This window comes from Ulvibacterium sp., assembly GCF_965248315.1.
In the GTDB taxonomy this organism is placed as follows: Bacteria; Bacteroidota; Bacteroidia; order Flavobacteriales; family Flavobacteriaceae; genus Ulvibacterium.
In genome coordinates, this window is record NZ_CBDFIX010000002.1 from 3,191,887 (window position 1) to 3,422,572 (window position 230,686).

At 41.3% G+C, this 230,686-nt stretch carries 190 protein-coding genes (2 of these 190 running past the window's edge); 114 read left to right on the forward strand and 76 right to left on the reverse strand.

Features of this window, described 5'->3' with window-relative positions; all coding sequences use genetic code 11:
* The 6 genes from ACP2AF_RS15305 to ACP2AF_RS15330 all read left to right on the forward strand — a co-directional run.
* A protein-coding gene (locus tag ACP2AF_RS15305) for a DUF5916 domain-containing protein (protein ID WP_425237020.1) crosses the window boundary here: on the forward strand, nucleotides 1-669 show its 3' portion. Its footprint begins 1,509 nt before the window's first position; 669 of the gene's 2,178 nt are visible here — the last part of the coding sequence; the start codon falls outside the window, past its left edge; it ends in the stop codon at nucleotides 667-669.
* Nucleotides 670-733: 64 nt separating this feature from the next.
* On the forward strand, nucleotides 734-1,744 hold the full coding sequence (locus ACP2AF_RS15310) for an XdhC family protein (RefSeq protein WP_425237021.1): 1,011 nt from the start codon (nucleotides 734-736) through the stop codon (nucleotides 1,742-1,744).
* Nucleotides 1,744-2,373, forward strand: a complete 630-nt coding sequence (locus tag ACP2AF_RS15315; protein ID WP_425237022.1) for a nucleotidyltransferase family protein — start codon at nucleotides 1,744-1,746, stop codon at nucleotides 2,371-2,373. Before ACP2AF_RS15310 ends, ACP2AF_RS15315 begins: the two co-directional genes overlap by 1 nt.
* Nucleotides 2,374-2,387: 14 nt before the next feature.
* Nucleotides 2,388-3,476 carry an amidohydrolase family protein gene (locus ACP2AF_RS15320; RefSeq protein ID WP_425237023.1) on the forward strand — a complete coding sequence of 363 codons (1,089 nt, stop codon included), beginning with the start codon at nucleotides 2,388-2,390 and terminating at the stop codon, nucleotides 3,474-3,476.
* A gap of 141 nt (nucleotides 3,477-3,617) precedes the next feature.
* On the forward strand, nucleotides 3,618-6,278 hold the full coding sequence (locus ACP2AF_RS15325) for a TonB-dependent receptor plug domain-containing protein (protein WP_425237024.1): 2,661 nt from the start codon (nucleotides 3,618-3,620) through the stop codon (nucleotides 6,276-6,278).
* Nucleotides 6,279-6,590: 312 nt separating this feature from the next.
* Nucleotides 6,591-9,227, forward strand: coding sequence for a hypothetical protein (locus tag ACP2AF_RS15330; RefSeq protein ID WP_425237025.1), 2,637 nt, complete (start codon nucleotides 6,591-6,593; stop codon nucleotides 9,225-9,227).
* 21 nt (nucleotides 9,228-9,248) lie between these two features.
* On the opposite strand, the gene ACP2AF_RS15335 is transcribed toward ACP2AF_RS15330, so the two are convergent.
* The gene (locus ACP2AF_RS15335; protein ID WP_425237026.1) at nucleotides 9,249-9,392 is read right to left on the reverse strand and encodes a hypothetical protein; all 144 of its coding nucleotides are present in this window, start codon (nucleotides 9,390-9,392) and stop codon (nucleotides 9,249-9,251) included.
* 253 nt (nucleotides 9,393-9,645) lie between these two features.
* Complete coding sequence (locus tag ACP2AF_RS15340) at nucleotides 9,646-10,275, reverse strand: GntR family transcriptional regulator (protein WP_425237027.1); 630 nt, start codon at nucleotides 10,273-10,275, stop codon at nucleotides 9,646-9,648.
* Nucleotides 10,276-10,595: 320 nt separating this feature from the next.
* On the opposite strand from ACP2AF_RS15340, the gene ACP2AF_RS15345 reads away from it, so the two are divergent.
* From ACP2AF_RS15345 to ACP2AF_RS15360, 4 genes are all read left to right on the forward strand, one after another.
* Nucleotides 10,596-11,843 carry a T9SS type B sorting domain-containing protein gene (locus ACP2AF_RS15345; RefSeq protein WP_425237028.1) on the forward strand — a complete coding sequence of 416 codons (1,248 nt, stop codon included), beginning with the start codon at nucleotides 10,596-10,598 and terminating at the stop codon, nucleotides 11,841-11,843.
* 106 nt (nucleotides 11,844-11,949) lie between these two features.
* Nucleotides 11,950-12,741, forward strand: coding sequence for a hypothetical protein (locus ACP2AF_RS15350; RefSeq protein WP_425237029.1), 792 nt, complete (start codon nucleotides 11,950-11,952; stop codon nucleotides 12,739-12,741).
* A 150-nt stretch (nucleotides 12,742-12,891) separates the two neighbouring features.
* Nucleotides 12,892-13,383, forward strand: a complete 492-nt coding sequence (locus ACP2AF_RS15355) for a DUF4251 domain-containing protein (RefSeq protein WP_425237030.1) — start codon at nucleotides 12,892-12,894, stop codon at nucleotides 13,381-13,383.
* Between the two features lie 99 nt (nucleotides 13,384-13,482).
* Nucleotides 13,483-14,172, forward strand: a complete 690-nt coding sequence (locus ACP2AF_RS15360; RefSeq protein ID WP_425237031.1) for a protein-L-isoaspartate(D-aspartate) O-methyltransferase — start codon at nucleotides 13,483-13,485, stop codon at nucleotides 14,170-14,172.
* 711 nt (nucleotides 14,173-14,883) lie between these two features.
* Here ACP2AF_RS15360 and ACP2AF_RS15365 read toward each other — a convergent pair.
* Nucleotides 14,884-15,492: a hypothetical protein gene (locus ACP2AF_RS15365; protein ID WP_425237032.1), complete on the reverse strand. Its 609-nt coding sequence runs from the start codon at nucleotides 15,490-15,492 to the stop codon at nucleotides 14,884-14,886.
* A gap of 7 nt (nucleotides 15,493-15,499) precedes the next feature.
* Entirely contained in the window at nucleotides 15,500-16,981 is a 1,482-nt protein-coding gene (locus ACP2AF_RS15370; RefSeq protein ID WP_425237033.1) for a hypothetical protein, read from the reverse strand.
* 167 nt (nucleotides 16,982-17,148) lie between these two features.
* Here ACP2AF_RS15370 and ACP2AF_RS15375 point away from each other — a divergent pair, with 167 nt between their 5' ends.
* Together ACP2AF_RS15375 and ACP2AF_RS15380 are read left to right on the forward strand one after the other, a co-directional pair.
* A complete protein-coding gene (locus ACP2AF_RS15375) occupies nucleotides 17,149-17,808 on the forward strand; it encodes a class I SAM-dependent methyltransferase (RefSeq protein WP_425237034.1) in 660 nt (219 codons plus the stop codon).
* A 127-nt stretch (nucleotides 17,809-17,935) separates the two neighbouring features.
* On the forward strand, nucleotides 17,936-20,038 hold the full coding sequence (locus ACP2AF_RS15380) for an elongation factor G (protein ID WP_425237035.1): 2,103 nt from the start codon (nucleotides 17,936-17,938) through the stop codon (nucleotides 20,036-20,038).
* A gap of 18 nt (nucleotides 20,039-20,056) precedes the next feature.
* Here ACP2AF_RS15380 and ACP2AF_RS15385 read toward each other — a convergent pair whose 3' ends face one another.
* Complete coding sequence (locus ACP2AF_RS15385) at nucleotides 20,057-22,249, reverse strand: amino acid permease (RefSeq protein ID WP_425237036.1); 2,193 nt, start codon at nucleotides 22,247-22,249, stop codon at nucleotides 20,057-20,059.
* A 163-nt stretch (nucleotides 22,250-22,412) separates the two neighbouring features.
* Here ACP2AF_RS15385 and ACP2AF_RS15390 point away from each other — a divergent pair, with 163 nt between their 5' ends.
* The 6 genes from ACP2AF_RS15390 to ACP2AF_RS15415 all read left to right on the forward strand — a co-directional run bounded on the left by ACP2AF_RS15390 (nucleotide 22,413) and on the right by ACP2AF_RS15415 (nucleotide 28,498).
* Nucleotides 22,413-23,099, forward strand: a complete 687-nt coding sequence (locus ACP2AF_RS15390) for a 3-keto-disaccharide hydrolase (RefSeq protein ID WP_425237037.1) — start codon at nucleotides 22,413-22,415, stop codon at nucleotides 23,097-23,099.
* Nucleotides 23,099-24,430 (forward strand): Gfo/Idh/MocA family protein, encoded by a 1,332-nt coding sequence (locus ACP2AF_RS15395; RefSeq protein WP_425237038.1) that lies wholly within the window; start codon nucleotides 23,099-23,101, stop codon nucleotides 24,428-24,430. Before ACP2AF_RS15390 ends, ACP2AF_RS15395 begins: the two co-directional genes overlap by 1 nt.
* 20 nt (nucleotides 24,431-24,450) lie before the next feature.
* Nucleotides 24,451-25,200 carry a 3-keto-disaccharide hydrolase gene (locus ACP2AF_RS15400; protein WP_425237039.1) on the forward strand — a complete coding sequence of 250 codons (750 nt, stop codon included), beginning with the start codon at nucleotides 24,451-24,453 and terminating at the stop codon, nucleotides 25,198-25,200.
* A gap of 231 nt (nucleotides 25,201-25,431) precedes the next feature.
* On the forward strand, nucleotides 25,432-26,985 hold the full coding sequence (locus ACP2AF_RS15405; RefSeq protein WP_425237040.1) for a vitamin K epoxide reductase family protein: 1,554 nt from the start codon (nucleotides 25,432-25,434) through the stop codon (nucleotides 26,983-26,985).
* Nucleotides 26,982-27,872: a DUF6734 family protein gene (locus ACP2AF_RS15410; protein ID WP_425237041.1), complete on the forward strand. Its 891-nt coding sequence runs from the start codon at nucleotides 26,982-26,984 to the stop codon at nucleotides 27,870-27,872. The genes ACP2AF_RS15405 and ACP2AF_RS15410 overlap by 4 nt, the downstream gene beginning before the upstream one ends.
* The gene (locus ACP2AF_RS15415) at nucleotides 27,869-28,498 is read left to right on the forward strand and encodes a hypothetical protein (protein ID WP_425237042.1); all 630 of its coding nucleotides are present in this window, start codon (nucleotides 27,869-27,871) and stop codon (nucleotides 28,496-28,498) included. The genes ACP2AF_RS15410 and ACP2AF_RS15415 overlap by 4 nt, the downstream gene beginning before the upstream one ends.
* Before the next feature lie 59 nt (nucleotides 28,499-28,557).
* On the opposite strand, the gene ACP2AF_RS15420 is transcribed toward ACP2AF_RS15415, so the two are convergent.
* Nucleotides 28,558-28,713 (reverse strand): TIGR04149 family rSAM-modified RiPP, encoded by a 156-nt coding sequence (locus tag ACP2AF_RS15420; protein WP_120711280.1) that lies wholly within the window; start codon nucleotides 28,711-28,713, stop codon nucleotides 28,558-28,560.
* Nucleotides 28,714-28,955: 242 nt separating this feature from the next.
* Here ACP2AF_RS15420 and ACP2AF_RS15425 point away from each other — a divergent pair, with 242 nt between their 5' ends.
* The 5 genes from ACP2AF_RS15425 to ACP2AF_RS15445 all read left to right on the forward strand — a co-directional run bounded on the left by ACP2AF_RS15425 (nucleotide 28,956) and on the right by ACP2AF_RS15445 (nucleotide 33,871).
* The gene (locus tag ACP2AF_RS15425; RefSeq protein ID WP_425237043.1) at nucleotides 28,956-29,879 is read left to right on the forward strand and encodes an EamA family transporter; all 924 of its coding nucleotides are present in this window, start codon (nucleotides 28,956-28,958) and stop codon (nucleotides 29,877-29,879) included.
* A 110-nt stretch (nucleotides 29,880-29,989) separates the two neighbouring features.
* Nucleotides 29,990-30,541, forward strand: coding sequence for a DUF4251 domain-containing protein (locus ACP2AF_RS15430; protein WP_425237044.1), 552 nt, complete (start codon nucleotides 29,990-29,992; stop codon nucleotides 30,539-30,541).
* A gap of 348 nt (nucleotides 30,542-30,889) precedes the next feature.
* The gene (locus ACP2AF_RS15435) at nucleotides 30,890-31,708 is read left to right on the forward strand and encodes an oxidoreductase (RefSeq protein ID WP_425237045.1); all 819 of its coding nucleotides are present in this window, start codon (nucleotides 30,890-30,892) and stop codon (nucleotides 31,706-31,708) included.
* 50 nt (nucleotides 31,709-31,758) lie between these two features.
* Nucleotides 31,759-32,667 carry a helix-turn-helix domain-containing protein gene (locus tag ACP2AF_RS15440; RefSeq protein ID WP_425237046.1) on the forward strand — a complete coding sequence of 303 codons (909 nt, stop codon included), beginning with the start codon at nucleotides 31,759-31,761 and terminating at the stop codon, nucleotides 32,665-32,667.
* A 100-nt stretch (nucleotides 32,668-32,767) separates the two neighbouring features.
* Entirely contained in the window at nucleotides 32,768-33,871 is a 1,104-nt protein-coding gene (locus ACP2AF_RS15445) for an MBL fold metallo-hydrolase (RefSeq protein ID WP_425237047.1), read from the forward strand.
* Between the two features lie 63 nt (nucleotides 33,872-33,934).
* Here the strand turns inward: ACP2AF_RS15445 and ACP2AF_RS15450 are convergent, their stop codons facing one another.
* Entirely contained in the window at nucleotides 33,935-36,370 is a 2,436-nt protein-coding gene (locus tag ACP2AF_RS15450) for a TonB-dependent receptor domain-containing protein (protein WP_425237048.1), read from the reverse strand.
* A gap of 243 nt (nucleotides 36,371-36,613) precedes the next feature.
* Between ACP2AF_RS15450 and ACP2AF_RS15455 the strand changes: the two genes are divergently transcribed.
* Nucleotides 36,614-37,747, forward strand: a complete 1,134-nt coding sequence (locus ACP2AF_RS15455; protein ID WP_425237049.1) for a sensor histidine kinase — start codon at nucleotides 36,614-36,616, stop codon at nucleotides 37,745-37,747.
* Nucleotides 37,744-38,469: a LytR/AlgR family response regulator transcription factor gene (locus tag ACP2AF_RS15460; protein WP_425237050.1), complete on the forward strand. Its 726-nt coding sequence runs from the start codon at nucleotides 37,744-37,746 to the stop codon at nucleotides 38,467-38,469. The genes ACP2AF_RS15455 and ACP2AF_RS15460 overlap by 4 nt, the downstream gene beginning before the upstream one ends.
* Nucleotides 38,470-38,495: 26 nt before the next feature.
* On the opposite strand, the gene ACP2AF_RS15465 is transcribed toward ACP2AF_RS15460, so the two are convergent.
* Nucleotides 38,496-39,749, reverse strand: coding sequence for a hypothetical protein (locus ACP2AF_RS15465; RefSeq protein WP_425237051.1), 1,254 nt, complete (start codon nucleotides 39,747-39,749; stop codon nucleotides 38,496-38,498).
* Nucleotides 39,750-39,875: 126 nt separating this feature from the next.
* On the opposite strand from ACP2AF_RS15465, the gene ACP2AF_RS15470 reads away from it, so the two are divergent.
* The 10 genes from ACP2AF_RS15470 (at nucleotide 39,876) to ACP2AF_RS15515 (ending at nucleotide 51,646) form a co-directional block, all read left to right on the forward strand.
* Entirely contained in the window at nucleotides 39,876-40,979 is a 1,104-nt protein-coding gene (locus ACP2AF_RS15470) for a hypothetical protein (protein ID WP_425237052.1), read from the forward strand.
* Between the two features lie 36 nt (nucleotides 40,980-41,015).
* Entirely contained in the window at nucleotides 41,016-42,089 is a 1,074-nt protein-coding gene (locus ACP2AF_RS15475) for a DUF2911 domain-containing protein (protein WP_425237053.1), read from the forward strand.
* Nucleotides 42,090-42,436: 347 nt separating this feature from the next.
* Complete coding sequence (locus ACP2AF_RS15480; RefSeq protein WP_425237054.1) at nucleotides 42,437-43,894, forward strand: hypothetical protein; 1,458 nt, start codon at nucleotides 42,437-42,439, stop codon at nucleotides 43,892-43,894.
* A 221-nt stretch (nucleotides 43,895-44,115) separates the two neighbouring features.
* Nucleotides 44,116-45,000, forward strand: a complete 885-nt coding sequence (locus ACP2AF_RS15485; RefSeq protein ID WP_425237055.1) for a sensor histidine kinase — start codon at nucleotides 44,116-44,118, stop codon at nucleotides 44,998-45,000.
* A complete protein-coding gene (locus ACP2AF_RS15490; RefSeq protein WP_425237056.1) occupies nucleotides 44,997-46,031 on the forward strand; it encodes a histidine kinase in 1,035 nt (344 codons plus the stop codon). Before ACP2AF_RS15485 ends, ACP2AF_RS15490 begins: the two co-directional genes overlap by 4 nt.
* Entirely contained in the window at nucleotides 46,012-46,770 is a 759-nt protein-coding gene (locus tag ACP2AF_RS15495; protein WP_425237057.1) for a LytR/AlgR family response regulator transcription factor, read from the forward strand. Before ACP2AF_RS15490 ends, ACP2AF_RS15495 begins: the two co-directional genes overlap by 20 nt.
* A 230-nt stretch (nucleotides 46,771-47,000) precedes the next feature.
* A complete protein-coding gene (locus tag ACP2AF_RS15500; protein ID WP_425237058.1) occupies nucleotides 47,001-48,923 on the forward strand; it encodes a hypothetical protein in 1,923 nt (640 codons plus the stop codon).
* A gap of 3 nt (nucleotides 48,924-48,926) precedes the next feature.
* Nucleotides 48,927-49,760 carry a DUF2490 domain-containing protein gene (locus ACP2AF_RS15505; RefSeq protein ID WP_425237059.1) on the forward strand — a complete coding sequence of 278 codons (834 nt, stop codon included), beginning with the start codon at nucleotides 48,927-48,929 and terminating at the stop codon, nucleotides 49,758-49,760.
* Between the two features lie 37 nt (nucleotides 49,761-49,797).
* On the forward strand, nucleotides 49,798-50,676 hold the full coding sequence (locus ACP2AF_RS15510; protein ID WP_425237060.1) for an MORN repeat-containing protein: 879 nt from the start codon (nucleotides 49,798-49,800) through the stop codon (nucleotides 50,674-50,676).
* A 136-nt stretch (nucleotides 50,677-50,812) separates the two neighbouring features.
* Nucleotides 50,813-51,646, forward strand: coding sequence for a 3-keto-disaccharide hydrolase (locus ACP2AF_RS15515; protein ID WP_425237061.1), 834 nt, complete (start codon nucleotides 50,813-50,815; stop codon nucleotides 51,644-51,646).
* A gap of 36 nt (nucleotides 51,647-51,682) precedes the next feature.
* Here the strand turns inward: ACP2AF_RS15515 and ACP2AF_RS15520 are convergent, their stop codons facing one another.
* Both ACP2AF_RS15520 and ACP2AF_RS15525 read right to left on the reverse strand, forming a co-directional pair.
* Entirely contained in the window at nucleotides 51,683-52,789 is a 1,107-nt protein-coding gene (locus ACP2AF_RS15520; protein WP_425237062.1) for a Gfo/Idh/MocA family protein, read from the reverse strand.
* Between the two features lie 172 nt (nucleotides 52,790-52,961).
* Nucleotides 52,962-54,215: a mechanosensitive ion channel family protein gene (locus tag ACP2AF_RS15525; protein ID WP_425237063.1), complete on the reverse strand. Its 1,254-nt coding sequence runs from the start codon at nucleotides 54,213-54,215 to the stop codon at nucleotides 52,962-52,964.
* A gap of 472 nt (nucleotides 54,216-54,687) precedes the next feature.
* On the opposite strand from ACP2AF_RS15525, the gene ACP2AF_RS15530 reads away from it, so the two are divergent.
* From ACP2AF_RS15530 to ACP2AF_RS15545, 4 genes are all read left to right on the forward strand, one after another.
* Nucleotides 54,688-55,149 (forward strand): cold-shock protein, encoded by a 462-nt coding sequence (locus ACP2AF_RS15530; RefSeq protein WP_425237064.1) that lies wholly within the window; start codon nucleotides 54,688-54,690, stop codon nucleotides 55,147-55,149.
* Nucleotides 55,150-55,374: 225 nt separating this feature from the next.
* Nucleotides 55,375-56,463: a sensor histidine kinase gene (locus tag ACP2AF_RS15535; RefSeq protein ID WP_425237065.1), complete on the forward strand. Its 1,089-nt coding sequence runs from the start codon at nucleotides 55,375-55,377 to the stop codon at nucleotides 56,461-56,463.
* The gene (locus ACP2AF_RS15540) at nucleotides 56,453-57,193 is read left to right on the forward strand and encodes a LytR/AlgR family response regulator transcription factor (RefSeq protein WP_425237066.1); all 741 of its coding nucleotides are present in this window, start codon (nucleotides 56,453-56,455) and stop codon (nucleotides 57,191-57,193) included. The genes ACP2AF_RS15535 and ACP2AF_RS15540 overlap by 11 nt, the downstream gene beginning before the upstream one ends.
* 459 nt (nucleotides 57,194-57,652) lie before the next feature.
* A complete protein-coding gene (locus ACP2AF_RS15545) occupies nucleotides 57,653-58,510 on the forward strand; it encodes a phosphatidylserine decarboxylase (protein ID WP_425237067.1) in 858 nt (285 codons plus the stop codon).
* A gap of 214 nt (nucleotides 58,511-58,724) precedes the next feature.
* Here ACP2AF_RS15545 and ACP2AF_RS15550 read toward each other — a convergent pair whose 3' ends face one another.
* The 3 genes from ACP2AF_RS15550 to ACP2AF_RS15560 all read right to left on the reverse strand — a co-directional run bounded on the left by ACP2AF_RS15550 (nucleotide 58,725) and on the right by ACP2AF_RS15560 (nucleotide 62,667).
* Complete coding sequence (locus ACP2AF_RS15550; RefSeq protein WP_425237068.1) at nucleotides 58,725-60,251, reverse strand: hypothetical protein; 1,527 nt, start codon at nucleotides 60,249-60,251, stop codon at nucleotides 58,725-58,727.
* The gene (locus ACP2AF_RS15555) at nucleotides 60,248-61,072 is read right to left on the reverse strand and encodes a hypothetical protein (RefSeq protein ID WP_425237069.1); all 825 of its coding nucleotides are present in this window, start codon (nucleotides 61,070-61,072) and stop codon (nucleotides 60,248-60,250) included. The genes ACP2AF_RS15550 and ACP2AF_RS15555 overlap by 4 nt, the downstream gene beginning before the upstream one ends.
* 512 nt (nucleotides 61,073-61,584) lie before the next feature.
* Complete coding sequence (locus ACP2AF_RS15560; RefSeq protein ID WP_425237070.1) at nucleotides 61,585-62,667, reverse strand: adenylate/guanylate cyclase domain-containing protein; 1,083 nt, start codon at nucleotides 62,665-62,667, stop codon at nucleotides 61,585-61,587.
* Nucleotides 62,668-62,768: 101 nt separating this feature from the next.
* Here ACP2AF_RS15560 and ACP2AF_RS15565 point away from each other — a divergent pair, with 101 nt between their 5' ends.
* The 7 genes from ACP2AF_RS15565 (at nucleotide 62,769) to ACP2AF_RS15595 (ending at nucleotide 72,487) form a co-directional block, all read left to right on the forward strand.
* Nucleotides 62,769-64,358: an L-serine ammonia-lyase, iron-sulfur-dependent, subunit alpha gene (locus ACP2AF_RS15565; RefSeq protein ID WP_425237071.1), complete on the forward strand. Its 1,590-nt coding sequence runs from the start codon at nucleotides 62,769-62,771 to the stop codon at nucleotides 64,356-64,358.
* 76 nt (nucleotides 64,359-64,434) lie between these two features.
* The gene (locus ACP2AF_RS15570; RefSeq protein WP_425237072.1) at nucleotides 64,435-65,298 is read left to right on the forward strand and encodes a TSUP family transporter; all 864 of its coding nucleotides are present in this window, start codon (nucleotides 64,435-64,437) and stop codon (nucleotides 65,296-65,298) included.
* Between the two features lie 543 nt (nucleotides 65,299-65,841).
* Nucleotides 65,842-66,717 (forward strand): ACP S-malonyltransferase, encoded by an 876-nt coding sequence (gene fabD / locus ACP2AF_RS15575; RefSeq protein WP_425237073.1) that lies wholly within the window; start codon nucleotides 65,842-65,844, stop codon nucleotides 66,715-66,717.
* Between the two features lie 123 nt (nucleotides 66,718-66,840).
* A complete protein-coding gene (locus ACP2AF_RS15580; RefSeq protein ID WP_425237074.1) occupies nucleotides 66,841-68,418 on the forward strand; it encodes a metallophosphoesterase in 1,578 nt (525 codons plus the stop codon).
* A 255-nt stretch (nucleotides 68,419-68,673) separates the two neighbouring features.
* Nucleotides 68,674-70,362, forward strand: a complete 1,689-nt coding sequence (locus ACP2AF_RS15585; protein WP_425237075.1) for a leucine-rich repeat domain-containing protein — start codon at nucleotides 68,674-68,676, stop codon at nucleotides 70,360-70,362.
* Nucleotides 70,363-70,637: 275 nt separating this feature from the next.
* The gene (locus ACP2AF_RS15590; RefSeq protein WP_425237076.1) at nucleotides 70,638-71,207 is read left to right on the forward strand and encodes a 2'-5' RNA ligase family protein; all 570 of its coding nucleotides are present in this window, start codon (nucleotides 70,638-70,640) and stop codon (nucleotides 71,205-71,207) included.
* 347 nt (nucleotides 71,208-71,554) lie between these two features.
* The gene (locus ACP2AF_RS15595; protein ID WP_425237077.1) at nucleotides 71,555-72,487 is read left to right on the forward strand and encodes a hypothetical protein; all 933 of its coding nucleotides are present in this window, start codon (nucleotides 71,555-71,557) and stop codon (nucleotides 72,485-72,487) included.
* Nucleotides 72,488-72,710: 223 nt separating this feature from the next.
* Here ACP2AF_RS15595 and ACP2AF_RS15600 read toward each other — a convergent pair whose 3' ends face one another.
* From ACP2AF_RS15600 to ACP2AF_RS15610, 3 genes are all read right to left on the reverse strand, one after another.
* Nucleotides 72,711-73,535 carry a dienelactone hydrolase family protein gene (locus ACP2AF_RS15600; RefSeq protein WP_425237078.1) on the reverse strand — a complete coding sequence of 275 codons (825 nt, stop codon included), beginning with the start codon at nucleotides 73,533-73,535 and terminating at the stop codon, nucleotides 72,711-72,713.
* 107 nt (nucleotides 73,536-73,642) lie between these two features.
* A complete protein-coding gene (locus ACP2AF_RS15605) occupies nucleotides 73,643-74,341 on the reverse strand; it encodes a LytR/AlgR family response regulator transcription factor (protein WP_425237079.1) in 699 nt (232 codons plus the stop codon).
* 3 nt (nucleotides 74,342-74,344) lie between these two features.
* Entirely contained in the window at nucleotides 74,345-76,024 is a 1,680-nt protein-coding gene (locus ACP2AF_RS15610) for a histidine kinase (protein ID WP_425237080.1), read from the reverse strand.
* A 207-nt stretch (nucleotides 76,025-76,231) separates the two neighbouring features.
* Between ACP2AF_RS15610 and ACP2AF_RS15615 the strand changes: the two genes are divergently transcribed.
* The 4 genes from ACP2AF_RS15615 to ACP2AF_RS15630 all read left to right on the forward strand — a co-directional run bounded on the left by ACP2AF_RS15615 (nucleotide 76,232) and on the right by ACP2AF_RS15630 (nucleotide 80,213).
* Entirely contained in the window at nucleotides 76,232-77,470 is a 1,239-nt protein-coding gene (locus tag ACP2AF_RS15615; protein WP_425237081.1) for a serine hydrolase domain-containing protein, read from the forward strand.
* Nucleotides 77,471-77,770: 300 nt separating this feature from the next.
* Entirely contained in the window at nucleotides 77,771-78,205 is a 435-nt protein-coding gene (locus ACP2AF_RS15620) for a MerC domain-containing protein (RefSeq protein WP_425237082.1), read from the forward strand.
* Nucleotides 78,202-78,846 (forward strand): DUF1826 domain-containing protein, encoded by a 645-nt coding sequence (locus ACP2AF_RS15625; protein ID WP_425237083.1) that lies wholly within the window; start codon nucleotides 78,202-78,204, stop codon nucleotides 78,844-78,846. The genes ACP2AF_RS15620 and ACP2AF_RS15625 overlap by 4 nt, the downstream gene beginning before the upstream one ends.
* A 146-nt stretch (nucleotides 78,847-78,992) precedes the next feature.
* Nucleotides 78,993-80,213: a GTP-binding protein gene (locus ACP2AF_RS15630; RefSeq protein WP_425237084.1), complete on the forward strand. Its 1,221-nt coding sequence runs from the start codon at nucleotides 78,993-78,995 to the stop codon at nucleotides 80,211-80,213.
* A gap of 127 nt (nucleotides 80,214-80,340) precedes the next feature.
* On the opposite strand, the gene cysS is transcribed toward ACP2AF_RS15630, so the two are convergent.
* The 6 genes from cysS to ACP2AF_RS15660 form a co-directional block, all read right to left on the reverse strand.
* Complete coding sequence (cysS, locus tag ACP2AF_RS15635) at nucleotides 80,341-81,843, reverse strand: cysteine--tRNA ligase (RefSeq protein ID WP_425238038.1); 1,503 nt, start codon at nucleotides 81,841-81,843, stop codon at nucleotides 80,341-80,343.
* Complete coding sequence (locus ACP2AF_RS15640) at nucleotides 81,840-82,301, reverse strand: Fur family transcriptional regulator (RefSeq protein WP_425237085.1); 462 nt, start codon at nucleotides 82,299-82,301, stop codon at nucleotides 81,840-81,842. The genes cysS and ACP2AF_RS15640 overlap by 4 nt, the downstream gene beginning before the upstream one ends.
* Before the next feature lie 11 nt (nucleotides 82,302-82,312).
* Nucleotides 82,313-82,981, reverse strand: a complete 669-nt coding sequence (folE, locus tag ACP2AF_RS15645; RefSeq protein WP_425237086.1) for a GTP cyclohydrolase I FolE — start codon at nucleotides 82,979-82,981, stop codon at nucleotides 82,313-82,315.
* Nucleotides 82,982-82,983: 2 nt separating this feature from the next.
* On the reverse strand, nucleotides 82,984-83,406 hold the full coding sequence (locus ACP2AF_RS15650; RefSeq protein ID WP_425237087.1) for a phosphoribosyl-AMP cyclohydrolase: 423 nt from the start codon (nucleotides 83,404-83,406) through the stop codon (nucleotides 82,984-82,986).
* The gene (gene yidD, locus ACP2AF_RS15655; protein ID WP_425237088.1) at nucleotides 83,390-83,641 is read right to left on the reverse strand and encodes a membrane protein insertion efficiency factor YidD; all 252 of its coding nucleotides are present in this window, start codon (nucleotides 83,639-83,641) and stop codon (nucleotides 83,390-83,392) included. The genes ACP2AF_RS15650 and yidD overlap by 17 nt, the downstream gene beginning before the upstream one ends.
* Nucleotides 83,642-83,712: 71 nt before the next feature.
* On the reverse strand, nucleotides 83,713-84,105 hold the full coding sequence (locus ACP2AF_RS15660; RefSeq protein ID WP_425237089.1) for a hypothetical protein: 393 nt from the start codon (nucleotides 84,103-84,105) through the stop codon (nucleotides 83,713-83,715).
* 397 nt (nucleotides 84,106-84,502) lie between these two features.
* On the opposite strand from ACP2AF_RS15660, the gene ACP2AF_RS15665 reads away from it, so the two are divergent.
* Nucleotides 84,503-85,276, forward strand: coding sequence for a 3-keto-disaccharide hydrolase (locus tag ACP2AF_RS15665; RefSeq protein ID WP_425237090.1), 774 nt, complete (start codon nucleotides 84,503-84,505; stop codon nucleotides 85,274-85,276).
* 150 nt (nucleotides 85,277-85,426) lie between these two features.
* On the opposite strand, the gene ACP2AF_RS15670 is transcribed toward ACP2AF_RS15665, so the two are convergent.
* The 4 genes from ACP2AF_RS15670 to ACP2AF_RS15685 all read right to left on the reverse strand — a co-directional run bounded on the left by ACP2AF_RS15670 (nucleotide 85,427) and on the right by ACP2AF_RS15685 (nucleotide 90,029).
* Nucleotides 85,427-85,660, reverse strand: a complete 234-nt coding sequence (locus ACP2AF_RS15670; protein ID WP_425237091.1) for a hypothetical protein — start codon at nucleotides 85,658-85,660, stop codon at nucleotides 85,427-85,429.
* A 523-nt stretch (nucleotides 85,661-86,183) separates the two neighbouring features.
* The gene (locus ACP2AF_RS15675; RefSeq protein WP_425237092.1) at nucleotides 86,184-88,325 is read right to left on the reverse strand and encodes a S9 family peptidase; all 2,142 of its coding nucleotides are present in this window, start codon (nucleotides 88,323-88,325) and stop codon (nucleotides 86,184-86,186) included.
* 200 nt (nucleotides 88,326-88,525) lie between these two features.
* Entirely contained in the window at nucleotides 88,526-88,999 is a 474-nt protein-coding gene (locus ACP2AF_RS15680; RefSeq protein ID WP_425237093.1) for a hypothetical protein, read from the reverse strand.
* A gap of 382 nt (nucleotides 89,000-89,381) precedes the next feature.
* Nucleotides 89,382-90,029: a hypothetical protein gene (locus tag ACP2AF_RS15685; RefSeq protein ID WP_425237094.1), complete on the reverse strand. Its 648-nt coding sequence runs from the start codon at nucleotides 90,027-90,029 to the stop codon at nucleotides 89,382-89,384.
* Nucleotides 90,030-90,276: 247 nt separating this feature from the next.
* On the opposite strand from ACP2AF_RS15685, the gene ACP2AF_RS15690 reads away from it, so the two are divergent.
* The 9 genes from ACP2AF_RS15690 to ACP2AF_RS15730 all read left to right on the forward strand — a co-directional run bounded on the left by ACP2AF_RS15690 (nucleotide 90,277) and on the right by ACP2AF_RS15730 (nucleotide 105,886).
* The gene (locus ACP2AF_RS15690) at nucleotides 90,277-90,894 is read left to right on the forward strand and encodes a hypothetical protein (protein WP_425237095.1); all 618 of its coding nucleotides are present in this window, start codon (nucleotides 90,277-90,279) and stop codon (nucleotides 90,892-90,894) included.
* Nucleotides 90,895-91,089: 195 nt separating this feature from the next.
* Nucleotides 91,090-92,589 (forward strand): PQQ-dependent sugar dehydrogenase, encoded by a 1,500-nt coding sequence (locus ACP2AF_RS15695; protein WP_425237096.1) that lies wholly within the window; start codon nucleotides 91,090-91,092, stop codon nucleotides 92,587-92,589.
* A gap of 493 nt (nucleotides 92,590-93,082) precedes the next feature.
* A complete protein-coding gene (locus ACP2AF_RS15700; protein ID WP_425237097.1) occupies nucleotides 93,083-94,816 on the forward strand; it encodes a hypothetical protein in 1,734 nt (577 codons plus the stop codon).
* Nucleotides 94,817-94,827: 11 nt separating this feature from the next.
* Nucleotides 94,828-95,181, forward strand: a complete 354-nt coding sequence (locus tag ACP2AF_RS15705) for a hypothetical protein (RefSeq protein WP_425237098.1) — start codon at nucleotides 94,828-94,830, stop codon at nucleotides 95,179-95,181.
* Between the two features lie 54 nt (nucleotides 95,182-95,235).
* Nucleotides 95,236-96,150 (forward strand): IS481 family transposase, encoded by a 915-nt coding sequence (locus ACP2AF_RS15710; RefSeq protein WP_425237099.1) that lies wholly within the window; start codon nucleotides 95,236-95,238, stop codon nucleotides 96,148-96,150.
* 1,359 nt (nucleotides 96,151-97,509) lie between these two features.
* The gene (locus ACP2AF_RS15715; RefSeq protein WP_425237100.1) at nucleotides 97,510-99,201 is read left to right on the forward strand and encodes a reverse transcriptase domain-containing protein; all 1,692 of its coding nucleotides are present in this window, start codon (nucleotides 97,510-97,512) and stop codon (nucleotides 99,199-99,201) included.
* Nucleotides 99,202-99,590: 389 nt separating this feature from the next.
* Nucleotides 99,591-103,394 carry a peptidoglycan DD-metalloendopeptidase family protein gene (locus tag ACP2AF_RS15720; RefSeq protein WP_425237101.1) on the forward strand — a complete coding sequence of 1,268 codons (3,804 nt, stop codon included), beginning with the start codon at nucleotides 99,591-99,593 and terminating at the stop codon, nucleotides 103,392-103,394.
* 350 nt (nucleotides 103,395-103,744) lie between these two features.
* A protein-coding gene (locus ACP2AF_RS15725; RefSeq protein WP_425234704.1) for an IS3 family transposase occupies nucleotides 103,745-104,883 on the forward strand; the annotation gives its coding sequence in 2 pieces (ribosomal slippage) (nucleotides 103,745-104,006 and nucleotides 104,006-104,883; 1,140 coding nt in all).
* Nucleotides 104,884-105,442: 559 nt separating this feature from the next.
* On the forward strand, nucleotides 105,443-105,886 hold the full coding sequence (locus tag ACP2AF_RS15730; protein ID WP_425237102.1) for a hypothetical protein: 444 nt from the start codon (nucleotides 105,443-105,445) through the stop codon (nucleotides 105,884-105,886).
* Nucleotides 105,887-105,970: 84 nt separating this feature from the next.
* Here ACP2AF_RS15730 and ACP2AF_RS15735 read toward each other — a convergent pair whose 3' ends face one another.
* Nucleotides 105,971-106,315: a hypothetical protein gene (locus tag ACP2AF_RS15735; RefSeq protein ID WP_425237103.1), complete on the reverse strand. Its 345-nt coding sequence runs from the start codon at nucleotides 106,313-106,315 to the stop codon at nucleotides 105,971-105,973.
* Nucleotides 106,316-106,508: 193 nt separating this feature from the next.
* Here ACP2AF_RS15735 and hpf point away from each other — a divergent pair, with 193 nt between their 5' ends.
* Nucleotides 106,509-106,811, forward strand: a complete 303-nt coding sequence (hpf, locus tag ACP2AF_RS15740) for a ribosome hibernation-promoting factor, HPF/YfiA family (protein ID WP_425237104.1) — start codon at nucleotides 106,509-106,511, stop codon at nucleotides 106,809-106,811.
* Between the two features lie 23 nt (nucleotides 106,812-106,834).
* On the opposite strand, the gene ACP2AF_RS15745 is transcribed toward hpf, so the two are convergent.
* The gene (locus tag ACP2AF_RS15745; RefSeq protein ID WP_425237105.1) at nucleotides 106,835-107,221 is read right to left on the reverse strand and encodes a hypothetical protein; all 387 of its coding nucleotides are present in this window, start codon (nucleotides 107,219-107,221) and stop codon (nucleotides 106,835-106,837) included.
* Nucleotides 107,222-107,327: 106 nt separating this feature from the next.
* Here ACP2AF_RS15745 and ACP2AF_RS15750 point away from each other — a divergent pair, with 106 nt between their 5' ends.
* Both ACP2AF_RS15750 and ACP2AF_RS15755 read left to right on the forward strand, forming a co-directional pair.
* Nucleotides 107,328-107,837 (forward strand): YceI family protein, encoded by a 510-nt coding sequence (locus tag ACP2AF_RS15750; protein WP_425237106.1) that lies wholly within the window; start codon nucleotides 107,328-107,330, stop codon nucleotides 107,835-107,837.
* 74 nt (nucleotides 107,838-107,911) lie between these two features.
* Entirely contained in the window at nucleotides 107,912-108,868 is a 957-nt protein-coding gene (locus tag ACP2AF_RS15755; RefSeq protein ID WP_425237107.1) for a TerC family protein, read from the forward strand.
* A 7-nt stretch (nucleotides 108,869-108,875) separates the two neighbouring features.
* Here the strand turns inward: ACP2AF_RS15755 and ACP2AF_RS15760 are convergent, their stop codons facing one another.
* The 15 genes from ACP2AF_RS15760 to ACP2AF_RS15830 form a co-directional block, all read right to left on the reverse strand.
* Nucleotides 108,876-110,024: a Gfo/Idh/MocA family protein gene (locus tag ACP2AF_RS15760; protein WP_425237108.1), complete on the reverse strand. Its 1,149-nt coding sequence runs from the start codon at nucleotides 110,022-110,024 to the stop codon at nucleotides 108,876-108,878.
* A 23-nt stretch (nucleotides 110,025-110,047) separates the two neighbouring features.
* A complete protein-coding gene (deoC, locus tag ACP2AF_RS15765) occupies nucleotides 110,048-110,815 on the reverse strand; it encodes a deoxyribose-phosphate aldolase (RefSeq protein WP_425237109.1) in 768 nt (255 codons plus the stop codon).
* A gap of 14 nt (nucleotides 110,816-110,829) precedes the next feature.
* Nucleotides 110,830-111,546: a GntR family transcriptional regulator gene (locus tag ACP2AF_RS15770; protein WP_425237110.1), complete on the reverse strand. Its 717-nt coding sequence runs from the start codon at nucleotides 111,544-111,546 to the stop codon at nucleotides 110,830-110,832.
* Nucleotides 111,546-112,463, reverse strand: coding sequence for a sugar phosphate isomerase/epimerase family protein (locus ACP2AF_RS15775; RefSeq protein ID WP_425237111.1), 918 nt, complete (start codon nucleotides 112,461-112,463; stop codon nucleotides 111,546-111,548). Before ACP2AF_RS15775 ends, ACP2AF_RS15770 begins: the two co-directional genes overlap by 1 nt.
* Before the next feature lie 159 nt (nucleotides 112,464-112,622).
* Nucleotides 112,623-113,051 carry a hypothetical protein gene (locus ACP2AF_RS15780; protein WP_425237112.1) on the reverse strand — a complete coding sequence of 143 codons (429 nt, stop codon included), beginning with the start codon at nucleotides 113,049-113,051 and terminating at the stop codon, nucleotides 112,623-112,625.
* A 1-nt stretch (nucleotide 113,052) separates the two neighbouring features.
* Nucleotides 113,053-113,304 carry an acyl carrier protein gene (locus ACP2AF_RS15785; RefSeq protein WP_425237113.1) on the reverse strand — a complete coding sequence of 84 codons (252 nt, stop codon included), beginning with the start codon at nucleotides 113,302-113,304 and terminating at the stop codon, nucleotides 113,053-113,055.
* Between the two features lie 51 nt (nucleotides 113,305-113,355).
* Nucleotides 113,356-114,630: a beta-ketoacyl-[acyl-carrier-protein] synthase family protein gene (locus tag ACP2AF_RS15790; RefSeq protein WP_425237114.1), complete on the reverse strand. Its 1,275-nt coding sequence runs from the start codon at nucleotides 114,628-114,630 to the stop codon at nucleotides 113,356-113,358.
* Nucleotides 114,623-115,078: a 3-hydroxyacyl-ACP dehydratase FabZ family protein gene (locus ACP2AF_RS15795; RefSeq protein WP_425237115.1), complete on the reverse strand. Its 456-nt coding sequence runs from the start codon at nucleotides 115,076-115,078 to the stop codon at nucleotides 114,623-114,625. The genes ACP2AF_RS15790 and ACP2AF_RS15795 overlap by 8 nt, the downstream gene beginning before the upstream one ends.
* 10 nt (nucleotides 115,079-115,088) lie before the next feature.
* Nucleotides 115,089-115,880, reverse strand: a complete 792-nt coding sequence (locus tag ACP2AF_RS15800) for an enoyl-ACP reductase FabI (RefSeq protein WP_425237116.1) — start codon at nucleotides 115,878-115,880, stop codon at nucleotides 115,089-115,091.
* Between the two features lie 105 nt (nucleotides 115,881-115,985).
* On the reverse strand, nucleotides 115,986-117,041 hold the full coding sequence (locus ACP2AF_RS15805; RefSeq protein ID WP_425237117.1) for a type III polyketide synthase: 1,056 nt from the start codon (nucleotides 117,039-117,041) through the stop codon (nucleotides 115,986-115,988).
* Nucleotides 117,034-117,759: a methyltransferase domain-containing protein gene (locus ACP2AF_RS15810; protein ID WP_425237118.1), complete on the reverse strand. Its 726-nt coding sequence runs from the start codon at nucleotides 117,757-117,759 to the stop codon at nucleotides 117,034-117,036. Before ACP2AF_RS15810 ends, ACP2AF_RS15805 begins: the two co-directional genes overlap by 8 nt.
* Before the next feature lie 2 nt (nucleotides 117,760-117,761).
* A complete protein-coding gene (locus ACP2AF_RS15815; protein WP_425237119.1) occupies nucleotides 117,762-118,886 on the reverse strand; it encodes an NAD(P)/FAD-dependent oxidoreductase in 1,125 nt (374 codons plus the stop codon).
* A gap of 71 nt (nucleotides 118,887-118,957) precedes the next feature.
* The gene (locus ACP2AF_RS15820; protein ID WP_425237120.1) at nucleotides 118,958-119,647 is read right to left on the reverse strand and encodes an OmpA family protein; all 690 of its coding nucleotides are present in this window, start codon (nucleotides 119,645-119,647) and stop codon (nucleotides 118,958-118,960) included.
* Nucleotides 119,648-119,658: 11 nt separating this feature from the next.
* On the reverse strand, nucleotides 119,659-120,144 hold the full coding sequence (locus ACP2AF_RS15825; protein ID WP_425237121.1) for a lipocalin family protein: 486 nt from the start codon (nucleotides 120,142-120,144) through the stop codon (nucleotides 119,659-119,661).
* Nucleotides 120,145-120,285: 141 nt separating this feature from the next.
* Nucleotides 120,286-122,262 (reverse strand): alpha-ketoacid dehydrogenase subunit alpha/beta, encoded by a 1,977-nt coding sequence (locus tag ACP2AF_RS15830; RefSeq protein ID WP_425237122.1) that lies wholly within the window; start codon nucleotides 122,260-122,262, stop codon nucleotides 120,286-120,288.
* A 113-nt stretch (nucleotides 122,263-122,375) separates the two neighbouring features.
* Here ACP2AF_RS15830 and ACP2AF_RS15835 point away from each other — a divergent pair, with 113 nt between their 5' ends.
* The 8 genes from ACP2AF_RS15835 to ACP2AF_RS15870 all read left to right on the forward strand — a co-directional run bounded on the left by ACP2AF_RS15835 (nucleotide 122,376) and on the right by ACP2AF_RS15870 (nucleotide 130,847).
* The gene (locus ACP2AF_RS15835) at nucleotides 122,376-123,326 is read left to right on the forward strand and encodes an isopenicillin N synthase family dioxygenase (protein WP_425237123.1); all 951 of its coding nucleotides are present in this window, start codon (nucleotides 122,376-122,378) and stop codon (nucleotides 123,324-123,326) included.
* Between the two features lie 25 nt (nucleotides 123,327-123,351).
* A complete protein-coding gene (locus tag ACP2AF_RS15840; RefSeq protein WP_425237124.1) occupies nucleotides 123,352-124,938 on the forward strand; it encodes a sulfatase in 1,587 nt (528 codons plus the stop codon).
* A gap of 17 nt (nucleotides 124,939-124,955) precedes the next feature.
* Nucleotides 124,956-125,282, forward strand: coding sequence for a translation initiation factor (locus ACP2AF_RS15845; RefSeq protein ID WP_425237125.1), 327 nt, complete (start codon nucleotides 124,956-124,958; stop codon nucleotides 125,280-125,282).
* 123 nt (nucleotides 125,283-125,405) lie between these two features.
* A complete protein-coding gene (locus ACP2AF_RS15850) occupies nucleotides 125,406-126,338 on the forward strand; it encodes a DUF1835 domain-containing protein (protein WP_425237126.1) in 933 nt (310 codons plus the stop codon).
* A 6-nt stretch (nucleotides 126,339-126,344) separates the two neighbouring features.
* The gene (locus ACP2AF_RS15855) at nucleotides 126,345-127,217 is read left to right on the forward strand and encodes a nucleoside phosphorylase (protein WP_425237127.1); all 873 of its coding nucleotides are present in this window, start codon (nucleotides 126,345-126,347) and stop codon (nucleotides 127,215-127,217) included.
* 61 nt (nucleotides 127,218-127,278) lie between these two features.
* Complete coding sequence (ppk1, locus tag ACP2AF_RS15860) at nucleotides 127,279-129,327, forward strand: polyphosphate kinase 1 (protein WP_425237128.1); 2,049 nt, start codon at nucleotides 127,279-127,281, stop codon at nucleotides 129,325-129,327.
* Between the two features lie 130 nt (nucleotides 129,328-129,457).
* Complete coding sequence (locus ACP2AF_RS15865) at nucleotides 129,458-129,913, forward strand: N-acetyltransferase family protein (protein ID WP_425237129.1); 456 nt, start codon at nucleotides 129,458-129,460, stop codon at nucleotides 129,911-129,913.
* A gap of 82 nt (nucleotides 129,914-129,995) precedes the next feature.
* Nucleotides 129,996-130,847 (forward strand): substrate-binding domain-containing protein, encoded by an 852-nt coding sequence (locus tag ACP2AF_RS15870; protein WP_425237130.1) that lies wholly within the window; start codon nucleotides 129,996-129,998, stop codon nucleotides 130,845-130,847.
* A 78-nt stretch (nucleotides 130,848-130,925) separates the two neighbouring features.
* On the opposite strand, the gene ACP2AF_RS15875 is transcribed toward ACP2AF_RS15870, so the two are convergent.
* Nucleotides 130,926-131,591 carry a uracil-DNA glycosylase gene (locus ACP2AF_RS15875; protein ID WP_425237131.1) on the reverse strand — a complete coding sequence of 222 codons (666 nt, stop codon included), beginning with the start codon at nucleotides 131,589-131,591 and terminating at the stop codon, nucleotides 130,926-130,928.
* Between the two features lie 187 nt (nucleotides 131,592-131,778).
* Complete coding sequence (locus ACP2AF_RS15880; protein WP_425237132.1) at nucleotides 131,779-132,825, reverse strand: DUF6340 family protein; 1,047 nt, start codon at nucleotides 132,823-132,825, stop codon at nucleotides 131,779-131,781.
* A 148-nt stretch (nucleotides 132,826-132,973) separates the two neighbouring features.
* Between ACP2AF_RS15880 and ACP2AF_RS15885 the strand changes: the two genes are divergently transcribed.
* On the forward strand, nucleotides 132,974-135,145 hold the full coding sequence (locus ACP2AF_RS15885; RefSeq protein ID WP_425237133.1) for an endonuclease MutS2: 2,172 nt from the start codon (nucleotides 132,974-132,976) through the stop codon (nucleotides 135,143-135,145).
* A gap of 130 nt (nucleotides 135,146-135,275) precedes the next feature.
* Here ACP2AF_RS15885 and ACP2AF_RS15890 read toward each other — a convergent pair whose 3' ends face one another.
* Nucleotides 135,276-136,886 (reverse strand): thiol-activated cytolysin family protein, encoded by a 1,611-nt coding sequence (locus ACP2AF_RS15890; protein ID WP_425237134.1) that lies wholly within the window; start codon nucleotides 136,884-136,886, stop codon nucleotides 135,276-135,278.
* A gap of 317 nt (nucleotides 136,887-137,203) precedes the next feature.
* Here ACP2AF_RS15890 and ACP2AF_RS15895 point away from each other — a divergent pair, with 317 nt between their 5' ends.
* The 4 genes from ACP2AF_RS15895 to ACP2AF_RS15910 all read left to right on the forward strand — a co-directional run bounded on the left by ACP2AF_RS15895 (nucleotide 137,204) and on the right by ACP2AF_RS15910 (nucleotide 144,098).
* On the forward strand, nucleotides 137,204-139,084 hold the full coding sequence (locus ACP2AF_RS15895) for a tetratricopeptide repeat protein (protein WP_425237135.1): 1,881 nt from the start codon (nucleotides 137,204-137,206) through the stop codon (nucleotides 139,082-139,084).
* Between the two features lie 469 nt (nucleotides 139,085-139,553).
* Nucleotides 139,554-141,440, forward strand: a complete 1,887-nt coding sequence (locus ACP2AF_RS15900; protein WP_425237136.1) for a tetratricopeptide repeat protein — start codon at nucleotides 139,554-139,556, stop codon at nucleotides 141,438-141,440.
* Nucleotides 141,441-141,480: 40 nt separating this feature from the next.
* Nucleotides 141,481-141,888, forward strand: coding sequence for a thiol-disulfide oxidoreductase DCC family protein (locus ACP2AF_RS15905; RefSeq protein WP_425237137.1), 408 nt, complete (start codon nucleotides 141,481-141,483; stop codon nucleotides 141,886-141,888).
* 107 nt (nucleotides 141,889-141,995) lie between these two features.
* Nucleotides 141,996-144,098 (forward strand): mucoidy inhibitor MuiA family protein, encoded by a 2,103-nt coding sequence (locus ACP2AF_RS15910; protein ID WP_425237138.1) that lies wholly within the window; start codon nucleotides 141,996-141,998, stop codon nucleotides 144,096-144,098.
* A gap of 57 nt (nucleotides 144,099-144,155) precedes the next feature.
* Here ACP2AF_RS15910 and ACP2AF_RS15915 read toward each other — a convergent pair whose 3' ends face one another.
* Genes ACP2AF_RS15915 through aroC form a run of 5 tightly spaced genes read right to left on the reverse strand, consistent with a single transcriptional unit; the run spans nucleotide 144,156 to nucleotide 149,649 of the window.
* Nucleotides 144,156-145,328 carry a flavohemoglobin expression-modulating QEGLA motif protein gene (locus ACP2AF_RS15915; protein ID WP_425237139.1) on the reverse strand — a complete coding sequence of 391 codons (1,173 nt, stop codon included), beginning with the start codon at nucleotides 145,326-145,328 and terminating at the stop codon, nucleotides 144,156-144,158.
* Nucleotides 145,325-146,152 carry an N-formylglutamate amidohydrolase gene (locus tag ACP2AF_RS15920; protein ID WP_425237140.1) on the reverse strand — a complete coding sequence of 276 codons (828 nt, stop codon included), beginning with the start codon at nucleotides 146,150-146,152 and terminating at the stop codon, nucleotides 145,325-145,327. The genes ACP2AF_RS15915 and ACP2AF_RS15920 overlap by 4 nt, the downstream gene beginning before the upstream one ends.
* Entirely contained in the window at nucleotides 146,145-147,176 is a 1,032-nt protein-coding gene (gene gshB, locus ACP2AF_RS15925) for a glutathione synthase (RefSeq protein ID WP_425237141.1), read from the reverse strand. The genes ACP2AF_RS15920 and gshB overlap by 8 nt, the downstream gene beginning before the upstream one ends.
* A gap of 12 nt (nucleotides 147,177-147,188) precedes the next feature.
* Entirely contained in the window at nucleotides 147,189-148,526 is a 1,338-nt protein-coding gene (locus tag ACP2AF_RS15930; RefSeq protein WP_425237142.1) for a dicarboxylate/amino acid:cation symporter, read from the reverse strand.
* 58 nt (nucleotides 148,527-148,584) lie between these two features.
* Nucleotides 148,585-149,649 (reverse strand): chorismate synthase, encoded by a 1,065-nt coding sequence (aroC, locus tag ACP2AF_RS15935; RefSeq protein ID WP_425237143.1) that lies wholly within the window; start codon nucleotides 149,647-149,649, stop codon nucleotides 148,585-148,587.
* 305 nt (nucleotides 149,650-149,954) lie between these two features.
* Here aroC and ACP2AF_RS15940 point away from each other — a divergent pair, with 305 nt between their 5' ends.
* Nucleotides 149,955-150,839: a UDP-2,3-diacylglucosamine diphosphatase gene (locus ACP2AF_RS15940; RefSeq protein ID WP_425237144.1), complete on the forward strand. Its 885-nt coding sequence runs from the start codon at nucleotides 149,955-149,957 to the stop codon at nucleotides 150,837-150,839.
* On the opposite strand, the gene ACP2AF_RS15945 is transcribed toward ACP2AF_RS15940, so the two are convergent.
* A complete protein-coding gene (locus ACP2AF_RS15945; RefSeq protein ID WP_425237145.1) occupies nucleotides 150,819-153,728 on the reverse strand; it encodes an FAD-binding and (Fe-S)-binding domain-containing protein in 2,910 nt (969 codons plus the stop codon). The two genes, ACP2AF_RS15940 and ACP2AF_RS15945, sit on opposite strands and share 21 nt — an antisense overlap.
* A 93-nt stretch (nucleotides 153,729-153,821) precedes the next feature.
* On the opposite strand from ACP2AF_RS15945, the gene ACP2AF_RS15950 reads away from it, so the two are divergent.
* Together ACP2AF_RS15950 and ACP2AF_RS15955 are read left to right on the forward strand one after the other, a co-directional pair.
* The gene (locus ACP2AF_RS15950) at nucleotides 153,822-154,331 is read left to right on the forward strand and encodes a hypothetical protein (protein ID WP_425237146.1); all 510 of its coding nucleotides are present in this window, start codon (nucleotides 153,822-153,824) and stop codon (nucleotides 154,329-154,331) included.
* Between the two features lie 102 nt (nucleotides 154,332-154,433).
* Complete coding sequence (locus tag ACP2AF_RS15955) at nucleotides 154,434-155,564, forward strand: redoxin domain-containing protein (protein ID WP_425237147.1); 1,131 nt, start codon at nucleotides 154,434-154,436, stop codon at nucleotides 155,562-155,564.
* 69 nt (nucleotides 155,565-155,633) lie between these two features.
* On the opposite strand, the gene ACP2AF_RS15960 is transcribed toward ACP2AF_RS15955, so the two are convergent.
* Together ACP2AF_RS15960 and ACP2AF_RS15965 are read right to left on the reverse strand one after the other, a co-directional pair.
* Nucleotides 155,634-157,286: a hypothetical protein gene (locus ACP2AF_RS15960; RefSeq protein ID WP_425237148.1), complete on the reverse strand. Its 1,653-nt coding sequence runs from the start codon at nucleotides 157,284-157,286 to the stop codon at nucleotides 155,634-155,636.
* 151 nt (nucleotides 157,287-157,437) lie between these two features.
* Nucleotides 157,438-158,088: a rhomboid family intramembrane serine protease gene (locus ACP2AF_RS15965; protein WP_425237149.1), complete on the reverse strand. Its 651-nt coding sequence runs from the start codon at nucleotides 158,086-158,088 to the stop codon at nucleotides 157,438-157,440.
* A 58-nt stretch (nucleotides 158,089-158,146) separates the two neighbouring features.
* On the opposite strand from ACP2AF_RS15965, the gene ACP2AF_RS15970 reads away from it, so the two are divergent.
* Together ACP2AF_RS15970 and ACP2AF_RS15975 are read left to right on the forward strand one after the other, a co-directional pair.
* Nucleotides 158,147-159,034, forward strand: a complete 888-nt coding sequence (locus tag ACP2AF_RS15970) for a lysophospholipid acyltransferase family protein (RefSeq protein WP_425237150.1) — start codon at nucleotides 158,147-158,149, stop codon at nucleotides 159,032-159,034.
* 67 nt (nucleotides 159,035-159,101) lie between these two features.
* Entirely contained in the window at nucleotides 159,102-160,091 is a 990-nt protein-coding gene (locus ACP2AF_RS15975; RefSeq protein WP_425237151.1) for a sterol desaturase family protein, read from the forward strand.
* On the opposite strand, the gene glmM is transcribed toward ACP2AF_RS15975, so the two are convergent.
* Entirely contained in the window at nucleotides 160,088-161,476 is a 1,389-nt protein-coding gene (glmM, locus tag ACP2AF_RS15980; RefSeq protein ID WP_425237152.1) for a phosphoglucosamine mutase, read from the reverse strand. The genes ACP2AF_RS15975 and glmM overlap by 4 nt on opposite strands.
* A 73-nt stretch (nucleotides 161,477-161,549) precedes the next feature.
* Between glmM and ACP2AF_RS15985 the strand changes: the two genes are divergently transcribed.
* Nucleotides 161,550-162,143: an ACP phosphodiesterase gene (locus ACP2AF_RS15985; protein ID WP_425237153.1), complete on the forward strand. Its 594-nt coding sequence runs from the start codon at nucleotides 161,550-161,552 to the stop codon at nucleotides 162,141-162,143.
* Nucleotides 162,131-163,813 (forward strand): gamma-glutamyltransferase, encoded by a 1,683-nt coding sequence (gene ggt, locus ACP2AF_RS15990; protein WP_425237154.1) that lies wholly within the window; start codon nucleotides 162,131-162,133, stop codon nucleotides 163,811-163,813. Before ACP2AF_RS15985 ends, ggt begins: the two co-directional genes overlap by 13 nt.
* Nucleotides 163,814-163,817: 4 nt before the next feature.
* On the opposite strand, the gene ACP2AF_RS15995 is transcribed toward ggt, so the two are convergent.
* A complete protein-coding gene (locus ACP2AF_RS15995) occupies nucleotides 163,818-164,912 on the reverse strand; it encodes a transporter substrate-binding domain-containing protein (RefSeq protein WP_425237155.1) in 1,095 nt (364 codons plus the stop codon).
* 599 nt (nucleotides 164,913-165,511) lie between these two features.
* Entirely contained in the window at nucleotides 165,512-166,273 is a 762-nt protein-coding gene (locus ACP2AF_RS16000; protein WP_425237156.1) for an XRE family transcriptional regulator, read from the reverse strand.
* Between the two features lie 198 nt (nucleotides 166,274-166,471).
* Between ACP2AF_RS16000 and ACP2AF_RS16005 the strand changes: the two genes are divergently transcribed.
* The 11 genes from ACP2AF_RS16005 (at nucleotide 166,472) to ACP2AF_RS16055 (ending at nucleotide 181,370) form a co-directional block, all read left to right on the forward strand.
* Nucleotides 166,472-167,734, forward strand: a complete 1,263-nt coding sequence (locus ACP2AF_RS16005; RefSeq protein ID WP_425237157.1) for a putative DNA modification/repair radical SAM protein — start codon at nucleotides 166,472-166,474, stop codon at nucleotides 167,732-167,734.
* A 1-nt stretch (nucleotide 167,735) separates the two neighbouring features.
* Nucleotides 167,736-168,512 (forward strand): TIGR03915 family putative DNA repair protein, encoded by a 777-nt coding sequence (locus tag ACP2AF_RS16010; protein ID WP_425237158.1) that lies wholly within the window; start codon nucleotides 167,736-167,738, stop codon nucleotides 168,510-168,512.
* 60 nt (nucleotides 168,513-168,572) lie between these two features.
* Nucleotides 168,573-169,349, forward strand: coding sequence for a DNA alkylation repair protein (locus ACP2AF_RS16015; RefSeq protein WP_425237159.1), 777 nt, complete (start codon nucleotides 168,573-168,575; stop codon nucleotides 169,347-169,349).
* A 202-nt stretch (nucleotides 169,350-169,551) separates the two neighbouring features.
* On the forward strand, nucleotides 169,552-172,425 hold the full coding sequence (uvrA, locus tag ACP2AF_RS16020; RefSeq protein ID WP_425237160.1) for an excinuclease ABC subunit UvrA: 2,874 nt from the start codon (nucleotides 169,552-169,554) through the stop codon (nucleotides 172,423-172,425).
* Between the two features lie 48 nt (nucleotides 172,426-172,473).
* The gene (locus ACP2AF_RS16025; protein WP_425237161.1) at nucleotides 172,474-173,160 is read left to right on the forward strand and encodes a TIGR00730 family Rossman fold protein; all 687 of its coding nucleotides are present in this window, start codon (nucleotides 172,474-172,476) and stop codon (nucleotides 173,158-173,160) included.
* A gap of 11 nt (nucleotides 173,161-173,171) precedes the next feature.
* A complete protein-coding gene (locus tag ACP2AF_RS16030; protein WP_425237162.1) occupies nucleotides 173,172-176,030 on the forward strand; it encodes a metalloprotease in 2,859 nt (952 codons plus the stop codon).
* 158 nt (nucleotides 176,031-176,188) lie between these two features.
* Nucleotides 176,189-178,600, forward strand: coding sequence for an alpha-ketoacid dehydrogenase subunit alpha/beta (locus ACP2AF_RS16035; protein ID WP_425237163.1), 2,412 nt, complete (start codon nucleotides 176,189-176,191; stop codon nucleotides 178,598-178,600).
* Nucleotides 178,601-178,937: 337 nt separating this feature from the next.
* Nucleotides 178,938-179,846, forward strand: coding sequence for a helix-turn-helix domain-containing protein (locus ACP2AF_RS16040; RefSeq protein WP_425237164.1), 909 nt, complete (start codon nucleotides 178,938-178,940; stop codon nucleotides 179,844-179,846).
* 117 nt (nucleotides 179,847-179,963) lie between these two features.
* Nucleotides 179,964-180,461: a DoxX family protein gene (locus tag ACP2AF_RS16045; RefSeq protein ID WP_425237165.1), complete on the forward strand. Its 498-nt coding sequence runs from the start codon at nucleotides 179,964-179,966 to the stop codon at nucleotides 180,459-180,461.
* A 12-nt stretch (nucleotides 180,462-180,473) separates the two neighbouring features.
* Nucleotides 180,474-180,968 (forward strand): hypothetical protein, encoded by a 495-nt coding sequence (locus tag ACP2AF_RS16050; RefSeq protein WP_425237166.1) that lies wholly within the window; start codon nucleotides 180,474-180,476, stop codon nucleotides 180,966-180,968.
* A gap of 6 nt (nucleotides 180,969-180,974) precedes the next feature.
* Nucleotides 180,975-181,370 (forward strand): hypothetical protein, encoded by a 396-nt coding sequence (locus ACP2AF_RS16055; RefSeq protein WP_425237167.1) that lies wholly within the window; start codon nucleotides 180,975-180,977, stop codon nucleotides 181,368-181,370.
* A gap of 44 nt (nucleotides 181,371-181,414) precedes the next feature.
* On the opposite strand, the gene ACP2AF_RS16060 is transcribed toward ACP2AF_RS16055, so the two are convergent.
* Nucleotides 181,415-184,198, reverse strand: coding sequence for a M16 family metallopeptidase (locus ACP2AF_RS16060; RefSeq protein WP_425237168.1), 2,784 nt, complete (start codon nucleotides 184,196-184,198; stop codon nucleotides 181,415-181,417).
* Nucleotides 184,199-184,358: 160 nt separating this feature from the next.
* Here ACP2AF_RS16060 and ACP2AF_RS16065 point away from each other — a divergent pair, with 160 nt between their 5' ends.
* A complete protein-coding gene (locus ACP2AF_RS16065; protein WP_425237169.1) occupies nucleotides 184,359-186,608 on the forward strand; it encodes an aminotransferase class III-fold pyridoxal phosphate-dependent enzyme in 2,250 nt (749 codons plus the stop codon).
* 21 nt (nucleotides 186,609-186,629) lie between these two features.
* Complete coding sequence (locus tag ACP2AF_RS16070) at nucleotides 186,630-187,007, forward strand: DoxX family protein (protein ID WP_425237170.1); 378 nt, start codon at nucleotides 186,630-186,632, stop codon at nucleotides 187,005-187,007.
* A 2-nt stretch (nucleotides 187,008-187,009) separates the two neighbouring features.
* Here the strand turns inward: ACP2AF_RS16070 and holA are convergent, their stop codons facing one another.
* A complete protein-coding gene (gene holA / locus ACP2AF_RS16075; RefSeq protein ID WP_425237171.1) occupies nucleotides 187,010-188,011 on the reverse strand; it encodes a DNA polymerase III subunit delta in 1,002 nt (333 codons plus the stop codon).
* A 26-nt stretch (nucleotides 188,012-188,037) separates the two neighbouring features.
* Here holA and ACP2AF_RS16080 point away from each other — a divergent pair, with 26 nt between their 5' ends.
* The 4 genes from ACP2AF_RS16080 (at nucleotide 188,038) to ACP2AF_RS16095 (ending at nucleotide 193,198) form a co-directional block, all read left to right on the forward strand.
* Nucleotides 188,038-188,484: a type I restriction enzyme HsdR N-terminal domain-containing protein gene (locus tag ACP2AF_RS16080; RefSeq protein ID WP_425237172.1), complete on the forward strand. Its 447-nt coding sequence runs from the start codon at nucleotides 188,038-188,040 to the stop codon at nucleotides 188,482-188,484.
* 12 nt (nucleotides 188,485-188,496) lie between these two features.
* A complete protein-coding gene (locus ACP2AF_RS16085; RefSeq protein WP_425237173.1) occupies nucleotides 188,497-189,498 on the forward strand; it encodes a glycosyltransferase family 2 protein in 1,002 nt (333 codons plus the stop codon).
* 100 nt (nucleotides 189,499-189,598) lie between these two features.
* The gene (locus tag ACP2AF_RS16090; protein WP_425237174.1) at nucleotides 189,599-190,450 is read left to right on the forward strand and encodes an OmpA family protein; all 852 of its coding nucleotides are present in this window, start codon (nucleotides 189,599-189,601) and stop codon (nucleotides 190,448-190,450) included.
* A gap of 177 nt (nucleotides 190,451-190,627) precedes the next feature.
* Complete coding sequence (locus ACP2AF_RS16095; RefSeq protein WP_425237175.1) at nucleotides 190,628-193,198, forward strand: zinc-dependent metalloprotease; 2,571 nt, start codon at nucleotides 190,628-190,630, stop codon at nucleotides 193,196-193,198.
* Between the two features lie 5 nt (nucleotides 193,199-193,203).
* Here ACP2AF_RS16095 and ACP2AF_RS16100 read toward each other — a convergent pair whose 3' ends face one another.
* From ACP2AF_RS16100 to ACP2AF_RS16110, 3 genes are read right to left on the reverse strand one after another with little or no spacing between them, the layout of a single operon-like run.
* Nucleotides 193,204-193,824, reverse strand: a complete 621-nt coding sequence (locus tag ACP2AF_RS16100) for an L-threonylcarbamoyladenylate synthase (protein ID WP_425237176.1) — start codon at nucleotides 193,822-193,824, stop codon at nucleotides 193,204-193,206.
* 8 nt (nucleotides 193,825-193,832) lie between these two features.
* Nucleotides 193,833-194,705: a glycoside hydrolase family 16 protein gene (locus ACP2AF_RS16105; RefSeq protein ID WP_425237177.1), complete on the reverse strand. Its 873-nt coding sequence runs from the start codon at nucleotides 194,703-194,705 to the stop codon at nucleotides 193,833-193,835.
* A gap of 31 nt (nucleotides 194,706-194,736) precedes the next feature.
* On the reverse strand, nucleotides 194,737-197,097 hold the full coding sequence (locus ACP2AF_RS16110) for an ATP-dependent helicase (protein ID WP_425237178.1): 2,361 nt from the start codon (nucleotides 197,095-197,097) through the stop codon (nucleotides 194,737-194,739).
* A gap of 97 nt (nucleotides 197,098-197,194) precedes the next feature.
* Here ACP2AF_RS16110 and ACP2AF_RS16115 point away from each other — a divergent pair, with 97 nt between their 5' ends.
* From ACP2AF_RS16115 to ACP2AF_RS16130, 4 genes are all read left to right on the forward strand, one after another.
* Entirely contained in the window at nucleotides 197,195-197,740 is a 546-nt protein-coding gene (locus ACP2AF_RS16115; protein ID WP_425237179.1) for a DsrE family protein, read from the forward strand.
* A gap of 131 nt (nucleotides 197,741-197,871) precedes the next feature.
* Entirely contained in the window at nucleotides 197,872-199,443 is a 1,572-nt protein-coding gene (locus ACP2AF_RS16120) for an FMN-binding glutamate synthase family protein (RefSeq protein WP_425237180.1), read from the forward strand.
* Between the two features lie 41 nt (nucleotides 199,444-199,484).
* A complete protein-coding gene (locus tag ACP2AF_RS16125) occupies nucleotides 199,485-200,261 on the forward strand; it encodes a hypothetical protein (RefSeq protein WP_425237181.1) in 777 nt (258 codons plus the stop codon).
* Between the two features lie 83 nt (nucleotides 200,262-200,344).
* A complete protein-coding gene (locus ACP2AF_RS16130; RefSeq protein WP_120711443.1) occupies nucleotides 200,345-200,863 on the forward strand; it encodes a hypothetical protein in 519 nt (172 codons plus the stop codon).
* 301 nt (nucleotides 200,864-201,164) lie between these two features.
* On the opposite strand, the gene ACP2AF_RS16135 is transcribed toward ACP2AF_RS16130, so the two are convergent.
* Together ACP2AF_RS16135 and ACP2AF_RS16140 are read right to left on the reverse strand one after the other, a co-directional pair.
* Entirely contained in the window at nucleotides 201,165-202,076 is a 912-nt protein-coding gene (locus ACP2AF_RS16135) for a patatin-like phospholipase family protein (RefSeq protein WP_425237182.1), read from the reverse strand.
* Between the two features lies 1 nt (nucleotide 202,077).
* A complete protein-coding gene (locus ACP2AF_RS16140; RefSeq protein WP_425237183.1) occupies nucleotides 202,078-204,156 on the reverse strand; it encodes a M1 family metallopeptidase in 2,079 nt (692 codons plus the stop codon).
* A gap of 81 nt (nucleotides 204,157-204,237) precedes the next feature.
* Here ACP2AF_RS16140 and recG point away from each other — a divergent pair, with 81 nt between their 5' ends.
* Nucleotides 204,238-206,343, forward strand: coding sequence for an ATP-dependent DNA helicase RecG (gene recG / locus ACP2AF_RS16145; protein ID WP_425237184.1), 2,106 nt, complete (start codon nucleotides 204,238-204,240; stop codon nucleotides 206,341-206,343).
* A gap of 60 nt (nucleotides 206,344-206,403) precedes the next feature.
* Here recG and ACP2AF_RS16150 read toward each other — a convergent pair whose 3' ends face one another.
* The gene (locus ACP2AF_RS16150; RefSeq protein ID WP_425237185.1) at nucleotides 206,404-207,513 is read right to left on the reverse strand and encodes a DUF2911 domain-containing protein; all 1,110 of its coding nucleotides are present in this window, start codon (nucleotides 207,511-207,513) and stop codon (nucleotides 206,404-206,406) included.
* 244 nt (nucleotides 207,514-207,757) lie between these two features.
* On the opposite strand from ACP2AF_RS16150, the gene leuC reads away from it, so the two are divergent.
* The 4 genes from leuC (at nucleotide 207,758) to leuB (ending at nucleotide 212,569) form a co-directional block, all read left to right on the forward strand.
* Nucleotides 207,758-209,176, forward strand: a complete 1,419-nt coding sequence (gene leuC / locus ACP2AF_RS16155) for a 3-isopropylmalate dehydratase large subunit (protein WP_425237186.1) — start codon at nucleotides 207,758-207,760, stop codon at nucleotides 209,174-209,176.
* An 89-nt stretch (nucleotides 209,177-209,265) separates the two neighbouring features.
* Nucleotides 209,266-209,862 (forward strand): 3-isopropylmalate dehydratase small subunit, encoded by a 597-nt coding sequence (gene leuD / locus ACP2AF_RS16160; RefSeq protein ID WP_425237187.1) that lies wholly within the window; start codon nucleotides 209,266-209,268, stop codon nucleotides 209,860-209,862.
* 111 nt (nucleotides 209,863-209,973) lie between these two features.
* Nucleotides 209,974-211,491 carry an alpha-isopropylmalate synthase regulatory domain-containing protein gene (locus ACP2AF_RS16165; protein WP_425237188.1) on the forward strand — a complete coding sequence of 506 codons (1,518 nt, stop codon included), beginning with the start codon at nucleotides 209,974-209,976 and terminating at the stop codon, nucleotides 211,489-211,491.
* Nucleotides 211,492-211,513: 22 nt separating this feature from the next.
* Nucleotides 211,514-212,569 (forward strand): 3-isopropylmalate dehydrogenase, encoded by a 1,056-nt coding sequence (gene leuB / locus ACP2AF_RS16170; protein ID WP_425237189.1) that lies wholly within the window; start codon nucleotides 211,514-211,516, stop codon nucleotides 212,567-212,569.
* 80 nt (nucleotides 212,570-212,649) lie between these two features.
* Here leuB and ACP2AF_RS16175 read toward each other — a convergent pair whose 3' ends face one another.
* The 11 genes from ACP2AF_RS16175 to ACP2AF_RS16225 form a co-directional block, all read right to left on the reverse strand.
* A complete protein-coding gene (locus ACP2AF_RS16175) occupies nucleotides 212,650-213,840 on the reverse strand; it encodes an MFS transporter (protein WP_425237190.1) in 1,191 nt (396 codons plus the stop codon).
* Between the two features lie 307 nt (nucleotides 213,841-214,147).
* Nucleotides 214,148-215,740 carry an NADP-dependent glyceraldehyde-3-phosphate dehydrogenase gene (locus tag ACP2AF_RS16180; RefSeq protein WP_425237191.1) on the reverse strand — a complete coding sequence of 531 codons (1,593 nt, stop codon included), beginning with the start codon at nucleotides 215,738-215,740 and terminating at the stop codon, nucleotides 214,148-214,150.
* Nucleotides 215,741-215,799: 59 nt separating this feature from the next.
* Nucleotides 215,800-217,275 (reverse strand): ketol-acid reductoisomerase, encoded by a 1,476-nt coding sequence (gene ilvC / locus ACP2AF_RS16185; protein WP_425237192.1) that lies wholly within the window; start codon nucleotides 217,273-217,275, stop codon nucleotides 215,800-215,802.
* Between the two features lie 36 nt (nucleotides 217,276-217,311).
* Nucleotides 217,312-217,842: an acetolactate synthase small subunit gene (gene ilvN, locus ACP2AF_RS16190; protein ID WP_425237193.1), complete on the reverse strand. Its 531-nt coding sequence runs from the start codon at nucleotides 217,840-217,842 to the stop codon at nucleotides 217,312-217,314.
* Nucleotides 217,843-217,883: 41 nt separating this feature from the next.
* Complete coding sequence (locus ACP2AF_RS16195; RefSeq protein ID WP_425237194.1) at nucleotides 217,884-218,468, reverse strand: O-methyltransferase; 585 nt, start codon at nucleotides 218,466-218,468, stop codon at nucleotides 217,884-217,886.
* Nucleotides 218,469-218,515: 47 nt separating this feature from the next.
* Nucleotides 218,516-220,249: a biosynthetic-type acetolactate synthase large subunit gene (gene ilvB / locus ACP2AF_RS16200; protein ID WP_425237195.1), complete on the reverse strand. Its 1,734-nt coding sequence runs from the start codon at nucleotides 220,247-220,249 to the stop codon at nucleotides 218,516-218,518.
* 4 nt (nucleotides 220,250-220,253) lie between these two features.
* The gene (ilvD, locus tag ACP2AF_RS16205; RefSeq protein ID WP_425237196.1) at nucleotides 220,254-221,930 is read right to left on the reverse strand and encodes a dihydroxy-acid dehydratase; all 1,677 of its coding nucleotides are present in this window, start codon (nucleotides 221,928-221,930) and stop codon (nucleotides 220,254-220,256) included.
* A gap of 404 nt (nucleotides 221,931-222,334) precedes the next feature.
* Complete coding sequence (locus tag ACP2AF_RS16210) at nucleotides 222,335-223,174, reverse strand: biotin-dependent carboxyltransferase family protein (RefSeq protein WP_425237197.1); 840 nt, start codon at nucleotides 223,172-223,174, stop codon at nucleotides 222,335-222,337.
* Nucleotides 223,167-223,904, reverse strand: a complete 738-nt coding sequence (gene pxpB / locus ACP2AF_RS16215; RefSeq protein WP_425237198.1) for a 5-oxoprolinase subunit PxpB — start codon at nucleotides 223,902-223,904, stop codon at nucleotides 223,167-223,169. Before pxpB ends, ACP2AF_RS16210 begins: the two co-directional genes overlap by 8 nt.
* The gene (pxpA, locus tag ACP2AF_RS16220; protein WP_425237199.1) at nucleotides 223,901-224,638 is read right to left on the reverse strand and encodes a 5-oxoprolinase subunit PxpA; all 738 of its coding nucleotides are present in this window, start codon (nucleotides 224,636-224,638) and stop codon (nucleotides 223,901-223,903) included. Before pxpA ends, pxpB begins: the two co-directional genes overlap by 4 nt.
* Nucleotides 224,639-225,832, reverse strand: a complete 1,194-nt coding sequence (locus ACP2AF_RS16225; protein WP_425237200.1) for an Nramp family divalent metal transporter — start codon at nucleotides 225,830-225,832, stop codon at nucleotides 224,639-224,641. It abuts the gene before it with no gap.
* Between the two features lie 242 nt (nucleotides 225,833-226,074).
* Between ACP2AF_RS16225 and ACP2AF_RS16230 the strand changes: the two genes are divergently transcribed.
* The 5 genes from ACP2AF_RS16230 to ACP2AF_RS16250 form a co-directional block, all read left to right on the forward strand.
* Nucleotides 226,075-226,518 carry a hypothetical protein gene (locus ACP2AF_RS16230; protein WP_425237201.1) on the forward strand — a complete coding sequence of 148 codons (444 nt, stop codon included), beginning with the start codon at nucleotides 226,075-226,077 and terminating at the stop codon, nucleotides 226,516-226,518.
* 16 nt (nucleotides 226,519-226,534) lie between these two features.
* Nucleotides 226,535-227,098 carry a hypothetical protein gene (locus ACP2AF_RS16235; RefSeq protein ID WP_425237202.1) on the forward strand — a complete coding sequence of 188 codons (564 nt, stop codon included), beginning with the start codon at nucleotides 226,535-226,537 and terminating at the stop codon, nucleotides 227,096-227,098.
* 124 nt (nucleotides 227,099-227,222) lie between these two features.
* Nucleotides 227,223-228,335, forward strand: coding sequence for a pyridoxal phosphate-dependent aminotransferase (locus tag ACP2AF_RS16240; RefSeq protein WP_425237203.1), 1,113 nt, complete (start codon nucleotides 227,223-227,225; stop codon nucleotides 228,333-228,335).
* 453 nt (nucleotides 228,336-228,788) lie between these two features.
* Nucleotides 228,789-229,877 (forward strand): Gfo/Idh/MocA family protein, encoded by a 1,089-nt coding sequence (locus ACP2AF_RS16245; protein ID WP_425237204.1) that lies wholly within the window; start codon nucleotides 228,789-228,791, stop codon nucleotides 229,875-229,877.
* A 184-nt stretch (nucleotides 229,878-230,061) separates the two neighbouring features.
* Nucleotides 230,062-230,686 carry the 5' portion of a hypothetical protein gene (locus ACP2AF_RS16250; RefSeq protein ID WP_425237205.1) on the forward strand. The gene runs 218 nt beyond the window's last position, so the window shows 625 of its 843 coding nt (coding positions 1-625); the start codon lies at nucleotides 230,062-230,064; its stop codon lies off the right edge, out of view.

A 230,686-nucleotide genomic window follows, 5' to 3' on the forward strand; every position in this document is an offset into this window, starting at 1 on the left:
CCCAAACGTGGCAAAATTGTAAGTCACGGTCCAAGATTGAACGCTTTCTATTTTTTTAATGAACGTTTTAAGCAAACAGATCACACTACATTCTTGGAATATCTGATCGACTTTCGCAACCGGAGCAGCCTAAATTTCTTTATCTCAGATGATTATGTAGAGCTTCTAGACCCTTTTGACCCCACGCGATTGGGAATAGCCGAACTTGATACAGGCACAAAACATAGGTGGAATGCTTTTGGTTGGGAATTCGCATCAAGACCCCAGAGTCTTTTTACCTATTCCTTTGATGGTAGATTGGGCGGATATTATCTTGATGGAAACCGAACCAGTCTTTCAACGGAATTGGGGTATCGTTTTCAACCCTATGTAAGTTTAAGTGCCAATTTAAATTATAATCATATTCGATTACCAGCTCCTTGGAATACCAATGAATTTTGGTTAATAGGTTCTGAAATAGACATCACGTTTACGAACAAAATATTCTTTGCCAATTTGTTCCAGTACAACGAACAATCCAAAAACTTGAATGTGAATTCAAGGTTCCAATGGAGATATAGCCCAGCTTCGGATTTATTTCTGGTATATACCAATAACTATTTCATTGAACCTTTTGAAGGTAGAAATTGGGCACTTACCTTAAAGTTTACCTATTGGTTCAATAGATAAAGTGCCGTAACAATTTGTTAAACCAAATCTTACTGGTCTTATTTTTTGATATATTGGAGTCCTAATGACGCACGAATTAAAAAAAATCGTTGAAGCTTATAGAGAGGCCGATGCCAAAGGTATAAAAACAGTATTGGCTACCGTTGTCGCCTTAAAGGGATCATCATATAGACGACCTGGGGTCTCCATGTTGATCAGGGAAGATGGCAAAATGATCGGGGCGGTAAGCGGAGGCTGTGTTGAAAAGGAGGTTTTTAGACAATCCGATAGCGTTTTCAGGACACAGATTCCAAAAGTTATGACCTATGATGGTCGCTATAGGTTGGGTTGTGAGGGGATTTTGTACATTCTTATCGAACCTTTTCTACCATCATCCGAATTTCTAGATCAATTTTTCAAAGTACTAAAGGACCGGACGTCTTTTAGAATGTTATCCTATTTTGAGGAAAGAGATATGATAGATCATCACCTTGGGTCGGTTTTACAAATTGGTAGCGCTACATTGCCCTTTAGAGATGGACTTCAAAAAAAAGGAGAAATCCAAATTTTTGAACAAAAGCTGACTCCTTGTTTTAAATTATTGATTATCGGGGCCGAACATGATGCCGTACAGCTTTGTTCTTATGCTTCATTAACGGGATGGGAAGTAACCATTGTGGCACCCCCATCCGAGGAAAAACGTCTCGGGGATTTTCCCGGAGCCCAAGAATTACTTACCATTGAACCGGAAACCCTTTCGGTTAGCAGTATTGATGAAACAACGGCAATTGTAATCATGACCCACAGTTATGTAAAAGATTTGAAGTATTTAATGGTTTTGAAAGCAACTCGTCCAGCATATTTGGGTCTATTGGGTCCTTCCGAAAGACGTGAAAAATTACTGGCCGAACTGATAGAAAGACTTCCTGAAATTGATGAAGACTTTATAGAAGATATTCATGGCCCTACGGGTCTGGACATCGGCGCGGAAACAGCCCAGGAAATAGCCATAGCCATACTTGCCGAAGTTTTATCCGTGGTTCGGGGGAAAAAGCCCATAAGTTTAAGGAAAAAGCAAGGATCTATACATAGCTAATGGGGAAGACCGTTGAGAATATTGCTATCCTTGTCTTGGCAGCGGGGGCATCAAGCCGAATGGGAACTGCAAAGCAACTTTTGCCATGGAACGGAGCCAACTTGTTAGATTCTGTTATTAAAAATGCTTTGATGTTCTGTCCGGATCATGTAGTAGTGGTATTAGGAGCAAATGCAGAAGAAATCCAAGCCCATAGCGCTCACAACAAAAGCGTACAGTTTGTTTTTCACAAGAATTGGAAGGTTGGCCTTGGCTCTTCCATTGCCTATGGAGTGGATTTCATTCAAAAAATATGGCAGAGTACCAAGGCTATTCTTATTTTACTAGGTGACCAACCTCTAATAGATGCTGAATATGTAAGCCAAATGATTCAAACGTATGAAGGTTCAGGTAAGGGAATAATCGCAACCGAATATGACAAAGGTGTAGGAGTCCCGGCTATTTTTGATAGGCACTATTTTTCAAACTTAGCACAACTTAATAAAGATAGCGGGGCGAAACAAATCATAAAAAAATTCAAAAACGATACCTTTTTGCTGGGTCCGTCAGGCAAAACAATGGATATCGACACCATGGAAGATTATCAAAAACTGATTAAAATTAGAAACGCACAATTAAACCTGGACTAAATTCACTTCTAAACATGAAGAAATCACTACTCTTTCTTGTCTTTTCATTTTTTGTTTGTATCCCACTCGTTTCACAAGATATGGGGTTTGAAGAGTACAACCCCACTTCTACTTTGGTGGTACCGGAAACCAAAATCAAAAAAGCGAAGTTCCCCTTTATAGATGTGCATAGTCACCAATTTCGCATGGGCTCCCAAAATCTGTCCAATCTAGTAAATCTCATGGATCAAATGAATATGGCCATTATGGTAAATCTTAGTGGTGGCTCGGGGAATGGATTGCAACGCATGTTGGACAACGTTTCTGAGAATTATCCCAATCGCTTTGTGGTATTTGCCAATGTGGATTTTGATGGGGCTGGGGGAAAGGGATGGACCGAAAATGCGGTGGCTCAATTGGAAAGGGATGTTAAAGCCGGGGCAAAAGGATTGAAAGTTTATAAAAGTCTCGGGTTAAGAAACAAGGATGTTAATGGCAACCGTCTCGCGATTGACGACCCACATTTAGATCCCATTTGGGCCAAGTGTGGGGAATTGGGAATCCCAGTATTGATACATGCCGCCGATCCAAAACCTTTTTGGGCGCCAATGGGGAGTAGAAATGAACGATGGTTGGAACTCAAGACACGTCCGGGAAGAAAACGTTCCGATACCGATCCGGCCCCTTGGCAGCAAATAATAGATGAGCAGCATCGTATGTTCAAGAAACACCCTAATACTAAATTTATAAATGCCCATATGGGCTGGTATGCCAACAACTTGAGTAAATTAGGTAAACTTTTGGATGAAATACCTAACATGTATGTGGGAATAGGAGCCGTTATCCAAGAATTGGGAAGGCAACCACGGAATGCGAAAAAGTTCTTTACCAAATATCAAAATCGCATCCTTTTTGGAAAGGATGCTTGGAATCCTGATGAATTTCCCACCTATTTTAGGGTTTTGGAGACTGATGATGAATACTTTCCCTATTATAAGAAATACCATGCCTTTTGGTCCATGTACGGTTTGGATCTTTCGGATGAAATACTAAAAAAGGTGTATTATAAAAATGCCTTAAAGCTAATTCCGGGAATGGACAAAAGCCTGTTTCCCAACGAATAAGTTTTTATAAAATCTTAACGATCCCAAAGCTCTTTTGAAAGAAAAAGATGGTTAACTTGTATTAATAACCCCGAAGCCGAAATTACAGTAGCACTTTTGGGGAGTAAACATTAAAATCGAAGTTCTAAAAGTATTTGTTATATGACCGGAGTACGATCGGCAACCGCAATGCATGATTTCAAGAATACATCATTTTTAATTTTAATGTGTTTTTCCATGCTATATGGGTATTCCCAAACCCAGGAAAATCCGTACCATAAAAAAATCTTAGGGAAACTGGCATCCTATACCATGAAGCACAGCCCCGAAAAGGTTTACCTGCATACGGATAAATCCATTTATACCAATGGAGAGACAATCTGGTACAAAGCCTATTTGGTAGATGGCATACTTCATAAGGCAAGCGAGAAAAGCGAGGTGGTCTATGTGGAACTATGGAACGGGGACGATACTTTGATCATACGTCAAAAATTGATCGTAGAAGGGTTGGGCTCGCAAGGTTCCATCAAAATTCCCATCAATATCAAAAACGGTAATCTTTTAATACGTGCCTATACCAAATACATGTTGAATGAAAGGGAGCCCACGATATTCCAAAAGGAGATTCCCGTATATGCCCAGGAGTTTGGGGATTATAAGAATCCGGATGCTAATCAAAACAAGGAATTTAGGGGCGATAGTCGAAAGCTTTCAAACCCATATTCAGAAAACAACCGGCCTATAATCAATTTTTTCCCTGAGGGTGGACATTTGGTCACTGGACTTACCAGTGTTATGGGGGTAAAGACTGTAGGTCAACAAGGAAATGGACTTGCACTGGAAGGAACCATTCAGGATGGGAAGGGCAATACGGCCGGTTTCTTTAAAAGTTATGAAGCGGGTCTGGGCAAGGTTACCTTTGTTCCCGAAGCGGGTAAAGATTATGAGGCGGTGATTCTGTACGGGGAAAAGGAATATCGATTTCCGATTCCAAAGGCCCTGCCCAAAGGATATGTGCTCAGCATACGGAACAATGGGGACCACCTTATCGCGAACGTCTCCACAAATAGCGAGGAAGGACTGGAAGGAACCCTTTTGATAGGCCATTTTAGGGGGGACCTCTTTTTTGAAAGGTTAGGTAAAACGGAAGATGGCGCGTCCTATTCGGTAAAGCTCAATACCGACCGCCTTTTTGATGGGGTAGCCCATTTTACATTGTTTACAGCAAGCGGGAAGCCCATTTGTGAGCGACTCGTATTTATAGACCATCCCAAAAATAGTGTGGAACTGGAGGTTTCATCCGATTCCCGGACCTATGGGCCACGGGAAACGGTCACTGTGGACTTGAGTGCCCTTGATACGAACGGGACCCAATTGAAAGGTGATTTCTCATTATCTGTGGTAACTACAAGTAACCAGTTACCGGAATCAATGGCCGATACGAATATTAAAAGTTGGTTATTGCTCAATTCCGATTTAGGGAATTCGGTTGAGGATGCAAGCTACTTCTTTGAAAACGATTCCAGGGAAAGAAAATATGTGTTGGACGCCCTTATGCTTACCCATGGTTGGCGCAGATTTGTATGGAACAGTTTTTTGGACGACACCCAAGGACAGAAAACTAAATATATTCCGGAGAAAGCCATGGGTACGCTTATAGAAGGGTTTACGGCATTGACGGGAAATCCAAAGGCCCGCAAGGCATCCAAAGTGTCGTTGAGGATTCCCGCCTTGAAAGTAATCGAGGAAAAATCTACGGACCAGCAAGGACGCTTCAGTTTTGGGCCTTATGAAATCGATGATGGCACGGAAACCTATTTGGAAATTGTGGATACTAAGACCAAGTCCAAGAAGAAGAAGAAAAAAGAAGAAATCTCCATCTTTATGGGTCAGGGATGGTCCCTGCCCCAAGTTAAAAGGAAAAAGAAATTACCGATCGAACGCAAGGCAAGAAGTGCTGAAGATGGAGGCCACGTTACAGATATCGTGGAAGGGACAAAGAATGTCCAAGAATATCTGTTAATGGCCTATCGAAAAAAGAGCATTGACTTCACGTATGACCCCACTATTACCCAATTGGAAGAGGTAGAGGTAAGCGCCCCGAAGAAAACAAGGACCGAGGAAAGGATCAAGGAAATAGAGTCCAAGACACTTCATGGAAGTGCAACCATCAGACTTTTTGCGGATTCCACGGGTACGGCCGGGATGAGCGCCATAGACCTGATAGGGCGGGCCCCTGGGGTGACCATAAGTGGTGTGAAACCTGAGCAAGCTATTAAAATAAGGGGGTTGTCGGGAGTAGGTAGTCAACTTAATTTTTCAACACAGCAATCCTTTCCAGGAAGCACCCCATCCAACACCACACCCCTGATTTTTGTTGATGGTGGTGAAGTAAATTTGGACTATATACAACATATGGATGCGTCGGAAATTCTATTCGTAGACGTTTTACGGGGTATTGAAGCTTCGATATATGGGCTTAGGGGATACAATGGAGTTATTGTTATCGCCACAAAATCCCGATTATCCAAAGGAAGTGCCCAAAACAATGTTCCCGAATACTCGGAAACTAAAATTCCCGGCTTTTATATGGGCCGTGAGTTTTTTTCACCGGATTACAGCTTTGTTAGACCTGATCATCAGCGCTTGGACTACAGGACCACCCTATTTTGGAAACCGGACATTAGGATAGAGGATAGCCGTCAACCACGCATACAATTTTATACAGGTGATACTACTGGCAACTTTGTTATAAAGGTAGAAGGAATTACCAAGGATGGTAGGGCCGTTGTAGGCCAAAAGATTTTTGAAGTGCAAAATTAGATTCATACGGCCAGTAAGCCGGTAAAGCTGTTTTTGCCCTGCGCGTTATCACCCGCCATTCCCTTTCTATCCGGGGAATGGGTGCCGAGGAAAGCAATTGGGTTGCTACTACTTTGCAAAGTATAATTAACACGATGCTTTTGTTGCAAGTTTAGTTTGGACTTGCACACAAAAAAACACCAATGTAAATGGTCAGGAATGCCTTTGATTCATCATTGGATCGAACAAGCTCCTTTTCCTTTGGCGGTGTACGAAAAATAGCATGGAAATTTGTATCTTACCTATAGAACACGGAACCATTTAACCAGGCCTATGAATATGAGATTCTGCTATTTCTTAAAAAGATATCTCCTGGCAATAAGCGTTGTTGCGATTGGTAACGGATTTGCGCAGACCGGGGAAAATGCGGTAAGGAACAAAACCTTGGGAAAATTAGCGACTTACGCTATGAGGCACAGCCCCGAAAAGGTTTACCTGCATACGGATAAATCCATTTATACCAACGGAGAAACCATTTGGTACAAAGCTTATTTGGTAGATGGTATACTTCATAAGGTAAGCGAGAAAAGCGAGGTGGTCTATGTGGAGCTATGGAACGGGGACGATACTTTGATCGTACGTCAAAAATTGATCGTGGAAGGGTTGGGCGCACAGGGTTCCGTTAAAATTCCCATCAATATAAAAAACGGCAATCTTTTAATACGGGCCTATACCAAATACATGTTGAATGAAAGGGAGCCCACGATATTCCAAAAGGAGATTCCCGTATATGCCCAGGAGTTTGGGGGTTATAAAAATCCGAGTCTGGATTACAATGGCAATCTGGCAGGCAATGATCCAGGGGCTACAAAGACACCGATCGGTGGCAATCCCGTAGTACAGTTTTTCCCGGAAGGGGGATATCTGGTAGCAGGTCTTACAAGTGTTATGGGGATAAAGGCAACGGATCCCCATGGTAATGGATTGGCATTGGAAGGAACCATTCAAGATGGGAAGGGCAATACGGCCGGTTTCTTTAAAAGTTATGAAGCGGGTCTGGGCAAGGTTACGTTTGTTCCCGAAGCGGATAAGGATTATGAGGCCGTGATCCTGTACGGTGGAAAGGAATATCGATTTCCGATTCCAAAGGCCCTGCCCGAAGGCTATGTACTTAGTATACGGAACAATGGGGATCATCTCATTGTGAACGTCTCCACAAATAGCGAGGAAGGACTGGAAGGAACCCTTTTGATAGGCCATTTTAGAGGGGATATCTTTTTTGAAAGGCTAGGCGGAACCGAAGATGCCACCTCCTATTCCGTAAAGCTCAGTACCGACCGCCTTTTTGATGGGGTAGCCCATTTTACATTGTTTACGGGAAGCGGGAAGCCCATTTGTGAGCGACTCGTATTTATAGACCATCCCCAAAATAGTGTGGAATTGGAGGTTTCTTCCGATTCCCGAACCTATGGGCCACGTGAAATGGTCACTGTGGACTTAAACGCCCTTGATACAAACAGGACGCGATTAAAAGGTGATTTCTCGCTGTCCGTGGTCACCGGGAGCAACCAACTACCGCGACCTATGGCGGATACAAACATAAAAAGTTGGTTATTGCTCAATTCCGATTTGGGGAATTCGGTGGAGGACGCAAGCTACTTCTTTGAAAACGATTCCAGGGAAAGAAAATATGTATTGGACGCCCTTATGCTTACCCATGGTTGGCGCAGATTTGTATGGAACAGTTTTTTGGACGACACCCAAGGACAGAAAACTACATATATTCCGGAGAAAGCCATGGGTACGCTTATAGAAGGGTTTACGGCATTGACGGGAAATCCAAAGGCCCGCAAGGCATCCAAAGTGTCGTTGAGGATTCCCGCCTTGAAAGTGATCGAGGAAAAATCTACGGACCAGCAAGGACGCTTCAGTTTTGGGCCCTATGAAATCGATAATGGCACGGAAACCTACTTGGAAATTGTTGAGGCCAATGTAAAATCGAGAAAGAAAAAAGAAGAAGTTTCGATCTATATGGGTGAGACATGGTCCCGACCGGAGGTTAGGAGAACAAAAAAAGTGCGTATAAGGCCTACTTCAAAAGGACCATCTAAAGATGTGACTAGTCCTACGGATACCTTGCAAGGAATAAAGAATGTCCAAGAATATTTGACCAAGGCCTATCGCAAAAAAAGTGCGGAGTTCTCCTATGATCCCACCATTACCCAATTGGAAGAGGTGGAGGTAAGTGCCCCAAAGAAAACGAGGATTGAGCAGAGGATCGAGGAAATCGAGTCCAGTACACTTCACGGAAATGCAACGATTAGGCTTATGCCGGATTCTGTAGGAATAGCAGGTAAGAGAGCGATGGATCTTATAGCAGAGGCCCCAGGGGTGTTCATGATGAATGGGGTACCCAAAATAAGGGGTTTATCCGGCATAAACAATAATCTAAATCCACCAATGCGAGATCCTGTAAGAGATCCTTATAATAGACCGTCTTCACCTACCATGCCCTTATTTTATGTTGATGGTGGTGAAGTGAATTTTGATTATGTCGAAAATATGTATGCCTCGGAAATCCTGTATATTGATGTTTTACGGGGTATTGAAGCTTCAATCTATGGACTTAGGGGATACAATGGGGTTATTGTTATCGTCACAAAATCCCAATTATCCAAAGGAAGTACACCGACCAATGTGCCACAATCTCCAGAAGGCATAATTCCCGGATTCTACACGGCCCGTGAATTTTTTTCACCGGATTATAGCTCTGTTAGACCTGATCATCAACGCTTGGACTACAGGACCACCCTATTTTGGAAACCGGACATTAGGATAGAGGATAGCCATCAACCTCCTATACAATTCTATACAGGTGATACTACGGGAACATTTCTTGTTAAGGTCGAAGGAATAACACGGGATGGCAGGGTAACAATGGGTCAATATACCCTAGAAGTGCACGACTAAGGGTGGGCATTTATAAAATACCTATCGCTTACTTTTTTCTGAAACATCTTCTAAATCGCCGTAGTCTTGAAAAATACCGCAAGAATTTTCTTTTTTGATCAAGGATTTTTCATCCTGTTTCTTTTTTTTGGCCAGGATTTCGATTTGAGGGGATAAGTAGCTCATGGGTATTCAATTTAATAGGTAAGACAAAAACGTTCAAAGGATATAAACTATTGTCTCGCTTTTAAATATATTCAAGTTCCTTGGGCAAATTTACAGAGCGCTCTTTTTTTTCTTTTGTCATTTATCAAAACTTTATGATATTCAAGTATTCCAATATTACCCAATGGAAATACAAGGACTCCCTAAACTAAATTATGGTCTAAAAAAGTACTTCAAGAAAGGATGAGCTATAAGTCTGAAAATAGGAAGATTGCTAAGCGGTCAACAAACGCTTTTGAATATAGTTCAGGATCAACATCCAATTCATCTTAAGCAATAGGGCCGCAGTGGGCACGTTGTTCTCTTCAATCGCCGATATAATAGCTTCGTGCTGGTTATCCGCTTTCGTATAATAGGATTCATCGGACATCAGTGCTTTTTCATAGAAAAATATCCGGGTTCTTAAATCGTGAAGAATATTTCTTGTAAGTACATTTGGATAATTCTTGGTCAATAGCCGGTGAAATTCCAAATCTGCATTAATTCTGGACAAAGGGTTGGTGGTACTTTCAAAAACTTGTTGTTGTCGCTTCAATCCTTGTATGGCATTTTCATCGAAAACAGAATTTTCAAGTGCCATCTCCTCTAAATTGGCTACCAACTCGTACAAATCCTTGGCTTCTTCCCGATTCAATTGAGCTATGACAAAACCCCGGTTGGGTACAGCTTTGATAATTTGCGCTTGTTGTAATTGGGAAAGAGCTTCTCGAATAGGGGTAACACTTACCTGGAGTTCTCGAGCAACAGCTGCCAGGTTGATGGTCTTGCCTATTTTCAACTTCCCTTCGCGCATCTTCTTGAGAAGATGTTCCTTTACCAAGTTTCTTACAATTTGCTTTTGCATACGACGACAAATATACTAAATCGTATACGATTTAACGCTCTTTTTAAAATATCAGCAGGAATGGTATGCACCTGGTACTAAAAATGAAGACAAAGGCAATCATTGTAGTTCATTAAAATCGTACATACATTGAGGAAAATAACCATGAAGGTTTCTCAAAAGGGTATCAGGGTCTTTCGTTTTAAGCCAACTCCATTTTTTTCGCTATATTTAATGATAGGGTAGAGAAGACCGGTTTATTATTTGTGGGTAGACAAATACAATATTTGTAATAACACATTTTTTAAAACTAGTTTTTGCAATCCTGAGGAAAGAGTGCTATGAAAATATCCGGAAAATGTTTTCGCCCATGGTTTTGGGCCGTTACCAGTTGCCTTGTTTTTGGTTATATAGGCATTGGCCAGGTTCCTACATGTACTCAATTGACCTTTCCTGCAGCAGGTGAAATGGATGTGTCCGTATTTACGGACCTGGAATGGGATGCATCCCCAACGGCGACGGGCTACGTAATTTTGGCAGGAACTTCTCTTGGTGGGCGTGATATTCTGGACAATGTTAACGTGGGCAATGAAACAGAATATAGTTTTGAGAATACTAGCTTGCCGGGGCTTCAAGAAATTTATGTTGCCATAATTCCTTACAACGATCAAGGGCTGAACGGTAGTTGTCAGACAGTTACTTTTATGACCAGACAAGTTGACCCGCCATCCTGCACGGAAATAATTAACCCTTTTAATGGAGATGTATTAGTATCTGTTACGGCCAATATTACATGGATTAGGGATTTTAGCGCAACCGGCTATCGAATGACCGTTTATGAAAGAGATTTGAACGGGATTGTAGTTTGGGATGAAGTGGATGTAGGAAACGGGACCAATGCAAAACCTCCGGATTTTAAACCGAGAACCCGATATTTTGTGACCATAATCCCATACAATGCGGGAGGTGCAGCCATGGGCTGTCAGCCCATTTCATTTACAACGGGAGACGGTCCACCATTGCCGGATTGTACGCAACTGGTGGAGCCGAGTAATGGCTCCAATGCCGTCCCCACAAACACAACCTTAGAATGGGAAGCGGTGAGTGGTGTTGATGGATATACCCTTTCGGTGGGCACTACGCCTAGGGGAACGGATATTGTGAATGTATTAGATTTAAGGGGAACAACCAACTATTCGTTTAATGGGGAGCTTCCCCAAGGAACGAGAATCTATGTTTTGGTGGTGCCCTATAAAGGGAATTTGGAGTCCGAAAATTGCCCTATTCAATCTTTTACTACTGTAGGGTCAGATCCAGATCCTGAAATAGTCAATGAACTCATACCTCGTTTCTTCACTCCCAATAATGATGGCTTCAACGACACCTGGATCGTGGGCTCTTCTCCTGATGTTTCCATTCAAAACATTTCGGTCTTCAATCGTTTTGGAAAGTTGATAAAACAACTCTCCCCGGATCAGGGTTGGGATGGCACCTTTAATGGTAGGAATCTGCCTAGCGATTCCTATTGGTATTCCGTTGAGTTGACCAATGGCCCATCCCTTAAAGGCTTTTTTGCCCTAAAAAGGTAGCTTTGTTTCCCCATCATTGGTATCGATTTTAAAGGTGACGGTTAACCATACATACTAAAAGGACTTCATTTACGTTTTTAGGTGGTATAACCCTAAATCTTTTGAAATGAACAAGTTGATGAATTTGGGCAAACGTTATGCCTTATTTTGCACAGTAGCACTATTTGCTGTAAGCTGTAGTAACGATTCCGATGAAAATGCCCAGGATCTGGAATTTACCCAAGCCGAGGTAAAAACTATTTTGGAAACCGATGATGTATCTAGTGCTGCCGATAGCATAATTTCCGAACTATATATGGGTAATAGTGCCAAGTCTTCCAAAAATGAGGAATGCTATTCCGCTACTTATAACGAAACGGGGTTTAACGTTACTTTCAACAATTGCGTACTTAACGGCACGGAAAACGTAAATGGAACGTTGAGTATCGTTTATGCTACCGAAAACGAATCTGCTTCCTTCACGGCTACCTACACCGATTTTTATGTGGGGGACATAAAACTGAATGGTACAAGAAGTTTTGGTCTTGCAGGAAATTCCGAAGGCAATAGTGTTAGCTTTTCCGTAACCAGTGATATGACAATTACTATGGCGGATGATTCGGTTATTGCCGAAAATGGGACGAAAACACTGGGTTATGTATTTAGCCAAAATTTAGCTGAAAGCGTATTCACGATTTCAGGGAATTGGACGCTTCAACTGGATGGCAATACCTATAAAGTGGCCGTAGGGACTACTTTGGAAGGGAACCTTGGATGTGAATATCTCAACAAGGGAAGTATGACCGTGGATAAAAACGGCTTGGCCGTAGCCATAGATTTTGGCGATGGAAGTTGTGACGACAAGGCAACTGTAACCTATCCGGATGGAACCACAGAGGATATTTCCTTAAAGGATTAAGTAAAGATTTTATTAAAAATATAATGCCCCGGTCAACGTATAGACCGGGGCATTTTGTTTTACGGTAAAAGGAATACCTTTGAGAGGTAAGAACGGTTTAGTTTGGAATGATTTATGTAGATTTTACAATTCAAAAGTATAGGTATGAAAATGAAAGCTTTACTCTTGCTAATCTTCTGTATTGCTACCCATGGTACTTTTGCCCAGGACAAACCCCATAAACGTCTTGATGCCGTTAAAAGTTTAGTAGATTCAAAAAATTTTGTTTTTGATGCCAATCGAGCATCTCCATTGGGTTTACCCAGCATAAGTATTGTCGCCATAGATAACTATGTAAGAATTGAAAAGGATAGTACCTTGGGATTCCTTCCCTACTTTGGAGAAATGCGTTTGGGAGGGGGTTATGGAGAAGGTGGTGCTATTGAATTTGATTCGGAAATTAGGGACTACAAGGTAAAAACAAAGAAAAATGGTAAAGGTATTATAGTAACCTTTAACACCAAAAACTCCGATGAGCGGTTCAATTTTACGTTGTTCATAACAAAATCAAAATCGGCTATGGTTGTCGTCAAGGGTTCACATAGAAACAGTATCACCTATAATGGTGTAATACGGGAGTTGGACGATGATTCGTTAGAATAGTTTTTGCCTATCGTTCCAAAGCTTAAGCTTCATTTTTTTATCTCGCAGTTTTGAAATAACTTCAATTAGACAAACAGTATCCCTACGAGAATGTATCAAATGTTTTTTGTTTTTGTCCTTTCCCTCTCCATGGAAACTACTTTGGCCCAAATTGATTTTAAGGCCCAAAGAGAGCATATGGTAAAGGTTCAGTTACAAAATAGGGATATTACGGACAAGGCTACATTGGAGGCAATGCTAAAAGTACCAAGGCATCAATTTGTCCCCCAAAATCTGAGGGAAGTGGCCTATACCGATGGTCCATTGCCCATTGGCAAGGGGCAGACCATCTCCCAACCTTATATCGTTGCTTATATGACCCAGGTCCTGGAACTCCAACCAGATCATAAAGTATTGGAAATAGGGACAGGGTCAGGATATCAAGCCGCGGTACTCGCAGAAATCGTTGATTCCGTCTATACCATGGAAATTGTTCAAAAGCTTGGTCATAACGCCAGGAAAAGATTGAAAGAACAGCAGTATAACAACGTCGAGGTACGAATAGGGGATGGGTATTACGGTTGGCCCGAAAAGGCTCCCTTTGATGGTATTATGGTAACCGCAGGCGCAGAGCAGATTCCGCCCAAATTGACGGAACAACTTAGGGAAGGTGGAAAAATGATTATTCCAGTAGGTCCCCACCAGGGGATACGGCATTTGGTTTTGCTTACAAAAAGGAAGGGGAAAGTAAAACGCAAAAATTTAATGGCAGTTCGTTTTGTTCCTTTTACTCGAAAAAAAGAGAAATAAAATAAAAAGGCGCAATTTAATTGCGCCTAAGCTATGTTCGTAACGTCTTCAATTAATAGGTGTAATGTCTGTAAGCTACCCAACGGACACGTTTGCTGTCCTTAAACGTGGAAAAGAATGAATTTTTTCTGGATTCTGTTGGGTTTTTTATGATAAACGAAGCTCTCATGATTTCTTGTTTTTTGATGATGAATTGGTTGTTGTTTTAATCGCTTTTAGCGTGTAAAGTTTCTGTACTCTGCCCATTTTACTCTTTTGCTGTCCCTAAAGGAAGAAAAGTAATGGAATGTTTTAGACTCTGTTGCTGTTTTGTTGATGGATGCTTTCATAATTTCTAGTTTTTAATTGTTGTTGTTTCCTTTTTATTTTTTTCATGATATAGTCGGTCGGTATTCCAGCCAAACCCTACTGTGAAATATATTTTGGGTCTTACTAAATGTTGATGTAACCTTTTCATTGGATGATTGTTTTTAGATTGACTTACACCTAATAGACGACCTAAAATATTTTTTGTTACAGTACTATGTTATAAAAGGTACTATTTTATAGAAGTTTTAACATTTAGTTGGGGCAATGGTCAACCCACATCTTTTTAAGAAACTAAATATCAGGTAATTAAAACAATCTTTACTTTACTTTCTAAAAAGAAAAAAAGATACATGGAAAGAGGGAAAGCACGATAAGATTATAATTTAACACCAAATAGGAATGTTATTCCTTTTCCAGTGCTTCGATAAGCTGGTCGTAGGTTTCGATTTTCGTATACAATCTACCTCCTAAATTAACAATAGGTGTTTCTAGGGAGTCTAGGACTATACTATTGGCAAGAGATCTGTTAAGCTGTTCCGCAATTTCGGGTTGTTCCTCTAGGTTGTGAAAAGTAAATTTGTAAGGTCCATCGTTCAGCGGATTGATTAGACTATCACAACTAAGACAGCTTTTGGGAACGTATACAACTATCTGTTTCTTTGGACTAATCTTGATTTTTTTGGCAGGTTTGCGGAGGGCCCTTTTGGAAAGGCTATCATTTACCTCCAAATCGTATGTATATGAAGGTTTTTTTCCACGCATAAGGATAATGGTCTTCATATGCACCTTGGATGTAGCAGGTACTCTAGTAAATCTGGGAGTGGCCCTACTTTGTCTAAAGTTGGTTCCTGTAATAGTTAGTTTAGCATCAAAGGCCTGATCGTTTTCATTTACAGCGTAAAAAGCAAGACGATTCGGTATTTCTTCGACTATAATTTTAATCGGTTTTTCCTGGGCATTAGCCTGAAGAAGAACAAAAAGATAAATTAATCCGTAATGCAGTATTTTCATCTTGGCCTTATAATGTTTTTAAATATTCCAGGAGCGCAGCTCTGTCGATATCAGTGAGTTCATCTCCAAAAGTATGTCCTTGATTACCATATCCCTTTAAGGTAGTGTCATAGGTATTTTTGTCTACTTTGGAATTTTCGGTCGTGTAGTTCCATCCACCTTTTAACTGATTGTAATCAGTATTATCATATGACCTGCTCCAATATTTTGGTCTATCCGCACTATTCAGCACATCTGCCAAAGTGGGTACGGAAGCGTTATGAAAATAAGGTGCCGTGGCCCAAATCCCATCCAAAGGGGGTGCAATGTACCCTCCTTCGGAAACAATTTCCAAGGGATTCGGACTTGTCCCGAACCATCCGGTATTGAACCAGTCCATAAAATAATCATTTGTAGTGGAAGATAAGCTATAATGATTGGAAAGTTCCGGATCGGTTCCTACGGAATTCAAGGAAACCATATAATTGGGGTAGGTGGGGCTGCTCCCGTAATTTCCATGACAACTTGAACATGTATTTTCAAAAATAACTTTTCCCTCTTCGGCAAATTTGGAATCTATCGAAAAAGGGTAGGCTGGAGGCTCCAAGCTATAAATATAGGCCAGTACATCTGCCATCTTTTCGTCCACTTCTTCAGCTTTAGTTCTATCGGTCAAAGTCAATAAGCTAGAGCCAATGAAGGATTTACAAAAATCTCCCCGTCCTATACCGTGATAGAACATGGCATTCTTCTTTTTAAGCAGCCACCAAGCGGGCACATCTGTCGGAATAACCTCGTCCCCAACTTCCACATAGGGATCATCCATCCATTCCAAAGTATTCTTATCCCTATGGGCAATCAATACTTGAGTAATCTTATCGGCCGGATTTACGCCCCGTGTTTCGGTAATAGTTTTTGGGCCTATAGCTACGATACTTCTTCTAAATTGTTCGTATGCAGCCCATTCGTCACTTGTCTGCCCTCCATAGAGAAATGAGATGGCCGAGTTTAAAAGAGTAACATTGTCACTTCTGTTGATCGTGAAATCGCTGTCATGGCTACCGAGACCTAAAACGAATTCTCCGTTGATCCTTCCAGCATGGCATTGCATACAATTGGGGCCAACAATACGAACGCCGTTTGGAGCAGTTACAGCAGTGTAATCATATGGTATGATGGTATTGTCTCCAGTTCGGCCCAAAAGGTTTGTATTGTCCTCCCCAAAACCTGTAAGAAAGGCATCATATGGAATTCCAGAACTCATGTAATCTCCGGAAATAAGATATTCTCGGCCTGCATTTGCATCCCCATTCCTTTGAATTTGATCAGGAATTGCGGTAACCTCAATTATTGGATCAGGATTTGGGTCGGGATTCGGATCAGGGTTTTGAGCTGGATTGTCAGAATTGTCAGGGTCGGGATTAGGTTCAAAGGGTTCAATATTGTCACTGGAGCATGAACATGCGATGCACACAAAAAACAGGGATAATAAAATATGACTTCTCTTCAAAAGCAATTCATTTTTAGACTTGTAGCACTTTGCGAAACAAATAAAACTACGAAAATTACCAACCGCGATTGATTCCATGCTCCTATATTACCTATTTAATCGACAAACGGTATCGAATTAAGAGAATTTTAGACGGCTTTTTGCGCTGTATTTGGTATATTAGAGGTATGTCTGGACTACGTTCCTTGTTATGCATCCTGCTGTTTACCTTATGTTTAGCACAAGTATTTGGGCAATATACCCCAGATGAATGGGATGAACGTAATACATGGATGGATGTCCAAACTATTTTTGAATTGGCGGGAATCGAAGAAGGAAATCAAGTTGCGGATGTGGGCTGCCATGAAGGATACCTAACCTTTCACCTTTCAAAGAAAGTGGGTAAAACGGGTAGCGTCTATGCAGTAGATATCCTAAGCTATCGGCTGGAAAACCTTAGGGAACACCTGAAACAGGAAAAGATTAAAAATGTAACCGTAATCCACGGTGAAGAAGATGACCCAAAGCTACCTGAAAATAGATTGGATGCTGTCATAATCATGGATACCTATCACGAAATGAAAGACTATGCCAAAGTGCTTTTCCATGTAAAAAGAGCCTTAAAACCCAGTGGCCGTATCCTCATTCTTGAGAAATTGAAAACCCATAAAAAGGGCAAAAGTCGTGAAGAACAGACCAAGGCGCATACCTTATCCCCGAAATATGTAAAAAAGGAATTGGAAGAGGCAGGATTTTCAATACGTAAGGAGATCACCGATTTTGGGGATTGGAAGGAAGATAAGGATAAGCCCATGTGGATATTGGTAGGTGTTTCCGGGGCATTGTAATGAAGTAATTGGCCTAAGCTCCGGTTTTTAGTTTGGGGCTAGCCTCCATTGAGAAAGCTAACAAAAGTCATGTTTTCCATATCCATACATTTTTAGTTTTATAAAATAAACCCATAAACCATCCAAAATGAAGGTATACGACCATAAACACATCAAAAATATTGTGCTTGTAGGGGCCCACCAAAGTGGAAAGACCACCTTGGCAGAGACCATGTTATATGAAGCCGGATTAATTAACCGACGGGGTACCGTTGAAAACAAGAACACGGTATCCGACCATCATCAAATAGAACATGAAAGGGGTGCTTCTGTCTTTGCTACGCCATTACATACCGAATGGCGTAACTATAAGATAAATATCATAGATACTCCCGGATTAGACGATTTTATTGGTGAGATCATTTCTTCCATTCGCGTGGCGGATACCATTGTTACCGTGCTAAACGGCCAAAACGGGGTGGAAATAGGTACGGAAATTATCTGGAACTATATTTCGGATTATCACAAACCTACCGTCTTTGTCATAAACCAAATAGACCATGCGGGTATTGATTTTGAAGATAGCTTTAGGAGCATCACCGAGTTGGTGGGAAAAAATGCTGTAAAGATCCAATACCCAATTCGAATAGATGGGGCACAATGCATAATAGATGTGCTTAAAATGAAGCTTTACAAGTTTCCAAAAGGAGGTGGCAAACCTGAAAAACATCCTATCCCGGAAAACGAAAAAGCACTTGCCAACCATTTACACAATGAATTGGTAGAGAAAGCTGCCGAGAACGATGAAGAGTTGATGGAATTGTTTTTTGATAAGGGAACACTGAATGAAGATGAAATGCGGCAGGGTATCAAAGCCGGTATGTTGAACCACGAGCTGTTCCCCGTATTCTGTGTATCGGCTCTTGAAGATATGGGAAGTGGGCGTCTTATGGGTTTTATAGACAATGTGGCCCCGGCAGCGGCAGACTTAAAACCGGAACAGACCTTAGAAGGACAAGCCATAGAGCGCACCAATGAGGCCCCGACCTCGTTGTTTATTTTTAAGACCATTTATCAACCCAATTTAGGTCAGATTACTTTTTTTAAGGTAAAATCCGGTGATGTAAGAGTCAACGAAAAATTAGTAAATGCCAGAAATGGCGAAACGGAGGTTCTCCATCAACTCTTTATTATGGATGGCAAAAAACGGGAGCCCGTTTCCCGATTGGCCGTTGGGGACATCGGTGCTACATTGCGTTTAAAGTATACTGAGACCAACGACACCTTGCACGAAGTAGGAACTCCCATAACCATTAGGCCAATTGCCTATCCCGAGTCCCGAACCCGTAAAGCGGTTTCGGCCGTAAAAAGGAACGAGGAAGAGAAACTTACGGATGCCTTGCGAAAAATCAATAGCCAGGATCCAACTGCCATAATTTCATATTCCCGTGAGTTAAAACAGCAAATATTGGGTTGCCAGGGGGAATTACACTTGGCTACCATAGATTGGACCTTAAAAAACATCTATGACGTAGAGGCCCATTTTGAGAAGCCTAGAATAGCCTATAGGGAAACTATTCAACGGGCCGCCACCGCCAATTATCGGCATAAAAAACAATCCGGGGGAGCTGGACAATTTGCCCAGGTGCATTTAAAAATAGAACCTTGGATCGAGGGTATGCCGGAACCCCAAGGTTTCAACATTCGAGGTAAGGAAGAGGAAGAGCTTCCGTGGGGCGGTAAACTCATCTTTTATAACTGTATCGTTGGAGGAGTAATCGATTTGAGGTATCTACCTTCCATAAAAAAAGGGATACAGGAAACTATGGAGTCCGGGCCTTTAACGGGAAGCTATGTAACGGATATCCGTGTAATGGTGTACGACGGTAAAATGCATTCGGTGGATTCCAACGATATCTCCTTTAAAATTGCAGGGGCCCACGCCTTTAAGGAAGCATTTATGAATGCCAAGCCCAAATTGTTGGAACCTATTCGAGAATTGACCATCAAGGTTCCTGAGGATATGGTAGGCAATGTCATGACCGACTTACAATCCAGACGGGCGGTTATTTTGGGCATAGACAGCGAAGATCGCTATCAGATTCTAAAATGCAATGCCCCGGAGGCCGAGCTTTATGGATACTCTACGAGTTTGCGTTCCTTGACGCAGGGTAAGGCAACGTTTACTTCGGTATTTTCGTCGTTTCAATCTGTACCTACCAATGTCCAAAAACAATTGGTGAGCTCATAATGCAATGAAAAAAGGCTTCTAGGCCAAGATACTCTCATGCCCGGAGTCTTTTACAAATAGGCAGGAGCTTTCTGTTTTTTGGGTCATTTCCTTAACAAACTCAAAAGGAAGGTCCGCATGCATACCGAATATGTTAAGATCGGCATTGGATGCTTTTCCGACCACATCCTTAAAATTTCCGATATGAATTTCGGTCAATGTTTCGGGCAATCGGGCAAGGTTGATGAGGGAATTCAGAAATTCCTTGGCATTCTCATGTTCCTCTTTATCCTTGATAACGGTAATCAAGCGGATTTGTGCTTCCCAATTCCTTTTCAATTTATAGGCTATGAGTGTGGAAAGATCCAAATTCCCGATATCCCAGCCCAAGCTCCAATTTCCCTTGCGGTCACTGACCCATACATTGATAGTATTCCGTTGACCTAGCAGGGCTGTTGGATGGGCCTGATAGAGCAAGACACCAACCTCCAAGCGAATACATTCTTTAATTACCGGTCGTAGTTCCGTTTCATAATTATCATGTTGTTGCAAATTCAAAAAAACAATATTCGGCCTAAAAAAAGCACCACGCAACGCCTGGTTTCCATAATTTACACCTTGTGCAAAATCCTTGGTATGGATAACGGTCCAAGAAGAAAATACCCCTTTCTTATAAAAGGCTTCGGACAAATGTGATATTTCATCCGTAAAACTAGTACTATCCGTAAAGGGTGCAATACCCAAGAGCTTAATAGATCCTTTGGGCCTAGCGATATTTCGTAAGAACTGAAAATTACCCTTTGCCCCTTTAATATCGCGTATAGGAACCATCAAATTTGGCTTCCAAGCGCGTTGCTGCATACTTTTCATTCCCCAAGTATGTTTGGCCGCCCATTCTGCAAAGGAAACGAACAATCCCGAACGCATATCCTCAAAGGGGGTTTCCAGATTCTGGCGAGATAGGAACCAATAGACAACAAATACAATACTAATGGATATAAGACTTATGGTGGGATTAATAATGAACATGGCCAATACAGAGGATAATAATCCTAACCATGGAACCCATTTATGGATTTTAAAAATGGGTCGATAACTTATCAGTCCTAGATTCTGTTCTATGATAACCACAATATTGATCATGGCATAGGTAATCAAGAAAAATAATGTAACTAAAGGAGCTACCGCATTAAGGTCACGCAATAACATCGTAGCAAAAATCATGATACCCGTAACAATCATGGCATTTCTTGGTTGTCCATTGGCACTTTGGCCTGCTAGAAATTTGGCATACGGTAAAACCCGGTGCTCGCCCATGGCGAACAAAATTCGGGAAGAACCTACCATGGACGCTAAGGCGGAAGAAAAAGTAGCCCCCAATATACCGGCAATAACCAAAGGCCCCACATAAGCTTTTTCGATGATAATATTGTAATTGGAAATGAGCTCTTCCTCGGATGCCGATCTTGCCAACCAATAGGCCAGTCCCATATAGATGACAAAACTGACCCCTATGGCCCATAGAGTACCCAAGGGAATACTTCTTTTTGGGTTTTTAAGCTCGCCGGACATATTGGCCCCGGCCATAATTCCGGTAGATGCCGGAAAGAAAACGGCAAACACGATCCAAAAATCACTACCTGAAAATCCGTTTTCCGGAGAACCTTTGAAGGTCCCCCAGCGAATAGCCTCATCCGTCGGAAGATACATAGAACCATAATAGGCGGCTATAACTATGGATATCAATGACAAGATAATTACCAACATGATAAAAAACTGGGTCTTAATGGCGAGATCCGCACTAATGTATGCTATGGCAAGCAAGACCACAAAAACGACAATATCAACTAAAAACGCACTATGTCCTGGGAAAATACCCAACCAGCCTTCCCGAAACCCAAAAATATACATGGTTACCGCCAACCCCTGGGAAATATACCTTGGAATACCCAAGCTGCCACCAACTTCCAAACCCAAGGCCTGTGAGATAATGGCATAGGCCCCACCTGCACCTATACGTATATTCGTAGTAATGGCGGACATGGACAAGGCCGTAGTCAATGTAATAGTAAAAGACACCAGGATTATGAGCCATGCCCCTAAAAGCCCCGCGTTCCCAACGACCCATCCCATTCTAAGGTACATGATTACCCCTAAAATAGTGAGCAGGGTAGGGGTAAAGACTCCTCCAAAAGTCCCGAATTTTTTAAGCTGTTGATTTTGGTTTTTCATGTGGCCAATTAAAAATAGTCCTTATTTTGGAGAATGCAAGTGGTTTTTAAAAGGACTTCGTTTCTTTGGATCGATATGATTTATTGAGAAAACTGTGTGCAAATTGAAATAAATTTTCCAGAAAGTAATATCTTCAAAGAGAAATCCATTTGAATCCGATGAAATGAAATACTTTCTTATCATTTGCTGGGTCTTGTTAAGTACACATTATAGCACCTCACAAAGCTCAATATCCCTTTTTAACGGAAGGGATTTAGAAGGCTGGCATATTGATATTCCTGCTATGGATAGCATTCCGGACGCTAGAAATCCATTTATAGTGCGAAATGGATTATTGGTAAGCCTTGGCACCCCTGGAGGCCATTTAATAACCGATACCGAGTATGGGAACTTTCGTTTGGAAGTAGAGTACAGGTTTGCCGGAAAACCAGGAAATTGTGGGGTATTGGTTTTTGCCTCAACACCCAGGGCTTTGTATAAAATGTTCCCAAAATCAATCGAGGTACAGATGATGCATGAGAACGCTGGAGATTTCTGGTGTATTGTGGAGGATATAAAAGTGGAGAATATGACCTCCCGTCGTGGGCCTAAAGAGGAATGGGGTATTACAGAAGGAAAAAAACGCCGTATTTTAAACCTTACCGATGGTTCCGAAAACCCGGTTGGGGAATGGAATTCAATGCGAATTGAATGTTTGGAAAACAAGATAAAGGTTTGGGTCAATGGGGATTTGGTCAATTACGGCTATGATGCCACGGCAAAAAGAGGTCAGATTGCACTTCAGGCCGAAGGTTCCGAAGTAGAATTTAGAAAGGTGGCTTTGACAACAATCAACAAATTAAGTGAATAATGGGTGATAATAAGATTATGAAAGGTACATCAAAGAAAACAGGTTCAGCTTCAGGCCGTAGAACTTTTTTGAAAACATCAGGACTGGCAATGGTCGGAAGTTCTTTGGCTTACCCCTCAAGTGTATTGGGAGCCATTGGATCATTTAAGGAAAAAACTTTAAAAGTAGGGCTTGTCGGCTGTGGTGGTCGCGGTACAGGTGCGGCCGCACAGGCATTGCAGGCCGATGAAAACGTAATCCTCCACGCCATGGGCGATGTTTTTGAAGATCGCCTAGAAACCTCATATACCGAACTACTCAAGGTAGTAGGGGATAAGGTGAAAGTAGGGAAAGAGAATAAGTTTATCGGTTTTGATGCCTATCAAAAAGTAATCGACTCCGATGTGGATGTAGTGCTACTTACAACACCTCCTGCATTTAGGCCCGGGCATTTAACGGCCGCCATTGCCGCAGGTAAGCATGCTTTTTGTGAAAAACCGGTAGCAGTGGATGCCCCGGGCGTACGGGAAGTTATTGCAGCGGCCGAAAAGGCCAAAGAGAAGAACCTGTCCGTTGTTTCAGGATTTACGTATCGATTCGGCTTTGGCAATAGAGCGGCTTTTGACCAAATTCTCAATGGGGCTATAGGTGATGTTAGAACCGTTACCACTTTCCGGTTCGGCGGTGAACTTTGGTACAAGGAACGCCAACCGGACTGGACCGAAATGACCTACAATATGCGGAACTGGTATTATTATAATTGGCTATCAGGTGATTTTATTGTGGAGCAGGCTGTACATAGCTTGGACCTGATGTCGTGGGCCATGGGAGATGTAATGCCGTTAAAGGCCATTGGAACAGGGGGCAGGCAAGTGCGGACAGACAATCGTTATGGCAATATTTATGATCATTTTGCCGTAGAGTTTGAATATCCCAACGGCGCCAAGGGATACCATTTTACCAGACAACAATCGGATACGGCAACAAGGAACACCATAGACCTATTTGGTACCAAAGGGACCGCAATGATCCAACCAGGTAGAAAATACCAAATTAACGGGCCGGAGGCTTGGCAGTTTGAAGGTGAGGAGAATAATATGTACCAAACGCAACATAATGAACTTTTTGAGGCCATACGAAAGGATACACCCATAAATGATGGTAAGCGCATGGCCAACAGTAGCCTTTTGGCCATTTGGGCACGTACGGCCGGGTATACAGGAAAGGAGATCTCTTGGGAACAAGCCTATAACTCCAACGAGTCTCTGGGGCCAAAATTGGAACAATACAATTGGGACTTGGTCTGGCCTAGTCCTTCCATTGCCGTCCCAGGTAAAACAAAAATCCAATAAAATCAATGAAAACAATACCCATGAAACCTCTTTTTTTATTGAGTATATTGATGACAATAGCCGGTATACTAGCAGGCCACGCGCAAGAAAATCATATACGCTTTGGAACAGAACAAAAATTCGACGACCTAATTGCAGGCACTAAAGCAGAGGGAAATACCTTGCAGTGGGTCAATGTGAATACGGATGACGATACCTGGAGAACGGAAGATAATCTACTTGTTTGTAAAGGTAAGCCTATTGGTGTTATGCGATCTGAAAAGCAGTATGAGAATTTTATCCTACAGGTGGAATGGCGACATATGGAACCGGGAGGGAATTCCGGGGTTTTTGTGTGGAGCGATGCCCTTCCCGATCCAAAATCCCGATTACCTGGCGGAGTAGAGGTACAAATGCTGGAATTGGACTGGGTAAATCTAAATACCCGTGACGGTAAAAAGCCACCTATTGCCTATGTTCATGGAGAACTCTTTGGGGTGGGAGGGGTAAAGACCATACCGGACAATCCCAGAGGGGAACGTAGCAAATCAATAGAAAATAGGGCCAAAGGCAAAGGGGAATGGAACGCCTATACCGTGGTTTGCGTAGACGGTACCATTAAACTATCGGTTAATGGAAAATTTGTAAATGGCATTAGTAAATCTACTATCAAAAAAGGATATCTATGTTTAGAATCTGAAGGTGCCGAAATTCATTTTAAAAACTTAAGAATCGTTGAATTGCCAACTGGGGTGACCTCCCAGAACCAGATGGCAACAATAATAGAGTAGGCCAAAGCCCATAATAACACATACTCTTTCCGCTAACTTGTAAAAATCCATTTCTATAAAAGTGTCGGATGCTCTTTAGCATCTATATTCCTATCAATATTCTTTATTTTTTGTGAGTAAAATCCTATAATATTTATTATTTTTATCTTACTTGTAGAATAGCCCCGATCCGTCCCGAAAATTGGACGATTTTATTTGGACAATTTACTGAACACTAAAAAACGGAATATCATGGACAGAACACTTTTCAATGCTTTGGTTTCCTATTTCCAGGCGGAAAAAATAAAAGTTTCGCATAGCGAATTGGAACTGCAACTTTTTAGTCACCCGCATACACCTTCATTATATGCAGTGTCCGAAACTTTGAACTTTCTTAAAATAAGCAACGTAGCCGCCCAAATTGATCAAAATCAAATCAATGAACTTCCCGAACACTTCTTAGCTTTCTTGGATGACCCGGAAAAAGGGCCCTATTTCTCCCATGTAAGACAAAACGGTAGTAAAGTTTATCTCAATGGGAATAAGGCGGGCATGACCAAGGAAGAATTTGAGAAGAAATGGAATGGTATCATACTCTTGGCGGAGCAAGAAAAGAACACCACGATTTCCAAAAGTAAATGGATAACTTGGTCGGCAATCCCATTGGCTTTGTTATTTACCGTTATCCTTTGGCCCAATTTTTATGCACTGGCCTTTTTTGTAATGGGCATGATAGGACTTTATATTTCCAATGAAATCTTTGAAACATCCCATGATAGAAGTACAAATTTTGGAAAGAAAATATGTGGTCAAAAGGAAGAGAGTGGTTGTAACAAAATACTCAAATCCAAAAACTACAATTTAGGCGTATTTTCGATCAACGATTTGTTATTTGCCTTCCTCTTATCCACAATGGGTCTTTTGATTTTGAATGTTGGCTTTGGCGATGCCCATCTTATCGTTTATCTGGCTGCCTTGATTGTTGTATTATCAACTATAGTAATTCAAGCTTTTGTCCTAAAGACGTGGTGTAGATTGTGTTTGCTATCCAGTAGTATTATCATCATTCAAGCATCACTGGTTCTTGGTCAGTCGTACCCCTTTAAAATAGCTTTGTCCAATGAGATGGGCTTTCTTTTAAAGGATGGGACAGTATTGGGGCTTCTTTTCATAATTACACTTTTGGTTACCCATAACTTTAGAAAGCTTAAATCACAAAATTATGCGTTAGGTCTCAAACATATAGAATTACTTCAGTTTAAGAGATCCCCGGAGACTATAAACCGAGCTTTGGTAGATACTAAGGAACTAAACAATTCGGCAGGCGCCGGGCAATTGATTTTTGGGAATTCCGAGGTTGAACCGGTAATCGTTTTGGTACTTTCTACCTCATGTGGATATTGTAAGAAGGCATTCGAAAAATTTCTTGATCTATATCACAGAAATGGACGGGAGAATAGTTTCAAATTAGTCTTGAATCATTATGATGATACCGCATCAAAACGAAATGATGTAGCAGCCACGATGATCAACTGCTACCGAACGCGTGGGGCCGATATATTCCTAAAAATGATGAACGACTGGTTTGAACATAGAAATGCCGACCAATTCTTGATGGAGCATGTCTCCGAATTTACAGGTGAAGATTATCAGATATTGGCGGAGCATAGGGAATGGTGCAAAAAGAACGAATTGTTCCATACGCCAATTTTAATTGTCAGCAATAAAGTTATTCCGCACTATTACGATGCCACCTTTTTGGATGATATTTTGGAAGCCATTGATTCTGTTCAAGACCAATCATGAAGTTTGTTCAATCATTTTGGTCCAAACCCTTTTTTGATGATACTATCAAAAACAATTGGAATTTTAGGCATCATGGAGGTTTTCCGAACCCCTTTCTATTTTGCTGTGCATGGACTTACAGTTGTCTTTCTATTAAAAAATATTATCCCAACCTTCATTTGGTCACCGATGACAAGGGTTTGGAAATTTTTCAAGACGCCCTAAAACTACCGTATACCTCCTTTTCGAATAGCCTAAATGATTTGGAGGATTATCATAAAGGAGCGTGGGCATTGGGCAAGTTATACACGTATAGGTTGCAAAAGGAACCCTTTTGTCATCTGGACGGGGATGTTTTTCTATTTGGAAAAGTGTTAGATCCAGTTCTAGAGAGTCCACTGTTTTGCCAAAGTTATGATCATGACCATTACCAATATTCGGAAATTCATCCTTATATACATCAACATTTTGAAAACGTCCCAACTGCATTTGAAGCCGAACTTTCGGATACCATCAAATATGTGAATGTAGGTATTATTGGAGGTAGTGCAATTGATTTATTTCAGGAGTATACATCAAAAGCATTTGAACTTGTTGATGAAAATCAGGATAAATTGGATGATATCAATACGGGATTGTTCAATCTGTATTACGAACAATTTCTTTTGAGTAATATGCTAAGCAACCAAAAGTTGACTTTCGCATCGCTTTATCCAAAACCGAATGATGGCAATGCTTATAACTTTGCCGCTTTTCATCATATTCCCCATAAATCCCAATACATTCATTTGATTAGTCATCTTAAAAAGACTTCCGAGTACTTGGAACAAATTGTAGCGCGTTTGAGGTTGGAATTTCCTGATTACTACGGTCGATTAAGAGATTATTACCAAAAAGAGGCAATATGAAAACACGAAAGAATTTTTTGGACTGGGCTATTGCGCAGAATCATATTTTAGAAAATGAGGTAGACCAACCTAGATTTTATTCCATTCATGAACAAAATTACATGTACGGGATTTTGGCAAGGATTACTGAAGGTAGTTTGGACGCTAAGGCTTTTGTGGAAGATTTCAAGGGTTTGGAAAATCAACGCTACCGCATTATGGACGAGCGAACGACTAAGGAAATTTATGCCGTTGCCCAAGTAGGGATAGCAATCGATTTTTGTGCCCAATCGGATACTCAAAAAAGAGAAAGCTCTTTTTCGGTCAATCCAGATCTTACCAATTATTTAGTACAAAGCGCTTTTCTATGGAATGATATTGAAAATAAAAACCCTAAGACTATTGACACCTATTATGCGATAATACCAACCTTTATTGATGTGGCCCCTAAGGAAATATGTTTAACGCAGCTAAGCGCATTGCTCTTGGATATAAAGGATTATAGGGAAGTTTTCACATACGCCGAGCTTTTTGAATTAGTAGCTGGAGCAATGGACTATGAAGAAAAGGAGCTAGACCGGCAGCTATTAGACTTCGTTACGGCCCAGGTTCTGTATTATCGGACGCTCTTGCCTATTACCAAATAAGGTCCAAAGACCGCTTTTGAGGCTTTGGACCTTATTTAAATTAAAACTTGAACGCTCTCTTAAGGGCAGCAACAAGCGCCTGGATTTACATTGGCACAATAGTAAGCACCACAATAATACTCTGGATAACAGAACCAAGCTCCTCCCTTAACCTTTTTCATTTGGGATTCTTCCATTTCCTGCTTTTTAAGATTTGTTAAGCTCAACTTTTTCATGACATATAAGATTTTGTTCCCCGCTGTTTCAAACTAGAGGCTTTGGAGATGAGGCCTTTACTTCATAAATATACTATATTTATATGTATATTCCTACAAATATAGATGTTATTACTTATTTTTAACAATTTAAAGGAATCTTTTAAAGATTCATCTAATCGATTCTTCCTTGAATTTAACACGTTTAATTATTAAAAAGTAATCCGTACTATTGTACAGAATTAGACAATAGCAGTGTTCTCATGGCCCAATCCAGGCAAACCACACTTATCCTTTTGGCTTTTTTTTCAATCTATGTTATTTGGGGCTCCACCTACCTGCTCAATAAGATAGCCGTAGCCGAATTACCACCGTTTATGCTTGCCTCGGTTCGCTTTACTATAGCCGGAATACTTGTATTTGTCATAGCTAAATGCATGGGTATCTCATTGCGCATTACCAAAAGGCAGCTTAAGAATGTAACCATTGCCGGATTCCTGTTTCTAAGTTTTGGTAATGGAATAGTAGTGTGGGCATTAAAATACGTAGATAGCGGATTTGCGGCGCTAGAAATATCGGCGCAGCCCTTGGTCATCTTATTACTTATGTGGATACTACAGGGGAAAAAAATCCAACCCATGTCCTTGGTAGGAATCATTTTAGGAATAATCGGCATTTATTTGCTGGTAAGTCAGAAAACCATCATGCAACAAGAGTATTCCTTTGTGGGCATTTGCATGATATTCGCAGCAATGTTGTCTTGGGCCTATGGCAGTCTATTCGTCGGCAGGGCGGACTTTCCTTCCAACTTTTTTGTGAATACGGGGTATCAGATGTTAATGGGCGGATTGTTATTGGCGATAATAAGCTTGGCATTTGGAGAAACTTGGAACTCCCCGATACAATGGGAAAACGATGTGCAAATTGCCATGATCCTGTTGATTGTATTTGGAAGCATCATAGCCTTTACTTCTTTTAATTACTTATTAAAAGTGGTTTCCCCTGAAAAAGTGGCTACCAACACCTATGTAAACCCTATAGTGGCCATGATCTTGGGGTGGTATATTTTGGATGAAAAAATTACACTCCAATCCATTATTGCAGCAATTGTTTTGCTAACGGGCGTTTATTTTATCAATACTAGCAAACAGAAAGTGAAGAGTCCCAATTTTTTTAGAAAAGGCTAAGCTGAAACCTGCAAACAAGTTATGGACAGTCTAGGATTTTTAAGAAAATTTTAGAATCGGATATTCTAGATAGTTAGTATCTTAAGGAAGACCTTTCAAAAGTGTACGCCATGAAATTAAAAATTGGAATCGGATTGTTGCTTCTTACCATATGGGCCTGTGGAAGTTCGTCAAAAATGACGGAACCAACAACAGAAAGTAGGAAACTGGATGAAATGATAGACCAAAAGTCTTTTGAAATTGTTTCCGAATGGGCCATGCCACAAATGACCAATAGTATGAACAGTATTAGCAATGCCGGTCTTTTTCCACCGGGAAGTGCAGGAAGCCGTATAACCCTTATTGGAAATCCTAATTATTTGCGGGTTTTTGGAGATAGTGTTTCCGCTCATTTACCATATTATGGGGAACGGCAAATGGGAGGGGGATATAACAGTACCACCACTGCCATAAAATTTAAAGGAATCCCTAAAGATTTTGAAATAACCAAGGACACGAAAGATCAAAGCTATGTGGTCCATTTTGAAATTAACGATAAGACGGAAAACTACAATGTAAACCTAAAACTGTTTCCAAATTTGAAGGGCAATATAAACGTTAACAGCTCCCAGCGATTTCAGATTCGTTATAGTGGTGATGTCGCCGCCATTGCCGAGGAATAATTCGTCTTTTTTGGACGTAGATATAGCACGGTAAACCATGTAATAGGTTTTCCTTCTGGGTTTTCAAAATTTTCTATACAACTTTTTGGTTTTGGTATTGGCAAGGGCCAATACAGCAAATTAAAAATAGACTAATGCTATTCGAGGGGTATTTCTATCCATTAAACTACTCTAAAATTCCGTTCAAAGCCATCAAAAAAAGTACCCAGTTACTTCTGGACCTTCAAGAAATGGACTGTATTTAAGAATCCGTAAAATGTATACGTCATTCCGTAAAATGTTTCTTTTTTGAAATATTTGTGTCCCTAATTTTGGCATCACAATCCAAAAGAAATAAAACTGATAGTGATGAAAAAGGTAATTCTAATAACCGGGGCATCTTCAGGAATAGGCAAAAATGCCGCTTTGCACTTAGTTAAGGAAGGACATATTGTGTATGGGGCAGCGCGACGTATGGACCCTATGAAGGATATTGAAAATGCCGGTGGTCGCACCATTCAAATGGACATAACAGACAGTACGCAAGTAAAGGGAGCGGTGGCCCAAATTATAAAAGAAGAAGGAAGGATAGATGTGCTATTCAACAATGCCGGATATGCAGTATACGGTGCGGTGGAAACCGTTTCCCTGGAGGATGCAAAAAGGCAATTTGATGTAAATTTATTTGGATTGGCTAATATAACTAAAGAGGTAGTGCCCATTATGCGTGAACAGGGCAGTGGACTTATCATCAACACTTCCTCCATGGGCGGAAAAATGTATACCCCTTTGGGAGCTTGGTATCATGCGACGAAACACGCTCTGGAAGGCTGGAGTGACTGTCTCCGTTTGGAATTGGGCCAATTCAATATCAATGTGGTGATTATAGAACCAGGCGCCATTAATACAGAATTCGGTGAGGTAATGTACCAACCTATGGTAGAACGTGCCCATGGAACGCCTTACGAAACCATGAGTAACAAATTGGCCAAGGCTACTATGGATATGTATGAAAAAGGAGGCGGTTCGTCACCATCCGTAATTACCGAACTAGTCTCGGAAGCCATTAAAGCCAAAAAACCAAAAACACGATATAGAGCAGGAAAATTTGCAAAGCCCATGGTTTGGATACGTACGTATCTAGGTGACAGAATTTTTGATAAAGTAGTTCTTAGTCAAATAAAATAAGAGGAAGACCGAGCCGCGCCTTTACCCATAAAATTTACTATTTTCAAGCAATGAACAACATCGTTACCATTAGTTCCATTACTCAGGCCCATCAACTATTGGGTTTACATCCCCCAAAGCATCCATTGGTTTCTTTGATCAACATCAAGGACTTTCCCTTGGATGCGGACTTTGGGGACGTACGGTTTATGTTGGAACTGTATATGGTATCCCTAAAAGACGGTGTTTCGGGTTCCATGGGATATGGAAGAAATTCCTATGATTTCACCAACGGAACAATGGTTTTCAGCAAACCCGATCAGGTTTTATTCACGGAATCCAAGGAAATTGAAGCCGATGCCAAAGGGTGGATGCTTTTGTTTCATCCGGACTTCATTCGGAAATCCGAACTTGGCAAACAAATGGATACCTATTCCTATTTTTCATATGATGTGCATGAAGCGTTGCATTTATCCGAAGATGAAAAATCGACTTTAACGGATTTGGTGCGCAAAATTGAAATGGAGTATAATCAAAACATCGATAAGCACAGTCAAAAATTGATGATCTCCAATATTGGTTTACTGCTTGATTATTGCACACGCTACTACGATCGTCAATTCTATATACGTACAAATCTGAATCAGGACCTAATTTCCAATTTTGATCATCTTTTGAAGGACTATTTTAATAGTGAAAAACCTATGGAATTGGGTCTCCCAACAGTACAGTACTGTGGAATGCAGTTGCACATGTCCCCAAATTATTTAAGTGATCTGCTAAAAAAAGAAACGGGCAAAACAGCCAGGGACCATATCCATTCCTATATGATCAATAGAGCAAAAAACAAATTGTTGGGAACAACAGAATCCATAAGTGAAATTGCGTTTGACCTAGGGTTCGATTATCCTCAGCATTTTAGCAAGCTCTTCAAAAAGAAAACAGGAATGAGTCCCGCAAAATATAGAACCCTGAATTAACCAACGTTGTCTTATTCAAGTCTCGACATAAAAGTCAAATCATAATGTATTTTCAAAAAATAATGCACCACTGAAAACACTATTAAATTACCTGAAAAAAATGTTACTATTCCTAGGAATCCTAATTATAACCCTCATTCTCGGTTATATTGCTTTTGTTACCTTTTATCCCTCCTTTGGAGGAGATGTATCCCCAGCGTTACAAAAAGAATACGAAAAATCGAAAAATTTCAAAAATGGGCAGTTTGTCAACAAAAAAGAAGTTCCGGAGGATCTAACCTTTATGGAAACCCTGAAATTAGCACGAAAATTTTTCTTTACTAAAGTTCCCAATGGTAGTCCTAAGCAAGATATATCGGTTAAAAAGGTAGATTCCACGGATATTGCAGAGTATAGCGATAGCACACGTCTAATTTGGTTCGGGCATTCGGCATTTCTTCTGCAAATAGATACTAGGACTATTTTGATAGATCCTATGTTCGGTAAGGTGGCCGCGCCACATGATTGGTTGGGAACGAATCGATTTAATTCTGAAATGCCCATTGAAATTGAAAGATTACCCAAAATAGATGCAGTGCTCATTTCCCATGACCATTACGACCATTTGGATTACAAGTCCATTAAAAAGCTAAAAGACAAGGTAGAGATGTTTTATACGCCTCTTGGGGTCGGGGTACATCTTGAAGCTTGGGGCATAGAAAAAGAGCGCATTTCCGAACTTGATTGGTGGCAAGATGTTACATTTAAGGAATTAAAATTCACATGTACCCCGGCGCAGCATTTTTCCGGAAGAAAATTCAACAATCGCCAAAGTACGCTATGGAGTTCATGGGTAATCCAATCACGTTTCGAATCAATTTTTTTCAGCGGCGATAGTGGCTATGGCCCACATTTTAAGGAAATTGGAAAGGCTTTTGGGCCATTTGATTTTGCTATGGTAGAGTGTGGCCAATACAATAAAATGTGGCCGGATATCCATATGTTTCCCGAAGAAACAGCTCAAGTAGGGGTAGATTTGGATGCCAAGTTGGTTATGCCCATTCACTGGGGTGCCTTTAAATTGGCCTTACATGATTGGACAGATCCTGTTGAAAGGGTAGTTAAAAAAGCCAAGGAATTGGATGTGGATTTGGTTACCCCTCAAATTGGTGAATCAATTCTCTTAGGGAACTCGGATAGTTCGCCCAATTGGTGGAAGGAATAATAATGAAGTCCGATTTGGTCTCTATTTCTTCTAAAAACTAAAGCATTTTATATTTTGAATGGATTACAATCTGGATTTCTCGGTATCCGCCCCGCTCCTTGTATTTGCATTTTTAACTTTTCTGTTTCCAAAGGGGTAGGTGTAACTAATTCGATAAATTCGCGAAAAACCCGATTCAGGACTATACTTTACCTTGAATTCATCTCCAAAAGCCTCTCTGGTTAGCGAGCCCACCTGTGAACCAATGTCAACACTCTCAAAAATATCCGTTATGGAGAATTGTAAACTGCTTCCGTTTTTAAAATCTTTCTTTATACCTGCATTGAGACTTCCAAATCCACTTATTTTTGTGCTACCGTTGAAATGTTCAGAAGTGTACCAGCCAGAAATTTCCAAGGAGAGATTTAGCGGTAATGACATGGTCTGGGTTCCATTAAAATTGTAATGTAGGTAACTGTGTTCAACCTTTTCGTCGGTATGCAATAATTTAAATTGTCTCATACCGGTAGTACCATTCAAATTAAGGCTCCACCAATGGTTTATCCGTATGGGTATATTGGTCTGAAAATCTATACTTCGTTGATAATCCACATTTACGGGTGCTATTACGGCAACATTACTTAAGGAGTTTCGAGTTATCTGAAAGCGCGCAATAGGATTCCTCTCATGAGTCGCCAACAAAGAAAGACTAAAGGACTTATTGTTATAAGCAAGGCTAATGTTATCGGTTATTGCCGGAAGAAGTTGTGGATTTCCACTAAACACCGATGTTGGTCCGTTGTAAATTAGAAAAGATGCCAAATCCGAATAATTAGGTCGTGTTATACGTTTGGTATATGCAAGATTCAATGCTGTTGTATCAGAAAATGAATGTGTAAGAAATACAGATGGGAACAGTTTGCCAAAACTGCGATTTAGACTGGCATCATCAAAATCTTGAGCCCAATACTCATAGCGTAGGCCCAACTGCATTTTCAGTTTTTCACTCATCGTGTAATCCGAGAGAGCATATAAAGCCCCTATTTTTTCTTCATTTTCAATAGTACTGATAAATCGTTCATCGGAAACAAAAACCCCTTCCTCCAAAATTTCAATTCGGGCATTGTTTACCGTTTTTGAAAGGGAACCCTTAAGGCCGGCATCAACAGAAAGATATTCGCCAAGTTTGTAGTGTTGGTCCAATTTCAATACCCCTACATTGATATCGGTTTCGTTGAACCCGCGATTTCCCAGATTATAGATTTCACTATCGGGCTGAAAGGAATCACCGTTCTCATCAAAATAGGAGCTATTTACCACATTGGGATTCTGATTATTGTAATTGATATAGTCCGCCGTAAGCGTAAACTTTTGGGTCTCATTTCCGGTTTCAAAATAAGCAGATGTGCTAAGGTTTTTCCAGTTACCATCCCCGTTCAGATGTATTCTTGCTTCCAGGAAGGGTGCATTGCTAAAATCATATAGGCCTCGATTACGGGTGGACACCATGGGACTTGATATGTTATACAGTATGTTCGCGCCGAAATTGGAGTTTTTTGATAGTTGGTAGTCATAACCCAGATTAATATTATGGCTCCGGTCCATACGTTGGGTGGCGCTCGAAAAATTGATAAAAGTATCCCCTCCCAATACCGGTAATTGGGTAACGCCCATCGCCTGAAATCCACTATACGAATCATCATACGAAAACGTATACGAGCCCAATAGGGTAGTGCGCTCCGATCCATAATTTAAAGAGATACTAGTGGTTTGTTTGGGTCCTTCACCATAGCCAGCACTAAGGCCAAGATTGCCCCGTATACCGAAGGTTTCATTTTGGGCCAATACAATGTTGATGATCCCTGCGTTGCCATCCACATCATGGCGTGCGGAGGGATTGGTAAGCAATTCTATTTTTTCAATGGTATCGGCGGTCATTCCACTTAACATGGCCATTAGGTCTGCAGTAGGAATACGTTGTGGTTTTCCATTGATCATAATCAAGACCCCGCTTCTACCGTTCAAGGAAAAACTATTGTTGCGTTGATCCAGCACTACTCCCGGAGAACGTTCCAATAACTGCAAGGCCGTACTGCCCCTGGTGAGAATACTTTGTTGTAAGTTGATGATGGTCCCTTCTTGGGTGCGTTGGATCAGCTTCTTTCTTCCGGTCACGGCGACCCCCTCAAGAGCGGTAACCGACTCTTTCAATGTAATGGGGGGAAAGGCTTTCTTAAAGGGAGTGCCGGAAATCTCAAAAGGTTTGGAATTCCAAGTGGTAAAGGACAAAAGGCTAATTTGTAGTGTGTAATGACTACTCTCCGAAAAATCAATTTCAAAGATACCATCCTCATCGGTAGTGGCACCTGCCCGTAATTCATTACTTAAGGTATCGATCAATATTACATTGGCGTAGGCCAATGTATTTCCTGATTCGTCCAATACCGAACCCGAAATCTGTCCAATGGCCATTTGAGCATATCCTAAAAAAAGTAACAAAAGCGTTCCGCTTACTTTCATATCTTGTATTTTGGCTACAAGTAGCCAAAATCAAAAGGGTTATGAAAAAGAGAATGACCATAGGCAGCCATATATTTACCACGTGCTTTATTTGTATGGATTTATGTTCATTTTAAATGGATAGGCCATAAAATGTCTCTTGTCAATTAAATACTACCTGATATCAAGTTAAAGAGGGTCTTTTTTGAAAACAAGAGCAGTGATCGTATCTTGACAAAAGTATAGTTGTAAAAATTTAAAGTCATGTCGACCAACACTCCAATGTCGGTTTTAGCCTTTTTGGAACGTTATAAAATACACCATATCCTATTCTGGGCCGGGTACCATTTTACTTGGTGGACTATTTTTTCTGGCGATGTTACAGAAGTATTTGAATCGGTAACCAAGCCCCATGGAATAGTCAAATACTTGGGTTACGTTGTTTATCAGGCCTTGGGAGTCTATTTCTGTCTATATGTACTTATCCCAAGATTTCTTCAAAAAGGAAGGTATGTCCTTTTCCTAACATCTACTCTTGCTACCATACTGGCAATGACAGCACTTATTACAGTAAACTATTTCGTTGTTGGGGCGGTAGCCAATATGTCGGTCTATGACCTTTACAATTTTTCACCGAGAAGTCCTTTGACCATTTTTAAACATAATGCCTTGCCTTCCTGTGTTGGAGCCATGACTTTAGGTATGAGCATAAAACTGACGAAGAATTGGGTAGCTTCGCAAAAAAGGCAGCAAGCATTGGAAAAAGAGAAATTAGAAACCGAACTTAAGTTTTTAAAATCGCAATTCAATCCTCACTTTCTATTCAACACCATCAATTCTATTTTTGTGCTTATCAATAAAAACCCGGAAATGGCTTCGGAATCCTTGATCAAGTTTTCAAGTTTGTTGCGGTACCAACTCTATGAATGCAATAGTGCTAAGATTCCCTTAAAGAATGAATTGGCCTATATTGAGAGTTTTATGGAACTGGAAAGCTTGCGCCAAAATCAAAACTTTGAGTTGAAGGTCCACTTACCTAAAGTAATAGAGGGGCTGACCATTGCCCCTTTTATTCTTATTCCTTTCATTGAAAATGCCTTTAAGCATTTATCCGAAGATCGAAAACTTAAGAAATGGATTAACTTGAATATCCAATTGCAAGGGGATGAACTAGTATTTGAATTGGCAAACAGTGCCAATTTTGAGTTGCAACATTCACTTCCAGAGGGAGTTGTATATGGTGGTTTGGGCCTTAGAAATGTAAAACGACGATTGGTCATTATTTACCCCGAGGATCATACTTTGATAGTGACCAAAGGAGAAGATATGCATACCGTAAAATTACAGTTGAAATTGCAAAAGGAAATCCAGGAAGCGTTAAAAAAAGTAGGTGGATGATCAACTGTATTGTAATCGATGATGAACCCTTGGCCCGGGAATGTATCACCAATTATATTGGTCAGGTAGATTTTATGAATTGTATAGGAACGGGTATTTCTGCCTTGGATATTCCCCGTCTGTTGGGAGAGAACACCGTTGACCTATTATTCTTGGATGTGCAAATGCCCTTGATGAACGGTTTGGAGTATTTGAAGTCCAATCCCAAACCTCCAATGACCATCTTAACCACTGCCTTTCCAAATTATGCCATTGAAGGGTTTGACCTAAATGTTCTGGATTATCTTTTAAAACCTGTTTCCTTTAATCGTTTTTTTACAGCGGCAACCAAGGCCAAGCAGCAGATAGGACTCTTAGAAAAGCAATATACCCAGGTTGGTAGAGCCGAAGAACGAAGCTGTTTTTTTATTAAGTGCGATGGAAAATACGAGCGGATATATCATGATGAAATCCTCTTTGTACAGGCTATGCAGAATTATGTAATCATCCAGACCTTACAACGTAAATATGTGAGCCTATTATTTCTAAAGAACGTACAGGAGAAATTGAATCCGACCGCTTTTTTACGGGTACATAAATCCTATATCGTGGCGGTAGATAAAATTGATGGAGTGGCCCAGCACGAGATTCAGATCCGTTCCCACACCATACCGTTAAGCCGTAATTATAAAAAAGAAGTCCTTCCCAAAATTTTAGGGAACAATCTTTGGGATGGCAAATGAGCTTCGAAAGCTAGTCTTTAATGGATTTACTTAAAATCATCTTCAAGAGCTACCGTATGGCCGGATAAGTCGGTAAGTTTTGTGTATGAGACCTCTCCGGCCCCCAAAAACCGATACCGAATACCTACAATGGTACCCAACGATTCATGGTACTCGCCTATAAACAACTGCTCATTTTCCAAAAACACCCTAAGCTGTTTATTCCTTACTTCGATTTTAAAGTTTTGAGTATCGGACAAATCAACACCCAGACCGGATAAGTCGTGTTCCTTACCGCTAATATATACATCGCTCATCATAACCCCAACTTCCGAAACACAACCGGGAATGGAAAATTCAACGATCATCGCGCTCTTTGTCCCTAAAATTACAATAGCGGCCTTCTGACAAACGGCCCACTTCTCCCGATACGTATTTCTAATGGAAGTGGTAAGGACAAAGTTATCTCCGGAAACTGTAGCAAAATCATCTACCATATGATAGGTGCTGAAAAATGGCTGTTCACTTGATGCTATTTCCTCAAGTATGGATTGGGAAAAGGACAGCGTACCTTTCCTTATCCTATCTTCAGGGACGTATTTAGGAATTGGAGAATAATCCAAGGTACCCAACCAACCTTCCGTTTTAATAAAAAGGTCGTGTTGTTTAAGAACCGTTCCATCCACCAAGAGTTTAGCCCGGAAATATCCTGGAAAATAGTATTGGCCCGTAGCTTGTTTCTGCCCTGATTTTAAACCAATAGTTTTCGTCGGATCCCAATATTGCTGTATATGGATACTATCCGACCGGATTCCATCAAGATCAAGGTCAAAAACTACGGAGTTGGGCAGACCACTGGTTATGGGTCTACTGCTAAATCCTATTTTTGAAATGTCTACGGCATCCGCACCATTTTTTGATCCAGTTAAGGAATACAAGGAAATGAAAACAAGGGTCATTGCAGAGGCTCCTAACATGATAATTCCCAAGTTTGGGCTCAATTTTTGGGATAACCAGGATGGTTTCTTTACGGCATGGGAATTCTTAAAATCCCTCCAATTTTGGTATCCCGCAAATTGGGCCAGCGTATTTAAAGTGGTAATGCTGGGAGCACTTTGATAATTCACTCGGCCCCAAACCCTCTTCAAAGTAGTTGGGCTTAACAGGACCTGTGTGCGTTTTTGAATTTGTTCACTCAGTTCAACGAACATATCATTGTGCCACTCGCTGGAAGTGCCCCAACCCAGATTGTCTTCAATCCGTCGTAAACATTGTTGTACCAATTTGTATTCCGGAAACATCAGTATAGCCTATGCTACAAAGATCACAAAAAAATAAGATCTGAATAGGAATGAACCAACTTGAACCAATTTGTTTTCCACATATTGACCGGGTTATGGAATTTCGAAAAATAAAATTTAAATCAAATGATGAAAAGACTATGTAGTATCGGTATCATGTTAAGTAGTATTACTTTTGGATTGGCGCAGAAAGCAATTCCCTTGGACACGGTTCATTGGGATATCAATGCGAAATCCTACGTACTTGAGAATTTTAAAGGACAGGAAGCCATTTATCTTAAGGATGGGGAAATAGCCTTAAAGGATGTTCTTTTTTTGAACGGCACTATTGAATATGACATTTTTTTAAAGAAAGCACCCGCATTTCCAGGAATCTATTTTAGGATTAACGATTCTGATGCCGAACATTTTTATTTACGCCCTCACCAATCGGGTAATCCAGATGCCAATCAAGCCATCCCTTCGACGAAAGGAATTACACCATGGCAACTTTATTTTGGTCCCAGATATTCCTTTCCCTATGAGTATACTTATGATGATTGGACCCATGTTAAAATAGTGGTCGATGGAAATAGGGCACAGGTGTATTTGAACCATGCAAAACGGCCAAATCTGTCCTGGAATCTTTTCCATGAAGCCAAAGAAGGTGGAATCCGACTTACGGGCGGTGGAGCAAAGGCCCTTCATATTGCCAATATTACCATAAACAAGGAGGACTACGAAATTAAGGACTTCAAACCGATTGAAAGAAAACCGATCGAAGGGTTAGTTCCACAATGGGAACTATCGGATAAATTCGAGGAAAAATTAATAAAAGAACATACAGGGCTTAAAACTGTAATCAACAGCAGAACTTGGGGCAAAAAAATCAATGTAGAGGAAGGTACCGCTGCCAACATATCCAGACAGGTACAATTGTACGATGATGGACCTGGGAATACGGTATTTGCTAAAATCACCGTTACCTCGGACAAGGATCAAACCAAACTTTTCGAATTTGGATATAGTGATAGGGCCGTGGTTATTTTAAACGAACAACCTATATACAGGGGCACCAACAGATTTCGATCTAGAGACTACCGTTATTTGGGCACAGTTGGTCTGTTCGATGCCGTTTATCTCGATCTTAAAAAAGGAAAAAACACACTTTTAGTAGCCGTATCCGAAGATTTTGGAGGATGGTTGGTAACGGGAAGATTTTCCGATCCTTCCGGGATTAAAATACGATAAGCACTACACTACGTAAAGACTCAAAAATATAGGCCGATGAAAAAAGTTATTTCAAGATACATGTTCGTTACTCTTGCGTTGGGACTCCTTGGAGCGAACGCTCAAGATATGTTAGTGGCGACAAAAGTTAGTCAAAGGGCAAGTATTACACAACGCATCGGTACAACCGACATCACTGTGGTATACCACAGCCCCTTGGCAAAAGGACGGGAAGTTTTTGGGGGAATCGTTCCGTATGACTTTGTTGTTGACGGAATAGAATATCCGTGGCGGGCAGGCTCAAATGAAAATACTACCATAGTGTTTACCCATGACGTCATGATTCAAGGGCGGCCATTGCCCAAAGGAAAATATGGTCTACATATTTTTGTCACAAAAAATGAATGGATTTACATATTCTCCAAAAATGCAAAAAGTTGGGGTAGTTTTAGTTATAAAAAAGAAGAAGACGCCTTGCGCGTAACCGCGATTCCAAAAAAAGCACCTTATCAGGAATGGTTGAGCTATGACTTTGTATCCCGTGAACCAGAATCGGCCATCTTGGAACTGCATTGGACGGATATAAAATGTGGCATTCAAATTTCGGTTGATGTAACGGCCAACGTCTTAATGGACTTGAAAAACAAAGAGGAAAAGACTGTGGACGATTATATTAAAATCGCGCAACTTACGATTACCCAAAATCCAAAAGATTTGGATAAGGCCTTGGGCTATGTGGAAAAATCAATGGACATCAAAGAGGAGTTTCGAAATACAATGCTGAAATCAGAATTATTGGAAAAAAAGGGTAGGGTAAAAGAGAGCCAAAAGTACAAAGAAGAAGCAACTGCCTTAGGTGAGGGGTTCCCATATTTTTACTATTATCCACTTAGCTTTATGCTTCTGGAAGGAGACAGGGAGAAAACCTATAACCTCTTATCTGCAATGCTGAAAAAAGAGCCCAACAATTATGTCGCCCATTTGGCCATGGGTGAATATTACATAAAGGATAAGAACCAGGAAAAAGCTACCTTTCACTTTGGCAAGGCTTATGAATACGCCGGAGAAAAATCCAAACCCTATACCCGTTATATGTACTTATCCAATAAAGTGATATTAGACAATAAATAATGGAAATATCAAACGAATAAATTGTTTCATTGAACCCTCCAAACCTCACTTCGCGGTACCCTTTCTTTGGGATAATCAGTTGTTTTTTGTAGAGGCCCAATAATCTCCATCCATCATGGAAAAACACTAGCCATGACCTCTTTAGGCCAGTCATTCTTCTTTTTGAAAAGTCTTGGACGATACTTAAAGGCTTGCCGAATCATTTGTTTCCTTTTAGCTTCTTTTTGAATCGTTAAGCTTTGATCGTACAGTTCACTACATAGATTGTCCAACTCATTACATTTATTTTTTTTGAAGCGATGACAGGTTGCATCTTTGACCTATCATCAATCAAAAAACGAACAATCATGATTAATCTATCTAAAGTTTTCCTCGGTATGCTTTTGAATTTGTTAGTACTTCTTTTTTGGGTAAGCACAGGAGAGGCCCATGCACAAAAGCATTACTCCTCCGTTAGTGTGAACAAGAACAATGGAAAGACCACCATTACGGTCAAAAATGGCAACAAAAAGAGTTTTTCGCTTGAATATGAAGGGGACATCACATTATCAGATGACGACAAGGACATCAAGGCCATTTCAAGAGGTGGTTATATGGAAATCAAAAAATCTGCATTCGGTAATCGGCGACGTATTTTTATAGAGCCTGATGCCAACGGGAAACTCATCAAGAAGTATTATGTGGGCCGTTCAGAGGAAAACTTTGAATCCGAAGGAAGAAAATGGCTAGCCGAAATACTTCCGGAAGTGCTCCGGTCATCTACATTGGGTGCCAAACAACGAGTAAACCGGTTCTATAAAAAAGGAGGCACTTATGCCGTGCTCCAAGAAGTTGGGAATATGCACAGCGACCATGTTAAGTCAACATATATCAGGCTTCTGTTGGACAAAAACCCAAATAACAATGATTTGACCGCCATATTGAAAGTTGTCGGAAACGATATCAGTTCCGACCACCACAAAGCACAAATCCTTAAACACAAAACGAAGACATTTTTAGCTACGGATGGTACAACAGCCGCTTATATAGAAGCAACAGGCAAAATAAGTTCCGACCATCACAAGGCGGAAGTACTCAAAAAATCCATAAGGGACGGTGAAATTTCCGAGACTCGGATGAAATCCCTTTTTGCGATTACCGAAAATATCAGTTCTGACCATCATAAGGCACAAGTGCTGTTGACCGCCTTGAAAAATAGGCCTCTCAATACCGAAAACATCAATGTATTGATCGCCACATCGCAAAGCATTAATTCCGACCATCACAAGGAACAGGTTTTAAAAGCAGCCCTTACCTCCCCCGAACTTTCGAGAAGTGTTTATAATACGCTTCTTAAATCCATATCCACTATGAGTTCAGATCATCATAGCGCAAATGTTTTTTCTGCGGTATTGAACAAAAAATTGGATGGAAAGTCTTTAACGGATGTACTTCAATTGGTAAATCGCAACATGAGTTCCGACCATCACAAGGCCCAGGTATTGAAGAAGGCTGTCCTAAAACAAGACCTTGATGGAGGTGGTTTGGAAGCCCTACTTTCGGCGCTAAAAGGGATGAGTTCCGATACGCATCAGACAGAGGTGTTCAAGCAACTGGCAAAGAAAAGTTTTGACTCCGATCAATTGATCAATATCCTCGCTGCCACCCGAAGCATGAGTTCCGATCATCACCAATCAATATCCCTAATGGCATATGCCCCAGCGGTACGGGAAAAGGGAGATACGGTTAAGGAAGCCTATAGAGATGCATGTGGCAGTATATCGTCGGAATTGCATTATGGAAAAGCCATCCGTGCCATCCACTAATTTGAGCCTTTACTTCAACTGCCCAAATACTCCTGTTACAATACTGTAATATTGAGTATTTTGGTGGGATGAAGTGGATTTCAAAAGAATTTTTATACCAACCGACCGTGAGAAAACATCTCAGCCTATTTTTTGTAGGGTTCCTACTTGGGGTTCTTGTTTATGGTTTTGTAAATTTTAGCGGTTTCCAAAGCGCGAGGGAACTAGTCTTGAGCGGGTTTATGGGAATATTCATATCGTATGTTATCCATTTTAGCAATCCATTTATCAATACGCTAGTTCCTTGGAAAAGACAACCGGGACTACGCCTCCTGACCGGAATTTTGGTGCACGGAACAATGGGTCAAGTATTGGTGTTTGGGATACTTTGGATTTATGACCAATCACTAGGGGCATCTTCCCTTTTTATACCGGACACTAAAGATATCTTACTAAAGATCGGAATTCTTCTATTTTGTACGGCACTGATTTATAACATCATCTATTTTGCCTTCCATTCCTATTATGAGTATTCGAAAGGACAAGTAATGGAAGCACAATTGAAACGGAAACAGATCCAGCTACAACTTACCGCCTTAAAATCACAGTTGAGTCCACATTTTCTCTTCAATAGCATTAATACACTTTCTTCCTTATTTCAAAAGGATACCCACAAAGCCGAATTATTTATACGGTCCCTAGCAGGCTCCTACGAATATGTACTTCGCAAATACGAATCGCCCTTAGTAAGCGTGGCCGAAGAGCTATCCTTTGTGCAAGCCTATTATTTTTTAATGAAAACCCGTTTTGGGGAACAGTTCCATTTGGATATACAGTTTCCGGATTACGTGCTACAGAGCAAAATACCTCCGTTAACCCTTCAAATGTTGGTCGAAAATGCGGCAAAGCACAACGTCATGGGTCCAGAACAACCTTTGGAAGTTAAAATGTCGATTATAGATGAAAGGATAAAGGTTTCCAATATTAAAACCGGCAAACGTCCAAAAATAGACTCTCTTAAAATCGGATTGCAAAATATCGCTTCACGTTATGAATTGTTGGCCAACAAATCCATAGAAATAACCGATGATCAAAGTTTTACCGTAACCTTACCCTTGATATCGTGAAAAAACTATTTGTACACCATCTACTATTTAGGCTGTTGAGTCCCTTGTTCAGTGGTACTTTGGTGTACTTACTTATTTTACTTATCAATAATAACATTGGGCAATTGCAGGAGACTTTTCTTGGACAGGAACTGTACGTATGTATTGGTTTAGCCTATCTCATACAGGAATACGCAAGGCTTTCCCTGCTCTGGTTTGAACGTTTGTCACAACCCAAAAGTTTCATATTGAAATTGGTACTACATCTCATCAGTTCGGTCGTTATTGGTATAGGTTTGGTCTCAGCTGCCATGTATCTTTATTTCACATACGTCCTAGGGTATACACCCAATCATAGGGAATTATTTATTTTCAATAGTATATTTTCAGTGATTACCTTGATTTATTTGGTGCTATACCTAAGTCATCAGTTTTTGTACAAGGTAAACACAGAGCTCATTACCAGGGAGATTTTGGCGAAGGAGGAAATTGAAGCTGATTTTAGACGATTCAAAAAAGGAATCAACCCCGAACTTCTATTTGAAAGTCTTGAATCCTTACTCGTTTTAATGAAGAAAGACACGAACCGGGCAGAACTTTTATGCGATCATTTTTCCAGTGTATATCGATATGTTTTGGCTCGAAAAAAACGGGAACTGGTACCTTTTTTGGAGGAACTAAATGTACTGAACGAATTACTACAATTGCTAGCATACTTGCCCTATAGGAAAATAACTTTGGGCAGGGTAGGGGTAACCGATACCTGGATAATTCCAGGAAGTCTATTAACGGTGGTGGAAAGGATAATACGAAGTACCATTGTTTCACCAGAGGTGTATTTGACATTTGATATTTTGGAAGACTCGGATCGCATTTTGATTCAATATGTGCCAGAAGAGGTTTTAAGAGGCGGTTTCCATACGGAAGAACTTAGCGATATAGCGGGAAATTATCAATTTTACACGGATAAGCCGGTACAGGTAGTAGCCAGAGACCCTTACAAAATAGTTGAAATTCCAAAACTAAAATTGGATGAAAGTAGTCATTATTGAGGACGAATATCTGGCGGCCGAAAAACTGGAACGCTATCTCCTCAAATACAATAGGGATATTGAAGTATTGATTAAGCTATCTTCCCTTGAAACGGCCATTCCTTGGATAGGGGAGCACCAGGAGACCGTAGATCTTTTCTTTATGGACGTACAACTTACGGATGGTTTGAGTTTCGAGATTTTTTCTACCATCTCCGTAGAAAAACCTGTGATTTTCACTACTGCTTTTGATGAATTTGCCATTGATGCCTTTAAGGTGAACAGTATAGATTACCTCCTAAAGCCCATTACGTTTACTGATCTTTCCAAGGCGCTAAATAAATTAAAATCTCTAAAGGAACAATTCTCCCGGCACCCGGAAATAAGTCCTTTGGTACAACAACTTGGCAAAAAGTCATATAAGGATCGTTTTCTGGTCCGGATGGGTAATCATATTCATTCCATACCCACTGAATCCATTGGTTATTTTTATGCCGAAGGTCGGGACGTATATCTAAAACGGACCAACGGCAAGAAATATCTTATTGAGTATACCCTAGAGTCACTTGAGGAGTTACTGGATCCCAAAAAGTTTTTACGGACCAATCGCAGTTTTGTTGTACATATCAATGCTATAGAGGATGTGGTCGTGTATGCCAACAGACGATTAAAACTAACGCTCAACCCCAAAACTGAGAACGAATTGATAGTAAGTAGGGAGAAGGTAGCAAAATTCAAGTTGTGGTTTGAAGGAATTTGATAACCTTGGACAAGCACAAATAACCATCCAATTACATAAAACCAAACAAATCAAATCTAAATACAATGCGATTTATATAGGGCGTTTTTAGTAATTATCGAAATTGAACCCAACATAAAATCCGAAAGCTTCATTTTTTCGTACTATACCTATCACTTGTAAATTAAATTTAGTTTTTTTGCCGAATGATTGGGTTCAAAACGAAATATCCTTTTGTTTCAACAGTGCTTTTGGCAGTGCTTGTTTGTATCCCTTTGGCTTTACAGGGACAGGAGAAGCTGCATTACGCTGGTCCTTTGCAGGTAGGCGAATACAAGGGAGAAGCAGGATATGATTATAAAGTAGTAGGTAAGGATACTTTACTTGACGGTCCTTTTTTAATGGAACGGTCCAATCTCCAGGCGCTTTTGGAAAACGAGGATTCTTCCTTTTTGTTTTCGGGAACATTTAAAGACCATTATCCCAACGGGTCTTGGCGATTCCAGTTCGGGGAATTTCAGTCCACTAGCCAAACACAGGTTATAGATTACCAATATAGAGTATTGGTTAGCGGAACGCAGGAGGAAGCAAATGGGACTTTAAAAGAAGGAAAACCTGACGGCGCTTGGACCTACACGGTAAATCGCATTAAGGATTCGGAAATAGAACAAGTCTTGTTCAAAAGCAATATTGTATTTGAAAATGGTATTCCCCAGCGTAGTTTCCGTATTGAAAATGAAAGCAGCACCCTTGTTGGCAGGTTTCTTCGGAATGGATTGGCGCATGATGAATGGTCTCTATATATTACCGATGAAGTTGAGGCAGTAGAAAGTTGGTTTTTTAATGATGGGGTGTTGGAAAAAGTCCAGAGCGGGGAAAATGATGAAACCAAAGTTGTACAAATATCCGTCAACAGTGCAGAACAAAGGAAAACTATCAATTTGGATGCACGTTACATAAATATACTGCAGCTACAACTCCCGGTAAGTGATACACTCAATATTTTTGAAACGGGCATGCCCAAGTTGCTGGCCGAAAATGCCCAATACTATAAAAAAATAGATGACATTTTATCTGAATTAGGGGAGTCGGCTTTTTTGCCCGAGTTTAAGGTAAAAGTGGCCCATTTCCCCTTGAATCCTATGGAAAAGGCACAACTGGATACCATTAGAGTCTATTTTGAAAAATCGAGGACCATCAGCGAATCCTTATTGAGCAGTACACAACTGAACATTTTAAAACTATCTGATGAGGAGGCACTTTTTCTGTATTCCGTTGTAAGCACCATTTCAGAGCATTTTTTAAATCCCATTGAAAAAGTGGTCGGTTACCAAGAACAAGGTATTCTTGAATTTGTTAGGCGAGATCAACTAATACGCAAATTATGGCCTAAAGGAAAACCATCTGTAAAAATTGAAGTGGGCAAGGAAGCCGATAGTGTCGGCGCAACCAGAACTTTTGTTTTGCCCAATGCAGAACGATTTAATTTTGATGGAAACACCATGTCATCCGTAGAGAAACTTGCCCAATATGCAACCTTTAGTCTGGACTCCATACAGCATTTGTTGAACAACAAACTAACCAAGGAGCAGCGACAACAGGAACTCATTGCCTTGGAGGAAGAATTGATCGCTCAAAGCAATGGACTGAACAACTTAATAGATTCGGTTGGCAGCACTATAACCCAGGTTAACAAAGGTGCCTTAATACAAATCAAAGCCATAGCCGATAAAAGTTTAAGTAGGTATTCGGCGATGGAAGAAGTAACGTCCAAGTTTCAATACGCCAGGGAACTGGTAGATTGCTATACCCAGTTGATGGCATTGACCAAGGCGGTGGTTGTATTACCAGCACAATGGGAAGAAATACAAGAACGGTACCAAGATGGTGTTTGGAACCCCTTTACCGCTACCGTGATGAATGAAGAAGTAAAAAAACGGATTACTGCTGCCTATCGCAAAGTGCTTGTACCCTATTTTTTAGAATGGGCACAATCCGATCTTAGTTGTGATAACGCCGGTGAATTGGTGATGCTTATGCGAGGTACCTACCGACGCATGGTGGAACTTAGAGAGGAGGAAACCTCAAAATTGGAACGAAAGCTTCGAAAAGAGCAAGACCCAAAAACGGTCATGCAATTGTTCAACATCCAAAACCAGGCCAAAGAAAATTAGCGGATGAGGCATCATGGCAAAAATCCCGCATGGGTATTGATCTTGTTTCTGATTTGTAGTTCATTGCCCTTATCCGCGCAGGAGGAAGGGCAAGAGGTACTCCCTTTGGAATCCAAATTTAAGGAGCCGGTTACCAAGGTATGGTTTAACACCTATGGCAACATCCGCATTTCAAAGCGTTTGTTTTGGGTAGCACAAACCCACTTTAGGCTTCAGGAAACGGAAAGCACCCCATTTGTGGGGCAAATGGCACAGATTTATAACCGACACGCCATAGGTTATATTTATTCCAAGAAATTCAATGTTAGTTTGGGAGGGGTATTGCGCCTTAATTTCAATACCAATGAAGATTCTATGGATCGCAATTTAGTGCCCGAATGGCGTATTTGGCACCAGTATCTGTTTGCTATGCCGCTGTCCAGTGTTATGACCTATCATCGCATTCGAATCGAACACCGTTGGAGCCAAGGTTTTGCAGAAAATAGCGAATACATTTTTAGGAATCGATGGCGGTATATGTTCCGATTAAAAGTACCCCTGAACAGTCATAAACTGGAACCAAAAACATTCTATGTTGCCCCCGAGGCCGAATTGATCATGCAGAGTGGAAAAGAAGTGGTTGCAAGTCCTATGGAAGATTTACGGTTGACCACTACATTGGGGTATATTGTAACCCCTAGGCTTACCTTCGCTGCGGGATTGATGTATTCCCACGGGCAAGAGTTAAGTAATGGGGGGATTTACAAGCAAAGTTGGACCTTAAGGTTCCATATGTATTTCTCTCCCGATTTTAGAAAGGTAAAAAATAAGCTACCCGAAATCCACTTCAACGATTAAATACGTATATCAATGCGTTGACCGAACTTTCTATAGCATGAAAAAACAAAATCGTACCATTATATCCTATCTTTTATTAGTGTTTGCCGTTGGTATCATCGTATTCTATCAATTGAAGACCAACAATCTTCAAAATGAGCTTCAGGCAAACAGGGCGTTCCAGGAGCAGATTGATGAGCGGATGAACGTTTACCAAAGTCTTTTGCAAATTGATTCTGCACTGATAAAAGGTGATTACAAAACCGCCCTAAAAGACTACCGAAATCAATTGATTATTTCTGGGGAGAACGATAGTACCGGAATTCAGCTTCGTATTTCGCTTGCAGAAAGGTTGATGAAAATGCAGAAGGCAATCCATTCGGATGCATCCTTAATTGCCCAACTCCAAGCTCTTGACTCAAATCAAACCGAGCATTTGGCCTCTGCAAAAGAGATCCGACAGTACGATTCCCTAAGCTTTGCCCTTGAAAAGACCAAGGTACGATTGGCCCGTATGGAACGTCAACTGCAGAAGAAATCTTTTGGTGAGTATTTGACCTTTACCAGCAGTAAGGGAAGTCAAATGCATTACGTTGGAGAGGTTAAAAACAAAAAAGCCAATGGCCATGGATTGGCACTTCTGGATACAGGTAGCCGCTATGAAGGGGAATGGAAGGACAACCAACGGCACGGCAAAGGTACCTTTTATTGGCCCGACGGAGAATACTACATTGGAAATTACGTAAACGACAAGCGGCACGGACAAGGAACGTATTACTGGCCTAATGGGGAAAAATATACGGGGGCATGGAAGGCGGACCAACGAAGTGGTGAAGGCATATTCTATGGTAAGGACGGTAAAATCATCGCCGATGGTGTTTGGCAGGAAGATGAGTTGGTGCAGGCTGATAAAAAACAAAAAAAGGAAAGCCGTTAAACCAGTGTCTCCCCACAAATTTAGACTTAGTTCCCATTCCCTTTTATAAGAAAAGAAATTGCAATAGATCTACATGCAATGGTTTTCCTTTAACTATATTTAGAGAGAAATTGTCTTTTACATAAGCCTTACCACAATGCGAGCTATTTGTTATGACTTCTTGAAATATTTCCTATTATCGTTCACTTTAGTACTGGTTTCCTGTGGAGAAAAAAAGACTAGCGCCAGTAAGGAATCAGCTGTTTTGGAAAAAACCGAATCGAAAAAGAGCAACTGGGTATCTATCTTCAACGGAAAGGATTTGGAAGGATGGACCATGAAAATAAAGGGTTATCCCCTTGGTGAAAATTTCGGTAATACCTTTCGCGTCTCCGATGGCATCCTAAGTATCCGTTATGACGGTTACGGCCCTGATTTAAAGGGTCGTTTTGGTACCTTGTACTTTGATAAAAGACTCACGGACTATCGCCTCAAAGTAGAATACCGATTTGTGGGCGAAACAGCACCAGGGGCACCGGAATGGGGCTATCGCGATAGTGGTATTCAATTTCACGGCCAACCACCAAATACACAAAAATTGAATCAACCATTTCCTGTTTGTATGGAATATAATTTCCATGGCGGAAATGGTAAGGACGACCGCCCGTTGGGAGCCTTATGCGTTAACGGAATCTTTGTGGAATTTGATGGAGCAAAGAATACGACTACCTGTATTCCGGCGACGGTACCCCGAACCTTTCACGGAGATCAATGGGTAACTGCGGAAATAGATATCAAGGATGGAGAAATAATCCACTTTGTCAATGGAGAAGAGATTTTAAGTTATACAAATCCCACTTACGATCCCAACAACGAAACTGCAAAAACATTGATTGTGGATGGAGATACCTCTGTAAAGGGCGGCTATCTTTCCTTTCAATCCAATAGCCATCCCATCGACTTTCGAAAAATAGAGCTATTGGAATATTAGTCTTCTATTATCACTTTTAGAAGTTGTATTAATATGTCATAAATCAACACGTTTTCCGGTCTTTACCGCTAGGTATATGGCATCTATAATCTTCATATCCTTAACACCTTCCTCACCGTCAAGAGGTACAATAGGTTCAACACCTTCAAAAATGAGTTGGGCCATCCCGTCCATTTGAAGAGTCTGGTGTGTAATATGAGGCTGCTTCAATTCACCCTTATGTGTACGCCCCTTGATAGGGCCATAGCCCGTTGAGGGTTGCATTTCTGCAAAACCGTCCTCCCCGTTAAGAAAAAAACGATCCAAATGACTCATGGCGTAAGTAGATAGGCAAGAAGCTATGGCTCCACTGGGAAAACCCATTTGAAACTGTATGGTTTCGTCCACACCTTCCTTAAATTTCACCGGATCTGTTTTTGTTTCCTGGGCAGTGACCCAAATAGGTTCCTCACCAAGCATATAACGTGCCCCGTTGATTGAGTAAATACCAATATCCATCATGGCACCTCCGCCGGCCAGTTCCTTGTTCAAACGCCATTGTGTAGGGTCTCCAATGGTAAATCCGGATTGGCCTTGAAAAAATTTAAGCTTTCCAAATTCACCTGCCTTACGCATCCGAATCACTTCTACCGTCTTTGGTTCATAGTGCATCCGATACCCTATCAACAATTTTACATTGGCCGCTTTGCAGGCGTCTACCATTTCCTGACCTTCTTGGGCATTAACACCCATAGGCTTTTCGCAGATTACATGTTTCCCGGCCTTTGCCGCCCTTATGGTCTGGTCTTTATGAAGTGCATTGGGCGTGATGACATAAACTACATCAATGTCCGGGTTGTCCTTGATTTGGTCAAAATTTTCGTAGTTATAACAATTCTTTTCAGGAATACCATATTTGGCGCGCCATTCAACTATTTTGGAGGGGGTTCCACTAATAATTCCGGTCAATTTGGCCCGTTTGCAAGACTCCATTGCCTTTGCCACCCTACGAGCGTAACTGCCCAGCCCCATAAGCGCAACCTTTAGCACGGGTCCTTCACAAGGTTCATCAGAGGCGGCGAACAAGTTTGTGGGATTGTACAATAGGGGTAAACTAATTGTTGAAACGGTCAATTTTTCTAAAAAATCTCTTCTTGAGCCCATAGTGTAATGTTTATAGGTTCTAAAATAACCAAAATGAAGTTATACCACCTTCCTAATAAAAATTGTTTTGTTATAAAATATTAAAAATACTGAGTTTGGGATCGTACCGCATTTATCGAATAGTATATTCTTTTAACCAGGAAGACAACTCAAACATTTCTTTAAAAGCATTCTAATTATAAACAGCCGATTCCAAAGATGTGGGGAGTTCAAAAACTTCCAACTCAAAATAGGGGAGGGCTGCCAATAAATGGTCGAATATATCTGCCATGATATATTCATAATTTTCCCACCGCTTATCACTACTAAAAGCATAGATTTCCAAAGGAATCCCCTGGGGAGTAGGGCTTAATTGACGTGTCATCAAGGTCATGTCCTTATTAATAGCAGAGTGAGCTTCCAAATAACTCTCAACGTATTTGCGGAAGACACCGAGATTAGTCAAGTTCCTTCCGTTTATAGGCAAACTCTTATTAACCCCACGCTCCTGATTGAACGCGGCAATTTTTTCGCTCCTAGTTTTCAAATATTGAGCAATAACCTCTATTCGTTTCAAGGATTCCACATTTTCCGGACTTAGGAACTTTACACTTTTCTGCCGTACTATCAATGCCCGTTTAATACGCCTTCCTCCTGATTTCTGCATCCCTCTCCAATTTTTAAAGGAATCGGAAATTAGTGCATAGGTCGGGATGGTGGTGATGGTCTTATCAAAGTTTTGCACCTTAACTGTGGCAAGCGTAATCTCAATAACGTCGCCGTCCGCGCCATATTTCTCAAAGGTAATCCAATCACCGATCCGCACCATATCGTTTATACTTACCTGTATGCTCGCCACAAGGCCAAGAATGGAATCCTTAAAAATCAAAAGGATAACAGCGGATGCGGCACCTAAGGCTGTAAAAAATTTCCAAATGGTAGTATCCGTGATAATGGCAAAAATGGTTAGGATACCGCCCACCCAAGCAAATAGCATAAACACCTGAATGTAGCTGTCCAAAGGTTTGTCCCGTAAATGAGGTAGGGTCCTTAAGTAGTCTCGTACACTGGCAAACAGCTTTTTTATCAATATTAGGGCCAACAATACGCCAAGAATCATTAATCCCTTTAGGGCAAGGGTTTCCCCATATTGGAAATCCATGAATACTATGGGAGTAATCTCAAAAAGGAACAGTAAGGGAAATATATGGGCTATATATCTTGGCACCTTATTGGCAACCAGGAAATTATCAAAATTCGTCGCTGTTTGCCTGGCTAGACGGACCGAAAGCGTTCGTAGAATTTTCCAGATAATGAAATCCAGCAACCAGGAAATGGCAATACTGCCCAACAATAGCACAAATAGATTAATATAAGATGCCGCGGTTTCCGTTATTCCCATTTTTAATAGATAATCATAGAGAATATGACCGTATTGGGTGTCCATAGTTGTCTTCCGTTGAAATTAGCAATTACAAAAATAAGGCTTACCTACAATTCTCTTGGTGAACTGAAGAAAAGCCTATGAAAAATTTAACAGATAACATAGTTCCGGTTAAATGACAAGAAATAAACCGCTCCTATGCATTGAAAACCCACAGTTTTGAAAGAGTATTGAAATTTCCAAGAGTTACTGGGCTATGGGGTTTCTTTATATTATTTTGAAAGAACGATGTAATAACCTAGTAACCAAGTAACTATACAATTTTTGAAAATCGATACATGTATAGACACAGGTAGTCTTGCTTTAAAAGTAACTGCATAAAAGGCGTAGGTCAGATTTCAATTAACGATTCTTACCAATAGTCCTTTGAGCCTTGAAATTGGGAATGTTAGCCCCTATTCTTGCATTGTTCCAATGTAAAAAGATATCTTTGTGTTGTTGTTATCCCTTTAACCAATACATTTTAAGTAAACGAATGGCAAAATCACAGCAGACATTTAACAAAAGTGAAAAGGAAAAAAAACGTTTAAAAAAGCGTGAGGAGAAGCGAAAAAAAATGGAAGCTCGCAGGGCCGAGGCAAAATTGAATGGAAAAAAGGGAATTGAATTTGCCTATGTGGACTATAATGGCAATTTAACGGATACCCCGCCAGATCCCTCACAAAAAATTGAAATAGAGGCCGAGAACATAGTAATCGGTATTCCAAAGACTTTGGAAAGCGATAAAGAAGCATTTGACCCGGTTAGAAAGGGAACCGTTTCTTTTTTTGATTCTTCAAAGGGTTTTGGATTTATCATCGATGCCGAAAACCAGGAGAAATACTTCACACATGTCAGCGGTTTAATCGATGAAATTGTGGAAAACGACAAAGTTACCTTCGAACTGGAAAAGGGAATGAAAGGCATGAATGCCGTGAAAGTTACTTTACAAAAATAACGCGGATTACTCTATTTACTTCATAAGTTGTATCATGCTTCAATACCTTGATTTTTTAAGAGTATGATATCAAACAGCTGTTCCACAACGCTGCTTTTAATTTAAAAAACGTTTACAGGGACAAAATGGACTTTAGCGGTCAAAAGCATGTCGTTTGGTTTCGTTATTTTATTAGCTAAGCGGTAATTAGTAATTTCACCAAGAATTGCTGGCAAATCGCTACGAATGATCGACAAGATTTCAAATCGTAAAAACAGGGTATACTACCATGTCCTTTTTTGGATGTCCTATGTAGCGCTGTATACCTTAATGTGGGGGAGCTATGATGATGAATATTGGGAACAATTCCAACAATTGCTGTTTCTTTTGCCATGGAAAATGATTCCTACCTACATCACCCTCTACTATTTAATGCCCAAGTTTCTTTACCCAAAGAAAACCGCCCAGTATATAGTCCTATCCATACTTTTGGCTTTGGCCATGGGAGTGATAGATCGCTATATGATATGGACCTATCTCTATCGCTGGTATAGTCCGGAAAAGGAATACTGGAAGACACCCATGTTATATCTACCCAAGTTGCTTAACTCCCTTGTTGCCGTATATACCCCGGTATTTGTAGCCATGGCCATTAAATTACAGTTATTTTATTATCAGAAGGATAAGATCAATAAAGAACTGGAAAAAGAGAAGGTGGCCACGGAACTTAAATTTCTTAAGGCACAGATTCATCCCCATTTTTTATTCAATACCTTGAACAGTATTTATTCACTATCGCTATCCCAATCCAAAAAAACCCCTAATGTGGTCTTGGGGCTGTCCAAGTTTTTGGATTATATGCTGTACGAATGTAACGAGCGTTTTATCTCTATTGGAAGGGAGTGGGAGCAATTGATGAACTTGGTGGCCTTGGAGCGCATACGGTATGAAGAAGGTTTAAGTATAAACGTTTCAGAATCCATTGATAATACTGAAACACTTATTCCTCCTTTGTTGTTGTTACCTTTTGTGGAAAATGCATTTAAACATGGAGCGGACAATGAAATCAATGATGCCTGGATCAACATAGACCTTAAGTTGATCCAGGATAATCTGGTATTTATGGTGGAAAACAGCAAAAGTTCCGAGCTTTCCAAAGAAGGATTGGATACGGACAAGAACATAGGACTTACCAATGTGAAAAGGCGATTGGAGTTATTTTTCCCGGACAAGTATGAACTAAAGATTTTGGAGGAGGAAGATAGTTTTTTGGTAAAATTGAATATTGATTTGAGCGACATCTCCGACCTAACACAAGAAGAAAATGTCCAATAAGATCAAGTGTATCATTGTAGATGATGAGCCCCTGGCCAGAGATGTATTGGTAAAGTATGCCAAGCAGATTGATCAATTGGAAGTGGTTGCAAGCTGTAGTAATGCCCTGGAGGCCTTTGAGCATATTCAGCAAGGGCATATACAGTTGGTTTTCTTGGACATCAAGATGCCTAAATTGAACGGGTTGGAACTGATCGAATCAATAAAGAATCCGCCACTGATCGTCTTCACTACTGCCTACAGAGATTTTGCTGTAAAGGCGTTTGAACTGGATGCTATAGATTACCTCCTAAAACCAATTTCCTTGACTCGTTTTTTAAAGACGATTTCAAAGGTGAACAAGTATCTCCAGGGGCAGCAGATAGAACTTAATGGCGGGGAATCCGAAACGGCAAAGAGGGAAGGAACTACTACTTTAGAGCAAGAGTTTCTCTATATTAAGGCAGATCGTAAAGTGGTTAAATTGGATTTGGCCTGTATCCATTATTTGGAGAGCCTAAACGACAAGGTGATTATTCACCTAACGGATAGGGAAGTCATAACCACCCAACGTATCAGTTACTTGGCCGAGAAACTGCCCAAACAACAATTCATCCGGATCCATCGCTCTTTCATCATTTCCCTCTCACATATAACCGCTTATAACAACATTATGGTGGAAGTAAAGGGCCGTGAACTTCCCATTGGAAGAAATTACCGCTCCCAAGCGTTGGAAGCCTTGCGCCAATAGGCTCCCTTTATTAGTTTTTTTCAATCTACAAATTAGATTTTCGTTTCAGGAATATGGCCACACTTCCCGTCTTAGGAATGGTATTTCATGTGGTTTTCTGTTAATCATTCCTTAAATGGGAGGTCAGTGACTTTTCACGCCCCTGAACAGCACTTTTAGACCTGTTTTCGTCATCAATCGACCCTTAAAAGTCATATCCTAAGTGAAACGGGTCATTCACAAAAATGTCTTGATAAAAGATTTTAGGGTGCATTACTTTGAATTGTTATCAAAAAGCGGACAGTCTTTTTTATGGAGCTTTCATCAGGTTTTTAAAGACTTCCAAAGAGAACTAATCCCAATATCAGAAAACAGGTATTGGGATATCTATTACAGATTTGGCAAAGTGTCCATACTATTTGGACCTTGAGGAGGGAAAACTGGATAGTTGGGCACTTGCCATTTAAATAAAAGAAACGTATGTCTTCTGTTTTCTACTCTACATCGGAATCCGATATTCATTTCACAGTTTTTAAGGTACCACGGTGGAGAGCTGCCATTTATCAATTCCTTTCCGTTCAACTTTGGGGAAGTTTACCCAGTAATCTGCAACGTGGCATATCCGCATGGTACTCGTCCCTATATACCAAATCCTATTCCAAAAAAATAATAGGGCCGTATCTAAGAGTCAACTATACCGATAAGAACTATCTGCAAAAGTTTAAACCTCCCAATGGGAAAAAGGAGTTTGCCAATTTTCAGGATTTTTTCACCAGGGAATTCAAAGAACTCCCTAAAAATCAAAGTGCTCATGTTTGGCCTTGTGAAGGCTTGCTTTGTGATACGGGATCTGTAGCGGATACTACAATCTCCAATGTAAAGGGAGACAAACGCCATATCGAAGCAATTTTCCAGGTTGGTGCAGGTACCATCCCAAAGGACTATTACTTTACAAATGTATTTTTGCATAATAAGAACTATCACCGTATCCATGCTCCGATATCAGGTACAGTAAGCCGAATTCAGCATGTTCCGGGTGATCTTGTGGTACTTAGGCCTTGGATTTATAAGCAAAATCCCTCTTTGCCAGCATTACGCAACGAACGGTATAACATAGATGTTGTGGATATCTGGGGACGTACATGGTACCTATCCATAGTAGGTGGTCCAGCAGTGGGCACTATTGCGCTTCCTAAAAAAATAAGCGTAGGGTCGACCGTTGAAAAACTAGAGGAGATTGCCTTATTTTATTTAGGGTCTACCTGTTGTATGGCCGCTCCCGAGGTACCAAAATACCACTCAAAAAATAGTTTTGTTCGGGTGGGCGCTACGTATTAGACATAGTTAGTTAAGATCGTAGGCTATGTTAAGCTCTACTCATATAGTTATGTAGCGCCTTACCCAAAACAATTTGGTTGCTATATTGGGTGATAAGAATAGTATGTGATTTTAAAACCAAATAAAGACGCCATCAAATGAATTACCTGAATGCTCATGTATTTTGGCAAAAAAAAGGCCTTCCCATAGAGGAGAAGGCCTTTTTTGTTAAGCACTATGCGATAACTTCAACATCCCCATCTGGAACCAAGGGACACGAACCACCATCAAAACTAATGGATAGCTGGTTTGTTAATACCATTCCACCTATTATTTGTGCAGCCTCTTCCGGTTCAATACCTTCTTTGGCATAGTTAACATCTTGGGCAATCACCAGATACTTCCATCTTCCACTTTCATTTTTACTAAAATACCTAAGACCGGTATAAACGCCGTCATTTCCTGAATTATCAGCTCTTTCACCATTGTCTTCCAATATAAAATCGATTTGCCTATTAGTCTCTTCTTGAATAAGAAAACATTTGACGAACAATTGAGATCCTTTAAGCAAAGTATCATTCTGATCAAAGAAAGAAGCTTTTATTAAAAATGGTTGCTTTTTGTAGATTCTAACAATATCGGGAGCGTTAATTTCATATCTAGACAGTAAATGAACGTTCTCATTTACGGTAGTATCGGAATAGCTATATGTTTTTTCAATTCCGTTAACATCCTTTACCGTACGCAGATACTCCCAATCGACCCCAACTTTAAAAGGTTTTCCGAACTCAATGGGATCTATATATTTAAAGCTTGCATTCAAGGATTCCGAATGGGTCATTTCACCATTTTTTGGCGGGGTCTTGTCCTGGCCTATCCGGTGTAGATCCCGCTCATCCGAATATGCCGCTATGCCGGCCACTACGGCTGCCGCCGCAACTAATCCCGCTGCAATTGGACTTGATCCGGAACCTGAAGCACAAACGCCGGAAGGCGTGGTGGTACAGCCCAAAGTTCCTGATACCGAGCCTGAACCGGAAGTAGCCTCCACAATAGCGGCCGCAACCAATAAAAGAAAAGCGGCAATAGCTATGAGCACCTTCCACCACGGGTCTTGAAAAGGAAGGTCACTATGTTGGCCCAGGTACACCGGGTTTGGTGTCCATCCCGTTTCATATTCCAGAGGCAAAAATGAAATTGGGCACAATTCAACCATCCTTTCACCAATTGTAAAGGTATACCCTAAGTTTTCCAAGGCATCTCCCAAATCTTTCATTTTAGATGGGCTCTTTTTATCCTTACAGCATTTGGTACTTATAGGTTCTGTAATTTCACGATATCTTATCGTATAGCTTCCTTCCGGAGTTTGTGTGGTAAAAACTTTGTTTATGGAGTCAAAGGATGTGTTGGTAATGAATATTTTTTTGATTATCCGATGACTTTCAGAAGAGTTTTCCACGATAAAGCTAACATAATATGTACCGGCAGGAACATTTGCTATGTTTAAGTCCCAGCTCTTTAGAATGCTCGCTCCACCGCCAAATGAACCAACGGAATGAGTAACCGGCGTTATGGCAATATTTGGATGCGAAGCAGTTTCAACATAAATTCTAACACTGTTTAAATTGGATGAGGACGAATTGGTAAAATGGGCATTGAGCATCATTTGCCCTATGCTAGATTCAAAAATTCCATCTGGAACCATTAATCCGGTCAAAAGATCGGTCGCAAAAGGTCTATTATTTATTTCAACGGGTATCATGCTTTTTCTTTTTTGTCGTTAATAATCAATGTGGCCAATCCGCCTGTAATCTTGCCATCTATAAGTTGAGTAATCCTAACCAGAGCAAAATCTCCGGATATTTCTCCATTAATGGCCATTCTTGCGGTACGATGGCCCTCAATGGAAATGCCTTTTCTAATAAGGTCGCCATTATCACAATGATCGGGCATTTGATCGGGACAGAAAGATTCTGAAAATCCTATACTATTAATTTTCCCTTCTTTCCTCCCTTTTAAAAGTTCCTTAACCTGATTGAAATCGGAAATATCCTTTACGGAAATTTGTTCTGCCCTGATATCGAATTTCTGGACAATTCTAAAAGCATTATGAATCTCAAAATTCATGTGAAACATACCATTTTCAGCCATTTGGACAGATAGGTTTCTCTGTGCTACATGCCTATCCGTAGGAACATTGAAATCAATTAAGCTAGTTAAGGGGTCGTTCTGGTGGTAAGCTTCTGCAAGGATACATTCATGTCCGCCATTGAGGTATTCAGGAACCCAAGGCACTAAACATAGTACATCCTGTACCTGATCTGGGTCTAGGCTAACAAAGGATTGCCCAATATAATTGGCCGTATCCCTATTAAAGCCAACCGCTGGATTGGCCCAATAAAATTTAACGGTGGCATTGCTAACTGAAGTACTACCGCCATTTCTGACTTTTGCCTTTAGATAACATGGTTCACCGGCTATCGGAGTACTTTCGAACTCGTCTGTCGGTTGCTTTACGATCCAAACATCGGGACTGAGGTACCAATGGGGGGATCCATCTCGGATTTCTAGCGCTATTGCCATAATCTTTACTTTTAATTAATATTCCGTTTATAATGTTATTCAAAGCTATTTTAATATATGTTTATTCCTACTTTAATTGTACGTCCATACTTGTATTCCGTATGTATGGTCATAATTTACAGGTAGTTGACCCATAAGGTAGAATTACTGAAAGAGGAGGTTGAGGCTTAGGTCCATGAGTTCATTTCATAATCTAGATAAACAGCCTCAAATAATTGAATAACAATTATTTAAATTGTAAAGACAATAGCCGATTAATTTTAAAAACGTAGCTATTTGGCTATAAGCGACAGGAGAAACAAAAACGGTGTTGCGGACTATATAGAAATAGAAGTCCGATTTTCGAACTGACCTTTATAATGGTTGGATACTATCTGGCAGAAAGTTTTAAGTATATAGACTTTCACTGGCTACGAGTTTTCAAAGGAGGCGAATTGAACCCGCAAATTTTTGTGAATCTTCTTTTGCCAAGTGATATCAAAATTGATTAGATAATTCTTCTTATCATAAAATCAACCTTGGAGAATGGTAAAAACATTCAGCTCTTTCTTTTTCCCTTTTAAAAGTAGATTTCCTATGGACTTCGTAGCATACCTTGAGTCTACCGGCAAATTTTCCTTTAGCTCTTCAGATATCAAAACGGTAACATTATGTTTGTTACATTCTGCTTGTATTCTTGCGGAGGTATTGATTACATCGCCATGAAAGGCCAATTCCTTTTTTACGACCCCTACTTCGGCAACCATTAACTTTCCACCATGGAGACCCGCCTTAAATTCGGGAACCAAGCCGTATTTATCCATATAATAGGAATTCCGTGACTTTAGAACATTCTGAAATGCAAAGAATAAAGCCACACAATTCGTATTGGCCAACCCTCTACTGTAGGGCCAACTAAGTACTGCCTCATCTCCTACATATTGATAGATTTCAGCGGCATATTTCGGAACAATATCGTTCAAGTCATAAAAACAATCCTGAATAAGTTGGCTGTATTTAAAATGCCCCAGGGCTTCGGCAATAGTAGTAGAGGATTTCAAATCGAGAAACATAAAAATGCGCTTTTCTTCCCGAGGTTTTTTGTACCTCCCCAATAACATTTTTAGAAATACGCCTTTTCCAAATTTTTCATTGGCAATCCTAATGAAAGAAAAGATTAGGGAAGTAAGCAAAAAGTACAACACCGTTATCCAAAAACCCTTGTCATGGCGCCACCAACCTATGTCGTTATTTTTCTTGAGACCAAACAGATTTGTTCCCAATTCGATCATAGAAGTGGCAATTAGTATGATTAAGAACAAATAAATAAGTGTCTTTATAATAATCGTTAACCCTATGGAGCGCCTTTTGGAATTATACTTTTCAAAAGCAAACTCCATTGTAGCGTAGAAAATTCCCATTAGAAACCCGGCAAGTGCAAATAATGGAAGTATGTTCTTCATTTTCAGACCTTCGCGAAAGCCCTCGCTAATAGTAATGCCTTCTTCCGATCCAAGACCATAAAACCGAAACAGTCCCCAGAGCACCATAGCAAAAGTCCAGAAGAGTATGGATTGCCATAAGTAGTTCAAAAACAGTCGTATTGCTTTGTTCATCCCTTCCACTTTAAAGTAGGGTCAAGATAGAGGATTTAGATCTAAGATGTTTTATCTTTATGAAATCTTGATGTTTTCAAAATTAAAATGTAGTGCTCAGGATGAGAGGATATCCCAGCATATTCAATGATGTAATCGGACCGGTAATGCGGGGGCCATCAAGCTCACATTGCGCCGCCTCTCTTCGCATTGGCCGAATGTGTCGCGATTTAATGGATGGCCATATCAAGGAAGTCTGTATTGAATTTGACCCCAATGGTTCCTTGGCTACGACCCATAAGGGCCAGGGATCGGACATGGGATTATTTGGAGGGTTCCTAGGATGGGAAGCGGACGAGGAGCGTCTACCGGACTATCTCAAGGCCATTGAGGAAGCGGGCATTCAAATTAAAATAGATATTCACCCCATAGGGGCAACACATCCCAACACCTACAAGATTACCCTGAAAAACAACGTGGAAACTAGAACGGTAACGGCCATTTCAACCGGAGGAGGCATGATCGAGGTTGTTGAAATCGATGGGGCCAAAGTGTCGATGGCGGGTGACTTTTATCAAACCTTGGTCTATGTTAAATCTCCTACCAATCTTGTTGAACATATTGAACGATCCTTCTCTTATGATGAAATCGCTATACGCGAAGGAGTTTCCTATTTCTTCGAAATAAAATCAAACCGATTCATTCCCGCTGAACTGGAAGCAGCGCTTCTAGAAATGGACCAGGTCCTTTGCATTAAGAAAATTCATCCCGTACTTCCCATAATGGCACGTAAAAATCTTACGGTACCCTTTATCACTTGTAACGAGATGCTGGAATATAACGCGGATAAAAACCTTGTATTGTGGGAGTTGGCAGTAGCCTATGAAAGCATAAGGGGGAATATCTCCAAAGAGGAAGTATTTGAGAAAATGAGTTCCATATTGGGAATCATGCAAAACGCCATAGACATTGGATTAAAGGGAACAAAATATGCCGATCGTATTTTGGGCCCGCAGTCTTTGGCGTATCAGGAACGGATAAAGGACAAAAAGCTCGTGGAGGGGGATATTCTGAACCAAGTGATTTTGTACACTTCCGTAATGATGGAGGTCAAAAGTTCCATGGGGGTCGTAGTAGCAGCACCTACGGCAGGATCGTGTGGTGCTTTGCCCGGAGCGGTTATCGGCGTTGGCAGAACATTGGAGCTTTCAGAAGATGAAATGGTAAAGGCGATGTTGGCGGCCGGAATTATAGGGGTCTTCATTGCGGCACATGCGACCTTTGCAGCCGAGGTAGGAGGATGTATGGCCGAATGTGGATCAGGATCAGGTATGGCAGCGGCAGCGATTGTGGGATTAAAAAAAGGTACGTTGAACCAATCGCTTTCGGCGGCATCGATGGCATTGCAATCCAGTTTAGGTATGATATGCGATATGATTGCCGACCGCGTCGAGGCTCCTTGTCTGAACAGAAATGTAATGGCAGCCACAAATGCCATCTCCTGCGCAAATATGGCCCTGTCCGACTATGATCATCTGATTCCCCTGGATGAAGTAGTGGAGACCATGAAACGCGTAGGTGACGCATTGCCCAATACCCATCGTTGCACGGGTCTGGGAGGTCTTGCCATTACAAAGACCGCAAAGGAAATAGAGGCTAAACTGGCCAAGGGAGAGATAAATAAAAGCAAGACTTTTTTTAAGGTTTGCTAGGTCGGCGAAGTCATTTTGACAGAATTCCCTAAATACGTTGGTCGGTTTCAAGCTCCATATTTCTCAGAAAATAGATATGATTACAATAATTTGGGTTTCACTGGCCGGTCTAGCGGTCTGGTTCGCTGTCGTTTTAACAAGGGACTTCCTAGCACATAGAAACACACTGGAAAACAGCAGTTGGTTAAAAACATCGATCATTGGCTTTGTCGTCAACTTTTTTGATGTACTTGGCATTGGTGCATTTGCTCCACAGACGGCCCTTCTAAAGTTTACCAAACAGACCAAGGACAAACAGATTCCGGGAACGATGAATGTGGCGAACACGCTTCCTGTGCTTCTACAAGCCTTGATTTTTATTACCATTATAGAAGTAGAGCCCATAACATTGGTTTTGATGTTCATCTCAGCTGCTTTAGGGGCCGTTTTGGGCGCAGGGATAGTGGCCAAATTGTCCGAAAAAAAGATTCGGTTGGTCATGGGCTTTGCTTTATTGGTAACGGCATTTTTTATGTTGGCCACCCATATGGAATGGATACAAGGCGGGGGAGAGGCCATAGGACTCCAAAAAGGAAAACTTGCTATTGCCGTGGTAGCCAACTTTGGTTTGGGCGCTTTGATGACCGCCGGCATTGGGTTATATGCCCCCTGTATGGCCTTGGTCTTCGCCTTGGGCATGTCCCCCAAAGTGGCTTTTCCGATTATGATGGGTTCTTGTGCATTCCTTATGCCTCCGGCTTCGGTGCGATTTATCCGAGAAAAAGCCTATAACCGAAAGGCGGCCATCGCCATGGCGGTTCCCGGGGTTGTGGCCGTATGTATTGCCGCTTTTATTATAAAGTCGTTGCCACTGGATATGTTGAGATGGGTCGTAATTGGGGTTATATTGTACACTTCGGGAGTGATGTTATATGAGGGATTTACTAAAAAACAACCTTAATTCCCATAGGCACAAAAGTGTTATTTTTTAGTAAAGTTTACCTTCATTAAAATCCAAAAATTAGAATCAAAAACCAGTCTTTCAGTTTGGGAATCCGTAGGAAAAGTAAACGTTTCGATTTTTCAAGGAACGTGGTTTCAATGGTAAATGGAATTTAATACTAACATGATGATTGGTTAATCGTTTGAGACTGTTTTTGTATTAATCAGCTTTGCCATACGATCAATACTTTACTATGCTTAGCGGAGGACACTAAAACTGGGTAATAGCATGCTGTCCAGGTTGGATTCATTACTTGAGTTAAAGATTCGATAGCCCTAAAAAGTTCTATCAATATGGATGTTGTTATCCTAAGAGGTAAAATGTTGCCCTAAATCATGAGGTTTTAAAAGAAATGGAATTTTAAATATATCAGCGAAGTGTACTTTACCGATTTTATAAGTCCTTGATGGGCATACTGTTGGTTTGATAGCAAATAAAGTGTTTATTTTAATATCGATTCTTTATTAGGTCAGATAGAATTACTAACAATCTATTGTATCTATGCATGCATACCTATTTCCTGGTCAAGGTGCTCAATTTCCCGGTATGGGAAAAAATATGTTTGAAAAATCCAAATTGGCCCAAGACTATTTCAAAAGGGCCAATGCTATCTTAGGATTTTCAATTACCGATGTAATGTTCGATGGATCTTCCAAAGATTTGAAACAGACAAAGTATGCCCAGCCCGCAATTTTTTTACATTCTTTTATTCGAGCAAAAACCATGGGCAAAGATTTTAATCCAGATATGGTTGCTGGGCATTCCTTGGGTGAGATATCCGCCTTGGCAGCCGTTGAATCTTTAGATTTTGAATCGGCCTTGAAACTCATTTCCAGACGTGCGTTGGCCATGCAAAAAGTTTGTGAAATTGAAAATACGGGCATGGCCGTTGTGGTGGGGCTATTTGATGTTATCGTCAAGGATATTTGCAAACATGTGGATGGCATAGTCGTACCTGCCAATTATAATGCACTTTATCAAGTAGTCATCTCAGGCGAAAAGAAAGCACTTAAAGAGGCTTGTGATAAATTAAGGCCAGGAGCCAGGGGAGTGGTAGATTTACCGGTAAGTGGTGCATTTCACTCTCCCTTTATGGAACCCATAGTGGAAGAATTTAGCTCAGCTGTGGAGGAAACTGAATTTAAAAAGCCCATTTGCCCCATTTATCAGAATATTGTGGGTCGTCCAAGCGATAGCATCGCGCTGATTAAAAAAAATTTAATCGATCAATTGACACACCCTGTCATGTGGCGACATACCATCCTACATATGATAGAAGATGGAGCAATTGAATTCACGGAAGTTGGTCCTGGAAATTTTCTAAGAGGACTCGTTCGTCAAATCGACAAAAATGTAGAGGTTTGCGGAATATCGTAAACGAATAAACACTTTTCTGACTATTTTTACCTTGATGGAATTTTTCCTCTAATTTGTAGCAAAAAGGTACTACAGCCTTATACCATCTAAAAATGGTAGGGATTTCACCTAATTAAAAAACGTATGAAGAGAATCTACTTTTTGGCTTCATTTCTATTGGGTATATTCATAAACCCGATCTTGGCCCAAGAACCTAAGGTGTATAAGGCCCCTGAATTTGATATGGCATGGAGCAAACCTTCCAAGTATCCGGATAGGATTGTGCTAAACCTTGGTCAGGATCCCGCAACTTCGGCCAGTGTAACCTGGCGCACGGTCCCTGAAATTAAAACGGCCTTCGCCGAGATTGCCGTGGCTACCGGCGCCCCTAAGTTTTGGCGCAATGCAAGAACCTTAAAAGCAGTGACCACTACTTTTGACGGATCCAAGATACCCAGCGCCGGATTTATATCCAAGTACCATTCAACTACTTTTTCAGAACTGATACCGGATACGGTTTATGCCTATCGCGTCGGTGATGGAAAACGATGGAGCGAATGGATACAGTTTAGGACTGCCAGCAGGTCCCCAACAGAGCCCTTTTCATTCCTCTATGTAGGGGATACCCAAAATTTCATCCTCGAACTTTGGTCAAGACTAATTAGAGAAGGTTATAAAAAAGCCCCCAATGCCAGTTTTATAATCCATGCAGGGGATTTGGTGAACAATGCCCATCGTGAGCAAGAGTGGCAAGAGTGGTTCGATGCTGGCGGTTGGATACACAGTTCCCTTCCTTCTTTTCCCGTACCCGGAAACCATGAGTATAGGCCCCTGAACGAGGAGGACGTGAAAAAAGGAACGAGGAGCCTTTCAGCACAATGGAATTACCAGTTCACACTTCCGGAAAATGGTCCGGAGGGATTGAAAGAGACCGCGTATTATATGGATTATCAGGATACTCGAATCATAGGCCTCAATACCAATGTGGAACATGAAAAACAGGCAGTTTGGGTGGAGGAACTACTATCTAATACAACCCAGAAATGGAAAGTGATTACCTTCCACCATCCGCTGTTCTCGGCATCTTCCAACCGCGATAATGAGGAGTTGCGGGAACTTTGGAAGCCGATTTTTGACAAGTATAATGTAGATCTCGTACTTCAAGGGCACGACCATAGCTATGCCAGGGGTAGGGTTTCTCCCGGGGAGAATACCTTGGATGGGGTCAATCTACGGGACCGGACGGGCACCGTCTACGTGGTATCCGTGAGTGGCGGAAAGATGTACGGGCTGCGTCCCAATGCATGGGAAGGCTGGGAAGCGGAACGGGATAGGGCTGCAGAAAATACCCAACTTTTTCAGGTAATTACCATTGAAGATGACAAGCTGTCGTTCGAATCCTATACGGCTATTGGTGAGCTTTATGACGCCTTTGATCTGCTAAAGATCGGAAAGGGACCGAACAAGTTCGTGGAACGAAAACAAGAGGCCATTGCCGTAAGGCGGTTCAACAACACCATTCCCTATAAGGACACACTGCCGGACACTATGAAGAACATGTTAGAGAAACGATACAAGAAATTCGAGTACGATGGCGTGGTCTATACCCAGGAAAACGGCCTTTTTCGTTACCAAGTCACAATGAAGAAGGGAGATGAAGAACTACAGCTCCTCATCGATAACAATGGAACTATTTTGGAAGAGATTCGAAAAGAGGATTGAACCTTCACTTCTACACTGCTTAGGTTTAGGCCTCAATTTCAGCAGTAATTGGCTTGTCCAAGTTCTTTACGGAATCGTTCCAAGTGTCATTTTTTGCCCTACACGTACTATACTATTTTGTACTGCGTTATACTTTTGTGTTGAAAAATAGTAACGCTTTAAGGCAAGTAAAAAATATCCCATTTAGGCTAATAAAACCTTAACACATTCATTTCTTTATTAAGAAATGATAGATTTAATATAACAAGTCGTTCCATGAAAAAAACATTCTACCTACTACTTTTTTCTGTAATTTTCATTTCATGTTCTTCCGATACCGATGATTCAGATATATCAGGAGGTAATCCATTCGAAGAAAAGGGAAAACACGCATTTAGTATTGATTTTAAGGACATAGTGCCCGACACATCGTTAAAGGAAAGCCCTATGATTCCTGTTCCCGCTTTCGCGCTCATCACTATCGCTGATAATAATGGGAGTACAATTCTTACCCAAGAAAAAATTGCAGTACAAAAAGTAGGTGAAAAATACATAACGGATGAAATTGAGTTAGACGCAGGAACCTACAACCTCATGGAATTTATAGTTACCGATGTTGACAACGCCGTCATTTCCATAGTGCCGAAAACAAATTCGGCTTTATCGCCACTTACCGAAAAAACACTTCCATTTAGTATTAAGGTAGAAACGGACAAGTCCAGTATTACCACTACAGATAATATTGATGCCGAAGGTTTTAAACCTGTCGATTTCGGATATACATCATTAAGTTTGACCTTTCCAAAGTCTACGGATTTCTTCAGTTTGACCATTGACGAACCTACATCAATTACTACCAAGACCCTTGTCTTGAAATCAATTACAGCATCAAGTTATGAAGTTGATTGGGGAGATGGTGCCGTTGAAGAGTATTTGTCCACCAAAAGTGATATTGAGGAGGAAAATGAATTAACACATACTTATTCCCAAGAAAATGTTTATACAGTAAACATCAGTGGGCCCATTGGGGTTATCGAAGATTTTAGTTTTTATAGCGACAATGAGGTAGGAAACCCACTACAAAGCAACATCGTTTCAGTCGAAATAGGTGACCTGGCACTGTTAAAAAAATGCCATATCTATTATGGAAGGCTTTCAATGCTGGATACTTCAAAAAATTTGGCATTGGAAACCTTATCATTAGGATACAACCAAATTATGAGCCTTGACCTTACCAACAATCCAAAACTGATTACCGCACGGTTGAGATATAATCAGTTAACGGATCTTAATGTTTCTCAAAATTCAAATTTGGAATTTTTGAATGTCACGGGAAATCAAATTTCAGATTTGAATGTTTCCAACAATTCTACGTTGGAAAAATTATTGGTTAGGGAGAATCAATTGACCAGTTTGAACTTAGCCAACAATTTGGAACTGACCGGTTTGGATTTAAGTGATAATTCATTACTCAGTTTGGATGTTTCAAACAATAATAGTTTAGAAGAAATAAATATTGGAAGGAATGAACTAACGGGGATTGATCTTTCAAAGAACATCAACCTGAAACGTATAGACCTATACGGTAATCAAATCACTACAATTGATCTTTCCAAGAATCTGAATTTAAGAGACTTATATATCGATGATAATTCACTAAACGATATTGATTTATCCAATAATCCAAACGTGGAGCGCTTAATTATTGAAAACAATAATTTAAGCAATTTGGATTTGGTCAATAACCCAATGGTTTTTGATCTTCAAATAGGTGGGAATCAATTTAGCAGCACTCAATTGGACCTAATAATAATGCAAGTATACGAACAGGCTGTTCTAAATTCCATCATCAATGGATATATGAACTTCAAAAATAATCCGGGATTTGATGAAATTAATTCAACTACTACCGATAGAGTAATTGAACTGGAGGAAACGTATGGCTGGTTTTTCAATAATAACTAAGGTAGACCAGAATGCCTAGGCCATTTCGGTTCACTATCATTTTGCCCAGTTACCTTTACTATTGCATTGCGACTTAGTTTTCATCATTAGTAACATAATATTCTATAGTTTTATAGTAAGGTCAAGTTTGCTATATTTATAAAGACCCAATTCCTAAAAGTCGGTCTTAGGCATACAACATTTCAAAATCGCTTTGGGCCAGTTTTTTTGAGGATGTTCTGTTACATTTAATTTGAGCGGTTAGGATCGAAGTACAGGTACTACATTTCCATACCATGAAGCAATTACGATTACCCATCTTTACCTCCAAAATAAAGTATTACAATCTCAGGATTGTACCTCAAGACCTTATTTTTGAAAATGTCATAGCGCTTAAAAAACAATTTGAATTCACCTTTGGAAAGCAACCCCTATCTAGATCCAAACCCCACATTACGATAGCGAGCTTTAAAATGAATTCAAAATACCAAGACCTGCTCATACAGGTTTTCGACCAATTGTCTCAACGGGAAACTTTTAAATTACATATAGATGGATTCGACGTTTTTGAAAATTCCAAAACATTGTATCTAAAAATTTCAAAGAAAAATGCATTGACTACACTACATGGAGACCTCCAAGTTTTGTATGAGAAACACTTAAAAGGAAGAGCGAAATCATTCGCTATTTCGGAAAACCCACATATGACCATTTCCAAGACCAGGGGAAAGAAAATGCTCTATCAAAGTCTACACCATTTTCAGAACAGGGGGTATTCAAGGCAAATTGAGGTACAGCATCTCACTCTGGTTTCACGATCAAAATACAAAACGTGGGAGAGGCAACATGAAATTCAATTCTCCTAATTGGTAAAACTCGCCATATTTCGTCATTACTAGGCATTTGTTCCAAAACGTATGGGAATGGATAGAATATTCGGGGTTTCAAGAAAAACCTCAGAAATTCTAAGGTTTTTCTATGGGTGATTCTAGATACTATTTTCTATATTTAAGTACGCCAAGACATTGACTTCCTACGTTTTACTTCCCCAAAACAAAATTCCTGCGTATTGCTATGCGCATAGTTTGCCATAGGGGTAAACATTATAACGGTACCTGGCACAGGGTGGTGGGTTTCGCAATGTATATATATCGTGTCCTTGGCCATAAGCTGTATTTTAACATTGTCCTTATAAACCTTTAAAACAGACATCATGTCCTCAGAAAAAAAAGAAAACTTGTTCAAAACCAGCATCTCTCCGGAATTTGATGCTTTGACGAAAAAATTCGTCCAAAGTGTCCATAAACATGCTTCAAATGAGCTGAGCTTACAGCACGAGCTTTTTGCAGATCGACCGATTTCTACGGAAAAATTACAGGCCCTGACCAAAAGGGCGGTAAGAGCAGCTCTTCCGGAGCTTATGGATATTAAACTTATTAAGGGGTTTTTAAAAAAGCTAAATGGTTCAATACCCTGCAATTCTTCAGAATTTCAAAGAAGGTTGGCAAATTCCCCTGTACGGGGACCCGAGGAAGACATGGTGTTCTTATTGTTGTACGGAGCAAAACATGGACTTAAGAATCGAGACTTTAGTGCCATACCAATCCGTGCCATTGGTTTCAATTTTAACTCCGATCCCGCACTGGAAACCACCAAATTGACAAGTTTTAATATGATTATGCCCGTTGAGGCCGAGCGGGCCTATTTATTTTCTAGCGGTGCTTCGCAACGTATCGGTGATTCCCACTTGCAACGTGTGGTCGATACCGGGGAAACACTACAACAGGGAGCAGGGCTCGCACACGAAGCCATTGAACTGCTTAAAGAACTATTCGCCTGTTTTAGGGATTTGTTCAAAACGATAAGGGAAGCCCTTTTTGGAGGGGATAAGGATGATATTGAAGAAGCCATCGATGATGTTAAGGACGCCATGGACGATTTAAAGGACGATATTGAGGATCTGGATGAGGATATCGAAGATTTGGACGAGGATATTGAAGAAGAGGAGGACGATGAGGACAAGGCTGAGCTTAGGGAAGAACGTAGCCAAAAACGGAGGGAGCGTCGTATTAAGAAAAGAGCTTTGGATAAACTAGAGGAGGCCCTGGAAAACTTGGAGGATGCACAACGTACCCTAGAGGATTAGGGGCCGTATTATCTGATTTTTTAATATACAAAGTCTTTCGGTAAGGGGTATCCTCAACAATTTTAGCTTACTCTGGCTCAATGCATAGGCTACTTAAACTTTTGCCAGTAGTACACGTTTAACCAATCAATGTATTGATCACAAACGTAACGTTGCAAAAGTCTAAAAAATGAGTCTATTTAATGAAGCTAGTAATCAATCCTCCAATTGAAACTGGACTTATTTAAAATGTCTCTAAAAATAGTTGTCGTAAACTCGCCCAGGATTTCTCGTCTGCATCAGCATCATATACCAAGGGCAAATTGAATTTCTCCCCATTGGCATCAGCTTCTTTACTGGTGAAACTATGTTTTACGCCTGGGTATGACAAATAGGTATAATCGGCATTGATTGAATCCAATGCACTTTTAAATGCCACCACAGATTCTGGGTCAATAAACGGATCATCCGCTCCATTGCAGACCAAAACCTTGGCCTTAAGCTTATCGCCGGGCATTATGGGAAGTTGAACCCCACTATGGAAGGCCGCAACTGCATCTAAATCTGCCCCAGAATTGGCCATGGTCAAGACCACACTACCTCCAAAACAATAACCTATGGCTCCAATCTTTTCCCCATCCACTGAAGCATGGGATTTTAATACATCCATGGCCGCATTAAAACGGGCCGTGGCCTCGGGCAGATTGGTCATAACACTCATGGCGAACTTTCCTGCATCATCGGGATGATCGGCTAGTTTCCCATCACCATACATATCAACGGCCAGTGCAGTGTACCCAAGTTCGGCCAACATATCTGCACGTCGGCGCACATAGTCATTGTGCCCCCACCATTCGTGGACAATTAATATACCGGGGCGCTTTTCTTTAATATTGACATCATGGGCCATATATCCCTTTAGGTCAGTTGAATCAGTAGCATAAGCTACCTCCTCTCCTTGAACCTTTATAGGAAGTTCTTCAGAAATTTTCTTGGACTCGGTTTTAGATTTGCAAGATCCGAAGGTTACCAGACCAACAATAAGAAAAAGGTTTATCAAATCTTTCATTTTCACATAATTTAAGTACATCTAAAGATAATCAATCAAATGTTGAAATTCTGATTAAAGGTATTGGAATATTAGTGGTATGGAAAAACGAAATCATCCAAGGCACCTTAAATCCATTTCGCTTTTAGGTCCTTGTATTTTGTTCTTCCGATAGGAATACGCAACCCATTCCGTAGCTGGGCCATATATTTACTTCCAGAGGCCACACTTATGTTCGTTATCTCGGACATCTTTACCAAGTACGATTTGTGGATGCGTTCAAAGGAATGGGATAACAGCTGTTCTAGCTTTTCGAGCGACTTATCATGTAATTCTTTAGTGCCATCCGTAAGAAATAGTTCCGTATAGGTACCCGCTCCTTTTATGTAGATTACATCTTTAATAGGTACCAGCTGTATCCTGCCTCTTTTTTTTATGGCTAGAAATTTAACCGTGTTGTTTTCTGTTGCTTCTTTAGTATGCATCCGATTAAAGGCTTGCGCCAACCGCTCTTGGTTAAAAGGTTTGGGTACAAAATCCAGTACCCCATGTTCAAAAGCCGTAATTGCCTGATCTTTATAGGCGGAAATAACAATCGTATGAAACGATTCGGAAACTGCTGTGGTAAGCAGTTCAAAACCACTTCTACCGTTAAGATTCAAATCCAAAAGAACAAGGTCTAATTTGTTATTCCCAATAATGGTCATGGCCTCCTGAAGCGTGTTGCTATGCTGTATTGATTGTAGGCCATCTCCAAAAATAGCACGGGTCATCCGTTCAATTCTTTTGGCGATCCTTGATTCATCTTCAACAATTAAAATCTTCATCTCCTAAGTATATATTTTTATGGTGTTTTTCCAGCCATGACCCACGGGTTCTGAAGTGAGTTCCCATTTGTCGTGATAACTCTCCCTAAGTCGAGCCTTGATATACCGCAGTCCCGTACCTTCTTTTCTTTTATTCTCATCTTGATTCAATGGAGCAGCAAAGGTTAAAAAGGTATACCATTTACAATCGCTATTCGATTCAAAAATCAATTTAAATTTGATACGGTTATCTTTTAGAGGCATACTATGAGTAATCCCGTTTTCCAATAAGGTGTGAAGAATTCCGGGTGGTATTTTTTGCCCTAGATCTATACCTTCTTCTTCCCAAGTATAGTTTATTTCTTTACGATACTCCATAATATCCAGATGTGCACGACAGAGTGCAATTTCTTGGGCAACAGGTATTAGTGTCTGGTTTTCAATCTGACTCAAAAGATCAAATTCTTTGGCCAAGGCTTCTATAAACAAAACGCCTTTCTTAGGTGCTTCCTCTATCCAATCGATCAAGGAAGTAAGCGTATTCATTAAAAAATGGGGTTGAATATTCTTTTTTAACAATTCCAAACGAAGACGAGTGGATTGGACCAAAGATTTTTCATAGGCCAAACGTTGTTCTTTGATACGAAGGGAAAGCAAGTACAGCATGTTTAGCAGGATAAGGCTAAAACCTGTGAAAAGACTCACATTAAATGAAACAGAATAACCTATGAATAGACAAAAGAGGAGCGTAAGTAACAATAAAAGAGCGCCTTTTGCCTTTTTATATATTCCATTAACCGCTATGCCAAAAGAAAACACCCATAGGCAAATCACCATAGCTAAGATCGTAAAGTCAAAAAAATGTTGTTTAGTGATGAAAAAATATATTAGAATTCCTGTATAAATCCCAAGGAAAAACTTCCGTTTAGGGTAGGGGAACTGTATAGACAAATAGAGTGGTATTAAAAAAGAAATACCGAACATGAGACTAGTAATGACCTCTAAACGGATTACGTGCAGACTATAATGGATCGGGAAGGTTGTTCTCACAAAGTGGGTCATCGTTAGGCTAAAGAAGAGAAAACAACTGATACTAAAAATTAGAGTGGGGTACTCTTTTTTATTGCCGAGGAATAGAAAAAGAAAATAGATGGAAGCCACTAGAAAAGCTCCGGCAAAAATATGCATGTAGGAGTTTTGAATGAGGCGTTCGGTAACCAAATCATTGTAGTTATCTATTTTCAGATCATAAATACCAACATGATCCGGAAAATAATAATTGCTAAGGCGCATCGCTATAACGTGTTCTCCCTCATGGGTCAAGTGGGTAGGAATGCTAAAAGTGGTCCACAATTCACCTTCAGGAGGTAGGTCTGCTTCCTGACCCGGGTTTCCATTTTTACCGATCAAAACCCCATCCCAAAAAACTTCATACTCAGCGTAGACCTCTAACCGAAGCCCATAGGGTTGTAAGGGTTCCGGGGGCTCTAGGATATCAATCTTGGTTCTTGACCAGAAAACCTGACCATTGGGAACAAATTCCAAGTCTTTTTTCCAACGCTGATTTTGCAGCTCCTTTGCCGCCCAATTTTGTTGATCTCCAATCCGGAATCTGGTTCCATATTCCTTGAAAACAGGACTTTGAGAAAATGATACCACAGGTAATAACACCAAGAGAAGAACAAATAAAAATCTCAGGTTCATTTTTAGCGGTTTTGTTAATCTAAGATATTCATTAAAGATGGCTTCTTGGAGTAGTTCAGTAGTTTATAGAGCAGTTGGCATAATTTATATTGGAAAGCTGAGGGTCAAAAACCAGATTTGCAGTATTAAAAACCATTGGACCCATTTGGTCCGGATGCATTTTTGGCTGTTGAAAATTTAAACGATGTACATCAAAGGTACTACCGTATGAAAAGAGAGCGAATTACAAAATTACCGTCATTAACAAAAACTATAAAGAACACAATAGCTTTACTTTTGGTAACGCTCCTGACAGGAACAAATAGTGGCTTTGCCCAACAAACCGAAGGCCTGGCACCAGAGGCTACATCGGCCCAAGCTGAGCTCCCGTTCCGGGATATTCCTGTTCTCGAGGAAGCCTTTATCGATATAGCACCAGATGATAGAAAAGACGGTATCCCTGTAGGCGAATTGGGCATCGATGGCGGCAATAAAGCGATGATCCTAAAGCTGGCACAGGAGATTGCGGACCGTAAACATGGCAACTTCGACAGCTTTCTTATTTTCCATCAGGACAAGCTTCTCTTTGAATCTTATTATGCAAGAGGTCGCGTTAATCTACCACATCCGCAGGCATCGGCCACTAAAGCTTACACCAGTCTATTACTTGGCCGTGCCATTCAGTTGGGGTATCTGACCATGGCCGATCTGGACAAGTCTTTGGTCAGCTTTCTCAAAGATCTGGACCCCACAAAATTTGTGGAGGGTGCTGAGCTAATCACCCTACATAAGGCACTGACCATGAGCACCGGTATTCGTATCGCAGAAAAACAGTGGGAAGAATTTGAGAAAAACCCTGATCAGATAAAAGGTCAGAAGCAGGTTCAGGCCATGCTGGAGCATAGTGCGCCTATCACCCCGGCCTCTCAGAACTTTTTATATGGCACTGGCCCGGGCTTGGTGATGCAGGTCCTCAACGCAGTAGTACCCGGATCGGCCAAAGACTTTATTAAAAATGAACTTCTCGATAAAATGGGTATCACAAATTATAGCTGGTTAACACAACCTAGTGGTCTACCAGAAGCGGGCTGGCGTACCAGTATAACATCTCGTGACATGGTCAAGTGGGGCATTTTGACTACAAACAGGGGCAAATGGAATGGAGAACAACTGGTTCCGGAAGCATACATCGCAAAAGCAATCAGCCCGATACTCTATACGGGCGATGATGATGTCTTCGGCGGCGGTAAAGATGTGTCCAATCAGGGCTATGGATATTTCTGGTGGAATGCGAATCTAAAATCTGGTAGCAAGAGCTTTTACAGCACATCCGCCCAAGGGGGCGGAGGCCAGTATATCATCCTAATTGAGGAGCTGGACCTTATGATCGTGGTTACCGCACATGATCGCGAGAACAGTACTCTGCAACTAACCGCCGAGCGGATCCTACCGGCATTCATGAAGTAGCAGCAACAGTTTTCGCACCTCCTTATTAATACCAAGGAAACTGATTCTATACTACGTTCCGCAATATCCTCCAAGCGTTATACAATACGGTAAATCTAAGATTTGTTCATTTGTAGATGAAGCCGTTCCACCAGTTCCTATGTGGATAAGGCCGTTTCATTCCACTAAAATTCTTCTAGCAATGTATCGACCAACTTGGTTTTTTGCATACTCCGTCGGAAATTTATTGCAACCGTGTTGCAATAACAAAAATTGTTTGCTTATTTTTGCAACTCAGTTGCATTTAAGACCGCAATATTTATGATACAAGGTATAGGTCAAATGGAAAAACTAAGTTATTCCGACTTTCTTGGAGCAGTTGCCAGTGGCCTGTGCGCAATCCATTGTGCCCTGACCCCAGTGTTTTTTGCCGCCAAACCTGTTTTGGAAAGTACGATGGGCCAACACAGTCACGAAGAAGGGATTTGGGCACTATTGGATTACCTTTTTTTGATCTTGAGTCTGGCTGCGGTTTGGTACTCTGCACGACACACCAATCATACGGGCATTAAGAGGGTACTATGGGGAGCATGGGTCGTTTTTGCAATTGGACTTTTATCGGAACCCTTTCATTTTCACCACGGGAAGTGGTTCATGTATATTGGTTCCATTACCCTGGTCATAGCGCATGTGTACAACCACCGTTATTGCAAAATAATAAAGATGGACACGCTTACCGAAAACACGGATAGATGATACTGACAAACATTCCGGATGACAATGCCATAATTGGCGACGACATAGGAATATTACAGGACATTCATTTGAAAACCAAAAACATCGCCATTTACCAGCGCGGGACAGAATCATGGATGAAAGGGCTAAACCGGGCCATAAAGTGGCCCATACAATGTCGGGCAAATGGTACGGTAGAAGAAATTACCTTTTCCTTGAACTACTATTTTACCAACTCACCACACTTAAATGAAAGCCTATTAGAAGACATTTTAAGTCTTTTGGAGCTATTCGAACAAGTAACCAAATCATCATTTTTCAGGGTCTTGCTGGCCACAGTCAACACAAACATGTGCCGCAGGTTCCATGCTGACAATAATGAATTGAGGATGCTCTGTACTTATTATGGTCCAGGTACGTTATGGCTACCCGATTATGCCGTAGATAGAAAGGCCTACCTTGCCAGAAAAAGCAATCAAACCATTTTACGTAACGAAAGTCTTGTTCAACAAGTCGATACTGGCGACGTAGTCATTTTAAAAGGTGCATTATACCCGGAGGCAATCCCTATTTTGCATCGTAGCCCTAGTATTGAGGAAAACAGTGGGGAACGAATATTGCTTAGGATCGACACCAATGAATCCCTAAAGCTTTTGAAATGATATTTCCAAGACCAGGAAGAGGGGAAGAACTTCGCTTAAGTGATTGCGAAATCTATCGGATGAAAGAACTTTACCCACAGTGTTTGGTGATTTCCGTAAAAAGGGAACACCGGATACCACAAATGTGTCAGAATAATTAAAATGATATGAAAACAGAAAAAAAACTTCCCGTAACGGTTTTAAGCGGATTCCTTGGGGCGGGCAAAACCACTTTGTTAAACCATGTTTTGCACAATAAAGAAGGCTTGAAAGTTGCCGTAATCGTAAACGATATGAGTGAGGTCAATGTGGATGCACAATTGGTTAAGAACGAGAACACCCTTTCCCGTACGGAGGAAAAACTAGTGGAAATGAGCAACGGATGTATTTGCTGTACCCTTAGGGAAGATTTAATGATAGAAGTGGAGCGTTTGGCCAAAGAAAATCGGTTTGATTACCTCCTTATTGAAAGTACGGGCATTAGCGAACCGGTACCGGTTGCCCAAACTTTTTCTTTTGTAGACGAAGAAAGCGGAATTGACCTCTCACGTTTCAGTTACATAGACACTATGGTAACCGTAGTGGACGCCTTTAATTTTTTCAAGGATTTTAGCAGTCCGGAAACACTGATGGATAGGGAGCTTACAAATATGGATGGAGACCATCGCTATATTGCGGATCTATTGACCGACCAAGTTGAGTTTGCCAATGTTATTATTCTAAACAAAACTGACTTAATAACCGTTGAGGACCTTAAGACTTTAAGGGGAGCTATCCAAAAGTTAAACCCTGCTGCCCGTATCATTGAATCGACCTACAGCAAAGTAGCGCCTGAAACAATTCTTAACACGGGACTTTTCAATTTTGAGGAAGCGGAACAAACCGCCGGTTGGATCGAGGAACTTCAAAAAGATGAACATACTCCCGAAACCGAGGAATATGGAATATCATCCTTTGTTTTTAAATCCAAAAGACCTTTTGACCCCATCCGGTTTTTGGATTTTGCTCGGGAATTCCCAAAAACTATTATCAGAAGTAAAGGTTTATTCTGGTTGGCTTCGAGGCCGGAACAAGCCTTGGTCTGGGGGCAAGCTGGAGGTTCTTTAAAAGCGCATAGTGCAGGGGTTTGGTGGAGTAGTATGCCTATTAAAAAACGAATCCAATATTTATCGTATACCGAAAACCAAGATATAATCAAAGAGAGTTGGGACAAAACCTTTGGGGACCGAAAAAATGAAATTGTATTTATCGGTCAGCAAATGGACGAAGCGGAAATAAGGGCAAATCTGGATGCTTGTCTGGCAACAGACCAAGAACTTGAGTCACAAAGGTGGCTTGAAGGATACGCAGATAACTGGCCTATGCCTAGGATGCATGCTCAGGAGTAAACTACTTAATGGGCAGGCTATGAGATACTAAAGAAAACTCAAAAATATATTTCGGTACAACAAGTACTGGAACATTCAAATCCTGATTATCAGGTAAAAGTCAAAAACCGTTCACTTCTGCCCATTGCTATAAATTTCTGCTGGTCGCATAGGTAGCACCTTCTTTATCATCGTTTAGCTGTATCCCAATGGTGGCCAGTCTATCTCTAACATAATCGGAGAATGCAAAGTCTTTCTGGGCACGTGCCTGTTGCCTCACTTCGATCAGAATATCCATCACTTCGGGTAACAGCTCATCCTGGAAGCTCATCTTGGTTTCATCTTGTATGCCCAATACATCAGTAAGAAAGCCGCGATAGGTGTTTTGTAGGATGGTCAACGTCTCTGTTGAGACGCCACCCAGGTCTTGCATAGTTTTGTGTGCCAACCGCAAAAGTTCAAAAAGACTGGCGATGGTTTCCGCTGTGTTGAAATCATCATCCATGTTTTCGTAGCAACGCTCACAGGTGCCTCGAATTTGTGCCGATAGGTCGTTGTCGACATCCTCCGACTCCTTCGCTTGCAATCCCTCGATAAGCTGCAGTCCTCTCAGTAATTTTCCACAAGCTACCTCCGCCGCCTTGATCGCCTGGTTTGAAAAATCAATGGTACTGCCATAATGCGCCTGTAATATTACAAAGCGAAGTGTGACGGGGCTATAGGCTTTTTCAAGCAATGGATGATCTCCACTGAACATTTGACCCAAGGAAATAAAATTACCTTTGGATTTTGCCATCTTTTGCCCATCGAGCGTCACCATATTATTATGCATCCAATAGCGGACCGGTGCCTGGCCAAAGGCGGCATGGCACTGGGCAATCTCCGCTTCATGATGCGGGAATTTAAGATCCATACCCCCACCGTGGATATCGAATGGAAGCCCAAGATATTTGATGCTCATGGCCGAGCATTCTATATGCCATCCGGGGAAACCCATTCCCCAGGGAGAACGCCACTGCATAAGGTGTCCTGCTTCCGCTTTTTTCCAGAGTGCAAAATCGGCCGGATGTTTCTTCTGATCCTGTCCATCCAGTGCACGCCTTCCGGCCAGTAAATCTTCCAACACGCGGCCGGAAAGCTGTCCGTAATGATGCTTTTTCGCATAGTCCATGACATTGAAATAAACCGACCCATCCCTTTCATAGGCGAAACCATTGGCCATGATTTGCTCGATCATGTCGATCTGCTCAAGGATATGCCCAGATGCCGTGGGCTCTATTGATGGTGGCAATACGTTGAGCCTGGCCATCATATCCCGGTACAGATTAGTATAATTTTGGGCCACTTCCATAGGTTCGAGCTGCTCGATACGGGCTTTCTTTGCAATCTTATCCTCACCTTGCTCGTTCAATTCATCTTCCAGATGGCCTACATCGGTAATATTGCGAACATAGCGCACCTGATACCCTAGGAACCTAAAATACCGGTACACAGTATCAAATGTGATCGCTGATCGTGCATGTCCCAAATGCGGCTCGCCATATACGGTAGGGCCGCACACATACATGCCTAACTTTCCTTTCACCAAAGGGACAAATGGCTCCTTTTCTCCTGAAAGTGAATTTTTTATATAGACCGTTCTATCGTTCATGTTGGCGAGCACAAATGCTTTTTGTCAGTATCTTCCGTTATTTGGCCATCGGAACATTCGATACATTTTCCTTGCATCAGGAAATACATCTCTTTAATGTCATATTTTTTGAGTCCCTCCATGTACTCATCCGGCAGACAGGGCAGACAGACTATTTTATCACATTCCCTGCAGTGTAAATGGGGATGTATACTGAGATTCTTATGTTTTTCATGGTTTAACATATATAGACAAATACCGTGTTGATCGACCAATTTTATGACCAGATCCATTGCCTCAAAAGTATGAAGGGTGCGATACATTGTCGCGCGGTCCATGGAACCTGACAATTGTTTTTCTATCTCGGATAGGGCAAAAGGTTTTGAATTGCCCATAAAAAGTTCCAGAATGGCCAAGCGCTTGGAGGTGATGCGCTTATTCCGACTTTTTAAGAGATCTATGGCACTTTTCCTATTCATGTCGTTAACCTTCAGATAAGGTTGTAGAATTCGTTCCGCAAGTCTATATCATTGAATCGTCCTCCATATTCCAATGTAGTGGTCCGGCTGGTCTTATCATTTACTCCACGGGTGGACACACAAAGGTGCTCGGCCTCTACCACTACAATTACATCTTCGGTTTTAAGTGCATCCTTTAGCTCGTTGAAAATTTGTAGGGTCATGCGTTCTTGTACCTGAGGCCTTTTTCCATAGTATTCCACGACCCGGTTGATTTTTGATAGGCCAATGACCATACCTGAAGAAATATAGGCCACATGCGCCTTTCCCGTAATGGGTAGAAAATGATGTTCACAAGCAGATGAAAACGTGATATCCTTCTCCACCAACATTTTATTGTACTGATATTTGTTTTCAAAGACAGAAAGCGATGGCTTATTTTCGGGGTTTAGTCCCTGAAAAATCTCTTTTACATACATCTTGGCCACGCGGTAAGGAGTGCCTCGCAGGCTATCATCGGTCAGGTCCAGACCCAATTCTTCCATGATACCCCCAAAGAGCTTTTCGATGTTCGCCATTTTTTCCTCATCGGATTTAGCAAAGGCATCTTCCCGCAACGGGGTGTCGACTGAAGTCATGACATGGTTGTTCCCATTAAGGTCGTGCTGTTTTTGCTCTATCAATTTTTCATCTATTCTCATAGCTATTGCAAATCTTTAATGAATTGAAGTGTATTGTTTTTTGTATCCACATTCCGGTAAAAGCAAGCTTTTCTGTGTTTACCGTGCTTGTTATAGGTATGGCACACACCATCACCCTGCAGGGTAACCTGATAGACAAAAGCATCCTGATCACAATCCACCAGAATAGTATCCACTGTCAGAAAATCCCCGGAGGTTTCTCCCTTTACCCAAAGCTTGTTGCGGGAGGTGCTCCAAAAAGTAGCAAGACCGGTTTTTATCGTTTTACGTAATGCTTCCGCATTAATGGACGCCAGCATCAGAAGTTGTCCGGAGTCTGTTTCCTGAACCGCCACTGGCAGTAGGCCACTGCGTTTATCAAACTGGGGTGTGAACTCAATACCTTCCTCCAGTTCCATGATTTTATAGTTACCTTTTAGATTCATTGTACATTTTCTTTTTTGGAACAGGATCGTATCCCTGTGTGCCCCAAGGGTGGCATCTTAAAAGTCGCTTGGTTCCCAAAATCAGGCCTTTTATGGCCCCCCATCCAGTAATGGCATCGATCATGTACTGTGAACAGGTAGGCTGATGCCGGCAACTGGAAGGGAAGAAGGGCGAGATGGCCACTTGATAAAAGCGTGCCCCACTTATCATTATATCTTTTAGTATTTGTGTCACAGCTTTTGAAATTCCTTCTTCTAGACTTATGGATAACCCATACAACCTATAAGATACCGTATAGATGAGGTCTATTCTTTTATATTATCGATTTTTATTGCGATTGCCTTTATTTCTTCCAATAGATGCTGCTGTACTTCCAAGTGCTGCTTTGGGGTCAATTCCGGGTGCTCATCATGATGATGCTCATGATTATGGCCTGAATGGTCATGTTCTTCCTCAAAACCGGGCACTTCTACCAGTTGCTCGTCCCATGCATCAAGCGAATGGCTGATGGACTGTAAATCCTTTGTATACGTTTTAACGAACAAGGAATCCGTATTGGCCTTTAGCTGAGCTATTTGATCCTGCGTCATATGACGAATTTCCATGGCTTCCTTATGAAGTTCGAATGCCCGTTGCAGGTCTTCATTCATTTGCTTTTTATCACCACAGGCAGACGATAGTGCCAGTATTCCAAACATGAGAACAAGAATTTTACATGGATGTACTAGGCATTTTCTTGGTATCATTTCGTTTCGTATTTATTGTTTTAACAGCACCCTGCTATGTCTACATACCCGAGTTGCATCATTTTTCACCCAAGACCACTATCATTTTCACTAATGCAATATTGTTGCAAATATAAGAGGTATTACAATAAATGCAACACAGTTGCATTTAATTAAGCCGAGTTAGTCTTAAAAAAGAGGGGCAAAGCATGCGTAAAGTTGAGGATGCGTACTAAGAATACTAAAAAAAGTACGGTTTATGAAGTTTATTGTTATTTTAGAATCTGTAAAGGGTTTGGACAAAATTGGGAAATAACAATTCGACGTTCAGACCTCAGTAGCAACTAAATTATTATTACCTAACTAAAAAATGACTAGAAATTCCCTTTTTATTTTACTGATAGCGCTGCTCATCGGTGTTTCCTGCAAGACCGACAAAAACAATAAATTCCAGATTTCACGTTCCAAGGAACTGGCCATTAAGAACAAGGTTCATAATCAATTACTTGATATAGAAAAAGAGCAGGGTTGGGAATTGCTTTTTGATGGTAAAACCCTTAATGGGTGGCATCTATACAATAAACCGGATTCTACCCGATTTTCTGCATGGGAAGTACGGGAGGGCCATATTTTTTGTAATGCCACCGATGAAGCCAAAATCTTTGGGGATTTGGTGACCGATAAAGAATTTGAAAACTACGAGCTGGTATTTGATTGGCAAATGGCAATCAGGGGAAACGGAGGCGTTTTTATCAATGTACAGGAGTTACCGGAATACAAGGCTACCTACCAGACAGGGCCTGAATACCAACTACTGGATCCCGAACATATGGATACTAAAACCCCTATGAAACGGCCAGGTTGTCTGTGGGGATTATCACCTCAACTCAACCAAGTAGAGGCCAAACCTACTGGGCAATGGAATACCGCAAGAATTATTCAACAAGAGGGGAAGATTCAATTCTACCTCAATGGTGCGCTTACCGCTGAAGAAGACTTAACATCAAGAGATTGGATTACCAAAATTAACGCATCGGGTTTTAAGGACGCACCCGGTTTTGGTAAGGCTACCAAAGGAAAGATTGCGCTACAGAACTGGTATTTTGAGGCTTGGTTCCGTAATGTAAAAATCCGTGAGCTATAATAAAAGTATAACGGACCATATAGCCCGCCAGTTCCATTTAAATGGCATTGAGGATGGCTTGAACTTTAGTTGCGGCTGAATAACAAAGGACCGGTAGAGCTTTTGAAGAAGGAGCGTGCCTAAGCAGTGGTCCAGTTTGTACTACACTATCTATTGAAGTTTCTTTTTCAACCGTTCTTTCATGGCAATCTTATCTTCCTCAGAAAGTGAAAATAACTCGATACGTTCACACAAAGATGTAAGCTTACCATTCTTTTCGGAGAATTCAGCGCACTCCTTACAAAACAACAAATACACTTTAAGTTGCAGTACTTCCCACCAAGTAGCTTCTCCATATTGGGTTTTGGTACAAATCTGCTTTGCCTTTTCCAGAGATATTTTCATACGTCTAAAACCATTCTGTAGGGCCAATGCCAGTTCTTCATTTTTAACAGCTTCATCTTCACCCTTGCTAAAAAGGGGTCTGCGATGTGCTCTTCCGACCGGTCGTCCTTGCCTCAGTCGGTAGAATAGCCAATCCTTACTGCCGCCTTGCTTTTTTTGAGTTTATCTTGCAGCAAGGGCCAATGACCTTTCTTTCTAAAACGGCAATCGACCAAGTCTTTTTGGCTGCTTCCTTATAGTTTTGGAAGATTTAAGTCGCCTAATGAACGTTTCTTTCGCCCAAAGATATAGTCACCCCACAAAGGTTCAACAAAAGTATGACCAATTCCCAGAAAACCGAAATTTTATTCATCGGTTATTATTTAAGTAATAAAATGACAAGCCATGAATAAACACCTATTGCACGGCCCGCTTGTCCTGAGTGAAGACAAAGGATAGGAGATGAGTGTAATGCCAGCCCGTTTATATGCCTTTTTGGTATACAGAAAGGTGTGTGGCATGTAAATTGCTCCAAATTTTCAATTTACTTATTTAAATTCATGACTCGCTTCCAATACCTGACCATGGTTTCCCTTAGGTGCAAAGTAGTGTTCTCGCGCTCGTTTATGCGGTGAGACCGCATGGGGTAGGACATCATATCAAACATTTTGTTGTGGGTAATAAGTTCGTTGGCCAGTCGTTCAAAACTCTGATAGTGTACATTGTCATCGGCCGTTCCATGGATAATCATGAGATTCCCTTTTAAATTTTTTGCATGGGTTATGGGCGAACCCGCTATATAATTCGCTTCATTGTCTTCCAATAGGCCCATATATCGCTCTTGATAAATGTTGTCATACAGTCTTTGATCGGCCACAAAGGCCACCGCCAATCCCGAATTGTAGATTTCTGGATATCTGAACAAGCAATTCATGGTCATTTGACCGCCCCCGCTCCAGCCCCAAATACCCACTCTATCGGTATCAATAAAAGGGTAGGTTTTGAACAGTTGTTGGGCCGCAGCCACTTGATCCTGCGCCGCTAAAATTCCGATTTGGCCATAAATGGATTTACGCCAATCCCGCCCCCTGGGTGTCTTGGTGCCTCGGTTATCGATACTGACCACAACATAGCCTTGTTGGGCCAGATAATGATGCCATAAATCCCCACCTTGCCAAGCATCCTGAACCGTAGACCCAGCAGGTTCCCCATAGATATAAAATATGATGGGGTATTTATTTTCCAATTCAAAATTAACGGGCTTGATCATCCAAGCATCCAATATCACTTCGCCTATATCCAATTTAATGAACTCCTTGGGTGTTAACCCTAGTGCATTGACTTTATCTGCCAAAGTTGCATTGTCCTCCAGGACTCGGATGGGTTTGTGTTTCTGCAAATTGATCAAGGAGATGATTTGGGGCGTCGTTGCATTTTGAAACGTATGAACGGCGTATTGGGCATCCGCAGAAATTTGATAGGCATGTTGCCCCGATTGATCGTTTGGACTAACCCGTTCCGGGGCACTGCTGCCATCAATCTTACTTCGATACAAATAGCGTTGGGTATAATTATCGGGCGAAGCGATGTAATACACATAGCCTCCTTTTGGGTCGATACAATTGATCCGAACCACGTCCATATTTCCTTGGGTAATGGTACTCCATTGTTGCCCATCACGAGATACTTTGTACAAGTGCAACCAACCATCCTTTTCGCTGGTCCAGGTGAAGAATTTCCTGTTCTCCAGCCACATAATATTGTCATGTATATCCAACCAGGCATTGTCCACGTCAGTGAAAATCGTGCGGAGTTCCATGCTTTTGGTATCCCCGATCCAAACCGTATTGGAATTCTGCCTCCTATTCAATTGTTGAATCATTACTTCATTGGAATCGGGAATAAAATCCATCCTGGCCAAATAGTTGTTTGTGGAGTCGCCGGGAATAGCAAACCATTGGGTAGCGCCACCATCGGCATTTACAACCCCCACTTTTACCTCGGAATTTTTGGTCCCTACTTTGGGATAGGGCAGCGGGATCGGCTTGGAATAAATGGAGTCCACATTATTGATCATATAGAACGTCCCGATGTTCTTGGTGTTGGACTGCCAATAGGCGATTTGTTCCCCATCCGGACTCCATCGAAAACCATCCCTGCACGACAGTTCTTCCTCGTAGACCCAATCAAAAGTGCCATTGATAATCGATTCATTGCCGTCAAATGTAATTTGGGTCGTTTTACCGGATTCCAGATCATCCACATAAATATTGTTCTTACTCACGTAGCCAACCCTTGAGGCGTCCGGTGAAAATTTGGCGAACATCAGGGAACTGGGTTCCATGGATTTCCCCAGTTGTTTTAGCGCACCCGATGCCAAATCCAAAACCCAATAATCCCCTCGGGTATGGTAGCGCCAAACTTTTCGGGTATTGGTGAAAAGCAACAATTTTGAATTGTCCAATGACCATTCGTAATTCCGAATGGACAAGGGCGCGGATGCCCCAGTCGGTATTAACTTTCCCGCCGACACCAATACCGACCTTTTTCCTGATCTAGCCTCATAGCGTATGATATCGTTTCCCCCAAATTCCGAGTTTTCCTCCAAGGTAGAATAGCCGGTATTGTCCTTCATCCAGCGCACGGGCCCATATCCCTTGGTAGCATAGGTGCCGTGGGTGTACATATCTTCAAGTTTTAGGGTTTCCTGTGAAGGAGAAGAAAATGTAAGGAGTAAAAAAATTGAGAGGAATAGACCGGGCTTCATTGTTCCAATTATTGGTTGTACCCCAAATTAACCAAAAAATGGGGAAACGCTACCGACCTCTAATTTTTCATCGCAATACAAACGCATAAAAGATGAGACGAAAAGAGACAATAATATCTTTAGCTTCGCTCCATCCTCAATATTACAAATGCCTCATCGTCACTACCATCTCCATCAACGTCGTATTCTACTGGTCCGGTGATGGTGAACACTCCGTTATTCAAAGAGCCTTGTATAGTTTCTGGATCATTGGGAGCATCATCATATCTCACTGTAAACAATCCTGCGCAGAACGCCAAATCCCCAGTGGTCGATTCGCTCGATGCACCGTTTTCCGTAATAAGCAAGGTAAATGCACCGTTGGACTGAACATTGAGCGTCGCCGTCCCGCCTTCTGCAACAACATCAATTTGTTGTGACGTTCCAGGAATGTCAAAATTGGCCTGTGTTGCGGTCCAGTTTCCGGCTACATCCGATATTGAAAAATTAGGTCCGTCAAGGGAACAGTCAGAAAAATTAATCCCCCCTTCCTCATCCTCATCACTGCTACAGGACATCATTGAAAAACCTGAGGCAAATAAGAACGATATCAACAACATGTTTTTGACCATCGATTGCTTAAAAAGATTTTTATCCATCAGTCCTTAAGATACAAAAAAAAATATAAAACACTGTATTTTAATAGTTTAAATGCTATATAGAGGGTGCCTTATGATGAAGGTATCCCAAAAACTGTCGATACCTCTAGTGGGTCAAAGATCCATAAATGTGCCTAATTGGTCACCGGACGGCAAGTATATTGCATTAAAGCTTTAGAAAATGGGGTGAAACCATGTCAAGTAGGTGCGGAGTCGCCAAACATGATCTCTATAGTGTTTGACTTTGTGTTAAAAAAGTGAATACCGGGCAATCCAGGATGGTTATAAAATCATTTGGAATCATTAAAAAACTTATATGGGCTGGAAGCAGCCATAACTATTTTAAAATATCTGTCCCCAACAACTTCATATCTAAATCATACCAGGTCCTTTTGACAGGCATTATCGTTCCGTTTACGTTCTTGCTTCCTTCGTTATACACGATTTCCCCGCCACTATCATCTTTTTTAACGAACTTAAAGCCCGCCAAATAAAAAGAGCCTTTGTCGATGTAAAAGTCCCAATTTTCTTTTTCATAATCAATGTGGATCACATACACCGGCACCTTATTGATCAATGCTTCTTTATAGGCTTCCTTTACCTGGATTCCGGGATCGAAGAACTTGGCATGCATCCCCCAAATGTAAGGATAGAACTTTGAGGCCCATTCATAGTCCTCACAGCTGGAATTGTCGTTATGTGCGATACAAGTATCCTGCCGGAATTCCAAGTGTACTTCGCGAAACAGATTATGATACTCAAACGTATTGGCCTTGTTATCGATTTTTAGATGGATACGCTCCGTGTTATTATCGCTAAAAATGCTTTTACTTTCCAGTTCCAAGGCTACCACCTTATCATACCAGCGACCCTTCGCATCATGATATTCCTGGCACTTCAGGGCGATTTCCTTACTGGTTAAGGGCTTGGAAGTACAGGAAATCACTAAAAAAACGAATAGGAACAGATAGCCTTTATATTTCATAAGTTGAGATAGCAAGAAGAAGGTCAAATGTACTATTAATGTTCAATATGACCACATTTCACTGTACCGAGAGTTGTGTCCAAGGTGGCAACCAAGGCGATATAGACCCGCAAGCCGGGTGAAGAATGCGTGATTAAAAAAACGATAAATTTTCTTTGAATTCCCCTAAAATCAAAGCGAAATACAACCTTGCCTGTGATTATGGTACACCATTTGATGGTTTACCTGATGTACCAAAACCAATCCAATGAGTGAAATGTTCAAAAGGCCAATGCTAGTGGTCATTCTTCTTTGCGCTATCCATCCTTTAACCGCACAGAAAAAATCGTTCCAGGAGGGATACATTATTGCACTGAACGGGGATACCATCCCAGGGCTCGTTAAGGATCGATCGCCAGAACCCTTTGTTTCCCTGTACAACAAGATTCGTTTTAGGGAAGCGGGCAGGTCCCGTACCAAGAAGTATGGGCCCAACGATATTTTGGGGTACGGGTATCAGGGGCAACATTTTCTATCCATGCTGTTCCGGGAAGAAAGTACTTTCTTTAAGTTCCGATATTATACGGATGAGGCGGCACCACACGTATTTTTGAAGGTAATCCACCAATCGGAGGGGCTCATCTATTTTGAATATCTTTTTGTTCATGATGACAATTCCTATCTGGATGCCTTTCCTTTATTTTACAGGCCCGGAGACCCGGAAATGGTTCGGGTGACCCAAGGCCTTTTTGGGTTTAAAAAGAAACAGCTCGCGGCCTATTTTCCCAATTGTCCGGCACTGACCAAGGCACTTTACGAGGATACTCCATCCCTTAGAACGGTTCCCGAGCTTTATGCGTTTTGCTTGGCATATTGTGTTCCATAAATAACTGGAAAACAAAAAGAAAATGAAGTTAACGAATACCCCATTGTCATCCCAACCCCATACTTTATTATTATATAGTACGTTACATTATATAGAACGCGGATGTACTTGGTGTCTGTGGTCATGTTGGGGGTGAACATGATTACCACTACACTAGCTAGTAAAAGCGCTCCAAATAATTTAAAATGGAATACTATGACCCCAATCACCTCAAATCCGTTTTCCGAGATAACTTTCAAACCAAAGCACACCTATACCACAACGCTATGGGTTGGGTTGTTATTTTTGTCCCTGCTGTTGGGCTGTAACAACTCGGAGGATCCCGAGTCGCCCGAAGAAGGAATAAATCCGGGCGATGAAATTGTGGATTTGGAAGGAGTTGCCCTCACCTATAGAAATCAATGTGGTGGTTGCCATGGACAGGACCTGGGCTCCTTTGTGGAACGCGAATGGACTTATGGCAATTCCCTGGAAGAGGTGATACAATCCATAACGGATGGGTATGCCAACAATGGTATGCCCGCCTACGGATCGGCTTTGGGTGCTCAGGAAATCGAGGAACTGACCAATTATATCCTTACCGAGATCGATGGAAAGACCAAAGCGATGTTGGAGGCGGAAAACCCCGATTTGTCCGGTTTGATCGCATCCGATGACCTGACCTTCCGATTGGAGACCCAAACCGATGATATTCCCGGCATTCCTTGGGGGTTGGAACAATTGCCCAATGGCGAAATTTTGGTAACCGAGCGCGGCGGGAGGCTGTTTTTGATAGGGAACAATAAGCAATTGACGGAAGTTACCGGTGTCCCCAATGTGGCTTCGCAAGGGCAGGGGGGCTTGTTGGACGTGCTCATACATCCCGATTTTGAAAACAATGCATTCGTTTATCTGTCCTATTCCCGGGTCAACCCCAGTAATTCCTCTGAACGCTCTACTGCGGTGGCAAGGGCCAGGCTACAGGGGAACAACCTGGTTGAGGTGGAGAACATCTTTACGGCACTGCCGTATATCAATAGTGGCCAACATTTTGGATCACGACTGGTATTCGACAACAATGGCTACTTATATATTTCCGTAGGTGATCGAGGAAACCGGGATGCGTATCCTCAGGATTTGGAAAATTCCCACGGAAAAATACACCGTATCCATGACGACGGCGAAATTCCGACCGACAACCCTTTTTACAGTACTCCGGGGGCGGTCAGTTCCATTTTCACCTACGGTACGCGCAATCCCCAAGGTATGGACCTGCACCCGGAAACCGGAACGGTTTGGGAAGGCGAGCATGGGCCCCAGGGCGGTGACGAAATCAATATTTTGGAAGCAGGGAAGAACTACGGTTGGCCCGTGATTTCATACGGTGTCAATTATGATGGAAGCTCATTTACGGACCTTACGGAATTGAACGGTATGGAACAGCCCGTATATCACTGGACCCCTTCTATTGCGCCCTGTGGCATGACCTTTGTGTCCAGCGATTTTTACGGAAATTGGAAAAATGACCTGTTCGTCGGTTCCCTTAAATTCGAATACCTTCATCGTTTAAAGATGAACGGTAACGCGGTCGTTGGCCATGAAACGCTATTGGATGGGATAGGCCGGGTACGTGACGCACAAATGGGTACAGATGGTTATCTATATGTTTTGGTAGAGGGGCCCGGCAGATTAATACGCCTGGTGCCCGAGCAATAGTACCCCACTTTATTTTGGGTTAGATACCGTGTTTTGTAACTGACCCAACCTTTGACAAGTTTTGCCCTTATAGTTTGGGGATTTTCTTCCTTACTGTAAAACTTCACTATTCAAATTTGTTCTGAATCAATGCCAATATGTCATCCTTCTTGGTTTTAGTTTCAACCACTAGCTAAATCCTAAATACAAAATGTACCATAATCTGGTAGAGACAGACAAGTCGTACAGCGGGGTGGGGGAATGCACAGCACATCAAAGCCCCCATAACTATTGGAGGGGAAGTTGAGCGCATGGAATGAATTGAAGGCCAAAAAATTCAATTTTGGGACAATTCGTACACGTTTTGTAGCCACTGGCACAAAACCGGCTTTATGATTCAGAAGAATAACTACTTTTAAAATACTCATAACCAATTAATTAACGCTGGTTTATTTCTCCTGTGGGATGGCATCATGGGACAAACGACTATGCTTTAAATCTAAAACTATAAAATATGGCTTGTAGGGAAGTTTCAACTTGGATAACGGAAAACATACTGACGCCCGTTTCACGTTTCATTACAGAAGCTCGGGAAGTCTGCGAAGAAATTGGTCAATGGGTAGAGGAAGAAGTATGGCAACCTGTTGAAGAATGGGCGAGTAGGGAAGAACGAAGATGCAGGGAACAAGACTGTAATTGGTGGTGTGCGTGTTGCAATAAATGGTTTTGTTGGATTGTGACCGTGGTTGTCAAAATCGTAACCTGGGTCGTGGTCACCGTTTTAAAATGGGTCGTAACCATTGTTTGTCAGGTAGTAACCCATATTATAGGTATCGTTGTAGAATTGGTACTTAAGGTCATACATAGATTGGTAACTTTTATCGTGTGTCTTTTTACCGATCCAATACAAGCATTTAAAACCTTATGGGATTTATGGAACGATATTGTGGACACCATAGAGGATATCATTGATTTTGTAGGTGTACTGCTTGAAGATCTTAAAGGGATACTCAAAGACATTGGCAAACTTTTGGATAGTCTAGGACGTTCCTTTTGCATTTTCGGTGATGCTATTTGCGCTTTATTTACTGCTATTTTTGGATTCTTAAGTGGCATACTAAATTGGTTGGAGGATATTGTGGATATTATATCCGAAACCCTGGAGGGTATCAAAGATCTAATTGCAGGTATTTTAACATTGAACTGGTGCAGAATCCAAGGAGCGCTGCGAATACTAAATATCCTAAGACTTATAACTTCAGTGACTCGATTACCGGGACAGCTTTTTTATGTTGGCCCTAAAGAACTGCTCCAGGATAGGGACCTTGAGCGCATCATCGACGAAGCCCTTGTAGCGGTATTTTCCGAAGACCCGGAGCGCCTGAGTCGTTCCAGAAGAAGGGCTCGCTTAGGAGGCTATCCCATTGGGGTTCCAATGACTATGGATCCATGGAGGTTGGCCATCAGAAGTACTGAATTTTTAAGAGGGCTTCACACAGAAGGTGTCCTGAACCTGCATGCTTTGGCCGGCAGGATATCGGATTGCAGTGGCGAATTTATTTATGGGGCTTTTCATGGGGAGGTCGTTTATACAGGCACATCAACAAAGGTCTCACAAAGTGATATTGATGATTTTATTAGTTTAGGCCCTGATGCTGTACCCTCATTTACAGTATATCCCATAAAATTGGAAACTTTTAGGGACTACTTGAAATTGGCCAGGCGAAAAGGCTTTCAAATAGGATTGAATTTCACATGGCCATCAATAAAAGAGGTAGTCGTAAATACAAGTGAATTTGTCCCCTTGCAATCTGACGTAGGTGACGATACTTCACAGCGTAACCTGTTTCGTCTGATAGGAAGACCTGATACCAATGAAGATCTAAGTACGGTACCCACTGTAGCCGTATTTGGGTATCGGGACCTAAGTTTGAATGGACTTACCTCATGGTTCCGTCCCAGATTGGAAGAATTCAGCCCGTCCGGAGTCACCTTTAGAACTCGCTTCCCCGAAGTCGCACTACGTTTTGTACCTATCCATGAAATAGGTCACTATTATGGACTTAACCATGAGGGTCATGACAATCCATCCTATATTATGTGGGTGCCTCCAATGGGGGGTATTGGTTCGGGTGTGCCGGAATTTCTGTTTTTATCCGGAGAGGCCAATTTTACCCTTGACAATGCAAGAGATACATGGGATTACATTACAACCACGCAACAAGCACGTGATACCATTCTCCCTTAAAAGCAAACAAAATGATCTACTCAATTAAGGATAGGAATAGTATACGTCAATTAAAGCTGGATAAAAGCATAAAAAGACGATTCAGGAAAATTCAGTTGGACGATTCGTTTGGTAAGGATGAAAAGTTTGTACGAAAACTAAACAAACACTTTTTTGCGTGCGGTTGTCAAGAAGGAGCATTTTTAGTCACTTTGACCTTATTTGTATTGATTTTTTTGTTTTTATATTCTGAGCCTTCCTATTTAAAAAAATGGTGGGGAATTCCAGTATCCTTAATTATAGCAGCAATTACGGGCAAGCTAATAGGTATATTGAATTCCAGGTTTCAATTACGCAGAATGCTGGAGAAATTGGAGACCATGTGACTACGTCAACTAAAAGTGTACTATTATGATAATAAATCAAGAGACACTTTTGACATGGAAAAAACAAGGGAAATCGAACAATACTTAAGGTGGAAGTTCAAACTAAGGGTGCTGGAATTCGCAAAGGACTATGGAAAGGTCAAGGAAACCTGTGAAATGTTCAATGTTAGCAGGAGCAGTTATTTTAATTGGAAAAGAAAGTATGAGAAAGATGGCGCGGAGGGTCTTTTAAGGAAAAGAAGAGGGATTGATACCTACCCAAATAGAATCGATCAAAAGACTGTTGATCTTATATTGAACCTTAGAAAGGAGCACAAACTTGGCACATGGCGTATCAAATGGTATTTGGAAAGATATCATGACATCAATGTTTCCGAATCAAGTGTCTTTAGAACCTTGAAAAGGAATGGCATAAAACCACTCAAGCGTAACGTTACCAGAAAGGCAATGGGACCGAAACGGTATGCCAAGGAAACCCCGGGGCACCATGTTCAAGTGGATGTCAAGTTCTTGATATTCAATACCGTCGAGGGGAAAAAGATAAAACGTTACCAGTACACGGCAATCGATGATTGTACACGTATCAGGGCATTGAAAGTATATGAAAGGCACAACCAATCAAGTCCCATTGACTGTATGGATTATGTGGTAAGTAAGTTCCCGTTCCGAATCCATACCGTCCAGACCGACAACGGGCACGAGTTCCAATCCAAGTTCAACTGGCATGTAAAGGACCTTGGCATGGAGCATCGCTATATAAAGCCTGGAAGGCCACAGCTCAACGGAAAGGTGGAACGGTCGCACCTCACGGACAAAAAGGAGTTCTATCAGCTAATGGACTACTCTGACGACGTGGATTTGAAAAAGAAAATAAAGCAATGGGAAGACTTTTATAACTTTGATAGACCACATGGTGCATTCAAGGGAAAGACACCCTATGAGATTTTAATGTATCACTTAAAAAAATGAGAGTTTAGTGCCATTTTAGCTGAAGTAGCACAGTAGCTCGCTTTAACATTATATCAAATAGACTTCAAAAAAAGTTTGTTTGGAACGCCTAGGGGTAGCAAGTGTTTAGAAATTTACGCTCCGCTAAATTTTAAACTTTTGCGGCAAGCAGACGTTAAGGTCATGAAAAATTTATTGACTAGAAGATTCTCATATTTCGAAAGTTTAATAAAATCTAAAAGGTTTTGCTTTTTTGGCGTTGGCAAGCGGCTGGGAATTGCGTATAAAATAAATTGCCAAAAGCAATTTGATTTTATGAAAGCAATCGAGCGTTTGGCAGCGGCAATTTTACATAACGGCTAATTATGAGTACAAATAATTTAGCCACGCGCTAGCGTACCGTTTTCTGGTTAATGACCCTGTTCAAAATTCTAATGGACATAATTCAGCTGAGGGATATTTGATATAATATATAATTATGACTTACGAATATGGATAAGCCTTTCAGTAAAACGGCTTTGACATAATATCGGTAACGATATAATTCGCTTACGCGAGCTTATATCTGATATTATTTCAAATACGCTGTATACGCCGTTTTACACCATAAGCATATTTGTATCATAATGTACAGTGTTATGTAACTTGAGCTTTGGTAAAAGCGAAAGTTTGTACCACACTTCCTGAAAAAATTTCTTCTAAAAACTCTCTTTAGAAAGGTAATGGAACACTTTTTACACGACCCGAAAGGGTAGGGGAATGGGTGTGGAATGGAAAGAATAACATCTGGTTTTTTTGGAGACAGAATGACAGTATTTGGAATTGGTACAATAATTGAACTATTTAGGGCGGCCTTATGGCGGAAATGGTAGACGCGTCCGATTTGGAATCGGATACTTCTTAGAAGTGTAGGGGTTCGAATCCCCTTAGGGAAAATAATCTCCTATTTTATGGAGTCAATATATTTAAGTGACGATGTTTTGTCGTCACTTTTTTTATACTCTATAAGTCCCATGTCAGTACTCATGAAAAATGTGGCAGTGAAAAACTGACAAAGAGTCATTTCAATTCGATTTGCCTTATTAATTTTTCCATTTTCAATTTCGGTATAGTTTATGACAACTAAAAAGTATTATGGCTGGGACAAGACCGGCGGATACGTTTTATGTTAAGTGCACATTTGTGTTCCACGCGCAGAATTTCGGCTGACGCGTGAAGTGTGATTCCAATTTCACAAATCTGCAACCATGTTCTTACAAGTTTCATGGCCAGTAGAATAGTGAAGGGAGTTACCTTAAGTTCAACTTCTGTTATTGCTGTCATATTGCACGGTTCTATCAAAGTTACGAACTTCATTCTATCAAAGAGTGGCGTTGTGTATTGCGAAAGCAAGAAGCAACATCAGGATTGTATCTACCAATTAAGGTAAGCCACGACCAGCCATATTTTTTTACTATGGTTGAAGATTGGTTGAAATTTAAAAAATATCCCCACATTGGACATCCCTTAACAAAAAGGAGGGACAGTGGTTGGATAATTAATTATGTTACCAATCCAGACAAAATCACCAATCATAAATTTGTACCTCTCCTTCACAGAACATTAAATCAACGCAAGTATAGACCTGCTAAAAATGCTATAAAAAACGAATATGGCAAGAGGCAGCGGACGGTAGGTGAAAAAAAGCAACGTCATATATTTTTTTCATCTCATTTGGATTCCATTATTTATAGTTACTACAGTCATTTGCTTACCATTGCTTATGAAGATTACTTAGAAGACAAACCTTACTCTTCTGTTGCTGTCGCATACCGAAAAATTCCTATTAAAAATGGAAAAAGTGGAAATAAGTCCAACATAGAATTTGCATTCGAAGCTCTAAATTTTATTGAAGAAAATAAACACCGAAAGCTTTCTATAATCGTGGCGGATGTCACTTCCTTTTTTGACAATTTAGACCATCGCTTATTACACGCTCAATGGAAGCGAGTTTTAGAAGTCAATAATATGCCGGAAGATCATTATGCAGTTTATAAAAATTTGATTGCAAAGAATTATGTCAATGAAAACGAACTTTTTAATCGGTTCCAGCACAAACTAATGATAGAACGATTTAAGCCACATGATACTTCACAAACCGAACTAAAAAGAAAAAAGGTCAGCAAAATCTACAACATGCGGCACGAAAAAGTGGTTGCATTCTGCACTACTGAAGAATTTTTTGATGAAGCCACTGATCTTATTCGCTATGACAAGCCTCTAAGTTCTAGAAGTAGGAGTGAACTCGGAAAAACTAAACTCAAAGGTATTCCACAAGGTACTCCAATAAGTGCTACTTTGGCTAACATCTACATGTTAGATTTTGACGAAAAGGTTAATAACGCCGTAATTGACTCTTCAAAAAAAGCTTACTACCAAAGGTACAGTGATGATCTTATCATAATTTGTGATCGAGAGGATGAAGAATACTTTTACGGTTTGATACAAAATGAAATTGAAGTTAAAGCGAAGCTCGACATTCAACGTAAAAAGACCAACATATACCATTATGAGTTAAATGAGACTGGCGAATTTATGGGTGGGATAGTTGAAAATGGAAAATTGAACCAAAATAAACAATTGGAATATTTGGGTTTCAGCTATGATGGAGAAAAAGTCAGGGTTAAAACGGCTGGTTTTTCTAAATTTTATCGCACCATGAAAAGGTCTTTTAGACGTGGTGCCCATTTTGCCAAAAAAGCCCATATTCCATCAAATTCATTATTTGAAACACGTTTGTATAAAAGATTTACCCATGTCGGTTCAAAACGTCGTCTAAAGTGGGTGCCTGATCCCGGTAGTCCTACAGGTTATAGCCGTTCTGTGCATTATGACTGGGGTAATTTCATCAGTTATTTAAATAAAGCAAACGAAGTAATGAAAGAAATCAATGGAGATGATACAATTAAAAGGCAATACCGCAAAGTATGGTCGAAATTCCATGAGGTAAAGGAAAATACTTATCAAGAATTGGGTAAAGTCAAGGTTTCAAAAAAGGCGGCCAGAAGAAAATGCGGGTCGGCGAGGGCGTGAATTTGTGGCTAACACAAAGAGCGATTGCCCTCGGATTTGTGTTAAGGCACGAAGTGCCTAAATAGCAAAGCTATTGAGACACAAAGGGCGCTTGGAAGCATATTTTCTTCTTGAATTTTTGTTTCTTTTGTTTCAAGACAAAAGAAAAGAAAGAATAACAACAAGTTTCAATCCTAATTGACATAATGCTATGAGTGCTTACAAAAAAAGTCAGCTCAGAGAGAGTAGGTGCTCATAATGAGGACAATTAATAAATTCTCTGCTCCGAACTTAAGAGTTATTCCATTCAATATCGAGCCTACCTAAATTCAAAGACTCTTTGCAATTAATATTAATTTAGATTAAACTATATGGCCATTAAGTTGTTCAATTAATTCGAAAGGTATTTTATGAATTTGACCATAAATAATGTTATCAAAATGTTTTTGGTATTTCTAGTGCCAGCCTTTTCAATCGTTAATGGTCAAATTCCCAAAAATCTTATTCAGGGAAACATTGAAAATCTTTTTGTAAAGGAGGCAGAAGATTTTGTTTATTATTTGGGTAGCACAGGCAGAAAATTAGTGATTAATAATACAACTGTCGTAGAAAATAGTGATGCCCAATATCGATTATTCATTTCAAAAATTAACAAAAACAATTTTGAGGTAGAGCGAAGCTGGCAGTTCGAGAGCGCGAGAGGCTTCACCATCACGAGTTATGCCATCAACGGCCAACATCATGTAATTTCAGGCAGTTTTAATGGTCCATTTAATTTGTCCACTAGTAATATTCCAAATGAGGCAGAAGGAAGTTTTATATTTTATTTCAATGCTGCCAATGAAAGTTTAAAACTTGATTTTGTATCTCGGGATAATATTGTAATAGACAATATTTCGATTTTCCAAGATGATAGAATATTGTTAACAGGAATTGGCAAAGCATCTGAAGCTGAAATTTTAGGACAAAAACTAAATAATCCGGAAAATGACCTTTTCTCGTTTCTAGTTGAAATAGATTTCGATTTTACAATCCTCTCCAGCCAAGTTATACCTAATTTGGTCATTCATGATGCAATTTTTTTAGATGAAGATAGAAGGGTATATGTAGGCACTTCGTACAACACTACTTCCCAATCTGGATCTTCAATTTTAATTCGAGAAAATGAAATGGTAGTCGCTCAAATTAACAGATTCGGCAACATTGGTTGGAGTAGAAAATTAAGTGGGAAAAGTTCATGCTCCAAAATGACCGCAAAGTTGTTGTTTGATGATGTACATGAGGTTTTATTGATAGGTGGTTACTATTGTGGCGAATCTGACGAAATACCTTTAGGATATTACCATGGTTTCTTATCAAGAATTCTTCCGACTGGTGAATTAGCTTGGTTTAAACGGGTTAATAATATGCCATTCAGTACTACATCCGTCGACTTGTTACGAAAGGATGAATCAACATATGAAATGAGGATGTTCCATCAGGGTGATATGATTGTAAGTGGGTATGAATTCCCTAAATCAGACGCTAGCTGGATGAGTTTTCATTTCAGTAAGGATGCAGTTTTAAAGAACATTGTTACTAGGAAGGATAGTTGGTATTCTCAGGCGCATCAAAATATCATGATTAATAAAGAATTTGAAAATAAAGATTATATAAACTATAAAGTTTCCATGATGGGTAATTCAGTGGATTCCCCTATTGATGGTCAATATATAAGACCAAATGAAATCAACAGCGGATATTTTCTTGTCTTTTCAGTAAAAGGAGTTGATGGTTTTGGTCATGCTGGTGTAATATTGGTGAAATCGGAAGAAAGCCAAAGTACCATCCTAAACTCACATTTACTTCTATCAAAAAATAGCGAGAGTGGTTATAATGCCTCTTACGGAATCATTGATACGGGTGATGCGGTTTTTGATATTGAAAATTATAGACTGGGATTGCGATATGAAAGGAATTCATTGCCGGAAGAATTAAAGTCCAATATCTTAACCAGCAACTCGACGAGATATATATTGGAGATTCTCGAAAGTGAAGTGGAAGCTTTAGAAGGTTGGATTAATACCCAAAATGAGTTGGAAAGTGGAAAGATGTTAGATATTGTCAATAGTTCTTATTCAGACAAACAACTTTTTTATGCAGAGTTAGAAAAGGATTTTATTGAACTCGGCACGATATTAGACTTTGACTTTACATCCAAAGGAGAGAGTCTTTTACCCAGAAGATTACATTCAATCTTAAGGGAAGAGTTTTTTTCTCAACAACTAGTAAGTTTAAATTCAGATGCTTTTAGTTATCAATACAACTTATTGTTAGAAACTATTCCAAATGATGGAAATCTAATTCATGAATACAAAAATGGTGAAATAGTCCTCTCAAACGGACAGCTATTTAATTACAAAGTATATGATGGTGCCGTTAAAGAAGGTAAACCTAATGGAATAGGGGAATTGGATTTTGAAATGGCAAACCATCCCTACTACCGCCAATTTAACCTAAAATACAAAGGGGAATTTAAGAATGGGCTTTTTGAAGGAAAAGGAGTGGTATATCAAGATACTCTAAAGTTATTCGAGGGTGTTTTTGAAAAGGGTAAATTAAAGACAGGATGGGAGCATAAATATTATTATCGTAATAACCGAGAAATTTCAAGATGTCAAATTTTAAATGGCAAAAAGGAGGGCTCATGCTACTATTTTTTTCCACTTTTAAGTACAGATGCAATCAGTCGAATTCAACAATACAAAAACGGTATTCCAGAAGGCGCGTCATATACCTTCTATCCATTATCCCAAAAAATAAAAACTTACGAGTTTTATAAACATGGCATTAAAGAGGGAGAAACAATTAGTTATTTCTATGACGGAAAAGTATATAACTCCCAAGAGGATGTTTACAAGGATGTAAGAACATCAATACGAAAAGAGGTAATTAATGATACCGTAAATCATTATTATGCAGATTACGATCCTGAAGGTCACGGAAATCTTTTATTTTATACTACAGATTATGTTGATTGGAATAATTTAGAGTTGACACCAAAATTCGAAAACATTACCTATGAAGATAGAATATTTTCTTATTCCAACGGAAACAAACACACCGTCAAAAATGAACTTTCTGTTGTTCAATTTTACAATGGGGACGTTTTGATAAGTAATTATGGTTTCAATGATGAGTTATTTTTTACATCTATGAGTATGGGTGGCGTAATTCCAGCTAAAAATCATGGAAAAAAAGAAAATTTTTATGGTCCTTATAAGCTTTACTTGGCAGATAATAGTGTCTTAACAGGGAAATTTGAAAATGGAATTATTGATGGCAAAGCTTCGTATTTGACGCCAAGGGGAGAAGTACAACAAGTTACAGTAAAGGATGGTAAATGGAATTGGACTTTCCAGGAAAGAGAAAGAAGTAGTAATTTTTTCAAAGGGGGAGTCCAATTTTTAACCCATGCGACATTAGATTTAATTAATGGACTCGGAGAAGGGATATGTAATATCCTAGGTAAGGACGTAGAGGAGGGAGAAGATTGTAATCTTGGTGGCGCTGAAGTAGATCAAGATGGCAATGTGACTTTAATCGATTCTGAAGGTAATGCCGTACCCAAGGATCCCAATGCCAACTCTAATATTCATATTTATGTAAGTTATGAATATACTGAGTTCGATGATGAATTGATTTTTGATGGAACTAAAAAGTTCATTGAGGAAGCTAAAGGTAATACCACAGCTGTTTATGGTAAACCCTGGCCAGGGATGCAAAGAGGTGAATCAATCTATCCCCCGAACGGTACTGGACAAATCAGATTTGACGGCGGAGGTAGTGGAGATTTTTTATCACGACGAAAAAATAGCAAGACCGGAAAGAGATATAAGCATAAGGGAATAGACTATAAAATGAATGAGGGTGACCCTGTGATTGCTCCGGTTTCAGGCGAAGTTGATAGAATATCACCAGCTTATACAACTAATAATAATGGTTTAACTGCTATTGTGATAAAAAATGCTGGTTATGAAGCCAAGGTTTTATACGTGAAACCATCTTCAAACATAAAGAAGGGTTCAAAAGTTGTGCAGGGTGTTACGGTATTGGGAACTGTCCAAGATATTAACGTTAAGCATTCAAAAGACACAACGGATCATATACATATTGAGTTAATTGATGACGAAGGTAGAATTATTCCCCCGAACGGTATTTATCCTCTTCAGTGACTAAAATAATCCTTGGTTCAAGAACTCTTTCTAGGTATTCTATAGATTCGGATCTAATGTAAGAATACGACCAGGTTTAAATTATATCAGTCAAATAGACTCTAAAAATGTTTGTTTGGTACACATGGAATAGCAAGTGCTTAGAAATTTATGCTTCGCTAAATTTTAAGCTTTTGCGGCAAGCTGACGAAAAGCCCTTGAAATTTTTCTTTTCAAAATTCACAAGTAAACCAAAGGTTTCAATAAGAACGAAAAGCTAAGCTTTTAATGGCGCTGGCCAAGTTGTAGCCTTCCCTAAAAATAGGACAGTTTAAAATTCGAAAATAGTAACTTTAAATTTTAACTGTCAGATGAAAAAAAGCAAGTTTACCGAGAGCCAGATTATCAAGGCACTCAAAGAGAACGAACAGGGCCGCAAGGTCGGGGACATATCCCGTGAGATGGGCATCGATACCAGCACCTTTTATTATTGGAGAAAGAAGTATGGTGGCATGGAAGTGGCCCATATGAAGCGCCTTAAAGAGCTTGAGGAGGAGAACCGCAAGCTTAAGCAGATGTACGCCGACGTAAGTCTGGACGTCCGCATGCTCAAGGACGTGCTGTCAAAAAAGTTCTAGGGCCTTCCGACAAGAAGCACCGCGCGAAATACCTACAAGAGGCCTATTCGGTAAGCGTATCACGTTCCTGTCAGGTTCTGGAACTTGCCCGTTCGATGTGGTACCACCACAACAGGAAGGATGACACGGAAGTTGTCGGAGCGTTATCCAGACTGGCGGAAGAACTGCCCACCAGGGGCTTTGAGGTGTATTACAAGCGGCTTCGTCGCGAAGGCCATAAATGGAACCGCAAACGGGTCTTGCGGGTATATAGGTCGATGAACCTGAAACTCAGGCGCAAACACAAGAAACGTTTGCCCGCAAGGACAAAGAACCCATTGGAGGCCCCGATGGATCTCAATGAGGTGTGGAGCATGGACTTTATGGCCGATGTGCTGTCCGATGGCAGGAAGATCAGGGTGTTCAATGTAATGGACGATTGCAACCGTGAGGTGCTTGCCATGGATGTGGGGCTGAACTACCCGGCAAAAAAAGTGGTGGAGACATTAAGCCATTTGGAGGAAGAAATGGGCCTTCCCAAAACGATCCGTTGCGATAACGGTCCGGAGTTCATTTCCAAGACCTTGGCCGATTGGTGCAAGAAGAAAAGAATCGAGCTCAGGTTCATCCAACCGGGAAAGCCCGTACAGAACGCATTTATGGAACGATTGAACCGACATTATCGCGAAGATGTACTCGATGCATATTGGTTCAATGACCTGCACCAGATAAGGACATTGACCAACGAATGGATGGAGAACTACAATACAAAGCACCCGCACTCGGCATTGGACGATATGCCACCAAGGGAATACAAAGACCGTTTCGGGGAAGAATTCTTCCCCGAAACCAACATAATTAATGAAAAATTATTGAATTTAGAGTTGTCCTAAAAAGGGTAAGGCTACAAAGTGGCTGAGAATTGCGTATAAAAATAAATGCAAGGGCATTTACCTTTTATGAAAGCAATGTGCTGTTGGCCGAGCGGCTATTTTACATAACGGCAAATTATAGATACAAATGATAGCTCGTGCGCAGTACACCGCTTAAAAAGGTTTCTTGTATACCGGCAAACGAATGTTTAAAGTGTGCAGAATGATTGTGCGGTATTTGACATAATATAAATATAGCCTACGAATGCGGTTTGGAAATAACCATTATCAGCAAATTGCTTTGACATAAAATCGGTATCGTTATAGCACTAAAGCGCTAGAACTGATTTTATATCAAATAGCACAGCTATACGCAATTTGCTACCCATAAGCATTTGTACTATAATTTATATTATGTCAAATAGAATTTTATTTGTATGTACTATTTTAATAATACCCCCTATTATTCGTACACTTTATCGAAAAAAAAGAAACAAAACAAAAACTTATATTCAAATTGCACCACATTATGGTAAACGCCATGAAAAAGAACATTTAAGAATTAACTAAAACGTAACGAATGAAAAAAGCCCCTTTTCTAGTAATCGCGGTGGTATTTGCCTTGATTACCAGCTGCAAAAAAGATGATGTATCCAGTGTAATCCTTCAAAGTACGGAGTATAGATTACAGGCCGTTGGACCTAATGGCATTACCGGAACGGTGACGTTTACCGAAGATAGTGACGGCAAGACGGAAGTCTTGGTGGAACTGGAAGACGGTTCTTCCGTAGCCGTACACCCGGCCTATATTCGATTCAATACTGCTGAAGAAGGTGGAGCCATCGCCTTAACGCTAAATCCTTGTGAGTGTAAAGTCAGTACAACTACCGTCTCAAAACTCGATGTAGGAACCTCAATTTCCTATGAGGGCCTATTGCAATTGGACGGACATGTGAGTATCCACAACACTCCGGAGGATTATACGGTAATTTCCGCAGCCAATATCGGTGTAAACGCCAACTAGGAAACTAAAAAAGTCTAAACACCAAAAACCTGATTGTTCATTTCAATCAGGTTTTTTTATGGTCTTCCAAATTCGTAGTTTACCTCAATAACTCCGCAACCCCTGCATATAATCCTCTACGCCACGCTGCAATTCATTGAATGCTAAAAACTGTTGCCGTACGCGGTCTACAAAATCAACCGTATGTTTTTTTCGTTCCCTTAGGGATACTATAATTTCCTTATTGGTATTACTTAAGGTGTCCAAGCCATTCTTTAAGTCCTCCATGCGTTCAAACAAGCTATAGGTCTTGGGCTCACAGATATAGGAGTTCAATTTGTTGCGTAACTGACCCACATCTTGCTGACTACGTTCCAACTTTAATACCAAAGCGTTTTTTTCATGGTGGCCTTGGCCCGGTGTTCTGTAGTCATCTTTGAGGTTTTCCATAGGATACGGATTTAGGGGGTTATAGCCAATATCGTACAACTCAATTAAAGTTAGAAAAAAAACATATCCCTAATCGACCGAAAATCAGACTTTAACGTTTTTTTAGAATAAACTTTAAGTTTAGTTTAAATAACCTCCATTTGATTTTCATTTGGCTTCTCTTTATCTTTCCACTGAACCTAAATTGTATTTCATGAACATCCATTTTGAGTATCATGATGTCCAGGCTAGTCCCCGACTGGAAGAACTGGCATCCAAAAAACTAAATAAATTATTGGACAAATACGATTTCATCGTTCGGGCCGATGTATTTTTTAAGACGGAAAACACCTCGGAGCCAGATACTGGTAAGATTTGTAATATTCGTTTAAGCGCTCCCGGTCCCCGACTTTTTGCAGAGGCTAGCCATGCTTCCTTTGAAGCTTCTATCTCGGAATCCGTGGACGATCTACGGCGCCAACTACGAAAACGCAAGGAAAAAATGAAATCGCGTTAAATAGCGCTAAAGAGAGGTATCCCCTAATCCTCTACTTCATCTACAAATTCAATATTGGACAAGGTTTTGGACAATCGGTGGGAAAATGGATTGTTACGAAGGTCCTTTAGCAATGCTTTGCGCTTACGTTCGGAAATATCCAAGGAGTCCAGAATTGTCATTTTTCGGCGCATTTCGGCAATCCTCAATTGTTTCAGTGCCAACCGCTCCTCTACCGACTTAATCAGCTGAGGTTCGAAACGTTCCATATAAGTCCGTTCGGTTATGGTCGATTCCTCCCTTTCAGAATTTTGGGCTTTAGTAGTTTGCACACCAAAAAACAAGGTAGCCAACCCAAGGGTACAATTCGCTAATTTCTTCATTTCAAAATCAAATACTGTTCTATCTTCAAAATACAATCTTTTTGGCACACTATGGGAATTTTGGACCATTCACAACGCTATATCGATTTTTGCCTTCTTTTTATCGACTCAAATTATTGGTTAACTTTGGCACACTTCATGAAACATTTATGATATGAAATCCAAATGGATTGTTTTTTTGGTATGGGCACTTTTACCATCGCCCCTTGTCCTTGCCCAAGATGAAATTTCCAACGCGGAGATTACCTTTACTTTTGTTTCCAAGGATGTAGATGGAAGTATCTCTGGTTTTAGATCCTCCTCCACTATCGATCTGGATAACCCATCCAACTCAGAATTCAAGGGCGCCGTAAGTGTGGAGACCTTAAAGACCGGGAACTTTCTCCGGGATTGGTCCTTAAAAGGCAAAAAATATTTCAATGCGGACGACTATCCGAAAATAAGCTTTGCCAGTACCTCCGTGACCACTACGGATACTGGATTTAAGGTCACCGGCGACCTGACCCTAAAAGGAAAAAGTAAACCGATTACCATAGATTTCACCCGAAAGGCCGACCAAGTAAGAGGTACCACTACCCTATTTTCATCTGACTTCGGAATCAACGTCAAAAAGGAAAGGAAGGACAATGAAGTAATCGTGAATTTCCTTTTGACACTCCAATAAATAGTTTAAAATCTTTCATGTACCCCTTGCCATCAAAAAAATGGATTGTTAACTTGGCGCCATAAAAATTGGCTATGTGGATATGGGTGCTATTTATTGCTTTGGTCATCGTGTTCCTGGCCCTGGACCTCGGGGTGTTCCATAGAAACGAGCATGTAATACGTAGCAAGGAAGCGGGAATGTGGACCGCACTTTGGGTGTCCATAGCCTTGGGTTTTAGTGGGGTCATTTATTGGTTGTTCTCCAGTGGATTGGTGGAAAACCCCACGGGATTAACGCCTAATACCGCCGTTCTTAAGTACGTTACGGGTTACCTCATAGAACTTTCCCTAAGCATTGATAACGTATTTGTTATCGCGGTGATCTTTACCACATTTAACATTCCCCCACTCTACCAGCACCGGGTACTCTTTTGGGGTATTTTGGGTGCCATTGTTTTTAGGGGATTGATGATCGTTTTTGGGGTAGCCTTGATCAATAAATTCGATTGGATAATTTATGTATTTGGGGCATTTCTGCTCTACACGGCCTTTAAGATGCTAAAATCCGATGATTCCGAATTCGATCCGCAAAAATCCTTCATGTTTCGGCAGCTTAAAAAGCTTTACCCCATAACCACGACCCTTAACGGGCACGATTTTTTTGTAAAACGCATGGGGGTCACGGCCGCCACTCCCTTATTCGTGGCCTTGGTCATCATTGAGGTGACCGATGTTCTTTTCGCCTTGGACAGTATTCCCGCTATCTTGGCCATTACTGCGGACCCTTTCATTGTCTTCAGCTCCAATATCCTGGCCATTTTAGGCCTACGCTCCATGTATTTTTTAATTTCCCGGATGTTGCAAAAGTTTCGCTTTATAAATTACAGCCTGGTGGTCATCTTGGCTTTTGTAGGGTTTAAGATGCTTTTCGCCCACCAGATCGAACTGCCGGAATGGGTGTCTTTGACCGTAATATCGGTCTCCCTCATTGCAGGAATTGTGGCTTCCTTGGTCATACCGGAAAAAAAGAAAGGACCCGAAAACGTATAGCGCAATCTTAGGGAACCGTTACCCAGGCTTGTTCCTTATTACTTGCAATAATGGCTTCAGCCAGTACCAATTCCCGCAGTCCATCGCCAAAACTTGGAAACTTCCATTCAGGTGGGGGTATGCCCGTTCGGATGGCGTTGTAGACTTCGGAAAACAATTGCTTTGAAGTATCGGCAAAGCCTTCGTTATGACCTCCGGGAAAGGCGGTAATCTTACTGGCCTCCACATGGAATAAACTTGGGTCGCGTAACAACAGGCCGTTAGTTTCGTCCCGTTTTCCTATCCAAAGCTCATTGGGTTTTTCGGATTCCCAGGCCAAGCTCGATTGGGAGGCCGAAATCTCCAAGGCAACCCTATTCTTTCTACCTGCCGCCACCTGGCTTACAGTTATGGACCCTTTATGGCCATTGTTAAATCGAAGTAGGACATGGGCAGTATCTTCGGTAGCTATGGGAACATCGGCATAATCCTCAGGTTTTAATAGTTTTCCGGAATAAGTTTCTATGGGAACCAGAGGTTTTTTACGGGTCTTATGCACCGTATCAAAATCGGCCATCACTGCGGTAATCTTAAGCCCTGTGATGTATTCCAAAAGGTCCATAAGATGTGAGCCTATATCGGCAACAGCCCGGGACTCACCCGATTTGTCTGGTTCCAATCTCCAATTATAGTCGGTTTCATAAAACAGCCAATCCTGAAGGTATGATCCCAAAACGGTGTGAATGGCTCCTAGCTCACCTTTTTCCCGCATCGTTTTCATTTGGCGGATCAGCGGATAGTAGCGTACATTAAACTGGACGGCATTCACGCGATGGGTACTTTTTGCCAAGGCCACCAGTTCCTCTGCCTCGGATATTTTCGTGGCCAAAGGCTTTTCACAGACCACATGTAGGCCTTGCGCCAAAGCTTTCCGGGCCATTTCATAATGTAGGAAATTTGGGGTGCAAATATGAACGCAGTCCAAACGGTCACTGCTCAAAAAGGTTTCATAATCTTGATAATACCGCTCTATGCCCAATTGTTCCGCCTTGGTTTTGACCGCGTCATTGTGATGATGTACCGAAACGACTTCGAGTCCCGGTATCCGTCGTAACGCTTCAATATGTATGGGGCCTATAAATCCTAACCCGGCAACCCCAATTCTAATTTTCTCCATGATACCGTATCAATTCGTTTGTTTTAATAACCACTTGGGGAATCTTCAATGACCACACCCTTGTCCGCTCCGTCCCCAAATCTTTCCTTGGCCTCCTGGATAATGGCAACGGTAGCCGTAGCTCCGATGCGGCTTACGCCCAAAGCCTTTACTTTTAAAAGGTCGTCCAAGGTACGTACCCCCCCGGCGGCCTTAACCTGTACTTTCTGATCGGAATGGGAGCGCATCAACTCCAAGTCTTCGGGGGTAGCCCCTTTGTAATTGTAGCTTCCGTCCGCTCCTTTTACAAAGCCATAACCCGTACTGGTCTTGACAAAGTCTACGCCCAGTTTAGAGCATATTTCGCATAGCCTTATCTTATACTTGGCTTCCGGAAGATGATCGTTCTCAAAAATAACCTTTAGAATTCCCCCGTTTTCATGGGTTGCCTTACAGACGGCAGCGATTTCACGTTCCACATAGTCCCAAGCCTCTTGTAAGACCTTTCCAATATTTACTACCATATCTATTTCAACGGCTCCGTCCTTACAGGCTTGGATGGTCTCGGCCACCTTGATCTCTAGGGTTGAATTCCCATGGGGAAACCCGATTACCGTGCCTACCAGAACATTGGAGTGCTTTAGAATATTGACCGCCAAGGGAACTGCATACGGCTTTATACATACGGAGGCCACATCGTATTCCAAGGCAACTTTACAGCCTTGTACCATATCGGAATCCGTCATGGTGGGATGCAAGAGGGAATGATCGATCATTTTGGCCAACTCATGAACTTTAACAGGTGATGTCATAGGAAATATGGATTTTAATTGAAAAAATTACTTATCGAATATTTTGTGGTGTTGCAATACAGTGAACTATAGATATGAAAATCGGATGTAGTGGTCAGGTATTTTCTGTTGATGTGGAGTACCGGCATATTATCATTTAGCTCCAGACGTTTTAGAATAGCCTCCGGGGCATGTATCGCCCTTACATCCTGCAGGACTTTAAGAATTTCAATTTTATATTCCTGCTGCAATGTGGCGAACAAGGAACCGTTTTCCATATTTTCAAAGAAATTAGGAACACCCTTTTGTGGAATATAGGTAAACTCCAGCATCACGGGCTGCCCTTCTACACTTCTCAAGCGCTCCAGAAAAAAACAGCCTGCCTCTTTTTCCGAAACGGTGGGTTCATAAAAAAATGGGGATGGCCAAACTGCGGTCGTTCCCATTTTTAGGTTCTGTGTGGTAGAGGACAAGGGAGTTGATTCCAAGACTTCGGAAAACCCTTTGAAAGTTAGAAGTCCCAAGGTCTTCCGATCATTGACCACCACACTGCCAATACCCATACGTTTTTCGATGAATCCCTCACGAACCAGTTCTTGTAACCCTTGTCGTACCGTGGCCCTGGTAACATTGTACTGGGCGCTCAATTCATTCTCAGAAGGCAGCAACGAACCTTTTGAAATGGCACCGGAAAGGATACTTTGCCTAAGGGTGAGGTGGAGTTTTTTATAATGGGGTAGTGTTTTTCCCATTAGGACAAAAATTGACGCAGATAGTTCCTGCTGGTCAAAATTGCGGCCCTGACATCTTCTTCGGAACCCTCAAAGGCCTTGTCCTCTACCTCTATACAAACTGGGCCTTTATAACCTACCGTTGTAAGAGCCGAAAAGAAGTCGCGCCAACGCACATCCCCAAGTCCAGGTATCTTTGGAGAATGGTATTCCAGGGGATAGGCCAATATGCCCACTTTATCCAGCTTGTCCTTGTAAATCTTTACATCCTTTAGATGAATATGGAACAACTTGTCCTTAAAATCATAGATGGGCCGTATTTCATCCATTTGCATCCATACCAAATGGGAAGGATCATAGTTGAGTCCGAAATGGTCACTGGGAATCATGTTGAACATTTTATCCCAAATGGCTGGGGAAATTGCCAAATTCTTGCCTCCGGGCCACTCATCCTTGGTAAAAAGCATGGGACAGTTTTCAATACCTATTTTAACACCTTCCTTTTCGGCCAATGATATTATCTCCGGCCAAACTTCCTTAAATCTGTCCAAATTATAGTCCACACTCTTTTTAGGGTCCCTTCCTATAAATGTATTTACTACAGGTATCCCTAATTTGGTAGCGGCAGAAATCAATTTCTTAATATGTTCAATATAAACGGATGCATTTTCCGTATTCGGATCCAAAGGGTTGGGATAATACCCTAGGCCGGATACATAGATGTTTTTTCGCTGTAATACTTGCTGAATGGACTCTTTTTTAGCATCCAAGGTATCCACATCTATATGGGTAACCCCGGCATAGCGACGTGTATCCTTACCGCTACTGGGCCAGCACATGACCTCAATACATTGAAACCCATTTTCCGAAGCAAAATGGACAACTTCCTCAAAACGCTTTTCCGCTAGTATGGCACTTACAAATCCAAGGTGAAACATAATGGTGTTTTTACCAAATATAGGAATCCTTACCTGTCTATACAAGTTAAATTTAAACCACAAATTTTGCCATGCCGTATTTAAAGTGGAAACTCGGTTTGAAAACGGATTTTGCCGCGATTTTACGAACTAGATTTACCAAGGTAAAATCAAATCGGACTAGTTGGGTTTGAAGACAAGATTGTAGACCTTGCCAACGGCCCAATTGCCCAAGGGAAAATAAAGTCCGAAGAAAAGTGCCATTCCCAAGGAGAAATTACGGATACCAAAAAATTGGTCCAAGATGTTATCGGGATAGGCATATGAGGTCTGCAAGGCGTATCCGCCAAACTCCAAAAGACACATGGCTATGAGGCCATAGGCGTATTGGGTGTGAAAGGGAAGGCCTCGCAACAAAAGGGAAATGGGGACCATGTAAAGGATATATGTGGTAATTACTTGCCACCAATAGGTAAACTTAGCTATTTCCACTTGGGCACCAAACCAGTTCATCCCCAACCCCCATAAAAAATAGACGGTACAATAGACTAGAATCAATCGCTTGTCCACCCTGAGCTTTGGTGAGGCCCATTTCAAAAATTCCTTCATCCTACTTTTTTGCAAGTTTGGTCTCAATGATATCCAAAGCGTCACCAACGGTCTGCATCTGTTCCATATCCTCATTTTCCAACATAATATCAAAGGCATCCTCAACATCCAAAACAATATCCACCAAATGGGCGGAATTGATATTGAGCTCGTTGGTAAAATGACTTTCTTTTGATACATCCGTAACGGATACATCTTCGGGAAGATAAATCTGTATGATATCCCTTAGCTGGTGATAGCGCTCTTCGTTCATCCTTTCATAGCATTTTTAGACTCCCGGGGATGGCCCGGGAAAGTTGAGGCATCAGTCGTTAAAAGCCCTAAAAATAACACATGCATTTACATCTCCAAAACCAAAACTGGCCTTTGCGATGATTTTTGGTGAATAGGGCGTGGTTTTGATAGGGATTCTGGCCGGGTCCACCCTACTGGAAACCTCAGGGTGCAGATCATCACAATTGCTATTGCCAAATAGACATTGATTTTGAAATTGCAAAAGGGCACCTACACATTCTATACTTCCCGAGGCGGCCAGGCAATGACCAAATAAGCTTTTAAAGGCATTTACATAAGGGAAATCCGACCCTTCACGTTCCAGGGCAAGGCTCCAGTTTCTAATTTCTATTGGGTCTTTTGCGGTAGCTGTAAGATGGCCATTGATTACGTCCACTTCATTTTTTTGGATTCCGGCTTGCTCAACAGCCTGTACGATACATCTTTGTACGGCTTCGCTATTGGGAGCGGTCATGCTACCACCGGAGCGTTGCCCCCCGCTGTTGACCGCTCCTCCCAATATTTCGGCATATATTCGGGCTCCCCGCGCCGTTGCGCTTTCCAAGGACTCCAATACCAATGCTCCTGCCCCGCTCCCGGGCACAAATCCGGCCGCAGAGGCACTAAGAGGCCTACTGCCCTCAGAAGGCGTATCATTGTACTGTCTGGGTAGGATACGCATAGCATCAAAACCACCCCAAACGTAGGGGCCGCTATCGCTACAGCTCCCGGCCAGCATACGTTCTGCCTTTCCAGAGGCAATGCGATCATAGGCCATTAATACCGCTTCGGTTCCTGTTGTACATGCCGATGAGTTGGTAGTGACTAGATTGCCACAACCTATAATACCACCCAAATAGGCACTTATACCGCTTGCCATGGTCTGCAATACAGTCGTACTGCCCAAACGCCTTACCTTGTTATCGTCTACTAAGTGAATGGACTCCCGAAATTTGTCCACACCCAGGATTCCGGTTCCGAAAATAATTCCGCTTTGCCAGTCAGGCTGATCCTTGTCTAGAGGTTTCAATCCAGCATCTTTCCATGCATCCGTACCCGCGATCACACCATATACGATTCCGCTTGCGTTGAGACCTCGTAACTGTAAGGGGGTAAAATATTGACCGATTAGATTATCCTTTATTAAGGGTTCCCCGGCGATTTGACAGCCAAAATTCAATTCCTTTAATCGGGGTTGAAAGCGGATACCACTATTTCCGTTCCGCAAAGAGTCCGTAAAGACATCTAGTCCTACTCCGTTCGGTGCACAAATACCAAGACCCGTAATGACGACGCGCCTATTCAATTTCTTGTAGCTTTAACATACCCGAAATTACTCCCTTGCATACCAATTTCCCTGTGGTGTTGTGCATTTTCACCCTACACTTTAGCTTGTTGAAACGAAAATAGATTTTCTCGGAGGTGACCGTTACTTTTTCACCTGGCAATACGGGATGATAAAAATCCATATCAGAGCTACTTAGACCCACCGAAATATCTGAATCCTTGTTTTCCGAAATATAGGTCTCCAAGAGAAAGATTCCAAGACACACGAGTCCGATTTGCGCGCAGCACTCGGTCAAAATCACCCCAGGGGTAACCGGAAAATCCGTAAAATGACCTTGGTAAAAATCCAAATCCCGTGAAAACGAATAGTTCCCTACTACCCTATCTTCGGTCACCTCCAAAAGTTCATCCACAAAAAGGAAGGGGGGCGAGTAAGGAAGCAAGTTTAAAATGTCCTTATTTTTCAAAGTCTTTTGTTTATCTCAGGCTTTCACCCCCATCTACTTTTATCACCGTTCCCGTAATCCATTTCGCTTCTTCGGTCGTCAATAGATACACCACATTGGCCACATCCTCGGGGGTGGTCAAACGGCCATGCGGGTTACGTTTGACGGCGCTATCCCTTAACTTCTCATGTCCGGGAATCATTTGAAATGCCTTGGTTTCGACTACTCCGGCCTGAATACAATTTGCCTTAATACCCATGGGCGCAAACTCCACTGCTATATTCCGAGTGAGGGCCTCCAGGGTTACTTTTGCAGCCGATACTGCCCCATACCCTTTCCATGCCTTGGTATTTCCTTCACTGGTAAAGGAAATGATCCGTGTATCGTTTGCAAACAATTCTTGGTCCGCCAAATTCTTGGTCCAATCATAGAGACTTAAGGCCATGGCATTTAGGGTAAGCTGAAAATCTTGCTGGTTTAAGGTACTTTCCGCTTCCCCATACATGGGCTTAAGGCTTCCCTTTGCAATACTATGGACCAAGACCTTTACCTTTTGTTCCCTTCCTAAATGGGTTTTTACTTTCTGAACGACTTCCTTTCTTTTACCGGGATTTGCCACGTCCATGTTATAGCTCAGTAATTGAGCACCCTGTGCAGCGATTTCCTCGAACTGCGATCCGATCTGTTCCAAGTCCGAGCGTCTATCCCGATGAACCACTATAATGTTAAAACCATGGAGCGCCAATTTTTTAGCGGTAGCCAACCCTAGCCCACTACTACCGCCCAACACCAAGGCCCATTCTTTATTTCTACTATTGTTCATATACGCTACTAAAATAACCGTCTTGAGTCCTTAGTCTTTAATCTCTTATCTTTAGTCTACTATATCGGCTTCCAATTGCTTACCAGCGCCTCCAAAACACACTGTTTACCACTCCAACAATACGCGTTGTGCCGAAAATCCTGGGCCAAAGCTTAACAATAACCCTTGTTGCCCTTGTTGTATCTCCATTTCTAAAAACCGTTCTAAAACATAAAGAACGGTAGCACTACTCATATTCCCATATTTTCGAAGAACTTCCCGAGTGTCATCAATATTTTTTCCTAATCTTCCAAAAAGCTCTTCCACGGTCTGTACAATCTTTCGGCCTCCGGGATGAAAAATCAAATGGTCTACATTTTCTATCGATGTTCCATATTTTTCCAAAAAGGGGTGGATTATCTTTGGGAAATGTTCGGCTATGGTCTCCGGAACTGAAGGGTCCAAAATCATTTTCAGCCCCGTATTGGTTAAATCAAACCCCATAAGATGTGTGGCCTCATTAAAATGATACATTCCTTCCCCAACGATTTTGGGACCGGGAGCGTTCTCCTCCGAAGACAACAGTACGCAGGCAGCTCCATCCCCAAAAATGGCCGCGCTCACCATGTTGGCCATGGAAAAGTCATTTAGTTGAAAGGTGGCCGTAGGGCTTTCCACAGCTACGAGCGCCAACCGTTTTCCTGGATTGGATTTCAAAAAATTATGGGCATATATTAGTCCGGAAATTCCCGCGGCGCACCCCATTTCCGTAACCGGCAGTCTTACGATATCCTGTCTTAAGTCCATATCGTTTACAAGATATGCATCCAAGGAGGGAATCATGATTCCTGTACAACTTACCGTTATGATATAATCCAGAGATTCCGGTTGCCAACCACTTTGTTCCAAGGCTTTTTGCAGAACCGATTTCCCCAATTTCTTGACTTCCCGAACATATATCGCGTTTTTTTCTTCAAAAGAGGTGGCCGTAAACACTTCTTCAATGTTCATGATTCCGTACCGTCTTTCCACCCCGGCCCCTTCAAAGATTTTGATGACCTTCCTCCTAAATCGCTCCTCTTGGCCGCTCAACCAAAAATCGACAAATGGAAGAATATCCTTGGTATCCCTGAAATATGGTGGCAATACCTTGGTGGTGGAAACTATTCGTACCTCATTCATATGTTGGGGTTAGTCGGTTCATTTTAATGATCCATACATATCTAAAGGCCCATTGCCATGTAATAGCGTGTTCCGCCCCTAAAATTTCCTTGGAAAATCGTATCAATTCAGCTTTGGTAAATCCGCGCGCTATAGAAACCAATCCGTCATTTTTAGCGATTTGGGTGTGTATAAAAATAAGGCTAAACACCTTAAAAAGTGAATAGGCCCATGAACTTCTTTGTAAGTCGTTGATAACAATAGCAATATGGGCCAATTTGCCGAACCGTTGTAAAATGGATGGAATTTGTTCGTCATAAAAATGGTGTAATGTTAAGGTAGTTATCAGTATATCACATTCCAGCCCTTGAGTGTCCGAATCCATGATATCTCGCTGCAGATAACTGATTTCAGGAAAGTCCACCGAGGCTTTGTTCGCAATTAGCAAGGCCTTCTCGTTCAAGTCGATTCCGATACACTTCACTTTTTTATCGATCCGCCTGAAAAAAAGGACCACCTCCCTTAGCATGGCCCCATCTCCACACCCCATATCCAATATCGTATAACTATCGCTTGGATTTTGGGTGACTAATTGGGATAATGCCTTAATTGTGCCCTTTTTTCCTCCTAAAATCCGGTTGGCCCGGTTGATATCCCGTAATACATTTTCCAATGTTTGTTTGGACACGTCGGGATTGTCCATTAGTTCCAACTCCCTACTCCTTTTTGAAAAATCCATTTTCATACGATGGGCTTACCATGGGTTTGTTTGATTAAATTCCGTAGCAAAAAGGGAGATCGGGTGGCCAAGCTTAAGGCAATGGAGGATAATTCCCTATGGAGAAGTAGGGATTGAAGTTGTCTGCCCATCCATAAACGATACCCAAAATTCTTCTTCCATAATGTGGTATATTTCTTCTCCATTTGACTCCGATCAAAGTTGGGGTCGGTTAAATAATGATGTATTTGTTCCGAGGCCAATTTGGCGGAATGGATGGCCATGGCCATACCATTGCCACAAAGCGGATGTATGAGACCCGCAGTATCCCCGCACATGATTACGTGTTCCTTTACGGTCTCCTTCTTTTCGAACGAAACCTGGGCGATGGCCAACGGCTCCCTGAACAAGGGTTCCGCGTTTTCCAAGAAAGTCCCCAAAAAGGGATTTCTGGCCACGGTGTTTTCGTTGAACTTATGAACATCGTTTTCTTTTCCAAAACTGTTGTAGGATACCAAATAGCAAAAATTTACAGCCCCTGTTTCCGTTTTGGAAAGTCCGCCATATCCTCCTTCAAAAGTATGGAGTGCTACCAGGTTATCCGGGAAATCCGTATATGCATAGTGGGCTTTTATGCCCAACCAGCGGGATTTTTTACGAAAGAAAGGCCTATTCAAATGTTTGTCCAGATTACTCCGTTTTCCAAAGGCGCCAATGACCATTTTAGCTGAAAAAACAGTGCCGGATGTCATCCGAACCTCAAATAAATCATCGGCAAATTGTATCGCTATTACACTTTCAAAAACAAAAGGAATACTCCTTCTTGAAGCTGACTCATAAAGCAAATTGTCCAAAGCGTATCGACTGATTCCCCTTCCCCCCAAAGGAAGTTTACCCTTTATGGATTTTCCGGACACCGTACTTAATTGCATGGTGTTTATGGAAACGGTGTTGGTGGCATCCAGAAAAATTCCAAGTCTTCTTAAATAGGGAACTACTTCGGCCGAAACATATTCCCCACAGACCTTATGGTGTGGATATTGCTGTTTTTCGCAAACCACTACCTTATGTCCACACTGTTTTAAATGCAGGGACGCCGTAAGGCCTGCCAATCCACCCCCAACAATGATCACATCAAAATGCTCCACTAAGGAAAGATAGGCATTTCAAAAAAAATCCCGACCAAACGGTCGGGATTTACAATAAAAAATGGAGTTCTTTAATTCTTTGACTGGGTTCTTGCTTCCTGCTTCAATTCGTCACTTGCCATGATGGCCAATTCGACTCTTCTGTTCTTTGCCTTTCCCTCCGAAGTGGAATTATCGGCAACAGGTTGGTTCTCCCCATACCATTTTGTAGTAAACCTTCCACTACTTAGGCCTGAGGAAACAAGATAATTGGAAACGGATTCGGCGCGTTGTTGGGACAATTTCATATTGTAATCGTCAGGACCGGCACTGTCCGTATGTCCTTCTATCAAAATAATGGATTTAGGATATTCCTTAAAAATTCCCGCCAGCTTGTTCAAGGTCTCGGCCGAAGTACCTTTAACATTGGATTTGTTGGTATCAAAATACACGCCTTGCCCTTCATTAAAGGTTACATTGATCCCTTCTCCAACACGGGTAACCTCAGCTCCGGGAATTTCCTCCTCGATACGCTCTGCCTGTCGATCCATACGATCCCCAATGTAGCCACCAGCTACACCACCAATGGCCGCACCGATTATGGCACCGAGTACGGTGTTGCCCTTGCCTACATTGTTCCCTATAACACCACCAATCACAGCACCACCACTGGCTCCTATTACCGCTCCTTTTTGCTTATTGTTGGCATTTTGTATCGTTTTACAACTGATGACCAAAGTAAGGGCCATCATTACATATACACTCTTTCTTATAGCTTTCATTTCTTTGTGTTTTATTGTTTTTTGGTGAAGTCATAAACTATGGTAACGGATTCTCCGTCCACGGACACATTGGATTTCAGGGTCATCTTTTGTTCGGACAGTGCGGCAATATTCAAGCGATAGCCTACTCCCCCGTCAATGTCCTTATTTTTTTCATTAATAAATTTAAACTGCAATTGGCTTGTATAATTTTCCGGACGTTCTACAACAGACCAGCGGATGTACCTATCTCCCCCATTGCAAAGGGTAGATGGACTAATGGTATAACGTCCGGTGCTGTTATTGTCCCTAAAGAACCATTCGCTGTCTTCAAAACAAATATCCTCGGCATCATTAAAAATGACTGATTTGAAGTTCCCAGTATTGTTCTCATAGGAAACATTGTCCAAGTTCCAAGTACCGCTCAATAAATTTCTTTGACCTCTGGCCGATTTTGAAACCGAACAGGATACGGAAACCAGGGCAATAGCCATAAGCACTAAAAAAGCTTTTTTCATTGGTGTTAATTTTTTTGGTTTTCCTATATACGGGCAAAGGTAATTTTTGGCCTTTCCTTTTCTTAAAATATTTTGTTAAACGTCTTAAAATGAATTTTGGACAAAGAATCATTTGATCCCGTATACCCTATTTAATCAGAGTTAATAGGCCAATAGGTCCTGCAATTCCTTGGTAAAACGTTTTTTGGGAAGGTAATTGTCTTCCAATTTTTTTGCGAAAGGGATAGGTGTCTCAAGACTGGCCACGCGTTTTATGGGGCCATCCAAGTACTCAAAGCAATTTTCCATGACCAATGCGGATATATCACTTGCTATTCCCCCGAATAAACTATCTTCCTGAAGAATAATAAGCTTCCCTGTTTTTTTTACGGAATCATAGACGGTTTCTATATCCAAAGGAGCCAATGTGCGTAAGTCGATAAGATCGGCCTCAATTTCAGGATTGCTTTCCAATACCTCCAAGGCCCAATGAACCCCTGCCCCGTAGCTTACTATAGTTATGGCCTCTCCATATTTCAGTATACTGGCCTCTCCAAAGGGCAAGGTATAATAATCGGATGGTACGTCTTGGTAGACACTTCGGTATAGCCCCTTGTGTTCAAAGAACAAAACAGGATTGGGGTCGTTGATCGCCGTTGCCAAAAGACCTTTGGCATCATAGGGAAAAGCAGGGTATGCCACCTTTAACCCCGGGGTTTTGGTAAACCAAGCCTCATTGGTCTGGGAATGAAACGGCCCGGCACCTACCCCACCGCCACAGGGCATGCGGATAACCACATCCGCTTTTTCGCCCCAACGATAATATGATTTGGCCAAATAATTTACGATAGGGTTAAAACCACTACTGGCGAAATCCGCAAACTGCATTTCCATAATGGCCTTCATCCCGTTAATGGATAAGCCCATGGCGGTCCCAACAATACCAGACTCACAAATAGGGGTATTGCGTACCCGCTCTTTGCCAAATGCCTCCAAAAAGCCTTTGGTTATTTTAAAAACACCTCCATATTCGGCAATATCCTGACCCATAATGACCAAGTCGTCATGTTTTTCCATGGACTGTTTCAGTCCTTCGGAAATGGCATCTACCAATCGTATTTTTTTTAGTTCTCCTTTATGGTTAACTTCTTTATAATCAAAATTTTTAAAGACATCATTTAATTCATTAGTTTCATTTGAATCGACCGCATCCTCCGCAAAGGCCTTTTTTAAGTTTTCCTCAATCTCATGAATAATTACCTTTTTAATGGTTACCTCCTCCTCCTCGGAAAGAATGTTTTGGTTGCGCAGATATTCCGTATAGTTTTCCAAGGGATCTTTGGCCGCCCAATGATCCATTAAGACCTGTGGCACATATTTGGTTCCACTGGCCTCCTCGTGGCCTCGCATACGGAAGGTCTCAAATTCCAATAAGATAGGCTGTGGATTCTTCCGAATGCGCTTACAAAGAGAATCCACCATATGATACACTTCCAAAATGTTGTTTCCATCAATGGTATGGGATTCCATACCGTATCCGATGCCTTTATCCCTAAGTTTTTTACAATTGTACTGTTCATTGGTAGGCGTTGATAAGCCGTACCCGTTATTCTCTATGCAAAAAAGTACCGGTAAGCTCCACACCGATGCTATATTGAGGGCTTCATGAAAATCCCCCTCACTGGTACCTCCCTCTCCCGAAAAGACAGCAGTGACCTTATTTTCTTTTTTAAGACGATGAGCCAAGGCAATCCCATCGGCAACTCCAAGTTGTGGCCCCAAATGGGAAATCATCCCCACAATTTTATAGGCCTGTGTTCCAAAATGAAAGCTACGGTCCCTACCCTTTGTAAATCCACTGGCCTTACCTTGCCACTGGGCAAAAAGTCGATGCAAGGGAATATCCCGTGTAGTAAAAACACCCAAATTGCGATGCATGGGAAGTATGTATTCATCGGGTTGCATAGCACTGGAGACCCCAACGGCTATCGCCTCTTGACCTATACCACTGAACCATTTGGAAATTTTCCCCTGTCGCAATAGAATCAGCATCTTTTCCTCTATCATCCGGGATTTCTGCATTCGCTCATAGAGGTCGATTTGGGTCTGTACGTCCAATCCCTTGTTTTGGTACTGCATCTACATAGTTTAAAACGGGGTAAAAGTAGTAAAAAACCTTCCAATCCTTTAGCTCATTTCGGGAACGATGCGCCATTATTTATTAACTTTGGCCTATCTCTGAACAAAAGATTATGAATACGATTCCCAGTGTAGATTTACAGGAATTCACCTCAGGACAACCAGACAGGAAGCTAAAATTCACACAAGATATTGGCAACGCCTTTGAACAGATAGGTTTTGTGGCATTGAGTGGCCACTTTCTGTCCAAAGAATTGGTGGAAAATCTGTATGCCGAAATCAAAAAATTCTTCGATCTACCACAACACATAAAGAGTACGTATGAAATTGAAGGACTCGGTGGGCAACGAGGGTATACTTCTTTTGGAAAAGAACATGCCAAGGGCAGAAAGGAAGGGGATTTAAAGGAATTTTGGCATTTTGGCCAATATGTAGAGAACGACCCCATACTGGAAGCCGAATATCCGCACAATGTTACGGTGAACGAGCTTCCCAGTTTTAATAAGATAGGGAAGGAAACTTTTAAAATGCTCGAGAAAACGGCAAAATATGTTTTGCGCGCCCTGGCCCTACATCTTGATCTTGAGGAAACCTACTTTGACTCCTATATCAGGAATGGGAACTCCATTTTAAGACCCATCCACTACCCACCAATTACCAAAGCGCCCAAAAATGCAGTTCGCGCCGCGGCGCATGGGGACATCAATCTGATTACGCTATTAATGGGTGCACACGGGAAGGGGCTTCAAGTAAAAAACCATAAGGGAGAATGGATCGATGCTATTGCTCGCCCCGATCAACTTATGATAAACGTTGGGGATATGCTGTCCAGACTTACCAATAACAAATTGAGGTCAACGATACACCGGGTGGTCAATCCCCCAAGGGAACTATGGGGTTCATCACGCTATTCCATTCCTTTTTTCATGCATCCCATTAGCCAAATGCCCTTAAATTGTTTGGAGCACTGTATTGATGACGATAATCCGAAGCAATTTGAGGATATCATGGCCGGTGAATTTTTGCACGAGCGGTTAATCGATTTGGGACTGATCAAAAAATAGTTTTACCAACCAAAAACACACATCCTTGCGAAAAGCTTTACGATTACTTCCGCTACTTCCTGTTCTATTCGCTTATATATTTTGTAAAGAGCGTCCTGAAGAGGTAAAAAAGCGGCCCAACGTACTTTTTATTCTGGCAGATGATTTAGGAGTTCATGATCTAAGTAGTACGGGCAGTACCTACTATGAAACTCCGAACATAGACCGGATAGCATCGGAAGGGATGGTTTTTGAACAAGGCTATGCGGCCAGTAGGGTATGCAGCCCTTCCAGAGCGAGTATAATGACCGGGAAGTTTACGGCAAGACATGGTATTACGGATTGGATCGGGGCCAAGTCCGGAGCTGCTTGGCGAGACCATAATAGATACGATAAGCTTTTGCCTGCGGGATATGTACATGCCCTGCCAAAAGCGGATGTTGTATTACCGGAAGCAATGAAGGCGGCGGGCTATACCACCTTTTTCGCTGGCAAATGGCACTTGGGAAACAAGGGTTCCTACCCCGAGGATCATGGATTTGACCTAAACAAAGGTGGATGGGAAAAAGGGAGTCCCATAGGAGGCTACTTTTCGCCTTGGACAAATCCAAATTTAGAAAATAGGGTCGACGGTGAAAACCTCTCAATGCGATTGGCTAATGAAACTTCAGAATTCATCAAAAAACATAAGGATTCCACCTTTTTTGCCATGCTTTCTTTTTACGCCGTACATGGGCCTATACAAACCACTGAAGGTAAATGGGCAAAATATCGTGAAAAGGCGATAAATACTGGTTTAGCGGACCGCGGCTATATCATGGAACGCAATCTACCGATACGACAGGTACAGGATAACCCTGTTTATGCCGGACTTGTGGAAAGTATGGACGATGCTGTGGGCAAGGTTCTAAATACATTGGAACAACTTGGACTTGACGATAACACAATAGTGGTTTTCACTTCAGACAATGGAGGGGTGGCCTCGGGGGATGCGTTTTCCACCGCCAATCTTCCTTTGCGCGGAGGAAAGGGATACCAGTGGGAAGGCGGTATCCGAGAACCCTTTTTCATCAAGGTGCCTTGGCTGGAGAATACGGGTACTAGCACGGAATATCCCGTATCCGGGACCGATTTTTACCCCACTATCCTGGATTTGGCCAATATCGATCCCTTACCAGGACAACATATGGACGGTATAAGCCTTAAGCCCTTGTTGGAAGGCAAGTCCTTGCCCCAAAGAGCTCTTTTTTGGCACTATCCGCATTATGGCAACCAAGGTGGCGATCCTTCGTCCATTATCCGAGAGGGCGAATGGAAGTTGATCCATTATTGGGAGGATGGAAGGAATGAGCTTTATAATCTTACAAAAGACCCCGGAGAACAGGAAGATGTTCAAGCTGAAAATCCTGAAATGACTAAGGGTCTGAAAAATAAACTAAGTAACTGGTTGCAGGATATGAATGCAATCACCCCGCAAAAAGATCCCGAATACGACCCAAATGAGGATGAATTACGAAATACCCGAATAACCCAGGAGCTATGGCCAAAACTGGAAAAGGAACGTTTGGATTTTCTATCCGATACATTTGAGCCCAATGCGGATTGGTGGGGAAGTAGAACAACTAATGATTAACCATAAAGAAATTAGGAATGGATCTTAAAGATCAACTTAAAAACCTTTTTCCCGACCATACCCCAGCAGAAGAAGAAAAGCCTTCTCCCTCACCCGACATCTGGCTCCAGGACAATCCCATCATTTGTAAATACGAAAAACGCAAAGGTAAGCCCGTTACCATTTTGGAAGGCTATAATGGGGCGGAGAACGACTTCAAAAAACTGGCCAAAGCACTGAAAACACAATTGAGTGTTGGTGGTTCCATAAAGAATGAAACGATTATCATCCAAGGGGACTATCGCGAAAAAATAATGCAAATCCTCGTGAAAAAAGGGTTTAAAGTGAAACGAGTTGGTGGATAATACAGCTATTTTTTTGTTGCGATGCCTTAACAATCAATACGTTGCGTAGTTTTCTGTTAATTTTTTTTGTTTTTTTCGATTAAATGTTACTTTTATCGGATTAAACCTAAACCACGACCCTTTATGAGTTCCCTGCTGCATATTACCAACGGAGACAGTTTCACAGAGCGGTTAAAGACGCTCGATTTCAAAGGGGACATCATCACATGGCGTGAAATGCTGTGTGAAGGAAGAACCGAGACCAATGTAGGCAGTGAATCCTTCTGGAAGACCCGCTTTGAGTTTCTTAATAAAAACTACAAGGTGTCTAAATCGTGGTTTATCGAGAAAACCCTTAAGGAATACCGATCACTTTGTAATCATAAACAACAGAATCAGATTATTTTATGGTTTGAGTATGACCTATTCTGCCAAATAAATCTGTTGGCCGTTCTTAGTTGGCTGAAGACCAATCGAAAATATGCAGAGGTTTCCTTGGTATGTAGCGGAAAGGAAGATGAGTCCGAAAAACTATATGGTCTTAATGAACTTACCGATGAGCAGTTGCGAAAATTGTACAATAACAAGGTAATCCTTACCCAGGACGATATAGAGTATGCCGATTATATTTGGCAATTGTATTGTAGCGACAATCCTATCCGTCTTGAGAACCTGACCGATTTCGGGGATTTCCAATTCCATTACCTTTCGGATGCCATCCAGGCACATTTAAAACGCTTCCCTACCATAAAGAATGGTCTTAACAACGTGGAAAACCATGTTCTCAACCTTTCTTTGGAACATAGGCCCAAATCAAAACGGGAATTGATAGGCACCATTCTTAGAAACCAGGGAATTTATGGCTTTGGGGATTCTCAATTTGAACGTGTTGTTTCTACCTTAAAGCCTCTATATACCTCTTTCAATCCGGTAAGACTTTCCAAAAAAGGCAAAGAAATATTGGATGGGAAAACCAATTACTATTCCATGATGAGGGATAATGAAGCCTATTTGGGGGGTTCCCTAAAGTATAACTTCCTATACAATACGGATTCCAATAGGATACTTAAGCTCTAAGTATTCATGAAATTCGAGAAGTCCGAACTTATCCTCAATCCGGACGGCAGTATTTACCATCTAAATCTTTTTCCTGAAGACATTTCAGATACCATTATTACCGTCGGTGACCCAAATCGGGTAACGGATATTTCCAAATACTTTGACCATATTGAATTAAAAAAGGAAAAAAGGGAGTTCCACACACATACAGGGACCCTAAATGGAAAAAGACTTACCGTTATATCAACAGGAATCGGCACGGACAATGTAGATATCGTTTTTAACGAGCTGGATGCACTGGCAAATATTGATTTTACAACCCTAGAAATAAAAAAAAATCGTATACGATTTGAAATTGTCCGTGTGGGTACTTCCGGCGCAATCCAACCCGAAATTCCACTTGATTCCTTCCTACTGAGCGAGTATGGCGTTGGGTTTGATGGATTACTTTACTTCTACAAAAACAGAGGGATTCAAAACACCGAGATTTCAGATAATTTGATACAACATTTAGGGTGGGAAGACGGACCGTTGAAGCCTTATGTGTTCAAATATGACCAAAATTTAGCTGACAAAATTAGTCAAAATCGTATACGATTAGGTGTAACCATAACAAATTCAGGATTTTATGGACCTCAAGGAAGACAACTACGTTTAGAGCCCAAAGACAGTGGGTTCCTTTCAAAACTTGCAGCCTTCAGTTTTAGAAACTTGCGCATAACCAATCTGGAAATGGAAACTTCCGGTATTTACGGGCTAGCGCAACTACTGGGACACCGTGCAATTTCGCTAAATTGTATCTTGGCCAATAGGGCCACCGGTGAATTTTCAAAAAACCCCCATTTAGCAATGGACAAGCTAATCCGATTTACTTTGGAAAGACTAACTTCCTATTGAATTGTTAGCTTAACAATTACTTTAACCAAAACGGGCTTCAATTTTCTATTTTTGTCCATACATGGAGGAAGAATTATACAAGCATCGCGATGTAAACTGGTTGTTCTTCAATGAACGAGTACTTTTGGAGGCCGCGAACAAGACCACCCCTCCTTTGGAGCGCTTAAAATTCCTCGCCATCTTTTCGTCCAATCTTGATGAATATTTTAAAGTGCGCATCTCCCAATTGCGCCAATTGAAAAAAGTGGACAAACCGCTTCGCAAGAAGTTGATGCTAAGGCCCAACAAAAAGCTAAAGCATATTTTAAAGGTAATCGATGCCCAACAACAAAGCTTTGGGCAAATCCTAAAGGATATTTTAGAGGTTTTAAAAGGTTATGGCATATATTTCCCGGATTTGGATGATTTGACCGATGCCCAAAAAAAATACATGTCGGAATATTTTGTGAAAAACGTGCAAAAAGACTGCGAGATTCTGGAAATTAGTGGAAATCCCAAGCTAAAGGACGGCCAATTGTACTTTTTGGTCCCCTATATGGATGAAAGTTTCGGTTTCGTAAAAATCCCTACGGATGAGCACCGCCGATTTATTAAAATTCCTGGTAAAGGCGCCACCTATGTTTTCCTGGATACCATCGTCAAAATGAATTTGGCACAGCTGATTCCTGAAAAGGAGATTACCGGAAGCTATTCCATAAAGCTTTCACGTGATGCCGAACTATACTTGGAAGACGATTATGGGGACACCGCCTTGGTAGAACGCATTTACGACTCATTGGGCAAAAGAAAATCCGGGCAGCCCACACGTCTCCTCTATGACTCAAAAATGCCGGAAAACCTAACTAATTTGTTACGCGGTCATCTTAATTTGGGGAAGGTCGATCTTTTTCCTGGAGGTACCCACCACAACTTTTCCGATTTTTTTGGTTTTGACAACCCTACCGGCAACCCCGAACTGAACTACGAGCAAAAAGAACCGCTACCCCACCCCATATTTTCCAATTCAACCAATTTCTTCTCGAGTATTGCCGAAAAGGACAGGATCGTACATTTTCCCTATCAACGTTTTGATTCCGTGGAGAGGTTTATTCTTCAAGCAGCCCGTGATCAAGGTGTTGAACATATTAAAATCACCCTGTATCGCATTGCCAGAACATCCGTATTGACCGATGCCTTGCTTACTGCTCTTGAAAATGGAAAGAAGGTGACCCTATTTATAGAGGCCAAGGCACGTTTTGATGAGCGCAATAATATAGAATGGGGGAAAACTTTCCAGAAGAAGGGCGCCCAAGTATTCTTTAGCGTGCCCAACATTAAGGTACACTCCAAAATTGCCCTTGTAGAACGTCTTGAAAATGAGGTATTAAGGCGATATGCGTACATAGGAACCGGAAATTTTAATGCAAAGACGGCAAAATTGTATTGTGACCATGGTCTTTTTACCGCCCACCCTCAGATTACCGAAGATCTACATCAAGTTTTTTCTACTTTGGACCGCAAATTGATAGTTCCCAAATTAAAACAGCTTTTGGTTTCGCCCTATACCACGCGGACTGCTTTTTTGCAAAGCATAGAAAATGAGATCAAGAACAGTATTCGCGGAAAATCGGCTTCCATACACATAAAAATGAACAGTTTTGAAGATAAGACTATGATAGACGCCTTAAACAGGGCAAGCGATGCCGGTGTTAAAATACGGTTATTGATCCGAGGGTTTTGCTGTTTGATACCCAAGGAAAGAGATGATGCCCATCCCAACAGGGAACCCATACAAGTGACCAGTATTGTAGATCGTTATTTGGAGCATGGGCGAGTTTATCTATTCGAAAACGGAGGGGATGAGATAATGTACATAGGTTCAGCGGATTGGATGGGCCGGAATCTGGACCGGCGTATTGAAGTATTGACGCCCATTTTGGACAAGGAGATCTTTAAGGAACTTAAACACATCCTACAACTTCAGTTTAGCGATAATGTCAAGGCAAGGATACAAGATGCTATCGATAGCAATGAAAGGGTCGGGAAAGAACAAGGTGGGAAGGCCTTGCGGTCACAATACGCCATTTATGACTATCTTCAGCTAAAGCTAAAAAACGAAACTGTGGATTAAATCCGTCCCCACCAGACATAGACCTAGATTGGTATACATTTAGGTTCTTCGTGGTTTTAGCTTATTTTGTCGGCGTGCAAAAATGACCTTATCACCAAGTTAGCAACAAGCTCAAAAAATTGAATTAAAAATGAAATTTAGAAAAGCGACTAGAAATGACGTTACCAAAATTGTGGAAATGATCGCGGATGATGAACTCGGGAAAACAAGAGAAAATTATCAAACGCCATTGCCGACTGAATATTTTATTGCATTTGAAAATATTGATGCTGACCAGAATCAGGAATTAATTGTGGTAGAAAACGAATACTCTGAGGTCATAGGAACTCTACAATTATCTTTTGTTCAATATTTGACTTATCGCGGAGGAATTAGAGCGCAAATAGAGGCTGTTAGAATAAGAAGAGACCAAAGAGGACTCGGAATTGGCAAAACAATGTTTGAATGGGCAATTGATACAGCGAAAAAAAGGAATGCCCATTTACTTCAATTGACAACGGACAAGAAACGACCTAAGGCAATTAAATTTTATGAAGGTTTAGGGTTTAAGCCTACTCATGAGGGAATGAAATTACACTTTAAATGAAAAATATTCGAAGAAACCGACCTCTCAGATTCGAGGCATTAAAAGTTAATACAAGGAAGGTTTCAACTAAAGATTTGGAACAATGAAAAAAGTAAGAATAGTAGGCGTTCCGGAGCATTTTAATCTTCCGTGGCATATGGCCATTGAGGAAGATGCCTTTAGAGAGCATGGTATTGATTTGCAATGGACTGATGTTCCCGAAGGTACAGGTAGAATGTGCCAAATGTTACAGAACGGCGAAACGGACCTGGCGATTATTTTGACCGAAGGTGTAGTGAAAAGTATTTCTGAAGGAAATCCGACCAGGATTGTTCAAGAATATATTTCCTCTCCGCTACTTTGGGGCATCCATGTTGGGGCGGAGAGTGGTTTTAAAGCGATTTCCGAGCTTAAAAGTACGACAGCGGCAATAAGTAGGTTTGGAAGCGGAAGTCATCTTATGGCCTTTGTAAATGCGCAGAAAGAAGATTGGGAGACTAACAATTTGACGTTTAAAGTCATAGACAATCTAAATAGTGCCGTAGAAGCATTGACCGAAGGGTCCGCGGACTACTTTATGTGGGAGCATTTTACGACCAAGCCATTGGTGGATAACGGGACTTTTAGAAGATTGGGCGACTGCCCTACCCCATGGCCTTGTTTTGTAATAGCCGCAACAGATGTTTTTCTGGAAAAGGACGCCCAAACCTTACTCCATATTTTAGAGGTAATCAATCTATATACATCTGAATTCAAGCGAATACCGAGCATAGACAGAACTTTGGCAAATAGATATGGTCAGCAATTGGAAGATATTCAAAAATGGCTTTCAATAACCAAGTGGAGTCAAAAACAAATTATTAGTCAAGATGTTGAAAATGTGATAAATACGTTGATTAATTTAAAATTAATAAACAAGTCGATAACAGCTAGTGAAATTTTGGCTTCCGTGTAGTTGCTAGGGTTAAGAAACAGATTCTTACGTGCGTCATGCCTAAGCCGGAACCACTGTGCGCCACCGTTTTCCGGCTCCCTACCAAACTATGGGTTCCTTCCCCATTTGTTGCAACAGTGCATTGGTTTTGCTAAAATGGCGGTTCCCGAACCAATACCCCTTGTTGGCGCTTAAGGGAGAAGGATGACCCGAAGTAAGGATATGGTGTTTGCCCGTATCGATGAGAGCGGCCTTTTTTTTGGCAAATCCTCCCCAGAGCAGAAAAATGAGTCCTTCCCTGTTGCCGGAAAGCTTTCGTATTACAGCATCGGTGAAGGTTTCCCAGCCTTTATTTTGATGGCTCCCAGCTTGATGCGCCCGAACGGTAAGGGTGGCGTTGAGCAGAAGAACCCCCTGTTCCGCCCATGGCTCCAAATTGCCGCTCTTAGGATAGGGCTTGGCAACATCCACCTTTATTTCCTTGAAAATATTGACGAGCGAAGGTGGATGGGGAATCCCGTCCTTTACCGAAAAACAAAGTCCATTGGCCTGATTGGGGCCATGATATGGGTCTTGTCCGATTACTACCACCTTGGTTTCCCAAAAGGCGCTATGGTCAAAGGCGGCAAAAATGTCCTTCCCTTTGGGATAACACGTATGATTTTGATATTCCTTCTTTACAAAATTCGCCAACACTTGGAAATAAGGCTGGTTAAATTCTGTATTGAGTTGTTCTTTCCAACTTGGGTGAATGCTTACGTTCATTGATCTATCTTGTCGATTGAAAGCAATAGTGCTTCTCCCCTCTACAATCGACAAGCCGCCAAGGCAAGCTGTCAAAAAGTATTCGGGGGCACGATTCAAAAATAGTCAAAAACTTTTGTAAAATCAGGATGGATAGGGCTCCGAAAAGTCTATGAAATGAATTCCAAATAACCCGTTTCAAATACTATTATCGGGAAACCTGTTGTTCCAAGGCCTCGTTCTGGGCAAACCGGTATTTCAAGGTATTAAGATAACGCAGGGCATTTCGGTCATTATAATCCGAGTAGGACTTTGAGGCCCAATCCATGGCCTCCACCAAATTCCCATTTATCTCATTGATAATAGCCATATTATAATGGGCCCTACCGGCTATTTTTCGATTGGGATTGTTGATCTCCTTTTCCCAAAGCACTGCGGCTCCATCCCAGTCGCCTGTTTGCGCCCTGCGTTTGGCAATTACAAAATTGTCCGTTCCGCGGACGTAGTAGTCCCTCGAAATACGCGTTCGAAAAGGCAACAAGCGTAGCGCGTAGGAGCTGCCCATGTTTTTGCTCAATTCCACTACACCTTCATTTCTATTGGCAATGGCTTCAACCGCTTTTATCGGATTTACCCCTTTCCCAACCGCTGCTAGACCCTCATTGAAAACAAACTGATCTACAATGTGTTTTTCCGCAGGATAGTATATACGCCATCCGTTCTTCACCAAAGTCTGTAGGCGTACTTCATGAGCAGGAATGGGTACATTTATACCGATATTATTCGGTAATTGCATGGTAGTCATAGCGTAGGAGACCTTGGTATCCGTATCATAGAAGGCCAAGGAGAAAATGGCGTCTACCTGATGCGTTTCGCATAGGGATTCAATCTTTTCCCAAGAAAGAGTCGCCGGAAATACCCCTAGCCCCTTGCCAACATCGGCATCCGACAGGATTTTTATGTGTTCAAAGGAATCATGACGCTCCAGCTCGTCCCTAAGGGCAGTAACCGCTGCTTCAGCTCCCTTTTTATCCAACTCAAGCCCTTCGGCAGAAAGTATTTTGTCTATCTTATCCAAGGTTTGATTCCCCTCGGAAGGTACACTTCTATTGATTATACCAATATTGACAACTTGATTCGGCAGATGCACCGGAGCGGGCTCCAAAGCCCCCATGGTCAGTCGGTTGGTTGAACTACAGGATGAAACCAGCAAGATTAGGCCAAAGTAGATGGCGAGTAGGTTAAGATTTTTCATTGGGATGAAATGGTTTATGCCTGCCAACAATGTTGGGGAGGCATTAGGTTTGTACTAAAACTTCAAAATACCCTAAAATATTGCCCTTGCCCACGGTTTTCCAAGTGATTGGCAATCCGTACCTTTGCCATCGGTTAAAAAAACCAAGATGGACAACACCTTGAAAAAAGCAATTCAAGATCTTGAATTACCTACCGTATTACAGCACGTATCCGCCCGTTGCACAACGGAATTGGGCAAGGAAAAGGCATTGTCCATTGGCCCCATGTACGAACATAAAGCCATTGTGGAAGCTTTGGGACAGACTTCGGAATACGTATCTTCCTTAATAAGCGATAACCGTATTCCCAATCATGGCTTTGATTCCATTAATGGAGATTTAAAACTACTTCATATAGAAAACACAACGCTTGAAATCAGTGGTTTTCGGAGAATGGGTTCCATCTGCAATACGGTGGGGGACCAAAAAAAATTCTTGACCAAATTCAAGGAGTATTACCCACTTTTATTTGTAAAATCGCAGAAAATTGAGCCCAATACCGAGATTCCCGCTGCTATTGATTCGGTCATCGATCGTTTCGGGGAGGTCAAGGATAGGGCTTCCGAGGCACTTTTTCGAATACGTCGCGAAATACTTCAGGTCAAAGGAAAAATAAGCCAAAGTTTTGCATCGGCCCTGAATGCGTATCAAGGGTCGGATTACCTCGATGAAATCCGGGAATCGGTGGTGGAAAACCGCCGGGTACTTGCCGTAAAGGCCATGTACAGAAGAAAAGTAAAGGGCACCGTAATGGGCACCTCCAAAACCGGAAGCATCGTATACATAGAACCCGAAGCAGCATTGCGGTACAGTCGGGAACTCAACAATTTGGAATTCGATGAAAAGGAAGAGGTACAACGGATTTTAAACGAATTAACGAATGTTATCCGTCCCTTTGCCCCATTACTATCTGAGTACCAAGAATTTTTGGCCTTTATGGATGTTACCGCCGCAAAGGCAAAATACGCTTCGGAAATCAATGCACTGATGCCCGAGATCAATGAAAATCGACGCCTATTCTTGCGTGACGCCTATCATCCCCTACTCTATTTGGCCAATAAGCGAAAAGGTGAAAAGACCTGGCCGCAGACCATTGAGTTGCATCAAGAAAACCGTATCATCGTGATATCCGGACCCAATGCCGGGGGGAAAAGTATAACCCTTAAGACCATTGGGCTACTTCAAATCATGCTTCAAAGTGGGTTGCTTATTCCGGTGCATGAACGCAGTTCCGTCTGTCTTTTTGATCAAGTTCTTACAGATATTGGCGACAATCAATCCATTGAAAATCATTTAAGTACGTACAGTTACCGGCTTAAAAACATGAATAGGTTCCTAAGAAAGTGTAATGGAAATACACTATTTCTTATCGATGAGTTTGGCACCGGAAGCGATCCGGAATTGGGCGGCGCCCTGGCCGAGGCCTTTCTAGAGGTTTTTTATGAACGGGAAGCCTATGGGGTAATTACCACGCACTATGCCAATTTAAAGGCTTTGGCCAACGAACTGCCCCATGCCACCAATGCCAATATGCTTTTTGATGGGAGGACCTTGGAGCCCACCTTCCAATTGGTACTTGGGGAAGCCGGCAGTTCTTTTACGTTTGAGGTGGCACAGAAAAATGGTATTCCGTACAGCCTCATCAATAGGGCAAAGAAGAAGATAGAGCGTGGTAAAGTACGTTTTGATGCCACTATAGCCAAATTGCAAAAAGAACGCAGCAAAATGGCTAAAACTGGTTCTAGACTACAGGAAGAGGAGTCCAAGGCAAGGCAGGAGGCAGCCCGATTGGAAAAATTGAACGCAAAAATCAAGTCCAAGTTGGAAAACTATCAAGAACTCTATGATCATGACCAGCGGATGATCCAACTGGGCAATAAGGTCAACAGAGCTGCCGATCGTTACTTCCGAGACAAGAAAAAAAGGCCGTTGGTATCGGAATTGCTGCAAATCGTGGAGACGGAGAACAGCAAGCGCAAAAAGAAATCCGCTCGAGAAGCCAAAGCGGAACGTACCAAGAAGGCCCAGGTGGCCCAAGAAGTACAAAAGGAGGTCCGAGTCATCCGGGCAAAAAAGAAAGTAGAGAAAAAAAAAGCGGCCCAACGGGAAAAGAACAAGCCAAGACCCATTTTCAAAGTTGGTGATCGTGTGCGGATGCAGGATGGGAAAGCCGTGGGAAGCATCGATAAACTGGAAAAGAACAAGGCTGTGGTCAATTATGGGGTTTTCACCACCAACGTGAGCGTGGATCAGTTGGAATTGGTCCCGGGCAAAAAATAATGCCTTTGCCATAATTAGCTATCGTTCAAGAACAACCAAAGATCCTTAAAAAAACAGCCGATACCCAAGTTGTTGAATCCACAACTTTAGATACCGACTGTAAATTAAATGGGATAGCTAATGGATTGTTTTAGTTGGCTTCTACTGAAATGGTTTTGCAAAAGCCCAAGAAATCACGTTCCGAACAGAAAACTCTAAAGTCTTCCTCGTTTCTGATGTAACCTAAATCAAATTCTCCCATTCTGTCCCATTGGAACAAGGCGTTCTGAAGGTCGAATTGAACCAAAACATCATACGCACCGTCCGGAGGGCTTCCACTTACACGTTTATCATTGTTCACTACAAAATATCCTGTCCGTAACTCATCATTACTACCTCTCAACTTGTAAATGAAACGGAAACGGGAATCATAGTTAGACTCATTTTCGACTACAATATTCTTATGTTGAAATCTGAAGGGCTCACATTTTTCTACCGTATAATCCGTGGTATAGCCCATTTTCGCTAGAGTATTGTCTTTCAAATACCGAATCGTGTAGGCAATGGGAACTCCCGGATTATTTCTGCTATACACTGCATTTCCGCCGGTTATAACACTGTTCAAGGCACCAAATCCCGTATTGATATCGGCCAAACTGATCGCCTCGGAAGCGGCTTCGGCATTCCCACCAATAGTGACTACGGTAACACTGGAATTCTTTAGTACTTCGTCATACTTGGATTCCAATGAACCAGCTGCACGATAGCCTCCAGCATATTCCAATACGGCATCGAGTTCAATCGAAGTGTCCTCCTCCGTGGTCTGCATACGGACCATAATGACCCTTCCGTAGGAAACGGAACTTACATATGCAGGAGGTGTATCGGAATCAAAGGCGGCCTCTGCCTGCTCTTTAGTGACTTCCGGTGCAAATACACTTGCCGCTGAACTTGGGGTATCCATGGTAACCGTATAAAACACTTGTTTGAAAACAATAGCGGCAGTTCGTTCGATACTGCTACTTTCATATTCAAATTGTGATGCCAAGGAACCACTGGCCCATTCCACATTCAACCCAACATCCAAACTAAACTGTTTTGAAGAGTAGGATGTAGTAGCTTGGTAGGACGAGTTTGCAGCATTTACATACCCTTCCTGATAGGCATTGGCATTCCACCATTCCAAAGCATTGTCAATATTGGATTGTACAGAGGAATTCGTTGGATCTTCCACTACTATGGTCCCCTGCTCCCCAATACCCGGAAGATCGACACTTAGCGTTACGGCGGACCTGCCCAAGGTCAAAGGGTCCGGGGCGCCGTCCAACATACCTTCGTTTCCAATGACAAGCGCACCGGGAAAGATTACGCCGTTTGTAGGCCTCAAAATGGCCACATCATCAAAATTGGATTCTAGGCTATAGTCCGATATCCTACATTCGGTTATCCAACCTAAGGTTGGACCTTGATTGTCGTTCCTGCTACCCGTTTCTTCACGGTCCGGTACTAAGGATCCGGTATTTTGTACATTCAATAGTGCGTCTGGATCATAGGTAAGATTTGTAATTAACGAGTTTATGTCCTCCAGGTTATCTTCATTTTCATTACCTCCCGGGTTTTCCCCACCATTGTTTTCCCCTCCACCTTCCGCTGGTGGTGGATCTACGGGACTCTCATCCTTGCTACAGGAAGTTATCGCGCTTACAGAAATGGCCAATACTAAGATGGACATCATTTTGATTTTTGGGATAATTGCTTTCATAATTTTTTTGGTTTTAAAGGATTCAACGACTCGAAACTAGCCTCAAATCAATGCGATACCTAATTATGTCCATGGACAAAGCATGGACGTAATTAGCAGTATTACGGTATTTCCTACATAGACAGTCCATATTTTGGTTTTGGTTTTTTTTAATTTAAAGTATTGAAAATCAATATTTTAAAATATTATTAAGAAGGTATAGTATTTTAAAAACCATGGACAAAGCATGGACAACGTCCTTTTTAGATATGGATTGGTGTTTTAACGTACTACATTAATTAAGTAACTTAGAACAAACTAATATGTATAGCTTTACCATGATCAAACTACCTATTTGGATATTCGTTATCGCTCTTTCCCTAATCAAAGTCCAAGGTCAAATCCAAAAAAAGGCGGATAGTCTACTTTCTATTTACAATTCCACTAACACAATTGAAACAAAAGTGGATTTACTGGAATCTCTTATAGACAATTACATTTATAATGATACGGATAAGGCAAAGGCTTACATTCAAGAATTGGTCTCCATTTCAGACAAGGAGAATTATGAAGCGGGCATAATTTTGGGTCAATTGAACCTTGGTTACTATTATTATAGCATTGAAAAGATGGATTCCGCATCATTTCACCTAAATAGGACTTTGGATCTAGCGAAGAAAAAAAACAAAAAAGTCGGTGTGGTAGAGGCACTTTCCAACCTTTCACTGGTTCAAGGGCACAATGGGGATTATGTCTCGGCCATACGGCTTATGGACTCTGTCGCCGGAATGTATTTAGATCAGGGGGATTATCTTAACTATGGTGTTTCTATCAACAACTCCGCTGCCCACTATTACGATAAAGGAGACTACCTAAAGGCCATGCAAGGTTATCGGAAGGCACTGAAGATTTTGGATACCATTCCGCGCGAACCTTATAGAAAAGCCGATGTACTTCGCAACATTGGAAAACTAAACACCAGGCAAGGAAACCAAAAGCAGGCACTGGACTATTTTGGGCAAGCCCTTGAAACGTATTTGGACATAGAGGATTATGTATACGCCGCTTCCACCTTTACCGACATGGGAAGCGTTCATTCGGATCTAGGAGATGAAAACAAGGCCCTTGAATTCCATAAAAAGGGATTGGAGATTAGCCAATTAAGCAAAAACAATTCCGTGTCCATTATTTCTTATGGAAACATTGGAATAGCTTACAAAAACCTAGGGAAATATGATATGGCCATCGAAAATCTCAAAAAATGTCTAGCGTATGATAGACAAGAACTTTCGGATATCAATGAGGTTATCTATTTGTACCACATTGGCAACTCTTTTACGTACAAAAAGGAATTCTCTACAGCGGAAAAATATCTAAATGAAGCAATCTCACTTGCGGAAAAAGGAGAAATAGGCAACGAGCTCCTTAACGCCTTGGATTATAGAGCATTCAACTCTGAGCAAAAAGGGGAACCACAATCCGCTTTGGTTGATATTAGAGCATCCCAGACTATAAAAGACAGTCTATTCTCCACCGAAAAGGCAAAGCAAATCAGTGAGCTTCAAACCGCCTATGAAACCGAAAAGAAGGAAGCCGCCATTGCTCTGCAGCAAGAAGAAATAAAGACTTTGAACGAAAAGGCCAAGGTGGATAAATTGACCAAAGGTCTATATGCCGGGGGCATGTTCACCTTTATCAGCATTTCCGGGTTGTTGTTTTTTGGGTTTAGACAACGTATAAAAAAGAATCGCATAGCACGCGAAAAACAAGAGGAAATCTATCAAAGAGAGATTGAGCATAAACATAAGGAACTGGCCAGCCAGACCTTGCATTTGGTGCAAAAGAATACCTTCATCCAGGAGTTGTTGGAAAACCTGGAAAACATCCGATATTCCCCGGAAAAGTTCAAAATGGAATTCCGACGAATCGTCATGCTACTTAGAAAGGAAAACGCCTCGGACAAGGACTGGGAGGTATTTAAAACATATTTTTCAGAGGTTCACAACGACTTTGACCAAAAGCTAAAGACCTTGTACAACGATATTTCAGAAAAGGAGATTCGTTTGGCCGCCTTTCTACGGATGAACCTGACCACCAAGGAGATTGCGGCTACCCTCAATGTGCTGCCGGACAGTATCCTTAAATCCAAATACCGATTAAAGAAAAAGCTGGGATTGGATAAGGAAATAGATTTGACCAGTTTTTTGAACACTATTTGAATCACAAAACCTTATTTATCCCTTATTACCAGAAAGGAGGATTCAATTAGTAGTAGACGCAATCAAGTGTCGTTGGCACTGAAACTACAAACGAAGTCATTTCTTTTTAAGATACTCTTGGTCATCACTATGCCTAGGCGAGTCAATGTTTCAAAAACAATGCCTAGAATGGTCTGCCCAAAATGAGTTAAACTATTTTCATGCCTTTTTGGATTTTAGAAATTGTTCAAGAATCCGTGCCAAGCCTTTATTGATCCATGCATATTGAGGTTTGGATCAATTACAATTGCTTTTTCCGCATGGACAGCGCAAAGCTCTATACGCCACCCAAAAGTTATAATCTAATAACAATCAATTAGTTACATATATTATTTCAAGAAGGAGGTATCCAGAACCTATGGACAAACTATGGACAGAGACCATCCGCTCGGAGAATGGAGTAAATTGAGGTATCTAAGTTTAACCGGACATGAAAACAAAGCTGTCAACCGTTTTAGCGGGCCTACTATTCCTTTGGTTTGGCTATGGACAAGGCAAGAATCAAATACAGGTGGATAGCCTTTTAAAGGTTTACGAAGCCTCCAACAACATAGAGGGTCAAGTTGAAATACTGGATGATGTCATTGATCTTTTGATTTACAATGATTCAGAAAAGGCGAAGATCTTCATTTTAAAGATGCGTAAAATCTCTAAGGATGCCGAGTATGCAAAAGGCATACTTCAGGGCGATTTTAATTTGGGATACCATTACTTCAATCTGCAGGAAATGGATTCGGCCGAATACTATTTCAATAAAACCCTAGAGCAATCAAAACTAATAAATGACGATTCCTTTGTATCCAGCACGCTGAAAAATTTGTCCATCTTACAGGCACATAATGGGAATTACCCGGAAGCTATACGCTTAATGGACAGCGTTGCAAAAATAAATATAGTGGAAGGAGATTATTTAAGGTATGGTTCGGCGCTCAGTGATAACGGAGTGCACTATTACGAGTTAGGCAATTACCCTAAAGCCATGGAACTTTATAAAAAGGCCTTGACCATCTATGACTCCCTCGACATACGAACCTATCATAAAGCAGATTTGTTCAGGAACTTGGGCAAGCTACATAGTGTAATGGCCAACAACGAAAAGGCCATCACTTATTTTGAACAAGCCATTACTGTGTACAAGAGGTTGGAGGATAATTATTTCCTTTCCAATACCCTAGTGGATATGGGCAATGTCTACTCCTCCCAAAAAAAACACGCTGCTGCCATAAAAAAATACCAGGAAAGCCTGGAAATGGCCTTGGCCTATACTTTCCCATCCCCAGAAATCATTGCCTATGGCAACATTGGTAATGAGTACCTGAATTTAAAAGACTACCCAAAAGCCGTGGAATATCTTGAAAAAGCGGTTAGTAAGGGAAAAGAAATTTCCGCTACCAACAACTGGATTACAGACCTGGCGAACCTTGGTCGGGCCTATGCCCTTACGAAAAGGTTTCAGAAAGGAGTCATTTTATTGGATAAGGCCGTAAACTTGTCCGATTCTATTGGGGTCTCCAACGAATTACAAAATACCCTTTACAAAAGAGGTTTGGTCTATGAACAAAACGGAGACCTCCAGAAAGCCATCCTAGATTTCAAAAGATCGAGAGTTATCAGTGATAGTTTATTCTCCAAAGAGAAGGCAAAACAAATCGATGAGTTACAGACCTTATATGAAACCGAACGTAGGGAAGCAGAAATTGCATTAAAAGAAGAGGAAATCAATACATTGAACGAAAAGGCTAAAGTGGATAGACTCAGCAAAGGGCTGTATGCGGGAGGCATGTTTACCTTCATTGCCGTTTCCGGTCTATTGTTTTTTGGGTTTCGTCAACGTATAAAGAAAAACAGAATAGAACGTGAAAAGCAGGAGCAAATCTACAGACAGGAAATTGCCCATAAAAAGAAAGAGCTCGCCAGCCAGACATTGCATTTGGTCCAAAAAAACACTTTCATTCAGGAACTTCTGGGCAACCTTCAAAGTATAAAAAATGACCCGGATCGTTTTAAAGTGGAATTCAGACGTATCGTCATGCTACTTAAAAAAGAAAATGCCTCGGACAAGGACTGGGAAGTCTTCAAAACCTATTTTGCTGAGGTGCATAACGACTTTGACCAAAAGCTAAAGACCTTATATAACGATATTTCGGAAAAAGAAATCCGATTGGCGGCTTTTTTACGGATGAACCTGACCACCAAGGAAATTGCCGCGACCCTCAATGTGCTGCCGGACAGCATCCTCAAGTCCAAATACCGATTAAAAAAGAAATTAGGCTTGGAAAAGGCGACCGATTTGATCAAGTTCTTAAATACGTTATAAAAGTTAGGTCAACAAATTTTCCCTATCGTATCTTTGTAGGGTGGAAAAGGATAAGAAAGTTATTCTCTTTGATGGAGTTTGCAATCTTTGCAATAACTCCGTTCAATTCATTATAAAACGGGATAGGAAGGATGTATTTCGCTACGCGGCCCTGCAAAGTGAAATAGGTAAAGAACTCCTTGCGGAACGAAATATTGACACCTCAAAGGTAGATTCCATCATTCTTATAGAGCCCGGGGTCGCTTTTTACACCAAATCCGATGCAGCTCTGGAAATAGGGCGGTCTTTTGGGGGAGCTTGGATATTATTATCTGTATTTTACTTGATTCCCAGTTCGTTACGTAATATCGTATACGATTTTGTAGCCAAAAATAGATACCGTTGGTTTGGTAGAAAGGACGCTTGTATGATACCTACCCCCGATTTAAAGGCGAAGTTTTTGGGTTAAATAAGCCAAAGGAATACTTCCCTCATTGCAATCCGCTGTTCACCCACTATAGATTGCCAAATCTTGTTGTTGGAGTTATGTTTATCGTCAACTTAAAAACGATAACTATGCGTAATCTGTTCTTTCTCCTACTAATTTGCCCATTCTTAATCTTTGGAAATGACAAAAAAATTTCTTCTAAAATAAAAGAAGTAACCGTTTATTTGGGCGGAGCCAATGTTACTCGTACAGCAGAATGTAATTTGCCTTATGGTCGCTCGGAAATTACATTAACTGGACTTTCAACCAAAATTGATGAAAGTAGCATCCAAATTTCCGGTTTGCAAACAGCATCCATACTTTCCATGTCATATGACATCAACTACTTAGTTAAAGAAGGTGAAAATACAGAATCATTGATGTTGCAGCAAAAAATAGATGCACAGGAATTACAAATAGCACTATTAAAAAACAGAATTTCTGGTCTCGAAGAGGAGGAACAGATAATTCGCTCAAACCGCTCTTTGGGTAACAGGGTTGAATCTCTGAATTTAGACAAAATCAAAGAAGTAAGCATATACTATAGGCAACGTATAACGGCCATTAAAGACGAGATATTTAAAACGAATCAAAAAATTAACGGCCTTCAGCTGGAAATACGAAAAATCCAAAAACAAATGGCAGAAATGAACAATATCCCGGAAAAAGAGCAGGGAGAAATTAAAATAAAGTTCGATTCGCCGGTAGCCAGTAGATTCAAATTGATTTTTTCCTATCAAGTTTCAGATGCTGGTTGGATTCCCAACTATGATATTAAATCCAGTGGCATCAACAATCCTTTGAGCCTAGGTTACAAAGCATATGTTTATCAAAAAACGGGAACGGACTGGAACAATGTAAATATTACCTTATCAACAGGAAGCCCAAATATTAACGTTTCCAAACCTAACTTGGGAACCAAGTATTTGAATTTTACCAATTCCTATCAAAAACTGAGAGAAGAAACCACAACCAAAAAGCAACGGTACGTCTACAATCCGACGGTAAAACAGGTTACGGGCACCGTTTCTGACGAATCTGGCGCTCCTTTACCCGGTGTAAATATTGTCATAAAAGGTACATCTAAAGGTACCCAGACTGATTTCGATGGTTATTTTACCCTCGATGCACAAAACGGAAGAGATTTGGTAGTGTCATACATCGGCTTCGAAACTGAGGAATTACCCATCTACTCCTCAATCATGAATATTAGACTAAATGAGGATGCACAAGTTTTGGATGAGGTGGTAGTCGCTGGTTATGGTAGTAGTTCCAAAAATGCTATGACCGGGGCGGCGAGTTCTGTTTCGGCAGAACAAGTTTTACGGGGAAAAGTAGCCGGATTACATACAAACAGTACTTCCGGCATTAAACTACGTGGAATTTCAAAAATTAGAAAAAATTCAAATCCTCTTTATGTTATCGATGGTACAATAATCTCTCCCGAAGATATGGCTGAAATTGATCCAGCAGTCATAGCATCGGTGGAGGTTTTGAAGGGTACGAACGCCAATGCGCTCTACGGTTCTAGAGGCGCTAATGGAGTAATAGTTATGACTACCCAAAAAAGTAATGTGCAAGATGAAGTTACCAATACCAAGTTCGTCATTAAAAAACCACATTCCATCGTTTCGGATGGAGATGTTACGGTAATTGAAATAAATACATTTATGATGGACGCCCAGTACGAATACTACGCTGCCCCTATAGTCAATGAAAATGTATTCTTAACCGCAAAGTTCAAGGGTTGGGAAAAACACCATCTTCTCCCTGGTGAAGCTAGTATTTATTTTAAAGGCACTTATGCCGGAAAAACTAGTATCGATCCTTATACTACCAATAAGGAAATGACTTTATCCTTGGGAGTTGACCCAAATATTACGGTAACCCGAAAGCAGAACAAAAATTTTAAAAGTAAATCGTTCATGGGCAACAACCGTATTTTGGATCGTACTTATGATTTGGAAGTTAAAAACAATAAAGTAGTTGCAATCAATTTGAGGTTAATGGACAGGATACCTATTTCCCAAAACAAGGAAATTAAAGTAGACAACATTGAAATCAACTCTGCCAACTATGAAAATAAAAAAGGTTTGTTGGTCTGGAACTTAAGCTTGAAACCCCAAGAAACTAGAATTGAAACCTTTTCATTTCAAATAAAATATCCTAAATACAAGCGAATTTCTCTATAAAGTCAATAGAACCTACTTTTCTAAGAGGGTAGGTTCGGATGTCATTCAGATATGCTGCTACTTCAAATTATTCAAGATAAAATCGAGTGTTTTGTTTTTGTTCAAGTTTTGTCCATAGGCCAAGTTTGTATGGCTAATCTTCTTGGCCAGTCCCAAATCAAAAAGATGCTCAATGTCTTTTTCACGTTCCAAGGTTACCTTCCCGGTAAGCAATACATCCATGGACTTTTGCTTGCTGTAGCGCTTGTATATTTTTCGAAGTCCGCTTAGATATAGGTGGTCTTTGGTAAAGCCCCCTCCCCTATGTGCCCTAAGCGTAATGGTAAAAGCGGCGTGACGATTGAGCTTGTATTGATTATGGATCATATCAAAAGTATCCGCAAAGCTATATCCCTTGATCAAACTATCCGAAGCTAATACGCGATAGGCCAATTCCTTCAAACGCTTCAACGTCAAAGCCCCGCTCATATATTCACTAAAAACTGCCAAACCTTCTTGGGTTTCCTCATTTTTTGGGAAACCGTTGGAGAATATTTTTAGCGGTTGTACCAAACCGTTAAATGTTGTGACCAGATGCACCCCGATTTCATGGTTGGCCAAAGTGTGCAGTTCGTTCTTACTGAACTTCACATTTTTTTTAATCAATAAAGTCCTGGAAATGTTGCTAACCATGGCCTCAGCCGCAATATGGGTAGAAAATTTAATGTTTAGGGGAAATTCGTACCGCTTTACAAAATCTTGAAAATAGGCCTTGGCTTCATAACAATCAAACCGTTTCTCCATTTCATCTGAAATAGGTTCGTCATCAAAATGTAATATAAATTTGGCGTTTTGCACGTCCCTTTCCGTAGGCGTCCCATATACTTGGAGCGAATTGTAATAAAATGATTCTCCCTCTCCTATGGTCTCAATGCATTCCACCATATTGGAATAGAAATAGATAGTATCCCTATACAGTTTCCTAACTTGGGGGTCGGAAATCTGTTCCAAACGTTGTGAAAAAAAGAGCCGATGCAGTTTATAAGGGTCAAACTTTAGCTTCGGATATCTGAATTTGGGTTCACATGTATATTTTGAAGTAAAAAACCGCTGCTTTTCCTTTTCTATATTTAAGGGGTTTACATGGCCTAGCAACTCTATTTTCTTTACCAATCCATCCAAACGGTCATCAATTTCGAACAAACTGGCATATTCCTGCTCAATTTCGGTACGTTCCGCTTCCTCTATCATAACTTTTCTTCCAAAAATTCCTTGACCTGCAAAGGTATCAATTCTTTTAATTGCTCCTCCACTGAGCGCACTACTTCCGGGTAATGAATTCCGGTAAGCTCATCACAGTAAACCTTGGCAATTTCCGTGGCAAGGACCAAGGAATGATCAAAATTAGCAGTAATGTATTTTAAAAAATGACCATTTCCCTGAAAGGTATCGTTGATTTTTGAGGAAGAAGATATCCCGTTTGGCAAATCGATATTTCCCAGTTTTTGGCTCCATGAAGATACCGTCTCCCCAAATCGTTTCGTATTGATATTGATGGTTCCCAAGTTCCAAGTAGGTACTTCCCTCTCCCATCGTTTCCAATTGTAGCTGTGCATATCAAAAATTAGGGCCCTGCCATGTTTTGATTCTATTTTCCCGATTAGAGCACGTACAACCCGGTAAAAATTGTCATGTTTCTCCAAACTATGTCTTCTTTCAGAAGCCGGCAAGGGACTTTTCCATAATTGCTTTCCCCATGCAGTATCAAAAACGGCGGTTTGCGGCGGTCGGTTCAGATCATACTCAAATCGGCTATCGCACCCTGCAATTACTATGGGGTGCGATTGTACCATTGCCTTGGTGCAAGGATCCTCCTCGTACCAGCGCTCATATTCCGTGTGCAAACAGTTTTCCCAGAGTGATTTCCGAAATTGATGTCCATCATGGACGGCCCCACAAACGTACGGAGCGTAATCTTCTATTTTAAGGGTAAAGGAGTAATCTTCGGAAACCGCCTCAAAAGGGATTTCCGATTGAATCAATGCGATTATATTTTTTATGGAAAGTCTACGCATTTTCAACCTCGTCCCGTAGTCTGGAACGTCTTTGGAAAGCTTTAAGCTTATCCATAACCTTGCTTTCTACAAAATCGATGACCTTGGACTGAATTTTTGTTTTGTACACCTTGTTCATATAGGTGACGCCACCAGGAGACATCACATTGACCTCGACCAACTTGCCTCCGATAACATCTATCCCCACAAAATATAGACCGTCTTTTACCAGTTTAGGGCCAATTTGTTTACAAAGTGCCTTTTCATGTTTTGTTAAACTATGCTTGGCCACGGATCCGCCTGCCGAAACATTAGAGCGATGATCATCCGAACCGGGTACGCGTTTCATAGCTCCAATGGGTTCGCCATTGAGCAGAAGAATACGTACATCACCTTGATCAGCACCTTCAATATATTCTTGAAGTATTACATAGTTAGATGTTCCATCCGAGTTAGTTACGTAAAAGTCTAGAAGCGATTTAATATTACTCATTGCCGACTTCTCTATGAGAATCACCCCTGATCCGCCAAAACCGTTCAATGGTTTTAAAATCATCTTCTCCGATTTGGATTCCTTAATCTGGCGTAAGAGGTAGTTTTTATTTTTGGACACATGTGTAACCGGGATGATGTTACTATGGGAATCTCCAAAAGCGGCCGTATACAATTTGTTATTGGCCTCTCGAAGTCCCTGTAACGAGTTCACTATGAAAACATCGTCCTTGACCGAATCCAAGAAATTGAGCATAATGGGGTCCAAAGGTGGATTGGCCCGCATGAAAATAACATCAAACCCTGCCAAGGGCAACATCTCTTCCCGAATGTCTGCCTGTTTATAGAAGGATTTCAGGCTACTTGAAACTTTTTCCATCCGATTGATTACCGTACAAAAGGCATTGGTAACACTATTGCGAATGGTGAGGTTGGCCGGACTACATAGCGCCACTCCATGATTTCGTTTCACACATTCATGGATCAACGCCAAGCTGGTATCATTTTCGGGATCGATTTCCTCCCAAGGATACATTAAAAAACAAATGTTCATCTCTTTTGCTGTTTAATTTTTTGAAATTACCTCTTCCAAATGGTCGTCCCATTCCTTTGGATGGGGTTCGCCCAATTTGCCGACGGATTTTGCAACCACCATTGACACGGTTGCATCACCTGTAACGTTCACTATGGTACGGCACATATCGAGGGGGCGGTCCACCGCAAAAATCAACGCCAAGGCTATAGGGTACAAATTAGGTGGGAAACCGATAGATTCCAATACAATGACCAACATCACCATACCCGCGCCGGGTACCGCCGCTGAACCAATGGAAGCCAAAAGTGCGGTAAGCACAATGATGATCTGATTACTGAACAACAAGCCTTCTGGCCATAGGACCTGCATGGCAAAAACTGCCGCTACTCCTTGGTACAGGCTGGTACCATCCATATTGATCGTTGCACCCACGGGCAGTACAAAACTGGACACCTCCTTATCCACTCCTATGTGCTCCTCTACCCTTTCCATGGTTACTGGAAGGGTCGCAGCACTGGAACTCGTGGAAAAGGCCAATAATTGTGCAGGACTTATTTCCTTTAAGAACCAAAAAGGATTCTTTTGGGTATAGGTTGAAACCAGAATGGTATAAAAGACGATCATCAAAAATAATCCCAGTACCACGACACCGGCATATTTGAGAAGTGCCACCAACAAGTCGGAATCCCCGGAGGAGGCCACTACATTGGCCAACAGGGCAAAAACTGCATAAGGGGCGGTCAACATAATAAGATCTACCATTTTTAGGACCACCTCATTTAGGGCGTCAAACAATTGCTTCAGGGGCCTAGCTCTTTCTTCACCTATCAATAACATGGAAATGCCCATAAAAATGGTAAAAAATATCACCTGCAGCATGAGTGCATTTTCGCTCATCGCCTTTACCGCATTGTCGGGAACCATATCTTCCAGGAATTGTAGCGGACCACTTTCCTTTTGTTTTAGTGCTTCATCCAATTTGGAGGTAACACCGCTATCCGAGGCATAGGTTTCCGAAAGCTTGGCAACCGTATCCTCGGAAATACCATTGCCAGGTTGCAATAGGTTTACCAACAAGAGACCGATGGTGATGGCTATTACGGTAGTAAAAACATAAATACCAATAGTCCTTAGCCCTATGCTTTTAAACTTGGATATGTCCTTAAGGTCGGATATTCCCTTTATCAAGGAAGCCAGAATTAAAGGAATTGCAATAAGTTTTAGCAACTTAACGAAAATAGTGCCCCATGGTTTTATCCAATCGGAAACAAATTCACGTCCCCAATCCGGATAGGTCATGACAAAGCCGAAAATCAGCCCTAAAATCATACCGATTAGGATCTTCCAATGCAATTCCATTTTCCGCATACCTGATAAATTTGTGAAGTAAGATACTATTTTGGAGGGAGAACCCCTAGAAAGCGGATTACAATTTTATGGTCCGGTTGATAAGTGCATAATCCGCCAGGACCAAAGCTGCCATGGCCTCAACAATGGGCACTGCCCTGGGCACCACACAGGGATCATGACGACCTTTCCCTTGGGTCTTTACGGTGTTGCCTTCTTTATCAATGGTCTCGTAACCCTGGATTACTGTGGCTACTGGTTTAAAAGCTACATTGAAATAGATATCCATTCCATTACTTATCCCGCCTTGTACACCTCCACTATGGTTGGTTTTTGTGGAACCGTCGGAATTGAATTGATCATTGTGTTGGCTGCCTTTCATTTTTACCCCGGCAAAACCACTTCCATATTCAAAGCCTTTTACCGCATTAATGGACAGCATGGCCTTTCCCAACTCGGCATGGAGCTTATCAAAAACAGGCTCCCCAAGACCTATGGGGACATTCTGGATAACGCAGGTAATAATTCCGCCTATGGTGTCCCCCTCTTTTCGGATTTCCTTGATGTACTCTTCCATACGCTTTGCGGTATCCGGGTCAGGGCAACGTACCGGGTTGGATTCAATAAGCGAAAAATCCAGCTCAGTATAGGGCTTATCCAAGGTAAGCGTTCCTACCTGTGATACGAAGGCATTGATACGTACATCCTTTAAAAATTGCTTGGCAATAGCTCCTGCAACTACCCTACTGGCAGTTTCCCGGGCAGAACTACGCCCCCCTCCCCTATAATCGCGAAAACCATATTTTTTGTCATATACATAATCCGCATGGGATGGCCTGTAGGAATCTTTGATATGCGAATAATCCTTGGATTTCTGGTTTGTGTTGTAAATAGCAAAACCGATAGGTGTCCCCGTAGTCCTTCCTTCAAAAATTCCGGAAAGAAAATCCACCTTGTCCGGTTCCTTTCGCTGGGTTACGATGGCGGATTGTCCCGGTCTTCGACGATCCAACTCTTTTTGCACGGCCTCAAGATCCAATTCCAATCCTGCCGGACATCCGTCCAGCACCCCTCCAATTGCAATTCCGTGAGATTCACCAAAAGTAGTTAGCTTAAAACTATTTCCGAAGGTATTTCCGGCCATTATTTAGGATTATAGTATATGTGACTTTACAGCGTACACATATCAATTTTCAACAAAGGCCAAAGGTAAATCTTAAATCAGAGATACAAAAATTCATCTTGGGCTTAATATTCGCTTAACAATTTAACCGCATAGGTAATGTAAACTTAACAGTATACCAATCAATTATTGATTTCAAATTCATTTTCAAGTTATACCTATAGGTTTATTTTGTAAGAAATTTATCTTTCGTCCAGCGAAAAATGAATAACAAATTGCACCCCACACAAAAAGGATGACCCTTACATAGTATATTGGAACTACAGATGAAAAAGCGAAAAATAGACCTAGTGGTTATTTCCGATGTGCATTTGGGAACTTATGGATGTCATGCCGATGAACTTATCGCCTATTTAAATAGTATTCAACCCAGTAAATTGGTTCTTAACGGCGACATAATCGATATCTGGCAATTTAGCAAAAGGTATTTCCCCCCTTCTCACATGAAAGTTCTTCGCAAAATTATCGGAATGGCCTCCAAAGGAACTGAGGTGTTCTATATTACCGGGAATCATGACGAGGTCTTGAGAAAGTTTAGTGACACCTCAATGGGCAATCTTCATATTACCAACAAGTTGGTTTTGAATCTGGATGGAAAAAGAGCCTGGTTTTTTCATGGAGACGTGTTCGATGTCTCTATACAAAATGCAAAATGGCTGGCCAAGTTAGGGGGTTATGGCTATAGCATGCTCCTTTTAATAAATCGCTTCGTCAACTGGATACTCACTAAAATGGGTCGAGAACGCTATTCGTTGTCCAAAAAAATAAAGAATAGTGTAACAAGCAACTTAAAATATGTTCGGGACTTCGAACAAACAGGCGTGGATATCGCGATTGAAAATCATTACGATTATGTAATCTGTGGACATATTCATCAACCTAAAAAGGAAATCCATGTGACCAAAAAAGGGAAATGCACCTATCTGAATTCCGGGGATTGGGTGGAAAACCTTACAGCTTTGGAATATTCATTTAAGCGCTGGAAAATCTATAAATACAACCAGGACAAGCTCTCGCCATTTTTTGCCGATGAGGAACTGAAGGAAATGGACATGCATGAACTCATTGCCTCAATCACGGCAAAAAAAGAAGAGGAAGAAAAAAGTAAGGGCAAAAAGGGAGAGAAATCCTTAGATGAGGGCCTCCTTTAATATGGAAACAGGATGTTTGGCCGTTCTTCCGGTACCGTCATAAATCTGGTGCCTACAACTGGTTCCGTTCGCAGCAATTATTACATCATCCTCCGATTTTCTAACAGCTGGAAACAACTTTAGCTCCCCAACCTCCATACTAACTTGATAGTGTTCCTGTTCATATCCAAAGGACCCCGCCATACCACAACAACCCGAAGGAATTATGGACACCTTATAGTTTTCTACCAAGTTTAGGATATCGAAAGTGACTTTTTGATTGCTCAATGCCTTCTGATGACAGTGGCAATGTATTTTGATCGTTTGAGGGTCTTTGGTGAAACTCTCCTTGCCAATTTTTCCCTTTTCGATTTCCTTGGAAAGAAACTCTTCAAATAAATAAACATTTGATGCCACAGCTTTTGTCGTCTCCGTATCGGAAGAAAAACGTTTTAGCTCATCGCGAAATGTTAAAACAGCAGAAGGTTCCAGACCCACAACTGGAATTCCGGCGTCTACCAATGTTTTAAGACTACCTATGTTTTCCAAAGCCAATTTTTTTGCTTGTTTTAAAAAACCCTTTGAAATATAGGTACGCCCGCTCTCCGCATAAAATAGTTGGACATCATAACCCAAACGTATAAATACCTCAATGGCATCCTTGCCCAAGTCGGTATCCAGGTAACGTGTAAACTCATCAATGTATAAAGCAACTATTTTCTTATTTGTAGTAAATTGATTTTTAAATACTTGAAGGTATCTATCAAAATTAAAACTTGATACTTTGGGAAGCTGTCTTTCCTTAGCTACTCCAGCTGATTTTTTTAGTAGTCCACTTAAAACAGAAGAGCTATATATCGCATTCGTCAATCCTGATACCTTACTGCCCAACCTATTCAATTGAGTGTTGTGGGCAAAAAGTTTGGAGCGCAAAGAATAGCCGTTGCTTTCCTGATATTGATATAGGAATTCTGCTTTGAGCGTGGCGATATCCACATTGCTCGGACATTCACTTGAGCAGGCTTTGCAACTTAAGCAAAGGTCAAAGACCTCTTTCAATTCCTTTTGGTCAAACTTATTGGTTTTGTCGGACGTAGTTAGAAATTCCCGCAAGGCATTCGCCCTGCCCCTAGTTGTATCTTTTTCGTTCCTTGTGGCGTGATAACTAGGACACATACCGCCCTTCATATGCTCGGATTTCCTGCAATCCCCACTTCCATTGCATTTTTCAGCAGCCCTGAGAATACCTTTACTATCGGAAAAGTCCAGCAACGTTTCGATCTCAGGTTCCTCCCTATCAATTTCATAGCGTAGGGATTCATCCATGGGATAGGCATCTACTATTTTTCCAGGATTAAATATGTTATTTGGGTCAAAATAGGTCTTTATTCGCCTTAAAAGCTCATAATTGTCTTTCCCAATCATCAAAGGAATAAATTCAGCGCGCACAATACCATCCCCGTGCTCCCCGCTAAACGACCCCTTGTATTTTTTGGTAAGCCTGGCCACGTCGGTCGTTATCTTTCTGAACAAACCAACATCTCCTGATTTTTTAAGATCAAGAATGGGTCGCAAATGCAGTTCCCCAGCACCGGCATGGGCATAGTACACCGCATCTTGGCCGTAATCTTTCATGATTTGGGTAAACTCCCCTATAAAATCAGATAAATCCTCCAGGGCAACGGCAGTATCCTCTATACAGGCTACTGCTTTACGATCTCCCACCATATTTCCTAAAAGTCCAAGACCTGCCTTGCGCAATTCCAAAGCTTTATTTATTTCACTTCCCTCCAGAACGGGGGAAGCATAACTTCGGGCCGATTTTTGAATTGTGCTTTGCAGTGCTTTTAGCTGTTCTGCCAAATCCTCTTTAGTATCGGCCTTTATTTCCAACATCAACAAAGCCGCCGGGTCTCCAGACACAAAGAATCTGTTTTTTAGCTGCTCCCTATTATTTTTGGTACAATCCAGAATCACCTTATCCATCATTTCGCAGGTATGCAGATTGTGGCGCATTACCGGAGCAACATCCATAAGGCAGTCCTCCAAGGTTTGATAGTGGGTAACCACCATTGCCGCCAGTTTGGGAGGCAGTTCTTCCAATTGCAAGGTAATTTCTGTGGTAAAGGCAAGTGTCCCTTCACTGCCGCTAAGCAGTTTGCAAAAATTGAAAGGATCCTCGGATTCTCCAAAAATAGTATTCTTTAAAAGTTCGTCTACCGCATACCCTGTATTTCTGCGATGGATGGAGGGTTTGGGAAACTCGCTGATGATCTGCTCTTGAGTTGAACGATTGGACAATTCCTTATGAATTCCTCTGTACAGTTCTCCTTCTAAAGTGTCCAATTCCAATTTTTCTTGGAACTCGTTAGGGTCCATTGATGAAAATTCTGCTATGCTGCCATCGGAAAGAACGGCTTGTAAACTAACTACCTTGTCCCGGGTTACCCCATATTGAATGGAGGTAGTACCCGAAGAATTATTCCCCACCATACCACCTATCATACATCTATTGGATGTTGAGGTATTGGGCCCGAAGAATAGACCATAGGGTTCTAGATATTGGTTAAGTCCGTCTCTTACCACACCTGGCTGTACCCTAACTTGTTTTTTTTTCAAATCCAAATGGACAATCTGGGTGAAGTGTTTGGAGACATCAACTACAATACCATCCCCAACGCACTGCCCTGCCAAAGAAGTGCCCGCTGTTCTAGGAATAAGCCCAACGTGGTTTGTGCTGGCAAAACGAACAAGTTTTTTAATATCCCTTACATTCTTGGGAAAAGCGACAGCCCGTGGGGTTTTGCGATAAACGGAAGCATCAGTGGCGTAAAGTGCTTTGGTAAGTTCGTCGGTATGTAATTCACCACTCAACTCCTTCTCCAATTCTTTTAGCAAATTTTTAATCAAGCTGAAACAATTTTAGGGGCTAATTTAAGTTTTTATTGTTTGAGCCGAACATTGAAAACTCTTTTATTTAATCGAAACTAAAACGGAAAACTTATGAAAATCTCAAAAGTAATTACATTCATTCTCTTCTTCGCCTCCATATCGGTCGGGGCACAAGAAATAGCAAATCATGCCATAGGACTTCGACTTGGGGATAGCGATGGTTTTGGAGCTGAAATTTCCTATCAAAAGTCCATAGCGAGATACAATAGGGCGGAATTCAACCTAGGTTGGCGGGATAGTAGGAATTTTGATGCCTTTAAGTTATCCGGTTTATACCAATGGGTACATAATATAGATAAGGGCTTTAACTGGTACTATGGTGTTGGTGGCGGCTTGGGAAGTGTGGATTTTGACGGAAGGTTCAATTCCAACAATGAACCCTTTACTCCGGATGGAGGGCTTTTTGTTTTTGCAGCGGGAGATATCGGGGTGGAGTATAATTTTGATTTCCCATTGTTATTATCCCTAGACTTTAGGCCGGAAATAGGGATAATAGGTTATGATGATTTCTCCGATAATTTTGATTTTGATATTGCCCTTGGGGTACGTTATCAATTCTGAAAAGACAACCCATTGATTGGAAAGGCCCTTGCATACATAATGTTAAGGGCTTTTTTTATATCCTATTATATACCTACATTTGCGCACATTAAACAATGTATGATGAAAAGACTTTTATTCGTATTTATTATAGTTTCCGCCTTTACGGCTTGTAACCAAAATCCCAATGGCTACGTTGTTGAAGGCTCCCTAAGGGGTGATTTGGAAGATGGTACTAAAGTATTTCTTAGAAAGCAGGGTGAGAACAGGGAACCGATAGATGTGGATACCACCACTACTTTGGATGGAAAGTTTACGTTTACCGGTGAAGCGACGATTCCTGAAATGCATTATATTTTTCTTGAAAATGCGATGGGATATTCCGCCATTATCCTAGAGAATGGAAAAATAAATATATCCGCCCATATGGACAGTCTTGGACTTTCCAAATTGGAAGGCACTCCGCAGAACGAGGTCTTTACTGACTATTTGAAGAAATCAAAGGATATATCGGAAAGGGCAAAATCTATTCAACAAGATATCCAGACCGCCAATATAAGCAAGGATACAGCTTCTTTGGTGTCTTTGCGGGACGAGATGATGGAGCTTCAGGAAGAATATAAGAATTTTGAACTCACTTATATAAAGGAACACCCCACTGCTTTGATCTCGGCATTATTAATTGATAGGGCAATGGGGTCAAGAGCGGTATCATCTGAAGAAATTCAGGAATTGTACGATGGTCTCTCTCCTGAAATTAAGGAAACCAATGTAGCCAAAAGTGTTTTGGAAAGATTGCAATCCACCAAGGAAAGAGAAGAACGAAAAAAGAGTACTACTATTGGAGCCAAGGCCCCTAATTTTTCCGCTCCGACTCCCAACGGCAAGGAACTGGCACTAAACCAAGCGTTGGGAAAAGTTACCCTTGTAGATTTCTGGGCGGCTTGGTGCAAACCGTGTAGAGCTGAAAACCCTAATGTAGTGAAAGTGTATGAGAAATATCATGATAAAGGATTGAACATTGTCGGGGTCTCCTTGGATAAAACCAAAGCCGCCTGGGAAAAAGCCATTGCCGATGATGGTTTAACATGGAACCATGTCTCCAATCTGGCTTACTTTGATGATGAAATCGCTAAGCTTTACGGGGTAGATGCCATTCCGGCCGCATTCCTTTTGGACGAAAATGGTACTATCATTGCCAAAAACCTTCGTGGTCCGGCTTTGGAAGAAAAAGTTGCCGAACTACTTCAATAGTAATTCCGGAACCAAAAAAGCCCTTTCAATTATGCTGAAAGGGCTTTTTTTTGAAGTATTATGAAGTATCTAGAACTTGTTTTGAACATCGGTAAAAGTGCCCAATACCTCTGTGTTTCCCGAACGTTGTACCTTGCCAAAAATGTTGACTACGGAGCTCTCCCCTATAAACTCAACAGTAGCACCATCATTTAGTACTAAATCACCATAAATGGTAAGGTTGCCTTCCACCCTAAAGGTACCACCAGAATTTATGGTTATATTTTTTCTTTTGTTATTTCTTCCGATTACAAAGGTTCCGTTCATTTCAAACAAGCCATTGGTATTAACGTTGCTATTATTGTTCGCTGTCCAAGAACCACAAAGCAATAAAGACCCGTTAACATTCAACCGATTGAATCTTTTTGAACCCCTATACCCTAAGGTTTCTCCGCTATTGACATTTAAATTGGCACTTCCCTGATATGCGGGAAGCTCGGCGCATCGAGCAACCAAGCTTTGGTTTGGCCGATTCAATTTAAGAATCTGTAAACCTTCCAGGCCCGAAGCTGCAAAAATGTAATCTCCTTTGGATTCAACATAATTAATAGACCCCTCCAAGGCTATAATACCGAAAGTCTCTATACTACCGGATTCATCCTCCGATAGGCAAAGTCCATTGGATCCATTCGCCATCAAAAGGATATCCTCATTAACAGCAACGGCATTGGTAACATTATCAGATACTACACCAGTCTTACTATTTTGACTTCCAGCGGTGTTATCAAGAATTGGAACATGCTGCAAAAGGGTTCCCGTACTTGCATCATACACACCAGCTCCTTTACCCCCTTCGGCAACTACCATTTTATCAGAGTAAAAATCCAAAGTTCTTTTTGCAGCTTGTGGAAAGTTGGACTCCACAGGTATTTCCCTTACGATTTCGAGGTTTTCGTCTAAAAAGACAATGCCCTGATCCGCGTCAAGCACGGCAACATTGTTCTCATTTACCGATACCGAACGTAAATCTGCAAATGGCATTTCGTCTTGAATTTCCAAACTATTTCTATCATACTTTGTCACAGATCCCTCTGAACCACTGCTTACCAATACGGAATTGTCTTTTATGGCTACATCCGTAGCAACTTTACCCTGTTGGAAACCGTAGATAATACTTCCAACATCGAATCGAGCACCGGAAACCGATATCTTAGCTACGAAAGAATTTGAGGTGGCACGTACCGAAGTTTCAGCATCCACTCCACCAACAATATAAATATAACCATCGGCATAAACCAGGGAATTGACATCGGCATTTCTATAAGTCAACCTAGATCTAAGTCTCGGCCTATTAGGGTCTCTTACATCTACAATATCTATGGCCCCTAGATAGGTTTCATTTGCTGTATTGTAGCTCACGTAAGCATAATTGCCATGGACATCAACATGGGTGGCTCCCAAAGTGGAGGAGGGAGATTTTATACGGGCCACTAAGGTCAAAGGATGGTCCCCTGCTAATTCGTCATTGGAGTTTTTTGAAGATTTTCCGGCAAGTTCTTCCTCTTCAAAAATGTCCAATACACCAGCATCGTCCAGTGCCACATTGCCCTCTAGCTCGGTTTCGCTGTTTTCCACTAAAAGGTCATCTTCAAGTTTGTCCTGATAAACTGTGGTTTCATCGGAACAGGAAAGGCTTACCCCAAGTGAACACCCAATCAAGGTTAAAAAAGAAACTCTTTTCATTATAAGTAGGTTTAATCAGTTAAATTTGGTTAGTAGCCTAACGGTAAAACCCTTGGAAGTGTATAACCTACTATACTTTTTCGATGAACTACGTTCAAGAAATTACTCTGAATCCGCTATTAAAATTTTGTTATTTATGTAGGAATTTAGGTCAGATTTTTCCTGTTTTTTCCATGACGAACAATATGACAATGGGAATTGCCAAAAGAATAACCATAAGTGTCTCTGTAAGAAAAAGTTCGGGCATAAAGATCAATGTAGTCAAGTATCCACCTATGGCCCCACCGAAGTGCGCTGTATGGCCAATATTGCCCAATCTACTTTTCATACCATAAATGGAATATAATAAATAGCCGATACCAAGAACATAGGCGGGAATAGGAATGGGAATGAACATAAGAATCAGGTCCATATCCGGCTGTAGTAAAATTGCAGCGTACAATATTCCAGTTACCGCTCCACTGGCCCCAACAGCACTATAATATGGTTCGTTCTTATGGAAAAAAAGTGCCAACATGCTTCCGGCCACCAAGCTTATAAAATAGATACCGATAAACTTTCCAGGGCCAAACCAACCTATCACAACGTTGGCAAAGAAGTACAGGGTGAACATATTGAAGAACAAATGTGCAATATCCACATGTAAAAACCCAGAGGTAACCATACGTTCCTTCTGTCCAGCCTTTATTTGGGTTATTCCAAATTTATATCGTTCAAAAAAGGAAGTGTCATTAAACCCTTTAAAGGAAACCAGAATGTTGGCGGCAATTATGGCTATGGTCGCAAAATGGATATCGTGCATGTGCGCTTTAGTTATATTTGGGGCTAAATATAGCTATATTTGCCCATTATCTAAACGCATGCAACTACTCGTTTTTGTCCTGGCATATCCCTTTTTGCGGCTTATTTCTATTTTACCCTATAGACTATTTTATGGGTTTTCCGATTTTCTATATTTTTTGATTTATAAGGTAATCGGATACCGGAAAACTGTGGTACGGAACAATCTGAAACTGGTCTTTCCCGAAAAATCCGAAAAGGAAATTAAAACGATAGAAAAGAATTTCTACAAACATATGTGCGACCTTTTTTTGGAAATGGTAAAGACCATGGATCTTTCCAAGACAGAGGTAAAAAAACGATATCAAATTGTCAATATTGATACGCTCACGGAAATCGAAAAAAAGAAGAGTATACTCATAGCCTGCTCCCATTATGCCAATTGGGAGTGGAACGTAAGTATCAATAATTATGTCGATGCCAAGGGCTATGCAGTTTATCAAAAGATTAGCAACAGGTATTTTGATAATCTGATTAAAAGGATACGGGCCAAGTGGAACACCGTTTTAATCACCCAGAAAGAGACCATGGTGGCCGTGGTAAGAAATCACAAGAACAACGTGCGAGCCATATATGGGATGGTAAACGATCAATCGCCGCAAGCCCATCTGGCGCAATATTGGACCGATTTCATGGGCGTAAAAGCCCCCATCTTTACAGGTATCGAAAGTTTGGCCCGCAAGCTGGACCTTGCCGTAGTTTTCTTAAAAGTTTCCAAGATTAAACGAGGGTACTACCAGGCAGAATTTATACCGATTACCGTTTCCGGGGAATCCACTAAAAAAAATGAAATTACTGACCAGTTTTTAAGGTTAACGGAACAACAGATACGGGAAAGACCGGAACATTATCTCTGGACACACCGAAGGTGGAAGCATAGAGACAAGGTTCCTGAGAAATTTTTATAGCTATTTTTGACGGAATTAAGTTTCTTTATCTTTTGAATCGGTTTATCAAAGCAAACTATCTACCTCAATGGAATTATTGCAAATACTATATGAAGAAATTTTAGGGTTTTTAGGTATTAGCCAAGTGCTGGAAATACTCAATACAGGTGATTATAGTGTGCTTGCTACTTACGAGGGTATAACGGCATTTGTGTTGCCGATAATACCTTTACTGGTAATCTTGGAACTCATTTTAGGTCTTATCTATAAAAAGCCCCAGACCAAGGTTTATAAGGTGAATTTTTTGATTTATATCTTTAATCGCTTCGTAGGTCGTTTTATTTCCATTGCCATGGTTGCCCTTTGTATAGGCTGGTTTCAGCCCTATGCACCTTTCCAAACCAAACCTACTTGGTACTGGTTCATATATGGTTATATTGTCTGGGAATTTGGGCATTTTCTGTATCACTACTGGGGCCATAAAGTACGGCTTTTTTGGTGCTTGCATTCCACACATCATGCACCGGAAGAAATGAATCTGACCGTTACGTATGCCCATTTTTTCTTAGAAGGGCCCTATGCTGATATCATTAGGACAACGGTGTGTATACTAGCCGGTATTGAACCTACCATGTTGTTCGCAATTATGTTCATTGATGGTACCTATGGGGCCTTTATCCATGTGGGGGAAAACCTGATCAAAGATGCCAGGTTCGGTTTTTTGGGGAAATTTATTCTTACGCCTTCCCATCACAGGGTGCATCATGCCAGGAACCCCCTCTATATGGATACCAATTTCTGTAATCTACTCAATATCTGGGATCGCATATTTGGCACATATCAAGAGGAACAGAATGCCATACCCATAGAATATGGCATAACTCGAAAAATGAACTCCGGAAGCTTTCTCGATGTTTATTTTGGTGAAATTATCGCTTTGGCCAAAGATGTTGCCAATGCTCCAGGGTTTATGAACAAGTTGAAATATATTGTCATGCCTCCGGGTTGGCATCATTCAGGAGAACATCGAACGGCTAAAATTGTTAGAGGAAACTACCTCAATGAAAAAGAAGCCTAAATTCCGGCGACCTCTTTTATTTCTGAAATTATTCTTTCTGCGAGCATATCGGCTTCGGATTGACTTTTGGCCTCGGTGTATATTCTAATAATAGGTTCCGTGTTCGATTTTCTGAGGTGAACCCAATTCTCGGGAAAATCTATTTTTACTCCATCGATCGTGGAAATATCCTCATCTTTATACTTTTCCTCCATTGCCTTAAGGATACCATCAACATCCAAATCAGGTGTAAGCTCAATTTTCTTTTTACTCATGAAATAAGATGGGTAACCGGCCCTAAGTTCCGTAACCGTTCCTCCCCTCTCGGCCATCAACATTAGGAAAAGAGCTGTACCGACCAAAGAATCCCTGCCGTAATGACTTTCTGGATAAATGATTCCGCCATTGCCTTCTCCCCCAATAATCGCCTTGTTCTCCTTCATTTTAATGACCACGTTCACCTCCCCAACGGCGGCCGCTTCGTATACCCCTCCATGCTTTTGGGTAACATCCCGTAAAGCCCGGGACGATGAAAGATTGGATACGGTATTTCCTTTGGTCTTGCCCAAAACATAATCGGCACAAGCTACCAAGGTATATTCCTCCCCGAACATTTCGCCTTCATCGCTAATAAAGGCCAACCGATCCACGTCCGGATCTACGACAATACCAAAATCAGCTTTTTCTTGAACCACTAACTGACAAATATCCGTTAGATGCTCCTTTAAGGGTTCTGGGTTATGTGGAAAATGTCCCGTAGGGTCGCAGTACAGCTCAATGACCTCTACACCAAGTGCCTCCAAAAGTTTGGGAATGGCTATCCCGCCAGTAGAATTTACACCATCCACTACCACTTTGAATTTGGCGTTTCGTATGGTATCTGCCTCCACAAGGGATAAATTTAATACTTCATCGATATGGATATCAATGTATGCATCGTTCTTGGTTATCGTTCCCAAATCATCCACTTCGGCAAAATCAAAATCCTCCCTTTCCGCAATTTCCAAAATCTTTTGGCCTTGCCTAGCATCCAAAAACTCCCCCTTTTCATTAAGTAACTTTAAGGCATTCCACTGTTTGGGGTTGTGACTGGCCGTTAGAATAATACCTCCATCGGCCTTTTCCAGGGGAACGGCTATTTCTACCGTCGGTGTTGTGGAGAGTCCAAGGTCAATGACATCTATACCCAGACCGACCAGGGTTGATACTACCAAGTTTTGAATCATTTCCCCGGAAAGACGAGCATCCCTACCAATGACCACTTTGAGCTGTTCCTTTTGAGAATATTCCTTTAGCCAAATGCCATAGGCAGCAGCAAATTTAACGGCATCAATCGGTGTTAGGTTATCTCCCGGCCGACCGCCAATGGTGCCGCGTATACCGGAAATCGATTTTATTAGTGTCATAGGTGTGAAAAAGTTTTTGCAAATATATCCATCTGATATAAAAACGGTGCTCCTTCTTTGTAAATTCGTCATTATGAATTTTCTGGCACATATATATCTTTCCTTTGGGGATGATGATGTTACTATCGGAAATTTTATTGCCGATAGTATTAGGGGCAATAAATTCAAGCATTTGCCGGACGCCATTCAAAAAGGAATTTTATTACACCGGCAAATAGACACCTACACGGATACCCACCATATTCCCAAAAAAAGCAGTAAACGCTTACATGAAAACTATGGCCATTATAGCATGGTAATCGTGGACATTTTCTATGACCATTTTCTAGCAAAGAATTGGAAACGCTATTCCGACATCCCTTTAGAGGTATTCGTAGACCGATTTTATGATCTCTTGGAAATAAACTATGTGCTATTGCCAGAAGGTATAAAACGGATGATGCCTTATATGATCGCGGACAATTGGTTGGTGAACTATGCCAAAATGAAGGGCATTGGGCGGGTGTTAAATGGCATGAACCGGAGGACCCAAAATAAATCCAAAATGAATTTTGCCATTTTGGACCTCGAAAAAAACTATACGCTCTTTGAAGAAGAATTTACGGCCTTTTTTGAGGAGTTGATCATTTTCTCAAAACAAAAGTATATCTCTTTATGCGAAAAATAATACTATTCCTTCCCCTATTACTATTCATTCAATGTAAAAAAAGTCCCCCAAAACCAACCGGAACAGTTGCCCAAAAGGCCATGGTAGTTTCGGCCAGGGAAGAAGCCTCGGCAATTGGGATAGAAATTTTAAAAAAAGGAGGTAATGCCTTTGATGCCATGGTGGGCACAGAATTGGCATTGGCTGTAGCTTATCCCTATGCCGGCAATCTGGGCGGTGGTGGATTTATGGTCTACCGTAAATCCAACGGAAATGTTGGCGCATTGGACTATAGGGAGAAAGCACCTTTGTCTGCCCATAAGGATATGTATTTGGATTCCTTGGGCAATGTAATTCCGAATATGAGCATCAAAGGAGCAACTGGGGTGGGCGTTCCGGGAACAATTGCCGGCATATTTGAAGTGCATAAAAAATTTGGTACCCTACCCATAGAACAAATCATGGCCCCCGTAATCGAATTGGTGGACAAAGGTGTTGTAGTTACCGAAAAACAAGCGGCCCGATTAGATCACTACTGGGAGGCTATTTTGGAGGTAAATGGGGACAGCACGTTGTTCTATTCACAATGTATGGCCGGGGACACTTTGCAATATCCCGCCTTGGCCAATACCTTGAGAAGAATCTCCAAAAACGGTCGCGATGAATTCTATAAAGGGGAGACCGCCAAAACTTTGGCCAACTTTATACAAAAAAAAGGAGGTTACATTACCGAAGAAGATTTGGCAAGATATGAAGTAAAATGGAGGCAACCCGTCATTTTTAAATATAAAGATCTTCGTATTATTTCCATGAGTCCGCCCAGTAGCGGCGGGATTACCATTAACCAAATCTTTAAGATGATCGAACCTTTTGACATCTCCCGTTATGAACACAATTCACCAGAGGCCATACAATTATTTACCGAAGCTTCGCGTAGGGCCTATGCTGATAGAAATTACTATTTGGGCGACCCGGATTTTGTGGATATTCCACTGGATGTTCTTTTAAGCAACAGCTATCTTCAGAAACGAATGCAGAATTTCTCCTTTGAAAAGGCTACCCCCTCCTCGGAAATACAACGGGGGTCAGTTGACACCATGGAAAGTGCAGAAACCACCCATTATTCCATAGTTGACCAACAAGGCAATGCCGTTTCCGTTACCACTACGCTTAACGGTGCCTATGGCTCAAAACTTTATTGCGATGAATTGGGTTTTTTCCTGAACAATGAAATGGATGATTTTAGTGCCAAGCCCGGGGTTCCCAATATGTTCGGACTTATTGGTGCCGAAGCTAATAGCATTGCCCCCGAAAAAAGAATGTTAAGCAGTATGACCCCCACGATTGTAGAAAGGGACGACAAACTCTGGATGGTTGTAGGGACTCCGGGAGGTTCTACGATCATAACCGCAGTTGCTCAAACTATTTTGAACGTTTATGAATTTGGCATGAGCATGCAAGAGGCCGTGAATGCGCCCCGATTCCACCACCAATGGTTACCGGACCATATTATTTTTGAACCCGAAGGGTTTCCATCAGAATTAAAATCGGCCTTAGAGACCAAAGGGTATCCTATAAACGAGAAACGTACTCCCGTTATTGGTAAGGTTGATGCCATTCGGGTCTTGCCCGATGGCCGTTTGGAAGGTGGTGCCGACCCAAGAGGTGATGACAGTGCGATAGGTTTTTAAGTCCCTAAAGCTCGTTTAGTTTAAACTCGTTCAAAACTAAGCGCCATTCCTCGGTTTCTATAATTTCCAAAATACGCTGAGAAATGGCCTGCTCCAATTTAGGGTGTTTTTTGGCAATACCAAAGGCATAGAATTGTACATCAAATTTAATAGGTAGAATACTGATAGAGCTCATGGATGAATCTCTAGCGATGTTGTACTTAAGGATAGGTTCATCGTACATAAACGCCTCAATGTCATTATTTTTTAGGGCAGAAAGCCCTTCAGCAACCGTATTGTATCCCTTTAAATCTTGAAAGAAGCGGGATTTTAAAAACTCATTGGTCCCTGTGTTTTTAACCGACCCCACCGCACGCTCCTTAAACTCATTAAAACTGTCCGGATCGGTGGTCAAATGGTTCACCGTTAGCCCGGAGGCTATACTTGCCGTAAGTCCGGATATGAACAAAAGTCCTCCGAACATCAATATCAAAGCGACCGTTTTACCCATTCTGGTTTTCGGGGCCTTGTCTCCATATCCTACCGTTGTAAGTGTAACGGCGGACCACCAAAGCCCATCCCAAATACCATGAAAGCCCGTGCGAAAATCATCCGGATTTTCCCTTCGCTCAAAGTACCACCCAGCTAGGCCAAATAAAAAGATAATCAAAAGTAAAATCCCAAGCCCCTTTAAAAAATTTAGGTTAAAAAAAGCACGTACAAAATCCAGAAGTTTGGTAAAAGAAGATATTTCCGCTACCGCGACCGTAGAATTGGACGCATAGAAGGAATGGGTAAACTCCATTTTTTTACTCCGCTCACTGGTAATGGTAAGCGGATTAATACTTACATCGATTCCTCCACTTTCCAGGGAGTCCAACATATCCGAAAAATCCATAGGCAAAAGTTCGAACTCCAGTCCCAAGTCCTTGGCCACCTTTTTCCACAACCAAACATTAATACCCCGTAAAACCGTATCTTCCTTAACAACAAAGGGCGGGGCGGTGGTATAGCCCACTTTCAACACCTCTGTATTTAATGATAAACTGTCACTTTTGGATTGACCCTTTGTTCCTATTAAGAACAGTGCAAAAAAAAGAAAAGACCATTGTAGTCTCATGGAATTGCCCGAATTTTTAAAATTCAAAAATACAAATTTCGAAAACCAAATCATTTTCCTAACCATAGCCTGGTTCTTAAGAATATAGAAATACATTCCCTCCCAATATCCGACTAAAAAATTATACGATTTATTTTCTTTATTTTTTGTAAGAATTTATTTGCTAAATATTAATTGTTAAGTTATTTTTATTGCACAATAGTATCCCTCCAAACCAATGTGCCGCCTCAACTTGGCTCCAGATTTTGAAGATATTCATTCGCGAAGAATAGACACAGGCCTTGAGTGTCTTTAAATGTTCAGGGAAGAATTGAATCTTTAAATTTTAATCATGAAAAAGTCCATTTTAAATCTTGGCAGAATTTTAACCAAAACGGAACAAAAGACGATCAGCGGAGGTTCCGGTCCTTGTCACAATTTAGGGAAACCCTGTAGTGGTCATTGGGAATGCGGTTCCCAGAGCTGTCCCCTGCTATGTATGAGTTTTCCGGCCGATGGCTACATATGTGTGCCTGCATAAATAAGCGAACAGGGACTTATTCAAGTCTCTGTTTACTTTTCCTTTTGTAAGGGTTATAGAATTTGGATGCTCCTTCTCTTCAATTCTTGGTAAGCCGTAATTGATCTTTCAATTCTTCCATAGACTCCTGTAGCTGTTTAAGAAGGCCTTTTTCAGTAGTGGCATCAACTCCAAAGGTAATCTTACTACTTACCTGCCAAAGCTCCTGTATCTGAAAAGGCTTTATGGCGTAGGGTGGATAAGATTCGTTTAGGGATATCAACGTAATGTGGTTTCGGTTGGGCAATCGTTCTATCTTTTTTACCAAGACCGCATCTTCCAGTACCACCACATAGATTTTATTGGGGCTTACATGGTCTATATCCTCCACGGATTTTGCCAGTACCCATTCCCCAGGCTTTAAATTGGGTAACATGCTATCCCCTTCTACCTGAAAACCACGATAGGTAGCATTCCTAAATTCAGGAATGGGAAGGTCGAAGGCCGGCAATTGCCGGTACCAACTTGTGTCTTGGATATTCTGAGGGTAACCAGCCGCAGCCTTGGCATTAACCAAGACCATGTTTTCCTTGTCCGAAGAATCTACGGTTACCACTTTTGGGATAACACTAGTTTTGGAAGTCTCAAGATATTGTTGCTCACTCTCCCCGAACAACCATAAGGGGTTTATTTTAAATTGTCGTAGAAGTTCCGTTACAACTTTACCTGAAAGTTTGGTACGCCCCCGCTCGATATCGGCAGTAGTATTGGAAACACCAATAAGTTTTGCAAATTCGGCCTGCGTATGGCCCAATTCCCTTCGTAAGTCCGTAAAGCGTTTTAAAGCGATTTCGTTTTCCATTTCAATTTAATTCATAAGATCCCAGAAAATTTTAAAAGTATTGAACAAGGCCCAATCGGTTTTACCATGTTCCAACCACTATCCTCTTTGGGATATATACTTCAAATATACATAATTTGGAATATATCCAAAATTTTATTGGGAATATTTCCATTATTAGGAATATTTCCATAATTTTGGAATAATTACAATATCAGTATGTCCTTTGAGCGTATAAAAGAAAAACTTAACATTTTGGCGGACGCCGCCAAATATGACGTTTCCTGCTCCAGTAGCGGTAGCGATCGTATCAATACCAATAAAGGTTTGGGAAATGCGGCACCAATGGGAATCTGTCATAGCTATACGGAAGATGGGCGGTGCATTTCCCTTCTTAAAATTCTTTTGACCAATCACTGCATTTTCGATTGCGCCTATTGCGTTACCCGAAAGAGCAACGATATAAAAAGGGCCGCCTTTAAGATTCAGGAAGTCGTAGATCTAACCATAAATTTTTATAGGCGTAACTATATAGAAGGCCTTTTTCTGAGTTCAGGTATCTTCAAAAGTCCTGATCATACCATGGAGCGGTTGGTAGCTGTGGCAAAAAAACTCAGGTTGGAGAAAAATTACAACGGATACATACATCTTAAATCCATTCCGGGGGCAAGTGACGAATTAATGTATGAAGCCGGTCTGTATGCCGATCGACTTTCAGTGAATATCGAAGTACCGACCATTTCCGGACTTAAGTTGTTGGCACCGGACAAAAGGCATGAAGACTTTACCAAACCTATGCGAAAGGTGCAACATGAAATTGTTCGGTACAAGGCCGAAAAACGGATTATTAAAAGTACGCCCAAATTTGCCCCTGCCGGGCAAAGTACCCAAATGATTATTGGGGCCACTGGAGAAACCGACAAGGATATTATGTACTCCGCCCATCACTATTACACCCAATATCAAATGAGGCGGGTTTATTATTCCGGCTATGTACCGGTTGCCGAGGATAGCCGTTTACCGGCCATAGGATCACAGGTACCCATGCTTAGGGAAAACCGTTTATATCAAACCGATTGGCTTTTGCGATTTTATGGTTTTGGAGTGCAGGAAATACTGAATGATGAGCATCCCAATCTGGACATGGACGTTGACCCAAAATTGGGTTGGGCCTTGCGGAACCTACATCTGTTCCCGATAGATATCAATAGGGCAGATAAAGGTATGTTGGCCCGTATTCCAGGAGTGGGCATGCTATCGGCAGGTAAAATTATAAGCGCAAGACGTTTCAGAAAATTGAATTGGGGGCATCTTAAAAAGATTGGAATTGCCCTTAACCGTGCCAAATACTTTATTATTTGTGATTCCAACCAATGGGAAAACCATGAACTGGAACCACAAAAGATAAAAGGAATGATTTTAAAGAATTCCGTGGGGAAGTTTAGGAAAAATTACAGTTCACAATTACAACTATTCAATTAAAATGGACAATACCAGAATTTTAATTTACGATGGAAGTTTTAATGGTTTTTTAACTGCCGTTTTCAAAGCTTTTGAGGAAAGGATAAATGTAGCCGATATACAACGTAATGGGCAGGCACAGAATGCACTCTTTTCGGATACAGAAATCATTTTTACTCAGATGGATAAAGCAAAACGGGTCTGGAACGGTGTTCAAAACAAAAGCAACACGGCCATTAAGAATATCTATTTTGCCTTTTTGAGCGAACACAAGGGCATTGAACTCCTACTCTACCGATACATCCAAAAACTTTTTGCATCCGAGGTTTCGGTGCACTCGGATTATTCAGATACCATCGTTTTAAAAATCAGCCAATTGGCTAAGAATGTTGGTCGTGAAAAGCATCGTATGGAAGCCTTTGTACGATTTCAGATGACCAAGGACGCTATTTATTTTGCCAATATTGAACCGGATTTTAATGTACTTCCGTTAATTTCCAAACATTTTCGCTCCCGATATGTAGACCAGCATTGGCTCATTTATGACATAAAACGAAAATATGGGCTTTACTATAATTTGCAAACCGTTGAAATGGTTTCTTTGGACTTGAACGAGGTATACGCAAATAGTATTCATAAAAGTGATAGGTTTCTGGCCGAGGAATATAGTTATCAGGATTTGTGGGCCAATTACTTTAGAAGTACCCATATCAAATCTCGCATTAATAAAAAATTGCATACACAACATATACCCAAACGCTATTGGAAATACTTAAGCGAAAAGAAACAGGCGGTTTAGATAAGGAGAATTTGGACCATTTGTGCAATACGCATATTTTCATTAAAAATTATTGGTTTTATGGCACACAAACAATTAAAGCTTTGGTTTGACAAAGAGCTAGCTCTTAAGTTGGCCGACAAGCTCATTGCCAATGGGATTTCATTCGATAAAAACGCCTTCGCCCAAAAAGTTGATCAGGGCACTAAGGATTTAGAGCTTAAGGATCGGGTTGAATTGATAGCCGATCTTTTGAAACAACAAATGGCAGTGGACTATACTATTGCTATAACTTGGTTGGTAGATATTCTAGGGCCTGAGAATGAAAAGGAAACAGGGATGTTCAAAGCGTATTATTGGGTAATGCCCATTGCCAAATATATAGAAAAGTATGGTTTGCAACACTTTGACCTATCCATGAATGCCATACGGGAAATTACTAAGAGAAATACAGGAGAATACACCATTCGTCCTTATTTAAAAGCCTTTCCGGAGCGGACATTAAAAGTTATGAAGGTATGGTCCAAGGATAAAAACAAGCATATTCGCCGGTTAAGCTGTGAAGGTGTTCGGCCGCGATTACCCTGGGCGTCGAAACTTGATATTTTTATAGAAGACCCCACTCCTATACTACCAATTTTAGAAAACCTGAAAGACGATCCCAGCAAATATGTGCAGAAGTCCGTAGCCAACTGTATCAACGATATTCTAAAGGACCATCCGAAAATTGGCAGAAATCTTATTGAGAGCTGGTTGCCTTGCCCTACCAAAGAACGTAAGTGGATTATAAAACATGCATTGAGAAATTTGTTGAAACTCAAAGATTCATGGGCATTGGAAGTACTGAAGAAGATGTAAAATCAAATTAATTCCAATACAGATTAGGGAGGAATATTCAGGTTTGAAATAATCTTGAATCTGTGCGTTATTGGTGTATTTGATCTAGGTTTCATTCCAATAATCCCGATATTTTGTTAGGTCTCTGATAGACAAAGATTGAGATGGACCCTACTTCCTTTTTAGATGCCAAATTCCTACCTTTGCAACTTTGCTTTGAAAAATGATAAACTACGAAGAGAATATTGAGGTTAAGGGTGCTCGCGTCCATAACCTTAAAAATATCGATGTAACCATTCCGCGGGAAAAACTCGTAGTTATCACAGGCCTTTCGGGAAGTGGTAAATCCTCACTGGCGTTCGACACCATTTATGCCGAGGGGCAGCGAAGATATATTGAAACTTTCTCGGCCTATGCGCGGCAATTCCTAGGAGGTTTGGAGCGACCTGATGTGGATAAAATCGATGGGCTATCTCCCGTAATTGCCATTGAACAAAAAACGACTTCTAAATCACCCCGGTCCACGGTGGGCACCATTACCGAAGTATATGATTTTTTGCGCTTGTTGTTTGCCAGGGCCGCCGATGCCTATAGCTATGTTACCGGAGAAAAGATGGTGAGTTATAGCGATGAGCAAATCAAAGAGCTTATTAAAACGGATTATGCGGATAAAAGGATAAACGTATTGGCTCCTATTATAAAATCCCGAAAAGGACATTATAGGGAGCTTTTTGAGCAAATAGGCAAACAAGGATTTGTAAAGGTTCGCGTTGATGGGGAAATAAAGGATATTGTAAAGGGAATGAAAGTAGACCGTTACAAGACGCATGACATTGAAATTGTTATAGATAGGCTTAAGGTCACAGATTCCGAAGATACGGATAAGCGATTAACGGAAACCATTAATACGGCCATGTACAGTGGCAATGATGTATTAATGGTACTTGAGGAAGGCCAAGCCGATCCGCGCTACTTTAGCCGTGATCTCATGTGCCCCACTTCGGGCATCTCCTACCCCACTCCCGAACCAAATACCTTTTCCTTTAACTCACCAAAAGGTATGTGTCCCAATTGTAGCGGTCTAGGACATGTATATGAGGTAAATGAAAATAAGATTTTCCCGAACAAGAAAGTATCGATCAAAGCAGGGGGAATTGCTCCGCTCGGGGAGTATAAAAAGTCTTGGGCCTTTAAACAGATAGAAACCATTGCCCAACGTTATAGTTTTGAACTTACGGATCCCATTGAAAAGATTCCTGAGGAAGCCATGGATGTATTGTTGAACGGTGGAAAGGAGAGTTTTGAGTTGGATTCCAAAACATTGGGAGTCAAACGAACATATACCATTGATTACGAAGGAATCGCCAATTTTATAAAACATCAATTCAATGAATCCGGGTCCACCTCCATCAGAAGATGGGCAAAGGAATATATGGATAAAATCGTTTGTCCCGAGTGCAATGGGTCACGATTACGGACCGAGTCCCTGAATTTTAAAATCAACGATCGGAATATAGCCCAGTTGGCCCAAATGGACATTTCCGAATTGGCCGATTTTTTTGATGGACTCCATCAAAAACTTGATGGAAACCAGCAAAAAATAGCTGAAGAGATTATAAAGGAAATCCGAACACGTATCCGATTTCTATTGGATGTTGGTCTTAACTATCTTTCCCTAAACCGAGGTTCAAAATCACTTTCGGGCGGAGAGGCCCAGCGTATTCGCCTTGCCACCCAGATAGGGTCTCAACTTGTGGGCGTACTCTATATATTGGATGAGCCCAGTATTGGATTGCACCAAAGGGATAATAATAGATTAATACGATCTTTGGAAGCACTTCGTGATATTGGAAATTCGGTAATCGTTGTGGAGCACGATAGGGACATGATAGAACGGGCAGATCATGTTATAGACATTGGACCCAAGGCGGGAAGACATGGCGGTGAAATTATATCCGAAGGAAGTCCGCAAGATTTAAAAGATCACCATACGCTTACCGCAGATTATATCACAGGAGACAAGCAGATTCCGGTACCAAAAAAAAGAAGAAAGGGCAATGGAAAGAATATTGTACTATCCGGCTGCGCGGGTAATAACCTTAAGAATGTAACGGTACAATTTCCGTTGGGCAAAATGATTGGCGTTACCGGGGTTTCAGGAAGTGGGAAATCGACTTTGATCAATGAAACGCTCTACCCCATTATGAACGCCCATTATTTTAATGGTGTAAAAAAACCAATGCCCTATAAAAAAATTACGGGCCTACAACATATAGATAAGGTCATTGACATTAATCAATCCCCCATTGGTAGAACACCTCGTTCCAACCCGGCGACCTATACCGGCGTTTTCAGTGAAATACGTTCCTTATTTACCAAAACTCCCGAAGCCGCCATTAGGGGATATAAGCCTGGACGCTTTAGTTTTAATGTAAAGGGAGGCAGATGCGAAACATGTCAAGGAGGTGGTCTAAAGGTCATTGAGATGAATTTCCTCCCTGATGTCTATGTCGAATGCGAAACTTGTAACGGAAAACGCTTCAATAGAGAAACCTTGGAAATACGCTATAAGGGCAAATCCATCGCCGATGTTTTGGAAATGACCGTGGATGAGGCCGTAGATTTTTTTGAAAACATCCCAAAAATATACCGTAAGCTAAAGACCATCAAAGATGTAGGTCTGGGATATATTTCTTTAGGGCAACAGTCCACGACCTTATCCGGAGGTGAAGCACAACGGATAAAACTGGCAACGGAACTATCAAAGCGTGATACCGGTAATACTTTTTATATCTTGGACGAACCTACTACAGGTCTCCATTTTGAAGATATCCGTGTATTAATGGAAGTTTTGGAACGTTTAGTGGACAAAGGAAACACCGTCTTGATCATTGAGCACAATATGGATGTAATCAAAATGATGGATCACATTATAGATATTGGTTATGAAGGTGGCCGTGGAGGGGGAATGGTAGTAGCCAAAGGAACCCCAGAAGAGTTAATAAAAGACCAAAAAAGTTATACGGCAGAGTTTTTGAGGTTAGAAATTGGTCAACAAAAGGAAAAGGCAAAAATGGCTCTGGCCCGAGATAAGTAACGACTTAACCATCAAAAGATTCGTTAGTATCAAAAGAACTGCATTACTATGAGAAAAGAACAGCACCATAAAGGGTGGAATGAGATAAAAACCAATGATTCTTGGGCCATCTTCAAGATCATGGGCGAATTTGTGGGTGGTTTTGAGAAAATGAGTGCTATAGGTCCATGTGTCTCCATATTTGGCTCTGCCCGGACCAAAGAGGACGGGAAATACTATCAACTTGCCGTAGATATCGCCAAAAGTATTTCTGAAGCAGGCTACGGAATTATCACGGGTGGAGGTCCCGGTATCATGGAGGCGGGGAATAGAGGTGCGCATTTGGCAGGAGGTACTTCGGTAGGGCTCAATATTGATCTTCCCTTTGAGCAACATGACAATCCGTATATCGACGATGACAAAAGCCTGGATTTTGATTACTTCTTCGTGAGAAAGGTAATGTTCGTTAAATATTCTCAAGGATTTGTGGTTATGCCCGGAGGTTTTGGAACTCTAGACGAACTTTTTGAGGCCATCACTTTAATTCAAACCCATAAAATTGCGGGGTTTCCCATTATATTGGTGGGCTCCGATTTTTGGAAAGGTCTTTTGGAATGGATTAAAAGTACTGTGCTGGAATTGGGTAATATCAGTGCTTCGGATTTGAACTTGATACAAATTGCGGATACCAAGGAAGAAGTAGTAGAAATCATCGATGCCTTCTACAAAGGGAACACTTTGAGTCCAAATTTTTAAGCCTAACTTTTTTGGAACACACGAGATATTTACCATACCCGATTGCCCTAGTAATTTTTTTACTGGGTATTGGTGTATCCCATGCCCAGCATATTAATAACCTTACTGCAGATTTGGACGAGGAGACCCATGAAATACGTATTCAACAAGAATTTGAATATAAGAACACCTCGGACGACACTTTGCGCAACCTATATTTCAATGACTGGGCACATGCATATTCCAACAAAAAAACAGGTCTCGCAAAACGATTTGCAGAAGACTTTAAAAAAAGCCTTCATCTTGCCAAAGACGAAGAAAGGGGCTCTACCGAAATCACCAGTGCAGTTGATGATGAATATAGAGGTCTATTTTGGGAAAGGGTAACAGGGCAGGATGTTCTTAAAATTAGACTCAACGAACCTCTGGAACCAGGCAATTCGGCAAAAATCTTCATTACATATACGGTAAAATTGCCTTCCAAAAAGTTTACCCCTTATGGGTATGATCCAAAAAGTGGATATTATTTAAAGGATTGGTACCTAACTCCTGCCGTATATGACGGCAAATGGCATTTGTATTCCAACAAAAATTTGGAAGACCTTTATACGGATGTTACCAATACCAACTTAAAGATCACGTATCCGGACAGTCTCCATATGGTATCAAATTTCAGGGTATTGGGGGAGACCAGGTTTCCAAATGGCCATGAGGCCCAGCTAAAAGGCATCAACAGAAAAAGTTGCGAAATAATCCTCACCCCCAACAATGGTTTTACTACGCATGTTACCCATAACATGACCGTTATTACGGATTTAAAGGCCGGCAAATACGATCAGATATCACAAGGAGTCTCTATCCATAAGGTTACCGATTTCGTATTGGAAAATTTAGGGAGATTTCCACATTCCCACTTGTTGGTGAGTGAAATTGATTACAATAAGAATCCTATGTACGGCCTAAATCAGCTTCCCTCCTTTATACGGCCATACGATGATCAATTTCAGTATGAGATGAAGTTCCTTAAAACGGCCCTTGTCAAAATTATCAATGAGACCATTTTCTTAGACCCCAGAAAAGATCAATGGATATTGGATGCCATTGCCAATTATTTAATGATAGCCTATGTAGAGGAGCATTATCCCGATCAAAAGTTATTGGGGAAACTTTCCAAAATTTGGGGCTTCAGAAGCTATCAATTGGCAAAGATGGACTTCAACGAGCAATATCCTTTTCTCTATATGTTCAGGGCACGTAAAAACCAAGATCAGCCTTTGACCACCCCAAACGATTCGCTTATAAAGTGGAACCAAAAAATAGGGAACAAGTATAAGGCCGGTCAAGGGCTTTCCTACTTGGCGAGTTATATTGGTAAGGAAAAGGTAGATGAAAGCATAAAGACCTTTTATAAATACTATAAATTGAACAAGGTTAAGCCCTTGGATTTTGAATCAATATTAAAGCGAGCCTCCAATCGCAATATAGACTGGTTTTTTAATGATTATGTTTCCACGGACCGGCTTATAGACTTTAAGATAAAGAAAGCGAAGAAAACTGAGGATTCCCTCCGGGTAACCTTAAAAAATAAGGAGGGAACCAATGTTCCCATATCGCTATTTGGACTCAATGATAAGGACTCCGTGGTATCCAAGTATTGGTTTTCCAACATTACGGGGGAAAAGACCTTTACCATCCCGAACAAGAACGAAGAACGCCTGGTGTTGAACTACGATCAAAAAATCCCGGAGTTTAACCAAAGGGACAATTGGAAATCTTTGAAAGGTTTTTTTTCGAGCAATAAAAAAATCAAGTTTACTTTTTTCAAGGATGCCGAAAACCCCTATTACAATCAGATATTCTATGTACCTATCTTAAACTTTAATATCTATGACGGCTGGTCTCCCGGACTTCGCTTGTACAACAAAACCTTTTTGGAGCGCCCTTTTGTTTATGATTTTCATCCGTCCTATTCGTTTCGGGAGAACACCCTTGTAGGTTTTGGAAGTTTGGGATATAGGAAGTATTTGAGCAAAAGTGGATTGTTCGTATCCAATTACCGAATTAGTGCTTCTACATTTCATTTTCAGACCAATTCCAGATATACGTCTATTACACCCTCCATGAGCTTTGGCTGGCGACCTGCCGATCTTATTTCCAATAAACGACAATTCTTGACCTTTAGATATGTCAATATCTTTCGGGATTTTGACGAGAGCCTTATTGATTTGAGCAATGATCCGGATACCCCGGATTACAGTGTCTTTAATGCCAGGTTTTCACATATAAACAACGGAATTATAGATTTTAATTCCTGGTCCACGGATTTCCAACACTCCAGTGATTTTACCAAATTGGTCTTTGAGTTCGAATACCGAAAACTATATGAGAACAACACGCAATTTAATGTTAGATTTTTTGCAGGTAAATTTTTAAGGAACAAAATAGAGCCCGGTAACACTTTTTTTGATTTTGCATTGGACCGTCCTACCGATTATCTTTTTGACTATAATTATCTCGGACGTTCAGAGGATTCAGGTCTGTACAGTCAGCAAATAATCATTGCGGAAGGAGGCTTTAAATCCTTTCTGGATGAACGTTACCGGTTTGCGAATGATTGGCTGGCTACCATGAATACCAGCGTAAATCTTTGGCGATGGATAGAAGCCTATGGAGATATCGGATTTGTAAAAAATAGGGGGCTAAGGGAGAAGTTTGTTTATGATTCCGGAATACGCCTAAATCTTGTTACCGATTTTTTTGAACTATACTTCCCGGTCTATTCCAACAATGGGTGGGAAATAGCGCAACCCAATTATGAAGAAAGGATTCGGTTCATCATAACCATAAGCCCAAGGACGCTTACAGGGTTATTTACCAGAAAATGGTTCTAATAGAATGAAATATTCTTATAAAATTGCTTTTTTAAGCCGTAAAAAATACAAAACATCAAAAAATAGAGGTTTTTTTTATCAATATACAAATATTTTAACTTTTTTAGAGTTGTAAAAATCTATTCTATTGGATATTTTTGCAAAAACTCTACTTGCCCATGGACCTTTCCCCAAAAACCAGCACCGATATTTCTTTTGACGATTTTAGGGACCAGATTCTACATGATTACGAAATAGCTGTTCTAAGCAGGGAATGTAGCCTAATGGGGCGCAAAGAGGTACTTACTGGAAAAGCAAAATTTGGGATTTTTAGCGATGGTAAGGAACTCCCACAATTGGCAATGGCAAGGTCCTTTAAAAATGGGGATTTTAGAAGCGGTTATTACAGAGACCAAACTTTTATGATGGCTCTGGGGTTACTGACCCCAAAACAATTATTTCACGGCCTTTATGCCACCACAGATATTGGAAAAGAACCCATGAGTGCGGGGAGGCAAATGGTAGGTCACTATATGACCAATAGCATAAATGAAGATGGAAGCTGGAGAAACCTTACAAAACAAAAAAATAGTAGTGCCGATATCTCATGTACTGCTGGGCAAATGCCTAGGTTATTAGGTCTGGCACAAGCCTCCAAAATGTATAGGAATCTAAAGAACCTGGATTCCGAGAAGTTTTCAAATAATGGGAATGAAGTAGCTTGGGGTACCATCGGTAATGCAAGTACCAGTGAAGGTATGTTTTTGGAGACCGTAAATGCCGGCGGCGTACTTCAAGTGCCAATGGTTATAAGTATTTGGGACGATGACTATGGTATATCCGTACCGGCCAAATACCATGCGACCAAAGAGGATATTTCAAAAATGCTTAGTGGATTCCAAAGAGACGAGGACCAGAAAGGATATGAACTCATAAAAGTAAAGGGATGGGACTATACGGCCCTGATGCATGCTTATGAAAATGCTGCGGACATTGCTCGTGAGGAGCATGTACCCGTTATCATTCATGTCGTTGAACTTACGCAACCCCAGGGACACTCCACTTCGGGTTCCCACGAGCGGTATAAAAGCGAAAAACGTTTGGAGTGGGAAAAGGACAATGATTGCAACAAACGTTTTAGGGAATGGGTACTTGAAACCGGTATTGCCGAGGATTCAGAGCTTTTGGAGCTTGAAAAATCGATTAAAAAGAAGGTCAGAATCGCAAAAAAAGAGGCTTGGGCGGAATATCTGGAACCGCACAAGCGAATGAAAAATACTTTAATCCAACTTTTGGAGAATGCTTCACAAAAAAGCCCGAACAAAAATTTTATCAATAAGATAAAGAACGATTTGATAGCGGTTGAAGAACCGATCAAAAAAGATCTCGCCCATAACTCGCGTAAGGCCTTACGCTATATGTTGGGTGAAAATACACCCGAAAAAGAGGCCTTGTTGTCTTGGGTAAATCGCTTTCTGGAAGATACCCAACCCAAGTATAGTTCATTGTTATATAGTGAACTCCCAACCAGGGCTACTAAAATTCCCGCGATACACCCTCAATACGATACCAGTCCCAAAACTGTGGATGGACGGGTGGTGCTTCGGGACAATTTTGACAAATTATTCGAGAAATATCCCGAAGCCTTGGTGTTTGGAGAGGATAGTGGAAAAATAGGAGATGTAAACCAAGGTTTGGAAGGACTTCAAAAGAAATACGGTGAATTACGGGTGGCCGATACCGGTATTCGAGAAACCACCATTATAGGACAAGGTATAGGAATGGCCTTAAGAGGACTAAGGCCAATTGCCGAAATCCAGTACCTGGATTATATCTTTTATGCTATGGCCACGCTTACCGATGATTTGGCGAGCTTACTATATCGTACCTACGGAAAGCAAAAGGCACCTTTAATCGTTAGGACTAGGGGACATCGATTGGAGGGTATTTGGCATTCGGGATCTCCCATGGGAGGTCTAATTCATGTCTTGAGAGGCATGTACATTCTTGCACCACGAAACATGACCCAAGCGGCAGGTTTTTACAACACCTTAATGAAAAGTGACGAACCTGCTTTGATAATTGAAAGTCTTAATGGATATCGGTTAAAGGAATCCATGCCCAATAATTTAGGAGATTTTTGTACGCCAATTGGTAAAATCGAGACCTTAAGAAAAGGTAGTGATATCACCATACTTTCATACGGGTCTACTTTACGGATTGTGGAGCAGGCTGCACGCGAACTCTCAGAAGTAGGTATCGATGTCGAAGTTATCGATGCCCAGACCTTATTGCCATTTGACGTAAATGGAGATACCGTACAAAGCATACAAAAGACCAATAGACTGTTGGTTGTGGACGAAGACGTTCCTGGAGGCTGCTCTGCTTACTTGGTTCAAGAAATTATTGAGCGTCAAGGAGCCTATAGCTATTTGGATAGTGCCCCTCAGACCCTTACGGCAAAGGCACATAGACCTGCTTATGGAACTGATGGAGATTATTTTTCCAAGCCCAATGCAGAGGATGTCTTTGAAAAGGTATACGAAATTATCCATGAAGCAGATCCTGCCAACTTTCCAAAATTACGCTAGCAACGCGAGTACCCTCGTTCAAGTTTTTTATATTTAGGGAAAAATTGAATTGATTTCCCTTGTTTTTCCAAGCTTCAACTTATACAGTACGCCATTACTAGTTCTGGTAAGCCAAGGTCTATTGTTCGGCTTGCTTTTGTTACATCGATTTTACATTAAAAACCGAATATCCGATCTTTTTTTGGCACTTTTGGTGATTATTACATGCTATCATCGTACCACATACACCATTGGATTCATGGATTGGTACGATACCTACCGTAACACTAAAATCAATTATTGGCTCATTTCCTTATCGCTAGCCATAGGGCCGCTAATTTACTTTTATGTAAGGTCCGTGACAACATCTAACTTTAAATTCGGCAAAAAGGATTGGCTACACTTTTTTCCGGCAGTGCTATACGTTCTATACCGGGTTTTCATTTTTATCTATGATGCCAATCAAAATGGATTTGATACAAAACAAAATGGTATACTTATGGAAAGTTGGGCCATGGGTTCGGTAGGTAGTTTCGCGGAAGCGTTTAACGCCATACAGCAAATACTATATTTGGCTTTCTCGCTCCAATTATATTTTACATACAAAAAAAAGATAAAAAACTACTTCTCCAATACCTACAAATTGGAACTTAATTGGATTCGTAACTTCTTATATATTTATTCGTTTCTTTTTCTTTACGGGATTTTGCAACAGTTCGTAATCCTATCTATTGTGGAATTAAGTTGGATCCAAAAATGGTGGTACCAATTTTTTTCTGCCTTGGCAGTGATATATATTGGTATAAAAGGATACTTCACCGACACTACTTCTCTGGAAGGACTAGATTTTCAGCTTTTGGGAATATTACAAAAGAGCCGGGGCATTAAGGAAGGTTCTGTATGGCATTCCAAGCATGAAAATAAGGGGTTAGAAAATCAAAAAGAACGTCTTTCCCAATTCATGGAAGCCCAACGCCCCTATTTGAACCCTGATCTTAATCTCAAGGAAATGGCGCAGGAACTTAGAATGTCCAGGGGTCAATTATCCGAAGTAATCAATATAGGTTTTGGCAAAAATTTTAATGACTTTATTAATACTTACCGCATAAACTTGGTCAAAGATATGCTAAAGGCCGGAAGGCATAAGAAGCTCTCGCTATTGGGTATAGCCTATGAATGTGGTTTTAACAGCAAAGCCACCTTTAATCGAGTATTCAAAAAGTTTACCAATAGCTCCCCCACAGAATTCCTCAACAATTCATTTTAGCTGATGTCTTTTTTGCGAGACGTCTCAAATCGTATTTGAGACCTAATCTCAACGATTTGAAACTCAGCTATTGACTTTACACGGCAAATTTGTATTGTAAACATAAATATGCACGATATGAAAAAAGCCTTCAGAAAGATTATGCTACCTGTTCTACAGAAAGATTGGATAGCCGATTTACTATTTGCTATTATACGTTTTATATGCGGAATGTTGCTTGCCTTGAGTTTTGGAGCCGACAAGTTTGGGATGCCCTGGACACCAGAGGGTCAAAACCTTAATCTCTTTGAAGTGTCCGCATGGTTCCCGGAAGATGTTGCGTCCTATGGCGGGGTTTTCGCAATGGCCCCAGTATTTTTTGCTTGGATGGGGGCTTTTAGTGAAGCTGTTGGGGGATTATTTTTGGCCTTCGGATTAAATACAAGGGTAGCTGCCTTCCTCATTATGTTTACCATGCTAACGGCCATCTTCATGCAAAAATGGGGACAAGGGATTTGGGGCATGCTCCCAGCGATGGGTTTCCTATGGATCTCTATTTACAATCTTTATTTGGGATCTGGGCGGTTCGGTCTGGACTATCTACTTACAAGGAAACATATCATTAGTAACCCATAAAATATAAAACCTATGAAATCAATACTACAATCTATGATAGGGCTCTTTTTTCTATCTACGGCAATTGCCCAAAACAGTCTTTCAACATCCAATTTTGAGTACCTAAATGGAAGTTCATGGTCCGGTAATTTAATGTACATCAATTATTCGGATGGAAAAGAAGTAAACATCAGGACCACGCTAAAGATTTCCGTTCAAGATGATACAATCATACAAGAGGTGGAATTTCCGGACGAACCAAAGGCCAATTATATCAGTCGGGTAAAGATCAAAAAAAATGGACACTATTTTGGTGATGAAAAAGTGGTCGATCTAGATTTCGAGGGAGGTAGTATTACCAAACTTACCACCCGATATAAGGGAAGGGATAACAACAAAAAGGCCGATATCTACAAAACCTACCTATTCGGAAATCAAAGTATATCCATTACCAAAACCGTAGTCTATCAGAAAAGTCAAGAAAAAATGATACGCAATCGCTATACCTATAAAAAACTAAAAATCTAAGTTACCATGAAAACTTGTTTAAAACATCTATTCTTTGCTCTTTTCGTTTTAGCTTTCAGCTGCAGCTGTGTACAGGAAACACATTTAAAGACGGTGACCTTTAAAGTTAACATGAAATATGTGGAAAATGCCCAAGAAGTTGGTTTACGCGGTAATTTTACCTCCCCCCCATGGGAAATAGTCCTCCCTATGGAGGATAAGAACAATGACGGAATTTTTGAAACTACCGTATCCAAATCTACTGCTCAAAATGAAGTTGAGTTTAAGTTCGTTAATTTCAATGATCAGTATGAACTCAATTGTTCGGGAAATAGGGTAATTACCTTTAAATACAGACCAGAGGTTATTGAATATGAAGCTACATTTAACAAAAACGATGGACGGCAAAAACTATTGAAATAGCAAAGGGCCGTCCATCCCAGCGGATCCTTCCTTGATGGGTTGCTTTAATTTTTTAATTCATCTGCCGGTAATTGTACCTTGGTATTTATTGGATTCCCATCTGCATCAATTTCAATAATGGCGTCGAAGCCCAACTCGTCCAGTTTATTTATAATTTTGGCCCTATCCCCTACCATGAACCAATTAACAGCCTCCGGTCGGACTACTTTTTGGCTTACTTCGTGTACATCCTTTAAAGAAAGGCTTCTTACGCTCTGATCATATTTCTGGTAATAGTCATCGGACAAATTGTATTTGACCAATTTGGACATGGAACTGTTTACGGCACTATTGGTTTCCCATTGCCCAGGCAATTTCAAAACCTGATTGGTCTTTACCTTGTCCAACTCCTGTTGCGTGGCAGGCCTAGTGGAAATGAATTCAGAAATTTCCTTACGCAGCTCGGTAACGGATTCGGCAGACTTATCCGTTTGTACTGGGGCATAAACAAGGAAAGGTCGTTCTTCCTTATTGGACATAACAAATCCTCCGGCGCCATAGGCCCAATGCTTGTCTTCCCTTAGATTCATATTGATACGTGAGGTGAAATTTCCACCCAAAATACTGACCATTTGCTCCAGGGCAATTTCCGATACATCCCCATACTTGTGCGTAAGGTGGCCCGCCAATATAATAGATTGTTGCGATTCCGGTCTATTAACGAGGTACAAAGTATTTTTGGTGTTTGCTTTAGGTGCATTGAAGGTTATTGAAGGCACATCGGATTTTTTCCATTTTCCCAATGATTTCTCCAGTTTGGATTTTAATTCCTCCATATCTACATCTCCAGTAATCACCAATGTAGCATTATTTGGCCTTATCCACGTTTTATAGAATTTCAGCGCATCGTCCCTAGTAAGTTTTGCCACGGTATCCTCATAGCCCGTTCCGGTATAGGGGTTACTATAAGGGTGGTCTTCGCCATATAGATACTTGTTCATAACCCGTAATGCCATGGCAATAGGTTGGGATTTTTCCTTTTTAATGCTATTTATCTGTTCATTTTTTAATCGATCGAATTCCTTTTCCGGAAAGGCCGGGTTAAGAATTACATCGGCAAAGAGGTCTAAACTCCCATCTAGGCTCTGTTTAAGGGTGTTGAGATAAACATTGGAATTATCTTGACTGGAATAGGTATATAAACTGGCTCCTAATAATTGCAGTTTCTCATTGATTTCAAGAGAACTCAGCTCTTTAGTGCCCTCGTCCATTAAATTCATGGCCAATTCCGCGGTTCCTGGGCTAGATAGGTAATCCGTCTTATAACCGGCATCCATCATAAGGTTCATCACTACTGTAGGGACGCCTTCTCTTTTTGCCAATACGATGTTCAATCCATTGGAGAGTTTGGCTCGCTCCAGTTCAGGAAAGCTAGAACTCTTTTGAGTTCCTAGTTCCGGCAACTTGGAACGATCCACATTGGTTTCTTCTATCGTATAATCGGGAAAAGGTTTACAAACTAGGGTATGCTTCCCTTGGCGGAGCCATTTTTGGGCAGTGGACTTTAGGTCCTCTACCGTAGCCTTCTCTACATAATTTAATACTGTCTTGTAGTAGGCTGCATCTCCAAAATACGTTTGATTGGAAGCCAATCTATCGGATATACCTCCAAAACCTCCAATACGTTCCAATCCTTTAATGAAATTGGCAAAGTAGGCTGCCTTCACCCGTTTTAATTCCAATTCCGTAGGACCACTTTGAATGAGGTTTTCTATTTCGGATTGAAAGACCTCCTTTACTACATCTGGATCCTCACCGGGCTTAACATTTACCCAAGTAACAAAATTACTAGCTATTTCCTTGGAGGCCTGATACGATACTACCGAGCTTGCCGTTTGGTCTTCATAGACCAGTTTTTTGTACAGTCTGGAATTCTTGCCACCTGTTAAAATGGAGGATATCAAATCAAAATGAATATCCTCCCGGTGCCCGAACTGGGGTGTGTTCCAAGAGAACAGAATTCGCGTCTCGGGAACTCTGTCCTCATATACTTGATAGGTGTCCCCATTGTGAACGGGAATGTTTATTTCTGGACGAACAATTGTTGGGCCGGAAGGAATGGCTCCGAAATATTTCAGCACCTTTTTATGCACCTCATCCGGATCTATGTCCCCAGCTATGGCAATAACCGCATTGGCCGCACCATAATAGGCTTTAAACCATTCTTGCACATCCTCTAACGAAGCCGCGTCCAAATCCTCCATTTCACCTATTACGGTCCATGAGTATGGGTGCCCTTTAGGATACATAGCCTTAGTAAGTAATTCCCCTTGTCTTCCATAAGGTTGATTCTCCCCTTGCCTTTTTTCATTCTGCACCACCCCACGTTGCTCATCAAGTTTGGCTTGATCAATGGCACCTAAAAGGTAGCCCATACGATCGGATTCCAAAAAAAGTACTTGGTCTAGGGCGGAAACGGGAACATTCTGAAAATAATTGGTTCTATCGGAATTCGTGGTTCCATTTAAGTCGGTGCCCCCTATTCGCTCCAAAGCTTGAAAATAATCGTCATTAAAGTTTTCGCTACCATTGAACATCAAATGTTCGAATAAATGAGCAAATCCACTCTTTCCTGGTTTTTCGTTTTTGGATCCTACATGATACCAAACATTTACCGCTACTATAGGGGCCTTATGATCTTCATGTACCAAAAGGGTGAGCCCATTGGGCAAAGTAAACTTTTCATAGGGAATATCTATTTCGCTAACCTTAAATCCCACGGTCTGAGATGGAAGACTTTGCACTACTGCAAACAAAAGAATACATAATACGTGAAGTGATTTTTTCATGATTGATGATTTAATAGACTTTAGTTAATGCTAAGAGTAAATATACTATTTAGCGGTCAGGAGTACAATTTTTTATGATTCATCTTACATGTTTCAACAAGAAATAGTTTTGTCCGGAACATCGATATGATGCTTATCTTTGACACAAAAGTCTTCGTCGTTGGAAGAGATTCTCTCCGAATATTATGGTCTAGATCAGATAAGGCTATCGCCTCTGGAAGGATATGATAGTATCAATTTTAAAGTGGAGACCAAAGGTAAGACCCATGTCCTAAAGCAATATCCCTATTCAGATGCTACCCAAGAACTTCTCCATGCCGAAAATCGAATACTACAAAACGTTTCAAAAGTAAGTAGCTATGATTTTCCCAAGCCCGTTAATGCCAAAAATGGTAAAGAACTTATTGTAAGAGAGGGAATAATGTTCCGTTTGCTAAGCTATGTGGAAGGCGATTTTCTGGGTAACGTCCAACATACTCCCAAGCTTTTAAAATCCTTCGGGGAATTCCTCGGAAAAATGGATCGGCCCTTGCTCAGGTCCCATGAGGCTTCCCTTGCGGCCAAAGAAACGCCGTGGGACTTAAAACATTTTATGGCCAATGAAAAATATCTGAAATTCATTCCCGATAGTAAGGATAGAAGCTTAGTGGACTATTTTTTTCTACAGTTTCTTGAAAATGTTTCCCCATATCAATATGAGCTGAGGAAAAGTATCATTCATAATGATGCCAACGACTGGAACGTACTTACCAAGGATGGAAAAGTTTCGGGCATCATAGATTTTGGCGATATGTGTCATTCTTGGACGGTGAACGAAATCGCAGTCGCCATAACCTACATCATGATGGAAAAGGATAATCCCTTGGAAGCGGCTTCTCATGTCATAAAAGGGTACCAGAGCATTTTGCCATTGGAAGCAAAGGAACTGGATATACTGTATTATTTAGTAGCTGCCCGGTTGTGTACCAGTGTTTGCAATTCGGCATATACAAAAACGTTAAAGCCGGAATCAGAATATATTACTATAAGTGAAAAGCCGGCCTGGCGATTATTGCGAAAATGGTTGGGGATAAATCCTATTAAATGCAGTGACACTTTCCGTCTTGCCGCTGGCTATCCAAGGGTCAATAAACCAAAGCTAACGCAGCAATTGAAGAAAAGGAACTTAAATTTAAGCAAGGCATTGTCCCTTAGCTATACCAACCCGATCCAGATGCAGCGTTCTGCCTTTCAATACATGTACGATGGCCAAGGGAATACTATTTTGGATGCTTACAATAATATTATGTTGGCAGGACATTGTCATCCAAAAGTTGTCAGGGCCGGCAGGCAAGTAATGGCAAGATTGAATACCAATACGCGCTACATATATCCAGAAATCTTGGCGTACAGTGAAACGTTGTTATCCAAATTCCCACAAAGTCTGAATAAAGTCTTTTTTGTAAATTCAGGAAGCGCGGCCACCGATTTGGCCATCCGAATGGCCTTGGCCTATTCCAAAAAGAAAAAAATAGTGGTCCTGGAACATGGCTACCATGGGAATACGAGAATCGGAATAGATGTAAGCCATTACAAGTACGATCAAGGAAACGGGCTGGGAAAACAGGGTTATATAGTAGAAGCTCCGATGCCCAAGGTTTTTGGTTCGGGTCTAAAAGATGATGGCTCCGCAGGAAAACACTTTGCCCAAGAAACAATAGCTAAAGTTGATGGGTCCAAAGGTAAGATAGCGGCTTTTATTGCGGAGCCTGTAATGGGCTGTGGCGGACAGGTACCTTTGGCCAAAGGTTATTTGGAGGAAGTGTACCCAAAAATACGTGAACAGGGCGGTATTTGTATCAGTGATGAAGTACAAGTAGGTTTTGGCCGTTTGGGAGATTTCTTCTGGGGTTATGAAATGCACGGGGTGGTACCGGACATGGTAATCTTGGGCAAACCCATGGGCAATGGACATCCCATAGGCGCAGTGGTCACCACCACGGAAATCTCGGAAAGCTTTGCACAGGGTCCCGAATTTTTTAGCTCCTTTGGCGGTAATCCGGTTTCTTGTGCCATAGGCCAAGCGGTTTTGCAGGTAATCCAAGAGGAAAAACTTCAAGAACATGCCAAAAAGGTCGGGTATTATTTACAATCCCTTCTAATTGAACTGCAACGGGAATTTTTGGAAATTGCCAACATTAGAGGTATGGGACTTTTTATTGGTGTTGAACTATTGGATAAAAAAGGAAATCCCAATACCATGTTGGCCCATAGGATTAAGAATGAGCTTCGGGAAAACTATATCTTGATAGGAACCGACGGACCGCACGATAACGTCTTAAAAATAAAGCCTCCCCTATCATTTTCAGAAAAAGATGCGGACCTATTAGTGTACCAATTGCATAAAATATGCAATGAATTATTAAATTAGCATTACACTAAATCTTCCCATATGAAAAATACCCTTCTCAAGGATCTAGGACTGGCCTTACTGCGTATCGGTTCGTCCGCTTTACTGTTGACCCATGGTTTTTCTAAATTTCAAAAACTTATATCTGGCGATTTCGAATTTGGAGATCCTATAGGTATAGGTTCTGCCCCTACACTTTTCTTGGCTGTACTAGCTGAATTTGTTTGTCCCATTTTAATCATTTTGGGTTTTAAGACCAGATGGGCAGCCATATTCCCAGCGGTTACCATGGTAGTCGCCGCATTTATTGTTCATGCACAAGATGCTATAGGCGTTAAGGAAAAAGCATTGTTGTTCTTAATAGCCTTTGTATCCATAAGTCTATTGGGGCCTGGGAAATATAGTATTGACAAAAAATAGGATCAGATGATCTTTACCAACAGTTCCTTTAGAAGATCAGATTGTGAGATTCCATAAGCCCCTACCCCTTTTCCTTTAAGGTCCATCTCGCGTAAAGACGAAACGATACGGCTAACTTTTTTCATAGGATAGTTTTTTGCTGCAACTCGAAACTCATCCACAAAATATGGGTTTATCCTTAAAGCACTGGCCACATTTTTTGGAGAATGATCGTTTAAGCCATGATATTGCAATAATTGTGAGAAAAAAGAATGCAACAAGGTAACTGTTAGCACAAATGGATTGTCCTTAGGATTTTGGGAAAAGTAATGTACAATTTTGGTCGCCTTAAGGATATCCCTCTCCCCAATAGCCTTTTTCAGTTCAAAATTGTTGTAATCCTTGCTTATCCCAATGTGTTTTTCAATGTTTTCCGGTGTAATTTCTTCTCCTTTGGGCAAAACTAGTTGTAGCTTTTCCAATTCTTTGCTTATCCTACTCAGATCGGTTCCTAAAAACTCTACCAGCAAACTGGCCGCTTTATGGGAAATATGGTACCCTTTGCCCAAAAGAACTTTCCGTATCCAATCCGCCACTTGGTTATCATATAATTTCTTGCTCTCGAACAATACACCCGTTTTTCGAACGGACTTGTATAACTTTTTTCGTTTGTCCAATTTTTTATACTTGTAGCAAACGACCAGGATGGTAGAGGGTTGAGGGTTTTCAACATAAGCCGTAAGGTGCTCTATGGTCCTGGAAAGATGTTGTGCCTCCTTGACAATGACTACCTGTCTTTCGGACATCATGGGATATCGCTTTGCATTTGCTATGATATCATCTACCGTGGCATCCTTGCCATATAATACAACTTGATTGAATCCACGTTCCTCCTCCGTAAGGACTTGCTTTTCTATATATTCCGCAATCCGATCTATATAATACGGTTCTTCACCTGATAAGAAATATATAGGTTTTACTGCTCCCTTACGTATGTCGGCAACAATTTGCCTTACTTCATCCATTCAAAAAAAAACATCAAATTTGCATCATGCAGAAACTATCCTTTCCCACTTATGATTTCCGCTTTAAAAGTAGGGAAAATAAGATTTGTATTTTTGATGTCATACGGAAAAAGTTTGTCGTCTTACAACCGGAAGAATGGGTAAGACAACATGTCATCCATTATCTCATCTATGAAAAAAGATATCCCAAAAGCCTCATCAATGTTGAAAAACAACTCGCTATCAATTCAATTAAGAAGAGATACGATGTGGTAGTTTTTAAAAATGATGGAAGCATACATACCTTGGTGGAATGTAAGGCTCCTGAAATAAGGATTACGCAACGTACCTTTGATCAGATTGCAAGGTACAATATGAAATTAAATGCCGATTATTTGATGGTAACAAATGGGATGGAACATTTTTATTGCAAAATGGACTATGAAGCCGAAAAATATCATTTTCTAGAACATATTCCTGATTTTAGCCGTTAATTTGCCGTCGATTTGAAGCTAGCTATCGTCATACTCAATTGGAACGGAGAGGCTCTTTTGGAAAGATATTTACCCATAGTGGTAAAATATTCCGACGGAGCCGATATTTATTTGGCGGACAATGCTTCCACGGATGATTCCGTTGCCTTTGCCCGTGCCAATTTCCCTACCGTAAGAATTATTCAAAATACCTTTAACGGGGGGTTTTCCAAAGGGTACAATGATGCCCTTAAACAAGTTGAAGCAGATATTTACTGCCTCCTAAATTCCGATGTTGAGGTTTCCAAAAACTGGCTGCCCCCCATAATTCAAGGTTTTAAAAATCTTCCCAAAGCCGCGATTATCCAGCCAAAAATACTGGATTTACTACGAAGGGATTATTTTGAATATGCCGGGGCCGCGGGAGGCTTTATTGATCAGTTGGGCTATCCTTTTTGTAGGGGAAGAATTTTTCAGGCATTGGAGAAGGATGAAGGACAATATGATGATACCCTAGAAATTTTTTGGGCCACCGGTGCTTGCATGTTCATTAAAAGTGAGATCTATTGGGAATTAGGAGGACTAGATGAGGACTATTTTGCACATCAGGAAGAAGTAGACTTATGTTGGAGGGCAAAAAACAAAGGATACAAGGTATATTATATAGGAAAATCCAAAGTCTATCATTTGGGTGGTTCTACCTTAAGTAATATGAACCCAAAAAAAACCTATCTCAATTTTAGAAATTCGCTGTTTTCGATAACCAAGAACCTTCCCAGAAGAAAAGCATTTTTAATTATCGCTATACGATTGTTATTGGATGGCGTTGCAGCAATTCGGTTTATTTTTCAGTTCAGATTTCAACATTGTTTAGCTATCTTGCGGGCTCATCTAAGCTTTTACAAGCATTTTAGTAAAATTTACAGGAAAAGGGAAAAAGCTAATTTTATACTAAAGTATTACATTGCAAAGTCCATAGTGTGGTCCTATTTCGTACATCAAATAAAGAAATTTAACATTTTAGTAAAAGATTAACGAATTTGAAATTTTGAGGTTTCCCATTTTATCTAATTTTGCTGCCGAACCAATACGTACTAAAACAAATAACAAACATTAATAAATAGAATCCGTAATTATGAAAAGATTAATTTTAGGTTGTTTAGGAGTAGCTTTATTGCTATCGTCCTGTGTATCACAGAAAAAATTTGCAGACCTTGAAGCCAAACATAAGGAAGCTCAAGATCTTTTGAATTCGGCAACGGTGAAGTTAAACGATTGTTTGGAAGAGAAAGCCACGGCGACTTCTAAAATGAAAACTTTGGAAGACCAAAATGCTTTTCTCAAGGCCAACAATCAGGAGTTGATCAACAATATGGGTAATTTGACCACATTGACTACCAAAGGTGCAGAGAACTTGGAAAAATCCCTAGAAAGTCTAAAGGAAAAAGACCTTACCATTCGTAAGTTACAGGATGCCATCACGAGAAGGGATTCCGTTAACTTGTCATTGGTACAAAGCCTTAAAGGTGTACTTGGAAATTTGGATGATGAGGATATAGAGATAAGCGTGGAAAAAGGTGTTGTGTTTGTTTCCATTTCGGACAAATTGCTTTTCAGCAGCGGAAGTTATAACGTTACCAGAAGAGCGAAGGAAGTTTTGGGCAAAGTTGCTATGGTAGTGAACAACAAACCTGATTTTGAATTTATGGTAGAAGGCCATACGGATGATGTTCCTTACAGAAGTGGTGTATTATTGGACAACTGGGATTTAAGTGTTAAACGTGCAACAGCCGTTGTACGTATCCTTCAAAACGATTATAACGTTGACCCCAAGCGTATGACCGCTGCCGGTAGAGCAGAATTCATTCCGGTATCACAAACTGAGAAATCCAAAAACAGAAGAACGCGTATCGTAGTTCTTCCAAAAATCGATCAGTTCTATAGTATGATTGAAGAGGGTATGAAAGACCCTGCAATCAATAACTAAACAATATATTTAGAATAAAAACCGCAGCATTCATGCTGCGGTTTTTTTGTGTCCAATACCTAGCTATAATTCCGCAATTGTACTCCCGTTCCTATTTTGTACTACCTTTGTCAACAAAGGTCCAAACCAACCATCATATTAGAATACTATATTTTTTTTAAAAACGTTAGCTTACGTATGAGGTTATTTTTTGGACTTATTGGGGCGTTATTTGTTGTGAGTTCCTGCAATCTCCTAAGGCCGGTAGGAGAAAACGACAAAAAGATTTCTTCCGGGCCTAAATCCTCTTCGGCCTCCAAAACCTTGGACAAGGTAATCTTAAAGGAAGGCATTTCCCAAGAGGGGCTTTTCTCTGTTCATAAGTTAGGGGACAAGTATTATTTCGGAATTCCCGATAGCATCCTGGAAAGGGAAATACTAGTGGTTACCCGTTTTATTAAAACACCAGCGGGCTCCAAAAACTATGGAGGGGAAGAGATAGGTGAAAAAACGATCATTTGGGAAAAAGGGCCTTCCAATAACATTTTTCTTCGTATAGCTACCTTAGTGAGTGTTGCCAATGAGAATGACGAAATATCTAGAGCAGTTAACAATTCCAATATCACACCAATCTTGGAAACTTTTGAAATAAAGGCACGATATGAAAAAAAGAAATCTTCCCTAATCGACGTTACCGATTTCATTAACAGCGAAAATAACTTACTCGCGCTTAACAGTGCCCAAAAGGAATCGTATAAGCTCTCCTCATTGGAAAAGGATAAATCCTATATTTTGGGTATCAAGTCCTTTCCCATAAATACCGAAGTACAGACCGTAAAAACTTATAAGGCTAAAACTATCAAGGGCAAAACGAAAAAAGTGTTGCCAGCCGCCGTATTGTCCGGAGTGGTTACCTTGGAGATAAACAACTCGTTCATTTTACTGCCCAAAACACCCATGAAAAAACGGTTTTATGACCCTAGAGTGGGTTACTTTGCCAGTTCATATCTCGAATATGGTGATGAGCAACAACGGGTAGACCGTAACACCTATATTCATAGATGGCGACTGGAGCCCAGGCCAGAGGATCAAAAAAAGTGGGAAAATGGGGAATTGGTAGAACCCAAAAAACCCATCATCTTTTATTTGGATCCAGCCACTCCCAAAAAATGGAGACCCTATCTTATTCAAGGAATTAATGACTGGCAGCAAGCTTTTGAACAGGCCGGTTTCAAAAACGCTATAGTTGGAAAAGAGTGGCCCAAGGACAATGACGAGATGAGTTTGGAAGATTCTAGGTTTTCCGTACTACGATACTTTGCTTCACCCTTTAAAAATGCTTATGGTCCCAATATTACGGATCCAAGGAGTGGCGAAATCTTGGAGAGCCATATTGGATGGTACCATAATCTAATGAATCTGCTTCACAATTGGTATATGGTACAGGCAGGGGCCGTTGACCCTAGGGCCCAAAAAATGGAATTTGACACGGACCTTATGGGCGAACTTATCCGTTTTGTGGCTTCTCATGAAGTTGGCCATACATTAGGACTTCGGCATAATATGGGAGCTAGTCATGCCACTCCAGTCGAAAAACTGAGAGATGCGGAGTGGCTCGGAAAAAACGGTCATACAAGCTCCATTATGGATTACGCCCGTTTTAATTATGTGGCACAACCGCAGGATAGTATTCCTCCAAAGGACCTAATGCCACGTATTGGGGATTATGATAAATGGGCCATTCAATGGGGATATGCTCACATTTCCGAAAAGTTGGACGAGGATAGTGAAAGGGAAATACTGAATCAGTGGGTTGTAGACAGCGTTGGTTCCAATCCAAGATTGTGGTTTGGAGGAGAGGGCCGTGATTTTGACCCTAGATCCCAGACCGAGGACCTTGGGGACGATGCCATGGTAGCCAGTAACTATGGAATTATGAACCTACAGCGCATCGTTCCTTTTTTAACGGAATGGACCAAGGAAAAAAACAGTGACGACTATTCCGGATTGGATGAGGTTTACCAAGGCGTAATAAAGCAATACGAAAACTATCTTTTCCACGTGGCCAAAAATATTGGTGGCATTTATGTTACCCCAAAGACCATGGGTGAACAAGGTGAGGTGTATTGTCCTGTCACAAAACAATCCCAAAAAGAGGCCTTGGCATTTTTGAACAATCATATATTTAAGGAGCCCAAATGGCTGATCAACAATGAAATTCTGAACAAGACCTTTTCCCCTCAATCCAAGGAATCCATTACAAAGACAATGGAGAGTATTGTAATAAACCTATTGGGGGGTAGTAGAATGAGTAGAATGACATTTATTGCCGAAAGATATGAAGACGAGGATGTTTACACCCCAGAAGCGTATTTGGACGATTTACACCAATTGATTTGGGGAGATATGAACGTTTTTTATTCCACAACCCCCTATCGAAGAAAATTACAAAAGGCCTACGTTGCCAATATGATAGCTTTATACAAACCTAGTGAGGCGGAAGGCGTTGTTGAAGGTATTCTTGCCAAACTTTCCGAAGGTTATACCTCAAATACCGATGTACGCTCATTGGCTCTTGACAATCTTGCTATGCTGCAGCAAAAGATAAAGGGAACGATTCCCGTTATCACACATAGGATGACCAAAGCCCACTTGAATTATCTAAAAAAAGAGATAGAAGAGGTTATTGGAGAAACCAAAGACCCGGGAAACCTCTATATTCCCGCCAACCCGGATTTATCTATTGAACAGGACAAAGGTGAAGAATAAATGCTTTAAAAAATGTCCGGGTCTCCTTTACCCTCCCGTAACAAGATGGGTTCTCCTCGCGATAAGTCTATTACCGTTGAGGCCACATTACCACCATATCCTCCATCGATAACCAAATCCACTTGATTTTGCCATTTCTCGAATATCAATTCGGGATCAGTGGTATATTCCAGTACCTCGTCCTCATCATAAATTGAAGTAGAAACTATCGGATTTCCCAATCCCTCAACCAAGGCCCTGGCAATGGAGTTGTCCGGCACCCGTATCCCTACCGTTTTTTTCTTTTTAAAATCCTTGGGCAGATTATTATTGCCGGGCAGTACAAAGGTATAAGGACCGGGCAGGGCTCGCTTCAGGATTTTAAAAGTGGCCGTATCAATCTGCCGTACATAGTCTGACAGGTTGCTCAAATTCGCACACACAAAGGACCAGTTGGCCTTGGCTAGTTTTACCCCTTTTATCCAAGCTATTTTTTCCAAAGCCCGGGAATTAGTGATATCACAGCCTAGGCCATACACGGTGTCCGTTGGATAAATGACCAACCCTCCCTTTTTGAGGATGTTAACAGCCCTTTCCATCTCCCTAGGGTTGGGATTAGCTTCGTATATCTTAGTAAACTCAGCCATGGAACCTACTATTTAACTTGGTAAACGCGTATATAATCTACCTCCATCACTGCCGGGAAAATGGTATCGTCCACTCCTTCCAGCCCACCCCAGTTGCCACCAACGGCAATATTCAACAGAAAATAAAATGGTTTATTAAACGGCCAGTTCTCAGCGGTTGTGGGAGATGGTCTTATAAAATTCAATTGTACGTTTTCCGGATTATCGATATAGAACTTCAAATATCTGTCGGTCCATAGCAACCCATAAATATGGAATTCTTCCTCTATGGTCTTCAAATCTATAGGGCCCGAAGTAATTTGAGTCCCGTTCACATGGTTGTTTGCTTGGCTATGGATCGAAAAATGTACTTTATCAGGGTCAAAACTCACATATTCCATAATGTCAATCTCACCACAAGCCGGCCAGCCAACATTTTCAATGTTCGACCCGAGCATCCATAAAGCAGGCCATAATCCATTTCCCTTATGGTCCGGCAGTTTCGCCCTTATCTCTATTTTCCCATATCTAAAAGTTTCCTTACTATTGAGCCTAGTAGAGGTATAATTGGATGATTCAATCCCTTCTTTTTTCGCAATAATCTTTAGAGTACCACCGCTCACTTCAACATTTTCGTTCTCAACATAGTTCTGAAGCTCATTATTGCCCCATCCATGGGATCCTGTTTCAAAAGCCCAATCCTCCATGGATAATTCATCACCCTCAAATTCATCACTCCAAACTAGTTGGGCATCATCCCAGTAATCCGGAGCAAAAACATCCTTCAACTCGGGAGATGTTTCACTATCTACATCCGGGAGTTCCTCACCTGAGGTACTATCTTTCCCACACCCCAACAGGAACAAGCTCATAAAGACCGATACTAAGTATCCTTTTGGCATATTTTCTTTTATTTTTAGGAGTAATCCAATATCAAGATAGTACTTCCAGCTTGGCAAAACGAAGCAAAAGTTTCTTAATATCGCCTTTCTCAAATTGGATTTCGGCTTTCTTATCATTACCCGCACCTTCTATTTTCAACACTTTCCCCTTGCCAAATCGCGTATGGTTTACCAAGGAACCTTCGGTCAAATTTAAATCTACCACGTTGGTGTTACCCACAGGTGTGGCTAGTTGTGGTTTTAGCTTTCGCAATTTACGAAGTTGATTCTCATTGGGTCTATGTATGCTTGGCGGTTCCCCTTTTACAGGCTTGGACTGCCGTAACCGACTTTTATCCACTTCCCCAAAAATGGCGTTGTCCACCAAAGGTTTAAAACGATAGGTGTTCTCGATCGGGGTAAGGTTTTCAATATATTTTTCATCGATTTCCTCTAAAAACCGACTGGGCTCGGCATCGATGAGTTTCCCCCAACGATACCTATTTTGTGTATAGGTCAAATACGCTTGTTTTTCTGCACGGGTTAGTGCCACATAAAACAGTCGCCGCTCTTCTTCCAACTCGCTTCGTGTATTCATACTCATGGCAGAAGGAAAGAGGTCCTCTTCCATCCCAACAATATAGACATATGGAAATTCCAGTCCTTTGGCTAAGTGAATGGTCATAAGGGCTACCCGGTCATCATCACCCGTATCCTTATCCAGATCCGTAGCCAAGGCAACATCCTCCAAAAACTCGGTAAGGTCTCCCTTGGCATCGGCCAATTCCTTTTGCCCTTCTACAAAATCCTTGATACCGTTCAATAGTTCCTCTATATTCTCCATTCGGGCAATTCCCTCTGGAGTACCATCTTTTTTAAACTCGAGCAGTATTCCCGTTTTCTTGGCAACATGTTCCGCCAGGGTAAAGGCATCAGCATTTTCGTTCATGATCTGGAAGCTCTTGATCATGGTCACAAAATCCTCTAGTTTTCTTTTTGTACCGGCATTGATTTTTAAATTGATTTTACCAAGATTCTCGATTACCTCAAAAATAGAGCGACCGTAATGGTTGGCGGCAACCGTTAATCTGTCCAAAGTGGTCTGCCCGATACCCCGTGCCGGAAAATTGATAATTCGTTTCAGGGCCTCCTCATCCTTGGGATTGATGACCAAACGGAGATAGGACAGCACATCCTTAATTTCCTTTCGCTGGTAAAAGGAAAGTCCTCCATAGATTCTATACGGGATATCCTTTTTGCGCAAAGCATCTTCAATGGCACGGGATTGACTGTTGGTACGGTACAACACGGCAAAATTACCATTGGGCAATTGTTCATGCATTTTGTTTTCGAAAATGGAACTTGCTACATACCTGCCTTCCTCGGCATCAGTAATGCTGCGATGTACTTTTATGGTGGAGCCTTCATCATTGGCCGTCCATACCACCTTTTCAAGCTGATTTTTATTCTTGGCGATAATAGAATTTGCGGCATTTACAATATTCTTTGTACTCCGATAATTTTGCTCCAAACGGTATACGGCCACCTCATCATAATCACGCTGAAAATTTAGGATATTACTAATATTGGCCCCGCGGAAAGAATAAATACTCTGGGCGTCATCGCCAACTACACAGATGTTTTGATACCGATCGGATAGGGCCTTTACGATGAGATATTGCGAATGGTTGGTATCCTGATACTCATCCACTAAAATATACCGAAACCGATCTTGATACTTTAATAATACCTCGGGAAATCTGTTCAACAGTTCGTTGGTACGAAGCAATAGGTCATCAAAATCCATGGCTCCAGCCTTAAAGCAACGATCTACGTAATTCTGATAGATCTCCCCTACTCTGGGCCTTTTGGCCATGGCATCGGCCTCTTGTAGTTCGGGGTTTTGAAAATAGGCCTTTACAGTGATCAAACTATTCTTATAGGAGGATATCCTATTCTGTATCTGCTTGTATTTATAGATATCCTTATCCAATCCCATTTCCTTGATAATCGATGCAATCAGTCGTTGGGAATCCTGTGTATCATAAATGGTGAAGTTGCTGGGATAACCTAATTTATCGCCATCAAAGCGCAATAATTTTGCAAAGACGGAATGAAAGGTGCCCATCCACAGATTCTTGGCCTCGGAATTACCAACAATATGGGCTATTCGTTTTTTCATCTCACGGGCGGCCTTGTTCGTAAAGGTTAGGGCCAAAATATTAAACGCATCCACGCCTTGCTCCATCAAATGTGCTATCCGGTACGTTAAAACCCGTGTCTTTCCCGATCCCGCACCGGCGATGACCATGAGTGGGCCATCTTTATGAAGGACGGGGGCTTTTTGCGCCTCGTTAAGTTCCTCTAAAAACGTCTTCAAGCTAAAGTAATTTAAGAAGGTGAATTTAGCCATAAATACCCTCATCCTAAAATGATCTTTTCTGGATTTATAAACAGCATGGCTTAATTCTACTTCTTTTTGGATATATTTAAACTTTCAAGATTCGCATATGAGAAATAAAACTGTCCCAATACTATTTCTATCCCTATTTCTTACTACACTATTGTTTTCTCAAGAAGAAAGTAAAAGCGGCCCTGTTATCAAGGATTTTGGAAAAGTCTGGAAAATTGACGACCCAGACTTTGAGCTTCAAAAGAACGTGGAACTCAAGGTTGTATTTGACATTATGGATTCGCCGGAATCACATCAAGAAATCAATAAAAAAATAGAAACTGCAGCAAGGTTCCTAAACATGCACGCCCAAAGTGGTGTGTCTTCCGACCAACTAAAAGTAGCCTTGGTCGTACATCACTCTGCATCCAAGGATATTATGAACAATGAGACATACCGTAAATCATATGGTGTGGACAATCCCAATTTTGAATTGGTCAAAGCACTGCTCAAAGTAGATGCCCAAATTATTTTTTGTGGTCAATCCTCGAAATCCAGAAAAATTCCCAAGGATAATTTGATCGATGACGTACAATTGGCTTTGTCCGCGATGACCGCTTTGATACAATTACAAAACAAGGGATATCGGCTCATTAAGTTCTAATTTGAATTTCATGAAATAGTTTTTTGCATAAAGCACATTGCTTTTACATGTTTATGCCGATTTTTTTAATGCTTAGTTTTGTATTCCGAATCAATGTTAGATCTATAAGAATTGAGTTTTAAAGCGCATATATGGACACTTTTCTTGATTTTATTGGAGCCATGCCATGGTGGACATGGATTATAATAGCCCTGTCTCTAGTAGCTATCCGTGATATTTTTTTACAACGGGCACATACCATTACACACAACTATCCTATTGTGGGTCATTTACGGTATTGGTTGGAAAGTATCGGCCCGGAAATGCGGCAGTATTTTGTGGCAAATAACCGCGAGGAGTTGCCCTTTAACCGCATTGAACGAAGCTGGATCTATGCATCCGCCAAACAAGAGAACAACTATGAAGGGTTTGGTACGGACCGTGATATTTATGCCCATCAACACATTTTCATCAAAAATCGGCTTTTAGCTTTTAAAATCCCCGAGAATCATCCAAATACCAAAGATAAGACCTTTTTGCCCTGCGCCAAGGTAATCGGCGCATTCAACAAACGAAAGAAACCCTACCGGCCAGCATCGGTCATCAATGTGTCGGCCATGAGTTTTGGATCACTTTCTGCCGCTGCCGTGGAGGCAATGAACAAAGGTGTTGCAAAAAGCGGAGCTTATCATAATACCGGAGAAGGAGGCCTTTCCCCCTATCATAATCAAGGTGGGGATGTTATTTTTCATTTTGGTACCGGATATTTTGGGGTACGCAATACAGATGGTGGTTTTTCTTTGGACAAATTGATTTCGCTAACTACCGAAAATTCGTGTATCAAGGCCATTGAAATAAAACTCTCGCAAGGTGCTAAACCGGGGAAAGGCGGGGTTCTACCGGCCGCTAAGATAAGTAAGGAAATTGCCGGAATCCGCGGTGTGGAAATTGGAAAGGACGTATTGTCGCCAGCAACACATTCTGCCTTTTCATCGGTTCCAGAATTAATCGAATTGATAGAAGAAATTGCCGAAGGGACAGGGCTACCCGTAGGTATCAAAGGGGCCATTGGAAAATTAGATCAATGGGAGGAATTGGCCGATCTTATGAAGGAAACCGGAAAGGGACCCGATTTCATTACGGTTGACGGTGGCGAGGGAGGTACCGGAGCGGCCCCCCCTAGTTTTGCGGACCATGTTTCGTTACCGTGGGTATATGGTTTCTCTAGTTTATACAAGGTCTTTCAAGAACGAGACCTAACAAGTCGCCTGGTTTTTATAGGAAGTGGAAAACTGGGTTTTCCCGCGAAGGCGGCCATGGCTTTTGCCATGGGTATAGATTGTATTAATGTGGCCCGGGAAGCCATGATGAGCATTGGCTGTATTCAGGCTCAGGTCTGCCATACCAACCGATGTCCAACAGGAATAGCAACGCAAAACAAGTGGTTGCAACGCGGAATTAGTGTTCCCCTTAAAGCTGATCGGTTGGCCCAATACTTTAAGACTTTTCGGAAAGAATTTTTGGAAATCACCCATGCGGCAGGGTATGAACATCCCTGTGAATTTACCATGGAAGATATTCATGTGAACGTGGACGACGACTATCTTCATAGCGATTTGAAATTGACTTATGGTTATGAAAAGACCCAAGTACCTTTTAGAGGCATGCAAGAACTCCTGGATTGCGAATATTTAGGTGGACAGGTATTTTCAGGAAATCAATGAATACCCTACTTTTGCGATAATAAGCAAAATCCAAATAATCTATGATGCGATTATTACTCACCCTCTTAGTTGTTTTTAGTACGGTTTCTATAGTCACTGCACAACGTAAAAGCGAATTGATTGCCGAAATCGACAATTTGAAATCGGAATTGGATTCCGTAAAAAACGAGCTTTTTACAGCGAAAAAAATTGAAAAGGCCAGCGTTGTAAAAGCCGAAGCACTGGAAACTCAGGTTAATGAACTACAAGATGCCAATGCCACCTTGCTCACAAACTTGAATAATTTTGCGAAAGTTTCCAACAAGAATTCGGACATAGCCAATAGCGCTATGGCCAGTCTTCAGGCAAAAGAAGGCCAGCTTAAGGCCATGAAGGACGCCATAGCAAAAAATGATTCTACGGCCATTGTGGTACTTACCAATGCAAAACAAACTTTAGGAGAAAATGCAAAAATTGCAGTTTCCAATGGAGCTGTAATCATATCTTCGGGCCTCTCCTCTTTGTTTGGTTCGGATACGGAAAGCACCTTAACGGACGAAGGAAAAGCTTGGATAGAAAAAATTGCAGCTATCCTAAATGTTAACCCTGATATTAATCTGACCATTGAAGGACTCAGTATGACAGGCGACTTGGACTTGCCCGGAAAACAGGCATCAACAATAGCCTCTTTGCTGCAAAAGGATTTTACCATTGCCCCTGAACGCCTTACTTCCTTGGGTCGGGATGGGAATCTCAAAGAAGGCATAAGCTTTAAGTTACATCCAAGTTACTATACGTTCTATCTCATGGTAAAGGAGAAAATGAAGAATTCGAAATAGGAGGTGATATCCCAGTTTTAAAAACGGTATACTTTTTATAGAATTCATTCGTTCTACAAGCAACAAACCGACAAACCACACCTATGACCGGAGACGGAATTTTTCAATTGTTCGCTTATTTATTGCCCGCCGTTGTTACCGGTGCAGTTGCTTTTTACTTTTTCCGATTGCACACCAACAATGAAGAAGGTAGAAGAAGATTTCTTCTGCACAAGGATTCCCAAAAAAATACATTGCCCATACGGCTCCAGGCCTATGAACGTATGGCCCTATTTTTAGAACGTATTGCAATTCCAAGTTTAGTAGTACGGATTTCGCCAAAATCCGCGGATAAAAATGAATACGAAGCTTTGTTGATCAAGAACATTGAAAATGAATTTGATCACAATCTTTCCCAACAAATCTATATGACGGATGAATGTTGGAATATTATCAAAGCGGCCAAAAGTGCAACTATCCAAATGATCCGAAAGGCGGCGCTGAGCGATACGGATTCTTCGGATAAACTTCGTGAGGATATCTTAAACCAGACCATGGACAAACAATCCCCTTCGGCTACGGCTCTTTCTTTTGTAAAAAAGGAAATTGGGGAACTTTGGTAATCGGTTTCAATGCAGCCAAAAACAATTGGTTAATCGTCACCACTAGTTGGCACCTCTCCTGCTTCTGACAGTTTTTTTAGTTTCGGGTTTCAATTTCCAAGACTATTTCAATTTTCAAAAAAGTTACGCAGTTACTTCATTATTAAGTTAGTGTTTCGCTCTCTCAAAGCAACACAAAACGCAATAACTCATTAACACCTGGCAATTTCATTGTACTTTCAAGTCCTTTCCTACCGGGTGCCAGGTATGGATTTGTATATATTGGGATTATTCAGCACTTCTTGGTATCCGCAGATAATTTTTACTCAACCTCGGGTTCGATCTGATTCAATTCTATGTTCTTGTGCTTTGCATAGTTAAAGCCACTCTCCCACCAATTGGTCATTTTCTCCTTGTTAAAAATCAGAGAATTGGTAGTTAATACTGTTGGGGTAAAATAGAAATTAATGATGGCATCATTATGATTGGCGACAAATTTTCCGATACGGATGTTCTGTCGCTCTATCCTATCCAACATAAAGGCGAACATATTGGTTAAAAGGGCGAATGCGTTCCTGGACGGCAATCGATTGAAATGGGTAACCTCGGTCTGCAAAATTATAGCATCTATTTCCGTAGCTCCTCTCTTAATGGCTTCCTCAATGGGCACCATATTGCCCAGGCCTCCATCCGCATATTCGCATCCATTCTTGCGTACCAAGCTCATGAAGGGGGTATAATTGCACGAAATCCAAATCCACTCGCAAAAATCATCATAACTGTAATCATTGATGCTTTTGTACTCCACTTGGTTCAAGGATAGGTTGGAAACCGTAACAACAATGTCCTTGGGGCCGTTTTTTAGGTTCTCAAATTCTGTCACGGTTAAGGTGTTCCGTATCAATTCCAATAGGTTATGACTTTCACCGAAGGTCTTGCTCCCAGCGTAGAAATTTTTGAATACGTTCCAGTGATTGATGGCGATGTTATCGATCCCATGTTTATTCTGGATCAGGAAAGGGCAATTGCTAAAGATACTATCTTGATTTACCGAAGTGTATACTTCCTTGATCTTGTCGATTTTTTTAAGGGCCAAGTGAGAGATAAGCAGACTGCCCGTTGAAGTCCCGAGAAACAAATCGTAATCATGCGCCAGTTCCCGCATCAGGTATTGGGCCACGCCGCCGCCAAAAGCGCCCTTGCTACCTCCCCCGGAAATCACCATTGCCCGCATCTTACTTTACTTTGCTTTCTATATAACGCCGTTCCTCCGGCTTTAGTTTTCCCAAAAGGGACATAATACGGTCTTTATATACCTGATCCTTCAACAATTCTACCATCAAATTTCTGGAGAATTTTTTGAACTGCCATGAATGATGTGTGGTTGCCTCGGCCAAATCCAGTAGATTACTGTCCTTAAAACCAAAAGCTTCATTTAGATATTGAAAAGCACCTTGACGTATTTCAAAAGAATATTCCGGTGCCGTATAACCACTCAACTCATCAAAATACAATTTGGTATTTCTTCCTTCATAGCCTTCCGTTAAAATGGCCAGGGTCAACCACATGAGGCGGACGTTCTTATTCGGAAATCCAATGATTCCCTTTGTCTTTTCCAAATAGCTATTTCTTTCCTCCGGATAGGCCATCCATAACTTGAACAGGACATTTTCCAGGGTAACATAGCTCTCGTCATTTAAAAGGGTTTCTAACTTCTCCTTGGGATAATCCTTGATATCTTGAACGTTTAATGCCAAAGCCTGCCGCAGTTCCAACGCATTGGAGTCCAAAACACGGTCAATGATTTCCTCTGGCAGTGTCTGGATAAAATTTTGGATCATATATTTCTTTAATTGTATAGAATTTGTACCATTCCAATAGGATGTATAATCTATTTCATCGCTTTCTTGGCTTTTCAGTGCTGCCTGTAGGGCAAACAATGATTTTAGGGATGCTGATTTTTCAGCCAATTTCTCCTGTGCGACTTTGAAAGGAATTGCAGTATCTTCCAACCATACTTTTACATAGCGGGATAGGTCGGTACCGCTTGATTTTTCCATTTCTTGAATGAAATCGGGCACCGTTACATTCGCAAAAGCATATTTCTCCAAATAGGACTGGATTCCCTTTTTAAAGGCCATATCCCCTATCCGATCCCGCAGCATAAAAATGGCCCAGGCCCCTTTTTCGTAAAACGTTAGACTACTTGCCCTTGGGTCCAAAAGGCTCTGCCCCTGCCCCTTTTCAATTGAATTTTGAATTGTAGTTAAAGTTTCGAACAACTTCCAATAAAAGTGCTCCTCTCCAAAAAGTTCCTTTTCGGCCAAATAGGCATAATAGGTGGCGAAGCCTTCATGTAACCAATGGTGACTTCCACTTTTTTCCGTAACCAGATTTCCAAACCATTGATGAGCCAATTCATGAGCATTTACATTTACATAATTCTTATCTAAAAATGCCACCGAATCAATGACATAGGCATCGGAAAAAATCGTGCAGCCCGTATTCTCCATTCCTGCATATAGAAAGTCGTGGACAGGAACCTGTTTGTAATTCTGCCAAGGATATGCAACTCCGATTTCCTCCTCCAAAAAATCAAAGATTTCCTTGGTATATCGATAGGTAGGCTCAACACGTACACTATCTTTTGGATAAAAATAGTTTTCTATAGGCGCACCACCTGTGGAAGTCAATTGCTGCTTTTCATATGTACCGATGGCAAAGGCCAAAAGGTAGCTGCTCATGGGTTCTTGCATATCAAAAGACCATGTTTTTGAAGAGTCCGATTCTTTGACATCCAGAAGTTTTCCATTGGCAATGACCTCGTAATTCTTGTTAAAAGTCAGGCTTAGGTCAAATTCAACTTTTTCCATCATGTCATCAAAACTTGGCAACCAATGACTCGTATACTTTCCCTGACCCTGTGTCCATATCTGATTGTTATCTGGATTATCATCGTTCCAATTCATGAAATACATCGTTTGCTTGGGTCGGGCCGTGTAGTCAAGTTCCAGTTTGTAAGACTTCCCTCTTTTTAATTTTTTCTTTAAGGAAACAGTGTTTCCCGAATTGGAATACTTAACTATTCTATCGTTCAAACGGACCGATGTAAACTTCATGTTCTTGGCATCCAAAAAAACAGAGTCCACATCTTGAAGTACATGAAATTCATAGGTTACCTTGCCCTCCACATATCCTTTCTTTGCAAAAGGTACTATTTGGGCTTCGCCATGAATAAAGTTTATCTTGTCCTGGCGCTGGGCCGACATAAATACACCTTGAAAAAGAAAAAGGGCCGCGATAAGTTGCTTCATAAATGTCTTACTACAAAACTTGAATCAAATTTAGCATTTTAGTTTATTGGAGTTGAGGAACGCTTGCCCTATTTTAGTCCTATGAACACCAATATGCTACAGACTCCGATTACGTATCTCAAAGGTGTTGGCCCCAATCGGGCGGAAACATTGCAATCAGAGCTTGGCATTGCAACTTATCAGGATCTTATTAATTTATTTCCAAATCGGTACATCGACAGGACCCGGTATTACAAAATTGCTCAGTTGCAACGTAGCAATGCGGATATGCAGATCATAGGGAAAATCATCCATCTCAAAACCGTAGAGCAAAAAAGAGGAAAACGTCTGGTAGCAACTTTTATTGACGAAACCGGTGAGATGGAGCTCGTGTGGTTTAGGGGGCAAAAATGGATTCGGGAAAATCTTAAACTCAACACACCCTATGTGATTTTTGGAAGATGCAATTGGTACAATGGGAAATTCTCCATGCCCCATCCCGATATGGAATTGTTGGCCGATCATGAAAAGGGCCTCAAAATAGCGATGCAACCTATTTATCCATCCACGGAAAAGCTTTCCAATAAGGGGATTACCAACCGTGTCATCAACAAAATGATGCAACAGTTGTTTTTGGAAAGTAAAGGCCGATTTTCAGAAACACTTCCCGATAAAGTCATTTTTGAACTACAATTACTGTCAAAAAGTGAATCGCTGTTCAACATCCACTTTCCAAAAAATCAGGAATTACTGGCCAAGGCCCAATTTCGTTTAAAGTTTGAGGAACTTTTTTACATACAATTACAACTCATCTCCAAAAAAATATTACGTAAGCAAAAAATAAAGGGCTTCAATTTTAATCAAGTCGGTGAGCTTTTCAATACCTTTTATCGGGACCACCTCCCTTTTGAATTGACCAATGCACAAAAACGGGTTATTAAGGAAATTCGGGCGGATTTAGGGAGCAACGCCCAGATGAACCGTTTACTTCAAGGTGATGTTGGTTCCGGAAAAACAATAGTTGCACTAATGATTATGCTCTTGGCTATTGATAATGGTTTTCAAGCCTGTCTAATGGCACCGACAGAGATTCTAGCACAACAACATTACAATGGCATTAAAGAATTACTGAACAACACCGGGGTTACCTGTGAATTATTGACCGGATCCGTAAAAAAGTCGGCCAGAAGACCTATCCACGAACAATTGGAAAATGGTGAATTGCATATTCTGATCGGTACCCATGCAGTATTGGAGGATAAGGTACAGTTTAAAAACTTAGGTCTGGCCATCGTGGACGAGCAACATCGGTTCGGGGTGGCCCAGCGTAGTAAGCTTTGGCATAAGAACGAGGTGCCACCACACATTTTGGTCATGACGGCCACTCCTATTCCCCGAACCTTGGCCATGAGTCTGTATGGTGATTTGGATATTTCGGTCATTGATGAGCTGCCTCCAGGAAGAAAGCCGATAAAAACCGTTCATCGCTATGATTCGAATCGACTTAAAGTCTTCCATTTCATTAAGGATGAAATAAAGAAAGGAAGGCAAATCTATGTGGTTTACCCATTAATTCAGGAATCCGAGGCTTTGGATTATAAGGATCTGATGGATGGTTACGAAAGCATTGTAAGGGACTTTCCCCTACCCGACTATCAGATTTCAATTGTTCATGGCAAAATGAAACCGGCCGATAAAGACTATGAAATGGAACGTTTCGTAAAAGGAGAGACCAATATCATGGTGGCCACAACGGTAATAGAAGTTGGGGTAAACGTTCCCAATGCCTCCGTAATGATCATAGAAAGTGCAGAGCGTTTTGGCCTTTCACAATTACACCAACTGCGGGGAAGGGTGGGTCGCGGGGCCGATCAAAGTTATTGCATATTAATGACCAGCCATAAGCTGTCTTCCGAAGCCAAAACCAGGCTGGAGACCATGGTACGGACCAATGATGGTTTTGAAATTGCCGAGGTAGACTTAAAACTTCGTGGACCAGGGGATTTAATGGGCACCCAACAAAGTGGTATTCTTAATCTAAAAATTGCAGATATCGTGAAGGATAATGATATTTTGAAAACTGCTCGGCATTATGCCATACAAACATTAAAAAATGATCCCAATTTGGAACAACCGAACAATTTGATTGTTCGTCATACCTATAACCAATTGGTAAAGCACAAAAATATTTGGACGTATATAAGCTAACAATTTTAATACAAAAGCCCGACCAAAGTCGGGCTTTATTTTTTTCATGCAATTCGCTTTTTAATTGATTCCTTCCCCATTCTGAAGTTTGGTTATATTGTCCGCAATAGCGTTCTTGTTTACGGCATCAGGGGCCCTTCCCGCAGCAACTTTTAAATGCTTCAATGCCGTTTTGTGGTTACCTACTGCGGAGTAACCTCTTGCCAATCCATAGTCCACTGGCCAAGTTCCTTTATTCTTTTTGGCGTTCATCTTAAATACTTCCAGGGCTTTTTCCTTTTTCCCTTGAGCTATTAATTGCCTACCATAACCGTGTATCTCAAAAACCGTGGCCATTTGCAAGGCCTCGTCCATAAGGGCCTCAGCTTCGGTCGTTTTTCCTTGTTTCGTTAGAATCTGCGATTTTATATTTAGGTTATTGTAGTTCTTCTCACTAAAGAATTGACCTGCAATGGCGGCATCTATCCAGCCCAACGCCTCATCCAAATCCCCATCATTGTTCAACGCAAAATTTGCAGCCTGCTCCCAAGATTGGCGATTGAATCCTGGAACATCCTGTAGTTTTTGACGTATATCGGCCAATACAACATCGGTGACATCCACCTCTATTTTGAATGGGATTTGTTTTTTCTCCCAATTAAGGGCCAGAATAGCTGAATTGGCATCAACATTGTCAAAGCTAAAAGTAAGTTGTTCCGTATGCGGAGTTTCCTTGGTTTCTACATCTACCCGTAGCGCATCCTCAGAAGGTTCGTAAAAATAACTGCCCCATGCACCATGATTTTTTGAGAAAATTATGGTTGCTCCCCCATCTTCTTCAACAATCATATGAAGACCATATTTTCCTGCAGCTAAAGGTTGGCCCTCTATTTTAACGTCATTACTGAATTTGATTACCGTATTTTCATTGGCCCCGGCCCTCCATGGTGATTCCTTGGCTGTTCCGAATCCTAAATTGTTCATACCATATGGAACTAAGCTTCCCCAAATTTCCCTGTTGTTTACACTTGGTCTGGAATAAATAACCGAGATATCCGTAATTCCTAGTCGTTGCGATACTTTGGCCATTTGACTCCCTCTAGGCAGGTCCAATTGGGCAATGGTTTCGGTCATAAGAAACAGCGAACCTAACAAAGCAAGCATTAGGCCTTTCTTGTAAAAACATTTCATAATCTCTTTTTTTGATTTATAAATTGATTGAGTAGTTCATCTTACAAGGTATTTATACCAAAAACTCAAAACCGTTACCATTGTGTTAAAATTGGAATTCAGTATGTTAAACAAAACACCAAGAGACTCAAAATTCTATGAATTAGTGTGATGCATATGTTGTTGAACATCGTAATTTTCCATAGCAATAATTTCCTAAAACCACTCCATTTCATAGTTTTGTACGCTTATAATGGTGAGAAATATGAGTACGAAAAGAACATTATTTGACAAAGTTTGGGATTCTCATGTGGTACAACACATTGAAAATGGTCCCGATGTTTTATTTATCGATAGGCACATGGTACACGAAGTGACCAGTCCTGTTGCTTTTTTGGGTATAAAGAATAGAGGTATTAAGGTCATGCATCCTGAAAAGACATTTGCCACGGCCGATCATAACACGCCAACCATGAATCAACATTTGCCGGTCAAAGACCCACTTTCGGCAAATCAGTTAAAAGCTTTGGAGGAAAATGCCAGTGCTCATGGAATTTCCTATTGGGGATTGGGGCATGAAAAAAATGGTATTGTTCATGTAGTTGGGCCGGAATATGGTATTACCCTACCAGGTGCAACTATAGTCTGTGGAGATTCACATACCTCCACCCATGGCGCTTTCGGTGCCATTGCTTTTGGAATAGGCACTTCTGAAGTGGAGATGGTCCTGGCCACGCAATGTATTATGCAGACCAAGCCCAAAAGCATGCGTATTAATATAGAAGGAACGCTAAGCAAGGCCGTAACGCCAAAAGACGTTGCGCTGTACATTATTTCCCAGCTCACTACTTCCGGTGCCACAGGTTATTTTGTGGAATATGCGGGAGAGGTATTTCGCAATATGAGTATGGAAGGTCGCATGACGGTTTGCAACCTCAGTATTGAAATGGGTGCCCGTGGCGGAATGATAGCTCCTGATGAAAAAACATTCAGTTATGTAAAAGGAAGGGAATTTGCGCCAAAAGGTGGAGATTGGGACAAGGCGATGGCTTTTTGGAAAACCTTACCAACAGAAGACGGCGCTGAATTTGACAAGGAGGTCACCTTTGAAGCAGCCAATATAGAACCCATGATTACCTATGGCACCAATCCCGGAATGGGTATCGGAATTTCAAATGGTATTCCCGATGCCGAGTCCGTTGAAGGAGGAGTGGCCACATATAAAAAATCGCTTCAGTATATGGATTTTAGTGAAGGTGATAGTATGATGGGTAAAAAAATCGATTATGTTTTCCTTGGAAGTTGTACCAATGGTAGAATCGAGGATTTTAGAGCGTTTGCCTCCATCATAAAAGGTAGAAAGAAAGCTGATAATGTTACCGCATGGTTGGTACCCGGATCCCATAAGGTGGAAACGGCAATTAAGGAAGAAGGTATCCTCGATATTTTAAATGAAGCCGGATTTGAATTGCGTGAACCGGGCTGTTCCGCTTGTTTGGCCATGAACGAAGATAAGATTCCCGCAGGAAAATATGCCGTAAGCACCTCCAATAGGAATTTTGAGGGAAGACAAGGTCCCGGGGCAAGAACATTGTTGGCCAGTCCCTTGGTAGCCGCAGCGGCAGCGGTAACCGGCAAAGTGACCGACCCCCGTGAATTAATGGAAGAAATAGTTGCTGGTTAGCAGTTGTTGGTTGCCAGTATTGCTCAAAAGGCTAATGACCATCAACTAAAACCATCAACGGACAACTAAAAACGAACAACTTTTAACAAATGGCATACGATAAATTCAATATACTTACAACGGCAGCAGTACCACTTCCCATAGAAAATGTGGATACCGATCAGATAATTCCAGCGCGGTTCCTTAAAGCAACAGAGCGAAAAGGATTTGGCGACAACCTATTTCGTGATTGGCGATACAATTCCGACGATAGCCCAAAAAAAGATTTCGTGTTGAACAACCCAAAATACAGCGGACGTATATTGGTCGGTGGTAAAAATTTTGGATCAGGTTCCTCTCGAGAGCATGCGGCCTGGGCCATTTACGACTATGGCTTTCGGTGTGTGGTCTCTAGTTTTTTTGCGGATATATTTCGAAATAACTGCCTCAATATTGGGGTACTTCCGGTTCAGGTCAGTCCTGAATTCTTGGAAAAAATATTCCTGGCTATCGAGGCCGACCCTACTACTCAAATAGAGGTAAACCTCCCTGAACAGACCATAACGATTCTTGAAACCAGTGAACGCGAAAGTTTTGATATCAATGTCTACAAAAAAGCGAATATGCTAAATGGTTTTGACGACATTGACTATCTGTTGAACATCAAGGAACATATTCAGGAATTTGCCGCAAATAGGCCTTTATAATGATTTAGGGTGTTATAAGCGGACGGATGACAACAATTTAGGGTGCCTTTTGAGCCTATAAAGATTCAGGAGTTGCCACCTACCGCTTAGAATGATAGAAATACGAGAGAAATGGGGAAGAGAAAACTGGAAATAATGGACACAACCCTTAGGGATGGGGAACAGACCTCAGGGGTATCCTTTTCAGTATCGGAGAAACTGACTTTGGCCAAACTACTATTGGACGAACTTAAGGTAGACCGTATAGAAATAGCATCTGCCCGGGTGTCCAAAGGAGAATTAGAGGCCGTAAAACAGATTACGGAATGGGCTGTTTCAGAAAGCTATCTAGATCGTATTGAGGTACTTACCTTTGTAGATGGCGGTATTTCGCTTAAATGGATGGAAGAAGCGGGGGCTAAAGTCCAGAATTTATTGACCAAGGGATCTCTGAACCACCTAACACACCAACTTAAGAAGACACCCGAACAGCATTTTTCTGATATCGCGGCCGTTTTTGATTTAGCCCAAAAGCAAGGTGTAACAACCAATGTCTATTTGGAGGATTGGAGCAATGGTATGCGGAATTCCAAAGAATATGTATTTCAGTATCTCGATTTTTTGGCCTCACAGCCCATAAAAAAACTGTTGCTTCCAGATACATTGGGGATTCTTACCCATACGGAAACCTTTAATTACTTGTCCGAAATCTTGGAACGCTATCCTAATTTTCATGTAGACTTCCATGGTCATAACGATTACGATCTGGGTGTAGCCAATATCATGGAAGCTGTAAAGGCGGGTTGTCATGGACTTCACCTAACCGTCAACGGCATGGGAGAGCGGGCAGGTAATGCCCCAATGGCCAGTGCCGTGGCCGTAATAAACGATTTTTTGCCGGAGGTAGAAATTGCCATTAACGAATCCTCGTTGTTCAAGGTAAGTAAATTGGTATCCGCTTTTACTGGTTTTGGTATACCTGCCAATAAACCCATTGTTGGAGATAATGTTTTTACCCAAACTGCTGGAATACACGCAGATGGAGATAATAAAAATAACTTATACTTCAATAGTCTATTGCCCGAACGATTTGGTCGAAAACGAAAATACGCTTTGGGAAAAACCTCGGGCAAAGCGAATATCCAGAAGAACCTGCAGGAGTTGGGACTCACCCTAAACGATGAGGAACTAAAAAAAGTGACTGCTCGTATTATTGAATTGGGGGATAAAAAGGAAAAAGTAACCAAAGATGACCTGCCCTATATCATCTCTGACGTTTTGGATAGTGATACATTTCAACAAAAGGTATTTGTTAAATCCTATGTACTAACCCATTCCAAAGGACTAAAACCTTCAACTACAGTTTCTGTTGACCTGAATGGTAAAATCTACGAGGAAAACGCCCAAGGAGATGGACAATTTGATGCCTTTATGAATGCGTTGCGTAAAGTATACCGTTCCGAAAAATTAGAATTGCCCAAACTGGTTGATTATGCGGTACGTATTCCACCTGGCAGTAATTCCGATGCACTTTGTGAGACCATTATCACTTGGCAGGACAACAACACCGACTTTACTACCAGGGGATTGGATTCCGACCAAACCGTTTCGGCCATAAAGGCTACGGAAAAGATGCTCAACATTATTTAATTAAAACCAACATAAATAGTTTATGAAACTAAACATAGCGCTTTTGGCAGGGGACGGTATCGGCCCAGAAGTAATAGATCAAGCTGTAAAAGTTTGCGATGCCATCGCAGAGAAATACAATCATGAAATCAATTGGGCGCCGGCGCTCACCGGAGCAATCGCTATTGATACCGTTGGAGAGCCCTACCCGGACGAAACCCATGAAATCTGTGCCAACTCGGATGCCGTTTTATTCGGTGCAATTGGACATCCTAAATTTGATAATGACCCAACGGCCAAGGTGCGGCCAGAGCAGGGTTTATTGAAAATGCGGCAAAAGTTAGGGCTTTTTGCTAATGTTAGGCCCACATTTACGTTTCCATCCTTGATTGATAAATCACCTTTGAAACGAGATCGAATAGAAGGAACGGATTTAATCATATTAAGGGAACTTACCGGCGGCGTATATTTTGGAGAAAGAGGCCGAAAGGACAACGGGGATACTGCCTTTGATACCATGACCTATCAACGGTTTGAAATTCAACGTTTGGCCAAAAAGGGTTTTGAAATGGCCATGAAGCGTTCTAAAAAACTATGCTGCGTAGATAAGGCCAATGTTTTGGAAGCCTCGCGATTATGGCGTGAAACCGTGCAGGCCATGGAAAAGGATTATCCGGAGGTAGAAGTTTCTTACGAGTTCGTAGATGCCGTGGCAATGCGCTTAATACAATGGCCCAAGGATTACGATGTAATTATTACAGCCAATCTCTTTGGTGACATTTTAACGGACGAGGCTTCCGTAATATCCGGATCTATGGGCTTGATGCCTTCTTCCTCAGTGGGAAGCAAGGTCTCCCTATATGAACCTATTCACGGTTCCTATCCACAAGCCGCCGGAAAAGATATTGCCAATCCATTGGCTACAGTGCTTTCAGCAGCTATGCTTTTTGAAGATTTTGACTTGACCCAGGAAGCCCAAGCCATTCGTGATGTAGTCAATAAATCATTGGCCGAGGGCATTGTAACCGAGGATTTATCCAATGGTGGCAAAGCTCATAAGACTAGTGAAGTCGGTAACTGGTTGGCAGCGAATATTTAATCTGAAAAATTGCAAGATGAAAAAGGCCTTGAAGTACTTTACTTCAGGGCCTTTTCTTATGCTAAAAATTCCCATTACTGTTAATAGGCCATTTTGTATCGTTTGGCTTTTTGTCGTCTGTACATCAATATACTTAAGGCTATGCCAACACCAACCGCGGCCAAAACGGCACCAACCACTCCTGCATATACAATTCCATGACCATAGGCTATAGGTAATCCGGCTAAATAAGCCCCGGAGGCGTTGCCCATGTTAAAGGCACTTTGATTCATAGAGGAACCTAGCATTTCCGAACCCCTAGATGCATTGATGATCGCCATTTGAATAGGGGTAGCCACTGTAAATGATGCCGTGCCTATTAAAAACGTCATCGTTAAAATGGCATAAGGATTTGTTGCCACAATGGCATTGACCAATAATAATCCGACCATAATGGACAAACTAATGGCCACGGCTTTTAACGGTGAAAACCATTCCGCCATCTTCGCTCCTATAAAGTTGCCCATGACCATTCCGAGGCCGGCGAGTATCATGGCATAACCCACCATGTAGTCTGCCAATCCCGCTACTTCAGTTATCAGAGGGGCAATATAACTGTACCAGGCAAAAAACCCTCCTGTTCCAATTGTGGTTAGTAAAATCAGGGCCCACAGCTCTCTGTTTTTAAGACCTTTGTTCTCATGGGATGTTGCGGTTGGTGGCAACTGAGGCAATTTGGGCATCCAAAAATATATGCTGGCCATCGTAATCAATCCCACAATTCCTACCATATAGAAAGAGGCGCTCCAATCATAGTGATGACCAATATACGTTCCTATCGGGACTCCAATTACGTTGGCAATCGTAAGGCCCGAAAACATAACGGCAATCGCCTGTGCAATCTTACCGGTTTTCGCCAATCTACCGGCAACAACGGCACCGATGCCAAAAAATGCCCCGTGGGGAAGGCCCGATAAAAATCTAGAAATCAGCAGCGTAGCATAGTTTTCCGCTAGGCCGGACAAACTATTGAACAAGGCAAACCATGCCATTAAAAGTAGCAAAGTCTTCCGTGAATCCATCTTTCCGCCTATTTTGGTAAACAAGGGGGCTCCAATTACAACCCCTAACGCATAGGCAGCTATGGCATGACCCGCCTGTGGTATGGTGATATTCAACCCACGGGCCACATCGGGCAGAATGCCCATAATCACAAATTCTGTAAGTCCAATACCAAAACCTCCTATTGCCAAGGCAATTAGAGCTTTTCTAGTTGATATATTTGTTTCCATATGTACCATTTTTGTTTTAAACTAATAAGCCGTACAATTTTTAAATGTTATTGCAGAGCTTCTCATTATTTTAAAAACAAAATTATCTCAGGAAACCATCGGGGAACTATTCGTTTTTGTCGAGTTTCTATGCAGTATTAACCACAATAAACTTCAATACCAACACCGTAAGGTAATTTTTGACATATCATTGTTGTTCGTGTTGTCCTATGGAAAATTGAATAGGGATTGGTGTTGGTAAGTGAAGAATAGCTAAAAAACAAAAACCTCCCCTAATTGGGGAGGCGTTACCCTACAATACTTAACACTAAAGGATATAATCCGTACTTACAAAGTTGGATAGTTTGATGTCCAGCAATTTTTCTACCGTCTCGTTATTGAGGTCGCTGTCCTTAAAAGCTACGAACGTACGTACGGAAAACGACCGGAGCGCATCATACACACTTAAAGTGGACTGTGCGGAATCCTTTCTTCCGGTGAAGGGATACACATCAGGGCCTCGCTGGCAGGAACTGTTTAGGTTAACCCGACAAACTAGATTCACTAAAGTATCAATGAGCGGGGCAAGTGCATATACATCCTTTCCAAAGAGGCTTACCTGTTGACCGTAATTACTTTCGGCCATATCATCCAGTGGTTCCTGGATATCGGAAAATGAAACTACTGGTATGACCGGGCCAAACTGCTCTTCTTTATACACCCGCATATCCTTTGTAACGGGATGTAGTACAGCTGGCCATATATAATTATGGGTCTGCTGTCCTCCTTTTTTGTTCCATACTTTGGCACCTTTCTGTACCGCATCGTCTATCAATTCCTGAATATAGGTAGGTTTATCCGGCTCGGGCAATGGGGTCAATTTAGCACCATTATCCCAAGGGTTACCAAACTTTAGGGAATCTACTTTTTCGGCAAAACGTTTTAGAAACTCTTCTTTAATATATTCGTGTACATAGATTACCTTCAGTGCTGTACATCGCTGTCCATTAAAGGACAGGGTCCCGGCAAGACACTCGTTAATAGTCAGATCTAAGTCGGCATCGGGCAAAATAATAGCCGGATTCTTGGCTTCCAAACCTAAAACCAATCGCAATCGATTACTTTTTGGATGTTGATCTTGCAAAGCGTTGGCCGACTTACTGTTACCTATCAAAGCCAAAACATCAATTTTACCGGTCTGCATTATCGGAGCAGCCACGGCCCTACCCCTACCGAATAAAATATTCACAACGCCTTTAGGGAAACTATTCTGAAAAGCCTCCAAAAGGGGTGTAATCAATAACACGCCATACTTGGCCGGCTTAAAAATGGTTGTGTTCCCCATTATAATAGCAGGAATAAGAAGGGCAAAGGTCTCGTTTAAGGGATAATTATAAGGTCCAAGACAGAGTATTACCCCCAAAGGCCCTCTTTTGATGTGGGCATACACCCCATCAAATTTCTGGAATTTAGCGGCATCCCTATCCAATTGCTTGTACTCCTCGATAGTATCCCGGATATATTCTACGGTTCGATCAAATTCCTTTTGTGAATCGGGCAAGGACTTGCCAATTTCCCACATGAGCAATTTGACAATTTCACCTCTTTTGGTTTCCATTTGCTGCACAAATTTCTCCATGCAGTCTATCCTATCCCGAACATGCATAGTAGGCCAAACTCCCTGTCCTTTGTTATAGGCCAAAAGAGCGGCGTCCAAAGCCCGTAAGGCTTCGGGTTCTCCCATATCGGGTATACTTCCTAAAAGCGTGGGTTCATAACTCTCCGTTGAGGAGATGGTAGAAAATACTTCAGTGGTGTTTCCCGTCCACTCTTGCATTTCTCCATTGATCAAATACTGTTTTTGATGAATCGTATTATCAATTTGGAACTCGGCCGGTATGATTGTTTGTGTTGTTTCCATAAAAATAGCTATGTAATTGATATGATAAAAAAATCCCCGACTTCTCAGGGATTTAATCGTTAAACAATAGGTTTCATTGCGGTCATTGACTCCCTGAGACGGGCCCCGACAATTTCAACCGGATGTTCCCGCAGTACTTTGTTTACCGTAATCAGTTTGGCATTATCCACCCCCGCATCCTTGCCTTCGCCAAAATGGGTGCCAATGACATCGGTATCTATTTTCTTCATAAAATCCGCTAACAAAGTCTTGCATGCATGATCAAATAGGTAGCAACCATACTCGGCTGTATCCGAGATTACCCTATTCATCTCAAACAATTTTTTCCGTGCAATCGTATTGGCAATTAAAGGAGTCTCATGCAGAGATTCATAGTATGCGGATTCCCCAATGATTCCAGATTCCGTCATGGATTCATAGGCCAATTCCACACCGGCTCTCACAAAAGCTACCATTAACACCCCATTGTCATAATATTCCTGTTCTGAGATTTTATCATCTCCCGCTGGAGTTTTCTCAAAAGCGGTCTCTCCTGTTGCCGCCCGCCATTCCAGCAGGTTTTTGTCATCATTGGCCCAATCTTCCATCATGGTCTTGGAAAAATGCCCTGTCATGATATCGTCCATATGTTTGTGGAACAAAGGTCGCATGATGTCCTTTAATTCTTCGGAGAGTTCAAAAGCCTTGATTTTTGCAGGGTTGGACAAACGATCCATCATGTTGGTGATTCCACCATATTTCATCCCTTCAGTAACTGTTTCCCAACCATATTGAATCAATTTGGAAGCATAACCGGGTTCGATCCCTTTTTCTATCATCTTATCGAAACAAAGGATAGACCCTGTTTGCAAAAGACCACAAAGAATGGTCTGTTCTCCCATTAAATCCGATTTTACCTCCGCAACGAACGAAGATTCCAAAACGCCTGCCCTGTGGCCTCCAGTACCAACGGCGTAGGCCTTGGCCTGTTCCAAGCCTTTCCCTTGGGGGTCATTATTCGGATGAACTGCAATAAGCGTCGGTACACCAAATCCCCTTTTATATTCTTCCCTGACCTCTGATCCTGGACATTTTGGAGCTACCATAATAACGGTCAGATCCTCACGTATCTGCATTCCTTCTTCAACAATGTTAAATCCGTGGGAGTAGGACAAGGTGGCACCCTTTTTCATTAAGGGCATCACCGCATTGATAACACTGGTATGCTGCTTGTCAGGCGTAAGGTTGATAACGACGTCTGCCTCCGGAACAAGTTCTTGATAGGTACCGACGGTAAAACCATTTTCTGTAGCATTTTTATAGGACTGACGTTGCTCCTTTATGGCGGCTTCTCGAAGTGTATATGAAATATCAAGTCCCGAGTCCCGCATATTAAGACCTTGATTCAAACCTTGGGCGCCGCAGCCTACAATAACGATTTTCTTTCCTTTCAATGCGGATACGCCATCCGAAAATTCACTGGATTCCATGAACCTACATTTCCCCAATTGCGCTAATTGATCTCGTAAGGATAACGTATTAAAATAATTTGCCATTTTGTGTTCTCTTTTTAATATTTAAAAGTTTAGGTTTTACTTATCTTGATAAAAATCTTCCAATATCGTGCTAATGGGCATCTCCGCTTTGGTAACGGTTATGCGCCCGGAACGGACAAATTGCATAATCCCAAAGGGTTCCAGTTGGTCATGCATCTCATCTATTTCATGTCGTCTGCCTGTTTTGGCCAATACAAAGAAATCCCGCGAAACGGTAACAATCTGTGAGTTACTTTCTTTAATGATATTCTGTATTTGCCGTTCATCGAATAGCAAATGTGAGGCAATCTTAAACAGGGCGGACTCTTGGTAAATGGTCTCATCGTCTGTATGGTAGAAAGCCTTGATGACCTCTATCTGTTTTTCGATCTGGGCGACAATTTTACGGGTCCAATCCTCAGTGGTGTTGACCACTATAGTAAATTTAGAAACATGTTCTATTTCTGATTTTGAGACGTTTAGACTTTCAACATTAATGTGTCTCTTTAAGAATATCCCGGATATTCTATTCAACAATCCTACATTGTTCTCAGAATACACCGATATGGTAAACCATTCTTTTTTCATAAGTCCATTTTTGATAGACCTTAACAGGTTTTGGAAACCTGTCAGATCCCAGTTTTAGCTGCCACGATCAACCCCGTGGACCAGTTCATTTTTGTAAGATTGAAATCTTTCCTTTTTTCCAAATAGGAAACCAATCCATTCACGTTCTCCTGATGTCCTTCCGGCCAATTGGGCTGGGCGGTCATATCATCAATAACATAAAATCCACCTACTTTTACCAAATTGAGAACTTCATCAATTTCACTATACTTTCCCGGCCAGGCATCGGCAAAGATCAAATCGAACTTTGTGCCAGTATATGTTTTTATCCAATTGGATGCGTCTTGGCAAAGGATTTGAATTCTTGGGTCACCCCCAAAATATTCCTCGGCGATATTGATCAATTCTTGGTCGTTATCCACCGTAATCAAAACGGATTCATTATCCATTCCATCTACCATCCATGACAAACTCAGACCGATTCCCGTACCCAGTTCCAAAAAACTTCCTTTAGGCTTACTGCCTATCAAAGTTTTCAGTAACGAACCAATGTACAAATCGGAAGGCATCGTAAAGCCTATTTCAATGCACTTACGTTCTATTTCCGAATGGATTTTTGGCTTATCAAGAATATGGGTATCGTTCATGATGCAGTTTGGATAGACTTATTTGGCTTGAAAAATTAAAATCTTCATTACTTTAATCGAATATCGGATACCGATGCGCCTGATGGTATCATAGGAAACACATTATCTTCCTTCTCTACCCTAACCTCCAAGAAATATGGATTTTTGGAAGCCATCATTTCCTGGACGGCCGCTTTTAAATCCTTACGTTCCGTAACACGTTTGGCTTCTATGTGATATCCTTCCGCAATCTTCACAAAATCCGGATTGGTCATTACGGTAGAGGCATATCTGCTTTCAAAAAATAATTCCTGCCATTGCCGAACCATACCCAAATGATCATTGTTGAGTACTACGATCTTTACAGGAATATTATGCTGAAAGATGACCCCTAACTCTTGAATCGTCATTTGATATCCCCCATCCCCGATAATGGCGACCACCTCACGATCCATAGCTCCCATTTTAGCACCTATGGCCGCGGGCAATGCGAAGCCCATGGTCCCTAATCCACCTGAGGTTATATTACTCTTGCTATGCTTGAATTTGGCATATCTGCAGGCCACCATCTGATGTTGACCTACATCCGTAACCATTACGGCCTCATGTCCTGAGGCCAAATTAATTTCCTCAATTACCTCCCCCATGGTCAAGCCAGGTTTCGTCGGATGTAAATCCTTTTCGATTACTTGGGCAAATTCTTCCTCATATTTCTTATCAAATTCCTTGCGCCACTCCTCATGGGAATTGTCATTGATAAGGGGCAGAATGAGTTCCAAAGTGGTCTTGGCATCCCCAAGTACCGCTATATCTACAGGGACGTTCTTATTGATTTCAGCAGGATCTATCTCAAAATGGATGATCTTTGCTTGCTTGGCATAGGTATCCAAGCTACCTGTTACCCGGTCATCAAACCGCATTCCAATGGCAATGAGAAGGTCGCATTCATTGGTCAATACATTGGGACCATAATTGCCGTGCATTCCCACCATTCCCACATTCAAGGGATGACCGGTGGGTATGGCGGATTCTCCCATAATGGTCCACGCAGCAGGAATCCCAGCTTTTTCAATAAATGCCTTTAAAGCTTTCTCGGCCTTTCCCAGGATTACGCCTTGGCCCCAAACTATATAGGGTTTTTTTGCCTCATTGATCAATTCTGCGGCCGCCTCAATGGCCTTTGTACTTGGTTGGGGCACAGGTTTATAACTTCGTACTCCCGTGCATTTTTCATACGTAAAATCAAATTCCTCAAATTGGGCATTCTTCGTAATATCGATAAGTACCGGGCCAGGACGACCTGACTTGGCAATATAAAATGCCTTGGCCATCACTTCAGGAATCTCCGCAGCCTTTGTAATCTGATGGTTCCATTTGGTGACAGGTGTTGATATTCCTATGATATCCGTTTCCTGAAAGGCATCCGACCCCAATAGATGTCTTGGAACTTGCCCCGTAATACATACTATGGGTGTTGAGTCTATTTGTGCATCGGCAAGGCCCGTAACCAAATTTGTCGCTCCCGGCCCGGACGTGGCCATGGCTATTCCCACTTTTCCAGTAACCCTGGCATATCCTTGGGCTGCATGAGTAGCACCCTGTTCATGCCTCGTTAAAATATGAGTCAACTTGTCCTGAAACTTGTACAACTCATCATAAACGGGCATGATGGCCCCTCCTGGATAACCATAAATCAAATCTACACCTTCGGCCAACAAACAATGGATAATGGCCTCGGCACCGGTAATCGTTATACCTGTTTTTTTCGTGGATCGGTCCTTTTTCAATTTTACTGTTTCCATACAACTATATCTCATCGGTAACACAGCCCTGGGAGGCTGATGATACCGTTTTTGCATATTTATATAAACTACCTCTTTTTACCTTTAGTTCGGGTTGCTTCCAATGAGCACGTCTTTGCTTCAGTTCTTCATCGGATAGGTCTACTGAAATTTTGTTCTTCTCGGCATCTATAGTCACCATATCGCCATCTTTCAACAAGGCTATGTTTCCACCCTCCTGTGCCTCAGGGGAAACATGGCCCACCACAAATCCGTGAGTTCCTCCCGAAAAACGCCCATCCGTAATTAAAGCAACCTCTTTTCCTAATCCAGATCCCATAATGGCTGCGGTCGGCTTTAACATTTCAGGCATTCCAGGACCTCCTTTTGGACCTTCGTACCGAATAACAACAACATCACCCTTTGTAACGCGACCAGCACCTATACCTTCATTGGCATCGAACTCGCTTTCAAAAACTTTGGCCGGACCTGTAAAGTGTAGTCCCTCCTTGCCCGTTATCTTGGCAACGGCGCCATCCTTGGCCAAGTTTCCATATAAAATCCTTAAATGCCCTGTTTCCTTTATGGGATTGTCCAATGGTTTTACAATTTGCTGTCCCTCTTTCAAACTTGGAATATCGGCCAAGTTTTCAGCTACCGTTTTACCAGTCACAGTCATGCAATCACTATGTAACATTCCATTTTCCAGCATAAACTTCATAACCGCCGGAGTACCTCCTATGCGATGAATGTCCTCCATAAGATAGCGCCCACTAGGCTTTAAATCTGCCAAAAAAGGAGTGGTATCACTAATACGCTGAAAATCATCAAGTGTAAAATCTACGTTGGCCGCCTTAGCTATGGCCAGAAAATGTAAAACGGCATTGGTCGACCCACCCAACACAATGACCAAGCGGATGGCATTTTCGAAAGATTTTTTTGTGATGATATCACTTGGTTTAATATCCTTTTCCAATAGGTGTTGTATGGCCTTTCCTGATTCAAAACTATCTTTTTTCTTGGTATCCCCAGTAGCCGGATTTGATGAGTTATAGGGCATGGCCATACCTAAAGCCTCTATACCGGAAGCCATAGTATTGGCAGTATACATACCACCGCAAGCTCCTGCCCCGGGACAAGCATTTTGAATGACGCCTTTATAATCGGCTTCGTTCATGGTGCCCGCCACTTTTTCGCCCCATGCCTCAAAGGCAGATACAATGTCCAGCTTTTTATCTTTAAAACAGCCGGATGATATGGTACCCCCATAAACCATTATCGAAGGCCTATTTAAACGGATCATGGCCATCAACGCACCAGGCATATTCTTGTCGCAACCAACAATAGTAACCAAACCGTCATAATTCATAGCTTGCACTACCGTTTCCATAGAATCCGCGATGATATCCCTTGATGGAAGAGAATATCGCATACCTGAGGTACCCATGGAGATTGCATCACTTACTCCAATGGTATTGAAGATAAGGCCTACCGAACCACCGGCCTGAATACCCTCTTTGGCGTCCTGTGCCAAGTCGTTAAGATGCATATTGCATGGATTACCCTCATATCCCGTACTTGCCACCCCAATAAATGGTTTCTTCAAATCTTCCTCGGTAAGTCCTATGGCATAGAGCATAGCTTGTGCTCCTGGTTGGGTATCATTTTGAGTAATGGTCTTACTGTATTTATTTAATTCCATTGGATTGTTGTAATTTATTCGGTTTGGTATTTTTCGACAATCAAAGATAAATCTTTCCTCTACCGTATTTTTTTAACTAAAAAGAATGATCTAAATCCAATTGCTATTATATTAATTTACAACACTAATAATCAGATGGATAGCCACTTAATCTATATCATATTCAATAGAAAGAATACGGTTTGCCATCTACAACTAAAAGGTCCTAATCAAAGAAAAAGCCTGTATCAAATTATATTCGATACAGGCTTTCCATTAAACAATGTAAATCCGTATCATCTACCTAAGCAGACGACAAGTACCACATTGTTTATATTAGGATTTTTATCCATGCCTCAATATTACATAAAAAATAGGTGGTGGCAAAACCTGCCTTTAGTTTTCTAGAATAGGAAACAAAACTTTCAGACCAATTTAAATGAGATGATGTCTCCAAATTTCTTTTGGGCCAAAATGGAAATGGCCTTGTCGGAAAGTTGAAATATTCTAGGGTATCCCCCGGTGGTCTGACCGTCTTTCATCAATATCATGATCTTGCCGGACGGAGTAAGCTGTACCGTTCCAGGTAAGGTGGCTGACGTTAACATACTAACCTTATGTCCGGCTATATGTTCTAATAACTGATAGGCCATACGATCGTTTTCGTTGGCAATGGTAAAATTTTGAAAAAACAAGGCTTCCAATTGCCTATCTTCCAAAAGTCCATACTCGGGGCCCTTGGAAACAGTTAACACCTTGCTATCTAAAAAGGAATCAACCTTTAATTCATCGATTTTAGGGGAAAACACTTTACAGCTGTCATAAGCTATGGTCTGGTTATCCTCGAAATGGCTTTTGGGTGTTATAGGCGCATACATAGATCGGCTTCCTAGTATTTTATCAGTCTTAAAACCATTTTTAACAGCCAGATAACTTCGGAAACCCTTTTCTAATTTGCCATAGGACAAGACATCGCCAGGTGAAACTTTATATACTTTGAAGCTTTCAATACGATTATTGTTCAAGGTAACGACATGTTTCGCACCTCCAACACATATAAAAGTAGGATTTTCAAATTCCAAAATGGGACCGGTCATTGTGATTTCCATTACGGCAGAATCAATAGCATTCTCCAAAAGCTGGTTGACCTTGTAGGCGGAAGCCGTATCCATAAAACCGGCAACCGGCACTCCTTTGTTTAGGTATCCAAACCTTCCAGCATCTTGAATTGTGGTAAACAAACCGGGTTTTAATACCTTAAGCATTCCATTTGGTTTTTTCCAATTTATAAATACCCACTTCAGCCTCAATTTTGTGTAAATCGTATTCCGCCCTAGTAATGGAGTAAAACTGCACCTTGTCCCCCACGTTAACAAAGCAGGGGTCTTCCCTTTTAGGGTCGAACATTGGCACAGAACAACTTCCGATAATATTCCACCCCCCCGGAGACTCCTGAGGATAAATTCCCGTTTGCTTCCCGGCCAAACCAACCGAACCTTTCCTTACCCTTAATCGAGGTTCTGCCCTTCTGGGCAGTTCCAAAGATGGGGGTAATCCACCTAAATACATAAATCCGGGCAAAAACCCTATTCCATATACCGTATAGATATGATTTGTGTGCAGGTTTACAACTTCCTCTATGCTTTTTTCCAACCTTTCAGAAACACCTTTTAAATCTATGCCCAGTTCCAAATCATAACAGACCGGTAGTCTCCAAATAAACCTTTGGGGCAAGGAAGCTTCTTCCAATTGAGTGTACCAGACCTTTAGTTGTTCACTAAATTCCGTAAAGTCAATCGGTGCTTTTCTGTAAATTAGGGTCAATGAGTTGTAGGCCGGTATCATCTCCCAGTTGTCCTCGCTAAGATGGTTTATTCTAAGATGATTTTGAAATTGCAGGATATTTTCCAGTACGGCCTCGTTCACTTCATTGGGCCATTCGATTAATAGGGCATGTACGCCAAAAGGTCGTATAGAGATTGGATAGTGGGTCACTTTTTTAGTTGGATATTCTGGTTTGGTAATTCTTCGGAAAGATACGATACTATTTGTAAAGCAAAGGGGTTATCGCCATGAATACATATGGTATCTGCCAAAATATTAACCGAATTTCCATTAGAGGTTTTTATTTTCTTGTTTTTTACAATTGAAATCACTTGTTGCAGTACCTCCTTGGGGTCTGTGATAACGGCTCTGGGTGAATCTCGGGAAACCAGACGCAAGTCTTCGTGGTATTTCCGATCTCCAAAAGCTTCATACATTACGGAAAACCCATGATTTATAGCTTCTTTGGCCATCACTGAAGCATAGGGCACATATATAGGTGTTTTGCGTTTGTATATTTCCAATGAGGCCAACACGGTTTGGGCCAAGCTGCTATTCTTTGCCACGTCATTATATAGTGCACCATGTAGTTTTATATGGTTTAAATCCAATTTTTCCATTTTTAGGATGGATGTCAAACTTTTTATCTGTTCTTGAATACTTTCAATTAATAAATTATTGGAAATATCCAAAGAAATCCTACCAAAATTCTTTTTATCCGGATAGGAAGGATGCACACCAATTTTCACTTTAAACCGCCCGGCCAACCGCACGATTTTTAGCATAGTTTGCCTATTTCCCGCGTGTCCCCCACAGGCAATGTTGCAAGAAGATATAAAGGGGAACAATTTTTCCTCGTTTCCTATGCCCTCTCCAACGTCACAATTAATATCAATTTTGTCCATCTAAAAAATATCAAAGACTTTTAAAATGCTTTTCACTCCTAGAAGAATTGCAAGGACGATGATGAGCACCCCAAAAACGTTCTGTGGAATTTTGTTCCTATATCCTCCCATTAAGGCGGACCTGTTCACCGCCCATAACAAGAAAACAGCTGTAAACGGCAATAAAATACCATTGGCTATCTGTGCGAACTTAATGATTTCAATAGGTCGTATGCCAAAGGACATGAACAATACACCCAGAATCAAAATGATCACCCAAACTGATCTGAATCTATAATCCTTCATTCCAGCTTTCCATCCAAAACAACTATCTGCCACGTAAGCAGCTGCCAAAGGAGCAGTTATAGCAGAAGTAATACCGGCGGCGAATAATCCAACACCCATGCAATACCGTGCTGCATTCCCATATAGGGGCTCCAGACCTTTTGCTAGATCCAAGACCCCGGAAACCGACTTTTCTGGTATAGCAGCAGCGCCAATAATTATAGCCATGGATACAAGTCCACCCAGTACTAAGGAAAAAAAGGTATCCCAGCGGGCCCATTTTAAATCTTCCTTTGTTTTCCATTTTTCACCGACCAAGGAAGCATGAAGAAAAAGATTGTAGGGTACCACGGTAGTTCCCACAAGCGCAACAACGGTAAGAATACTATCTTGAGGCAAAGCGGGAATAAAGATTGCCTGCAGTATCGCTTTGAAATCGGGCTTGGTAATCAAAGCCGTAATCAGGAAGGAAAAGCTCATGATAATAACCAATGAAACAAATACTTTTTCCAAAGTCCTATAGTTGCCCAGATACAACAAAAGGAATACGAACAACCCAACTATAAAAGGATAATATTTTATGCCCTTGGAACCAAAAACGGCTTCAAGCCCTAAAGCGCCACCACCTATATTACCCCCTTCGTATGCTGCATTGCCCACAACTATGGCCATAAGTATAATCCCGATGATCAAATTCCGCAAAAAGGGGGACCTGATCTGTGAGCGTATCACTTCAGCAAGACCATTTTGAGTTATGATTCCAAGGCGTGCGGACATTTCTTGTAGGATTATGGTAGCGATAATGGACAAAACCATAGCCCATAGCAGGGCATAGCCAAATTCCACTCCGGCCAAAGTGCAAGCCGTAATGGTACCCGGTCCTATAAAAGCCGCTGCAATCAAAACCCCAGGGCCTACTTTTTTAAACATAGTTCAGAAATGCTATGGTTTTATAAATATAGATGGTAATGGTTTAACCCAATTGAGACAAAGGAAAGAATTTCACAACAGTTTTAACATTTTTTAATGCCGTTCATCTAAAAAATTGCAGTTCGTCTAAAAACGAGGTGTCATACATCGATGTTATATACTATTCCCAAAAATAGGCGGTTATTAATATCACAAATCGAATTGTTCCGATTGTTATCGGCACAGAAAATTGACCTACTTAAATGACATGTTTAGAATGCAATAAAAATCTGGGCTATCTGGATCACAGAAATTCCATGGAGTCCTTAGGCGTGGAACTGTGCTCCCAGCACAAAGCACGTATGGAAGATCTGATGAAAAAGAAGGGAACACCATTGGAAGCCATTCAACTGTATTATGGTCTTAAGAAAGTAGGCGTTGCAGCTATGTTGGAATGGTGGGATGGTAAAAAATCAATAGATATTGCCATCTCTAGGGTCAAGTTGAATATTGAGATAGATACGGAATACCATATGATGACCCATGAACAGGCCATAAATGATCTGGAAGAAACCATGCACTCCTTTAGAAATGGTTTTACCACTATCCGTATACCTCATGTCCTGGTCCGACATTATTTGAAAGAGACCGTGAATAACATCATTGGAATTATGGAGGGTTTAAAGGCAAATGTTAAAGTAATATAATTTAAAGCCAAATTTCATGTCAGTATCCCACAAAGTTTTGAAAATGCCCATAAGGGTGTCCATTGCCATCCTACTTATAGGCATGTTGGCCCAAGTATTACAGTGGCCCTATGCATCTGAAATTATGCTTATTGCTTTTGGGGCACTTGGTATTTTATATGTGATACGTTTTTGGAAAAAAATAGAAAAAAAGTTTATTGATTACGTTAAATTGATATTGGTGGTTTTTTGGACAACCAACGGTATTTTTAGAATATTAGACTTTTCATATACCATAGTATTCCAAGTAATCATAGCCGTTTCCTTTCTTACTTGGTTTGTTATGGAGGGAACCGCCTACTTCCTGGATGAGGATAGAAAAGCGAAAAACAGTTTATCCCAAATCCTGTGGAACTGCGCCATGGTTTTGGGCACCTTGGCCATTATATGCGGTAGCTTGTTGAAAATACTACATTGGGATTATGCCATACCCCTATTTGCGGGTGGCATTGCTATTGTCGGTGCCTATATCCTTAAAGATATATTTCCCTTGAAGTCCTTAAAAAATGAGGACGGGAACCACGAGGAGTTTCAATTGTAAATAGGTATTTTTAATCATATATCTTTTTTCCTTTCAAAAGGGTTCTCCAATCTTGTTGAGCTCTACCTTAAGGTGCCCAAATCTTCATTTATTATTTGTATCTTATTTCTCATAAGAACAGTTTATGAGAAATCTCGACCGAAGAAACTGGTTGAAAACCATTGGATTATCAGGCGGCTTTGCATTGTTTAACGGATTGGAAAGCTGGGCCGTTGATTTTCCCAATAGGCCTTTTCCGGTGGAAGGTCCAATACGTCTTAATGCCAACGAAAACCCTTATGGGCCATCAAATCGGGTACGTGAAACAATTACCTCGTCGTTGAGCGAGGCCTGTCGTTATCCTTTTAGGGCCCTGTCCGGTCTTGTAAATGGAATAGCAAAAAAAGAAGGGGTTACCAGAGACCATGTTGTGGTGACAGGTGGTTCCACAGAAGGTTTAAGGGCGGCTGGGCTTACTTATGGCATCGGTAATGGAGAAATTATAGCGGCCGACCCTACTTTTCATGTTATGATGCAATATGCCGAGACTTTCGGTGCTCGCATTCATCGTGTTCCCGTAAACGACAAAATGGTCCATGATCTGGATGCCATGGCCGAAAAGGTAAACCAAAAAACCAAATTGATTTTTATCTGCAATCCTAACAATCCAACGGGCACCATTGTCGAAGGAAATAAACTTGTGGATTTTTGTAATTCGTTCGATACTAGGACAACATTGTTCGTAGATGAGGCCTATTACGATTTTATTACCCAAGCCGACTATCCTTCCATGATCGATTTGGTCAAAAAAGGGCGAAATGTAATTGTATCCAAGACTTTTTCCAAAGCCTATGGCCTTGCCGGGCTTAGGGTGGGTTACCTTATTGCCAGACCGGATGTTGCCACTAAATTAAAAGCAAGTATAATGGCCAATACCAATATTTTGGCCATAGAAGCGGCCAAGGAGGCTTTAAAGGATGATGACTTTTATAAGTTTAGCCTGCTTAAAACAGAAGAGGCCAAAAGACATATCTATGACACATTGAACGATTTGGAGCTTCGTTATATTCCCTCTCATACTAATTTTGTCTTTTTTAGAACGGGTCGTTCAATTCAAAGTCTCATTTCTGCAATGCAAAAAGAAAATGTATTGATTGGTAGGCCATTTCCTCCTTTTCTGGAATGGGCTCGCATAAGCACCGGAACTTTAGAAGAAACGCAGTCCTTTGGTAGGGCCCTAAAAAAGGTCATGGCCTAGCAAACACCTCAATCACGTGCATTACAACGATGTTTTCCTACCATTTATCCTAGTAAGTTTGTTTTGGGTCTGTGGCAAAATAGGTCATTCATCGATATTACAACCTTTTGCCGAATATTCCTTCGTTACATGGAGCTTTTTATAGCACTTTACTTTTGCTATTGTTTCTTTACTGAAATCCCAAATCCAATGGACAAGAAAACCGCTTCAACGTATTTAGTCTATGCTTTTTGTACTTTCTGCATCCTTTGGGCATTCTTTGTACTTTTCTTAAAGCTATCCTAATTCTACTTATTCTAGCTTATTTGCATATAGGTTTTCAGAAGTACCTAAAGGTTTTCCCATTTCAACCAATGATTGCCAAAAAACTTCTCATTCTCTTTTTATCATCATTTCGCCAATAATTGATTTTTTCAAATTCTTGTCGTACTTTTTAGTCAAAATCGAGAAAGTATGGAAAAGCAACGACGAGAATTTCTACGAAAAACAGGTATGCTGGCCGCTGCAATGGCACTAGCTCCCAATATATTGATATCCTCCACAAGACCACAAAATAAAAAACTAGGCGTCGCCTTGGTAGGTCTAGGGTATTACAGCACCGATATTCTTGCACCTGCACTTCAATTGACCCAACATTGCGAACTCAAGGGGATTGTTACCGGAAGTCCGGAAAAAATCCCGGTATGGCAAGAGAAATATGGTATCCAAGATAAAAATGTCTATTCCTATGAAAATTTTGATGGCGTCGCCAACAATTCGGATATAGATATCATTTATGTAGTGCTGCCTCCTTCCATGCACGCGGAATACACCATACGAGCCGCAAATGCCGGTAAACAGGTTTGGTGCGAAAAACCCATGGCGCCCTCCGTTTCCGATTGCGAGGCTATGATCAAGGCTTGTAAGGACAATAAAGTAAAGTTATCTATCGGATATCGATGCCAGCATGACCCGAACATTCAGGCCTATATGAAGGCAGCCAAGGAAAAGCCTTTTGGGCCCGTAAAAATGGTTACTTCCGCAGCAGGATATTTTGATGGACGGTCCAATCACTGGAAGCAAAGAAAGGCTATGGGCGGGGGTGTAATGGGCGATATGGGGGTGTACGCCATTCAGGGAGCTCGACTGGCGACCGGAGAAGAACCTGTTTCCGTTCTGGCCCAGACCTTTACCACACGTCCCGAGATATACCATGAAGTGGAGGAAACCGCTATGTTCCAATTGGAATTTCCCAGCGGGGCAAGAGCTGCATGTCATACCAGCTACGGCATCCGCATGAACCACTTGAACATTACCTATGACAAAGGGTGGGTAAAAATGGAGCCTCATTCCTCCTATAGTGGAAATAAAGGTTCAATGTCCAACGGAACTCAAATTAATTTTCCTTTGGAAAATCAACAAGCCAAACAAATGGACGATGATGCCCTTGCCATTAAGAACAATACAGCCTTGATTGTTCCCGGTGAAGAAGGATTACGTGATATTCGCGTTGTTGAAGCGGTGTATAAGTCGGCGGCCAAGGACTGTCTGGTAAAGATGTAAAAGGGAGTCAATACGATTATGTTCCTATCGATTTCGGGACTACCGCCTAGCTTTTAAGAATGCTTGGATGAAAGAGTTCATGATATTTTATGAGAAAATTATCTCTGTATTACTAGTTTTTACAATACTACATTCTTTTTTTCGTTAATTCTATATCAAAAACCTATTTCAAGGAATTTTATAAGTGAATTCAACCTTTAAATACTTTGTTGCTGTTCTTCTAGTTTTGGGTATTGGCCTATTGCCCATACCAAGCGCTTTTGCTAACAATAGTCTTCCGGTTTTTCTCAAAACGGATGGGCCCAGTATTGTGGCAAAGACCGCTATCAGAATTACCTACCCCCATAGCCAAACCATCTGGACCACTGCGGACACAGTGACATTGAAATGGACCACAAGGAACATTGAACGGGATAAAACCATAAAGTTTTATTTGTCCAAGGACGATATGGTAGTACAAGAACTCGGTATTTTTGAAAATTCGGAATATGCGGAAGGAATTGTACTGCACAGAGGATTGCCTGCGGGAGACAACTATAGGGTTATCGGTATTGAACTCTTCCCTGACGATAAGTACAGTATCGCCAAATACGCCACATCGTTTTTCACCATTAATAAAGCTCCCCGGCCTATAAAAAAAGTAGCGCCAAAACCAGCTGAAAAACCGGTTGTTCGTAATACTTTTGAGGGTCGAAAGCTTGCCTACGTAAAAGAATTGACCGTGAAGGGCAAAGAGATACGAATCAATCTTTGGGATCATGGACGAAAGGATGGGGACATTGTTTCCATATACCTTAATGGGGTTGCAA

Excerpts from the sequence above, each read along its gene's own strand:
- ACP2AF_RS15310 (WP_425237021.1), top strand. The coding sequence starts at position 734 with ATGACGCACGAATTAAAAAAAATCGTTGAAGCTTATAGAGAGGCCGAT.
- ACP2AF_RS15315 (WP_425237022.1), top strand. The coding sequence starts at position 1,744 with ATGGGGAAGACCGTTGAGAATATTGCTATCCTTGTCTTGGCAGCGGGG.
- ACP2AF_RS15320 (WP_425237023.1), top strand. The coding sequence starts at position 2,388 with ATGAAGAAATCACTACTCTTTCTTGTCTTTTCATTTTTTGTTTGTATC.
- ACP2AF_RS15325 (WP_425237024.1), top strand. The coding sequence starts at position 3,618 with ATGACCGGAGTACGATCGGCAACCGCAATGCATGATTTCAAGAATACA.
- ACP2AF_RS15330 (WP_425237025.1), top strand. The coding sequence starts at position 6,591 with ATGAATATGAGATTCTGCTATTTCTTAAAAAGATATCTCCTGGCAATA.
- ACP2AF_RS15335 (WP_425237026.1), bottom strand. The coding sequence starts at position 9,392 with ATGAGCTACTTATCCCCTCAAATCGAAATCCTGGCCAAAAAAAAGAAA.
- ACP2AF_RS15340 (WP_425237027.1), bottom strand. The coding sequence starts at position 10,275 with ATGCAAAAGCAAATTGTAAGAAACTTGGTAAAGGAACATCTTCTCAAG.
- ACP2AF_RS15345 (WP_425237028.1), top strand. The coding sequence starts at position 10,596 with ATGAAAATATCCGGAAAATGTTTTCGCCCATGGTTTTGGGCCGTTACC.
- ACP2AF_RS15350 (WP_425237029.1), top strand. The coding sequence starts at position 11,950 with ATGAACAAGTTGATGAATTTGGGCAAACGTTATGCCTTATTTTGCACA.
- ACP2AF_RS15355 (WP_425237030.1), top strand. The coding sequence starts at position 12,892 with ATGAAAGCTTTACTCTTGCTAATCTTCTGTATTGCTACCCATGGTACT.
- ACP2AF_RS15360 (WP_425237031.1), top strand. The coding sequence starts at position 13,483 with ATGTTTTTTGTTTTTGTCCTTTCCCTCTCCATGGAAACTACTTTGGCC.
- ACP2AF_RS15365 (WP_425237032.1), bottom strand. The coding sequence starts at position 15,492 with ATGAAAATACTGCATTACGGATTAATTTATCTTTTTGTTCTTCTTCAG.
- ACP2AF_RS15375 (WP_425237034.1), top strand. The coding sequence starts at position 17,149 with ATGTCTGGACTACGTTCCTTGTTATGCATCCTGCTGTTTACCTTATGT.
- ACP2AF_RS15380 (WP_425237035.1), top strand. The coding sequence starts at position 17,936 with ATGAAGGTATACGACCATAAACACATCAAAAATATTGTGCTTGTAGGG.
- ACP2AF_RS15385 (WP_425237036.1), bottom strand. The coding sequence starts at position 22,249 with ATGAAAAACCAAAATCAACAGCTTAAAAAATTCGGGACTTTTGGAGGA.
- ACP2AF_RS15390 (WP_425237037.1), top strand. The coding sequence starts at position 22,413 with ATGAAATACTTTCTTATCATTTGCTGGGTCTTGTTAAGTACACATTAT.
- ACP2AF_RS15395 (WP_425237038.1), top strand. The coding sequence starts at position 23,099 with ATGGGTGATAATAAGATTATGAAAGGTACATCAAAGAAAACAGGTTCA.
- ACP2AF_RS15400 (WP_425237039.1), top strand. The coding sequence starts at position 24,451 with ATGAAACCTCTTTTTTTATTGAGTATATTGATGACAATAGCCGGTATA.
- ACP2AF_RS15405 (WP_425237040.1), top strand. The coding sequence starts at position 25,432 with ATGGACAGAACACTTTTCAATGCTTTGGTTTCCTATTTCCAGGCGGAA.
- ACP2AF_RS15410 (WP_425237041.1), top strand. The coding sequence starts at position 26,982 with ATGAAGTTTGTTCAATCATTTTGGTCCAAACCCTTTTTTGATGATACT.
- ACP2AF_RS15415 (WP_425237042.1), top strand. The coding sequence starts at position 27,869 with ATGAAAACACGAAAGAATTTTTTGGACTGGGCTATTGCGCAGAATCAT.
- ACP2AF_RS15420 (WP_120711280.1), bottom strand. The coding sequence starts at position 28,713 with ATGAAAAAGTTGAGCTTAACAAATCTTAAAAAGCAGGAAATGGAAGAA.
- ACP2AF_RS15425 (WP_425237043.1), top strand. The coding sequence starts at position 28,956 with ATGGCCCAATCCAGGCAAACCACACTTATCCTTTTGGCTTTTTTTTCA.
- ACP2AF_RS15430 (WP_425237044.1), top strand. The coding sequence starts at position 29,990 with ATGAAATTAAAAATTGGAATCGGATTGTTGCTTCTTACCATATGGGCC.
- ACP2AF_RS15435 (WP_425237045.1), top strand. The coding sequence starts at position 30,890 with ATGAAAAAGGTAATTCTAATAACCGGGGCATCTTCAGGAATAGGCAAA.
- ACP2AF_RS15440 (WP_425237046.1), top strand. The coding sequence starts at position 31,759 with ATGAACAACATCGTTACCATTAGTTCCATTACTCAGGCCCATCAACTA.
- ACP2AF_RS15445 (WP_425237047.1), top strand. The coding sequence starts at position 32,768 with ATGTTACTATTCCTAGGAATCCTAATTATAACCCTCATTCTCGGTTAT.
- ACP2AF_RS15450 (WP_425237048.1), bottom strand. The coding sequence starts at position 36,370 with ATGAAAGTAAGCGGAACGCTTTTGTTACTTTTTTTAGGATATGCTCAA.
- ACP2AF_RS15455 (WP_425237049.1), top strand. The coding sequence starts at position 36,614 with ATGTCGACCAACACTCCAATGTCGGTTTTAGCCTTTTTGGAACGTTAT.
- ACP2AF_RS15460 (WP_425237050.1), top strand. The coding sequence starts at position 37,744 with ATGATCAACTGTATTGTAATCGATGATGAACCCTTGGCCCGGGAATGT.
- ACP2AF_RS15465 (WP_425237051.1), bottom strand. The coding sequence starts at position 39,749 with ATGTTTCCGGAATACAAATTGGTACAACAATGTTTACGACGGATTGAA.
- ACP2AF_RS15470 (WP_425237052.1), top strand. The coding sequence starts at position 39,876 with ATGATGAAAAGACTATGTAGTATCGGTATCATGTTAAGTAGTATTACT.
- ACP2AF_RS15475 (WP_425237053.1), top strand. The coding sequence starts at position 41,016 with ATGAAAAAAGTTATTTCAAGATACATGTTCGTTACTCTTGCGTTGGGA.
- ACP2AF_RS15480 (WP_425237054.1), top strand. The coding sequence starts at position 42,437 with ATGATTAATCTATCTAAAGTTTTCCTCGGTATGCTTTTGAATTTGTTA.
- ACP2AF_RS15485 (WP_425237055.1), top strand. The coding sequence starts at position 44,116 with ATGGGAATATTCATATCGTATGTTATCCATTTTAGCAATCCATTTATC.
- ACP2AF_RS15495 (WP_425237057.1), top strand. The coding sequence starts at position 46,012 with ATGAAAGTAGTCATTATTGAGGACGAATATCTGGCGGCCGAAAAACTG.
- ACP2AF_RS15505 (WP_425237059.1), top strand. The coding sequence starts at position 48,927 with ATGAGGCATCATGGCAAAAATCCCGCATGGGTATTGATCTTGTTTCTG.
- ACP2AF_RS15510 (WP_425237060.1), top strand. The coding sequence starts at position 49,798 with ATGAAAAAACAAAATCGTACCATTATATCCTATCTTTTATTAGTGTTT.
- ACP2AF_RS15515 (WP_425237061.1), top strand. The coding sequence starts at position 50,813 with ATGCGAGCTATTTGTTATGACTTCTTGAAATATTTCCTATTATCGTTC.
- ACP2AF_RS15520 (WP_425237062.1), bottom strand. The coding sequence starts at position 52,789 with ATGGGCTCAAGAAGAGATTTTTTAGAAAAATTGACCGTTTCAACAATT.
- ACP2AF_RS15525 (WP_425237063.1), bottom strand. The coding sequence starts at position 54,215 with ATGGACACCCAATACGGTCATATTCTCTATGATTATCTATTAAAAATG.
- ACP2AF_RS15530 (WP_425237064.1), top strand. The coding sequence starts at position 54,688 with ATGGCAAAATCACAGCAGACATTTAACAAAAGTGAAAAGGAAAAAAAA.
- ACP2AF_RS15535 (WP_425237065.1), top strand. The coding sequence starts at position 55,375 with ATGATCGACAAGATTTCAAATCGTAAAAACAGGGTATACTACCATGTC.
- ACP2AF_RS15540 (WP_425237066.1), top strand. The coding sequence starts at position 56,453 with ATGTCCAATAAGATCAAGTGTATCATTGTAGATGATGAGCCCCTGGCC.
- ACP2AF_RS15545 (WP_425237067.1), top strand. The coding sequence starts at position 57,653 with ATGTCTTCTGTTTTCTACTCTACATCGGAATCCGATATTCATTTCACA.
- ACP2AF_RS15550 (WP_425237068.1), bottom strand. The coding sequence starts at position 60,251 with ATGATACCCGTTGAAATAAATAATAGACCTTTTGCGACCGATCTTTTG.
- ACP2AF_RS15555 (WP_425237069.1), bottom strand. The coding sequence starts at position 61,072 with ATGGCAATAGCGCTAGAAATCCGAGATGGATCCCCCCATTGGTACCTC.
- ACP2AF_RS15560 (WP_425237070.1), bottom strand. The coding sequence starts at position 62,667 with ATGAACAAAGCAATACGACTGTTTTTGAACTACTTATGGCAATCCATA.
- ACP2AF_RS15565 (WP_425237071.1), top strand. The coding sequence starts at position 62,769 with ATGAGAGGATATCCCAGCATATTCAATGATGTAATCGGACCGGTAATG.
- ACP2AF_RS15570 (WP_425237072.1), top strand. The coding sequence starts at position 64,435 with ATGATTACAATAATTTGGGTTTCACTGGCCGGTCTAGCGGTCTGGTTC.
- fabD (WP_425237073.1), top strand. The coding sequence starts at position 65,842 with ATGCATGCATACCTATTTCCTGGTCAAGGTGCTCAATTTCCCGGTATG.
- ACP2AF_RS15580 (WP_425237074.1), top strand. The coding sequence starts at position 66,841 with ATGAAGAGAATCTACTTTTTGGCTTCATTTCTATTGGGTATATTCATA.
- ACP2AF_RS15585 (WP_425237075.1), top strand. The coding sequence starts at position 68,674 with ATGAAAAAAACATTCTACCTACTACTTTTTTCTGTAATTTTCATTTCA.
- ACP2AF_RS15590 (WP_425237076.1), top strand. The coding sequence starts at position 70,638 with ATGAAGCAATTACGATTACCCATCTTTACCTCCAAAATAAAGTATTAC.
- ACP2AF_RS15595 (WP_425237077.1), top strand. The coding sequence starts at position 71,555 with ATGTCCTCAGAAAAAAAAGAAAACTTGTTCAAAACCAGCATCTCTCCG.
- ACP2AF_RS15600 (WP_425237078.1), bottom strand. The coding sequence starts at position 73,535 with ATGAAAGATTTGATAAACCTTTTTCTTATTGTTGGTCTGGTAACCTTC.
- ACP2AF_RS15605 (WP_425237079.1), bottom strand. The coding sequence starts at position 74,341 with ATGAAGATTTTAATTGTTGAAGATGAATCAAGGATCGCCAAAAGAATT.
- ACP2AF_RS15610 (WP_425237080.1), bottom strand. The coding sequence starts at position 76,024 with ATGAACCTGAGATTTTTATTTGTTCTTCTCTTGGTGTTATTACCTGTG.
- ACP2AF_RS15615 (WP_425237081.1), top strand. The coding sequence starts at position 76,232 with ATGAAAAGAGAGCGAATTACAAAATTACCGTCATTAACAAAAACTATA.
- ACP2AF_RS15620 (WP_425237082.1), top strand. The coding sequence starts at position 77,771 with ATGATACAAGGTATAGGTCAAATGGAAAAACTAAGTTATTCCGACTTT.
- ACP2AF_RS15625 (WP_425237083.1), top strand. The coding sequence starts at position 78,202 with ATGATACTGACAAACATTCCGGATGACAATGCCATAATTGGCGACGAC.
- ACP2AF_RS15630 (WP_425237084.1), top strand. The coding sequence starts at position 78,993 with ATGAAAACAGAAAAAAAACTTCCCGTAACGGTTTTAAGCGGATTCCTT.
- cysS (WP_425238038.1), bottom strand. The coding sequence starts at position 81,843 with ATGAACGATAGAACGGTCTATATAAAAAATTCACTTTCAGGAGAAAAG.
- ACP2AF_RS15640 (WP_425237085.1), bottom strand. The coding sequence starts at position 82,301 with ATGAATAGGAAAAGTGCCATAGATCTCTTAAAAAGTCGGAATAAGCGC.
- folE (WP_425237086.1), bottom strand. The coding sequence starts at position 82,981 with ATGAGAATAGATGAAAAATTGATAGAGCAAAAACAGCACGACCTTAAT.
- ACP2AF_RS15650 (WP_425237087.1), bottom strand. The coding sequence starts at position 83,406 with ATGAATCTAAAAGGTAACTATAAAATCATGGAACTGGAGGAAGGTATT.
- ACP2AF_RS15660 (WP_425237089.1), bottom strand. The coding sequence starts at position 84,105 with ATGTTTGGAATACTGGCACTATCGTCTGCCTGTGGTGATAAAAAGCAA.
- ACP2AF_RS15665 (WP_425237090.1), top strand. The coding sequence starts at position 84,503 with ATGACTAGAAATTCCCTTTTTATTTTACTGATAGCGCTGCTCATCGGT.
- ACP2AF_RS15670 (WP_425237091.1), bottom strand. The coding sequence starts at position 85,660 with ATGAAAATATCTCTGGAAAAGGCAAAGCAGATTTGTACCAAAACCCAA.
- ACP2AF_RS15675 (WP_425237092.1), bottom strand. The coding sequence starts at position 88,325 with ATGTACACCCACGGCACCTATGCTACCAAGGGATATGGGCCCGTGCGC.
- ACP2AF_RS15685 (WP_425237094.1), bottom strand. The coding sequence starts at position 90,029 with ATGAAATATAAAGGCTATCTGTTCCTATTCGTTTTTTTAGTGATTTCC.
- ACP2AF_RS15690 (WP_425237095.1), top strand. The coding sequence starts at position 90,277 with ATGAGTGAAATGTTCAAAAGGCCAATGCTAGTGGTCATTCTTCTTTGC.
- ACP2AF_RS15695 (WP_425237096.1), top strand. The coding sequence starts at position 91,090 with ATGACCCCAATCACCTCAAATCCGTTTTCCGAGATAACTTTCAAACCA.
- ACP2AF_RS15700 (WP_425237097.1), top strand. The coding sequence starts at position 93,083 with ATGGCTTGTAGGGAAGTTTCAACTTGGATAACGGAAAACATACTGACG.
- ACP2AF_RS15705 (WP_425237098.1), top strand. The coding sequence starts at position 94,828 with ATGATCTACTCAATTAAGGATAGGAATAGTATACGTCAATTAAAGCTG.
- ACP2AF_RS15710 (WP_425237099.1), top strand. The coding sequence starts at position 95,236 with ATGGAAAAAACAAGGGAAATCGAACAATACTTAAGGTGGAAGTTCAAA.
- ACP2AF_RS15720 (WP_425237101.1), top strand. The coding sequence starts at position 99,591 with ATGAATTTGACCATAAATAATGTTATCAAAATGTTTTTGGTATTTCTA.
- ACP2AF_RS15730 (WP_425237102.1), top strand. The coding sequence starts at position 105,443 with ATGAAAAAAGCCCCTTTTCTAGTAATCGCGGTGGTATTTGCCTTGATT.
- ACP2AF_RS15735 (WP_425237103.1), bottom strand. The coding sequence starts at position 106,315 with ATGGAAAACCTCAAAGATGACTACAGAACACCGGGCCAAGGCCACCAT.
- hpf (WP_425237104.1), top strand. The coding sequence starts at position 106,509 with ATGAACATCCATTTTGAGTATCATGATGTCCAGGCTAGTCCCCGACTG.
- ACP2AF_RS15750 (WP_425237106.1), top strand. The coding sequence starts at position 107,328 with ATGAAATCCAAATGGATTGTTTTTTTGGTATGGGCACTTTTACCATCG.
- ACP2AF_RS15755 (WP_425237107.1), top strand. The coding sequence starts at position 107,912 with ATGTGGATATGGGTGCTATTTATTGCTTTGGTCATCGTGTTCCTGGCC.
- ACP2AF_RS15760 (WP_425237108.1), bottom strand. The coding sequence starts at position 110,024 with ATGGAGAAAATTAGAATTGGGGTTGCCGGGTTAGGATTTATAGGCCCC.
- deoC (WP_425237109.1), bottom strand. The coding sequence starts at position 110,815 with ATGACATCACCTGTTAAAGTTCATGAGTTGGCCAAAATGATCGATCAT.
- ACP2AF_RS15770 (WP_425237110.1), bottom strand. The coding sequence starts at position 111,546 with ATGGGAAAAACACTACCCCATTATAAAAAACTCCACCTCACCCTTAGG.
- ACP2AF_RS15775 (WP_425237111.1), bottom strand. The coding sequence starts at position 112,463 with ATGTTTCACCTTGGATTTGTAAGTGCCATACTAGCGGAAAAGCGTTTT.
- ACP2AF_RS15780 (WP_425237112.1), bottom strand. The coding sequence starts at position 113,051 with ATGAAGGAATTTTTGAAATGGGCCTCACCAAAGCTCAGGGTGGACAAG.
- ACP2AF_RS15785 (WP_425237113.1), bottom strand. The coding sequence starts at position 113,304 with ATGAACGAAGAGCGCTATCACCAGCTAAGGGATATCATACAGATTTAT.
- ACP2AF_RS15800 (WP_425237116.1), bottom strand. The coding sequence starts at position 115,880 with ATGAACAATAGTAGAAATAAAGAATGGGCCTTGGTGTTGGGCGGTAGT.
- ACP2AF_RS15805 (WP_425237117.1), bottom strand. The coding sequence starts at position 117,041 with ATGAATGAGGTACGAATAGTTTCCACCACCAAGGTATTGCCACCATAT.
- ACP2AF_RS15810 (WP_425237118.1), bottom strand. The coding sequence starts at position 117,759 with ATGGATTTTTCAAAAAGGAGTAGGGAGTTGGAACTAATGGACAATCCC.
- ACP2AF_RS15820 (WP_425237120.1), bottom strand. The coding sequence starts at position 119,647 with ATGAAAGCTATAAGAAAGAGTGTATATGTAATGATGGCCCTTACTTTG.
- ACP2AF_RS15825 (WP_425237121.1), bottom strand. The coding sequence starts at position 120,144 with ATGAAAAAAGCTTTTTTAGTGCTTATGGCTATTGCCCTGGTTTCCGTA.
- ACP2AF_RS15830 (WP_425237122.1), bottom strand. The coding sequence starts at position 122,262 with ATGCAGTACCAAAACAAGGGATTGGACGTACAGACCCAAATCGACCTC.
- ACP2AF_RS15835 (WP_425237123.1), top strand. The coding sequence starts at position 122,376 with ATGAATACGATTCCCAGTGTAGATTTACAGGAATTCACCTCAGGACAA.
- ACP2AF_RS15845 (WP_425237125.1), top strand. The coding sequence starts at position 124,956 with ATGGATCTTAAAGATCAACTTAAAAACCTTTTTCCCGACCATACCCCA.
- ACP2AF_RS15850 (WP_425237126.1), top strand. The coding sequence starts at position 125,406 with ATGAGTTCCCTGCTGCATATTACCAACGGAGACAGTTTCACAGAGCGG.
- ACP2AF_RS15855 (WP_425237127.1), top strand. The coding sequence starts at position 126,345 with ATGAAATTCGAGAAGTCCGAACTTATCCTCAATCCGGACGGCAGTATT.
- ppk1 (WP_425237128.1), top strand. The coding sequence starts at position 127,279 with ATGGAGGAAGAATTATACAAGCATCGCGATGTAAACTGGTTGTTCTTC.
- ACP2AF_RS15865 (WP_425237129.1), top strand. The coding sequence starts at position 129,458 with ATGAAATTTAGAAAAGCGACTAGAAATGACGTTACCAAAATTGTGGAA.
- ACP2AF_RS15870 (WP_425237130.1), top strand. The coding sequence starts at position 129,996 with ATGAAAAAAGTAAGAATAGTAGGCGTTCCGGAGCATTTTAATCTTCCG.
- ACP2AF_RS15875 (WP_425237131.1), bottom strand. The coding sequence starts at position 131,591 with ATGAACGTAAGCATTCACCCAAGTTGGAAAGAACAACTCAATACAGAA.
- ACP2AF_RS15880 (WP_425237132.1), bottom strand. The coding sequence starts at position 132,825 with ATGAAAAATCTTAACCTACTCGCCATCTACTTTGGCCTAATCTTGCTG.
- ACP2AF_RS15885 (WP_425237133.1), top strand. The coding sequence starts at position 132,974 with ATGGACAACACCTTGAAAAAAGCAATTCAAGATCTTGAATTACCTACC.
- ACP2AF_RS15890 (WP_425237134.1), bottom strand. The coding sequence starts at position 136,886 with ATGAAAGCAATTATCCCAAAAATCAAAATGATGTCCATCTTAGTATTG.
- ACP2AF_RS15895 (WP_425237135.1), top strand. The coding sequence starts at position 137,204 with ATGATCAAACTACCTATTTGGATATTCGTTATCGCTCTTTCCCTAATC.
- ACP2AF_RS15900 (WP_425237136.1), top strand. The coding sequence starts at position 139,554 with ATGAAAACAAAGCTGTCAACCGTTTTAGCGGGCCTACTATTCCTTTGG.
- ACP2AF_RS15910 (WP_425237138.1), top strand. The coding sequence starts at position 141,996 with ATGCGTAATCTGTTCTTTCTCCTACTAATTTGCCCATTCTTAATCTTT.
- ACP2AF_RS15915 (WP_425237139.1), bottom strand. The coding sequence starts at position 145,328 with ATGATAGAGGAAGCGGAACGTACCGAAATTGAGCAGGAATATGCCAGT.
- ACP2AF_RS15920 (WP_425237140.1), bottom strand. The coding sequence starts at position 146,152 with ATGCGTAGACTTTCCATAAAAAATATAATCGCATTGATTCAATCGGAA.
- gshB (WP_425237141.1), bottom strand. The coding sequence starts at position 147,176 with ATGAACATTTGTTTTTTAATGTATCCTTGGGAGGAAATCGATCCCGAA.
- ACP2AF_RS15930 (WP_425237142.1), bottom strand. The coding sequence starts at position 148,526 with ATGCGGAAAATGGAATTGCATTGGAAGATCCTAATCGGTATGATTTTA.
- aroC (WP_425237143.1), bottom strand. The coding sequence starts at position 149,649 with ATGGCCGGAAATACCTTCGGAAATAGTTTTAAGCTAACTACTTTTGGT.
- ACP2AF_RS15940 (WP_425237144.1), top strand. The coding sequence starts at position 149,955 with ATGAAAAAGCGAAAAATAGACCTAGTGGTTATTTCCGATGTGCATTTG.
- ACP2AF_RS15950 (WP_425237146.1), top strand. The coding sequence starts at position 153,822 with ATGAAAATCTCAAAAGTAATTACATTCATTCTCTTCTTCGCCTCCATA.
- ACP2AF_RS15955 (WP_425237147.1), top strand. The coding sequence starts at position 154,434 with ATGAAAAGACTTTTATTCGTATTTATTATAGTTTCCGCCTTTACGGCT.
- ACP2AF_RS15960 (WP_425237148.1), bottom strand. The coding sequence starts at position 157,286 with ATGAAAAGAGTTTCTTTTTTAACCTTGATTGGGTGTTCACTTGGGGTA.
- ACP2AF_RS15965 (WP_425237149.1), bottom strand. The coding sequence starts at position 158,088 with ATGCACGATATCCATTTTGCGACCATAGCCATAATTGCCGCCAACATT.
- ACP2AF_RS15970 (WP_425237150.1), top strand. The coding sequence starts at position 158,147 with ATGCAACTACTCGTTTTTGTCCTGGCATATCCCTTTTTGCGGCTTATT.
- ACP2AF_RS15975 (WP_425237151.1), top strand. The coding sequence starts at position 159,102 with ATGGAATTATTGCAAATACTATATGAAGAAATTTTAGGGTTTTTAGGT.
- glmM (WP_425237152.1), bottom strand. The coding sequence starts at position 161,476 with ATGACACTAATAAAATCGATTTCCGGTATACGCGGCACCATTGGCGGT.
- ACP2AF_RS15985 (WP_425237153.1), top strand. The coding sequence starts at position 161,550 with ATGAATTTTCTGGCACATATATATCTTTCCTTTGGGGATGATGATGTT.
- ggt (WP_425237154.1), top strand. The coding sequence starts at position 162,131 with ATGCGAAAAATAATACTATTCCTTCCCCTATTACTATTCATTCAATGT.
- ACP2AF_RS15995 (WP_425237155.1), bottom strand. The coding sequence starts at position 164,912 with ATGAGACTACAATGGTCTTTTCTTTTTTTTGCACTGTTCTTAATAGGA.
- ACP2AF_RS16000 (WP_425237156.1), bottom strand. The coding sequence starts at position 166,273 with ATGGAAAACGAAATCGCTTTAAAACGCTTTACGGACTTACGAAGGGAA.
- ACP2AF_RS16005 (WP_425237157.1), top strand. The coding sequence starts at position 166,472 with ATGTCCTTTGAGCGTATAAAAGAAAAACTTAACATTTTGGCGGACGCC.
- ACP2AF_RS16010 (WP_425237158.1), top strand. The coding sequence starts at position 167,736 with ATGGACAATACCAGAATTTTAATTTACGATGGAAGTTTTAATGGTTTT.
- ACP2AF_RS16015 (WP_425237159.1), top strand. The coding sequence starts at position 168,573 with ATGGCACACAAACAATTAAAGCTTTGGTTTGACAAAGAGCTAGCTCTT.
- uvrA (WP_425237160.1), top strand. The coding sequence starts at position 169,552 with ATGATAAACTACGAAGAGAATATTGAGGTTAAGGGTGCTCGCGTCCAT.
- ACP2AF_RS16025 (WP_425237161.1), top strand. The coding sequence starts at position 172,474 with ATGAGAAAAGAACAGCACCATAAAGGGTGGAATGAGATAAAAACCAAT.
- ACP2AF_RS16035 (WP_425237163.1), top strand. The coding sequence starts at position 176,189 with ATGGACCTTTCCCCAAAAACCAGCACCGATATTTCTTTTGACGATTTT.
- ACP2AF_RS16045 (WP_425237165.1), top strand. The coding sequence starts at position 179,964 with ATGAAAAAAGCCTTCAGAAAGATTATGCTACCTGTTCTACAGAAAGAT.
- ACP2AF_RS16050 (WP_425237166.1), top strand. The coding sequence starts at position 180,474 with ATGAAATCAATACTACAATCTATGATAGGGCTCTTTTTTCTATCTACG.
- ACP2AF_RS16055 (WP_425237167.1), top strand. The coding sequence starts at position 180,975 with ATGAAAACTTGTTTAAAACATCTATTCTTTGCTCTTTTCGTTTTAGCT.
- ACP2AF_RS16060 (WP_425237168.1), bottom strand. The coding sequence starts at position 184,198 with ATGAAAAAATCACTTCACGTATTATGTATTCTTTTGTTTGCAGTAGTG.
- ACP2AF_RS16070 (WP_425237170.1), top strand. The coding sequence starts at position 186,630 with ATGAAAAATACCCTTCTCAAGGATCTAGGACTGGCCTTACTGCGTATC.
- holA (WP_425237171.1), bottom strand. The coding sequence starts at position 188,011 with ATGGATGAAGTAAGGCAAATTGTTGCCGACATACGTAAGGGAGCAGTA.
- ACP2AF_RS16080 (WP_425237172.1), top strand. The coding sequence starts at position 188,038 with ATGCAGAAACTATCCTTTCCCACTTATGATTTCCGCTTTAAAAGTAGG.
- ACP2AF_RS16090 (WP_425237174.1), top strand. The coding sequence starts at position 189,599 with ATGAAAAGATTAATTTTAGGTTGTTTAGGAGTAGCTTTATTGCTATCG.
- ACP2AF_RS16095 (WP_425237175.1), top strand. The coding sequence starts at position 190,628 with ATGAGGTTATTTTTTGGACTTATTGGGGCGTTATTTGTTGTGAGTTCC.
- ACP2AF_RS16100 (WP_425237176.1), bottom strand. The coding sequence starts at position 193,824 with ATGGCTGAGTTTACTAAGATATACGAAGCTAATCCCAACCCTAGGGAG.
- ACP2AF_RS16105 (WP_425237177.1), bottom strand. The coding sequence starts at position 194,705 with ATGCCAAAAGGATACTTAGTATCGGTCTTTATGAGCTTGTTCCTGTTG.
- ACP2AF_RS16110 (WP_425237178.1), bottom strand. The coding sequence starts at position 197,097 with ATGGCTAAATTCACCTTCTTAAATTACTTTAGCTTGAAGACGTTTTTA.
- ACP2AF_RS16115 (WP_425237179.1), top strand. The coding sequence starts at position 197,195 with ATGAGAAATAAAACTGTCCCAATACTATTTCTATCCCTATTTCTTACT.
- ACP2AF_RS16120 (WP_425237180.1), top strand. The coding sequence starts at position 197,872 with ATGGACACTTTTCTTGATTTTATTGGAGCCATGCCATGGTGGACATGG.
- ACP2AF_RS16125 (WP_425237181.1), top strand. The coding sequence starts at position 199,485 with ATGATGCGATTATTACTCACCCTCTTAGTTGTTTTTAGTACGGTTTCT.
- ACP2AF_RS16130 (WP_120711443.1), top strand. The coding sequence starts at position 200,345 with ATGACCGGAGACGGAATTTTTCAATTGTTCGCTTATTTATTGCCCGCC.
- ACP2AF_RS16135 (WP_425237182.1), bottom strand. The coding sequence starts at position 202,076 with ATGCGGGCAATGGTGATTTCCGGGGGAGGTAGCAAGGGCGCTTTTGGC.
- ACP2AF_RS16140 (WP_425237183.1), bottom strand. The coding sequence starts at position 204,156 with ATGAAGCAACTTATCGCGGCCCTTTTTCTTTTTCAAGGTGTATTTATG.
- recG (WP_425237184.1), top strand. The coding sequence starts at position 204,238 with ATGAACACCAATATGCTACAGACTCCGATTACGTATCTCAAAGGTGTT.
- ACP2AF_RS16150 (WP_425237185.1), bottom strand. The coding sequence starts at position 207,513 with ATGAAATGTTTTTACAAGAAAGGCCTAATGCTTGCTTTGTTAGGTTCG.
- leuC (WP_425237186.1), top strand. The coding sequence starts at position 207,758 with ATGAGTACGAAAAGAACATTATTTGACAAAGTTTGGGATTCTCATGTG.
- leuD (WP_425237187.1), top strand. The coding sequence starts at position 209,266 with ATGGCATACGATAAATTCAATATACTTACAACGGCAGCAGTACCACTT.
- ACP2AF_RS16165 (WP_425237188.1), top strand. The coding sequence starts at position 209,974 with ATGGGGAAGAGAAAACTGGAAATAATGGACACAACCCTTAGGGATGGG.
- leuB (WP_425237189.1), top strand. The coding sequence starts at position 211,514 with ATGAAACTAAACATAGCGCTTTTGGCAGGGGACGGTATCGGCCCAGAA.
- ACP2AF_RS16175 (WP_425237190.1), bottom strand. The coding sequence starts at position 213,840 with ATGGAAACAAATATATCAACTAGAAAAGCTCTAATTGCCTTGGCAATA.
- ACP2AF_RS16180 (WP_425237191.1), bottom strand. The coding sequence starts at position 215,740 with ATGGAAACAACACAAACAATCATACCGGCCGAGTTCCAAATTGATAAT.
- ilvC (WP_425237192.1), bottom strand. The coding sequence starts at position 217,275 with ATGGCAAATTATTTTAATACGTTATCCTTACGAGATCAATTAGCGCAA.
- ilvN (WP_425237193.1), bottom strand. The coding sequence starts at position 217,842 with ATGAAAAAAGAATGGTTTACCATATCGGTGTATTCTGAGAACAATGTA.
- ACP2AF_RS16195 (WP_425237194.1), bottom strand. The coding sequence starts at position 218,468 with ATGAACGATACCCATATTCTTGATAAGCCAAAAATCCATTCGGAAATA.
- ilvB (WP_425237195.1), bottom strand. The coding sequence starts at position 220,249 with ATGGAAACAGTAAAATTGAAAAAGGACCGATCCACGAAAAAAACAGGT.
- ilvD (WP_425237196.1), bottom strand. The coding sequence starts at position 221,930 with ATGGAATTAAATAAATACAGTAAGACCATTACTCAAAATGATACCCAA.
- ACP2AF_RS16210 (WP_425237197.1), bottom strand. The coding sequence starts at position 223,174 with ATGCTTAAGGTATTAAAACCCGGTTTGTTTACCACAATTCAAGATGCT.
- pxpA (WP_425237199.1), bottom strand. The coding sequence starts at position 224,638 with ATGGACAAAATTGATATTAATTGTGACGTTGGAGAGGGCATAGGAAAC.
- ACP2AF_RS16225 (WP_425237200.1), bottom strand. The coding sequence starts at position 225,832 with ATGTTTAAAAAAGTAGGCCCTGGGGTTTTGATTGCAGCGGCTTTTATA.
- ACP2AF_RS16230 (WP_425237201.1), top strand. The coding sequence starts at position 226,075 with ATGACATGTTTAGAATGCAATAAAAATCTGGGCTATCTGGATCACAGA.
- ACP2AF_RS16235 (WP_425237202.1), top strand. The coding sequence starts at position 226,535 with ATGTCAGTATCCCACAAAGTTTTGAAAATGCCCATAAGGGTGTCCATT.
- ACP2AF_RS16240 (WP_425237203.1), top strand. The coding sequence starts at position 227,223 with ATGAGAAATCTCGACCGAAGAAACTGGTTGAAAACCATTGGATTATCA.
- ACP2AF_RS16245 (WP_425237204.1), top strand. The coding sequence starts at position 228,789 with ATGGAAAAGCAACGACGAGAATTTCTACGAAAAACAGGTATGCTGGCC.